Raw genomic sequence first — 230686 nt, forward strand, 5'->3', positions numbered from 1 at the left:
GCCACGCAGCAAGGCCATGCCTGCCTGCCGCTGGCGCCGGTTCAGGCGAGCAAACTGGGCGATAAAACGGATCCATTCGGCTGGCTGCATGATCGGCTCCCTGCATTGTGAATATGCAGAGTCGGACAGCACAGCCAACGGAAGATTCCGGCGTTTCCCCTACTTGCCGATGACAGAGACATTTATTTTGCGTCGCCACTGTCACTTTTGGCGCGCCGCGGCTCATACCTGGTGTAGCACCACTTTTCCTTCACCACCAAGATAGAGTCCCAGCATGCCACCATTGTTGATGCGCCAGATTCCCCTGGCTGTACTGTTACTTTCCTGCGCCGCGCCCGCCGTCCTGGCGCAGACGCCCTCCGTGCAAACCGCGCCTGCCACCATGCGCTACGACGTGCCTGTTCAGCCGTTGAACGCGAGCCTGATTGCGATTGCCAGCCGTGGCGGCGTACGCATTTCCATCGATGCGGAACTGGCGCGCGGCGTCAGCGCCGCCCCCGTGCAGGGCGATTTCACGGCGGAACAGGCGCTGCGCCGCGCCTTGCAGGGCACGCAGCTGGCCTTGCTGAAGACGGACAGCGGCGTCTATACCGTGCAACGCGCAGTGCAGGCGGCTGCCTCGCCCGAGGCCACCATGCCGGAAGTGCTGATCACCACCAATTACCTGGGCCAGGTGACGGAAGACACGGGGTCCTACACGACGGGCGCCGTCAGCACGGCCAACCGCCTGGTGCTGTCGCCGCGCGAAACGCCGCATGCGATCAGCGTCGTCACGCGCCAGCAGATGGACGATTTCGGCCTGGTGCAGCTGAGCGAAGTGCTGAACCATACGCCGGGCGTGTACGTGCAGCACATCGACAGCGAACGCACGATCTATTATGCGCGCGGCTTTTCGCTCGACAATTTCAGCTACGACGGCTTGCCGTGGACGCGCGACGCGTCCTTGAACCTGGGCGAATCGCTGGCCAATATGGACCTGTACGACCGGGTCGAAGTGTTGAAGGGCGCGAACGCGCTGATGAGCGGCGCCGGTACGCCGGGCGCCACCGTCAACCTGATCCGCAAGAAGCCCACGCGCGAACTGCGCGCGCTGGCCGACCTGTCGGCGGGATCGTGGAGCAACTACCGCGGCATGGTCGACGTGGGCGGCCCCTTGAACGACAGCGGCAGCGTGCGCGCGCGCGCCGTGGCCTCGTACCAGGACAAGCATTCGTTCGTCGACCGCTACCAGCGCCGCTCCGAACTCGCGTATGGCACCGTGGAAGCGGATCTGTCGCCGCGCACCTTGCTGACCGTGGGCGCCGACTATCAGCACACGGTGCCGCGCAACAGCGACTGGGGCGGCGCGCCCCTGTTCGACGCGGACGGCAAGCGTTTCACCATGCCCCGTTCGTTCAACGGCGCGCCCACCTGGAGCACGCAGCAGACGGAAGCCAAATCCGTCTTTGCCTCGCTCGAACACAGTTTCGACAACGGCTGGATGGCCAATCTGCGCCTGATCCACCAGGCCAATGCGCTGTACGCGCCCGTCGCCTACCTCGACAGCTTCCCGAAGGCGGACGGCAGCGGCACCGCCGTCACGGCGCGCCAGTACAACAGCGACGCGACCAGCAATGGCCTGGATGTGTATGCGAAAGGCCCGTTCACCTTGCTGGGCCGCACGCATGAACTGGTGGTGGGCGCGAACGCCTACCGCAAGCAGTCGGACGACGTCTTCAGCCTGTATTCCTTCATCAATGTCGACAATATCTATACCTACCGGGGCGAGGTGCCGGAGCCAACGTGGGTGCTGGACACGGCGCGCGAAGTCATCCGCCAGAAGGCCGTGTATGCGACGGGCCGCTTTTCGCTGCCGCAGGGCGTGCACGTGATCCTCGGCGGGCGTTTCTCCTCGTACGAAAACCCCACGGCCGACATCGACGAAGCGTCGATCTTCACGCCGTACGCGGGCCTGACCTGGGATTTCGCGCCCGACCTGACGGCGTTTGCCAGCTACAGCGATATCTTCAGCCCGCAAAACAGCCGCGACGTGAACAACCGGACGCTGGACCCCGTGCTGGGCAAGAATATCGAGGCGGGCGTGAAGGGCGTGTTCCTGAACGGCCGCCTGAATGCCAGCGCGGCTGCGTTCGAGGTGCGCCAGGATAACTACGCCGAATCGGTCGACGAGGTCAACAGGGTGACTGGCATGGATGCCTACCGCGCCATCGATGGCGTGCGCTCGCGCGGCGTGGAGCTGGAAGTGTCGGGCCAGCTGATGCCGGGCTGGCAGCTGCAGGCCGGCTACACGCACAAGGTGGCGCGCGACGCCGGCGGCAAGGTCAATACCCTGGCGCCGGAAGACCAGCTGAGCCTGTACAGCACCTGGCAGCCCATGCCGCGCCTGACGGTGGGCGGCGGCGCCCGCTGGCAATCGCGCACCTGGCAGCAAACCCGGGCCGTGCGCGGCGGCCTGACCACCGTGCACCAGGGTTCCTACGCCGTGTTCGACGCCATGGCGCGCTACCAGATTTCCGACCGCCTGGCCTTGTCCCTCAACTTCAACAACCTGACGGACCGCAGCTACTACGGCATCAGCACGGGCCGCCGCGTCAGCTACGGCGACCCGCGCAATGCGATGCTGAGTCTGAACTACCGTTACTGAGTGATCCTGATGTCGCGCAAACCGGGCGCTGGGCGCCCGGTTTGCATGGCCGTCAGAAGCGGTACGTCAAGGTCGCCCGCACGCTGCGCGGCACGCCGTACGTGCCTTGTGCGTAGGTATTGATGTTGATGTACTTCTTGTCCAGCGCGTTTTCCACGTTCAGCTGGGCCGTCAGCTGGCGCGACAACTGGTACGTGGCCATCAGGCTCACCGTGCTGTAGGCCTCCTGCGTCACTCTTTCCTTGCCGTTCGGCCCCTCGTCGTCAAAGTAGAACTTGCTTTGCCAGTTGACGCCGCCGCCCACGGTGAGGTCGGGGCGCACTTTCCAGGTGGTGAACAGGCGCGCCGTCGAGCGGGGCGACAGGGTGTTGATGTCCTGCTGCTCGCGGTCTTTGGCGCGGAAGTGGCTGGCGCTGGCCGTCACGTTCCAGCCCGGCGCCAGGCGGCCAGACAGTTCCCCCTCGATGCCGCGGCTGGTGGCGCCGCGCGCCGCATAGTACGCTTGCGTGGTGGTGCCGGGAATGTTGTGGGCGCCGTCCGGCTGGGCAAGCTTGTCCTGCCTGATCTCGAAGACGCCGACGGACGCGTTGGCCCGGCCCCCGGCCAATTCTCCCTTCAAGCCCACTTCCAGGCTTTGCCCCGTCAGCGGTTCCAGCCAGGCGCCCGTGCGGTCCTGGTTTTCCTGCGGGCGGAAGATGTCCGTGTAGCTGGCATACGCCGAATACGTGTCGTTCAGATCGACCACCACGCCCGCATACGGCACGAACTTGCTCTTGGCAAAGGCGAAGCGGGCGCTGCCGTCAAAGCCGATGCGGTCCTTGTCCCAGCGGCTCAGGCGCCCGCCGAGTATCAATTTGGTGTTGTCGGCAACGTTCAGGCGCGCCGCGCCGTAGGCGCCATATTGCTTGGTCGTGTATTGTTCCGACAGTACGGGCTCGCCCCAGGCGGGCTGCGGGTAGCTGCCATCCCAGGCCAGGAAGTTGCCGATCGGTTCAGGGTCGAGCGCTTCCTTGACCTTGAATTCGGCGTGCTGCACCGTGTAGTTGGCGCCCACGATGACTTCATGCTGGCGTCCGCCCAGGCTGAACGGCCCCGAGACTTTCACGTCCATGCTGCTCTGGTCGCGCGCGCCGATGTAGCGGTTCGGGTAGCCCAGCATGCCCAGGCCCGTGACCTTGTCCGGCCGTTCGGCCAGGAACACCAGCGGCGTGTCTTCCGTGTGCTTGCTGTACATGGCTTGCGCCTGCGCCTTCCAGCCCTGGCCCAGCGCGTGCTCGACGGTGGCGTGCACGTTCGTCTGCTGCGTGGCCCAGGCGGACCAGCGGGGCGCCGTGGTGACGGAACGGTCGAAATCGGTGCGCGTGCCGTCGCTGTACCACAGGGGGAAGCCGCCCCAGTTGCTGCCTTTCGGGTCGTTCTTCTGGTAGCTGGCGCCCAGCGTGGCCACGGTGCCGGGCGCCAGGTCCGCCTCGACGGTGGCGTAGACGAGCTGGCGCTGGTTCGAATAGCCATTGGTAAACGACTTGCGGTCTTGCCAGGCGCCCGCCACCCGGCCGCGCACGGAGCCGTCTTCGCTCAGCGGCGCGGCCAGGTCGGCCGTGCCCCGGTAGTCGCTCCACGATCCCGCCGCCAGCGACAGCTGCCCCTCGAATTGCCTGGCGCTGGCCCGCTTGCGCACCAGGTTGATCGACGCGGACGGGTAGCCGGCACCCGTCAGCAAGCCCGTGGCGCCCCGCGTCACCTCCACCCTGTCGTAGATCAGCGAATCCATTTCCGATTCGCCGCCCGAATACTGCACCTTGTACGTGGTGGGCACGCCGTCGTACTGGAAATTGTCGACGTCGAAGCCGCGCGCGGAAAACGTGCTGCGTTCCGTGTCGAACTGGTTGACGGCGATGCCGGGCGTGTTGCGCAGCACGTCGCGCACCGTCAGCAAGTCCTGGTCGTCCATGCGCTGGCGCGTGATGACGCTGACCGATTGGGGCGTCTCGCGCAGGGCCAGCACCAGGCCCGTGGCGCTGGCCGTGGCCGGCGTCGTGTAAGAATGCGTGCCTTCCGTGCTGGTGCTGCGCTCGGCCGTGGCGCGCACGGCGATGCCGGGCAGGGTGGCGGCGTCGGCGGCCGAGGGCTGCAGGCGCACGGCGTAGTTGCCGCCGCCCTGGTCGATGGCAATGAGGCCGCTGCCATCGAGCAGGCGGGCAAAGCCCTCGGCCACCTGGTAGTTGCCGTTCAAGCCGCGGCTGGTCAAGCCCGCGTACAGGCTGGCGGCGCCGGAAATGCTGACGCCCGCATCGGCTGCAAAGGCGGACAGGGCCGTGCCCAGGGGGCCGGGCGCCACCTGGTAATGGCGCGCGGGCGCTTCCTGGCGCTGCTGCGCGTGCGCGAGCGGCGCCAGGGCCAGGCTGCCCAGCAGGGCCAGGGTCATGCGGGTAGTGCGGTAATGCTTCATTGCTTGTTTCCCTTCGTTCATGTGTTGGTCCTGTGTGGATTGACGGGGCACATGCGCGAAAGGGACATTCTTTTTAGAAATTTTTATGCTGGCTCGACGGAAATCCAGAAACGGCTGTGGCGCCGCACGCGGATGGGCAGCGAAGCCTGCAGCAATGACAGCAATTGATCCGTGTCATGCAGCCGGTACACGCCCGACACGCGCAGCCGCGCCACGGCCGGATCGCAGCGCACCACGCCGTGGCGGTAGCGGGCCAGCTGCGCCAGCACCTGGGCCAGCGGCGTGTCATCCGCATACAGCAATCCTTTGGTCCAGGCGTCCGCATGGGGCGCCAGCGGCTGCGGCGCGCTGGCGGCCGTCCCGTCGAAGCTGGCTTGCCAGCCGGCCTGCAGAATGACGGGGCGCCCGCCGGCGGGCCGCACTTCGACGGCGCCCTGCGCCACGGCCACGTGGGTACGCGCGTTCAGCAGGCTGTCGTCCTGGCGCACCGTGAAGCGCGTGCCGAGGGCGCGGATGCTGCCATTGCTGGTGCGCACGATGAAGGGACGCTGGCGCGCATCGGCGCTGGTGGCCACGTGCAGTTCTCCGCCGCGCAGGTACAACAGGCGCAGCGCGTCGCCGTAGGCGATATCGGCGGCGCTGGCCGTGTTCAGGCTGAGTTCGCTTCCATCGGCCAAGGCGAGGTGGCGGATTTCGCCCGTGGCCGTGCGCACGTCGGCCGACCATTGCTGCCATGGCGCCACGCGCAGCATGGCCCAGCCGGCGGGGCCGGCAACGATCAGCACGGCCAGGGTTTTCAGGGCGGCGCGGCGCTGTGCGCCGGACGGGCGGTCCAGTACGGGCATGGACACGGTCGTGGCCAGCGGCGCGGGCAGCATGCCGAAGGTGCGGCACACTTGCTCGGCCCGTTGCCAGGCCGCTTCATTGCGCGGATGGCGGGCGCGCCAGCGGGCCAGGCCCTGTCGCGCCTCGTCGTCCAGTTCGCCGCCTTGCAGCCGCATCATCCAGTGCGCCGCTTCCTGCGCGGCGCGCGTATCGACCGTGGCGCTCATGCCAGCAGCAGGATGCATTGCGCCAGCGCCTGCACCATGTAGCGCTTGACGGTGCGCTCGCTTACCTTCAGGCGCGCGGCGATGTCCGCATACGCCATGCCTTCGAGCTGCGACAGCAAAAAGGCCGTGCGCACCTTCGCGCCCAGGCCGTCGAGCATGGCGTCGATGCGGTGCAGGGTTTCCAGGATCAGCAGGCGCTCTTCGGCCGACGGCGTGACGGGCGCGGGCAGCTGCGCCAGGGTGGCCAGCCAGGCCTGTTCCAGCGACTGGCGGCGGTAATGGTCGATCAGCAGGCGCCGCGCCACGGTGGTCAGGTAGGCGCGCGGCTCGCGCAGGGTGAACGCGCGCTCGCCGGGCGTGGCCAGCAGCTTGACGAAGGTATCCTGCGCCAGGTCGGCCGCGTGGTCCGTGCACGACAGCTTGCCGCGCAGCCAGCGCAGCAGCCACGGATGGTGCTGGCCATACAGCTGGCTCAATGATGGTGGGCCTTGGGACTCGGCGGCAGGGGATACGGCATACGTCACGGCACACTCCAGGTTGGGCGCGGAAGTCCCCGTGCCGCTGGCGCAGGCGCGTGCAGGCTCCTCTTAAATGCGAATGGTTCTCATTTTACATCGACGTGCCTGAATGTCAATGGAGCGTGCTAACTGGCCTGGCGCCGCTGGGCATAGCTGCGGCAATGTTCCAGGTAGCCCGTTTCGTGGCTGGCGATCAGCTGCAGCACGCTGTTCCACAGCCACGGGGGAATCGGATTGCCATCGTTGCGGTCCGTCTGCAATTGCTTGATCCAGTGCATGCCCGTGGACCAGTCCATCTGCCGCGCGTGCGCGCAGCCGACCACATACGCGAGGTAGCTGGCCGTGCTGGCCGCGTCTTCCACGCTCAGTTCGTCGATTTCCAGCTTCAGGTCTTGCGGCAGCAGTTCGCGCACGAAGATGCCGCGTCCCAGAAAGCGCTGCGGCATGGTGCGCTCGCCCAGCGCGGGCGACAGGTGGCGCGCGCCCGCCACCACGCGCTTGGCGTTGTCGCGCGGCATGCTGGCGTGCGCATAGCGCACGGAGGTCGCTTGCACGGCTTCCTTGATGTCGATCAGGCAGTATTCGCCGTCGCCCAGGCCCAGCAGCACGGCGTAGCGCAGCAGGCCCAGCGAACTGCAGCCCTTGACCCAGTAGGCCGCGTCGATGACTTCCAGCTTCACTTTCTTGCCCCGCGATTTCAGGCGCGTCACCAGCGCGCGCAGGTCCGACGACGCGCACAGGGCGGCGATGGCCTTTTTTTCTTCCCTGGAAATGGGCCAGAAGTTGCGTCCCATGGGGATGATGGGCCGGGTTTCCAGGAAGCGTTCCTCGGCCAGTTCCTTCCATGAGCGCTGCACGGCGCCGCGCAAGGCCGTGCGCACGACGGCGGGGCGTGGCAGGGCCAGCTGCAATTCGCCGGGCAGGAAGGCAAAGGCATAGCCGTCGAGCATGTGCTGCAGCATGCTGGCCGTGACCACGCCGGGCAGCGAAGAGCCGCGCGCGGCCGTCGCCAGCGACAGGGCCAGGCGCACCAGGTCGTGCGCGGGATTGCCGATCACGCTCTGGTCGAAGTCGCGGATCTGCATTTCCACGCTGCCGTCGGCACCGGCCAGCGGTCCCAGGTTGCCCAGGTGGCAGTCGCCGCAGATCCAGATGGGCGGTCCTTCCGGCAAGCTGTGGCCCGGCTGCGCCTGCAGCCATTCGTAATACTGCGCCGTATTGCCGCGCACATAGGCATGGGGCGAACGGGCCATTTTTTCATCGCGGCGGTCCAGCAGCAGCTGGCGGCGTTGGTCGGGGGAGGGCAATCTGGGCAAGGTGCGTTCCTTTTGGTAAGTTTCCTCCATACTATGCCTGCGCGCCTTGTTGCGTCGTGAAATGCTTAACAGAGCGACAACCATGTCTGCCTTAAGCTGCAACTAACTTTTATTTTTGGAAATGAACATGGATTTGAGCCAGCACGCCGCCGTCGTCAATTGCGAAGCCTATCGCGATGGCAGGAAGATCGCCCACTTCGATATCGACAAGGTGGGCGACTTCCTCGACGACCCCGCCTGTTTCGTGTGGATCGGCCTGGCCGGTCCCGATACGGCCGCCATGCAGGCGCTGCAAGCGGCCTTCGGCTTGCACGAGCTGGCCGTCGAGGATGCGGAAGGGGCGCACGAGCGGCCCAAGCTGGAAGAATATGGCGACACCCTGTTCATGGTGCTGCACACGGCCAGCCTCGATGGCGACGCCATCGTGTACGGCGAAACGCACGTCTTCCTGGGCTGCCGCTTCATCATTACCGTGCGGCATGGCCCCTCGGCCGGCTATGCGAAGTTGCGCGAGCGCAAAGAGAGCGTGCCGGAAAAACTGGCCAGCGGACCCGGTTACGTGCTGTATTCCATCATCGACTTCATCGTCGACCAGTACCAGCCCTGCATCGACCACTTGCAGGCGAAGTTCCAGCAATATGAAACCCAGCTGTTCAAGCCCAGTCTGAGCGAAGACAAGCTGCAGGACTTCTACCAGCTCAAGACGGAGCTGCTGAAGCTGGACGCGGCCGTCAACCCGCTGCATGAAATCTGTACCCAGCTGATCCGCTTCCATGGCGATATCGTGCCCAAGGAAAACCGCATCTATTACCGCGACATCCTCGATCACGTGAAACGGGTCACGCACACGGCGGGGCAGATGCGCGAAATGGTCAATTCGGCCATGCAGGTGGCGCTGGGGCAGATCTCGATCCGCCAGAACGAAGTCGTCAAGCGCCTGGCCGGCTGGGGCGCCATCCTGGCCGTGCCCACCATGGTGTTCAGCCTGTACGGCATGAACTTCGAATTCATGCCGGAGCTGAAATGGCGCGGCAGTTATCCAGCCGTCATCGTCGGCATCTTTGTCGGCTGCTATCTGCTGCACCGCCGCTTGAAAAAGGATGGCTGGCTGTAGCGGCAAAGGCCGCCACCGTGCAAATATTGGAGAGTTTTGCCGCGCAATTAGCTGCTACGATGAAGCTGTCCTGGCGAAGGTGGCACATGGTCATGACCTCCTTGGCGTGGACGCCGCGTCCGGCTGCTGCGACCACCCCAGCGCGTGCAGCCCGGGCCGCATGACGCGTCCGACGCCACAAGGCTCCTGTGACCCAGGAGCCTTCTTTTTGCCTATGCCCCGGCCACCGCGGCAGCCGCTTCCAGGATCAGCGCCGTCACTTCCACGGGGCGCGAAGCCAGCGAAGCGTGGCTGGCGTTGAGCGTGATGACTTTCCGCGCCTGCAGGCGCGCCGCCATGCGCTCCTGGTTGACGGGGGAAATCATGCGGTCGGCGCTGGAAATCTGGTACCAGCTGGGCTTGTGGCGCCAGGCCGGGTCGCTGACGGTGTCGCCGAACGTGCTGGCCAGCGGGGCTTTCTGCACCACGCCCAGCACGGCGCCTTCTTCCGCATCGAGGTCCTGGCAAAAGCTGTCGTGGTATTGCGCGGGCTTGACCCACAGATAGCCGTCGCTGTCGCCTTCCAGGCTGGCCGCGCCCAGGGGCGGGTGTTCCTGCGTGATGCTGCCTGCGCTTTCGCCCGCGTCGGGGGCGAAGGCGGCGATATACACGAGGCCCGCCACGTTCGGCGCATTGCCTGTCACGCTGATGACGGCGCCGCCGTAGGAGTGTCCTACCAGCAACACCGGGCCATCGACTTGCGCAACCATCTTGCGCGTGCGCTCGGCGTCGTCGGCCAGCGACGTCAGCGGCAGTTCGACGGCGCGGATGGCCGTGTGGCCCTGGCGCCGCAATTCGGCAATGACGCGGCTCCAGTGGGCGGCGCCGCCCCAGAAACCGTGGACGAGGACGATGGTGGCTTGCTGGCTCATGCGGATACTCCTTGTGGCGGTGGCGCTGATGGGAGATGGGCCGCGTGGCCTGTCAGCGGGCAGGCGCGCGGCGTGCACCCCAGCCATTGTAGGCCATTGCCTCAGCCATGGGAGCCATCCTAGAAGACATATTTGAGCGTGGCCAAAATGTTGCGCGGCGCGCCGAACGTGATGTTGTTGAAGACATCGAGCTGGTTGGCGTAGTAGCGCTTGTCGAACAGATTGTTGACGTTGACCTGCAGCGACAACTGGCGGCTGATGTCGTAACGGGCCAGCAGGCTGGCGACGGCGTAGGCGTTCTGGCCCACCTGGACGGGCATGCCCGTGGCGGGATTGCTCACGCTGGTGTAGCTGCGGCCTTCCCAGTTCACGCCGCCGCCGATGGCCAGCTGCTGCCAGGCGCCCGGCAGCCGGTATTTGGTGTAGAGCTTGAACAGCTTGCGCGGGTGGGCCGTGTTGATGGCCTTGCCGCTGGCGTCTTCGGTGGAAAACTGCGTCCAGCTGATGCTGGCGTTCCAGCCGGGCGCCAGGTCGCCGCTCGCTTCCATTTCATAGCCCCGGGTGGTGGCGCCATCGATGGTGATGTACGCCTGTTCGCGCGTATTCGGCACGAAGGTGGTGCCGTCGGCGATGGCGAAGTTGTCCTGCCTGGCGTGGAAGACGGCCAGCGCCGCATTGACCTTGCCGTCCAGCAGCTCGCCCTTGATGCCCGCTTCGCCGCTCTTGCCTTTCAGGGGCGCCAGGTAGCCACCGTGCCGGTCGCGGTAATCCTGCGGATCGAAGATGTCCGTGTAGCTGGCGTACAGCGAGGTTTGCGGCCCCAGGTCCCACACCAGGCCCGCATATGGCGTGACGACGCCGCGCTGGCGCTGGGTATAGGCGACCTCGGTCCACAGCGACGGCTTGCCGTCGCGCTGCCAGTTGGTGAGGCGCGCGCCGGCGATCAGCTTGAGCATGGGCGTCAGTTGCAGGCGCGTGACGCCGTAGGCGCTGGTCTGCGTGGTGCGCGTGTCGCTGCCCAGTTGCTGCGGCGCCCACGCCGGTTCGGGGTAGGCGCCCGTCCAGGCGCGGAAGTCGCCGATGGGCGGCGTGAAGCTGGCGTCGCTGGACAGCCAGCGCATCGTGTGCTCGCCGTGCAGCAGGCCCACGGCCAGTTCGTGCTGGCGGCCCAGCAGGGTGAAGGGGCCCACGGCCGTCAGGTTCACGTCCGTCTGGTGTTCGTCGACGCCGTAGCCGATCACCAGCGCTTCCAGGCCCAGTCCCGTATGGCGCTCCATGCTGCCGCTCATCCAGTTCAGGTACTGGTCGCCCGTGTTGCTGCGCCGCGTGGCCGAGGCTTGCCATTTCCAGCCGTTCGCCAGGCGCTGTTCCAGGGTGGCAAAGATGCTGCGCTGCTGCGTGTCCCAGCGGTTCCACTCGGCCGCCGTGGTGGCCGCGCGGTCCCAGTCGGGCTGCCCGCCGTCGGCGTAGAACAGGGGCAGGCCCGACCACTGGTTGCCGCGGTGGCGGTCGCGCTGCTCGCTGGCGCCCACGCTCAGGCGCATCGCCGCGCCCAGGTCCGCATCGACCACCGCGTAGACGAGCGCCTTGCCGGCGCGTTCCAGGCGGATGAAGCTGTCGCGCTCCTCGGCGCTGACCACCACGCGCCCGCGCACGGACGCCGCCTCGTTGAGCGGCGCGCTCAGGTCGATCACGCCGTCGCGGCGCTGCCAGGAACCGAGGCCAAGGCTGGCCGAGCCCGTGAATGTCCTGCTGTCCGCATGCTTGCGTATCAGGTTGATCGAGGCCGAGGGGCTGCCCGTGCCGTTCATCAGGCCCGTGGCGCCGCGCACGATTTCGACGCGGTCGTAGATGGCCGTGTCGGCCTTGGCTTCGCCCGCGTCGCTGCCGGCCATGGGGATGCCGTCGATCTGCAGCTTGTCGATCTTGAAGCCCCGCGACGAGAAATAGCTGCGCACGCTGTCGATTTCCTTGGCCGACACGCCGGGCGCGCTGTTGACTACATCGAACACGGAGCGCAGGGCCTGGTCGTCGAGGCGTTCGCGCGTGATCAGCGACACCGATTGCGGCGTGTCGCGCAGCGACAGGTTCAAGCCCGTGGCGGCCGTGCTGGCGCTGCTGGTGTACGAGCCGCTGCCTTCCGTGCCCGTCTGCGTGCCGGCCGTGACGACGATGGGCGCCAGCGTTTGCGTAGCGTTGGCGGAGGCTTCGGCGCCGGTCTGGCCGTGGGCGGCGCCCGCACCGAGCAGGCCGGCGGCCAGCGCCAGGTGAAGGGCCAGGACGCCGTGCCGTGGCGGGAAGGGTGGCATGTTGCGGTGCGGATCAGTCATGATGGTGTATGTGTGCGCGGGTGGAAGCGTGCACGGCTGGCACGCCATTTAAATGAGAATAGAAATCATTCTCAATAATATGGCGCGGGCAGCATTTACGCAACAGCTGATGCTTTTCGCCTTGACGACCTGTCTACTTTTCCCAACGCATGGCTTCGATGGCATCGACCACGGTGCGCTCATGCTCGATGAAGAAATCGCTGTGAAAGCCGTTGCGGATGAGCAGGCGGGTACAGCCGGGCAGGGCGGCGGCCAGGCTGTCGCCATCGGCCAGGCGCAGCGGGCGGAAAATGTCGAAAAACCCCATGCCCTCTGCCAGGACCGCCGGGTCGCTCTGCGGCGACAGCCATGGCAGCAGGTTGCGCAAGGTGCCGGGATCGACGGTGACGACCAGCGCCGGCGCGCGCACGCGGCGGTAGTCGGGTGAAAAATTGTGCGCGGCCATGTCCATGGCCCGGGCGATGGCGGGCGCCGTATTCGAGCGCACGGCGCCGCCGGGCAGCACTTCCAGGCTGTTGCGCCAGTTCGCCTCCAGTGCCGGCCACCATTGCTTGTTGACCCGCTTGGCATACGCGATCGAGGCGTCCATCGACGCCAGGTCGGCCGGGCCGGGCAGGGGCGCCTCGAAGGACAGGCGTTCCGGCTCTTCGCTGTAGCCGCCGCTGGCCAGGTAGTCGAAGGTCGTGTCTAGGTACACGAGCCCCCGCACGCGCTGCGGGTGGCTGCCGGCGAACAGGGTCAGCTCGTTGCCGGCGACGGAGTGGCCGCCCAGGATGATGCGCTGGACCTGCAGGGCGTCGAGCACGGCCAGCAGGTCGGCCACCAGGGTGGCGGGCGCGTAGCTGATATCGCCGGCAGCATCGGCAGGCAGCGGCTTGCTGGAAGAGCCGTAGCCGCGCCGCGTGATGGCCAGCACGCGGTGGCGGCGCGCCAGCGCGGGCGCCAGGCTGTCGAAGCCATAGGCGTTTCCGCCCAGGCCAGCCAGTAGCACAATCACGTCGGCGTCGCCGCCGCGGCCCTGCGCCGCGGGCCAGTCGCGCACGTGCAGGCTGACGCCGGGGGCGACGCCGACCTGGCGGTCCGTGACAGTGGCGCTGGCGTTGCGCGGCCCGCCGCTGCCGCCGCAGGCGGCGAGGGCGGCCATGGCGGCCGCGCCCAGGAGCAGGCGGCGGCGGGCATGGAAGGGGGAAATCATCGTGTGGTTCATGTCAGGCTCCGGCAAGGGGGATGGCGCCAGTATCGGCAGCGCGCATGAAGCGTGGCTGAGGCTGGCGTGAAGATCGCCTGAAGGAAAAGAATTTGACACTTTTTCCAGAATTGGATAATCTGTCTGCATGAAAACACACGACGCTCCTCCCGCTGCCGCGCGCAACGCCGAACAAGTCCTGCTGCTCGAGCAGCTCAAGCAGGTGGCCGATGGCCTGGCGCGCACCTTTGCGCCATTTTGCGAAGTGGTCGTGCACGACCTGCTGGCGCCCGAACACGCGGTGCTGGCCATCCACAACAACCTGTCGGGGCGCGCCGTGGGCCAGCCCGCGACGGAACTGGGACTGGCGCGCATCCTCGACCCCGGCTTTGCCCAGGTGGTGGCGAACTACCCGAACAAATTCACCGACGGGCGGCAAGCCAAGAGCACGTCGATCGGCATCAAGGATGGCGATGGCAAGTACATCGCGGCCCTGTGCCTGAACGTGGACCTGACCCTGTTCCAGGGATTCCAAACGGCCATGAACCAGTTCGTGGCCGTCGATGCGGGCGCCGCGCCGCAGGAGTCGCTGGACCCGGCCGGCGCCGACGCCATCCGCGCGCGCATCGACCAGTTTGCGGCGCGCCTGGCCGCCACGCCGCGCACCCTGAAAGCGCCGGCGCGGCGCGTCCTGCTGCAGGAGCTGCGCGGGGCTGGCCTGCTCGACATGCGGCGCGCCATGGAAATCATCGCGGAACACCTGGGCGTGTCGCGCGCCGCCGTCTACACCTACGCGCGGCAGGAAGGATGAACGCATGACGCCACCGACCACAATGGCCACCGGCGCGGCGCGCCTGCTGCTGCTCGACGCGGCCACCGTCGCCGCCCACCTGCAGGCGGACGAGGTGCTGGCCGCCGTGCACGAAGCGTTCGTGCTGCACAGCCGCCAGCAGGGCCGCGTGTTCCCCGTCATCCGTGAAGCGCTGGCGACAGGGGGCGTGTTCGGCATCAAGGCGGGCGACGTGCCGGCCGAGAACCTGCTGGGCTTCAAGGCGGCCGGCTTCTGGCCCGCCAACCGCGCCGCGGGCGGCGAGCCGCACCAGGCCACCATCATGCTGCTGGACCCGGCCACGGGGCGGCCCGTCTGCATCATCGACGGCAATGCCATCACCACGGCGCGCACGGGCGCGGCGGGCGCGCTGGGACTGCAGCTGCTGGCGCGGCCCGACAGCGCCCAATTGTGCGTGTTCGGCACGGGCGTGCAGGCCAGGGTGCAGACCGAGTATGCGCTGCGCGTGCTGCCGCGTTTGCGCCAGCTGCGCTATGTGAGCTCGACCGGCCAGGCGCATGCCGGCTTCGAGGCGGCTTTTGCGGACCGCATCGCCATCGCCCATGCGCCCGACGCCGATGCGGCCGTGGCGGGCAGCGACGTGGTGATCACGGCCACGCCGGGGCGCGGCCCCCTGTTCAGCGCCGCCGCCGTGCAGCCCGGCACGCACATCAACGCCATCGGCGCCGACACGCGCGGCAAGCGCGAGCTGCCGCCAGGCTTGCTGGCGCGCGCGCGCCTGGTGGTCGACGACGTGGCGCAGGCGAGAAGCATCGGCGAGGCGCAGTGGGCGCCCGACGTCCCGTGCCACAGCCTGGGCGACTTGCTGGACGCGCGCGCGGCGCTGGCCAGAAGCGCCGGCGATATCACGGTGCTGGACTTGACGGGCCTGGCCCTGCAAGACCTGACCGTGGCGCGCCTGGTGCACCGCCAGGCGGCAGCGGCCGGCAGCGGCATCGACATTTCCTGGCCCTGGTAGGCCATCCAACCCCGCACTGAAAGGCGACACAGCATGCAGAACCTGACACTACCCACCTACGCCGACGTGGTGGCGGCCGCAGGCCGCATCGCGGGCCATGCCCACCGGACGCCCGTCATCACCTCGCGCACCGTCGACGCGGAGTTTGGCGCCCAGGTCTTCTTCAAGTGCGAGAACCTGCAGCGCATGGGCGCCTTCAAGTTCCGCGGCGCCTACAATGCGCTGTCGCAGTTCGACGCGCAGCAGCGCCGCGCCGGCGTGGTGGCTTTCTCGTCGGGCAACCACGCGCAGGCGATCGCGCTGTCGGCTCAGCTGCTGGGCATACCCGCCACCATCATCATGCCGCACGATGCGCCGGCCGCGAAAATCGCCGCCACGCGCGGCTACGGCGGCAACGTGGTGCTGTACGACCGCTACACGCAGGACCGCGAGCAGATCGGCCGCGAACTGGCCGAGCAGCAGGGCATGACCCTGATTCCGCCGTACGACCATGCGCACGTGATCGCGGGCCAGGGCACGGCAGCCAAGGAACTCTTCGAGGAAGTCGGACAGCTGGATGCCTTCTTTGTGTGCCTGGGCGGCGGCGGCCTGCTGGCCGGTTCGGCCCTGGCCACGCGCGCGCTGTCGCCCGCCTGCAAGCTGTATGGGGTGGAGCCGGAAGCGGGCAACGACGGACAGCAATCGTTCCGTTCGGGGCAGATCGTGCACATCGACACGCCGAAGACGATCGCCGACGGCGCGCAGACGCAGCACCTGGGCAATCTGACTTTCCCCATCATCCGGCGCGACGTCGACGACGTGCTGACGGTCAGCGACGCGCAGCTGGTCGAGCGCATGGGCTTTGCCGCCTCGCGCCTGAAGCTGGTGATCGAGCCCACGGGCTGCCTGGGCTTTGCCGCCGCCCTGCAGATGAAGGAGCAGCTGCGCGGCAAGCGCGTGGGCATCTTGATCAGCGGCGGCAACGTGGACATGCCGCGTTTCTGCGAGCTGCTGGGCGGCCAGGCACACTAAGGCCAGCCCCATTCTGCCGCGCCGGGCCCGTTCAGCGGGCCTGGCCATACCCTCCCGATGCGCGTCTGGCGCTGCCTGCCCAGCCTGCCGGATAGTGTTCGCCCGAATACTATCCGGCCCCGCGATCTATTGCCCGCATAATCGCGTCAGATTATGTCAGGTTGCGCCGTTTACTTTACCTTACTGTTTACTCTTCAAAAACAAGAACAGAGATAAACGGAATGATAGATCTACTTTTGTTAGGGGCCGATACCGAACGCAGTCACGAACTGGCCAGGCTTTTTCAGAGCGCAGGTTATCAGGTCGTCGAAGTGCGGGATTTGGCATCCTATTTGAATCGGCCAATGGGCGAATTAATGCCGCCGCATGAATTTGTCTCAAGCAGCGGGGCGTTGAATCTCGCGGGTGGCGGCGAGTCGCGCGATATCCGCATATTCAACGCCAATGCGTCCGCCGAAAGCGGCGGCGCCATTCAATTGCGGCCGCGCCTGCTCACTTGCATCCTGAACCTGGCCCGCCAGCTCATGCCGGGATGGCGCCTCAGCATGGGAAACCGTTGCCTTGAAGCACCAAATCGCCGCATCGTGGAATTAACCAGCCTGGAATTCAAATTCATCAAGAACTTTGCATTGGTGGAAGTGAATGAGGCTGTTTCGCGCAAGCAGATAGTGCAGGCATTTGGCGAGGATTATCTGTCGTACGACCAGAACCGCATCGATACCATGTTAAGAAGGCTGCGCAAGAAAGTGGAATCGTGCGCCGGCGTTAAATTGCCGCTCAATACCGAGCGGGTACGCGGGTTTTCTTTTGGCGAGGTATTAATCATCGATCCGTGAGCCGGTAAAGCGATATGTCATAAAGTGTCATGCCGGCCGTGATGCCGCACCTTAAAATAAACGGGCAATTCCTGCGATTGAATATAACGTTTATTGAAAGGTGATTATGAAAATGAAATTGATGATGGCCGTTCCATGCGGCCTGTTACTGGCAGCAATCCCGCTGGCGGCGTCCGCCGCCGGGCCCGCATTGCCGGGCTACGGGGCAGACCTGAGCCAGACCACGGTGTCCGGCATTTCCTCGGGCGGCTTCATGGCAGCCCAGCTGGCAACGGCATATTCCTCGCTGGTCAAGGGCGTCGGCGTGATTGCCGCCGGACCCTACGATTGCGCCTCCACCTATCCCGGCCAGTCGCCGCTGCAGAACGCCGTAACGACGTGCATGTCGCCGTTCTCCGCCGCCGTCGGGCCGAGTGCGGCCGTCTCCTGGCGCAGCGCACAGCGCCGCGCGCAGGAAGGGACTATCGATCCGGTAGCCAATCTGGCGCGCCAGCGCGTCTACGTGTTCAGCGGCGCAAGCGACGCGACGGTCAGGACGATCGTCGTCGACCAGGTGGCAGAATACTACCGGCTTGCCGGTGTGCCGCAGGACGCCATCCTGTATCGCAGGAATGAAGCGGGCCATGCGATCATCACGGCGCGCGAGCAGGACGCGGCGTGCGCCGAAACGCGCGCGCCGTACATTAACAATTGCGGCTTTTCCCAGTCGGCCGAACTGCTGACGCATTTGTCCGGCACACGCAGCCGGCCTGCCGCCACCGGCCCGCTGACGGGGATCATCATCAAGTTCGATCAGCGCGAATTCATCAAGGGTAGCCGCTCCAGCATGGACGAGGCGGGGTATGCCTATGTGCCGCGCGAGTGCCAGGACAATGCCTGCGTCGTGCACGTGGCGTTCCACGGCTGCCAGCAGGGCGCCTCGCAGCTGGGCGAACGCTTCTACATGGGCACGGGCTACAACGAATATGCCGATGCGAACCGCATGATCGTGCTGTACCCGCAAGTGCGTCCGTCCGGAGGCATTCCACCCAATCCCAAGGGCTGCTGGGATTTCTGGGGCTATTCCGGCGAAGACCAGCACCGGCCCGATTTCCAGACGCGCAGCGCACCGCAGATGGCCGCCGTCGTCGCCATGCTGCAACGCCTTGGCCAGCCGCGCGCCGCCGCTGCCGCTGCCGCTCCTTAACCTTTCCTGAAATGGCAAACGATCATGGCATTTAATCCACTGACCCAATGGCTGTCCTTTGGCAAGTCATCGCTGGACGTGTACAAACAGTTCGCGTCCGCCGGCGATGCCAGCCTGCGCGAAGCCGGTGCGCAAGCCGGTCCCGCGCAGATGGCGCAGCTGCTCAAGGCGACCCTGGAAATGAGCAAGGAATGGAGCGAGGCGCAATCCGATGCCTATGCCGCGCTGTTCCGCACGCAGCTCGCTTCCTTCGATGCGCGCCTGACGTCCGATACCGTGCTCACCCTGATGGACCTGCATGCGCAGCTGTCCAATGACCTGTCGGCGCAAAGCAACGGCACCATCAAGGGTTTCGCGCAGCGCGCGCACGCCTGCGTGCAGGACCTGCAGGCGGCGCAGACGCGCGACGATGTCTCCATGGTGGTGGCGGGCTTCCTGACCGACGTGGGCGGCGTGCTGCGCACCGGCGCGGAAGAGACGGCGTCGCTGCTGAACGCGGCGCAAGCCGCTTCCGGCATCCTCACGCACAAGGCGCTCGATGACATGGCGCAAGGCAGGCAGGCGCCGGCCGACTGAATGGCCTGAGCGGCAAGAAAAAGGAGAGGCGTGCCTCTCCTTTTTTTCTGGCCTGCGCGCCCGCCGTCAGTCGGGCGCCTTGGCCGGGGAAGCCGCATCGAGGGGCATGTCCAGCATGTAGTCGGGCAGGGTGCGGGGGAAGATACGGCTGAACATCACGCCGGCCTGCGCTGCCGCCAGCTGGAAGCGGCGCCGCAGTTCCTCGCTCACGCGCATGTCCGTGCTGGCCTGGTAGCGCTGCTGCAGGTCGCGCATGCCCGTCAGCTGGTCTTCCAGGGGGCTCAGCTGGTCCGACGCCGCGTGCCCGCCCACGTAGGCGCCCTGGCTCATGCCCATCAGGGTCAGCAGGGTGGCCGAGATCTGGATATTGCCCAGGGCATCGGCGCCGCTGGCAATCACATAGGCCGCGATCACCACGGTAAACACCAGCATCTGGAATTTGTAGATGTCGAAACGCTTGTCCGTCTGCAGCAGTTCGGCGGCGCTGGCTTGCGCATGCGCGCCGGCCAGGGGCGCCGTGAACCAGCCCAGCTGCTGCGCATAGGCATACAGCTGCGGTTCCAGCTCCTTCTTGATCGAGGTGGTGATCTGGCTGCCCGCCGTGCCGGCCGTGGAAATGCCGATCAGGTACAGCAAGTCCGTCGACAGTTCCTGCAGCAGGCCCGTACGCAGCCACTGGTAGAACAGCAAGGTGGCGACGATCAGCGTAAACAGCAGCATCTGCATCTGCGACAGGCTGGCATGGCCGCCCGAACCGGTAATGTACCAGGGCAGCAAGTGGCGCCAGCGCTGGCGCCAGGGCAGGGGCGGCTGCGCGCCGTTGCCGCCCAGCGCAGGAATGGCCGCCGCGGCCAGCAGGTAGCAGGCCGCTGCGAACAGCATCGCCGCCACCATGCTGGCGGCCTTGCCCGAGATCGTCAGCTTCATTTCGCGGCCGAAGTGGACGTGGCCGCGCTGGCCATCCTCATAGTCGAACGCGGCGATCTTCAGGCGCAGCGGCTGGTGGCGGTTCCAGAAATTCCAGCTGCCTTTCAAGTCGTCGGCATTGCTGAATTCTTCGATCCTGGGCGTGCGGAAGTAGATGCGCGTGGTGCTGATGGAGCGCGCCGCATCGTGCGGATCGGGGCTGTCGACGACGGCGACATGGTCGACCAGCAAGGGCAGGGTGCTGTAGCTGTTGTTGCGCCACAGCTCGAAGTAGCCGATCACGCACACCTTGTCCGTCTGCTCGGCGAAGCTGGGCTTGATGCTCAGGTAGTTGATGTTGCCACTGGGCAGACTCGGCGACGGCAGCTCGATCCGCGCGTTGTCCAGCGTCTCGATGGCTTCCTGCACGGGCTGGCGCATCGCGTCCACCTGCTGCTGCGGCGTGCCGCGAAAGCGCGCCGAGCAGATGTCCTGGCCGGTCTCGCCGGCGGCGACCGCCGGCGCCGCTGCCAGCAGCAGCGCTGCAGGTATCAGTGTTCCACGTAGCAGGGTTTTTGTTACCGCGTTCATGTTCATGCCGTCCTCCGTTCTCCGCTCGTTGATGTAGCGCGCCGCCGGCCGTGGCCGCAGGCGCCCGACATTCCATGCTAGGGCGCGCGGGCAGGCGGGGACTGACCATCTCTGGCGCTGGCGGCGGGCGTCAGAATCGGTCAGGCATGGCGCCATGGCACGGGTCTATGCTCGCTGTGTCGCTACTTTTTTTAACTGTTACATCAACCAGATAGGGAGAAATCTATGGCTGTCCTGACGAGTCTTGAGGACATGGTGCGGGCAATTGCCGGCTCGGTGATGAATGCGCAGCACATGGTGGAAAAGGCGCAGTTGGCCAACATCGCGTCATTCTTCGACGACCGGCACCAGCCCACCGTGATCGACGTGGAACTGCCCGCGATACACAGCGGTGCGGCGCCGGAAGCGTTCTATCACTACCGCGTGCCGGTGATTTCGCTCGTGCCGCACAGTTCGCTGATCATCGGCGAGGCCGAGATCGAGCTGGACGTGGAACTGGGCGCGTTCGAAGACCATGAACGGGGCGGCGTGCACGAAGGCATCATGGACCAGCTGGGCCGCGCGGCCCCGGCCGACAAGAAGGCGGGACTGATGGTCAACGCCGGCAATGGCGGGCTGGCCAGCAAGAACGGCAATGCCGTGCACATCAAGCTCAAGCTGGTTGCCACGGAGAAGTCGGAAGGCCTGGCGCGGCTGGTCAACGACGTCGTCAAGGCGCAGGGCCCCGTCGCCATGGGGCGGGGCGGCGAAACGGCCTGACCTGGCCGCCATGCCTGCCTATTAATCCGCCTATTGCCTATTTTCAGGAGAATGCCTTGGCCACGAATAATTTTCATTTGACTAATATCCGCTTTATCAAGCGCATCGTTGTCGGCAACGATAATCCGCAAAGCATGAAAACAGAAACGGAAGTGCAGCAAGCCATGGATCTGGTGAATCTCTGCCTGGCATCGACGCCGCGCGGTTATGTGCTGAATGTGGAAAAGAGTTTCGGTTTATATAATATCGGCGAGCACCAGGTGGTGCTGCAATATGCCGTTTATAACATCGGTTTCGACCGCAAGCCGATGTTCCTGGACGAGCATGGCCAGGGCTGAGCGGCGCCCCGCACAGTGGCAGGCGCCAGCGCTGTGCGCGGCGGTCGCGCGCAGCCACGTGGCGGCGAATGCGGCGCTGCGCGTGGCCAGCCTGGACGGCACCCGCCTCGCGCCGGCCGCCGCGCCGTTCCATTACGTGCTGCCCGATGCGCCCGCCGGCGCGGGCGCCAGCAGCCACATTCCCGCCCGGCAGTTCGAGCGCCAGTACGCCTGGTGCCTGGAGTCGCTGGGCGTGACGGTGTACGGTTATTGCATCGAGCGCCAGTTCGGCTGGGAGCGCAAGACGGAGCCGGCCTTGCTGCTGCGCCGGCCATCGTGGTGGCGGCGCCTGCTGCGGCCGGCGCCGCTGCTGGCCCTGACGGTCGATGCGCACCAGGCGGGCGCCGCCATCAGCCTGGCCGCGGCGACGCGGCCCGGCTACCGGGGCGCGATCGATTGCATCGTGCGCCTGGAACCGGCATTGCAACAGCAATTGAAACAGCTGCACGATGCCCAGGTCACGGCCGTTTCCATTAAAAAGAAAATACGCCGTTATTTAATGTCCCTGCGTCGCTGAGTTATTAATGCGATGGTCAGAAACTGCCATTCAATCATTTATTTTCAAGCGTAATCTAATAATGTCGGCATCGCGGAAGTTAATAAAAGCGGTGTTTGATATTAATCCACGAAGTGGATTCCTGTTACCCGCAAGGGTTTAATCTTAAAGGAGTAGATAATGGCTGAAATTATTGACATGGCATCGCAATTCAAAGGCTTGCCGATGGGCGACCTGATCGGCGGCCCGCTGACCGCCGCATGCGACGCGCAAGTGAAACTGGCGCATGCGACCGCCGACTTCATCAAGTACATCGGCTTCATGCCGCCGTCCGACAACGACAAGGATGGCGTGGGCGCCACCCGCCTCGCGCACTTCGCCTTCACCCGTCCCGTGGCCGATCCGGCCGACCCCAGCAAGACGGTGGAGGAGTCCGTCTCGCTGGACGTGCCGCTGCTGGCGATCGTGAAGATCCCGAGCCTGTCGATCACCAAGGTCGACATCACCTTCGACATGGAAGTGAAATCGTCGTTCAGCTCGAAAGAGACGGAAGACAAGTCGGGCAAATTCTCGGCCGACATCAAGGCCGGCTGGGGCCCCGTCAGCGTCAAGGTGCATCTGGAAGGCTCGGTTGCCACGCACAAGGAAAACACGCGCAGCTCGGACAATTCGGCGAAGTACCACGTACAGGTGCTGGCCGAAGACGGCGGCATGCCCGAAGGCCTGGCACGCGTGCTGGACATCCTGCAAACGTCGATCCAGCCGCGCGTTGCCCCGCCAGCAGCAGTGGCGCATCAGCCGTAATGCCGCAGTGACGGCATAGCTCGCGCGCCGCATGGCCCGTCCATGGCGCCATGCGGCGTTGCAAGCCTGTGCCCGCCGCAGCCCATCAGAAGTCCATTACCGCAGCCCATTAAGCCATTCTCATGAGGGGGAGAAGTATGCATGAACTAAGCACAACCGAGCTGGCCGCGATGCTCACCACGTCCGATGCCGACACGCGCGCGCAGCTGTGGACGGAGCCGCTCAACAACGGCATGCGCGCCTGTGCCATCGACAGCGTCACGCGGCAGGCGGCGTTCCTGGCGCAAGTCCTGCTGGAGTCGTCGGAGCTGCGCCAGTTGCAGGAGTTTCTCAGCTATAGCCCGCAGCGCCTGCGCCAGGTGTGGCCGCAGCGCTTTCCTACGGACCAGATAGCAGAACAGTACGGGCACAACCCGCAAAAACTGGCGAACAAGGTGTATGCGCAGCGCATGGGCAATGGCGACGAGGCCAGCGGCGATGGCTGGGCCTACCGGGGCCGCGGCCTGATCCAGCTGACGGGGCGCGACAACTATGCGCATTTTTCGGCCGCCATGGGCTGCGATGCGCTCACGCATCCGGACCTGCTGCAGGAGCCGGCGGGTGCGGCGTTGTCGGCCGCCTGGTTCTGGCGCGCGCACGGCTTGAACGAGCTGGCCGACAGCACCGTGCAGGCGGGCGGCGACGCGCATTTCAGCGAAATCACGCGGCGCATCAACGGCGGCCTGAATGGCCTGGCGCAGCGCCGCGCGTACTGGGAGCGGGCCTGCAAGATCCTCGGCGTCGGCGCCGCCGCCTGAGTACCAGGGCCGGCGCCCGCGCGCCATGGCCCTCCTGTTTAACTTTTTTCTTGAAGAGGCAATCACATGAGCAATTACAGCAAAGTGCAATTCATTTCGTGGGAAGTCCATACGGGTCCGTTCGTCGTCACGCGCCCGCCGGTCAAGACGGGCCTGTACAGCGGCCTGCTCGATCCGACGCCCGATAACCGCACGGATGCGCTGGGGCAGTGCTGGGACATCGAGGCGCGCCTGGCATTCACGGCCGACGCCATCGCCAAGGCGGAACTGTCGAGCGACCGCAGCGCGGGCACGCTCAAGGTCTTCATGGCGCCCGAATTCCTGTACCGGGGCGCGGGCGGCGCCTATCTGCACGACCTGATCGACGGCTGGGACGGCCAGGCGCCGGCCGAGTTCAACCTGCCCGCGCCCTACAATGGCCGCTGGCGCGGCCTGTTCGGCGGCTTGCGGGCGCTGGTGGCGCAAGCGAAATACGAGGACTGGGTCTTCGTCTTCGGCACGGCCCTGAGCGCCTCGTTCCCGTCTGCCCGCCAGCGCGACGGCAAATTCGTCATCGACGTGCGCCAGCCCGGCGAAATCTATAATTGCGCGCTGATCCAGCGCGGCGGCGCCCTGCATGGCACGGACAACTACGTCTCGCGCAAGCACTACATTTCGCCCATCGATTTCCTGCAGTGGAATGGCGCCGTGGCGCAGCACACGCCCGGCACCGTGCTGCCGCTCGACGCCCGTGCCATCGTGCCTGCCGATGTCATGGGCGTCAACGAAGGCGGCGCCTTGTTCCGCATCCCCGGCATCAACGACAGCCTGGGCAAACCCATCGATTTCGGCATCGAAATCTGCCTCGACCATGCACGCAGCGGCAATTCGGCCAACCCTTATGGCCGCATCCGCACGGCGGGGCAGTCCGTCAAGATCCAGCTGGTGCCGTCGGGCGGCATGCGGCTGGTGTCCGATTCCATCCGCCTGCAGCCGGCCGGCGCGCCCACGCCCCGTTCGTATGCCTTCAATTGCGATGGACTGGGCAATCTGAACGGCAGCGCGGGCAGCCATACGCAGGTGTGGAACGGTCCCAACAGCGCGCCCGCACCTGCGGGCAATTGCCTGGTGGCGGCCAGCAGCGGCGCGGTCGTGGGCGGCACGGTGCTGACGGCCGTCGCCGCGCAAGTGCAGACCACGCTGGGCGTCGTGCAGGGCAGCTTGCTGTGGAATAATGGCGGGAACGTGCAGGGCGCGGGCCAGGTGCGCATCCTGGCCGTGCGCGACCTGTAAGTTCAGGCTGCGGCCGCGCCGCCTGCGCGCTAGTGCGACACGAGCACGGGTACAGTCATATCCTGCAGCACCGTGCGCGTGACGCCGCCCAGCAGCGCTTCGCGCAGGCGCATGTGGCCGTAGCAGCCCATCACGACGAGGTCGCAGCGCCGCTGCGCCGCCATCGCCAGCAGGGCCGTGCCCACGTCCTGGCCCGGCGGCGTGTCGTGCTGCAGCACCTCGACGTTGACGCCGTGGCGCGCCAGATACAGGGCCAGGTCGGCGCCCGGCTGCTCGCCATGCGCGGCCGGCTGGGCGTGCGAATTGACGACGGCCAGGGTCACCTGCTGCGCGCGCTGCAGCAGCGGCAGCGCATCGGTGATGGCGCGCAGCGCTTCGGCGCTGCCGTTCCAGGCCAGCAGCGGATGCCGGCCGACGGCCGCTGCTGCCGTCGATGGCGCCAGCGGCGCATGGGGCACCATCAGCACGGGCCGGCCGCAATGGAGCATCAGGTATTCGGGCGTGCCGGCGATGACGCGCGAGGGCGTATCCTGCGCGTCCGTCTGGCCCAGGATCAGCAAGTCGCAATAGCGCGCCTGCAGCAGCAGCGCGCCCTGCGCATCGTCGTCGACGAAGCGCGTTTCATAGGTGACCAGGCCTTCTTCGCGGGCGATGCGCTCGAAGTCGTGCAGCGCTACGCTGGCCTGGGTGCGCAGCGCCTGCATCTGCGCGGGCGCGAACTGCAGCGCATTGACGCCGCCGCCATACGCGTAGCGCGAGATGCCGCTCATGGCCGAGCCGATCAGGTGGGCGCCTTCGGCGATGGCCAGGCGCACGGCCAGGCGGATGCGCTGGGCGCAGTGGCGGGAATTGTCGACGTGGACGAGCAGGGTGGTGTAGGGCATGGCGTTTTCCTCGGTTGTCGGGTGTCGGTTGTCATGTCTGCAGCACGTAGCTGCCGGGCGCGTCGCCCAGGTCGGGGCCCATGGGCGGCGGCGCCGCCTGCGCACCGGGGCGCGCCGCCAGCCACGCTTGCCAGGCGGGCCACCACGAACCGTCGTGGCGCGGCACGTCGCGCTGCCAGCTGTCCGCGTCGATATACGGTTCGTCGTGGCGGTGCGTGGCCAGCTGGTAGCTGCGGCGCGGCTGGCCCGGCGGCGAGACCACGCCCGCATTGTGGCCGCCCGAGGTGAGCAGGAAGGTGACGTCCGTGTCGGTCAGCAGCTGCAGCTTGTAGACGGAGCGCCACGGCGCCACGTGGTCCGTCAGGGTGCCGACGGCGAAGATGGGCGCGCCGATGTCGGGCAGGGCGATATGCCGGCCCGCCGTGCGGTAGCGGCCTTCGGCCAGGTCGTTGTGCAGGAACAGGCGGCGCAGGTATTCCGAGTGCATGCGGCAGGGCATGCGCGTGGCGTCCGCATTCCAGGCCATCAGGTCGCTGTCCTGTTCATCCTCGCCCAGCAGGTAGTGGCGCAGGCGGCGCGACCAGACCAGGTCGTTCGAGCGCAGCAGCTGGAAGGCGCCCGCCATCTGCTTCGTATCGAGATAGCCCTGCTTCCACATGGCCGCTTCCAGGAAGCTGACCTGGCTGTCGTCGATGAACAGCGACAGTTCGCCCGGTTCCTTGAAATCCACCTGCGACGCCAGCATGGTGATGCTGGCCAGGCGCGCATCGCCATCGCGCGCCATGGTCGCGGCGGCGATCGCCAGCAGGGTGCCGCCCAGGCAGTAGCCGGCCGCGTGCACCTGCGGCGCGCCCGTGATGGCGCTCACCGCGCCGAGCGCGTCCATCACGCCCAGCTGGCGGTAGTCTTCCAGCGACAGCTCGCGGTCTTCTTCCGTGGGGTTTTTCCACGAAATCATGAATACCGTGTGGCCCTGTTCCACCAGGTAGCGCACCAGCGAATTGTGCGGCGACAGGTCGAGGATATAGAACTTCATGATCCAGGCGGGCACGAACAGCAGGGGCGTGGCATGCACGCGCGCTGTCGCGGGCGCGTACTGTATCAGTTCGATCAAGTCGTTGCGGTAGACGACCTTGCCCGGCGTGACGGCCACGTTGCCGCCTGCCGTGTAGCTGCGCTGGTCGGGCGCATGCTGGCCCATGGCGGCACGCTGCCAGTCGTCGGCCATGTGGGCCATGCCGCGCGCCAGGTTGGCGCCGCCGCTGGTCAAGGCGGCTTGCTGCACGACGGGATTGGTCAGCATGAAGTTCGATGGCGCCAGCATGTCGAGCCACTGGCGCACGGTGAACGTGACGACATCCTCGTGGTGCGGCGCGACGCCGCGCACGCCCGTCGTGGCGCGGTGCCACCACTGTTGCTGCAGTAGGAAGCCCTGGTAGACCAGGTTGTACGGCCAGCGCTGCCACGCGGGATCGTCGAAGCGCCGGTCCTGCGGCAGCGGGGCGATGCACGGTGGTGCCGCGCCGGCGCCGGGCAGTGCGGACTGTACGGCGTACTGCTGCCAGCGGGCGATCTTCTTCCACGCTTCCTGCAGCAGGGTTTGCTGCTTCGATGGCGCCAGCGCCAGGTGACTGAGCCAGTCCGCATACGCGTTGCCCAGCGCTGCCGGTGATATGCCGCCCGTGAACTTGCCCAGCCAGGCGTTCAGCAGCAAGTCCAGGGTGGCGCCTTCGGGCGCGCTTTCCGGGTAATCGGGCACGGGCACCCCTTGCCAGGCGCTGCCCTGGCGCTCATGTTCCCTTGTCTGCTCCGTATTCGCCTGCCGCGCTGTGCTCATCCAGGACTCCTGTCATTTTTTTACAGGATAGCAAGAGCTTGTTCAAAAAATTATGATCTACATCAAGTTTGGCTGGATGGGGCATCGGCCTGTGCCTCGTCGATGATCCACGCCATGAACGCCTGCACGGCGGGCCGCGCGGCCGCATCGGGCCGCGTCACCAGGTAATACGCGAAGCGCGCGGGCCACGGCAAGTCCAGCACCTGCACCAGGCGCCCGGCGGCGATTTCCGCGTGCGCATACAGCTGCGGCACCAGGGCCAGGCCCTGGCCCGCTTCGGCCGCGCGGATCAGCAGGAAGTCATCCTCGAAAGCGCTGCCCCGTGCGGCCCGGGCATCCCCGGGCGCGCCATGCGCGGCCAGCCACAATGGCCAGTCGGCGCGGTCCGTGTCGTGCAGCAGCGGGTAGCGCAGGCAATCGGCCGGCGTGGCGATGGGCGGCTGGCCCGCCACCAGGGCAGGGCTGGCGACGGGCACCAGCACGGGCGCCATCAGCCGCGTCGCCTGCAGGCCCGGATACTCGCCCAGGCCGTGGCGCAGCGCCACGTCGACCCTGTCGCGGCGCAGGTCGACCAGGGCCGATGTCGCTTCCACGCGCACCTCGATCTGCGGGTGGCGCCCGTTGAAGCGGCCCAGGCGCGGCACCAGCCAGGCGGCGGCGAAGGTGGCCACCGTGCTGACGGTCAGCGTCTGGCGCCCCGCGAGGTCTTCCAGCGCCTCGCTGGCGCTGGCGATCTGCGCGAACGCGGCCAGCAGGGTGGGGTGGACCCGGGCGCCCGCTTCCGTCAGGCGCAAGCCCTGGCGTTCGCGCGTAAACAGGGGCGTGCCGACCCGTTCTTCCAGCAGGCGGATTTGCTGGCTGACGGCGCCCGACGTCACGTGCAGCGCTTCGGCGGCAGCCTTGATGCTGCCGCGCTGGCCCACTTCGACAAAGGCGCGCAAGGCCTGGAGCGGCAGGGGATGTTTCATGGGTTTAGTTTTTCTATAGTCTGCAGCAAAAAATCATCGTTTCATTTTTCACGATGCAGCGGTGATTATAGCGGGGTTCGCCGCTGCCATTAACTTTAGAAATTCTAATGAAAGAAACCCCATGACTGCTTCCGCACCACAACCCGCCGCGCTCGCGCTGTACACGGACAGTTCGCCCAACGGCTTCAAGATCACCATCGCGCTGGCCGAACTGGGCTTGCCGTACCAGCTGCACCATGTGCGCATCGAGCACGCGGAACACCGGCTGCCCGCCTTCCTGGCGCTCAATCCGCACGGCCGCATACCCGTGCTGGTCGACCGCGACACGGGCGTCACCGTGTTCGAATCGGCCGCCATCCTGCTGTACCTGGCCGAGAAAACCGGACGCTTGCTGCCGGCGGACCCGCAGCAGCGCTGGGCCGCCGTCACCTGGCTGCTGTTTCACGCGGCCAGCATGGGGCCGCTGCTGGGCCAGCGCGTGCATTTCGAGATCGCCGAAGGGGGCGCGAATGGCGCCGCCGCGGCGCACTTCCGCCAGCTGAGCGACGCGGCGCTGGCCACCCTGGATGGCCGCCTGGCCCGCAGTCCGTACCTGGCGGGCGACGCGTATTCGGTGGCCGACATCGCCAGCTTCGGCTGGCTGCATATCGCCCGCATCGTCGGCTTCGACCTTGCCGCCTGGCCCCACGTGCAAGCCTGGCATGCGCGGGTGGCGGCGCGTCCCGCCGTCCGCCTGGGCGTCACCATTCCCGCGCCCGCCACGGGCGCCTGACCTGCCTCAAGGAAGACCATGACCATCGATACCAGCGGCGCGTCGTCGCACGCTTTCACGCACCACCGCGGCTACCGCCGCATGTTCGCGCCCGGCGCGCTCACCCTCGGCATCTATCTGCCGCTGCGTTTTTACCAGGGCGACATGCAGGCGCTGGCCGGGCAGGCCGAGCTGGTCGCCGCCATGGACCGGCAAGGCTTTGCCGCCGCCTGGGTGCGCGACATTCCCCTGTTCGATCCCCGTTTCGGCGATGCGGGCCAGCTGTTCGACCCGTGGACCTACCTGGCGTATCTGGCTGCCCGCACGGATTCGCTGGCCCTGGCCACGGGCAGCGCCATCTTCACCTTGCGCCATCCCGTCGACCTGGCCAAGGCGGCCGCCAGCATCGACCAGTTGTCGGGCGGACGCCTGGTGCTGGGCACGGCCTCGGGCGACCGCGCCGGCGAATTTCCCGCGTATGGCGTGCCGCACGCCACGCGCGGCGTACGCTATGCACAGGCCGTGCACATGTTCCGCCAGCTGCTGCAAGAGGGCGCCACCAGCATCAGCGGCCCGCTGGGCAGGCTCGAGGGACTCGAGCTGCTGCCCAAGCCCGTGGCGGGCGCCATTCCCCTGGTCGTCACCAGTTCCTCGGGCCAGCCGCTGGAGTGGATAGGGCGCCATGCCGATGGCTGGCTTACATATCCGGAAGCGACGGATACGCCGGCCGGGCCGCGCCGGCTGGCGGACAAGATCCGCGCCTGGCGCGCCTGCATCCCCGATGGCGGCTTTCGCCCCCACATGTGCAACGAGTGGCTGGACCTGGTGGACGACCCCGATTATCCGCGCACGCCCGTGCGCAGCGGCTACGTGCTGCGTACGGGGCGCAAGGGCTTGATCGACCTGCTGGGAGAGTGGCGCGAGGCGGGCGTCAACCATGCGGCGCTGGGCATCCAGCATGGCCAGCGCCCGGCCGCGGAGGTGCTGCAGGAGCTGGCGCAGGAAGTGCTGCCGCATTTTCCCTCGCATGCGGCGCCGGCCCGCGCCGTGCCGCGCTGGTGAGCATGGTTCAAAACGCCCGGCTGAGCGTATAAATCAGCAGGCCGGCCAGGCCGCCCACGATGGTGCCGTTGATGCGGATGAATTGCAGGTCGCGTCCGATGGCCAGTTCGATGCGCTCGCTCATCTCTTCCTTGCTCCACAGGTCCAGGCGGGCCGCGATGAAGGCGCCTACCTCGCCCCGGTAGCGGCGCACCAGCGCGCCGCTGCCGGCGACGACGGCAGCGTTCAGCCATGCCCGCGCAGCTTCGTCCGTGCCCAGCACCTGGCCCGTGTTGCGCGCCAGGCCGGCGATCGCTTGGGCCAGCACGGGCTGGTCCGCGTGCAGGTCGGCTTGCAGGCGCGTGCGGAGGTGGTTCCAGACGTCGCCCAGCATGGCTTGCACCGTGTCGCTGGCGACCAGCTGCAGCTGGTAGCGGCGTACCGTCTCCTGCCAGTGCGGGTCGGCCTTCAGGTGCAGCGCGCTGTCGGAGATCCAGCCGGCGATGCGCTGGCGCAGCGGGTGGGCGGGATCGACGCGCACGGCGACGGCAAACTTTTGCAGAGAGGCGATCATGCGCGGCTCGTATGCCTTCACGGCCTTTTTTACCAGCGCGTTTTCGATCTGGAAGGCGCCCAGCACGAAGTCGCCGATGGCGGCGTGGTGGCGCTCGTCGTCCAGGTAGGCGGCGCTGCGGTCGAGCATGAAGTCCAGCAGCAGCTGCGGCTTGCCGTCGGCGATCAGCGCATCGATGCAGTCGGCCGCCACGTCCGACACATTCAATTGGCCCAGGTAGCTGCTGGCCTGCTCGCGCAGCAGGCGTCCCAGCTGTTCATGGTCGGCCATCGCCAGCAATTGCCTGGCGACGCCGGCGCTGGCCATGCCCAGCTGCCGCGCGTGGGTCTCGTCGCCGAGCCAGGCGCCCAGCCGCGCGGCAGGATCGGCCTGCGCGATGCGTTCGGCGATGCCTTGTTCGGTAATGAAATGGTTTTCCACGAAGGCGCCCAGGCTGCGGCCGATGTCCGCCTTGCTGTTCGGGATGATGGCCGTATGCCACAGCGGGATGCCCAACGGGTGGCGGAACAGGGCGACGACGGCGAACCAGTCGGCGATCGCCCCCACCATAGCCGCCTCGGCAAATGCTTCCACATAGCCCCAGGCGGGATGGCCGCCCCGCTGCGAGCGGGCCACGGCAAAGACCAGCGCGGCCAGCAGTAGCAAGCCCGCGGCCAGCCACTGCATGCTGCGCAGGCGCGCGCGCTTGAGCTGGTCCGTGCTCTGGTCCAGTTGTGCGATGAGGTCGGGGGAACGTTGCATGGATGGCGGCCTGCAGGGTTGCGAGACCGCCATCTTACTGCGATGGCGCAGTGATGCGATTACTGTTGCGGATGCAGCAGCGAACGGCGGCGCGCGTAGCCGAAGTAGATGACCAGGCCGATCACGAGCCAGATGGTGAAGGCCACCCAGGTGACCCAGCTGAGAAAGCTCATCAGGCCCACGCACAGGATCACGGCCAGCGCCGGCACATACGGCACGCCGGGGCAGCGGAAGGCGCGCGGCAGGTCGGGACGGCGCTTGCGCAGCACCACCACGGCCACGGACACCATGGTGAAGGCGGCCAGGGTGCCGATGTTGATCAGTTCAGCCAGGATGTTGAGGGGGATCACGGCGGCGATCAGGCCGAACACGATGCCTACCAGCCAGGTGGCGAAGAACGGCGTGTGGAAGCGCGGGTGCACGGTGGACAGGCGCTTGGGCAGCAAGCCGTCGCGCGACATGGCGAAGATGATGCGCGTCTGGCCGAAAGCCATCACGAGGATCACGGTGGTCATGCCGAGGATGGCGCCCAGGTCGACGAAGCCGGCGATCCAGTTTTCGCCCGCATATTGCAGGGCCAGCGAGACGGGATGGTCGACGCCGAGGAATTTTTGGTAGGGCACGATGCCCGTCATGATGGCCGACACCACCACGTACAGCACGGCGCACACGGCCAGCGAGCCGATGATGCCGATCGGCAAGTCGCGCGACGGCTTCTTGACTTCCTCGGCGGCCGAGGTGACGGCGTCGAAGCCGATGAAGGCGAAGAACACGAGGGCGGCCGCGCTCAGCATGCCGTGATAGCCGAACGGCATGTAGGGCTGCCAGTTGGCCGGCTGCACATGGCGCGCGCCGAAGATGATGAACAGCAGCACCACGCCCACCTTGATGGCCACCATGACGTTGTTCAGGCGGGCCGATTCGCGCACGCCCCAGCCCAGCATGGCCGTCAGGGCCAACATGATGACGAGGGCGGGCAGGTTGATGAAGGTGGTCACGCCGGGCAGGGCGCCGGGCGCGGCGGTGAGCGCGACGGGCAGCACGATGCCAAAGCCCGACAGCAGCGACTGGAAGTAGCCGGACCAGCCGACGGAGACGGCGGCCGCGGCCAGGCCGTACTCGAGCAGCAGGTCCCAGCCTATCATCCAGGCGGCCAGCTCGCCCAGGGTGGCGTAGCTGTACGTGTAGATGGAGCCGGCCACGGGCACGGTGGAGGCAAATTCCGCATAGCACAGGGCGGCGAAGCAGCAGGCCACGGCCGCCACGACGAAGGACAGCGACAGGGCGGGACCGGCCGTCAGCGCACCCGTGCCGGTCAGCACGAAAATGCCGGTGCCGACGATGGCGCCTATGCCCATGAGCACCAGGTCAAACGGGCCCAGCACTTTCGCCAGTCCTCCCGGCTTCTTGCTGTGGGCGATCATATCATCCAAATTCTTGGTTCTAAATAAGCTCACTGTGTCTCCTGGTAATTTTTGTCATGGCGCCATTGCCGCCTCGTGAGTAGCACGACGCAGCCAGATTCTAGCCCAGGCGGCAGGCATTCTAGAAGGAAATATGTACTGTGCCGTGCGCGCCTGCCACGAGGGCCACGGCGGCAGGCCCAAAAAAAAGCCCCGGGATGATGGACCGGGGCTGTAAAGGAGACTGCTTTAATTGCGTAAATAGTTGCCTGTTTGGCTATTTCGAAAAATGGGCTTCGATTTCTTCCAGGGTCTTGCCCTTCGTCTCCGGCAATAAAAATGCTGCCGCCAGGAAATACAGCACGGTGCAGCCGGCGCCGAAGAAGAACAGGGTCGAATAGCCATGCAAGCCCACGGTGGGCAGGAAGATGGCGGCGATCACCGTCGAGACGAACTGGTTGACCAGCAGCGCGATGCTCATGCCGTTCGAGCGGATGCGCGTCGGCATCAGCTCGGACAGGGCCAGCCACACGCACACGCCCGGTCCCACGGCAAAGCTGGAAACGAACACGCAGATGGCGATCGCCACCAGCCAGCCGTGCGTGGGCGAGGGCACGGGGCCCAGGCTGGCCTTCTCGATGCGCAGCGGCGCGTCGCGCCCGGCGGCCGGGTCGGCGAACGGGTTCAGGTGCAGCTTGCGGAAGAACACACCGATCACGCTGTCGGCCTGCACGGCGTCTTCGCGGGCGATCGTCACCTGGCGCAGCACGGGGTCGTCGCTGCGCAGGCTTTTCACGTTGGTGAAGGGGCCGTAGGCGTAGGCGATGGTCAGCTGCTGCGGCGTGCCGTCGGCGGCCGCGCCCAGGGCCGTCAGGGTGGCCGCATCGAGGTGCACGGCCAGGCCGTCGCTCCGGACCTGGGCCGCGATGGCGGGGCGCACATCGGCCAGGTGCGCCTCGGCGCCGCGGAACAGCAGGCCGGCCGCCAGCAAGGAGACGACGATGCCGCCCGTGCCCAGCATCAGCAGGAATTTGCGGCCCTTGCGGTCCACCAGCAGCACGGCCACCACCGTCATCACGGCGTTCAGCACTTTCAGCAAGACGTCGGCCATGTTGGCCGAGGCGCCCGACAGGCCCGCCTGGTTGAGGATGTTGACGACATAGGCAAGGATGGAATTGATGCCCGTCGCTTGCGTGCAGGCCAGGATCAGGCAGGCGAGCAGGAAGGGCAGCACATAGCGGCGGCTCAGCAGCGGGTCCTTGACCTTGGCCGCGCCGCTCGTCCTGGCCGCATTTTCGGGGGTGTCGAGCATTTCGCGCAGTTCCAGGTCGGCGGCGGCGGGCAGGCGCGTGCGCAGCAGCGACTGGCGCGCCTGTTCGACACGGCCGCGGCGGGCCAGCCAGCGCGGCGACTCGGCCAGCAGCAGGGCGCCGATGGTAAACACCAGGCCCGGCGTCAGGCAGACCCAGAAGATGCTGCGCCAGGCGTGGTCCTTGGCGGCAAAAATGGCGGCGATGCGGCCCGCTTCCGGCAGCGCTTGCGCCGCCTGCGTGGCCGTTTCCACCGTCTGCGCCTGCAGCAGGCCGATCAGGGCGGCAGCCACCAGGCCGATGGTCAGCAGCAGCTGGAACAGGGCGGCGCCCCGTCCCCGCTGCTGCGCGGGCAGGCATTCGGCCAGGTACAGGGGCACGACGACGCCGATCAAGCCGCCGCTGATGCCTTGCAGCAGGCGGCCCAGCAGCAGCGGCATGTAGCCGTCGGCCAGCGCGATCAGGGGGATGCTGGCGCTGAACAGGGCGCCGGCCAGGAACATCACCCAGCGCCGGCCCAGGATATCGGCCAGGGCGCCGGCGAACAGCGACGACAACACCGAGCCCAGCAGCACGGCGGCGACGATAAAGCTCAGCTGCTGGGCCGTCAGTTTCCAGGCCACGGAGGCCGTCGATTCCAGGTACGGCAGGGCGCCGGCGATGATGCCGATGTCTATGCCGTACAGCAATCCCCCCATGCCGGCAATAAATAGCAGGTAGCGCATGGCCCACACGGGGGCCTTGTGTGACGTGTCGTGCATGAAAACTCCGGGACGGGGTTGAGGTGGGGTGAAGTGGTCTAGCGGGTGGAAAGATCGATGGCCGCGCCTTCGACGAAGACGGACACGGGCTGCAAGCTGGCATCGAGGACGACGATATCGGCCCAGGCGCCGGGCGCCAGGCGGCCCCGTTCGGATTCGCCCAGGTAGTCGGCCGGGTACAGCGACAAGCGGTTCGAGGCGTCGGCCAGGTCCAGGCCCAGATCGACGAAATTGCGCAGGGCCTGGTCCATGGTCAACACGCTGCCGGCCAGCGAGCCCGTGGCCAGGCGCACGCAGCCCAGGCATTTGTAGACGCGCTGCGTGCCCAGGCCGTATTCGCCGTCCGGCATGCCGGTGGCCGAGGTGGCGTCCGTCACGCCGTACAGGCGGGGGATGGCGCGCAGGGCCGCGCGCAGGGCGCCCTTGGCCACGTGCTGCAGGTCGGGGATGATTTCCGCGTATTCGGCATGCGCGAGCGCCGCGCCCACCATGCCCGGGTCGTAATGGGTCATGCCCGTCATGCCGTTGTACAGGTGCGTGAAGCCGGAGACGCCGGCGTTGAGCGCCGCCACGCCTTCGTCATACGTGCCGGCGCTGTGGCCGATCTGCACGCGGATGCCCATGGCCGCCAGTTGCGGGATCAGTTCCAGGTGGCCGGGGATTTCCGGCGCCATGGTCAATACCTTGATGGGCGCGATGGCGTGAAAGCTTTGCACGAGCGCCAGGCTGGCCTGCACCACGTCGGGCGGCTGCGCGCCCAGGCGGTGCAGATTCAGGAACGGTCCTTCCAGGTGCACGCCCAGCATGCGCGCGCCGTTCGCGGGGCGCTCGGCGATGACGCCGGCCAGGCCGTGCAGCGCGCGGCGGATCGACGGCTCCTTTGCCGTCAGGGTGGTGCCCAGCAGGGCCGTGGTGCCGTGGCGCGCATGCACCTGCGCCACGGTGGCGCCCGCGTTTGCGCCTTCCATGATGTCGACGCCGGCCGCGCCGTGCACGTGCAGGTCGATAAAGCCGGGCAAAATGGTCAGCGCGCTGTCGGCGGCAGGGTCTTCTTGTATCTGGACGATACGCTGGTCAAAGGTGATGGTGCCCGTGATCCAGCCAGATGGGGTAAGGATTCTGCCGCTCAGCATGTGTTATTCCGCTATAAAAAGTTCGATGCCCAGCTTTTGCAGCCCTTCGCGGTACTCCTGGCTGATGCTGGCATCGGTGATGACGGTATCGACGCGGTCCAGTTGCACGATGCGGTGCAGGCTGACGCGGCCGAACTTGGAGGCGTCCGTGAGGACGATGATTTTCTTCGCCCGTTCCACCATCTTGTGGTTCAGGCTCGCTTCCGCTTCGTGGTGGGTGGTGACGCCAAACTGCAGGTCGAAGCCATCCACGCCCAAAAACAGCTTGTCGAAGCTGTAGGCCTGCAAGCAGGTTTCCGCCTGGCTGCCCTGGATCGACAGCGACTGCTTGCGCAGCAGGCCGCCCGTGAGGATCAGGTCCACGCCCGGTGCGTCGGCCAGTTCCCACGCGATGTTCAGGCCATTCGTGGCCACCGTCACGCCGGTCGCATCGCGCAGATGGCGCGCCAGCGAGATGGTGGTGGTGCCCGAGTCGATGATGATGTTGTCGCCCGGTTCCACCAGCCGCGCGGCATAGGCGCCGATGCGCTCCTTCTGCTCGTGGTTGATGGCGTCCTTCTGGCGTATCGTGTGCTCGGGCGGCGGCGTGCGCGTCAGGGTCGCGCCGCCGTGGCTGCGCGTGGCCATGCCTTGCGCTTCCAGCGCATTGAGGTCGCTGCGGATGGTGACCGCGGACACGCCGAGCTTTTCCACCAAATCGGTCACTTGCACCGAGCCCTGCTGGGCAAGCATTTGGAGGATGGATTCACGGCGTTGGCTGGTATTTCGCATGGTGGCGGGCTCAGTAAAAAAATGAAAATACCGAGCTTAACAGATTGCCGCTTCGGCAATGGGGGGCAGGGCCGCATTGCGGTTGCAGGCGCGCGCATATTGCGCCAGCAAGCTGCCGATCTTGTGCTCGATCAAGGCCGGCGCCTGGGCTTGCAGGCTGCCCTGCACCACGGCCAGGTACTGCTCCGGCAAGTGCTGGCTCAGCAGCGGCAGCGGAATCGTCACGGCGTCCAGGTTGGCCAGCAGCTTGTCGACGGTGGCCGCCACTTCCGGCTCGCCCCAGTAATAGCGGCAGCGGTCGCTCAAGCCGTAGCGGCGCATCAGGCGCTGTTCCTCGGGCGTGCCCAGGTAATGCTTGATCCAGTTCTTCGGCTTGGCCACCATCACGTCGTCGAGCACCTGCATCAGCTGCGAGGTGGCGTGCGCCGGCAGCAGTTCCTGCTCGATCTGGCATAGCGCGTACAGCGCTTCGCGCAGGGCGAAGGTGGCGGCCGGACCCACTTTCAGGATGGCGAAATGGTCGCGTACCATGGCGTGCAGCGCCGATTCGCGCTGGTAATCGGTGGAATGGGCTTCGAACACGAGGCCGGGCTGCTCGGCCACGAAGGCCGACAGTTCGGCCGCCGCCGGTGCGTCGTAATGCTGGATGCTGCTCTGGTCGAAATCGACGCCCGGCTGCACCACCATGGCGATGACCCTGCGCCAGGCGCCATGCAGTTCATTGTCGAGGAAGGCGCGGCGGTGCACGTCCAGGGTGCGGCGCGCCGCCTGCGGGCTGGTGACGGCACCGGCCTGCGCCAGCGATGCCTCGCCGCCGGGAATCGGCACTTCCGTGCCGATCACGTAGACGGGCGGCGCAAAGCCGGCCGCGGCGGCCGCCGTTTCGGCGACGATGCACAGGCGCGCCGAACGGGCGGCCACGGTTTCATCGTCGAGCTGCAGCGGGTCATCAAGGCAGCGCATGCTGCAATCGAGGTGGATCTTGTGGAAACCGGCCGACGCATACGCGGCGATCAGGGTCTCGGCGTGGGCCATCGCGGTAGCCGCATCGAGATGCTGCCAGGCGTTCGGACCCAGATGGTCGCCGCCCAGCACCAGGCGCTCGGTGGGGAAACCCTGTTCGCGGGCCAGTGCCAGCATGGTGTCGCGGAAGACGGCCGGCGTCATGCCCGTGTAGCCGCCGAACTGGTCGACCTGGTTCGAGGTCGCTTCGACCAGCAGCACCGTGTCGTACTCGCTGGCCACGCGCATGGCGGCGCGCAGCACGCTCGGGTGGCTGCAGCAGACGGCGTACAGTCCCACGCGCTCGCCGCGGCGGTGCGCCTTGATCACCTGCTGGATGGGCGACAGGGTAAAAGTCGGGGTTTCCACTTGCTTCATCATGTTTACGCCTTCGTATGTTGTCGTATCAAAAGGGCCGCGCCGCGCGCGCCGCCGGCGTCGCCAAAGCGGGGCGGCAAGATGGGCGGCACGTGCACGCCGGGGAACAGATGGCGCTTGACGGCGGCCGGCAGCTTGTCGTACAGGTGGGGCAGTTTGGACAGGCCGCCGCCGAGCACGATGACGTGCGGGTCGTAGGCCAGTACCAGGCCAGCCAGCGCGTGGCCCAGCACATCGAGGTGCACGGCCACCGTGCGTTCGGCCACGGCGTCGCCCATGTTGGCGCGCGCCACGATGGCCAGCGGCTCGGCGCCGTCGCCGCCGAAGTGCGCGTGCAGCTTGCTCATGGCGGGACCGGAGACATAGCGTTCCAGGCAGCCCGTCTTGCCGCACGGGCAGGGGTATTCGGCCAGGCCGTGCTGCGTCTGCAGGGTGGCGGGCAGGGTCCAGTGGCCCCATTCGCCGGCCACGCCGTTAAAGCCGCGCAGCAGATGGCCGCCCACGCAATAGCCGCCGCCGGCGCCCGTGCCGAGGATGGCGCCGAACATGCTGGCGGCATTGTCGGCTGCGCCGCCTTGCGCTTCCGACAGGGCGAAGCACTGGCAGTCGTTGCCGATGGCGACAGGACGTTTCAAGGCCTGCTGCAGGGTCTGCGCCACCAGGCGGCCGTTCAGGGCGGGCACGTTGGAGCTCAGTTGCCGGCCGCTGGCGCTGTCGATCACGCCGGGCAAGCCGATGCCGACGGGCGCCGCCGTGCCCAGCGCGGCGTCGCCGCGCGCCACCAGGTCGACGATGGCTTGCACGAAGGCGGCAAAATCGTCGCCCGGCGTGGCCACCCGTTCGCGGAACACCTCGGCCAGCGCGCCGTCGCGGTCGGCAAAGGCGACCAGCTCCATCTTGCTGCCGCCGATGTCGATGCCGTGGTAGCCCAGGGGGCGATTAGAATTGGTCATGGCCATAGATGGTGACGCCCTGCACGACACGGTTGACGATGCCGCCGGCGAATGGATTGTCGGGGCGCAGTTGCAGCAGCGCGGACTGGTGCAGCGCATATTGCTGCGCCATCAGCAGCCACAATGGCGCCAGCCAGGCGTCGGGCCAGGCCGGCGCGTCGGCTGACAGGTCGCCGCCGATGCCCGCCGTCAGGCAGCGCTGCGCCACGCTGTCGCGCTGCAGTTCTTTCAGCAGGTCGTCTTCGTACTGGCGCGCCAGCGGCTTGCTGCTGCGCAGCAGGATCACCAGCGACTCCGTGGTGACGGCCGATTTCGGGCCGTGGCGGAAGCCCAGCGGCGTATTCGCCATCGCCATCACGCGGCCACCCGTCAATTCCAGGATTTTCAATGCCGCTTCCTTGGCCAGCGCTTCCAGCGGGCCGCTGCCCAGGTAGACCACGCGCTGCACGGCTTGCGAGCCCAGGTCCGCCACGGGGGCCGACCAGTCGCGCAAGGCCTGTTCGCCCAGGCCGGCCAGGGCCTCCAGGCGCTGCAAGTCCGTATCCTTGCCCAGCACGGACAGGGCCGCCAGCAGCATGCTGGTAAAGCTGCTGGTCATGGCGAAGCCGCGGTCGCAGCTGCCGGCCGGCATCAGCAGGTTATAGGTGTTGCTGTCGTTGGCGCCCTGGCGTGCCAGCTTGCCGTCCGCGTTGCAGGTGATGTTCAAGAAGCGCGCGCCGGGCACGACCTGGCGCAGCAGCTCCACGGCCGCCAAGCTTTCCGGGCTGTCGCCGCTGCGGGCAAACGAGACGAGCAGGGTGGGCGCATCCGCTTCCAGGTACAGCTCATGGTGCGTCAGCAGGGTGGTGGTGGCGATGGCGCGGATCTGCGCGGGCCAGGCCGCATTCAAGGTATCGACGACGATTTCGCCCACGTAGGCCGAGCTGCCGGCGCCCGTCAGGATGACGCGCTGCGCAGGGTTGGACAGCGCGTCGCCGAGAAAGGCCGCCAGGCTGGCTTGCTCGTCGCGCAAAATGGCGGCCAGCGCGCGCCAAATGGCCGGCTGGTGCGCGATTTCCTCGGCCGTGTGCAGGCCGCCGATGTCGCGCCAGGTTTGAATGTCACGCTGAAGAAGGGTAGTCATGGAGTGTCAGTAAAGTGTTTGTTGGAGAAAGCATAAATACTAAATTTCGAAAAGTCAAATACGAAAGTAAAACGAAAGTAAATTATTTCGCGGCTTGCGAAATAATGTCGTTTTATAGGGGCGGAGATGGCTCTCAAACGTGCTGCAGTGCCGCATGACAGCCCGTGCTGCTGCGGCTTGTCGCTGAAATGCCACGATAACGAAAGTTTGTTTTGTGCGATTTTGGTGATTCGTAAGATAAATGCGCCAATTTTGGGCATTTTATTAATAAATTGCTGCCAAAACTTTCTTTTGATTGACGATATTTATTTTTCTTCTTAAAGTATTTCCATCACTTCGATTTTCTGAAAGCCTACAGATGAAACCTCTCCCGCTTCCCCGCCGCGCCCTTGCCGCCTGTGTCCTCGCCGCCCTTGCCGCCCTTGCCACCCTGGCCGCGCCAGGCGTGCACGCCGCGCCCATCGGCAACCTGACCAGTCTGAGTGCCGTGCATGGAGCCGACGTGGCCAAGGGCGATGCACTGGGCTGGGATGTGCGCAGCGACACGGGCGTGCAGCTGCGTATCAGCCTGCCGCAGGTGGACGTGCTGCGCATCCAGGCGGGCGGCAAGGGAGGCTTGACGGGTCCCGGCGACAAGGCCGCGCCCATCGTCGTGGGCCAGCCCGCCGCGCAGGTGGCGTACCAGCTCAGCGAGCAGGCCGACCATATCCTGATCAGCACCGAGGCACTGAGCCTGCGCATCGACCGCAAACCGCTGCGCTTTACCCTGTTCCGCAAGGGCGACGCGACGCCGCTGTGGCGCGAGGTGCAGCCGCTGTCGCTCGACGACAAGCAGGGCGTGCAGGTGCTGTCCAGCTTGCCGGGCGAACGTTACTTTGGCGGCGGCCAGCAGAATGGCCGCTTCGAATTCAAGGGCAGGCAGGTGCCCGTGTCGTACTCGGGCGGATGGGAAGAGGGCGATCGCCCGAATCCCGCGCCATTCCTGATGAGTTCACGCGGGTGGGGCATGCTGCGCAATACCTGGTCCGACGGCAATTACGACTTGCGCGACACGCAGCAGATCTCGCTGCAGCACGCGGAAGGCCGCTATGACGCGTATTTCTTCGTCGGCAAGGACGTGCGCGACGTCGTGGCCCGCTACACAGACTTGACGGGCCGCGCCCGCATGCTGCCCCGCTGGGCGCTGGAATACGGCGACGCCGATTGCTACAACGATGGCGACAACGTGAAAAAGCCCGGTTCCGTGCCGAAGGGCTGGACCGATGGCCCCACGGGCAAGACGCCGGACGTGGTGGAAACGGTGGCGCGCCAATACCGCGAACACGATATGCCGGGCGGCTGGATTTTGCCCAACGACGGCTATGGCTGCGGCTACACGAACTTGCCGGAAACGGTGAAAGGCCTGGCCGGCTACGGCTTCCGCACGGGCCTGTGGACGGAAAACGGCGTCGACAAGATCGCCTGGGAAGTGGGCCAGGCGGGCAGCCGCGTGCAAAAGCTGGACGTGGCGTGGACGGGCAAGGGCTACCAGTTCGCCATGGATGCGAACAAGTCGGCCTACGACGGCATCCTGAACAACTCCGATAGCCGCCCATTTCTGTGGACGGTGATGGGCTGGGCCGGCATCCAGCGCTACGCCGTGGCGTGGACGGGCGACCAGAGCGCCAGCTGGGACTACATCCGCTGGCACATCCCGACCCTGATCGGCTCGGGCCTGTCCGGCCAGGCGTATGCGTCCGGCGACGTGGACGCCATCTTCGGCGGCAGCCCGGAAACCTATCTGCGCGACTTGCAGTGGAAAAGTTTTACGCCCGTGCTGATGGGCATGTCCGGCTGGGCCGCGGCCGAGCGCAAGCACCCGTGGTGGTTCGAGCAGCCGTACCGCGACATCAACCGCCGCTATCTGAAACTCAAGATGCGCCTCACGCCCTATATGTATACGCTGGTGCGCGAAGCGGAGCAATCGGGCGCGCCGCTGGTGCGGGGCCTGATGTGGGATTACCCGCAAGACCCGGCCGCCTACACGGAAGCGTACAAATACCAGTTCCTGCTGGGCCGCGACGTGCTGGTGGCGCCCGTCTACCGCAGCCAGGCCGTCAGCGGCGGCTGGCGCAAGGGCATCCACCTGCCGCAGGGCACGTGGTACGACTACTGGGATGGCCGTCAGGCCACGGCCGACGCCAAGGGACGCGACCTGGACCTGCAGGTCACGCTCGACAAGCTGCCCGTGTTTGTGCGGGCCGGCGCCATCCTGCCCATGTATCCGGAAATGCTGTATGACGGCCAGAAGCCGAAGGACCAGCTGACCCTCGATATCTACCCGCACGGCGACTCCGAATACACCTTGTATGAAGACGACGGCAACACGCGCCAGTACCAGGGCGGCGCCTACAGCCAGCAAGTGATCCGCATGCGCCAGACGGGCGGCGACGTGCGCGTGGAGATTGGCGCCGTCGGTGGCCAGTACCAGGGCCAGGAAGCGCGCCGCGGCTACGCGCTGCGCATGCTGGCGGGGCAGGCCCCGGCCGCCGTGCGGGCCGGCGAGCGCGTGATCGCGGCGTCCGGCGACCGCGCCGCCTACGACAAGGCGGCAGAGGGCTGGTTCTTCGATGGCGCCGACAGGCAGGGCACCCTGCACGTGAAGGTGGCGGCGCAGGATATCCGCCAGCCCTTGGCCTTGCAGGTCGCCGGCGCGCTGGCCGTGGCGCGGCTGGATTCGGACTTCCCGGCCGCGCCCGTGCCGGGCCGCGCCTTGCCGGCCGACGCCATGCAGGTGGTGGCGCGTCCGTTTGAAGAGAGCGGCTATCCGCTGGAAAACGCCTTCGACGGCAAGCCGGAGACGTGGTTCCGCACCGTGCGCAGCCCGTCCGTGAAGAGCGGGCCGCACGAATGGGTGATCGGCTTTACGGAGCGGCGCCTGGTGGACGGCATCGAACTGGCGCCGCGCAACGACCAGCACTGGAAGCATGGCCAGGTGCGCGACTATGAAATCTACATAGGCGACAACAACGGCGAATGGGGCGCACCGCTGCAGCGGGGCACCCTGAAACTGCAGGAAGGCACGCAGACCATCAACTTCCCCGCGACGGCCGGGCGCCTGCTGCGCTTCCGCGTGATGAGCACGCAAAATCCGGAAGGCGACGGCGCGGCGACCACCGACCCGATGGTCACGGCGGCGCAAGGCGCACCGGTGGCGCGCGCGTTCGACGCGGCGCTGGCCACCGACGTGGCGCCCGTGACCCTGTCCGAATTCCGCGTGCTCGAGCACCGCGTGGCCGAAGGGGCGGAAGTGCAGCGCTACCTGTCGGACCTGGCACTGCCGAAGCATATTGCGCGCGACCGGCCGGCCGGCAGGGCGGCCGAGATGCGCATGAACGGGCTGTGGTTCCGCAAGGGCCTCGGCGTGGGACCTGCCAGCCGCATCGACTTGCAGCTGGCGGGCAACTGGAATCTGCTGCGCGCCGACCTGGGCGTGGACGATAGCTGCCGCAGCGCGGGCGGCCTGCAATTCCAGGTCTGGAGCGGCGAGCGGCTGCTGTATGACAGCGGCCTGGTCACGGCTCCCGGGGTGGTCAAACCCGAAATCGACGTGCGCGGCCTGAGCCAGCTCAGTCTGCGCACCCTGGGTGCGCGCGGCGCCCAGCCGGCCCAGGTCTGCGGCAACTGGGCCAATGCCGTACTCACGGGCACGGAGGGCGCGACCGTCAAGCCGCGCTAAGCACCCTTCAATTATTTCACTAAGAACGAGCCCCTCTTCGGACCGGGGAGGGGCTCTTGCAGCCTGACGAAAACAAATCACTTATAAAAAGGGAGATGGGAATGCACTTGAAAAAACTGATGGCCGCCATGGTGGCGGTAGGATTGGCGTCAACGGCGCTGGCAGCGGAGGAAGAGAAGCTGGCGCGCGTGGAAGTGACGGGATCGAGCCTGAAGCGCATCAATGCGGAAACGGCGTCGCCCGTGCAGGTGATCAACGCCAAGCAGATCGAGAACATGGGCGCGCTCACCCTGCTGCAGGTGCTCGACAACCTGCCTGCCGCCCGTCCCGCGCAGCAGGATTTCCGCTCGATGTTTACGGGCTCCGATGGCGGCTCGCAGGCGAACCTGCGCGGCATGGGGGCGCAGGGCACCCTGGTGCTGCTCAATGGCCGCCGCCTGTCGTTCTATGGTGCGCCGGCCGGCTTCCAGACCATGTTCGTCAATATCGACGCCATTCCGGCCGCCGCCATCGAGCGCATGGAAATCCTCACGGACGGCGCGTCGGCCGTGTATGGCTCCGACGCCGTGGCCGGCGTCATCAACGTGATCACCAAGAAGTCGTATCAGGGCCTGGAAGCGCGCGCCAACGGCGAGTTTTCGCCCAGCGTGAAAGCCTACGGCGAGCGCCAGGCCAGCGTGCTGTATGGCGTGGGCGACCTGGCCAGCGACGGCTACAACGTCTACGGCTCCGTGAATGTCTACCAGCGCGACCGCATCGCGCTGGCCGATACCTGGCAGAAGCGCCCCTCGTATTTTTATGCGAACAATCCCAATTTCATTCCCAACATGCGTGTGGGCGTGGGCAGCGAGCCGGGCGTGATGAACCCGGGGACCTTCTTTGTCTTCGACAAGGCTAACAACAATGCGCGCACCCAGCGCGCCGCGCCCGGCTGCAACACCAGCATCACGGAGGCGTCGGGCACGCGCTGCGTGTGGAATGCGCTGCCCAACCAGCTCGACACGGGCCCCACGTCGGAGCGCGCCACGGCCTACCTGAGCGGCCGGCTGAAACTGGGCGGCGACCTGGAAGGGTTCGCGGAAGGGGCGTTCACGCACATCAAGATGCGCGGCGAGAACGGCCCGTCCAGCTTCAACAGCGGCAGCACGAACAACTGGTTCGCGCGCAATACGGGCAATACCCTGAACACCTTTGCCACGCCTTTCCTGAACCCCAACAACGTCTACCTGAAAGGCAAGCTCGATGCCGACATGGTGGCGAAGATGGGCGGCGCGGCCGGCCTGAACTATTTGCTGCAGGATGCGACGGGCCACTTCGGCCAGAAGAACGTCGATGAAAACTACCGCGCGCTGGTGGGCCTGCGCGGCAGCATCGGCGGCGGCTGGGATTTTGAAACGGCGCTCAGCGTGGCGGGCAGCCATTCCACCCTGTTCCAGACAGCGAACATCAACATCAAGGGCTTCGAACAGGCGTTCGGCCCGTTCACGAAGGACCCCGTCAGCGGCCGCACGTTCATTTCGGACAATCCTGCCTACAAGTTCGGCGAAATCAGCGAAGCCAATGCGGCGCTGCTGCGCGCCGCCTATCCCACCTTCGCCATCGAATCGTGGACCAAGCTGATGACCTGGGACGCGAAGCTGGAAGGCACCCTGTTCAAGCTGGGCGAGCGCGAAGTGCGCGCCGCCGTGGGCACCAGCATCATGCGCGAAAGCTTCCTCACGCCCGGCAATGCGGATGCGGCCAATGGCTTGATCACGCAGCAGGGCGGGTCGTGGTTCGATGGCCGCCGTACCATCGGCGCCGTGTTTGGCGAAGTGGTGGTGCCGCTTTCCGACACACTGGAAGTCAATGCGGCTGCGCGCCTGGACAAGTATCCGCATTTCGCCGCCAACCTGGCGCCCAAGCTGGGCGTGATCTGGCGCGCGCGGCCCGACCTGATGCTGCGCGGGACGTACTCCGAAGGCTTCCGCGCGCCCAACCTGGCCGAATCGGGCACGGGCGGTGTCTTTGCGCAGGTGGGCGGCATCCGCGACACGGTGCGCTGCGATGAAACGAATGCCATGGCGCGCGCCCTGATGAAGTCCAGGGTGGCGACGGATGCGGACCTGGGCAAGAGCCTGCTCAATTCGAACTGCTCGACGACGGTGGGCGGCCTGACGCCGCCGAACCAGAACCTGCGTCCGGAAAAGGCCAAGATTTCCACCGTGGGCCTGGTCCTGCAGCCGGCCAAGGACGTGAGCATCTCCGTCGATTATTGGTTCATCAACCGCCGCGACGAAATCGTGCGCCAGGACTTCAACGAACTGTTTACGGAACTGGTGGCTAAATACGGCCCGACCCTGGCCGGCACCGCCAGCGCCATCCGCAACGACCTGACGGACACGGACCGGGGCAATATGGCGGCGGTGGCGGCCATGTGCGCCAATCCGGCCAATGCGGGCGTGTGCGCGGGCGGCGTGCCCGGCTACTCGGTGGGCAACCTGGGCGGCTTGATCAACTCGTATTCGAACCGGGGCCGCACCCTGATGGACGGCGTGGACATCGACGCGCGCACGCGCTTTTCGCTGGGCGACTGGGGCAAGCTGAGCACCGGCATCGCGGCCACCATCCGCAAGCGCGACACCCATGACGGCGAAGACGGCAGCGACATCAAGGGCAATACCGTCGGCTACTACGATTCGCCGCGCTACCGCGCCACCGTCAATGCCGACTGGAGCTACCGCAACTTCGTCAGCAGCGTCTTCATCAACTACTCGGGCAAGACGCGCTGGGCGTATGGCCCCTGGGACAAGGACAACACGCCGGAAAACTGCACGGCCGCTTCCGTGTCCCTGCCTGCGGGGCAGTGCAAGGGAGCGCCGTCGTACACCACGGTCAACCTGGCCTTCAGCTGGAAGCCGATCAAGCACCTGGACGTGGGCCTGAACGTGAAGAACGCGTTCAACAAGCGGCCGTACTACGACCCGAATGGCTGGGAAGGCTACAACCATAGCCAGGACCTGTTCGGCCGCCAGTTTGCGCTCTCGGCCAGCTACAAGTTCTTCTAAGCCGCGACATGCCCCGTCCCGCCGGCGCGGCTTGCGCCGGGCGGGACGGCGTTGTGCCATGAAAAGAAAATGGCAACATTCCGAAATGTGCAATACGAAAGATAAACGTAAGCGAAAGATGGTGGACATGTCGTCTTTCGCGTTTTTTCTTGCCGGTCAGTGCCCGTATTGCGCGGTTCTCTCCGCCTGCTTGTCGTTATGTGTATCTGTTACACCACGATAACGAAAGTTATTCACCGCGCCATCCTGTAAATCGAAAGATAAATTCTGTTTATTGAATGAAATTCACGATAAATTTGCGTTATAACTTTCTTTTTGTTGACGATATTTATTTTTCTTTTTAAAGTAATCCCAAGAAAACGAAAATCAGCCGAGATGGACTGATTTCTCGCAAGGAGCGGCTGCCTGGCCGCGCCTTCCGGCGAACACCATAAAAATGGCGCCCCTTTCAGCTTCGCCCTGGAGCGGGAAGGGCGCTGATAACCCTCGAAATAGACGGAGAGACATCATGCATACCACCCGACTCAAATTGCGCGACATCAGCCGCGCCGCCGCGATCGTGATCGCACTGGCGGCCGGCGTGCCAGGCCAGGCCTGGGCGCAGTCGAACGCCACCAGCACCATTTTCGGCGAAGTGAGCGCACCTGCCGGCGCCACCGTGGTGCTGGAAAACCTGGCGACGGGCGTGCAGCGCAGCTTGACGCCGGATACCTCGGGCCGCTATGTGGCCAACTCCATGCCGCCCGGCCGCTATGCGGTGCGCGTGCTGCGCGCCGGTGCGGTCGAAGCGACGCAGGAAGTCGAGGCCCTGATCGGCGCGGGCGCCGAAGCCAACTTCGGCCCTGCCAGCGCGGCAGGGCCCGTGGGCCAGGAGCAGACCGTCGTGGTGAAAGCGTCGCGCAATCCGATCGACGTATCGAACACCAACAATGGCGTGATCTTCACGGCCAAGGAATTGAAGGCGCTGCCGGTCGGCAATGACGTCGCTTCCATCGTGCAGCTGACGCCGGGCGTCTCGCGCGGCACCAACAGCGTGTACGGCAATGCGCCATCGATCGGCGGCTCGGGCCAGTCGGAAAACGCGTTCTACGTCAACGGCTTCCCCATCACGAATATCCTGACCCAGGTGGGCGCGTCGGAGCTGCCGTTCGGCGCCATCTCGAACCTGCAGGTGCTGTCGGGCGGCTACGGTTCGGAATTCGGCCGTTCCACGGGCGGCGTGATCAACATCACCACCAAGAGCGGCGGCAACAAGGTCGAATTCGGCGGCAAGGTTTCCATCATTCCCCGTTCGCTCAAGGGCGAGCCGGAAAACACGTATTACCCGAACACGGGCGCCAATCCCAAGACGGACGGCAATCTGCTGTACTGGAACCGCGACAACGGCAGCACCAGCAAGGTGGTGGGCCTGTATGGCAGCGGTCCGCTGATCAAGAACAAGCTGTTCGCCTTCGTGGCGCTGGAGCAGACGCGCACGGACAGCCAGGCCGTTGCCGCCACCGCCGACTCGGGCACGGCCCTGGCGCGCGGCTGGAGCACCAGCCAGAGCAAGGTGGATCGCATGATGGCCAAGCTGGACTACAACCTGACGGACGACCACCACTTCGAATACACCAAGCTGTATGACCGCACCAAGACGGACAGCCAGGCGTATGGCTACAGCTATGCCACGCATGCGAGCAATGGCGTACAGGCGGGCAAGGGCGAGACGACGGTCAACTGCTGCGGTTCATCGGCCGCGCCAGGGGCGAACATCGACATCTTCAAGTACACGGGCTACCTGACGGACAACCTGACGGTGACGGCCATGATGGGCGAATCGCGCACGTCGCACACCCGCACGCCGAATGGCTACAATCCGCTGCTGGCGCAGACTTCGTCGAATACCTCGACCCAGGTGCCGGGCCTGAGCTATGCCAATCCGCAGACGGTGACGGGCACCCTGGTCGACCCGTCGTCGGAAGACCGCCAGAAGGCCAAGCGCCTGGACCTCGAATACAAGCTGGGCAAGCACTCGCTGCGCGGCGGCATCGACCGCATCGACGTGGAATCGAAGGTGGGCCTGAGCCTGGCGGGCGGCTACCGCTGGAGCTATCTGAAGGCGGACGATCCGAACCGGCCTATCAACGGCGCGTTTGAGACGCCGGCCCAGGGCGGCGGCTACGGCGCGCAGGGCTATTACGTCAGCAAGGACCTGAACGCCAACCTGGCCCGTCCTACCAGCGTGCAGTCGGCGCAGTACATCCAGGACCATTACCAGGTCACGGAACGGGTGCTGCTGGACCTGGGCCTGCGCCGCGAGCAGTTCACCAACTACAGCACCGACGGCGTGGCTTTCATTTCGCAGCGCAACATGATCGCCCCCCGCGTGGGCGCCACCTGGGATTACCTGGGCGACGGCACCCTGAAATTCTTCGCCAACGGCGGCCGCTACCACCTGCCGGTGCCGTCGAATTTGTCGAGCAACATGGCCAGTCCTTTCCTGGCCACCAGCGAAATGTACACCTACACGGGCGTCGATCCCGTCACGGGCGCGCCAACGGGCCTGCACGCCATCAGCAAGCCGTATTCGGCCAACAACGCGTATGGCCAGAGCCGCGATGCGCGCGAAGTGACGGCCATTGGCCTCAAGCCCTTGTCGCAGGATGAATTCTCGCTGGGCTTCGAACGTGCGCTGAGCAAGAAGCTGGTGGTGGGCGCCAGCGTCCTGTACCGCAAGCTGAACGACACCAACGACGATGTCTGCGACGCCCGTCCGCTGCAAGCCTGGGCCACGCGCAACAGCGTCGACACGAGCAACTGGGGCGGCTTCCAGTGCGCCATCATCAACCCGGGCCGCGACAACAGCCTGATGGTGGACTTCGACGACGGCAAGGGCTTGCGCCGCGTGGACATCTCGGCGGCCGAGTGGGGCAACCCGCTGCCATCGCGCACCTACCGCGCCTTGAACATGTTCGTCGAGCACCCGTACACGAACGGCTGGTACGGCAAGCTGACCTACACCCTGTCTGCGCTGAAGGGCAATATGGAAGGCCAGACGGACAGCATCGGCGGCGGCGACGTGGGCCTGACGGTCAGCGACGACCACAAGGAACTGATGTACAACGCGTATGGCTACCTGCCGGGCGACCACCGCCATGCCTTCAAGGCCTACGGTTTCATGCAGGTCATCCCGGACGTGATGGTGGGCGCCAACCTGTCGCTGACCTCGGGTGCGCCGCGCAACTGCATCGGCGCGCTGCCGGACAACCTGAAATTCGAGAACGATTACGGCGATTCCTATTTCTACTGCAATGGCAAGCCGGCGCCGCGCGGCAGCCAGGGCCGCCTGCCATGGCAAGCCCAGCTGGACATGAATGTGGCCTATACTCCCAGCGCCGTCAAAGGCCTGAGCCTGAAAGTGGACGTGTTCAACGTGTTCAACAGCCAGACGGTGACCCGCTATAACGAAACGCGCGAAGACCATGGCGCCATCGCCCGCAACTACCTGCAGGTGGCTGGCCGCACGGCACCGCGTTCCGTGCGCTTTACGGCGGAATACACCTATTAAACTGCAGCCGGCCTGTCGCATGGCGGGCCGGTGACGATGATTACCAATGGAGCGAGAAGAGACCAATGACGACACAATTCAATCGACGCAATTTCCTGTCCGCCAGCGCCGCGCTGGCCGGTGGCGCCATGGCCGGCAGCGCCTTGCTGCCTGGCGAAGCGAACGCCGCAACTGCCGGCGGGCGCGACAAGGTCCGCCTGGGCGTGATCGGCACGGGCATGCGCGGCCAGGTGCTGCTGGCTGAACTGGTGCGCCGCGACGACGTGGAAGTGGTGGCCCTGTGCGATATCGAGCCGATCATGCTGAAACACGCGCTGGGCCAGGTGGAAAAGGCGGGCAAGCCCCGTCCGCGCACGTATGGCGAAGACCGCGACCAGAAAGCCTACAAGCGCATGCTCGACGCGGGCGGCCTCGATGGCGTGATCATCGCCACGCCGTGGGAATTCCACGCGCCCATGGCGATTGCCGCCATGCAGGCGAAGATACCCGTCGGTTGCGAAGTGGTGGCCGGCATCACCCTGCAAGACCACTGGGACGTGCTCAATACCCAGCTGAAAACGGGCACGCCCTACATGTTGCTGGAAAACGTGTGCTACCGCCGCGACGTGATGGCGGCACTGCAGATGGTGCGCGCGGGCCTGTTCGGCGAACTGCTGCACCTGCAGGGCGGCTACCAGCACGATCTGCGCGCCGTGAAATTCAACAGCGGCAATCCGGCCAAGCCATATGGCGGCGGCGTGGAATTCGGCGAAAAAGGCTGGTCGGAAGCCCATTGGCGCACGCAGCACTCGGTCGAACGCAATGGCGAACTGTATCCCAGCCACGGCATCGGCCCATGCGCCATGTACACCAACATCAACCGCGGCAACCGTTTCACGCGCATCAACGCCTTCGCCACCAAGGCGCGCGGCTTGCACGACTACATCGTCAAGCAGCCGGGCGGCGCGCAGCATGCGAACGCCAAGGTGAAATTCAAGCTGGGCGACGTGGTCACCACCACCCTGGCGTGCGAAAACGGCGAAACCATCATCCTGCAGCACGACACGAGCCTGCCGCGCCCGTACTCGCTGGGCTTCCGCGTGCAAGGCACGGACGGCCTGTGGATGGACCTGAACAACTCGATCCATATCGAAGGCGTCAGCAAGCCGCACCAGTGGGACGACTTCAAGACCTACCAGGACAAGTATGACCATCCCGTGTGGCGCAAATATGCGGCCAAGGCCGAAGGCGCGGGCCACGGCGGCATGGACTTCTTCGTCATCCACGCCTTTGTCGAAGCGCTGAAAGCCAATGCGCCCATGCCGATCGATATCTACGATGCCGTGACGTGGAGCGCCATCACGCCTTTGTCCGAGCAGTCGATCGCCGCCAACTTCCAGACCCTGGACTTCCCGGACTTCACGGGCGGCCAGTGGAAATCGCGCAAGCCGATCTTCGCCCTCGACGGCAAGTACTAAGCCTTCGGAACCCGCTACCGCGCCTGCCGCCGTAGCGGGTTTTTTCTGTCCCTATCCGTTTTTCAACCGCGGCGCACGCCGCAGGACGCTTCGCGCCTGTTGCCTGCCGCAAGCTGTACCACCAGGAGACGTCGATGAAACACAGAAGTGCAGTACTCTACGCAGTCCTTTCCAGCGCACCGCTGCTGCTGGCCGCTTGCGGCAGCGGTGGCGGCAGCAGTGCCGGCGCCAGCGTGATCCAGGCCGAAACGGGCCTGGCGCCCGTGGCGGGTGCACCCACCACCGTGGCCCTGGCAGGCAATGCCTTCATCACCAGCGCCGACGCCAGCGCGCAGGAAGTCATCAATGACAATGGCCTGGCCAACTGGACCAGCCCGAACACGGTCACGAGCGCGTACTTCCGCGTCGGCGCAGCCGGTCCCGTGACGGTGGCGCTCGATGCCAGGCTGGCCGGCAGCACCAGCAGCGTGGTGCGCGTGACGGTCGACGGCCAGCCCTTCGACGTGGCGCTGGCGGGCACGGCCAGCAAGACGTATGCGGTGGGCACCGTCAACGTGGCCGCACCAGGCTATGTGAAGGTGGACTTGCGCGGCGTGAGCAAGGCGGGCGGCTATTTTGGCGACGTCTCGGCGCTGAAGGTGACGTCGAACGCCGCGCTCAGTTACGCCAGTGACCCGGCCAACTACTACTGGTCGCGGCGCGGGCCGTCCGTGCACATGGGCTACACGGTGCCGGCCAATACCGAGTATTTCTATAACGAGATGACGATCCCCGTGGGCCAGGACGCCATCGGTTCCTACTTCATGGCCAACGGTTTCGGCCAGGGCTACATGGGCATCCAGGTCAAGTCGCCGAGCGAGCGCTGGGTCCTGTTCTCCGTATGGGATGCCGACAATGGCGCCAAGACCACCCTGGTCAGCAAGGGCGCGGGCGTCGTCGACAATGCCTTCGGCGGCGAAGGCACGGGCGGCCAGACCTATCTGTCGTACAACTGGGCGGCCGGCACCACCTACCGCTTCATCACGCGCGCGCGGCCCGACGGCAACGGCGGCAGCGATTATTCCGCCTGGTTCTACGCGCCCGAGACGGGCAAGTGGCGCTACATCGCCACGTGGAAGCGCCCGGCGATTTCCACGTATCTGACGGGCGTGCATTCCTTCCTCGAGAACTTCATCGATACCCTGGGCTACACGGAACGCCGCGTCCAGTTCGGCAACCAGTGGGCGCGCAATGTCTCGGGCACGTGGTCGGAAGTGACGGCGGGCAGGTTCACGGGCGACGCCACGGCCACCAATGGGCAGCGCATGGATTACGCGGGCGGCCTGGAAAACGGCAAGTTCTACCTGCGTAACGGCGGCTTTTTTGCCGACTACGTGAAAACCAGCCAGAACTTCACGCGGCCCGCGACGGGGCAGGCGCCAGCCGTCGACGTGGCGGCCTTGCCGATGCAGTAAGCCGCTTGCGGCGCCGGAGCGCGCTTAAAAGTCCAGCCCCGCGCGCACGCCCCAGGTGCGGGGCTGGCTGGCCACGACGATGTTGTTGTCCAGCGCCCGCGTGTAGTACTGCGCGTCGCCCAGGTTCTTGCCATACAGGCCGAAGGTCCAGCGTTGCACGCGGTAGCTCAGGTGGGCGTTGACCAGGGTGTAGGCGGGGTTGACGGTGCTGCTGGCCGGGTACAGATTCGATGCGCCCTGGCGCGTGGCGTCCAGGCCCGCATCCCATTGCGGCGTGGGTTGCCAGCGCAAGCCCATGCCCACGCTGTGGCGCGGCGTATTGGCGAACTGCTTGCCGGCGAAATCGACGCCGCCCTTGACGTAGTCATCGTATTCGGCGTGCACGATGCCGGCGAACGCCGTCAGTTCCAGCGTGGGCAGGGGGCGCACGGTGCCCGTCAATTCCAGGCCCTGGCTGTGCGAGCGGCCGGCATTGTCGATGCGGCTCTGGCCATTCGTATCCGTCACCGTCACTTGCTGGTCGCGCAGCCGCGTGTAGAACACGGTGGCGGCCAGGTCCCAGGCCCGCTGCGCGCCGCGCAGGCGGTAGCCGATTTCGCCATGCGTGCCATATTCGGGACGGTACGCCGTGCTGGCAGCGTCGGGCGCCGTCGCATACAGGTTGAAGCCGGAAGCCTTGTAGCCGCGCGCCACGGTCAGCCAGCCGAATTGCGCTGCGTCGGGCCGGTATTCCACGGTCAGGCGCGGCAGGGCTACCGTGTCGCTGACCTTGTTGCCGTTGCGGACGGTGGTGGCGTCGAACGGCGCATCGGGCATGCCGTCGCCATTGCTGTCGAACAGGCCCGCCTGGCGGCTGCTCCAGTCCAGCTTGCGCATATCGTGTTCCAGGCGCAGCGCACCGGCGACGCGCCAGGCGGGCGCCACCCGCCAGCCCAGTTCGCCGAAGGCGGCCACGGTGCCGCCTTTCACGCCGGCCGTGGTGGCGCTCAAGTAATAGGGGCTGGAGTCGAACAGGTACGGCGAATCGCGCGTGATGTGCGAGCCATAGGCGCCTGCCAGCCAGTCGTATGTGCCAGCCGCGCCGGACAGGCGCGCTTCCAGGCTGACCTGTTCATTCTTCATGTCGTAGCCGCTGCGGGCCTGGAAGGTCGAGCGGGGCAGCCAGTAATTCCACTCGGTCCGGTTGGCGCCCATGGTCACGGCCAGCCGCGCGCCATGCGCCAGCGCGCGCTCGTATTCGCCCGACAGCAGGGTGTACTTGACGTTGTTCACGCCTGCATCGCTGGCCGTCGACCGGTGTTCGCGCGCCAGTGACGCGTCGGCGAAGTAGTCGTTGCCGCCGCGCAGATTGGCATGGTGCAGGCCGAATCGCCACGTGCCGCCCATGTCGTCGCGGTGCAGCAGCTTGATGCGGGCGAATGCGCTGTCCCAGCCGCCCGTATCGCTGCGCTGCAGGCGCGTATTGTCGATGAAACCGTCGGCCTTTTCGCCGCCGGCGACGATGCGCACGGCCGTTTTCTCGCCGAGGGGCACGTCCATGGCCAGGCTGGCGCGGCGGCGCTTGCCCGTGCCGTAGTCCACTTGCGCGCTACCGCCCAGCACCTGGCCCGGGTCGCGCGAGCGCAGCGCCACCACGCCGCCCATGCTGCTCTGGCCATACAGGGTGCTTTGCGGTCCGCGCAGCACTTCCAGCTGCTGCAGGTCGAACAGCTGGCCCAGTACCAGGCTGTACATGGGCACGCCGTCGAGCAGCACGCTGGTGCTGGTGCTGTCCGATTCATCGTCGGAAAAGCCCAGGCCGCGGATGGTCAGCGACGGCGTGCTGCGCGTGAAATTGGTCAGGTAGACGTTGGGCAGCTGCTGCGCCACATCGCCCAGGGTTTCCAGGTGCGCCTGTTCGATGGCGTCGCCCTTGATGACGCTGACGCTGGCGGGCGTTTCCATCACGGTGCGGCCCGCCTTGCTGGCGCTGACCAGCACGGACGGCAGGCCGGCATCGGCTGGCGCAGGGGAATCGGCCGTTTGCGCCACGGCGAAGGCGGGGAAGGACAGCAGCAGGCACAGGGTCAGTTTGCGGGGCAGGGTTGCGGACATGGCGGCTTTCTTGGCGTGTGTGGATGATGCAGCCATCGTAGCGAGGCGCCGGCGCGCGCGCCGCCCCGATCCGGTCCGCCACCATCCCAGGCGGGACTGTTTTGCTGGGCTGCATGATTCTTATTGTAAATAGGAATCATTATCATTAAAATGGGCTGATGCAAGATCGCATGGCTAGCCGACCGGGAGTGTGATGTACGAGCTGAAATCGTCCGAATTCTTTGATGCGCCGCCGGCCGGCGCCTTCACGCCGCCGGGCACCCTGGTGCGCACGGTCGACGTGCAGCCGGGACTGGCCGTCTCGCTCGTCTCGCTCCAGCCGCAGCAGGCGTTCCAGATGGCGGCGCTCAATGACAGCGACCACCTGCATTTCAGCTGCCAGCTGCGCGGCACGACGGAAGTGGTGCAGGGCGGTGGCGAGACGCGCAGCCTGCAGGCCAACAGCCTGGTCGCCAGCTGCGCGCCCGGCGAGCGCTTCCTGCTCAATTTCTACCCGGCCGGCTATGCCAACATCGAGCTGCGCATCCGTCCCCAGCTCCTGTGCGCGCTGGCGGGCGACGACTATGAACGCATCGTCCCGCGCCTGCAAAGCGCCTGCTTCCTGCATCAGCAGGCGGGCCATGCGCGCGCCCGCGATGCGGCCTTGCGGCTGGAGCAGTTGCTGACGTGCGAGCAGCCGCCAGGCCTGCTGGTGCACGCGGCCACCCTGGAATTCCTCGCGTGGCATTTGCAATCGCTGCAGGGGGAGGAAGACAGCGCGGGCCAGCCGCCGCGCCGCGAGCAAAAGCTGCTGCTGGCCGCGCACGAGCGCCTGCTGGCCGACCTGAGCGCGCCGCCCACCATCGAGCAGCTGTCGCGCGAAGTGGGCTTGAACCAGCTGAAACTGAAGCGCGGCTTCAAGGCCATGTTTGGCCTCAGTATCTACGCGCTGTTCCAGCGCGAACGCATGGGCCGCGCGAAGGCGCTGCTGGACCGGCACGGCGTCAGCGACACGGCCGTCATGCTCGGCTACAGCAACATGAGCCATTTCAGCGCCGCCTTCCGCAAGCAGCATGGCGTGCTGCCCAGCGAGGCGCGGCGCGCCAGGCTAGTCTAGGTCCTGCGCCCGCCACAGGGCGGCATACAGTCCCTGTTCTTCCAGCAGCGTGGCGTGCGTGCCGCGTTCCACGATGCGGCCGCCGTCGAGCACGAGGATCTGCTGCGCGTGCCGCACGGTGCGCAGGCGGTGGGCGATCATGATCACGGTGCGGCCTTGCGCCAGGCGGCCCAGCGCCCGTTCGATTTCACGTTGCGCCTGCGGGTCGACGCTGGCCGTCGCTTCGTCGAGCAGCAGCAGCGGGGCATCCTTCAGCAGGGCGCGCGCGATCGACAGGCGCTGGCGCTCGCCGCCGGACAGGCGCTGGCCGTTTTCGCCGATGCGGCTGGCGTAGCCGTGCGGCAGCTTGCGCACGAACGCGTCGCAGTAGGCTGCGCCGCAGGCGGCCATCACTTCCTCGTCGCTGGCGCCGGGGCGGCCGATGCGCACATTGTCCAGTACCGTGCCGTCGAACAGCTGCACCTCCTGGAAGACAAAGCTCAGCTGGGCGTACAGGCGCTCGCTGCCCAGCGCGCGCAAGTCCACGCCGCCCAGCAGGATGGCGCCGTGCTGCGGGTCGTCGAAGCGGGCCAGCAGATGCAGCAGGCTGCTCTTGCCGGCGCCCGATGGCCCGACGATGGCCGTGACGCTGCCCGGCGCCGCGTCGAAACTGATATTGCGCAGGGCCCAGGTCTCGCTGCCCGCATACTGCAAGCCCACCTGGTCGAAGCGCAGCGCATGGCCGTGCGGCTGCGCGGCGGCGTCGCCTTGCGGCAGTGCCGGTTCGGCCAGCATGGCTTCGATGCGCGCTTCGCTCAGGGCCATGAAACGCAGTTCCTGCAGGTGGGCGGCGATATCATGCAGCGGATCGAGCAGTTTATAGGCCACCAGCGCGAACAGCAGCCATGCCGGCCCGGCCAGCTCGCCGTGGCGCGCCAGCGCGCCCGCCAGCAGCAGGAGCAGCACCAGGCCCAGTTCCAGGACCAGGCGGTAGGCCTGGATGGGCCCCGCGCCCCAGGCTTCCACGCCGAAGCTGGCGCTGCGCAAGGCGGCAAAGCGGCGGTCGAGCTTTTCCACCCAGTGCGCCGCGCGGCCATACAGGCGCAGGGTGCGCAGGCCGGCCGCAAATTCCACCAGCATGCCGGCCGTTTCCTGCAGCAGTTCCTGCTTGTGGCGCCCGGCGGCGGCAAAGCGGCGCCGGCCCAGGCCGAGCAGCCACAGGGCCAGCGGCAAGGTGGATACCAGGATGCAGGCGAGGCGCCAGTCCACCGCCAGCAGGATGGCGAAATACAGCAGCGGCACGGCGCAGGCGGCCACCAGTTCCCCGCTCAGGTGCGTGAAAATATCTTCCACGCGCTTGACGTCGTCCGTCAGCAGCGACGCCAACTGGCCGCTGCGCTTGCCCTGCACTGCGCCCAGCGGCAAGCGTCCCAGGTGGGCAATCGCATGTTCGCGGTAGCCGCCCATCACCTCATAGCTGCCCAGGAAGCAGTACAGCTGGCCCAGCCAGGAAAACAGCATCTGCCCGGTCAGCAGGCAGGCCAGCAGCAGGCAAAGCAGGGGCAGCGAGCGCAATTGGCCTGTGCGCAGCAGGTCGTCCAGCCACCACCAGGCGAGGAAGAAGGGCGCGATCGCGCAGGCCCGTTCGGCCACGCGCAGGGCCAGGCCTGCCAGCATGCGTGCCGTCGCGCGGTGGCTGCGCCGCATCACGCGGCGCATCAGTTCAATGGTCTGCATGGGTTTTCTTTTCCGTGATATGCCACTGTTCGCTGTCGAACTGGCGTTGCCACAAGTCGTGGTACAGGGGGCAGCGCAGCAGCAGGTCGGCATGCGCGCCGTGCGCGACCAGGCGGCCCTGGTCCATGACGAGAATTTGCGCGGCGCCGGCGATGGAGCTCAGCCGATGTGCGATCACCAGCACCGTCTTGTGCGGATAGGCCGCGCGCAAGGCCTGGTAAAAGCGCCGTTCCGTGCGGCTGTCGGCAAAGGCCGTCGCTTCATCGAGCAGCAAAACGGGCGTGTCGGCCAGCAGGGCGCGCGCGATGGCGATGCGCTGGCGCTCGCCGCCGGACAGGCGTACGCCCCGTTCCTCGACGTGCGTGTGCCAGCCGGCCGGCAGGGCGTCGATGCAGCCGTCTGCCTGCGCCACGCGCAGCGCCTGGCGGACCTGCGCGTCGCTGGCACCGGGCCGGCCCAGGCGCAGGTTGTCGAGCAGGCTGCCGCGAAACAGGAAGGCATCCTGCGTGGCCAGGGCGATCAGCGCCGTGCGGGCGCCCTCGTCGAGCGCGTCCAGCGCCACGCCGCCAATGCGGATGCGGCCCGCATCGGCTTGCAGCAGGCCCGCCAGCAGGGCGGCCACGGTGCTCTTGCCGGCGCCCGATGGCCCCACCAGCGCCGTCAGGCTGCCGGCCGGCAGGTGCAGGCTCACGTCGTGCAGCACGGGCGCGTTGGCATACGCGAAGAAGACGTGCTCGAAGCGCACTTCGGGTAGGTCCGGCAGGTCCGGCAGGCTGGCTGGCGCCTGCTGCGCCGCGGGCGCCGGTGCCGGCAAGCTGGCCATGCGCTGCAGGCTGGCCTGCACCTCGCGAAGCTCCGTCGACAGCTTGATGACCTTGAACAGCGGTTTCAACATGCCGGAACCGAGCACGAGGGCCAGCACCAGTTGCGGCAGGGTGACATGCGCCGCCTGGTACAGCCACAGGCCCGCCGGCAGCAGGGTGGCGATGTTCGCGCTCAGCAGCACCATGAAGACGGACCACGCGGGCACCGTCTGGCGCGTGATGCGGCTCATCAGCGTTTGATAGGCGTGCAGGCTGTCGCGCATGCGCTGGAATGAGGTGGCGTCCTGGCGGTACGCTTTCATCACGGGCATGCTGCGCACATATTCGATGGTGGTGCCGTGCAGTTCGTCGAGGGCCGTCCCGTACTGCGCCATGTGTACGCCGAAACCGCGCATCATCATCGCTTGCAGCAGCAGCGCAAAGGGCACGGTGGCCAGCGCGGCCAGCGCCAGGCGCCAGTCGATGGCCAGCAGCAGGCCGGCCACCAGCACGGGACTGGCCAGGGCCGCCGCCAGTTCCACCGTGTGGTGGGCGATGAACTGCTCCAGCCGGTCCACGTCCTGCAGCACCAGCCGTTTCAGTTCGCCGCTGCCCGCCTGGTTCAGCCAGCGCAAGGGCGCGCCCGCCAGCTGGCGCACCAGCCCGCGCCGCGTATCGAGCAGCACCTGGAAGGCGCTGACGTGGCTGCAGTAATACGCGGCGCTGTACAGCAGATACTTGAACAGCAGGGCCAGTACCAGCCAGCCGGCCAGCCGGAACAGGTCGGCGCCGGCGGCGGGAGACGCGACAGCCACGCCCGCCGCCGTGCCCAGCAGCCAGTAGGGCCACAGTTCGGCGCTGGCTGCCGCCACGGCCAGGACGATGGCCAGCGCCAGTCTCCCGTACTGGCCGCGCAGCAGACGGCGCAGCAGCTGCGATGGCGATGCTTCAGTCATGTGCGTCGTCCAGGTGGGCCGCGCCGCGGCGTACCCACAGCAGCACGGCGATGGCCAGCAGCGCGCTGGCCACGCCCACCAGCATGCCGGCGCCATAGCCGGCGCGGGCGGCCAGCGCCGTGGCGGCGGACGCGATGACGATTTCGCCCAGCGTTTGCGTGCTCTGGAAAATGGAAAAATCGGTGGCCGCCTGCCGGCCCAGCTGCGCGTAGCGCATCAGCAGGGTGTACAGGCAGACGCTGGTCACGCCGATGCCCAGGCCGATCAGGATGGTGGCCAGCCACACGAGGGGCGTGCCCGCACCGGCGGGGGCGCTGCTGATGCGCAGCCACAGGACGCTGGCGCAGGCCAGGATGGCCAGGCCGCCCAGCAGCGCGTGCCAGCGCGTCATCCATTTGAGCAGCAGGGCGGCCAGCGCGCAGCCGGCCAGCACCATCACGGAATTGCCCGCGCCGGACAGGCCGGCCACGCTGGCGGCGCTCCAGCCGGCGTCGATCAGCACCAGCTTGGCCAGGCCGAACAGCACCGAGCCGGTCAGGGTGGCCAGCATGCTGGCCACCATCAGGCGCAGCGCCAGCGGCCGGCGGAAAAAGCCCCGCAAGCTGGCCCGCTGCCGGGTGACGGCCGCCGCCGCGCCTTCGCGCCAGCGCCACACGGGCATGCCGCACAGCACGACGATGGCAGCCAGGGCCAGCATGCTGGCCGTCTGTCCCAGCAGCTCGGCGCCCAGCAGCAAGGCCGGGCCGCCCACCAGCATGCCGAGCATGAAACCGCCCACCTGCAATACATTGATGTGCGCGATGCCGCTGCCATGCAGCACGTCGGCTGCCAGGCCATCGGTGGCGATGTCCTGCGTGGCACTGGCCAGCGAGGCGGCCGCGATCAGCCACAGCAAGGCCGGCGCATGCGCCGCATCGAAGCGCTGGAAGGCCATCGCCGCCAGGCACAGGGCCAGCAGCAGCTGCATGGGCACGATCCAGCTGCGGCGCCTGCCCATGGCCGCCGACCAGCGGTTTTCCACCAGCGGCGACCAAAAAAACTTGAAGGCCCAGGGCAGGCTGGCCAGCGGCACCAGCGCGATCAGCTCCAGCGGCGCGCCGCCCTGGCGCAGCAGCACGGGATAGGCCTGGAAGGCCAGGCCGATCGGTATGCCCTGCACCAGGTAGAGCAGGGCCGTCATCCACAGCAGGCTGGCGCGCGCGGCGACAGGCGTGGAAACGGGAGGGAAAGTGTGCGACTGCTGCGGCGCCATGGCGGCCTTCCTTGATTGTGCGGGAAGGCCAGCGTAGCGGCACCGGGCGGGCGCCGCTACCCGCTTCGGGATGGCGAATGCGGTTTACCGCCCGGATCGGGACTATCGGCTGGTGGCCGCGGTACGGGGCGGCTGCAGCACATGCGTGGCAAGAGCACCGTTGCTGCCTTGCCACGCCGAAGACGGCGGTTGCGCCGGACGTGCCCGGCCAGTTAGAATGCGAATCATTATTATTTGCGACCCAGGGAGCATGCGACGTGTCGGCAGCCCAACCCGGCGTTCACCAGGAGGTGGGCAGCCTGTATCACGATCATCACCGCTGGCTGCAAGGCTGGCTGCGGCACAAGCTGGGTAACGCGTTCGACGCGGCTGACGTGGCGCACGACACTTTCATGCGCCTGCTGAACCGCGACGAGGCCATCGCCGCGCGCGAGCCGCGCGCCTTCCTCACCACCGTGGCCAAGGGCGTGCTGGGCAATCTGTACCGCCGCCGCGACCTGGAAGCGGCCTACCTGGAAACCCTGGCCAGCCTGCCCGCGCAGTGCGCGCCCGATCCCGAGGCGCAGGCGATCCTGCTCGAAGCCCTGTTCGACATCGACCGCCGCCTCGACGGCCTGGCGCCGGCCGTGCGCCGCGCGTTCCTGCTGTCGCAGCTCGACGGCATGCCGCAGGCCGCCATCGCGCTGGAGCTGAACGTCTCGCTGGCCACCGTGCAGCGCTACCTGGTCAAGGCCATGCACCAGTGTTTCTTTTCCCATCCGAAGCCGTGACGGACGCCCTGACGCCGGAAGCGGCCAGCCTGCAGGCCGTGGAATGGCTGGTGCGCCTGCAGGCGGGCGATTGCGCGCCGGAAGTGGAGCAGGCCTGGCGCGCCTGGCGCGACAGCGACCCGGAAAACGAGCAGGCGTGGCTGCATGTGGAAGGCTGCATGGCGCGCATGCGTGCTCTGCCCGCGCCGCTGGCGCACGGCACGCTGGCGCGCAAACCCGTGCATGCGCAGGCCAGCGCCGCGCGGCGCCAGTCCCTCAAGCTCCTGGCGCTGCTGGCCGTGGGCGGCGGCGCCTGGCTGGCCGGCGGCGATGAACAGGCGCGCTTCTGGCTGGCCGATTACCGCACGGGCACCGGTGAGCTGCGCCATATTGAGCTGCAGGACGGCACGCGCATCGCCTTGAATACGGCCACCTCCATCGACGTGCGCTACACGGGGGACCAGCGCCTGGTGACCTTATTGAAAGGCGAGATCATGGTGGCCACGGCGCGCGATCCTGCCGGCCGGCCCTTCTTTGTACAGACGTCCCAGGGCCGTTTGCAACCGGTGGGCACGCGCTTTGCCGTGCGCGCCGGCAGCGAGGCCACGCGCCTGGGCGTGTTTGCGGGCGCTGTCGATATCGCGCCCCTCCGGCCGCAACAGCCAGCCGATGCGGCGCGCAGGCTGCAGGCCGGCCAGCAAGCGGCGTTCACGGCGGAGCGTATCGGCTCCACGGGGGCCTTGCCTGCCGGCGCGGATGCCTGGACGGCCGGCATGCTGGTGGCGCACGACATGCCGCTGGCCGACTTTATCGGCGAACTGGCCCGCTACCGCCATGGGCGCCTGGCCTGCGATCCGGCCATCGCGGACCTGCGCGTGTCCGGCATCTACCCGCTGGCCGATACCGCGCAAGTGCTCGACATGCTGGCGCGTACCTTGCCCATCGACGTGCGCCAGACCACGCGTTTCTGGGTGACCGTGGTGCCGCATCGGCAGTATCCATGAATATTTTCCGAAAAAGTGAGGGGTTTGCGATTTTCGCGTGACATAGCAAGTGAACCCTTCATTCACTTTCAGGAAAACAGTCCGCATGCCTAGTACAACACCCATTTACGCTTCTTCCGCTTCCACCGCATGCCGCCGCAGTATGGCGGCGCTGGCCGTCAGCCAGGCCCTGTGGCTGCTCGCCGCCGGCGGCGCCTCGGCTGCCGCCCCCGTTGCCCAGGCAGCCAGTGCGGCGCGCATCGAGCTGGCGATACCGGCCGGCACCCTGGAACTGGTGCTGGTGCGCTTCGGCCAGCAGACGGGCACCATGATTTCCTATCAGGCGGCCAGCGTGGCTGGCAAGCGCAGCGCCGGCCTGGCGGGCCGCTACAGCGTGCCCGAAGCGCTGGGCGCCATCGTCGCCGGCTCGGGCCTGCGCGCCGTGCCGCAGGCAAATGGCGGCTATGTGCTCGACGCGGCGCCGGCCGATGGCGGCCAGACCATGCCCGAGATGAAGGTCACCGCCAGCTTTGATGCGAACGGCGCGACGGAAGGCAGCGGCTCGTACACGACGCAGACCATGCGCTCGGCCACGCGCCTGGGCCTGTCCGTGCGCGAGACGCCGCAAGCCGTCAGCGTGGTCACGCGCCAGCAGATGGATGACCAGAACCTGCAGACGGTGGAAGAGGTGCTGCAAAACGCGGCCGGCATTGCCATCAACCGCTACGACAGCGATCGCACCTCGTTCTTCGCACGCGGTTTTTCCATCGCCAGCTACCAGTACGACGGCATACCCACCACGGTCGATAATGCCTACAACGTGGGCGACAGCACCCTGGACATGACGGCCTACGACAGGGTCGAAATCGTGCGCGGCGCCACGGGCTTGCTGACGGGCGCGGGCGAACCTTCGGCCACCATCAACCTGGTGCGCAAGCGCGCGTCGTCGAGGCAGCTGGCCGGCGCGGCGGCCCTGAGCCTGGGTTCCTGGAACAATGCGCGCGCCAGCGCGGACGTCTCCACGCCGCTCACCGCCGACGGCAAGGTGCGCGGGCGTGTCGTGGCCAGCTACCAGGACAGCGAATCGTATGTGCGCCTGTATCACGGCAAGAAGGCCATGGCCTACGCCACCGTGGAAGCGGACCTGGCGCCCGGCAGCGTGCTGATCGCCGGCTATGAATACCAGGACAACCGTCCGCGCGGCGGCATGTATGGCGGCTTGCCGCTGTGGTACGCGGATGGCGAACGGGCCACCTTGCCCCGTTCCGCCACCACGGCAACCACCTGGAGCCGCTGGTTCAGCACCAGCCAGACGGCCTTTGTGCGCCTGGAGCAGGACCTGGGCAAGGGCTGGAACCTGACGGCCATGCTGAATCACGGCTGGGGCAATTATTCGGCGGCCGAGCTTTTCGCCAATACCTGGCCGGACAAGGCCACGGGCCAGGGCGTGACGGGCTACACCGGGTTTTACTCGGGCACGCGGCGCCAGGACAGCGTGGACGCCTATGTGCAGGGTCCCGTGCAGCTGCTGGGCCGCACGCACGACCTGGCGTTTGGCGTCTCCGGCAGCAACCAGTTCGCCAGCAATCCGGGCATCTCGGGCGGCAGCGTCGACTATGGCAATTTCCATCAATGGCAGGGCGTGACGCCGGAGCCGGACTGGAACGACGCGAATTTCTCGCGCTGGCAGCTGCTCGACACGGTGCAGCAGCGCGGCATCTACGGCACGGCGCGCTTTTCGCTGGCCGACCCCTTGAAACTGATCGTCGGCGCGCGCTACAGCCGCTACAAGGCGGACCACGTCGACGACTGGGGCGGCAGCTATGCGTATGCCAAGCACGCCGTCACGCCGTACGCGGGCCTGGTGTGGGATATCGACGCGCAGCATGCGCTGTACACCAGCTACAGCAAGATCTTCAAGCCGCAGGGTAACCAGGACCGCTTCGGCCGCTACCTCGATCCCGTGCAGGGCAAGAACGTGGAAGCGGGCGTGAAGGGCGAGTATTTCGGCGGCAGGCTCAATGCGGCGCTGGCCGTGTTCCGCATCGCGCAAGACGGCCTGGCGCAGGAAGATACGGGCCATTTTGTCGGCAATTCACTGACGCAGGCGTATTACGCGGCGGCGGGCACCACCAGCAAGGGCGTGGAGCTCGATCTGTCGGGTGAACTGGCCAAGGGCTGGAATGTGTCGGCCAGCGTGTCGCATGCGGCGGCCGAAGACAAGCAGGGCGCGCGCCTGAACAGCTATGTGCCGCAAACCCTGGCGCGCGTGTTTTCCACGTACCAGCTGCCCGGCGACTGGCGCGCCTTGTCGGTGGGCGGCGGGGTGAACTGGCAAAGCGGTGCCTACCGCGACGCCACCGGGCCGAAGGGCACGGAGCGCGTGGCGCAGGGCGGCTACGCCGTGGCCAGCCTGATGGCCAGATATGCGCTGTCGCGCCAGCTGTCGCTGCAGGCAAACGTCAACAACCTGTTCGACAAGCGCTACTACAGCCAGGTCGGCATGTATAACCAGGCTTACTGGGGCGCGCCGCGCAATGCCAGCGTCACGCTGCGCTACGTCTTCTGATGCATCAGAGCGGCCAGGCCTGCTTGGTGACGGCCACGGCCACGATGTAGGCGAAGACCAGCACGGCCAGCGCGAACGCGGTGCCGCGCACGGCCGGCGTCTTGCCCCGTTTCAGGGCGATGGTGCCCAGCACGATGTAGGCCACGAGCGCGCCCAGCTTGGCGGCCAGCCATGGCTGGCTGCCCGGCGCCTGGCCGCTCCACACGGCCAGCGTGATGGCGCTGGCCAGCAAGGCCGTATCGACCAGGTGCGGCAGGATTTTTACCCAGCGCTGCTGCAATGCGGGCGAGGCGCGCAGCATCCAGGCGCCGCGCAACAGGAAAAGAAAGCCGCTGGCGGCGGCGCAACCCATGTGGAAATGCTTGAGGCTCAGATAATCCATGCGTGATGTCGTGGGCGTTGATTGACGGTGGCGCCAGCATAGCCGCCTTTGCCGCGCCGCGCCATACGTCGTCGGGATGAGGCGCGATCAATCAGCGGCACCATTTCACGTACACCAGCTCCGGATCGCCCTCATCGAGATGGTCGATCCGGCCGCTGCGCACGAAGCCCGCGCTGGCGAACAGCCGCTGCGCGGCCACGTTGGACTGGTTCGTCGAAGTGAACAGTTTCGCCGTCGGGCAGGCGTTTGCGGCAGCCGCCAGCAGGCGCATGCCCACGCCGCGCCGCTGCTGCGCGGGCGCCACCACCACCAGCGGGACAAAACCGTAGCCGAAGAAGTCGTCGTGCGTGAGGACATAGCCGGCGACCTGGCCGGCGTGCAGGGCGACCAGGCACTGCCTCTTGCCGACGGCGTCGCGCACGGCGTCGCCGCGGCTGGCGTGCGATTGCGCATAGGCGTCGCAGGCCAGCATGGCCGCCACGTCGCCTGGCCTGGCCACGCGGGTGATGATGTCGTCTGCTTCTGTTTCCTTGTCCATGCCGCTCCCTGTTGTGCCCGTGCCGAGTGTGCCAAAAATGCGTCCGTTTGTAAAACACCTGCCATCCAGGCTAGGTCCGGCCTGCGCCATCTAGTCACTTTTGCCGATGCGGCTATCCAGATTGCCTTCCCAAAATCACCCTGTGGCCGATAGTGCCTTTTGCGGCCGGCACGTAAGCTGGTCGGGACGGCTGGCCAGACGGCCAGTGCATTCATGGAGAAACATCGTGGCTACCCTAGATGGCACTAACAAGAACAGTAACAGCAGTAACACGCCGGTCGAACCGGGCAGGCGGCGCAAGCAGGCGTCCGTGCTGGTCAGCAGTACCTTCGCCTTCACGATCTGCTTCGCGGTATGGATGATGTTTGCCGTACTGGGCATCCCCATCAAGACCAGCCTGGGCTTGACTGAAACGCAATTCGGCCTGCTGGCCGCCATGCCCGTGCTGACGGGCTCCCTCGTGCGCGTGCCATTGGGCATCTGGACGGACAAATACGGCGGACGCCGCGTATTCTTCCTGCTGATGCTGGCCAGCGTGGTGCCGATCTACCTGATCGCCTACGCCACCGCCTACTGGCACTTCCTCTTGCTGGGCATGTTCGTAGGTCTGGCGGGCGGCTCGTTTTCCGTCGGCACGCCGTACGTGGCGCGCTGGTACGAGAAGGAGCGCCGCGGCCTGGCCATGGGCATCTTCGGTGCGGGGAATTCCGGTTCCGCGCTGACGAAGTTCGTCGCGCCCGGCATCGTCGCCGCCTTCGGCTGGCAGATGCTGCCCAAGGTGTATGCGGTGGCCATGCTGGCCACGGCCATCCTCTTCTGGCTGTTTTCGTACACGGACAAATCGCACCTGGCGCCATCGGGCGAAAGCTTTACCGAGCAGATGAAGGTGCTGAAGGACCCGCGCGTGTGGCGCTACTGCCAGTACTACTCGGTGGTGTTCGGCGGCTATGTGGCGCTGGCGCTGTGGATGACGAAGTACTACGTGGCCGAATACGGCTTCGACCTGAAACACGCGGCGCTGCTGGCCGCCTGCTTCTCGCTGCCGGGCGGCGTGCTGCGCGCCGTGGGCGGCTGGATCTCCGACAAGTACGGCGCCGCCAGGGTGACATGGGCCGTGATGTGGGTGTGCTGGGTGTGCTTCTTCCTGCTGTCGTATCCGCAGACGCAGATGGTGGTGGAAACCGTCACGGGACCGCTGGCCTTCCATATCGGCCTGTCGCCGCTGTGGTTCACCGTGCTGCTGTTCATCGTCGGCATCGCCATGGCCGTGGGCAAGGCGTCCGTCTTCAAGTTCATCGGCGATGATTTTTCGCACAACATCGGCGCCGTGTCGGGCGTGGTGGGCCTGGCCGGCGGCTTGGGCGGCTTCATCCTGCCCGTGATGTTCGGCGCCCTGGTGGACTTCACGGGCGTCCGCTCGAGCGCCTTCATGCTCTTGTACGGCACCGTCTGCGTTTCCCTCGTCTGGATGCATTTTTCGTTCAAGCCGCTGCGCGCGGCGCCCGCCAATCAACCTGCAGGAGCACAAGCATGAGCCGCTACATGATCAATACGTGGGAACCCGAGACTCCCAGTTTCTGGCAAACGACAGGCAAGGCCACGGCCGCGCGCAATCTGTGGATCTCGATCCCAGCGCTGCTGCTGGCGTTTGCCGTGTGGATGGTGTGGAGCGTGGTGGTGGTCAACCTGCCCAACATCGGTTTTACCTACAGTAACAACCAGCTGTTCTGGCTGACGGCCTTGCCGGGCCTGTCCGGCGCCACCCTGCGCATCTTTTATTCGTTCATGGTGCCGATCTTCGGCGGCCGGCGCTGGACGGCCATTTCCACGGGCTCGCTGCTGATTCCCGCCATCGGTATCGGCCTGGCCGTGCAGGATGTGAACACGGGCTATCCGACCATGCTGATCCTGGCCCTGCTGTGCGGCTTTGGCGGCGGCAATTTCGCCTCGTCGATGGCCAACATCAGCTTTTTCTACCCAAAGGCCAGCAAGGGCTTCGCGCTGGGCATGAACGCGGGCCTGGGCAACCTGGGCGTATCGGTGGTGCAGTTCGTCGTGCCGCTGGTGATCACTTTTGCCGTCTTCGGCGCCTGGGGTGGCGAGTCGCTCACCTGGGTCAAGAATGGCGTGAGCAAGGACATGTGGCTGCAGAACGCGGGTTTCATCTGGGTGCCGTTCATTGCGCTCTCCACCTTGCTGGCCTGGTTCGGCATGAATGACCTGGCGTCGGCCAAGGCCTCGTTTTCCGAACAGGCCGTGATCTTTAAGCGCAAGCACAATTGGCTCATGTGCTGGCTGTACACGGGCACCTTCGGCTCCTTCATCGGTTATTCGGCCGCATTCCCGCTGCTGATCAAGATCCAGTTCCCCGACGTCAATCCGCTCGACTACGCGTTTTTGGGACCCCTCGTCGGTGCCTTGGCGCGGGTGGCCGGCGGCGTGATCTCGGACAAGCTGGGTGGCGCCAGGGTTACCCTGTGGTCGTTCCTCTTGATGATAGGCGCCGTGCTGGGCGTGCTGTACTTCATGCCGCAAGGTGGTACCGGTGGCAATTTCAACGGCTTCTTCTGGATGTTCATGCTGCTGTTTGCGGGCACGGGCATCGGCAATGCGTCGACCTTCCGCATGATCCCCGTGATCTTCCTGACGGAGCACCAGCGCGCGGCGGCCGGCAAGGACAAGGCGGCGCAGGAGCAAGCCATCGTCGACGCCAACAAGGAAGGCGCGGCCGTGCTGGGCTTCACTTCGGCCGTGGCGGCGTACGGCGCCTTCTTCATCCCGAAAAGCTACGGCACCTCGATTGCGCTGACGGGCAGCCCCGACGCGGCCCTGTGGTGCTTCATCGGCTTCTATGTCAGCTGCATCGCCATCACGTGGTGGTGCTATGCCCGTAAAAACGCGCCCATGCCTTGCTGAAGCTGGAATGCCTGGCAAGCCATGCTTGCTGGGCGCTGTATGAGTACGAGAGGTAGAAATGGAAGAACTGGAAAAATTCGTCAACGGCTTCAGCCTGTTTCAGCAGCAGTACTTCAGCGAGCCGCAGACCTTGTACGACAGCCTGCGCGACGGCCAGCGGCCTTCGACCCTGCTGATTGGCTGCTGCGATTCGCGGGTCGATCCCATGCTGCTGACGGGCAGCGACCCGGGCGACATGTTCGTCGTGCGCAATATCGCCAACCTGGTGCCGCCGTGTACCCCCGACGCGCCGCCCGGCGTCAGTTCGGCCATCGAGTTCGCCGTCTGCAAGCTCGAAGTGGCCAGGGTCATCGTGCTCGGGCATGCGCGCTGCGGCGGCATCCGCGCGCTGCTGCAGCCGCAGCCGCGCGCGCAAGACCAGGAAACGGACTTCGTGGGACAGTGGATGCGCATCGCCGAACCGGTGGCGCAGCGCGTGCGGCGCGAGCTGGCGCACCGTTCATCGGAAGAGCAGCACCATGCGTGCGAACTGGCCAGCATATTGCAGTCGCTGGACAACCTGCTCACCTACCCCTGGCTCAAGCGCAGGGTGGAGCAGGGATTGTTGAAATTGCATGGATGGTATTTCGACATCGACAGCGGGGCGCTGATGGCGTATTCGGCGCGCCAGCAGCAGTTTTTGCCGCTGGTGTGTCCGATAGAGCGCGCGCGGCATTTGCACGAGCGCCCCTGGCCGGATTCAGCTAAAACGTAACAAATCCCCGCTGCGGTCAAACGCCAGCAGGCTGTCGATGCGGCCTTGTTCGATGGCCGTCACCATGGCGCGCAGGGGCGCCTCGCAATCGTGCGGCGCGGGCGGCTGGCCGTCCTGGCCCGCCAGTCCTGCCACGAAGACCACGTCCCAGTGCGTCTGCATCTGTCTCGACTCCTCTTTCAATGTCTCGAAGCTGCCCAGTTCATCGGGCAGCTTGTCGGCGCACATCACGGGCGTGAGGGACTTGCCCTGGCCGCCAGGCTGCGCCTGCGCCTGGGTAAAGGTGAACAGCAGGCGTTGCGGCTGTTCCTGGTTGCGGGCGCTGCGCAGCAGGCTGGCGTAATCGGTAATCGGCATGGTGCTCTTTCTCACAGTTGAACGATGGCGACAGGTATACCGCAGCGTGGCTGCGGCGCCCATAGGCAATAGTGACTATCCGGGTGACTACGCGCCTATGCATTCCTGGTGCCGGAAACCGACTTCTTGCCAATACCGCCGCGCGGGGCGCATCGCTAGACTGTTTGTATCGACGCTTGAGCCATCGTGCTTGCAGCGTTTTTTAAGACCTGGCGCCGCTGTCCGCGGCGCAATGTGGAGGTAGCATGAGTCACTTTCTGGACCGCCTGAAATTTTTTAGCAAGCCCGCCGAGCCGTTTTCCAACGGCCATGGCACCGTGGTCGATGAAGACCGTACCTGGGAAAACGCCTACCGCCAGCGCTGGCAGCACGACAAGATCGTCCGCTCCACGCATGGCGTGAACTGCACCGGCTCGTGCAGCTGGAAGGTGTATGTCAAGAATGGCCTGATCACCTGGGAAACCCAGCAAACCGATTACCCGCGCACGCGTCCCGACCTGCCCAACCACGAGCCGCGCGGCTGCCCCCGCGGCGCCAGCTACTCCTGGTACGTGTATTCGGCCCAGCGCGTGAAATACCCGATGGTGCGCGGCCGCCTGATGGAAATGTGGCGCGAAGCGCGCAAGACCATGGACCCCGTCACGGCCTGGGACTGGATCAGCCAGGACCCCGTGCGCTCGCAGCAGTACAAATCCATCCGTGGCCTGGGCGGCTTCGTGCGCGCCACGTGGGATGAATCGAACGAGATCATCGCCGCCGCGAATGCGCTGACGATCAAGAAATACGGCCCGGACCGCGTCGTCGGCTTTTCGCCGATTCCCGCCATGTCCATGGTCAGCTATGCTTCCGGCACGCGCTACCTGTCGCTGATCGGCGGCGTGGCCCTGAGCTTCTATGACTGGTACTGCGACTTGCCGCCGGCCAGTCCGCAAGTGTGGGGCGAGCAGACGGACGTGCCGGAATCGGCCGACTGGTACAACTCGACCTATCTGATGGTGTGGGGCTCGAACGTGCCGATGACGCGCACGCCGGACGCCCACTTCTACACGGAAGTGCGCTACAAGGGCACGAAAACCGTGGCCATCTCGCCCGACTACGGCGAAATGGTGAAGTTCGGCGACATCTGGCTGGCGCCGAAGCAGGGCACGGATGCCGCGCTGGCGCTGGCCATGGGCCATGTGATCCTCAAGGAATTCCATGCGGAAGGGCAGAGCGCCTACTTCCGCGACTATGCGCGCCAGTACACGGACTTCCCCATGCTGGTGCTGCTCAAGGAGCACAACGGCACCCTGGTGCCCGATTACTTCCTGCGCGCTTCGCACCTGGACAACAACCTCGACGAAACCAACAATCCGGAATGGAAAACCCTCGTCATCGACGAGAGCACGGGGGCGATCACGGCGCCGGCCGGCTCCATCGGCTTCCGCTGGGGCGAGTCGGGCAAGTGGAACCTGGAACAGAAGGCGGGCGGCAGTGGTGCGCCCATCGTGCCGATGCTCTCCATGATCAACGACAGCGACGCCGTCACGGAAGTGGGCTTCGCCTACTTCGGCGGCAAGGACGCGGCCGACATGTTGCTGCGCAAAGTACCCGTGAAAACCATCCGCCTGGCCGATGGCAGCACGGGCCTGGTGACCACCGTGTTCGACCTGACCCTGGCCAACTACGGCATCGACCGGGGCCTCGGTGGCGAAAACGTGGCGGAAAGCTATGACGACGACGTGCCGTACACGCCGGCATGGCAGGAAAAGCACACGGGCGTGAAACGCGCCGACGTCATCACGGTGGCGCGCCAGTTCGCGGAAAATGCGGACCAGACGCGCGGCAAGAGCATGGTCATCGTGGGCGCCGGCCTGAATCACTGGTACCACATGGACATGACGTATCGGGGCATCATCAACATGCTGATGATGTGCGGCTGTATCGGCCAGTCGGGCGGCGGCTGGGCCCATTACGTGGGCCAGGAAAAGCTGCGTCCGCAAACGGGCTGGACGCCGCTGGCCTTCGCCCAGGACTGGGTACGCCCGATGCGCCAGATGAACGGCACCTCGTTCTTCTATGCCCATACGAGCCAGTGGCGCCATGAAAAGCTGGAAACGGGCGACATCGCCTCGCCATCGGCCGCCGGCACCACGGGCGACCTGACCCTGCTCGACTACAACGCCAAGGCCGAGCGCATGGGCTGGCTGCCATCGGCGCCGCAGCTGCAAACCAATCCGCTGGAAGTGGCCAAGGCCGCCAAGGCGGCAGGGCAGGCGCCGGCCGCATATGCGCTCGACCAGATCAAGGCGGGCCAGCTGCAGTTCTCGTGCGACGACCCGGACAACCCGGCCAACTTCCCCCGCAATATGTTCGTCTGGCGCTCGAACATCCTGGGCAGCTCGGGCAAGGGCCACGAGTACTTCCTGAAATACCTGCTGGGCACGCAGAACGGCTTGCTCAGCGACGAGGACGACTGCCTCACGCCGAAGCAGGTGAAAGTGCGCCCGGCCGCCGAAGGCAAGCTCGATCTGCTGGTGGTGCTGGACTTCCGCATGTCGACCACGTGTCTGTACGGAGACGTGGTGTTGCCGACGGCCACCTGGTATGAAAAGGATGACTTGAACACCTCGGACATGCATCCGTTCATCCACCCGCTGTCGGAAGCCGTGCAGCCGCTGTGGCAATCGAAGTCGGACTGGGAAATCTACAAGGGCATCGCCGAGAAATTCTCGGAAATCGGCGGCGAGCTCCTGGGCACCCAGCAAGACATCATCCTGACCCCGCTGATGCACGACACGCCGGGCGAACTGGGCCAGCCTTTCGATCCCAAGGACTGGCGCGCCGGCGAATGCGAGGCCATTCCCGGCAAGACCATGCCGAACATGACGGTGGTCGAGCGCAATTACCGCGACGTCTACAAGAAGTTCACTTCGATCGGCCCGCTGCTGGAAACCATCGGCAACGGCGGCAAGGGTATTTCCTGGAAAACGGGCCATGAAGTGGACGTGCTGCGCGGCATCAATCGTACGGTGCTCGACGAGGGCGTGTCGCAGGGCCAGCCGCGCCTCGACACGGCCATCGATGCGGCCGAGATGATCCTGTCGCTGGCGCCGGAAACGAATGGCCACGTGGCCGTGAAAGCCTGGGCCGCGCTGTCAAGCATCACGGGCCGCGACCACACGCATCTGGCGCTGCCGCGCGAGCATGACAGCATCCGCTTCCGCGACGTGCAGGCGCAGCCGCGCAAGATCATTTCCTCGCCCACCTGGTCGGGCCTGGAAAGCGAGGAAGTGAGCTACACGGCCGGCTATACCAACGTGCATGAACTGATCCCGTGGCGCACCCTGACGGGCCGCCAGCAGTTCTACCAGGATCACCTGTGGATGCGCGACTTCGGCGAAGGGCTGTGCGTGTACAAGCCGGCCATCAACACGAAGACGACGGAAGCGCTGCTGGGCACCCGGCCGAACGGCAACAAGGAACTGGCGCTGAACTTTTTGACGCCGCACCAGAAGTGGGGCATCCACTCCACGTATTCGGACAACCTGCGCATGCTGACCCTGTCGCGCGGCGGTCCCCACGTGTGGCTGTCGGAAATCGACGCGCAGGCGGCCGGCATCGTCGACAACGACTGGATCGAAGTCTTCAACGTGAACGGCACCCTGACGGCGCGCGCCATCGTCAGCCAGCGCATCCCGGCCGGCATGACGATGATGTATCACGCGCAGGAAAAGATCATCAACGTGCCTGGCGCGGAGATGACGGGCAAGCGGGGCGGCATCCACAACTCCGTGACGCGCGCCGTGCCCAAGCCCACGCACATGATAGGCGGCTACGCCCAGCTGGCCTACGGCTTCAATTACTACGGCACGGTGGGCTCCAACCGCGATGAATTCGTATTGGTGCGCAAGATGAACAAGGTCGACTGGCTGGAAGGCCCGTTGCAGGAAGAAGGAGCATAGTATGAAAATCAGAGCGCAAATCGGCATGGTGCTGAACCTGGACAAGTGCATCGGCTGCCACACCTGTTCCGTCACGTGCAAGAACGTGTGGACGAGCCGCGACGGCGTCGAGTACGCCTGGTTCAACAACGTTGAAACCAAGCCGGGCATCGGCTATCCGAAACAGTGGGAAAACCAGGACAAGTGGAATGGCGGCTGGCGCCGCACGGATGCAGGCAAGATCGAGCCGCGCCAGGGCAGCCGTCTGAAGATCCTGGCGAACATCTTTGCCAACCCCAACCTGCCCGCCATCGACGAGTACTACGAGCCGTTCACCTACGACTACGAGCACCTGCAAAGCGCGCCGCTGTCGCAGACGCCGCCGACGGCCCGTCCCATCTCCGTGCTGACGGGGAAAAAGATGGAGAAGATCGAGTGGGGCCCGAACTGGGAAGATGACTTGGGAGGCGAATTCGCCCAGCGCAGCAAGGATAAACTGTTCGACAACATGCAGAAGGAGATGTACGGCACCTTCGAGAACACCTTCATGATGTATCTGCCGCGCCTGTGCGAGCATTGCCTGAACCCGACGTGCGTGGCGTCCTGCCCATCCGGCTCCGTGTACAAGCGCGAAGACGACGGCATCGTGCTGATCGACCAGGACAAGTGCCGCGGCTGGCGCATGTGCATCTCCGGTTGCCCGTACAAGAAGATTTACTACAATTGGTCGTCCGGCAAGGCGGAGAAGTGCACGTTCTGCTTCCCCCGCATCGAAGCGGGCCAGCCTACCGTGTGCTCGGAAACGTGCGTGGGCCGCATCCGCTACCTGGGCGTGCTGCTGTACGACGCCGACAAGATCGAGGCGGCTGCCTCCGTGCCGCAGGAGCAGGACCTGTACCAGGCGCAGCTCGGCCTGTTCCTCGATCCGCACGACCCGGCCATCATCGCCGAGGCGCGCCGCCAGGGCATTCCCGACCTGTGGCTCGATGCGGCCGTCAAGTCGCCCGTCTACAAGATGGCCGTCGAGTGGAAGGTGGCGTTCCCGCTGCACCCCGAATACCGCACCTTGCCGATGGTGTGGTACGTGCCGCCCCTGTCGCCGATCCAGGCGGCCGCCGAATCGGGCAAGCTGGGCGTGAACGGCATGCTGCCGGACACGCAAAGCCTGCGCATTCCCGTGCAGTACCTGGCCAATCTGCTGACGGCCGGCGACCAGCCGCCCATCGTCTCGGCGCTGGACCGCATGCTGGCCATGCGCGCCTACATGCGCAGCAAGACGGTCGAGAAGGTGGAAAACCTCACGGTCCTCAAGCAAGTGGGTCTCACCAAGGCGCAGGTGGAAGACATGTACCACATCATGGCCATCGCCAACTACGAAGACCGCTTCGTCATCCCCAGCAGCCACAAGGAAATGGCGGAGGACAGCTTCAACGAGAAGGGATCGTGCGGCTTCAGCTTCGGCAATGGCTGCTCGGACGGGGTGAGCGAGCCTACCTTGTTCGGCAAGAAAAAACACGGTTCGGCCATCTTCATGCAGATGCCGAAGTCGCGCAAAACGGCGCCAGGCGCTTAAGGAGCTCATATGGAACACGCTATGCATCACTACCAAGTCCTTTCTCGCCTGCTGCTGTATCCCGAGCCCGAGCTGATCGCCCACCTGCCGCAGCTGGACGCGGCGCTGGCGGCCGTGCCGGAACAGCACGCGCTGCTGCGGCCCTTGCTGGCGCACCTGGAAAGCAGCAGCCTGATCGACCTGCAGCAGCAGTACGTGGCCACCTTCGACCGTAATCCGTCGCACTCGCTGCATCTGTTCGAGCATATCCACGGCGAATCGCGCGATCGGGGCCAGGCCATGGTCGACCTGATGGAGGAATACAAGCGCCACGGCCTGCAGATGGTGGGCGACGACTTGCCCGACTTCGTGCCCCTGTTCCTGGAATTCCTGGCGCAGCTCGACGAGGCGGTTTCGGCGCCGCTGCTGGGCGACGCCGTCCACGTGCTGGCGCACATCGGCCGCAAGCTGGCGGCCAACGGCAGCCCGTACGCGCCTGTCTTCACCTTGCTCGAACGTCTGAGTCCCGTGGCGGCCGAAATGCTGGCCGAACCGCCGGTGCGCGACATGGATGAAGCGCTGGAAACCTTCGGTCCCGGCGCGGACGGCGTCGAGCCGCTGCTGCGCCAGGGCCCGGGCCAGGTCGCGGGCGGCGTCCATCCCGTGCATTTTCACCCGCAGCCGCGGCGCGCCGCCTGAGCGGCGCCCGGCATCCGCATGAAGAGGAGTACATCATGAGTCATTATCTGCATCAATTCGTCTACGGCATCTACCCGTACATCGCGCTGGCCATCTTTTTTCTCGGTAGCCTGATCCGCTTCGACCGCGAGCAATACACGTGGAAGTCTGATTCCAGCCAGCTGCTGCACCGTGGCAGCCTGCGCCTGGGCAATATTTTGTTCCACATCGGCATCATCGGCCTGCTGTTCGGCCATGCGGCCGGGCTGCTCACGCCCGTCTGGGTGTGGGATACCCTGGGCGTGTCGCATAGCCTGAAGCAGGGCGTGGCCATGGCGGCCGGCGGCGTGATGGGCAGCCTGTGCCTGGCCGGCATCCTGATCCTGCTCGTGCGCCGCTTTTCCAACGAGCGCCTGCGCGCCGTCACCACGGCCGGCGACAAGCTGGTGATGGTGTGGATCCTGCTGACCTTGCTGCTGGGACTGTCGTCGATCTTCGTGTCCGCCTCGCACATGGATGGCCACATGATGGTCTTGCTGATGCAATGGGCGCAGCACATCGTCACGTTCCGCGCCGATGCGGCCAGCTTCATCGTCGATGCGCCGCTGGTCTTCAAGCTGCATCTGTTCATGGGCATGTCGCTGTTCGTCATCTTCCCGTTCACCCGCCTGGTGCACGTGTGGAGCGGCTTTGGCGCCATCGGCTACCTGGGCCGCGCCTATCAACTGGTGCGCCGCCGTTAAAAAACGCCATGAAAAATCTGCTGCGCGCAGCGATTTGCGGCCTGCGATGCTCACTGTGCATGCGCACAGCTGCGCTTCTCAGCCGCAACTCATCTCCGCTCGCGACGATTTTTCAGGCTATTTATGGAAGGAAAGTAAGATGGGAATCTCCGTCAATGGCATCGATATCGACGATGCCGACATTGCCCGCGAACTGCCGCATCACGACGGTGCCGGCAATCCGCTGAAACAGGCCGTGCATGAACTGGTGCTGCGCCGGCTGCTGCTCGACGAGGCGCAGCGCCTGGGCGTGCAGGGCGGCAGCGATGACGACCGTATCGAGGCGCTGTTTGCGCAGGAAGTGCGCGTGCCGCCCGCCGACGATGCGGCCTGCCGCACCTTTTATGCGCAGCGCCCGCAGCTGTTCTGCAGCGGCGCGCTGGTCGAGGCGCGCCACATCCTGTTCCAGGTGACGCCGGAAGCGCCCCTGGAGCTGCTGCGGGCCACGGCGCAAGCCGTGCTCGATGCATTGAAGCTGGCGCCCGAGCGCTTCGGCGAACTGGCGGCGCAGTATTCGAACTGCCCGTCGGGCGCCTTGGGGGGCAATCTGGGCCAGCTGTCGCCGGGCCAGAGCGTGCCCGAGTTCGACGCGCTGCTGTTCCGCCTGGAAGCGGGCGCGCTGGCCGGCCATTTGCTGGAAACGCGCTTCGGCTACCACATCGTGCAAGTGCTGCGCCGGGTCGAAGGCCAGGCCATCGCCTACGAGGCGGTGCAGGCGCAGATCGCCGACCGCCTGTCGCGCGCCGCGTGGCAGCGGGCCGTGCATCAGTATCTGCATTTGCTGGTGGGCCGCGCCGAGATCGCCGGCATCGCGCTGGAAGGCACAGCCAGTCCTTTAGTGCAATAGACCGGAAGGCGTAGGCCGCTAGGCCTTCTGGGGCACAGCCAGATCGTGTCCCAGCCTTTACAATCAAGGAAGAAACAGGAGTAGCGTCATGGGTAGCGTCAAGTTGCAGGACCGTTTTGGCCGTGCTATCGATTATGTGCGGCTGTCCGTCACCGACCGCTGCGATTTGCGCTGCAGCTATTGCATGCCCAAGGGCTTTCGCGGCTTCGAAGAGCCGAAGGACTGGCTGACGTTCGACGAGATCGAGCGCCTGCTGGGTATTTTTGTCCGCCTGGGCACGCGCCGCGTGCGCCTGACGGGCGGCGAGCCCCTGTTGCGGCGAAAGCTGCCGGAGCTGGCGCAGCGGCTGTCCGCGCTGCCCGGCCTGCAGGACCTGTCGCTGTCGACCAATGCCACGCAGCTGGGCAAGCATGCCGCAGCCCTGCGCGCGGCGGGCGTGGACCGCATCAATGTCAGCCTGGATTCGCTGGACCGCGCCTGCATGCAGCAGATCACGGGACGCGACAGCCTGCAGCCCATCCTCGACGGCCTGATGGCGGGCAAGGCGGCCGGCTTCGATCCGATCAAGATCAATATGGTGGCCATGCGCGGCGTCAATGACGGCCAGATCGAGGCCATGGCCGCGTTCTGCATCGAGCAGCAATTCATCCTGCGCCTGATTGAAGCCATGCCCATGGGCAGCACGGGCCGCAATGCCTGCTACATGCCGCTGGGCCCCGTGCGCGAGCGTCTGGCGGCCCGCTTCGGCCTGGTGCCGCAGGCAACAGAACTGGGCGGCGGGCCGGCGCGCTACATGGCGACCCGGGATGGACGCGCGAGCATCGGTTTTATTACGCCCATGTCGCAGCATTTTTGCGCCACCTGCAACCGCGTGCGCCTGTCCGTCGATGGTACCCTGTATCTGTGCCTGGGCCAGGAAGAGAAATTCGCCTTCGGCCCCATGCTGCGCGGCGGGGCCACGGATGCGGAGATCGAGGCGGCGATCCGCGCCGCCATCGAACTCAAGCCGCAGCAGCACGATTTCAATACGCAGCCGGACAAGATCGTGCGGTTCATGGCGCAGACCGGTGGATGAATGGCGGTGTCAATGCCGGGGTCAGACCCGCCGGGTCTGACCCCGGATCTTGGCTTGTGGGTGGAACGATGTCGCTGACTTGACGGCATAGGAACCACAAACAGGCATTTATTAGGGGCGGTATGAAATTCAAGGCGATGTTTTCCTCCTGGCAGAAGCTGTCGACCAAGATCGTCGGCGCGCTGCTGCTCATGCTCGTGCTGGCCCTGAGCGCCATCGGCTGCACCCTGTTCCTGTCGTGGCAGCTCGAGGGCAGCTCGGCCGCCATCAACGAGACGGGCCGGCTGCGCATGCAGACCTACCGTTTGACCCTGCTGATCGCCAGCGACGCGCGCGAGCAGGCGCGCCAGCAGGCGCTGCTGATCGACGAAACCCTGGCCAAGATCGGCCACGGCGACCCGCAGCGCCCTTTGTTCCTGCCTCCCAGCACGGCCATCAAGTGGGAATTCGAACGCATCGGCGCCGCCTGGCGCGGCGCCTTGCGCCCGGCCGCGCTGGCCGCCGACAGCACGGCGCGCGCGCGCCAGTTCGAGCATGACGCCGACACCTTCGTCGGCCAGGTCGACCAGCTGGTGCGCCTGATCGAGCACGATAGCGAACAGCGCACCTTCTGGCTGCGCGCCTCGCAGCTGATCCTGGTGGGCATGGCCGTCATCGGCACCGTCAGCATGATTTACCTGATGTTCATGCTCATCATCGAGCCCGTGACGCGCCTGCGCCTGGGCATGCAGCGCATGAAGGAGCGCGATTTCAGCGTGCGCCTGGCCGTGGAAAGCAATGACGAATTCGGCCAGCTGGCCAGCGGCTTCAACCAGATGGCCGACCGCCTGCAGGCGCTGTACGGCAATCTGGAGGAGGGCGTGCGCAGCAAGACGGCCACCCTGGAGTACCGCAACCGCGAACTGGCGCTGCTGTACGAAAGCGCCGCCTTTTTGCAGCGCCCGCAGCCGCTGGAAGATATCTGCGGCGGTTTCATGCAGCGCATCGTCGATTATTTCGAGGCGGACGGCTCCACCGTGCGCGTGCTCGACGCGGAGCGGGGCAACCTGCACATGGTGGTGCACCACGGCCTGTCGGAGGAACTGGTGGCGTCCGAGCACTGCCTGAAGGTGGGCGACTGCCTGTGCGGCACGGCCGTCGAGATGAAGGTGGCGAAGGTGCACGACATGCGCCGCATCGACAAGGCGCACGAGCTGCGCTGCCACCGCGAGGGCTTTGCCACCGTCTCCGTGTTCCAGATTCACGCGCACGAACAGCACATGGGCTTTTTCAACCTGCATTTCCGCCTGGCCCGCGTGTTCTCGGCGCGCGAGCTGGCCTTGCTGGAAACCCTGGGCCAGCTGCTGGGCATTGCGCTGGAAAACCTGCGCCTGGCCGCGCGCGAACGCGAAATGGCCGTCTCCGAAGAGCGCAACCTGGTGGCGCAGGGCCTGCACGACAGCATTGCGCAAAGCCTCAATTTCCTCAACCTGCAGGTGCAGATGCTGGACGACTCCGTGCGCCATGCCCGTTTCGAGGAAGTGGCGGGCATCGTGCCGGCCCTGCACGCGGGCGTGAAGGAAAGCTATGAAGACGTGCGCGAGCTGCTGGCCAACTTCCGCAGCCGCCTGATGGAGGACGACCTGATCGGCTCCCTGCGCGCGGCGCTGGACAAGTTCCGCCGCCAGACGGGCATCGATGCGGAGCTGCTGGCCGACGTCGACGGCGCGCCGTTCCCCCGCGAGCAGCAATTGCAGCTATTATTCATCGTGCAGGAAGCGCTGTCGAACATCCGCAAGCACGCCCAGGCCAGCCATGTCGAGGTGCGCCTGGCCGACCACCAGGATTTCACCCTGACGATCAGCGACAATGGCGTGGGCTTCGACGCCGCAGCCGTGCTGGAAAAGGGCGACAGCCATGTCGGCATCCATATCATGCGCGAGCGCGCGCAGCGCATCGAGGCCACGTTCGACGTGCACGCCTGTCCCGGCGGCGGCACCACGGTCGAACTGCACCTGTCGCGCGAGCAGCGCCGCGCCGCCTAAGCAACTACCTGAAAGTATAAAAATGGAGACTCCCGTCAAACCGATCACCGTCATGCTGGTGGACGACCACGCGCTGTTCCGCAGCGGCATACGTTCGCTGCTGCAGCGGCATACCGATTTTTCCGTCGTGGGCGAGGCGGCCGACGGCGTGGAAGGCATCAAGCGCGCCATCCAGCTGCAGCCCGACGTGGTGCTGCTGGACCTGAACATGGCCGGCATGTCGGGCGTGGAAGCGCTGCAGCTGATGCAGCACGACTGTCCCGACACGGCCATCGTCATGCTGACCGTCTCGGAAGACGCGGAAGACCTGGCGACGGCCCTGCGCGCGGGCGCCTGCGGCTACCTGATCAAGAATATCGACGCCGACTACCTGGTGCGCGCCATCCGCCGCGCGGCCGCCGGCGAAGTGGTCATCGCCGAAGCGATGACGGGCAAGCTGGTGGCGCAGCTGCAGGCGGGCACGCGGCGCGAGGAACCCGTGTCGGAACTCGACAAGCTGACGCCGCGCGAAAAGGAAATCATCGACTGCCTGTCGCGCGGCGAAAGCAACAAGGGCATCGCGCGCACCCTCGACCTGGCCGAAAGCACGGTCAAGATCCACGTGCAGAACGTGCTGAAAAAACTCAACCTCACCAGCCGCGTGCAGGCGGCCGTGTACGCGGTCGAGCACCGCCAGGGCAAGTAGCCTTCCGGGGTCTGGCCGCCGGGCCAGGCCCTGCAGCTATCTCCATGTATTCTTCTAGTCCTTTTTGCCGATGGTGAGATCTGTACTTTTAAAGTAGTATATTGAATATATCTTTAAAGGCGAGTCCATCATGGCCATCAGTCCCATCAGCGAACCATCCACCCGGGCTGCGTCCTCCGGCGCCGCGCCCTGGCATGCCCGTCACGCCGTCTGGCAACTGGGCTTTCGCCCGTTCTACCTGCTGGCAGCCGTGTTTGCGGCCATCAGCGTTCCCCTGTGGCTGGCCAGCTATACGGGCATGCTGACGGGCGGCCTGCAGGTGGGGCTGGGCTGGCATATGCACGAGATGGTGTTCGGCTTTGCGCTGGCCGTCGTCGTGGGATTCCTATACACGGCGGGGCGCAACTGGACGGGTTTGCCCACGCCGCACGGCGTCCTGCTGATGGCGCTGGCGGGCCTGTGGCTGGCGGGGCGCGTCGCCATGCTGTGCGGGCCTGGCTTCGTGGCGGCGCTGGTCGAGTGGCTGTTCCTGCCGCTGGCCGCCTGGCCACTGTACAGTGTGCTGCGCCGCTCGGGCAACACGCGCAACCTGTTCCTCGTCGGCTTGCTGGCCTTGCTGGCGCTGGCCAACGGCCTGTTCCACGCTGCCGTGCTGGGCTGGCTGCCGCTGTCGCTGTTCGTGCCCGTGCAGGCGGCCATCTTCATCATCGTGCTGATCGAGTCGGTGATCGGCGCGCGCGTGATCCCCATGTTTACCCGCAATGGCGCGCCGGGCAGCACGCCCGTGGCCAGTCCGAAGCGGGCGCTGGCCGCCGTGGCCTGCATGGCGGCCGCCGCCATCGCGTGGCTGGCCGGCGCGCCGGCCTGGCTGACGGCACCGCTGGCCTTCTGCGCTGCCGGCGTGTCGCTGGCCAATCTGCTGGCCTGGCAGCCGCAGCGCACCGTGCGCGTGCCGTTGCTGTGGATCTTGCACCTGTCGTATGCGTGGATAGGCGTGGGCTTTGCGCTGCTGGCGCTGGCCAGCCTGGGTTTGCTGCCGGCCAGCGCCGCATTTCACGCGCTGACGGTGGGCTCGATGGCGGGCCTGATCATCGGCATGATGACGCGCACCACCCTGGGCCACACGGGCCGTCCGCTCAAGGCGGGCAGGGCGGAAGCGGCGATGTACTGGCTGATACAGCTGGGGGCGCTGGCGCGCCTGCTGGCGGCCATCGGTCCTGCCTCGCTGCTGCCGCCGTTCCTGCTGGCGGCAGGGCTGTGCTGGACCCTGGCCTTTATCCTGTATGCGGTCGTGTACGCGCCCTATCTGTGGCGCGCCAGGGTGGACGGGCGCGAAGGCTGACGCGTCTCAGGCGCGCCACCAGAGCAGCAGTTTTTTGAGGTCGGGTAGCCAGTAGGACAGCGATTCGCCGACGATAAAGATCAGCATGCCCAGCATGAGGGCTTTCAGCAGCAGATCACGGCACCAGATCATCTTGTCCCCCAAATTTGATTAGATGTAATTTTAACACTTGCTCACAGGAATTTGTTGTTCCTGTGGGACAGCCGCCGCATACTCGGCCATGCCACGCCGCACTTCCGCTTCCACCTGGGCCAGCAGGTGCATGGTGCCGTCGAGCCAGTCCGGCGCGGGCCGTTCCTGCTGGCGCGCCAGCTGTTCCAGCGCCGTCAGGCGCGCCACCAGTGCTGTGGCGCCCAGCAGCGCCACGCTGCCGCGCAAGTCATGGCTGCTGCGCAGGATGGCTTGCGGCGTGCCGCTGCGCACGGCTTGCGCCAGATGCGCGAGCATGGCGGGCGCCATATCGAGATACGTCTGGCACAGCGAGCGAAACAGCGGCAAGTCCTGGCAGGCGGCGCGCAGCAGCTGGGGCGGGTCGATGTGGCGGTAGGGCTGCATGGCCTCAGGCGGGCGCGCCGCGCCGCGCGTGGGTCGCGCAGCAGGCCCGCAGGTAGCCGCGCAGTTCGTCGTAGTTGACGGGCTTGGCAAAGAAGACCACGCCCTGCGGCACGCCGCCGCGCGCATCGAGTTCTTCCGGCGACAGGCTCGACAGCATGGCGATATGCATGTCGGCCAGCAGCGGGTCGTCCAGGATGGTGCGTATGACTTCGTAGCCGTCGATGCCTTCCATGATGATATCTGCCAGCAAGATGTCGGGTTGGTCGCGAGCAATTTCCATCAAGGCCTGGTAGCCATTTTCGCAAAAGCGCAGGCTCACCTGCAAGCCCCAGGACGTGATCTGTTTTTGATACAGCGCGCGTTCCATGGGATTATCCTCGATCACGAGGATGGAGGCGGGAAGCATGGCGCCCGACTGTCTGGCAGGGCGTGGCGCGCGTGCATCCTGGCTATGTTGTGCGTAGTTACTCTTGTAGGCATGCACCGCGGCAAGGGGAATGCGCCGGTGGCCGCCCTTGGTTTTCCACGCCTCGATCACGCCTGCCTCCACCAGCTGCTGCACGGAGGTGACGGAAATGCCGAGGATCTCGGCGGCTTTTTGCGTGGTACAGACGTCGGCTGCTTGCATGGGGGATCAAGGTCGCTGGGGATGAGGGCATCATACGCAGAGCCTGCCAGTAAATCAAATTAATCAAATCTGGCGAATCTGATTCAGGGCAGGCTTTCCGCGCCCCTGCGCCGCTCCGCGCGCCACTGCGGCTGCTGCAGCTGCGTGACGGCGCTCGACAGCACCTCCAGCGCCACCAGCAGGTCTGCATGCAGGGACCGCTGCGCCTCGATGTCATTGCTGAAGCTGGCATGGACGGCCGCGCCCGACAAGCGCCTGAGCGGCACCAGTCCCAAGGCCGTGCTGGCGTCGAATATCTCTTGCGCCAGCACGCGGGCCGGGGCAGTGCGGCCGCAGCGCAGCGCATGCGCGATGCCGGCCAGGCGGTCGCGCGTCTCGGCCACGAACAGGGCCAGGATTTCGCCCTGCACCACGCGGTCTTCGCCAAACAGGGCATCGAGACGCGCTTGCTCGAAGGGCGGCGTGCGCCGCTCGGGGGCGGCGGGCATGGGCGGCGCGGCGCGTTCGCCGCTGGCTGCCGGCGCCGCGGGGGCGGCACTGCGGGCCTGCAACAGCTCAAACAGGCCGGCAGCGGCCGCTTCGCCGCCGTTGCGCCGTTCCCGGCGCGGATGGCGCCACAGCAGGGCGGCCAGCAGCAACAGCAAGCCCGTCAAGGCCAGGCCCGGCCGCACGAGCGTCATGCCGTCGCTGCGGGCCAGCAGGTAGGTGTAGATGAAGGCGCTCATGATAGAGGCTGCCAATGGCGGATGCGGCGGAGGGGGGCGTGCGGCATGGTGGAACTCCTGTTCAATACGTCCGGCTGCGGTTTTCTTGCAGCTTGGGAAACGTTTTTAACAAAAATCACGATTGCTTCATTTTAGATCAATATTTATTTTATTTGGGAAATTTGTTTTTTCGGCCGGCGGGCGCGCCTGGCATGTGGCCCGAAAAGCAACACGGCAAGAAATATTGCGCTCTCGCGTGTGCCACGCCTTGCCAATTAGTGAAAAAATGCAATTTCCTTGATCGCCCTCAAATACGGTGCGCTGGCGCGTGCCGCCGACTGACTCTTGTAAAGGAGCATCATGACTGCCTCTGCCCGGCCTGGACCCTTGCTTACCATCACCGCGGTCATCTTCATCTTGCTGGGCCTGGCGCTTGCCGGCGGCGGCGCCTGGCTCATCAGCCTTGGCGGCTCCTGGTATTACGTCGTGGCGGGTATCGGCATGATAGTTGCCGGCGCGCTCGTGTGGAAAGGACGGCGCAGCGCCCAGCTGTTTCTTGCGCTGCTGTTGTTTGCCACCCTGATCTGGTCCGTCATCGAAGTGAAGTTCGACTGGTGGCAATTGCTGCCGCGCCTAGACATCTGGTTCGCCGCCGCCGTCTGGCTGCTGCTGCCGTTCATCGACCGCCGCCTCGATCCGCCCCTGGCCGCCGGGGCGAAACCGCGCGACGCGGGCAAGAGCGCCTTGCTTGCCGCCGTGGTGCTGACGGCCGCCGTGGGCGTGTTCTCGCTGTTCCAGGATTACTACACCTTGCACGGCGAAGTACCGGCGGAAAACATGGCTGCCGCGCCGCAAGGCGACTACGCACCGGGCGTGGCGCCCAACGACTGGGCCGCGTACGGGCGCTCCGGCTATGGCGACCGCTACGCGCCGGCCGCGCAGATCACGCCGGCCAACGCCTCGCAGCTGAAACAGGCGTGGGTATACAACACGGGCGACTTCAAGGGGCCGAGCGACCCGGGCGAGATCGCCAACGAAGTCACGCCGCTGAAGGTCAACGGCATGCTGTACCTGTGCACGCCCCATAACATCGTCATCGCGCTGGACCCGGACACGGGCAAGGAGCTCTGGCGCCACGATCCGAAGATCAACCGCGACGCCTCCAGCTACCAGCACATGATTTGCCGCGGCGTCGCCTACTGGGACGTGAACGCGGGCCGCGCCAAGGACAATCCGCTGCCGGAAGCGGCCAGCATGGAGTGTCCGCGCCGCATCTTCGCGCCCACCATGGATGCGACCCTGATCGCCGTCAATGCAGATACGGGCGAGGCGTGCAAAAGCTTTGGCGAAAACGGCGTGATCGGCCTGTACCACGGCATGGGCATGAAGAAGCGGGGCTTTTTGATGCCCACGTCGCCTCCGGCCGTGGCGCAGAACGTGGTGGTGATGGCTGCCAGCGTGACAGATAACTTTTCCACGGAAGAACCGTCGGGCGTGATCCGCGGCTACGATCCCGTCACCGGCAAGCTGATGTGGAACTGGGATGCGTCGAATCCGGACGACACGGCGCCTATCGCCGATGGCAAGACCTACACCAACAATTCGCCCAATTCCTGGGGCGTGTCCAGCGTGGATGAAAAGCTGGGCATGGTGTACATCCCGATGGGCAATGAAACCCCCGATACCTGGGGCGGCAACCGCAATCCCCATGGCGAGAAATACAATAGCGCCATCGTCGCGCTGGACTTGGCGACGGGCAAGGTGCGCTGGGTGTACCAGACCGTGCACCACGATATCTGGGACATGGATATCGGCGGCCAGCCCACCCTGGTCGATATCGACACGCCGAAAGGCAAGGTGCCCTCCGTGGTGGCCACCACCAAGCGGGGCGATATCTATGTGATCGACCGCCGCGATGGCAGCCTGGTGGTGCCGGCGCCGGAAAAACCCGTGCCGACGGCCAATGCCGCCCCAGGCGACACCCTGTCGCCCACGCAGCCATTCTCGGCCCTGACTTTCCTGCCCGAGAAAAACATCAGCGAAACGGATATGTGGGGCACGACGCCGTTCGACCAGCTGGCTTGCCGCATCATCTTCCGCCAGCACCGCTATGAAGGGCCGTTCACGCCGCAAACGGTGGCCGAAGGCAAGATCAAGGGCGCCATCATCTCGCCGGGCCCGCTGGGCATCTTTGAGTGGGGCGGGGCGGCCGTCGATCCGGGCCGGCAATTGCTGCTGGTGAACCCCGACTACATGGGCTTCCTGGAACGCCTGGTACCGCGCGCGCAAGCCAATGCGCCGGGCGGGACGGGCACGGAAATGGGCTTGCAGCCGCAGACGGGCGTGCCGTTTGCCGTGGAAATCAAGCCTTTCCTGTCGCCGCTGGGCTTCCCTTGCCAGGCGCCGCCGTGGGGCTATATCGCCGCCGTCGACTTGCGCACCATGAAAAAAGTGTGGATGCACAAGAACGGCACCACGCGCGACAGCGCACCCGTGCCCATCGCCTTGCCGCTGGGCGTGCCCAGCCTGGGCGGCATCAGCACCACGGGCGGCGGCGTGGCCTTCCTCAGCAGCACGCTCGACTACTACATCCGCGGCTACGACGTGCGCAATGGCAAGACCGTGTGGAAAGCCCGCTTGCCGGCCGGCGGCCAGGCTACGCCGATGAGCTATGTCTCCGACAAGACGGGCAAGCAATATGTGGTGGTGATGGCCGGCGGCCACGGTTCGCTGGGCACGAAGATGGGCGATAGCCTGGTGGCGTTTGCCTTGCCGGACGAAGCCGTGAAGGAAGCGGGGAAAGCGAAATAAGCGCTACGCATCCGCGGCATGGACTGGCCATGCCGCGGATGAACTGCCGTTGAGGCGCCCGACCTTACTGCAAGCGGCGATTCAAGACGATCAGTTCGGCATTGCCCGCGTTGTCGTCTGCCATCGGGTAGAGCACTACCGCATAAGCACGATCGCCCGTCTTGTTGATGCTGGAAATGATCAAGTTGTCACGGGGTATGGACAAAAGCTCGTTGGTCAGCAAGTTCCTGTAGCCTTGCTCACCTTTGCTATAGAAGATTTCCAATAACTGATCATTTTTCGTGGTCAGCCAGCCGTTTCCAAACTCGCTATTGAAACGGGTGATGAAAGTGTCGTCGCCGATGTTGACCGGCTGCCATGTATTGAACAATGGATCAGCAAAGTCCACCAATTCAATGACGGCACTGGCACCATTCCCATCTATTTTCTGGATAAGGAGCTTGTCTTTTTCCTGCGCCAGCAGATAAGAATCTCCGTCGAAGGAAGCGCTTAATATCTGCAAAACATAGAGGCCATCCGAGTCGATTTCGCGATGCCGGATCACATTGCCTTTTTCATCAAGCTCGCGGTGCAGGAGCAGGCTGTCTTCATTGGCCAGCAAATGAATCGCCTTGTTGGCAATGCTGATTCTGTTATTCGCGGGCAATGGGACCTTGATATTGTTTTTCTTTTTTAGTTTTCCATTGATAAATTCGATGGCCAGGATCTTGTCGGGTTTGCTGTCATAGAAATCCACGTCGTGGAATATCGAACAGGTTTCCGTTGTCCCGATGAAGTTTCCTGTAAATGGACGGCTACCCTTCGGTATTTCCACGTCTTCACGATCAAAGATGGGAATGCTGATTTCCAGTTCCTTGTCAGGATGATAGGGGATGACGGACACATAGTTTTCCTGATCCGGACTCAGGAACAATGTCGGCAAAATTCCGTCATCCTCGGCGTAGTTATCGATCGCGCCATCCACCTCAACAATCGTATAAATCAGCTTATACGTGCCATTTTTTCCGTATACATAGTTCGCCAGCAGCGTCTTTTCAGCAAATGCAATGCTGTCTTTTGCCGATACCTGTGTCTCAGCGACGAGCGTTGTCATGGTGCACAAGTCGCCCTGTGTAACAGACGATGCATAGGGCGTTACCTTGTCGAGGTTTTTCATGCGTCAGATTATCTCCGTGTCTTATTGCGTGGCCAGTCCCAGCTTCAATCCCACCAGCTTGCCCGGCGCGGCATCCGTTTTTTCCGGCGCGCCCGCGCTGACCCTGGCTGCCGGCGTGCCATCCTGCTGCAGGGCCGCCAGGATCGCCGCGCTGCGCTGGCTGCCCAGCTTGCTCAAGGCATCGGCAGGCAGGGGCTGCTTCGCTTCCAGCTGCTCGCGCAAGCCGTTATAGAACGCGCCCGTGTCGGCCACTTGCGGTTCGCCTTCGATCAGCTTGCCCAGGCGCTGCCAGACGGGAATCTTGGCTGCCGCCGCAGCGGAGGCGCTGGCCGACGAGGCTGCCGCGGCCGCAGGCGCTGCCGACTCCGCCGTCTTTTTCTGCTTGTCCAGCTCGGCTTTGCCGAAGCGTTCGCCATACAGGTCGCGCAGGGCGCCCCGTACCTTGCGTTCGCCCAGGTTCAACGGTCCCGGCTCTTCGCCCGCTTCCAGCTTGATGCCGGCCTTGGCAGCCACGGCGCGGCGCACGGCCTGGGCGCGCAGGGCGGCCGCATCCGTGTCGCTGTACTGGCCCGGCACGGCCAGCTTCAGCTGTTCGCGCTTGGCGAGGATTTGCGCCACCTGCTTGAGCTTTTCCCGTTCGGGCGGCAGCAGCACGGCGCTGCCTGCATCGAAGTCGATGGCTTCGAGCTTGTCGGCGCTGATGCCCAGCAGGTTGCCCAGCGCGCGGAACGGCGCCGTGACGATTTTCGTCAGCACATTGCCCACGGCTTTCCAGATCAGGGCGCCATAGCTGAATTGCGGGTCGTTCATGTCGCCCGACACGGGCAATCCCAGGTCGATGCGCCCGTCGCTATCCTTGAGGATGGCCAGCGCCAGTTCCAGCGGCAGCTTCAAGGCGTCGGGGCTGTCGATGCGTTCGCCCAGGGTCAGCTTGTCGAGCACGATCTGGTTGGTGCCGTCGAGCTGGCGGTTGCGCACCTTGTATTGCAAGTCCAGCGAAATCTTGCCTTCAGCCACTTTGTACCCGGCAAACTTCATCGTGTACGGCGAGGCGGACACCATGTCGACGTTCTTGAACACCACGTTCAAGTCCGTATTGTCCGTGGGCGCGAACGGATTCAGTTGTCCGCGCACGCGGGCCAGGCCGAACTCGTCGATGCGGCCGTCCAGTTCGATCTGGCTGCGCGCATCGCGTTTCGTCGACAGGCCCGTGACGACGCCGTTGAGTTCATAGATCTTGGCGGCGAACTGGGGCCGCAAGCTGAGGTCGGCAAAGTCCAGCTTGGCATTTTGCAGGCGCACGCGGCGCACGCGCACGGGGAAGGCCGCGTCGGCGGCCGGCGTGGCGGCGGCCGATGGCGCGGGCGCAGGGGCGGTGGCCGGCTCGGGCGCTTTCACCAGCAGGCGCTGCGCGTTCAGGCTGCGGTCGTTTTCGATGATCAGCTGGGCGTTCGGTTCCACCACGCGCAGTTCGGGGATGTCGACGAAGTCGGGCCCCACGCTGGCCGTCAGCTTGTCGGCGCGCACGCTTTTCCACGAGGCAAATCGCTTGCCATCCGTTTCATTGAGCACGAGGCCCGCGATGTCGATGCCGCCCACATAGCGCACTTTCGGCGCCTTCGGCGCGCCGCCGCCCGTCGTCAGGCGGCCGCTGCCGGAGAGCGCGCCGCCTGCCAGCTTCAGTTTCAGATGCTGCGCCAGCAAGGGCTGCACGGGCGCCAGGGTCAGCTGTTTCAAGTTCAATTGCGCATCGACGGCGCCCTTGCCTGGCACGAACTTGCCGTTGGCAGTGAGCAAGCCGCCTTCGCGCAAACCCACGCCCAGCTCGAACGGCAGCGCCTGCTGCATATCGTTGCTGACGTTCTGCAGGGACAGTCTAGCATCCTGCAGATTGCCCTTGATGCCGGTGCCCGCATCGTCGAAACGGGCGCCGAACTTGCTCAGTTCTACCTTGTCTACCTTGGTGGACCAGGGCGCGGATGGCGCATCCTTGGCAGGATCAGCCTTGCCGGAGGCAAACACGGGCAGCTTTTGCGCAATCGCAAAATCGCCCTGGCGGTTGCGCGCCAGGTCGATCTGCGCGCCGCTGGCCGTCACGGCGCCCAGGTGCACGCTGCGCGCCGCCAGGTCGATCTTGCCTTCCGTAAAGCCCAATTGGGCCAGTTTGAACGGCGTTTGCGCACCCCGCTGCATGGCGAGGTCGGCCAGGCTGAAGTTGGCGCCGTCGATCACGGTGGCCATGCCCGATGGCCCTTGCTGCAAGACCAGTTGCAAGTTCAGCTGCAGCTGCCGGGCGCTCAGTTGCAGCGCCGGCGAGACGGTTTCATCGATGGCGGACACGTCCACGTTGGCCAGGGCCAGCTGCTTCACGTCCACTTTCCACTTGCCCGGCGTTGCCGCTGCGGCAGGTGCGGCCGCTGGCGCTGTGGGATTGCCCGCCCGCATCAGGTTGGCCACGTCGATCTCGCCCTTGGCATCGCGGCGCACGGCCACCTTGCCGCCGTACAGATTGACTTTATCCACGGTGACGCTCTGGCGGGCCAGGTCGACGTTGACGCCGGCGATGCCCAGGGTGCTCAGCGCGGTAAACGGTGCACCCTTGCCATCCTGTACCAGCGCCAGGTCGCGCAAGGCCAGGCCCGCGCCCTTGACCGTGGCTTCCAGCTTGCCATCCGCATAGGAAAAGGCGTAGGGCAGGCGTGCCGACAGCTTGCCGCTGGTCACTTGCGCGCGCGTGTAGGCTTTCAGATAGGCGGCCAGGCCGGGCAGGGAAGCGTCGTTCAGTATCAGTTCACCTTCGCCCCGGATCGGACTGAGCGAGGCCGTGCCGCGCCAGTGCAGCTTGCCGCCACGCGCCGCATCGGCGCTGAGACTGTAGCTGCCGTTGGCGTCGGGCAGGGTCGAAATATTGTCGAGCGTAAAGTTGATCGGCGTGAAGTTGTCCGCATAGCCCGCCTTTTGGTCTTGCCAGTCCACTTTGCCTTGCTCCAGCGCAAAGTGGGCGATGATCAGGCGCGGCATGCCGCCGTCGCTTTTTTCCGGGTGATTGCGTTGCCAGGTGACCAGCACTTCGGCCAGGTTGAACTTGCCGTCCGGCGTAATGGTCAGCTGCGCCTGCGGTGCCGTGATGCGGATTTCCGCCAGGCTCCAGGCGCGGCGCACGATGGATTTCCATTCCAGCTGCACGGCCAGCGCGCCGATGGACAGCAGCGGCGCGCCGCCCTTGCCATCGGCGCTGGCCGCTTCCTTCAAGGCGATCTGGTCTGCTTCCAGGCGCAAGGTGAACGGGTTGAAGCGCACGTCCGCGATGCTGGCCTGGCGCGCGAGTTCTTTCTCGGCAAATTTGGGTAACTGGTTTTTGATGACGTAGGGCACCAGCCAGAAGCCGGCCGCACTGTAGGCGGCCAGCGCGCAGCCTGTGCCCAGGGCCCAGCGCTGCCAGCGTTTCCAGCGAAATGTTTTCGTCTGCACGCTTTTGTTGTCGATTGTGTTCACGAACTTACCTTTTGATCTTGTTGGGCGGCACATCTTGCACGCCGTGACTGTCAGTATGCCTCTTTGCGGCCTCGTCTGCAAAATCCAAACGTGTTCATGTGATAACAGGCCGCGCAGCAGACTATTTCTTTGGTGAAAACTTACATATTCTCACCAATTATCACTTATTCATTGCGAATGATTCTCGTTACGGATATCATGCCGCGTAACTTGGAGTTTCCTTTTATCACTATTTTTCTGTTGAAAGCCCGGTCTTTATGCGCGCAACTTTTCCTTCCTTGCAACTACTTCCAGTGGCAGCCGCCTTGTCGCTGGCCTTCGCTTCCCACGCGGCCAGCGCCGCCAACGGGGCCAACGGCCAGGATGACCTGACGGCTGGCGATGAGAAAGTCATGCAAGCCGTGCAGGTGACGGGCGCGCGCGCGCAAGGCCTGGTGCCCACCACGACGGAGGCGGGCAGTTTCCGTGGCTCTAACATCATGGACGTGCCATCGACCGTCAACGTGATCACGCGCGAATTGCTGGAACAGCAAGCCGTGTCCGGCCTGTACGATGCCGTGCGCAACACGGCCGGCGTGACGCGCCAGCAAAACGGCGGCGAAACCTGGGATCAATTGGTGATACGCGGCATCGCCGTGGAAAACCGCACGAATTACCGCCTGAACGGTTCCATGCCCATCATGAACTTCTCGCAAGTGCCCATGGAAAACAAGGAACGGGTGGAAGTGCTGAAGGGCGCCTCGGCCCTGTACTACGGTTTTACGTCGCCAGCCGGCGTGGTCAACTTCGTCACCAAGCGGGCAGGCAGCAAGCCCGTCACCAGCATGGGCTTGAGCCTCGATGACCGGGGCAGCGCCGTGGCAAATATCGACCTGGGCCGCCGCTTTGGCGCGGAACAGGAATTCGGCGTGCGCATCAACGCCGCTGGCGGCACCCTGGGTTCCTACCTGGATAACGTGGGCAACGGCAACCGCAGCTTCGTGTCCGCCGCGCTGGACTGGCGCGTGACGAACAAGCTGCTGTTGAAAGCGGACCTGGAATACGACCGCCGCCGGGTGACGGAGCAGGCGGGCGTGGCCTTGCCCACGGCCGTGAAGGGCGTGATCACCTTGCCGCGCGCCGTCGATCCCCGCAAGCTGATCGGCCCGGACTGGTCGAACTTCGAGGCGCAGACGAAAAACGCGCAATTGCGCGCAGACTACGCCATCACGGATGGCTGGGCCCTGACGGTCGAGGCTGGCCACTCGGAAACGGCGCGCGACCGCCGCCTGGCGATCTTCCGCCTGAACAATGCGGCCGCCGTGGAAACGGGCGCGGGCCGCATCACGGGCAATATGCAGCACCATGTGACGGCGTCGGACTTGCTGCGCGCGGAACTGGCGGGCAATTTCAACACGGGCTTCATCGCCCATGAACTGACCCTGGGCGCCTCGCGCACGGACAAGTCGCAAGATCCTATCTACCAGAGCAACTACACGATCGCCGCGCAAAACCTGTACAACCCCGTGCCCGTGACGAATGTCGTGTTCGGTCCCAAGCCCACCACGCCCACGACGGCGGCGCTCGATACGCGCGACACGGGCCTGTATGCGCTCGACCGCATGGTCTTCAGCCCGCAATGGCAAAGCGTCATCGGCGTGCGCCGCACCAGCTATCAAAGCGACCAGGGCGCCAGCCATTATGACGTCAGCAAGACGACGCCCATGGTGTCGCTGATCTACAAGCTGACGCCGGCCATCTCGTTCTACGCCTCGTCGGCACGGGGCCTGGAAGAGGGCGAAACGGGCCCGACGGGCACCGTCAACCAGAACGTCAAGATGGCGCCCGGCGTCAGTAAACAAAAGGAACTAGGCGCGCGCTGGCTGACGCCGGGCGGCACCCTGGTGTCGGCCGCGCTGTTCGACATCACGCGTCCCGGCTACTACACGAACAGCAGCAATGTGTTCACCTCGGATGGCGAGCAGCGCTACCGTGGCCTGGAACTGTCGACCCAGGGCAAGCTGACGCGCCAGCTGTCGTGGCAAACCTCGGCCCAGTTCCTCGACCCGAAATTCGAGCACATCAACGCCGACTACAACGGCAAGGCGCCGGAAAACGCTTCCAGGCGCACGGGCAGCGCCTTCCTCGCCTACGCGTTTGACGCCGTGCCGGGCCTGTCCGTCAATGGCGGCGCCTATTACTACAGCGCCCGTCCCGTCAACGACCTGAACCAGGCCTTCCTCGGTGGCGTGACCTTGTTCAGCGCCGGCGCCCGCTATGCGAGCACGGTGATGCAGAAATCCGTCGTCTGGCAGCTGAACGTGGAAAACGCGGCGGACAAGCGCTACTGGGCTGGCGCCGGCACGCGCCTGGCGTCCGGCGCGCCGCGCGCCATCAAGCTGAGCATGAAGGTGGACCTGTGATGCGCCTGGCCAAGACCGCGCTGGCGGCCGTCCTACTGGCGGGAACGATGCACGTGCAGGCGGCGGAGCCTGCCTCCGGCAAGCAAGTGCTGCTGGTGGTGCGCCTGGAAGGCAAGAGCCTGCCTTTCGACCAGAAAATCAAGGAACACCTGGAATCGCGCGGCTATGCCGTCACCATGCACAGTCAGTATGCGCCCGTGGCCGGCGCGCAGGGCAAGGACCTGGTGATCCTGTCGTCCACCATCCGCGGCCGCGACTTGCTGGGCGCCTACCGCAACGTCACGGTGCCCGTGCTGACGTGGGAAAACGATTTGTATGACGACATGTCGATGACGGGCAAGCGGGCCGGCGTGGACTATGGCACGGTGGAAAAGTCGCGCTATGTGTGGCTGGTCAATGCCCCCCATGCGCTGGCGGGGGGATTGCCGGCTGGCACGGTGGATATCTATCAGAAACAAGCCACCATGAGCTGGGGCAAGCCTGGCCTGGGCGCCACGACGATTGCCACCATCTATGGCGAACCGGAAAAGGCGGCGATCTTCGGCTATGAAAAGGGCGCCACCATGGATTACGAAAGCCTGGCGCCCGCGCGCCGGGTCAGCTTCTTCCTCGACAATGAAACGTTTACGAATCTGTCGCCGGCCGGCCTGCGCCTGTTTGACGCAGCCGTGGACTGGGCCAGCGATGGCAAGTAGCCCATCCTTGCCGCTGGCCGCGCTGATGCTGGCCATGTCGGCATCAACTGCGGCCGTGGCCGCAGCCACGCTCGATCCCGCCTTGCCCGCCTACGTGCCGCAGGCCGTCAAGGTGCCGGCCGCGGCTGGCTACCTGGACCGCAAGACGGGCGCGGCCATGATAGGCGGCGCCGAACACGTGGCTACCGTCGTCGGCCAATGGAATGCCTTGTTTGCGGCCAGCCATCCGGGCATCGTGCTCGGTTTCGAGGGCAAGGGCACGAGCAGCGCCGTGCCGCTATTGATGCACGACAAGGTGCTGTTCGGCGCCATGGGGCGCGCCATCAATGCCATTGAACTGGTGCCATACCGCAAGATCGTGGGGCGCGACGCGCTGGAAATCCTCATCGCGCACACGGCGTCCACGCCGGACGGCAACCTGGCCACGTCCCTGGCCGTGTACGTGAACCGGGCCAATCCCCTGACGCAGCTGACGGCGGCGCAAGTGTCGAAAATTCTATCTGTCGGTAATCCCGGTGGCGATGTCAGCCGCTGGGGACAGCTGGGCTTGAGCGGCGAATGGCGCGAGCGCGCGATCCACCCGTATGGCACAGCCGCCTGGATGGGCTTTGGCGACTACTTGCAGCGCGAACATTTCCAGGGCAGGGCGCTGGCACCCAATCACGAAGAGCTGGGCAACACGGCCGCCATCACGGGCCGCATCGCGCAAGACCCGGCCGGCGTCGGCGTGGCCGCGCTCGGCGTGCGGCACCCGCAGCTGCGCCAGCTGGCCATCGTGGGCGCGGATGGCCAGCCGGCGACGGGCACGGACGAGGAAGTGGTATCCGGCCGCTATCCGTACGGCCGCTACGTGTACCTGTATGTGCGCCGCCTGCCGGGCCAGGCCGTCGATCCGCTGGCAAAGGAATACCTGCGCCTGGTGTTGTCGCGCGAAGGACAGGCGATCATTGCCGCGCAGCCGGGCAGCTACCTGCCCCTGACGGCCGCGCAAGCCAGGGCCGAACTGGAGAAACTCGAATGACGCTGTTGAACAAGACCGCGCTGGCCGCTTGCTGCGTGCTGGCGGCCGCCGTGCAGGCCGCGCCCCTGGCCGTTGATCCGGCGCAAACCTATGTGAACCGTGACGGCACGGTGGCCATCGTCGGCAACGATGGTCTGGAAGAAGTGATTACGCAGTTGAACGCGCTGTTTACGCGCCAGCATCCGCAGGTGCGCTTCAGCTTGCGCATGGAAGGTTCGTCGGCCGGCATGCCCGCGCTGACGGCGGGCGCCACGGCATTCGCGCCGCTGACGCGCGACATGTGGCCGGGCGACCAGGCTGCCTTCCGGCAAGTCTTTGGCTACGACGCCACGCCCGTGCGCATCGGCTACAACGGCCACGGTCCCCGTGCGCCGGCCAAGACGCCGCCCGCCGTGTACGTGCACCGCGACAACCCCTTGGCGGGCTTGACGATGGAGCAGCTGGGGCAGGTATTCACGGCAGGCGCACCGAAAGGCGACGTCAACCTGTGGTCGCAGCTGGGCGCGACAGGCGACTGGGCGCCGCGCCGCATCCACGCCTACGGCTTGCGCGACGATGGCGGCTTCGCCACGGGCTTGCGCCATGCGCGTTTCGGCAAGCGTCCGTTTGCCGCCAGGTACGAGGCGCTGGCCTCGCGCGAAGCCGTGATCCGCGCCGTGGCCGCCGACCGCTACGGCATTGCCGTGCTGGGCTGGGTCAATGCGGCACCCATCTCGGACCAGGTGCGCGTGCTGCCGCTGGCGGCGGTCCAGGGCGCGCCATACTACGGCCCCGACAAGGCGACCGTGCGCGCCGGCAATTACCCGCTGACCATGCCCGTGCAGCTGTACGTGAACCGCGCCCCGGGCAAGGGGCTCGATCCGCTGGTGAAAGCGTACCTGCAGCTGGCCCTGTCGCCGCAGGGACAAGCGATCATTCTGGCCCAGCAGGATAGCGAAGAGGGCTATTTGCCGCTCAGCGAACAGGACTTGCAGGCCGAGCTCAAGAAACTGGACGCCTTGTAAAGTTTCTTTGACCACATGGCTGGCTGCAGGGCAGGGCGGCCGCTATAATGCCGCCATGTTTATTCGCCAAGGCCGCGCCGTCGTCGTCCTGTGGATCGCGTGTCTCGCCATCCTCATGGCTGCGCTCGCCCCCACCTTGTCGCGCGCGTTCACCGTCGCCAGCGGCCAGGCCGTGCCCAGCTTCGAGATCTGTTCCGTGGCGGGCGGCATGAACATGCTGCCCGTGAAATTGTCCACGGATGCGCCCGATCCCGCCAAGGGCGGCATGCGCATGGGCGATTGCCCGTGCTGCAGCATGCATGCGGCCACCCTCGATATTGCGCCCACGACCCTCGTGCTGGCTTCCGGCGAGCTGATCACGGGCTTGCTGCCCCTGCTGTTCTACCAGTCCGCCACGCCCCTGTTTGCCTGGACGCCCGTCCAGCCCCGCGGGCCGCCTGCCGCTTTCTGACCTGTCCATTCCCTGAACTGCCTTGCCTCGCACCCGTCGTGCGCTGGCGGCCGTTCGTCTTGCCCATACAGAATCTGAAAGCAGCACCATGAAACATATCTCCTTATTGATGTCCCTCGCCATCGCCATGCCCGCCGTGGCCCAAACGCGCAGCGAAGATGTCCTGCCCGAAATGAAAGTCATCGTCACCGCCATAGGCGACGGCTACCGTCCCGCCGCCGACACGGCGCTGATGCTGTCGAGCACGCCTGGCTACAGCGTGGCGGCCGGCGGCGGCGTGTCCGGTTTGCCAGTGGTCAATGGCTTTGCGGATGACCGCATCAAGATCCGCATCGATGGCATGGAACTGACGTCGGCCTGCGCCAATCACATGAATGCGCCGCTGTCGTACATCGATCCGCAACAGGTACAGCGCATCCGCCTGATCGCGGGCGTGACACCCGTCAGCGCGGGCGGCGACAGCATCGCCGGCACCATCGAGGTGCAATCCAATGCGCCCGTATTTGCCCAGCCCGGCGCGGGGCTGCTGACGCAAGGCAGCGTTGCCGTCTCGGGACGCAGCGTCAACAACAGCGTGGCGACCAGCGTGAACGCGTCGGCCGCCAGCGCCATGTTCAGCATCGGCTACAGCGGCGCCTACACGCGCGGCCACAGCTATGAAGATGGCCACGGCAACAAGGTGCTGGGCAGCATGTTTGAGAGCATCAACCAGGCCATCGTGCTGGCGGCCAAAGGCCAGGGCCAGCAGCTGACTTTGCGCGCTGGCGTGCAGCACATCCCGTACCAGGGCTTTCCCAACCAGTACATGGACATGACGGACAACCACGGCCAGTTCGCCAATCTCGCTTACCGGGGCGAATTCGGCTGGGGCGCGCTGGATGCGCGCGCCTACTGGCAGCAGACGGACCATGAAATGGGCTTTTTCAGCAGCGAGCGCACGGGCACGATGCCGATGCTCACGCACGGGCGCAATACGGGCTACGCGCTGATGGCCAGCCTGCCGATGGCTGCGGGCGAGTTGCGCCTGGGCCAGGAATGGCACGGCTTCCGCCTCGACGATTACTGGCCGGCCGTGCCCGGTTCCATGATGATGGGGCCGCGCACCTATCTGAACATCAATGACGGCAAGCGCGACCGTACCGTGCTGTTCGGCGAACTGGAAACGCGCCACGATGCGCGCTGGACCAGCGTGCTGGGCTTGCGCGGCGAATCCGTGCGCATGGACACGGGCGCCGTGCAATCGTACGGCACCAACATGATGAACATGGCCGATTCCATGGCCGCCGCCGCCTTCAATGCGCGCAGCCGCAGCCGGCGCGACACGAATATCGATGCCTCGGCGCAAGCCACTTTCACGCCGGACGCTGCCAGCAGCTATGAATTCGCACTGGCGCGCAAGGTGCGTTCGCCCAACCTGTACGAGCGCTACTCGTGGGGCCGCGGCTCGATGGCCATGACCATGACCAACTGGTTTGGCGACGGCAACGGCTACGTGGGCGATATCGACCTCAAGCCCGAGACGGCTTACACGGCGGCATTGACGGCCGACTGGCATGGCGGCGGCGAGGAGGGCTGGTTCCTGCGCGTCAACCCCTACTACAGCAAGGTCGACAATTACATCGATGCCGACGTGCTGGCGTCCTTCCATCCGTACATGAAGATGGGCGCCAACGGCAACTTGCTGCGTTTTGCCAACCACGACGCCAGACTGTACGGCGTGAACCTGGCGTGGCAGCTGCCGCTGGCGCGCAGCAGCCAGTGGGGCAGCTTGATTGCCAGCGGCAATGCGGCCTACACGCGGGGCAAACGCAGCGATGGCGGCGACCTGTACCGCATGATGCCGCTCAACGCCGTGCTGGCCGTCGAGCACAAGCTGGGCGCCTGGAGCAGCCGCATCGAAACGAAGATCGTTGCCCGCAAGGACAAGGTCGATGCGCGCCGTCTGGAACCGGAGACGGGCGGCTACGCGCTCGTCAACCTGCGCAGCAGCGTCGCGCTGGGCAAGATGGCCAGCCTGAGCGCCGGCGTCAGCAACCTGTTCAACCGCGCGTATGCGGACCCGCTGGGCGGCGTCTACCTGTCGGGCCTGAAGGCGAACGGCGGCGCGCTGCAAGCGTTGCCGGCCGAGGGCAGGTCGATTGATGTGGGGCTGCAGCTGAAGTTCTAGTATTGTGGGGGCAATGGCGCCTTCATCCTTGCGCAGGGACGAGGGCGCCTGCGATTTTTATGGTTTTTGGAGAAACTGAGACTTGCTGCCGGGATGTTTCTGGCACCAGACACATAACAGGATTGCAATGTCTGCTCCCACCCTATATCCATCCGGCGTCGCGATGGAACAAGCGATGCTGCGCGTGTTCGAAGGAATGCGGGCTGAAGAAGTACGTCTTGGGGATTTTCAGATTTTCACAGCAGAAAATTTATTTTGTGTTTGCGTCCTTTACAGGGAAGACGTGGACATCGAGCGGTATGCCCGAGATGGCACGACCGAAGAAGTGAAATGGCGGTTCCTGGACAGATTGCTGGCATCGAGGGAACAGTTTTCTTTTCTGGAGTTACCTGCCGTCGATTTTCGATTCGACTCCCAGGAAAACCTCGATAAAAATTACCATGGAAGCTATTATCTGTATCTGCGGTAAGGGGCGGTTTTTATCCGCTGTCGCGTAGCGTCAGTTCTTCATTGCTGACTTTTTCAGATGTGCTTCGGCCCTTTCCTGTGGATATGGAGCCGTCGATGAGCGACAGGAAGAGAGAAAAATGACCGTCTTGATACAGGACTATTTACCGTCTGACCGCGACAGCGTCAATCAGCTGGCCCTGGCCGCATTTGCCCAGTACGAACGGCACTACGACGACTGGGCGGCGTTTCAGGTGGGGGTGGCGCGCATGGCTGAGCTGGCGGACGAGGCCGACCTGATCGTCGCGAAACGCGATGGCGTGCTGCTGGGCGGAATCGGACACATCGGACCGGGCAAGCCCAGGGACGCCATTTTTCCCGGTGACTGGTCTGTCATCCGCATGCTCGTGGTCGATCCGGAGCAGCGGGGGCAGGGCGTAGGCAGGCTGCTGGTCGCCGCTTGCCTGCAGCGGGCGAGCAATGCGGGCGCAGCGGTCGTTGGCTTGCACACCAGTCCGATCATGGCAACGGCGCTGTCGCTGTACACGCGCATCGGTTTCGAGCGCGACTGCGACTTGCCACCTATCAATGGCGTGCCGTATGCGCGCTACGTCCTGCCCGGGACGGCGATCCCCGCTGCCATCCGTTTGCTGAACGGGAGATGAGGGCAGGCGGGGGCGCCAGCCGTCACACATGATGCCCCGTCACCCATAGCCTGACCAACCATCCTTTGCCAGCGGCGCCCGGATGCGGTCTAATCATGGTTTGTTCCTTCACGAGCTAGCCATGTTGCCCACTCCCGCCATCGCCGCCTTGCGCGAGCAATTTCCCCTGATTACAGAATTGATGGCCTTGCAGCCCTTGAGCTGGTTCAATCCCCGCATCGCGCCGGCCGCCGAAGGCTTGAACGATGTGGGCTTGACGGCCCACGATGTGGCGCAGGCCAGCGCGCGCCTGGCGCGTTTCGCGCCCTACCTGGCCAAGGCTTTTCCGCAAACGCAGGCCAGCGGCGGCATCATCGAGTCGCCCGTCGTGCCGCTGCCCGCCATGCAGGCGGCGCTGGGCATGCCGTCCGGGCAGCTGTGGCTCAAGCAGGATAGCCATTTGCCCATTTCCGGCTCGATCAAGGCGCGCGGCGGCATCTATGAGGTGCTGAAACATGCGGAAATGCTGGCGCTCGATGCGGGCCTGCTGAAGGAGGGCGACGATTACAGCGTGCTGGCCAGTGACGCGGTGCGGGCGTTCCTCGGCCAGTATGCGATTGCCGTCGGCTCCACGGGCAACCTGGGCCTGTCGATCGGCATCATGAGCGCGCGCCTGGGCTTTCGCGCCACCGTGCACATGTCGGCTGACGCGCGCCAGTGGAAGAAGGATAAATTGCGCAGTCATGGCGTCACGGTGGTGGAATATGCGACCGACTACAGCGTGGCCGTGGAAGCGGGGCGCAAGCAGGCGGAGGGCGACCCCGCCTGCCACTTCGTCGACGATGAAAACTCGCACGATCTGTTTCTCGGCTACGCGGTGGCGGGCCAGCGTCTGAAACAACAGTTCGAAGCGGCGGGCGTCGCCGTCGATGCGGATCACCCCCTGTTCGTGTACTTGCCTTGCGGCGTGGGAGGCGGCCCCGGCGGCGTGGCCTTCGGCCTGAAGCTGGCGTTTGGCGATTGCGTCCACTGCGTGTTCGTCGAACCGACCCATTCACCATGCATGCTGCTGGGCGTGCATACGGGTTTGCACGAGCAGATCAGCGTGCAGGAGATCGGCATCGACAATGTCACGGCCGCCGATGGCCTGGCCGTGGGACGCCCGTCCGGCTTCGTGGGGCGCGCCATGCAGCGGCTGATCGACGGCTACGCCACCGTGACGGATGAAGAACTGTACCGCTTGCTGGCGACGCTTGAGCAAACGCAAGGCCTGTGCCTGGAGCCGTCGGCCGTGGCCGGTTTCGCTGGCATTCCTCCCGTGCTGGCGGCCCCGCAATACCAGGCGAATCTGACGCGGGCCACGCACCTGGTGTGGGGCACGGGCGGCAGCATGGTGCCGCAAGAGGAAATGGCCGCCTACGTGGCGCGGGGCCGCGCCTTGCTGGCGGCCGGAGCCGCGTGATGCCATCCGGCGTGCCCATGGTGGCCAGGCTTACAGCCAGCCAGTTCGCCAACCTGCACACGTTTCTCGTGGCGGCGCGCCACGCCAGCTTCGCGCTGGCTGCGCAGGAACTGGCGCTCACGCCCAGCGCCGTCAGCCACCGCATCGCGCGCCTGGAAGACAGCCTGGGCATGCGGCTGTTCGAGCGCCTGACGCGGCAAGTCAGACTGACACCCGATGGCGAACGCATCTTCGCCGCCCTGCAAACGGGCTGGGACGGCTTGCACGCGGCCATCGCCGGCGGCGACGCGCTGGCGGGCAGCATCACCGTGCATGCGCGTCCATCCATCGCCCAGTGCTGGCTGGTGCCGCGCCTGGCCGGGTTGGCGGCGCAGTATCCGGACTTGTCGATTGACTTGCGTGTGGGCAATGACAGCGTGGACTTTCGCGCCGGCCAGGTGGACCTGGCGCTGCATTACGGCGACGGCAGCTTTCCCGGCCTGGCAGCGCGCAAGCTGATGGACGAATGGCTGGCGCCTGTCTGCAGTCCGGACTATGCGCGCGAACATGGCTTGCTGGATGCGCCGCACAATTTGTCAGGCGCGACGGTCCTGCACGACACCCTGGCCTGGCCCGCCTGCGCGCCCGACGCCGAGTGGCGGCTGTGGCTGGACGCGCAGGCGCCGGAGGTGAACCTGCCCGCGCGCAGCCTGCGTTTCGACCGCGCCGACCTGTGCGCGCAGGCGGCCATCCACCACGCGGGCGTGGCCATGGGCCGGCGCCGGCTGGTGCAGCCGTGGCTGGACAGCGGCCAGCTGGTCTTGCCGTTCGGCGGCTTCGACCTGGCCAGCCCGCAGGCGTATTACCTAGTGCACGGCGCGCGCGCCGCGCTGCCGGCCAGAGTGCAGGCGCTGCTGGACTGGCTGCTGGGGCAGGCAATTTGATACACTGCGCCCCTTGTTCAAGAACGCGCACGAAGGAAGCACCATGCACGCATCATCTCCACTGACTCCCGCCGCGCCGTCCGAGCTGCGCGCGTATGCGCTGGCCTGCCTGCTGGAACGGGACCCGGCCACCAAGGTGGCGATGGTGGCGGCCATGGCCGGCGCGCCGCTGGAGCTCGACGCGCGGGCGCCGCTGGCGCCGGCTTGCCCTGTGCCGGGCCGTCCCGAGCGTCCGGAACTGGTGCCGCCGCGCCTCGTGGGACGGCGCTCGATGATCACGCCGGAAGGGCGCGCCATGCTGGTGCACGCGCTCGCGCATATCGAATTCAACGCCATGAATCTGGCCCTCGACGCCCTGTGGCGCTTCCCGGACCTGCCCTTTGAATACTACACGGACTGGCTGCGCGTGGCGCAAGAGGAAGCCACGCACTTTGCCATGCTGCAGGCGCACCTGCAGGTGCTCGGCCACACGTATGGCGACTTTCCCGGCCACGACAGCCTGTGGGAAATGGTCGACAAGACGCGCGGCGACGTGCTGGCGCGCATGGCGCTGGTGCCGCGCACGCTGGAAGCGCGGGGACTCGATGCGATTCCCCCGCTGCGCGCCAAGCTGGCGCAGGCGGGCGACATGGCCGCCGCCGCCATCCTCGACATCATCCTGCGCGATGAAGTGGGGCACGTGGAAATCGGCAACCGCTGGTACGGCTACCTGTGCGATCAAAGGGGCCTGGAATTGCGCGCCACGTATGCGGAACTGGCGCTGCGCTACGAAGCGCCCACCCTGCGCGGCCCGTTCAACCTGGAAGCGCGGCGCCGGGCCGGGTTTTCGGAGCTGGAACTGTCCGACTTGCCGGCCTGACGCCATCGCGGCATCCCTTCACGGATGGGCCGTTAGGCTGATATGCCAGTGGCTCAGGTGTCCCTTCTCGATATGCACTTTCATCGGCTTGAGCCAGGCGCCCGCGCCAGGGATCTTGTCGGCGGCATTGGCGGAAAAACGCCCGTCGACGAGGGCCAGCTTGACGAAGCTGGGGCCGATGTAGACGACGCGCGTCCTGGCCGGCAACGCTTCCTGGGCCAGCATGGCCCGGTTGGCCGCGATCCATGCCACCAAGGCCGCCAGCTTCGGCTTTTGCGCCGGGTTGGCCACCACTTCCGCCTTCGCGTCGGCGATCAGCTTCTTGATGGCGGCGCCATTGCCCTGGCCGCCCAGCGCATCCGTGTAGCCGCCCGTGCCGTCCGCATAGCGCAAGTCGATCTGCTGGCCGTCGCTGTGGCCGCTGTGGCCGAGGATGGAGCGGCCCGCCGCCGTCTGCGTCACGTGCTGGCCGCTGATGTCGTCGAAGCGGTAGGCATTGCCCGCCAGCCAGGCGATGGCCAGGCGCGTGGCCCACGAATCGCCGCCCGCATCGCGCGTGCCGTAGCGCCGTGCCGCCAGCGCCGCTTCATTGTTGGCCAGGTACAGGGGAATGTAGGCCGTGTCGCCCTTCAATTCCACTTGCCCCCCTTCGGCCGGGTCGGAGCTGGCATCGGTATTGTCGATGCGGCCCTTCAGGCGCACCGTGATGACGGCCTTCTTGTCGAGCTTGTCGCCGGCGAAGACGGGCAGCACCAGGCCGGGAAATTTCACCTTGCCGGGACTCTTGGTATTGACCTGAGACAATAAATTCACCGTGCTGAAGGCGGGGTTGCCGCCGCCGGCCGAAATGCCGATGTTGACTTCCGTGATCGTCGCCGCCGTTGGCGTGTAGTGCAGTTCCAGCGGCAAGGTATGCGTGGCCGTGGTCGCGCCTTGCGACACGGAGACATACGGTCCCGGCAAATTGCCCGTCAGCTTGATGGGCTGCAGCACGGGGTGGCCGGCCTTGTTCGGCGAGAGGAATTTCGCCTGCGTCACCTTCAAACCCTTGCACACGAGGCTCAGTTCCACCGTCGTCACGGTGGGCAGGAAGCTGTCGCCGATATTCGTCGCGCTGACATTGCCGCCCAAGGTCAATGCCCCATCCTTTGTTTGCTTGCTGACGTCGACGCAATCCGTCTTGACGATCGTGCCCTGCGTGAAGTGGCTCTGGTTGACGGCGCCCGCGGCAGCCAGGTTGACCCCGGGCAAACCGGTGACGGAGTAGGACCAGGTATCGTTGTACTGGCTTTGCGCCGTCGTGTAGACGGGGTACTCGGCCGTCCTGACGGTGATTTTCACGCCCACATTTTTCGTGCCTTTCGGCACCGTGTAACTGACGGGTACGCTGACGGTCTGGTTTTGCGCGGCCGCCGTGGCCGTGAACTCCTTGCTGCCCTCGTCATCCTGCGGCGTCACGTCCGGCACGGCACGGGGCACGGCCGTTTCGGCGCGCGCGGGCGGACCGGCGCCATCCTGCGTGACCGTGGCGGCCACATAGCCTTGCGGCGCGGCGCGCTGGGCCAGGCCGGGGCCGTACGGGTAGACGATGGCCACGTTGATGGTGGTGCTGTTGTCGAAGACGGCGGCGCTGACGCTGACCACGCCCGGGTGGACGAGGTCATTCAAGGTCAGCTGGTAGGTATCGGGCAGCACGCCATCGAAATGGAAGGCGCCCGCAGCGTCGACCACGGCCACCTGGCGCTGGTGGCTGTTATAGCCGGTCAACAGCATTTTCTTGCCAGCCAGCCCCGTGGCGTTGCCGCCCGCCGGCGTGCGCAGCTGGCCTTGCACCACGGCACCGGACTTGATGGCGATCAAGGCATAGCTGGCCGTAAATTCGCCGTCCTGCGAAACGAAATTGAGGTTGACATCGTAGACGCCGTTGGGCAGGAGCACCAGCATCTGCTGCATGGCGGCAGCGCTGATGCGGAAACTGTTGCTGGCCGCATCGTAGACCCAAAACTGCTTGAGGCTGACGGAGGCGCCGCCCGGCATCGACAGCAGGCCGTCGCTGTCGTCCTGCAGGGTCGTGGGGGCGGCGCCCACCAGGCGAAATTCCAGGGCGGCCGGCTGCAGGCGGTTGTTCGGCCCCAGCCCCGTGATGGCCAGCACGGGCGCCGTGGCGGGCACGTTGCCGTCGTCGTCCGGCTCCACATAGGTTTCCACGGTCGTGGGCAGTTCCGTCTGGATCAGCAAGTTCAGGGTGGTGACGCTGTTGCCCTTGCTGAGCAAAAACTGCGCGTGCTGGTCCGCGCCCGTGTCGCCGGGCGTGGAAAAGCGCAGGCTGCCGTCCTGCAGCAGCACATCCGTGACGGCGCCGCTGGCCTTGACGCTGTCGGCGCCGTCCGTCAAACCCAGCTCGGCCAGCGACAGCACGACCACCTGCGCGGGCTGCACGGGATCGAGGTCGATGCTGCCGTTGGCGCTGAAGGTCCACGCCAGGGCACCGCTCTGGAAGGCTATGTCGCGTTCGATGCGCAAGGTGATGGTGTCGTCGGGCGTGACGGTGGCGCCCGCGTCGATGCTGCCGGCCAGCACGTCGCCATCGATGATGGTGCTGCCTTCGGGCGCGCTGGCCAGCACGGCCCGTACATTGCTGGCCGCCTCGCTGCTGTTGTTGCGGATGTGCACGCGGTAGCTGTAGTCCCAGGCCGTGCGACTGACGCGCTGTTCGGCCACTTTTTCCAGCAAGGTCACTTCGAAGTCCCCGGCCGCCTGGACGCGGCTGGCCGCGGCGGCCAGCATGACTTTGGGCGTGGGCGGCTGCGTGGGATCGTTGGGGCCGCCGCATGCGCACAGGCCCGGCGCCAGGGCCGCGGCCAGCGCTGCGGCGGCCAGCTGGCGTCGCCGCAGGCAGGCCAGGGCCAGCATGCCGGCCAGCAGCAGCCATGGCGTGGACGGCAGGGCGATGGCGGCCGGCTGCGTGAGGCCCGTCTCGAGCTCGATGAAGGAGACGGGGTCGACGATGGAAAACGGCTGGGCGCCGGGACTGCCCGCGCCCAGGTAATCGAAGGTGACGGAAAAGCCCGTGGCCGTGGCGCCGGGAATGATGCCGCCGGCCAGCGCCAGCGCGTCGAGGTAGCCGCTGGCGGGGATGGCGGGATCGGGCTGCACCAGCAGCACGTCCCAGCCGGGCGCCGTGGAAACGTTGTGCAGGTTGGCGTACTGGCCCACGCCGAAGAACAAGGTGAATTCCTCGATGGGAACGGTCAAGGTGGTATTGCTGACGGTATAGTCGTAGCGCCACTGCGTGCCGCCCAGCGCGGTTGCCGTGTAGCCGATGGTGGCGGCATGCGCGGCGGACATTGCGCACAGCAGCAGCGCCAGCAGCGTCTGTTTGATGAAGCCCATGATGGTTCCCCCCGTTGACTGGCGCCAAGCGTGCCCAGACAAGAGGTCAAGCAGGAAGCGTTCCTGAATAAATAATCTTTATAAAACAGGGGCTTGAATGCTGGCAGACGCGTACTGAACATAACCCTGTCAATTCTGCCGACACGTCATTCCGCGATTTTCGGCCGGGCAGGTGTGTCCGTTGTTAAAATGATGGAATTGAGAAAAATTTAACTTGTATATATATGAAAAAGTGTATTTTTTCCTGCTTCTTGTTGACCATCATCCTAGGCTGTTCCTCGGATGACATGCTGCATACCCGGCTCGAAGCCTATGGCAAGGATCTCAGTGTGTCGGATGCTTCCCGGGATGGCTTGGTGTATCGCGGCTTCAGCAAGGCGGTAAAGGCGCCCGTGCGGGCCTATGTCGTTGATTTCACTACTAAAAATCCTGACTTTCTTGAACTTCCAGATGAAATCAGGAATAAGGCCAGCTACAAGATAAATGCCGGGCGCAGGCAGCGCTGGGACGAAATGTTTTGCACACCCCGGTTGCAGCAGATTTTGGTGTGGGAAAACGTGGATGTGATAACAGGACGCACGGTTGATGACGCAGGGAAGATACACCTGACTGCCATGTGCACTGACCGCAGGAGGTGGAAGCGCTGAGGGGGGGCATCTCGGCAGCCACCGTGCTTCCCGCCATGGCTGAGTCTGTCAGCGCTGTCCTACCCATCTTGTCGAAACTGTCTGATTGTATGCCTTGCGGAAACACGCGATGATGATGTTCATGCTGCAACAGCCAACCAGTCCGACGGAGTATGCGATGCAAAAGCCAGACCAGTCCATTCACTTGAACAAGCCCTTCCTGCTGATCTGCCTGTTTACGCTCTCGACCCTGGCCGCCACCTTCGTCAATCTCGGCGACACGCAGACGGACGATGGTGCACCGGCGCCCGTGGCGCGCGATGCGGGCCATCAGAGCATGCCGCTGTGTAATAGCGATGCCTTCAAGCTGTCGGCCCGTTGCCAGCCCCAGCCGGGGCGCCAGGCTTGATGGGGGCGGCGCCTTGCAGGCGCTGCTGCAGCAAGGCCAGCACGGCCGCTTCCTCCGGCGCCAGCGCCGGCAAGTCTTCCTGCAACTGCTGCCGCGCCCGCGCGCGCATGCCTTCCAATAAACTGCCATCCAGATACGATTCCAGCACGGCCGGGTGCACATAGCATTTGCGGCAGATCGTCGGCGTGTTGCCCAGCTTTTTTGCCACCGACTCGATCGCCTGCACGATGTTCTTCTTCGCTTGCGCCTCGGAATCGACCTGCTCGAATGCCTGCAGGGCCAGCGCCGCCAGCAGGGTGCCGGACCAGGTGCGGAAATCCTTGGCCGTGTAGTCTTCGCCCGTCACGGCGCGCAGGTAATCGTTGACGTCGCCCGAATCGACGCCATGGCGTCCGCCATCTTCATCCACATATTGAAACAGTTCCTGCCCCGGCAGCTCGCGCATGCGCTGCAGCACCCTGGCCAGGCGCCGGTCGCTGAGGCGGATATCATGGCGCACGCCGCTCTTGCCCTTGAAGTGGAAGGCCACGGCGCTGCCATCGACCTGCACATGGCGCGTGCGCAAGGTGGTCAGGCCGAACGATTTATTGGTGCGCGCATATTCTTCGTTACCGATGCGCATCATCGTCAATTCCAGCAGGTGCACGATGGTAGCCAGTACTTTTTCACGGGGCAATCCGGGCAGCTGCATGCCGCGCGCGACGGCGGCGCGGATGGCGGGCAGGGCGTTGCCAAAGCTGAGCATGCGCTCGTACTTGACTTCGTCGCGCACCTGGCGCCAGCGCGCATGGTAGCGGTATTGCTTGCGGCCCCGCGCATCGCGCCCCGTCGCCTGCAGGTGGCCATTTGCGCGCGCGCAGATCCAGACGTCCGTCCAGGCAGGGGGAATGGCCAGCGCCTTGATGCGCGCCAGGGTGGCGTCATCGCGCAGGATCAGGCCGTCCCCGTCGCGGTAGCGGAACTTGCCGGGCTTGCCCAGGCGGGTGATGCCGTTCTGGTGGTCGCCCGTGTAGCGCAGGCCGGCGGCGCGGGCCGTGGTGGTGGCAGAAATTTCCATGACGATAGCTTACCTTGCCCGCCGCGCGCCCGGCGCGCCGTTATGCTAAGGTGCGCATTCGTAACGCCGTGCGCGGCAGACAGGAGCAGCAGATGTTTGGCAGAAAAAAGAATCTGGAAGAAGACCACGCCCCCCAGGCCGACAAGCAGTATGAAAAGAAATACACGGATGACAGTTTCTGGGACAAGGTCGTCAAGTTCGCGAGGACGGCGGGGCGCGAAGTCATCGAGAAAGCCCTGTGGCTGTACTACGCGGCGCAGCAGCCGAATACCCCGCTGTGGGCCAAGACGGCGATTTATGGCGCGCTCGGCTACTTCATTTCGCCCATCGATGCGATACCCGACATCACGCCCGTGGTCGGCTATGCGGACGACCTGGCCGTGCTGGCGGCGGCCGTCGCCACGGTCGCCACCTACATCACGGCCGACGTCAAGGAACGGGCCGCCGACAAGCTGCGCGGCTGGTTCGGCGCCTAGGCCTTCGCCTAGGCCTTTTTGGCAGCGGGCGCGCCGCTGCCGCCATGCGCGAGCAGGCGCTGCACGACTTCTTTCTGGAATGAACGAAACTCCTTGTCGGCGCTGACGTTGGCGAAGGCCAGCACGGCTGTCCTGCTGGCGCGGTCGACGCAGACGACGGAGGCGGCGCCCGGGTCGCCGCCGCTGTGCGTGGCCAGGGTCCTGCCGTCCACGTCGCGCAGCTGCCAGACCAGGGCCTGGCGCACGGACGAATCGGCAGGCACGACGGGGGCCGCTTGCGGGGCAAAAAATGATTGCAGGGTGGCATCTTGCAAATAGCGGTGGCCATCGACCCGGCCGCCATTGCTGAAGATGGCCAGGAAACGGGCAAAATCATGCGCCGAGCTGCGCAGCAGTCCCGCCGGCCAGTCCGGATAGCCGACGGGCGGCAGCACTTGCAGGCCCGGCTCCTTGTGCGCATACGGCTGGGCGACGACGGCGCGCCGCGGCAAGCCGGCCAGGTTCCAGGCCGTGCTGTCCATGCCCAGCGGCTCGAACAGGTGCTCGTGCGCAAAGGCGTCGAGGCCGTCGGGGTTCACGCGGCCCACCAGATAGCCGAGCAGGGCGATGCCGACATTGCTGTAGCGCCATTCCGTGCCGGGCCGGGCGGCAAACGACACATCCGCGTCATACCAGGCGCCGCCGCGCGACAGGTAGCCCTTGACGAAGTCGCGCAGGGGCAGGCGCGGGTCGCCCTGCACGGCAAACGCCGTCGTCTTTTCGTACACGGCATCGGAAATGCCCGAGGTGTGGTTGAGCAGGTGGCGAAAGGTGATGGGCACGTCGGGAAACTTCGGATGCATGAGCGGGAAGTCCAGATAGGCCGCCACCTTGTCGTCCAGCTGGAAGGCGCCCTGTTCCAGCAGCATCATGATGGCCGTGGCCGTGACGAGCTTGCTGACTGAGGCGATATGAAACACCGTGCCGGCGTCGGCCTTCTTGCCGGCCTGGATATCTGCCCAGCCATAGCCGCGCGCGAAAATGGTTTGCTCGCCGCGCACCACGGCCACGCCCATGCCCGGCGTTTCCGTGCGGGCCAGGCCATCGCGCATGAAGCCGTCAAATTCCGTTTCCCACGCCAGCTTGGCCGGATCGGTGGCGCAGCCCGTTTGCAGCAGGGCCAGTGAGACACCCAGTCCCAGCACGCTTCTTCGTTTCATTGATTCTCTCTTGGCTGTTTTTAATTATCTTAACAACATTTCTGCCCAGCATAGGGGCGATTGACAAAAGATTGCTGTGTAGCAATGACAAACGGGGCCGGCCCGTGCCTATTTGCGCCAGTAGCGTTCCAGCAGGGGCTTGACCGTCAAGCCATGCGCGACGATGGACAGGATGACGACGACCAGGGTGATGTCGGCCAGTTCGCGCGCCAGCCCGCGTGGCAATCCATGCGCGATGGCGTAGCTGAGGTAGTACAGCGAGCCGATGCCGCGCACGCCGAACCAGGCCGCCAGGCCCCGCAGGCGTACGCTGGTGCCCGAGGCCAGCAAGCCGAGCATCACGCTGGCCGGGCGCGCCACCAGCAGCAGGAACAGCGCCACGCTCCACGCCCGCCAGCTCCAGGCGGCAGCCGTGACGGCGCCGCCCAGCAGCAGCACCAGGGTCAGTTCGGACAGCCGTTCCAGATGTTCCTTGAAGACGAGCGACTCGCCGCTGACGGTCAGCGGCACCTCGCTATCGTGCGGCTGGGCGGCGGAGACAGCGTGGGTGCCTTGCGCCTGCAGCAAGCCTTGCCTGTCCTTGGGCGCGCCGGCCAGCCGCAGTTCCGTCTGGCGCAGGGCTACGCCCGCAAAGAACACGGCCAGGAAGCCCCAGGCGTGCAGCCATGTGGCCACGCCATACACGCAGGCGATCAGGCCCAGGGCCGCCAGGTCGTCCAGCATCGCGTGTTTCGGTTCCTTGGCCCGCACCTGCCAGCCCAGCCACGCCAGCAGCGCGCCGCCGGCCGCACCGAGGGCGATGGCGGCCCCGCTGGCCCAGAACAGATCGCGCCACAGCCAGGTGGTGCCGTGCGGCCCCAGCTCATGCAGGCCCAGCAGGCCCAGGCCCAGCATGACGAAAGGAAAGCCGCTGCCATCGTTCATGCCCGCTTCGCTGGTCAGCATGAAGCGCAATTGCTCGCTGTCGCCCGCATGGCGCAGCTGCACGTCCGTGGCCAGCACGGGGTCGGTGGGCGCGAGGATGGCGCCCAGCAGCACGCCCGCGCCCAGGGGCAGGCCCAGCACCAGGCAGGCAAAGGCGGCCACCAGGGCCACGGACAGGGCCATCGACAGCCACGCCAGACGCAGCGGCGGCAGCCAGCGCGCCAGGCTGAACGGCACGGGCATCTTGACGCCGGCGGAAAACAGGGAGATGAGGACGGCGATTTCCGTCAGGGTTTCCAGCAGGGGCGCCTGCTGCACCAGGTCGAACGCAAACAGGCCGAGAAACATGGGCCCCAGCAGCAGGCCCACGCCCAGATAAGCGATGGCCGACGTCAAGGGCAGGCGCGCAATGCCGTCGGCGCCCAGGCCGCGCGCCAGCATCAGGCAGCCGATCAGGATGAACCAGGCGGTGGTGCTCATGCGGCCCATTGTAGCGGCGCGCCGGCAAGGGCAGCGCGCCGCACGGTTTCTTTACGCCTTGTACAGCGACACGCTGTCGTTCTGCGCCTGCATGGCGTGCACCTCGATGGGGTCGTGCGTGGAGCGCAAACGGGGCAGGCCGTGCGGATAGCGGGCCGTGATAAAGGCCAGCATCTGTTCGCGCACGATGCAGCGCAGTTCGAAAGCCAGGCCCGAATCTGCCGCACTGACGAGGAAGCGCACGCGCACGGCCCGCTCGTTCGAATCCGTCGCCTGCACGGTGCAGACGCGGCCATCCCATTGCGCGGCCGATTCGCAGATGCGCGTGAGCTCTGCGCGCAGCGGGTCGAGCGGGATGCTGAAATCGAGCCACAGGAACACCGTGCCCAGCAGGGTGGACGAGCTGTGCGTCCAGTTCTCGAACGGATTTTCAATGAACCACTGCAGCGGCACGATCAGGCGGCGCTCGTCCCACACGCGCACGACGACATACGTGCCCTTGATTTCCTCGACCTTGCCCCATTCGCCATTGACGATCAGCACGTCGTCGATGCGGATGGGTTGCGAAAACGCAATTTGCAGCCCAGCAATGAAATTGCCCAGCACGGGGCGGGCGGCGATACCGGCTACCAGGCCCGCCACACCGGCCGAAGCGAGCAGGCTGGCGCCGATCTGGCGCGCGCCGGGCAGGGTCAGCAGCACGAAGGCCAGGCCCAGGATCACGACGATGGCGTGCGCGCTGCGCGTGAGCACGCGGGCCTGCGTGATCAGGCGGCGCGCGCGCAGGTTGTCGGCCACGTCGACGGGGTTGACTTCGGAAATCGTGATGGACAGGGCCTGGATGCATTGCATGGCCAGCCAGGTCAGCGCGATGATCAGCGCCACGCTGGTGACATGCGACATGGCAACGAGGCCCGGCGTATCGTCGGGCGCGCCGGCCAGCACCATGCGCAGACCGAAGACGATCACGCACAGCTGGCTGGCGCGGAAGGCCACGCGCGTGGCGTTGGTGGTGAACGGGCGGCCATTGGCCAGCCTCTTCAGCAAGCTGATGCCGGCCCGGTGCACGCCGATGGCGACCACGGTGACGAGCAGGGCGGAAACGAGCACGGTCAGCGCCGAGCGCAGCGGGCCTCCCATAAGCGAGTGGAACGTGCTGAGATCCATAGGCGAAAACTCCTTGTTTTTAAATGGAATGGATGTCGGAAGCGGCTATTTTACGGGCAGATGGCGTAACGGGGGCGTGCGTTGCCGTACGGATAAGACCTGCATCAAGGTGGATACTGGAAGAAATTGCTGCGCTGCGCCATGCCCCGTTGACGTTTCAATACGGAAAGCAAGCGGGCGTCGCCGCATTGGAAACATAGTCATACTTGCCATGCTTTTTGTTTTTGCAAAGGAAACCGATGATAGTACGATCACTGCGAATGTCCTTGCGCTTCATCCTGCCACTGGCCCTCGTGCTGGGATTGTTTGCCTATATTGTGGTACCCCTGCTCGATAACATTACCCTGCGCTGGTATGTGCGCGATCTCGACAGCCGGGCCGAATTGCTCGCTGGAACCCTCCGGCCCTCGCTCACCGAATACCTGCCCGCGCAAGACGCCACCCGCATCGCTGAACTGTTCCAGGGCGCCACGCGCGACGAACGCCTGATCGCCATCGGCTTTTGCGACAACGCGGGCCACTTGCTGTACCAGTCCGCGCAATACCCAAGCTCCATCGGCTGCTGGAGCACGCCTCCCACGGGCGGCCTGTACAAATCCCTCGCGCAATTGCCGCAAGGCCAAGTCCACCTCAGCGAAACGCCCGTCATGCAGGACGCTACCCAGCTGGGCCGCCTGGTGCTGGTGCAGGACATGAGTTTTGTCGAGCGCCGCAACACGGATACCAAGCGTTTCATCTTTGCCTTCCTGGCCGTGCTGGCCGTGCTGATTTCCCTGATGACCGTGTTTGTCGCCCACCTGAGCTGGCGCGGCTGGCTGTCGGCCGTGAAAGATATCTTGCGGGGCGAGTTGCTGCCCAAGAGCAATGGCGCCGTGGCCGCCGCCACGGCGCCCGCCGCCGCGCCCGCGCCGCCGCCGGAAATGCAGCCGCTGATCGGCGACTTGCGCGAATTGCTGCAGGAATACCACCTGGAACGCCAGGGCGACAACGGCTGGTCATCCGACTGGACGCCGGACAAGCTGCGCGCCCTGCTGGAAGCGGATTTGCAGGGCGACCAGGTGCTGGTCGTATCGAACCGCGAGCCGTACATCCACACAAAAACGGATGCCGGCATTGCCGTACAACGCCCCGCCAGCGGCCTGGTGACGGCCGTGGAAGCCGTGATGCGCGCCTGTTCCGGCACGTGGATCGCGCATGGCGCCGGTTCCGCCGACCGCGAGACGGTGGACAAGTTCGACCACGTGCCCGTGCCGCCCGACAATCCCAGCTACACCTTGCGCCGCGTGTGGCTGACGGAAGAAGAAGAGCAGGGCTACTATTATGGCTTCGCCAATGAAGGCATGTGGCCGCTGTGCCATATCGCCCACGTGCGCCCCGTGTTCCGCTCGTCCGACTGGGACCAGTATGTGAAGGTCAACCGCCGCTTTGCCGACGCCGTGATTGCCGAAGCGAAGACGGACAATCCCGTCGTGCTGGTGCAGGATTATCACTTTGCCTTGCTGCCCCGCATGGTGCGCGAAGCCTTGCCGAAAGCGACGATCATCACTTTCTGGCACATCCCGTGGCCAAACTCGGAATCGTTCGGCATTTGCCCATGGCGCGAGGAAATCCTCGACGGCTTGTTGGGCAGCACCATCCTGGGCTTCCACACGCCATTCCACCGCAAGAATTTCCTCGAAACGGTGGACCGCTACCTGGAAACGCGCATCGAGCCGGAAGCGTCCGTCATTTCCTACGGCGGCGAGATGACGCAGGTCGAGGATTACCCGATTTCCATCGCCTGGCCCGAGGACGACCCGGCGCAGCCCGACGTGGCCACGTGCCGCGCGCAGATCCGCAGCGAGCTGGGCGTGGCGCAAGACCACTTGCTGGGCATCGGCGTCGACCGCCTCGATTACACGAAAGGCATCGTCGAGCGCTTCCAGGCCGTCGAGCGCATGCTGGAGCAGCAGCCCGGCATGGTGGGCAATTTCACTTTCGTGCAGATCGCCGCCCCTAGCCGCGCTTCGCTCGATGAATATCAAAGTTTTGACGCCAGGGTGCGCAAGATGGTCGAACGCATCAACCGCCGTTTCGGCAGCGGCGACTATGTGCCCATCCTGCTGAAGGCGGAGCACCACGGACAGGACGACTTGCAGCGCTATTTCCGCGCGTCGGAAGTGTGCATGGTGACAAGCTTGCATGACGGCATGAACCTGGTGGCCAAGGAATTCATCGCCGCGCGCGACGACGAGATGGGCGTGCTGGTGCTGTCGCAATTCACGGGCGCGGCGCGCGAATTGCACGAAGCGCTGATCATCAACCCGTATCACATCGAGCAGGGCGCGGACGCCCTGTACCGCGCCCTCGTGATGCCGCCCGTGGAACAGCGCGAGCGCATGAAGAGCATGCGGGCTAGAGTCAAGCATTTCAATGTGTACCGCTGGGCCGGGCGCATGCTGCTGGACGCGGCCCGCCTGCGCCAGCGCGACAAGGTCATGACCAAGATCGACGCCCACAGCCGCATCAAGCGGCGCAAGGGGATGTGATGGAGGCTTTCATGGACGATGGCGCGGCGCTGTTGCAGCTGCTGAGTGCGCCCGGGACGGCCGTCTTCCTCGATTTCGACGGCACCCTGGTCGACCTGGCATCCACGCCCGACGGCGTGCGCCTGGAACCGGGCGTGGTGGAAGCGCTGGCGCTGCTGGCCGAGCGCCATGGCGGGGCGCTGGCCCTCATTTCCGGGCGTCCCGTGGCGCAGATCGACGCCATGCTGGCGCCCCTGGTCGTGCCGGTGGCGGGCGTGCATGGCGTGGAGCGGCGCGGCGCGGACGGCAGGTTCACCGTGGCGGCCACGCCCGACGTGTCGCCCGTGCTGGCGCGCGCCCAGGCGCTGGCCGCGCTTTACCCCGGCTTGCTGGTGGAGCAGAAGCGGGGCGCCGTGGCCCTGCATTACCGGCTGGCGCCGCAACTGGAACAATTGTGTTTGCAGGAAATGACGGCGGCCGTGCAAGCGTGCCCGGGGATTTTGCTATTGCATGGCAAAATGGTCCTCGAAGCCAAGCCGGCCGCCACCGACAAGGGCGGCGCCATCGCCGCCTTCATGCAGGAAACCCCGTTCGCCGGCCGCCGGCCCGTGTTCGCGGGCGACGACACCACCGATGAGGCAGGCTTTGCCTATGTCCAACAAGCAGGCGGGCAGGGCGTGAAAGTGGGCAGCGGCCCCAGCGCCGCCACCCTGCGCCTGGCCAGTCCCGGCGCCTTGCGCGCCGCGCTGCTGGCCGCCTCCGTATCCCCTGAAGGAGCAGATGATGACAACTGATGACACCCCCGGCGGCGCGCCCGCGCAAGCATCCCTCAACTGCGGCGTGGTGGGCAATTGCGCCTTCAGCGCCCTGATCGACCAGGCAGGGCAGGTGGTCTGGTCCTGCCTGCCCCGCTTCGATGGCGACCCCGTCTTCAACACCTTATTGGACGATACGCAGAACGGCAGCGTGTGGGCCATCGACATTGAAAACTTTGCCCGCAGCGAGCAAGTCTACGAGCCGAACACGGCCGTGCTGCGCACGCGGCTGTACGACACGCAGGGGCGCGGCGTGGAAATCACGGATTTCGCGCCCCGCTTCCTCAGCCGCGACCGCATGTTCCGCCCGCTGATGCTGATCCGCCGGGTCCGCCCGCTGGACCACGCCGTGCGCATCCGCGTGCGCCTGCGCCCCCGCTACGACTGGGGCAAGCTGGCGCCGCAGATCACGCAGGGCAGCCACCACATCCGCTATGTGGGGCCGGAACAGACCTTGCGCCTGAACACCGATGTATCGCTCAACTATGTGCTGAGCGAAACGTATTTCGTGCTGGGCGGAACGGCCAACTTCCTGCTGGGCCCCGATGAAACCCTGGCCGGCGGCATCGACGAGACGGCGCGCATCTTCGAGAAGGAAACCATCAACTACTGGCGCACCTACACGCGCCGACTGGCCGTGCCGCTGGAATGGCAGGACGTGGTCATCCGCGCGGCCATCACCCTGAAACTGTCTTTATATGAGGACACGGGCGCCATCATCGCCGCCATGACCACCAGCATTCCCGAAGCGCCCGGCAGCAGCCGCAACTGGGACTACCGCTATTGCTGGCTGCGCGACGCCTTCTTTGTCGTGCGCGCACTGAACAGCCTGTCGGAAGTGGGCACGATGGAGGAATACCTGCGCTGGCTGACGAATATCGTCGCCCGCTCGAAAGGCGGCCACATCCAGCCCCTGTACGGCATCGGCCTGGAAGAGCAGTTGCCCGAATCGATGCTCGACCACTTGCCCGGCTACCGGGGCAACGGTCCCGTGCGCGTAGGCAACCAGGCGCAGGAACACTTCCAGCACGATGTCTACGGCAATATTGTATTGGGCGCGGCGCAGGCCTTTCTCGATCACCGCCTGTTCCACCGGGCGGGAAAAGCGGAGTTTGCCGCGCTGGAAGCCGTGGGCGACCAGGCCTTCCGCCTGCATGCGGAGCCGGACGCGGGCATGTGGGAACTGCGCACGCGGGCCAGGGTCCACACTTCATCCATGCTGATGAGCTGGGCGGCCTGCGACCGCCTGGCCAAGGTCGCGCATAAACTGGGCCTGGACGACCGCGCCGACCACTGGAACAGCCGCGCCGTACTGATCCGCGAACGCCTGCTGCGCGAAGCGTGGAGCGAAGAGCGCCAGGCCTTCGCGGAAAGCCTGGGCGGACGCGACCTCGATGCCTCCGTCTTGCTGATGGCGGAAGTCAACTTCATCGACCCCATGGACCCCCGTTTCATCGCCACCGTCGACGCGCTGGAAGCGTCGCTGTGCGACGGCCCCTACATGCGCCGCTACGAAGCGCCCGACGATTTCGGCAAACCCGAGACCGCCTTCAACATCTGCACCTTCTGGCGCATCGACGCCCTGGCCCGCATCGGCAGGAAGGACGAAGCGCGCAAAATCTTCGAAACGATGCTAATGGCGCGCAACCACCTGGGCTTGCTGTCGGAAGATACGCACCCCGTGACGGGCGAGATGTGGGGCAATTTCCCGCAGACGTATTCGATGGTGGGCTTGATCAACTGCGCGGTGCGGTTGTCGGCGCCGTGGGATAGTGCGATTTAAGCTCCCCCCAAGGCAAGTGCCGGGGTCGGACCCTCAGGGTCCGACCCCAGCCTTTTCGATGTTCGGGGTAATCACGCGCCAGCAGGCTCGCGCCGCCCATACAACCTGCACTCCGCCGCCAGCGCCAGCAGATTCGGGTCGCGCTCGCGGCTGCTCAGCATCAGCAGGGTGATTTGCTGGTGCGAGCCGTAGCGGGTGTCCAGGGGGAGCAGTTCGATGCGCGAACTGAAGGCGCGCACTCTGCCGGGCAGCAGGCTGTAGCCGATGCCGCCGCTCACGAGGTTGATCAGCGAGAAGATATCGCCCACCCGCATGGCCGTGTCGGGTACGAAACCGGCCAGCTCGAATGCGTGGTTGAAGCTTTGCGAGGTGACGAAACCCTCGTTGAGCGTGACGAATTTGTCGTCGTGCAGCTGCTGCAAGTCCACCGAGGCGGCCCCCGCATAGGGCGAGGCCAGCGGCGCGGCCAGGAAGATGTCGTCCTGGAACAGGGGCACGGCCACCAGGCCCGCATGCTGCTCGTCTTCCTGCACGCCGACGATGATGGCGTCCAGCCTGCCATCGGCCAGGCTTTGCAGCAGGTCGCGGTTCGACCCCAGGGTCAGGTCGATGTCCAGGCCCGGCCGGCGCAGCTTAAGGGCGATCACCAGCTGCGGGATGCAGTGCAGGGTCAGGGAATACAGCGAACCGATCTTCAGGCGCACGGGGTTGATGCCCGACATTTCGCGCACCTTGCGCACGCCTTCCTCGCACTCGGCCAGCGCGCGCCGCGCCGATTCGGCAAAGGTGTAGGCCGCATGCAGGGGAATCAGGCTGCGCCCCTCGCGTTTGAACAGGGGGCAGCGCAAGCCGTCTTCGAGCGAATGCAGGGCGCGGTGCACGCTGACCGTGCTCTGGCCCAGCGCATCGGCCACCCGCGCCAGGTTGTTCAATTCCATAAAGCTGAGAAACACTTCCAGCTTTTTCAAGGTGATTTCTTCGTTGATGGCCATGGCTAGCCTCTTTTATGGCAGTTCATTAACTTCAGGGTAATGAACATGGTAGCAGGTTGATTGTCGCGGTGACGCTTTCGTTCTATCGTCAGGCTTCGATAGCTCATTCCGGAGGCATGATGTCAACCGCCACAGCAGCGCCAGCGCAGCGGCAAAAACAATGGGACACGCGGCGCACGGAGAAGCGCCGCCGCCTCGACGCCGTGCGCCAGTACGCGAGCGGCCCCGTGCTGCAACAGGGCGACATGGTCGCCGTGCTCGAAGCGCTGCTTGCGCCGGGCGACCGCGTCGTACTCGAAGGCAACAACCAGAAGCAGGCCGATTTCCTCGCCCGCATGTTGACCAAGGTCAATCCCGACAAGATCCACCATCTGCATCTGATCATGCCCAGCGTCAGCCTGCCCGAACATCTGGACCTGTTCGAACGGGGCATCGCCCGCAAGCTCGATTTTTCCTTTGCCGGCACGCAAAGCCTGCGCATCGCCCAGTTCCTGCAGGATGGTTTGCTGGAAGTAGGTGCCATCCACACGTATATCGAGCTGTATGCGCGGCTGTTCGTCGACCTCACGCCCAATGTCGTCATGGTGGCCGGCTACATGGCCGACCGCCAGGGCAATCTGTACACGGGCCCCAGCACGGAAGACACGCCCACCCTGGTGGAATCGGCCGCCTTCCGCGACGGCATCGTCATCGCCCAGGTCAATCAGATCGTCGACGACGTCAGCGACTTGCCGCGCGTCGACGTGCCCGGCTCGTGGATCGATTTCGTCGTGCAGTCCGACAAGCCGTTCTTCATCGAGCCCTTGTTCACCCGCGATCCGCGCGTCATCAAGCCCGTGCACGTGCTGATGGCCATGATGGCGATCCGCGGCGTGTATGAAAAACACCAGGTGCAGTCGCTGAACCACGGCATCGGCTTTAATACGGCCGCCATCGAGCTGATTTTGCCCACCTACGGCGAGCAGCTGGGCCTGAAGGGCAAGATTTGCCGCAACTGGGTGCTCAACCCCCATCCGACCCTGATCCCGGCCATCGAGACGGGCTGGGTCGAGAGCGTGCACTGCTTCGGCGCGGAGCTGGGCATGGAAGGCTATGCGGCCGCCCGGCCCGACGTGTTCTTTACGGGCCGCGACGGTTCCATGCGCTCGAACCGCGCCCTGTGCCAGCTGGCGGGCCAGTACGCGGTCGACCTGTTCATCGGCGCCACCCTGCAGATGGATGGCCTGGGCAACTCGTCGACCGTCACCAACGGCCGGCTGGCCGGTTTCGGCGGGGCGCCCAACATGGGCCACGATCCGCACGGCCGGCGCCACCCGACACCGGCCTGGCTGGACCTGATCGAGACGGACGACCCGCTCGCGCGCGGCAAGAAGCTGGTGGTGCAGATGGTCGAAACGTTCCAGGACGGCGGCCAGCCCACCATCGTCGAATCGCTCGACGCCGTGGCCGTGGGCCAGGCCAGCCGCATGCCGCTGGCGCCCGTGATGATCTATGGCGACGACGTCACGCACGTGCTGACGGAAGAGGGCATCGCCTACCTGTACAAGGCCCGTTCGCTCGACGAGCGCAAGGCCATGCTGGCGGCTGTCGCCGGCGTCACGCCGATCGGCCTGCGCCACGACCCGAAGACGACGGCGAAACTGCGCGCCGATGGCTTGATCGCGCTGCCCGAGGATATCGGCGTGCAGCGCGGCGCGGCGAACCGCTCGCTGCTGGCGGCGAAAAGCATCGCCGACCTGGTCGAATGGTCCGACGGCCTGTATCAACCCCCCGCCAAATTCAGGAGCTGGTAATGATGACCACAATGATGACGACAGTGCCGGTGCAGGTACGCCCTGCGGCGTTGGCGCGGCAGGTGCTGCAGGCGCTGCTCGATGAAGTGACCCTGACGCCGAAACCGGGCCTCGTCGATTTGCGCAGCCGGGGCGCCCACGCGGACTTGAACTGGGCCCTGATGTGCCACTCGGCTTGCGTGCTGCAGCCCGTGTTTGCCGCCATGGCGCAAGCGGGCTGGGACAGCGATGATGACGACGGCCTGCGCCAGCGCATCGGCGCCATCGGCCGCGAAGGCGAGGCGCTGATGCTGGCAGCCACGGACGGCGTGAACACGCACCGGGGCGCCATCTGGGCCCTGGGCCTGCTGGCGACGGCGGCGGCGCAGCAGGGCGCGCGCGGCGCGTCTCTGGCACCGCAAGCCGTGGCGGCGCGGGCCGGCGCGCTGGCCCGTCTGCATGACCGCGGCGCGCCTGGCGCCACGGGCAACAAGGGCGAGCTGGCGTGCCGCCAGTACCAGGTCGATGGCGCGCGGGGCCAGGCCCGCGCCGGTTTCCCCCTGGTGACGGGCGCGGGCCTGCCCGCTTTGCACGCCTCGCGGGCACGCGGCGACAGCGAGACGACGGCGCGCCTGAACGCCCTGCTGGCCATCATCAGCCAGCTGGACGACACCTGCGTGCTGTCGCGCGGCGGCGAGACGGCCTTGCTGGCGCTGCAGGCGGGCGCGGCGCGGGTGCTGGCTGCCGGCGGCGCGGCCACGGCTGCCGGCACGCAGGCGCTGCTGGCGCTGGAAGCGGCGGCGCTGGAGCGCGGCGTGTCGCCGGGCGGCGCGGCCGATCTGCTGGCGGCCACCCTGTTCCTCGATCGATTGACTGAAGGAGATGCGCATGGAAACGCGTGACTACACATTCGCGGCCGGGCCGGCGGCATCGGGGCGAGCGCTGGCCGGCGTCGTCGGTTCGGGCGACCTGGAAGTGCTGCTGCAGCCGGGCGACGATGGCGTGACCCGCATCGTCGTGAACACGTCCGTCGATGGCAAGGGCGCCGTGTGGGATGCGCTGCTGCTGCGCGTCTTCGGCGGCGAGCCGCTGCCGGCGGTGACCATCGTCATCAACGATTGCGGCGCCACGCCTGGCGTGGTGCGCATGCGCATCGAGCAGGCTTACGAAGAATTGCAAGCGGGGAGGGCGGCATGAGCACATTGACGCAATTACTGGAGCGCGACAGCTTCATTGAACGCAGCGCGCGCAGCCGGGCGCGGGCCTTGCTGGACGCGGGCAGCATGCGCGAGCTGCTCGATCCGTTCTGCGGCATCGCTTCGCCGTGGCTGCCGCGGCAGGGCGTCACGGCGCAGGCGGACGACGGCGTGGTGGTGGCCAAGGGCCTGTTCGACGGCCAGCCAGCCGTGGTGCTGGCCATCGAAGGCGCCTACCAGGGCGGCAGCATGGGCGAAGTGGGCGGCGCGAAGATCGCCGGCGCGCTGGAACTGGCGGCGCGTGACAACCGCAACGGCGTGCCGACGCGGGCCGTGATCCTGTTCGAGACGGGCGGCGTGCGTCTGCAGGAAGCCAACCTGGGCCTGGCGGCGATTGCCGACATCCACGCGGCCATCGTCGACCTGCGCCGCTACCAGCCCGTGATCGGCATCACGGCCGGCACCGTGGGCTGCTATGGCGGCATGTCGATCGCGGCGGGTCTGTGCAGCTATCTGGTCGTCACGCGCGAGGCGCGCCTGGGGCTCAACGGCCCGGCTGTGATCGAGCAGGAAGCGGGCGTGGACGAATTCGATTCGCGCAACAAGCCCTTCATCTGGAGCCTGACGGGCGGCGAGCAGCGCTTCCACAGCGGCCTGGCAGACGCCTACGTGGACGACGACACGGTACAGATGCGCGCTACCGTGGCCGATTTGTTTGCACGCGGCGTGCCGCGGCAGCACCGCAGCGGCCAGGCCGACGCCTTCCTGGCCCGTCTGGCGGACGTCGACGCGGGCGTGCAAGCCACGCCGGAAGCCGTGCGCGCCATCTACAGCAAAGGAGCAGCAGCATGAACGCCATTACCGAAACGAGCCGCGGCGCCACCTGGCTGGCGGCACTGACCGATGGCACGGCGCCGCTGGACGGTTATCCGCCCTCGGTGCGCGTGGTGGACGCGCCGCTGGCGGGCGAAGCGGCGCGCTATCTCGCGGTGCTGCCCGATCCGGACAACCGTTTTACGCGCGCCCGCACGGGAGAAGTCGGCCTGGTCGAGGCGTGGCAACTGGCGCGCGCCGTGCAGCAGGTGGTTGCCGAGGACCGCGACCTGGCCGTGAAACGCCCCATCGTGGCCGTCATCGACGTGGCCAGCCAGGCCTATGGGCGGCGCGAGGAAGCATATGGCATCCACCAGGCGCTGGCCGGCGCGGCGGGCGCGTATGCCGAAGCGCGCCTGGCGGGCCACCCCGTGATCGGCCTGATCGTCGGCAAGGCCATGTCGGGCGCTTTCCTGGCCCACGGCTACCAGGCCAACCGTCTGATCGCGCTCGACGATCCGCAGGTGATGGTGCATGCGATGGGCAAGGCGTCGGCCGCGCGCATCACCTTGCGCACGGTGGAGGCGCTCGAAGCGCTGGCCGAAACGATCGCGCCCATGGCCTACGACATCCGCAACTACGCCACCCTGGGACTGCTGTGGCAAACCTTGCAGGTGGCGCACCCCGATGCGCCGTCAGGCGAGGATGTGGGGCAGGTGCGCGCCAGCCTGCAGGCGGCGCTGGGCGATATCCGCGCCGATCCGGAGCGGGGACTGGCCAGCCGCCTGGGCGCGCCGCACCGCCAGGCGTCGGCAAAGGTAAGGGAGGTGCTGGGGCAGCAGTGGTAAGCGGATGGTGCATCAAAAGAGAAGACATCAAGTCATTCCTATTCCTATAACGGAGACAATCATGATCATTTACGGAACCGCATTGCTGGCCCTGTGCCATTTGCTCGGCATCTTCCTGGGCGACCTGCTCGGGCAGCTGATGGGCGTCAAGACGAACGTGGGCGGCGTGGGCATCGCCATGCTGCTGCTGATCTGCGCCCGGCTCTACATGCAGCGCCGCGCGTGGCTGCCGCAGATGACGGAGCGGGGCGTCGAATACTGGGGCGCCATGTATATTCCCGTGGTGGTGGCCATGGCGGCGCAGCAGGACGTGGTGGCGGCGCTGCGCGGCGGGCCCGTGGCCGTGCTGGCCGCCATCGGTTCCGTGCTCGTGTGCGGTGCCGTCATTTCGCTGATTAACCGGTCGGAAAGCCCAGCTGCCATCGCTGCCGCCGAAGCTGACCGCGCGCAAGCCGATTCCCTGCTGATGAAGGAGCACCGCCATGCTTGAAATCTTTGAAAAAGCCGCCATCCACAACGGCCTGGTGACGGCCTTCGCCTTTGTCGGCCTGATCATGCTGGTATCCGTGGCGCTGTCGAAGTATCTGACCCTGGGCCGCGTGCACGGTTCGGCCATCGCCATCGTGATCGGCCTGGGCCTCGCTTACTGGGGCGGCGTGCATAGCGGCGGCCACAAGGGCCTGGCTGACTTGTCGCTGTTCGGCGGCATCGGCCTGATGGGCGGCGCCATGCTGCGCGACTTCGCCATCGTCGCCACCGCCTTCGAAGTGCAGGCGACGGAGGCGCGCAAGGCTGGCTTGATCGGCGTCGTGGCGCTGATGCTGGGCGTGGTGCTGCCCTTCCTCGTCGGCGCCGCCGTCGCCTACGCGTTTGGCTATTCGGACGCCGTCAGCATGACCACCATCGGCGCCGGCGCCGTCACGTACATCGTCGGCCCCGTCACGGGCGCGGCCATCGGCGCCAGCTCGGACGTCATGGCGCTCAGCATCGCGGCAGGCCTCATCAAGGCCATCCTGGTGATGGTGGGCACGCCCGCCGCAGCGCGTTTCCTGCGCCTGAAGACGCCGCGTTCGGCGATGGTCTTCGGCGGCCTGGCCGGCACCGTCAGCGGCGTGTCGGCCGGCCTGGCCGCCACCGACCGCAAGCTGGTGCCGTATGGCGCGCTGGTGGCCACGTTTCATACGGGGCTGGGCTGTCTGCTGGGGCCATCGCTGCTGTTCTTTGCCGTCAAGGCGGTGGTGGCCTGATGGAAGCCTGGCGCGCGCATGACCTGCTGTGGGTGTCCGGCCTGCCGGAGGGCCAGTGCTTGCCCTCCTGGGTCGATGCGGCCTGGCTGCAGGCGGCGCCGCTGGTGGTGCGGCGCGCCGGCGCGGCGCCCGGTCGCATCGCCGTGGGCATGCGGGGCCGGCTGCGCAGCGAGCGGCACGCGTGCGAGGTGGACGCTGCCGCCGTGCTGCGCCGCGTGACGCCGGAGGAGCTGGCGCGGCTGGCGCACGCGCCGCAGCCTGGTTTTTCCTGCGCCGCGCTCGATGCGCTGCGGCAGGTCGCGCCCCTGCTCGACGCCACGGGCTGGGCCTGGGGGCCGACGGGCGGCGTGGGCTTCGCCCTGGCCAGCGGCTTGCCCGTGCTGCGCGCCGACAGCGACCTCGATCTCGTGCTGCGCATTGCCGCGCCGCCGGATGCGGCCCAGGCCCACGCCCTGCGCGCCATCGCGGCGAGTATCACGTCGAGTATCACGGCGTGCCGGCTCGATCTGCAGATCGACACGGGCCATGGCGGCTTTGCGTATGCGGAATGGGCGGCGGGGCGGGGCAGGGTTCTGCTGAAGACGGACCAGGGCCCCGTGCTGACGGCCACGCCATGGGAGCTGGCATGAGCGTGTTGTTTACCTTTCCCGGCCAGGGCGCCCAGTACCCGGGCATGCTGCATGCGCTGCCGGACGATGCGGCCGTGGCGGCAACCCTGGGCGAAGCGGGGGCCGTGCTGGGCCAAGATTCCCTGGCGCTGGACACGGCCGAAGCGCTGGCGTCGACGCGGGCCGTGCAACTGTGCTTGCTGATCGCGGGCGTGGCGATGGCGCGTTCCCTGGGGGCGCGCGGCGCGGCACCGGACATGGTGGCCGGCTTTTCCATCGGCGAGTATGCGGCGGCCGTGGTGGCCGGCGCGCTCGATTATGCGGATGCCCTGCGCCTGGTGGCGCGGCGCGGGCAGCTGATGCAGCAGGCCTATCCCGCCGGCTACGGCATGGCGGCCATCATCGGGCTGGATCTGGCGCAGCTGGAACCGCTGCTGGCCCAGGTGCATGGTGCCGCGAACCCCGTGTATATCGCCAACCTGAATGCGCCGCGCCAGATTGCCATTGCGGGCAGCGAATCCGCCTTGCAAGCCGTGATGGCGCTGGCCCTGGCGCAGGGCGCCAGCAAGGCGCAGCGCCTGGCCATCAGCGTGCCGTCGCACTGTCCGCTGCTGGAAGGCGCGGCGATCGACATGGCCGCCGCCTTCGACGGCGTGTTTGTCCGCCGCCCAGCGCTCGTCTACCTGAGCAGCAGCGCGGCGCGCGCGCTGTTCGACCCGGCCCGCATCCGCGACAGCCTGGCCGCCAACATGGCGCAGCGCGTGCAGTGGACCAGCACGGTGCGCCTGGCGTGGGAGCGGGGTGCCCGGCTGGCGCTGGAAATGCCGCCGGGCAGCGTGTTGACGCGGCTGACGGCGCCCGATTTCACGGATGGCGTGGCCGTCTGCTGCGACGGCAACCGGGGCGACAGCGTGCTGGCGCTGGTGAGCCGGGAGCGGGGCGGGGTTTGACGGCGCGGACCTTGAGCGCGGTGGCGCCTTACAGTCTGGCGCTCAAGCCCAGCTGGAAGCCACGGCCGGGCAGGGGCGCGATGTATTTCAGTGGGGAATTGTGCGGCCGGGCATCGTCATCGAGCAGGTTGGTGCCGCTGAAAAACACCTCGATGCCTGCAAACGGCGAATTGGGCACCTGCAGTGCGCGGCTCACCTGGAAGTTCACCATGGTGTAGCCGTCGAGCGGTACTTCTTCGCTGACACTCTTGCCCAGGTACTTCTGCTTGTCATAGCGGGTGCCGGACAGCCTGGCCTTCCAGCCCTTGTTTTCCCACGACACATTGGCGCCATAGCGGTTGGTGGGCATGTTGGGCAGGTACTCGCCGTCGTTGTGCGCGCGCAGCTTGTCCGGGTTGTCGGCCTTGTTCTTGACCAGGTCGGCGAATGCGGAGAGGTTCAGCTTGCCATAGCTGCCAAGCTGCAATACCTGGGAGGCGTCCACTTCGAATCCCTTGACCGTTGTATCCGTCTGCTTCCAGTATTTCAGGGGCAGGCGATTGGCCATCTGGGCGCCCGAGTGGCCAAGGTAGAGATAGTTGTCGTATTTCATGACGTAGCCGGTGGCCGACAGCTTGAATCCGCGATTGGCGAACAAGGCAGTGAGTTCCGTATTCTTCGCGCGTTCGGCCTGGAGGTTCTGGTTGCCTTCTTCCTGGGTCATGATCGAATAGTGCGCATTGCTCGCATACAACTCGTTGACATCGGGCGCCCTTTCCGACGACGAGTAGCGCAGCTTGACGCCGAACAGCTGGCCCAGTGGGGCCGAGGCGCCCAGGCTGTAGCTGTTCAGGCTGAAGTCCCTGTCCCCGAGTGTGGAGTTGCCCGCATTTCTCGACGTCTTGAAGCCGCTCTTGCGGATCTCGTGCGCCACTTTTTCATGGCGAAAGCCCGCGTCGAAGGTGGCCCAGTCGAGATCGAGGCTTTCCTTGAGGAACAGCGCGCGGCTGACCGTGCTTGCATCGGGAAGGTAGCGCTGCGGCCCGCTGCCGCTGATGTCCCTGGCTTTATGGCTCAGGCCAAGCAAGCCGCTCAAGGGCCCAGCGCGCCGGTGCGCCAGCAGGAGCTCGGCTTGATTCGTGTCGAACTGGTAGTCGTTCGCCTTGGCCGCGCCAAGGCGCTCCCCCGATGCATTGTTCAGGCGTGACATGCGCAATTGCACGCTTTCAAGGTAGGCAACGGGGCTGGACAGCTGGGCTTCCAGCGCATATTTATCCTGCTTGATCACGACGCCGACGGGCAGCCCCTCGTCATAGTTAGCCCCGAACGACTTGTTTTCCATGGAAAAACCCGGCACGCCATACTCGCTTTCCTTGGAATCGAGACTGACCGCCACGTAGCCCTGGTCGAAAAAGTAGGTCGTGCCGGCGGCGATGTGGGCGTTGCTGGCATAGCTGTTGCCCAAGGTGCCGTGGTAATCGGGCGTCACGTCCCGGTTGATCTTTTTCTGGGTCATGGCTGGCGTCCCCGGCACGTAGGCGGGGTTGGCGGGATTGACGTAGGTTTTGCGCTGCCAGACGGAGGTGGGGTTATTGGTATAGAAGGAAAAATCGCCGTCCGCCCAGTCCGGATTTTCCGTCATGAACTGGTCGATAAACGGCTGCGAAGCCTTGTTGTAGATTTGCTGGATGCGCGCTTCCTTCTGGCAACTGTCGGCCAGGAAGGTGTTGACTCCGCCGTTTGCAGGGAACAGCTGGCTGTTGCACACGCCGGCCTTGCTGTTGCCGGGAATATCGTAATGCCCGATCTTCTGGAAGGACAGTTGCAGATTGGTCGAGAAGTGCTTGCCATCGTTGAAGTTGACGCGCAAGCCTTGCGCGTCGGCATCGTTGAAGCCTTTGCGCAGCACCAGTTCCACGTCCTTCTGCTTGCCTTCCATCTTCCTGGAAATGAGGCCGGAATCGACGTCGACGCTGCCGCCGATGGCATTGCCGCCGAAACGCACGCTATCGGACGATTTGTTCACCGTCACGCTGCGCGCGAAGAGGGGATCGAAGGGAATGTTGATGTCGCCGCTGAGCGCATTCATGCCGAGGATGGACTGGCCGTCTTCGAGGATTTGCACGCGGCTGCCGCTCAGGCTGCGTATCACCGGCGCGCCGGCATTCGGGCCGAAGGCGCTGCTTTGCACGCCCGAGACATGCTCGAGCATGCCGCCCAGGGTCCGGTTCTGGGCCTGTTCATTTTCGACCACGACGACGCTGTCGATGGCCGATGGCCGGTCGGCTCGGACCTTGATGGTTTGCAGGGTAACGTCGTCTGCCGCGTAGGCGAGCGGGGCAGTGGACAGCATGGCAGCTGCGAATACGTGATGGCGCATAGGCCTCCTAAAAAGCGGCGCAATGCTGGGCATGCGCCAGGGTGTGGTTCGGTAAGATGGTCCGCCCTGCGTCTGGGAGGCGCGAGCAAGATACATATTTAAATGCAATTGAGTTGCAATAATAAGTGGCGCACATCTTTATTGCAAGTCAATTGCATTTGTGTGGGGGGGTGTCCGGGTATGCTTTTGGCCGGTAGTGTGGACGCAGGGTTCGGTGACATTGCTTGGGGTCGGACGCGCCAGCTCCAGCGGACGCGGAGGTGGCGAGGACCATGTCGGGCTGCCTTGCATAGGGACAAGGCGCTGAGCCGACAGCCGGCAGGGGCTAGACGCCCCCTCTTATTGCATGGATGTGTTTGCCGCTTGCATGTTGGGAATGGCTTGTTGGGTCAGCACATTCCATCAAGGCACGCAGAGAAAAGCAGGCATGCACTGACGTTTTGATAATAAAATTCAATCGATCAGCTGATTTTGCAAGTCGTTTCCCTGTGTCGATGGCATTGATACGGGGGAAAACACGCATGTTAAAATACTGGCAAGATGCCAATTTGCTTTTTACCTGGAAATATTCAGAATCAGAGCGGTACGCGTAGATGGAAGCAATACCCGTGTTAGCGAATGCTGAGGTGTGTCTTCAGTGATTGCGGTAGCCAGATAGGGTGAGATTTGAAGCATTGAGGAGGAAACTTGGAAATAAAGCCGGACAGACATACATTCAAGGATGTTATCTCAAAGACATCGGCTCAGCGCCTTGCGGAAGCGCCGCAGCGTGAGAAAGTCGCACATTACTTTTTTGTCGCGGTATGCGCCGCAGCAATCATTCTTAGTTTGATATTTTATTGATGGAAATTCCCATGGGGAAACTGTCAAACGTAAAACGACAGCCGCTTGCCTGATGCGATTCTGGTAGCCGCTTTCTTTTGACAGCATCGGCCCCTATGTCGACCTTGCTCTGGGTTTACGCGTCTGCAATCTGCGCGCCCGACGCTTCCTCTCCCAGATCACAATCCCCGTCACCGACAGCATGGCAACCATGATGCCCATGAAGGACATCAATATGCGCCCCGGCAAGCCGAGGATGCGGCCCGAGTGCAGGGGGAATTGCAGTTGCACGAAGACGTCGGCGGCCGTGCCTTCCCATGGCTTGTGCTGGCCGATGATGGTGCCGTCCATGCCGTCGACGTACAGATTCGACAGGCCCATGCCGGCCGCGCCGAATTCGTCGGCCGGGTCGAAGAACGAGACGTTATAGAACGAGTAATTACCGCCATAATAGATGCCGCCGATGGGCGCCGTGATGCCGCGCTGCAGGGCCTGCTTTTTGGCAATGTCCACCGCCTGCTCGAAGCCGATCGCGGGCGCGATGTAGGTACCGTAGGGCGCGGGCGTTTGCGTTTCGTACGGTCCCGGCGTGGTGGTCGAGACCAGCGACATGACGGGATAGAACACTTCTCGGTACAGGTTCAGCGAGAACGAGGTAAACGCCACGACGAGGATGATGGCCCACACCCACAGGCCGCCCGCGCGGTGCAAGTCGAAATTGAGCTTGTAGCCGCCGGCCGCCCAGCGCACCACCCACGACGGTTTCCAGCGCTGCCACCAGCCGTTGGCGCTGCGGTGGCGCGGCGCCTCGTCATTGGCGCGCGGGCGCAAGCGGCGCGGCGTGGTCAGATAGAACGCGACCATGCTGTCGAGCAGCCAGACCAGGGCCACCGTTCCCATCAGCCAGTAGCCCCAGCGGTCCGTGCCCCAGAAGGCGGGCACGTGCAGGCTGTAGTGCAGGTGGCGCAAAAATGGCATCAGGCTGCGGCGCGACAGGGAAATGGCCGTCGAATCGCGCGTGCCCGTGATCTGCGCCGTGACGGGGTCGATATACACGGTGTTGTAGTCGAGCACGTACGGTTTGTTCGTGGCAGGGTCCGTCAATGGGCGCACCATGAAGGCAGCCGCGTGGCCTTCTTCCAGGCCCAGGGTCATGTAATTGACTTCCGCGCGCGGGTCGGCGGCGGCGACTTTTTGCGCCAGCGCAAACGGCGCCTGCAGGGGGCCGCGGCCCGGCGTGTCCATGATGTCGGCGTTGAGCCACTCGTCCAGCTCGTGATCCCACGAGGTGACGGCGCCCGTGAGGCCGGCAACGATGAGGAAGAGGGCGATGGTGAGACCGGCCCAGCGGTGTATGACAGTCCAGAAAGCGCGCATGCGGTACAAACCTTCAAAATAAAACCGGCCTGTTGCCGCCAGCAGGCGCCACGGGGGCGCACAGGGAAAAGCCAGGCACACGCCTGCTATTTTGATAATGGGAATCGTTCTCATTATCCGCCGCGGCGTGGCATTTGTCCAGCGTCAATGGTGTTGCCCAGGGCCAAATCGCGCATGCTAAGATGCTAGCAAGAAGTTAATTTACATTCCATGTGGAAATATTCAGGGCGAAACAGGCATGCGCATAGAAGATCGGCACAATATCCGCATTAGCGAACGCAGCGGTGCACCGCAGGCGGGCGCGGCAGCCACCATGGTGTTCATGCATGGCTTTGGCTGCGATCAAACCATGTGGCGCTATCTGGAGCCCTTGTTTCGTCCGCATTACCGCACCGTGCTGTTCGACCTGGTGGGCAGCGGCGCTTCCGACCTCAGTGCCTATGATTTCGATAGCTACGCGCGGCTCGATGCGCATGGTGCCGATTTGCGCCGGGTTATCCATGCCGTCGGCGGCGGCCCCGTCATTTGCATCGGCCATTCCGTCAGCGCCATGAGCGCCTTGCTGGCCACCATCGCGGAACCGGACCTGTTTGCCGCGCAAGTCATGCTGGCGCCGTCGCCGTGCTATATCGATGATGCCGAGGCCGGCTACCGGGGCGGCTTCAGCCGTACCGATATCGACGACTTGCTCGACGCCATGGACCGTAATTACCTGGGCTGGTCCGCCAGCATGGCGCCGGCCATCATGGGCGCGTCCGGGCAGCCGGCGCTGGGCGCGGACCTGACGCACAGCTTTTGCCGCACGGATCCGGCCATTGCCCGCCATTTCGCGCAAACCACCTTCCTGTCCGATCACCGCGCCGTCTTGCCGCACAACAGCACGCCGGCCCTGATCGTGCAATGCAGCGACGACTTCATCGCGCCCCGTCCTGTGGGCGATTATCTGCGCGACAGCTTGCCGTGCAGCAGCCTGCACGTGGTCGAGAACACGGGCCATTGCCCGCACATGAGTGCGCCCGATGCCAGCTACCGCGCCATCCGCCACTTTCTCGACGGCCTGCACCTGTAATGCGCGATACGATGCCTTCCTTGCCTGACGCCGACACCTTATTCCAGCATGCGGCCTGCGGCTTGCTGCTGTGCACTGCCGATGGCACCATCGTGCAGGCGAACGCCACCTTTTGCGGCTGGCTTGGCTATGGCGCCGGGGAAATACTGGGGAAAAAGAAACTGCAGGACTTGCTGACCATCGGCGGGCGCGTGTTCCACCAGACGCACTGGCTGCCGCTGATGCAGGTGCAGGGCAGCGTGTCGGAAATCCTGCTCGACATGCGCCAGCGCCAGGGACAGGCCGTGCCCATGCTGCTCAACGCCGTGCGCCGCGTGCACGAGGGCGTACGTTATGACGAGGTCGCCGTCTTCATCGCCAGCGACCGCCGCAAGTACGAGCAGCAGCTGCAGCTGGCGCGCAAGGAAGCGGGCGTCCTCAACGAACAGCTGGCGGCCGCCGACCGGCGCAAGGACGAATTCCTGGCCACCCTGGCGCACGAGCTGCGCAACCCGCTGGCGCCCATGCGCAATGTGCTGGAAGTGCTGCGCCTGGCACAGCTGGACGATCCGCAGCTGTGCTGGGCGCGTGACGTGCTGGGCCGCCAGGTGGGCCACATGACGCACCTGGTCGACGACTTGACGGAAGTGTCGCGCATCACGCGGGGGCGCCTGGAATTGCGCCGCGCCAGCGTGGAACTGGCGCCCGTGGTGGAAGCGGCCCTGCACAGCGTGGCGGAGCTGGCTGCGCAGTCCGGCCACAGCGTGCACGTGGAGCAATGGCCGCAGCCAATCTGGCTCGACGCCGATGCCACGCGCCTGGCGCAGATGATCGCCAACCTGCTGACCAATGCCGTCAAGTACACGCCCGCCAACGGCGTCATCGGGCTGGAAGTGGCATGCGCGGCAGGGGAAGTGCTGATCAGCGTGCGCGATTCGGGCATCGGCATCGCGCCCGAGCACCTGGACAAGGTATTCGACCTGTTTTCGCAGCTGGAACCGGCCCTGTCGCGGGCCCAGGGCGGCCTGGGCATCGGCCTGTCACTGGTGCGCGGCCTGGCCGAATTGCATGGCGGCAGCATCAGCGCGCACAGCGACGGCGTGGGACAGGGCAGCACCTTCGAATTGCGCCTGCCGCTGCCGGCCGTGCCGCTGGAAGCGCCTGCGCCGCCCAACCGCCGCTTGCTGGCGGGCACGCGCGAAGGCACCGTGCTGGTGATCGACGACAGCGCCGACGCGGCCGAAAGCCTGGCCCTGGCGCTTGACATCCTCGGCTATGAAGTGCGCACGGCCTACGATGGCGCGGCGGGCATGGCGGCCGCGCAAACCTTCATGCCGCAAGTCATCCTGCTCGATATCGGCTTGCCGCACATGAATGGCTACGACGTGGCAAGACTGTTGCGCAGCGAGCCCTGCGGGCAAAACGCCATCCTCGTGGCCGTCACGGGCTGGGGCCAGGACAAGGACCGCAAGATGGCGTCTGACGCGGGATTTGATTTGCACCTGACCAAGCCCGTGGATTTTTACGAGCTCGATGCGGTGTTGCAGAAGATGCTGCAGGCGGGGTAAGCGATACATGCAGCATCAACAGAAATTGTTCCAGAGCACGCTTCAGGAAAAATGGGATCTGCCTGACTTGTCCGATGGCGCCCGCGCGCTACACGATGCCTTGCTCGATTATGAAGGCGATGGTGTGTATGCGGAGCTGCTCACTCCCTGGTATCCCGACTGGCTGGTCATGTTGAGCCGCAATTGCGAGTATGCGGCGGAAGTGGCCGATTTCGAGCAGCCGTTCGAGGATGAATTCCGCTACGTCGCCAGCCTCTGGGCGCAGGCGGACAGCCTGGCCGCGTTCGAGCGCGCATACAGCCGACAGACCTCCAATACCCATGATATCGAGTAGGTGCAGATGACTGACAATAATGTGCTGCGCGCTGGGACTCAGCGAAGCTTTGCTGGCTCATCTGGATGGTGATAGCGTTGCATCGCCATTGGATTACCGTTGCCAGGCGGCGCGTGCATGGCGTTCCTCGCCCATGGCAGGGAGCGGTATCGTGGCCTTGTGGGAATGCGGCATGGTGCTCGATTACTTCAATCCTGCCAATGGCTGTTTCGAGCGCTGCAGCTTGGAAAACATTGACGAGGTGTGGTGCAGCTATGCATCGCTGCAAGGCTTACTGGCAGAATTATTTCTTAATGCATACGAGGATGAAGTGGATGACGCCGCGCTGTGCGCCTGCGCCAGCCTGTTTGGCTTCCATGCGATACAGCGTTTGCTGGCGGAGGCCGCTAACGCGGGAACGGGCTACAGGCAATGGCGTACGGGCTTTGGCGCCAGTTGTACGGACCATTAAGTGGTCTGGCGCGCCATCGTTGACATGCTTCACTTCTGACAGTCCTGTCCGCTTGCATCGCTGCAGATAAATTGATATATCTCACCGTATAATTTGCACACTTCTTTTCACGAGGATAGACGTGCAAAACAAAACCATAGGATTGATCGGCGGCATCGGCTGGGCCTCGACCCTGGAATATTATCGGCTCCTCAATGAAATGCTGGTGGCGCGCATCGGGGCCGCGCATAGCGCCCGCATCATGCTCGTCAGCATCGACCAGGCCGATTTTGTCGCGCATGCGGCGCAGCCGGACTCGCGCGCCATCGAGCAATTCCTCGTTGCTGAAGGGCAGCGCCTGCAAGGCATGGGCGCGGATTTCTTCCTGCTGTGCGCGAATGGCGCGCACCGTTTCGCGCCCGCCGTCGTGCCGTGGGTCGGCTTGCCGTTCATCAGCATCGTCGAGGAAACGGCGAAAAAGGTGCAGCAAGCGGGCGTGCGCAAGGTAGGCTTGCTGGGTGTCAGGCAGACGATGGCGGGCCGCTTCTATCACGATGCGCTGGAGCAGCGCGGCATCGCCACGGTGACGCCCGATGCGGTCGACCAGGAGATCCTGCACGACCTGATCTATACGGAACTGGTGCAGAACATCTTTACGGAAGCCAGCCGGAAGATCTTCCTCGGCATCATCGAAAAACTGCGGCGGCAAGGCGTGCAGGGCGTGATATTGGGATGTACGGAGATACCGCTGCTGATCCGGCAGGGTGATGTGGACATGCCGCTCTTTAATACGACGGCCATTCATTGCGCGGCGGCAGTGGCGTTTGCCGTCGAAGATTAAGCGCGGCGCAGGAGCGGCCGCCTGAACAGGCAGCCGCTCGCCTGGAGCATCAGGCCGGCTGTGCGCCGCCCAGGTTGCGGCTGCGGTTTTCCACCAGCACGGAAATGCCCAGCACGACGATGCCGCCGCAGGCCAGCATGGCGCCCACCCAGCCCGTCGAGCGCAAGCCCATGCCCATGGCAATGGCGATGCCGCCGGCCCAGGCGCCCAGCGCGTTGGCGATGTTGAAGGCGGAATGGTTGAGGGCGGCGGCCACCGTTTGCGCGTCGCCGGCCACGTCCATCAGGCGCGTCTGCACGGCAGGGGCGACGGCGATGCCGGCGCCGATGGCGAACAGGTTGATCGCCGTCAGCCAGACATTGCTGCTGGTATAAGTAAAGGCGGCCAGCGCGGCCACGTTCCACAGCAGCACGCCAAAGATGGTCCACAGGCGCGAGCGGTCGGCCAGCCAGCCGCCGATCAAATTACCTACCGTCATGCCCACGCCGATGATGGCCAGCAGGATGGAGATGACCAGGGGCGACACTTTCGTAATTTCCAGCAAGGTTGGCGTGATAAACGTGTAGACGGCGAACATGCCGCCGAAGCCGATCGCCACCATCAGCAGGGTCAGCCACACTTGCAGGCGGCGGAACACGCCCAATTCGCGGCGCGGGCTGGAATCGCCGGCGGCAACCATGGGCACGAAGATGCGCACCATCAGCATGGTCAGCAAACCCAGCGCGGCGACCAGCAGGAAGGCCGAGCGCCAGCCCAGGGTCTGGCCGATGTAGGTTGCCAGCGGCACACCGAAGATATTTGCCACGGTCAATCCCATCAGGACGCGGGCCACGGCCTGGCCGCGCCGGTCCGGTTCGGCCAGGGCGGCCGCCACCAGTGCGGCCACGCCGAAGTAGGCGCCGTGCGGGATGCCGGCCACGAAGCGGGCCACCACCAGCAAGCCGTAGTTGGGGGCGATGGCGCTGAGTAAGTTGCCGCCGGCGAACATCAGCATCAGGCAGATCAGCATCAAGCGGCGCGGCATGCGGGCCAGGAAGATCGTGATCAGGGGCGCGCCGATGACCACGCCCAGCGCGTAGGCGCTGATCATGTGGCTCATCTGCGGCAAGGTCGTGCCCAGGTCGTCGGCCACCACGGGCAGGATGCTCATGGAGGCGAACTCGCCCGTGCCGATGGCGAGGCCGCCGATGGCCAGGGCGAGGTCGGCGTAACCGGCGCCAAAAGGCGCGGTGACGCGCGGAATCAGGGGATCTACGGATGCGTGCATGTTCTTATTAGTTGGGTAACGGTGGAACGGGGTGAAGTAGCGTGCTGTGGCTCAGCCGCAGGGATGGCAATGCGCCATCAAATGCGAAGTGAAGAAAGGCAAGGAGCAGGAAACCGCCCGGCATTTCGGGCTAGAAGAGCTGCCCACAGACAACATTGTAAAAGATTCGGGCAAGTTCTGCCGGCGGCCGGCCAAAATATGCTGCACTGCACACGCAATCGCTCGCTCTTGTTGTTAACGATAACACGGAAAGCGGAGGATTCCGCCACAGAGGCGATGAAGAAAATCTGTCTGTGGCGAAATTGCTGCTTCGTGATTGATGACGTACTTATTAATTACGTACTTATTACTTGCTTAAGGTTTGTTGCAGCGCTTCCAGGCCCGCCACATAAATGCCGTGGAACAGCTCTGTGACTTCCTGCTCGCTCACGCCCACGGGCGTGAAGCGCCCCGACCAGGTGACCCTTGCGCCATCGCTGCCGGCGAGTGCTTCCACTTGCAGGGTGGACAGGTAATCCGTGGCGGGAAACGGCGCCTGCAGGATGGAATAGCTGTAGCTGCGCGCCGTGTTGTCGTACGCTTCCAGCTGCTCGACGATGACTTCGCCGGCCGGGTTGGCCAGGTGGCGGATGCGGCCCCCTGCGCTCAAGGTGCTGCTGGGAATGTAGGGCAGCCAGTCGGGCAGGGAATTGAAGCCGCCGATCAGTTGCCACACTTGCGCCGGCGTGGCGGCGATGTCGATCGAGGTGGTGGTGTGTGCCATAGGTATTCCTTATCTATCAGTTCTATCAGTTGGCGCCGGTTGGCAGCGGGGCGAACGGCGACACCAGTTGCTCGGCGCGCATGTCTTGCCAGAACGCGACGGGGATGACGGCGTGTAATGCCTGCTGGTCTTCTGCCAGGCGTTCCGGACGGCTGGCGCCGGGGATCACGGCGGCGACGGCGGGATTGGCCAGCGAAAATTGCAGGGCGGCCGCTTTCACGCTGACGCCGTGGCGGGCGGCGATGGCCTTGATGCGTTCCACCTTGGCAATGATCTCGGGCGAGGCTTTCTGGTATTCGAAGTGCGCGCCGCCGGCCAGGATGCCCGAACTGTAAGGGCCGCCTACGACGATGTCGACGTTTTGGGCCGCTGCGGCCGGCATCAGCCGTTGCAGCGCACGCTCATGGTCGAGCAGGGTGTAGCGGCCGGCCAGCAGGAAAGCGTCGGGCTGGGCTTCGGCCAGGTCCAGGGTCAGTTCCAGCGGTTCCACCTTGTTCACGCCCACGCCCCATGCCTTGATCACGCCTTCTTCGCGCAAGCGGGTCAGCACGCGGAAGGCGCCCGTGCGGGCAATCTCGAATTGCGCCAGCCAGTTGTCGCCGTGGAAATCCTGGGCGATGTCGTGGACCCAGACGATGTCGAGGTGATCCGTGTCCAGGCGTTTCAGGCTGTCTTCGATCGAGCGCAGGGTGGCGTCCGCCGAGTAGTCATCGACGATCTTGTTCTTGCGGCCAAATTCGAACAAGCCCCCTTTTTCGCCCAGTTCGCGGGCAGCGGGGTCTTCCAGCTCGTCGAGGATCAGACGGCCTACCTTGGTGCTCAGCACGTATTCGTCGCGGCGGCGCTGTTTCAGGGCAGCGCCCAGGCGTAGCTCGGCCAGGCCGGCGCCGTAGAACGGGGCCGTATCGAAGTAGCGGATGCCCGATTCCCAGGCTGCGTCGACGGTGGCCAGCGCTTCGGCTTCCGGAATGTTGCGGAACATATTGCCCAGCGGCGCCGTGCCGAAACCCAGTTTGCCTGTCAGTAAGTGTTTGATCGTCATGGTGTTTTCCTTCAATGAGTGAGTCAGTGCAGACAGAATAGCTGGACAAGTTAAGCCTGTCCAAGACATAATTAGCGCAACTTGAGTCCTGAAAGGTCTGATATGTTGGACATGCGCCAATTGCAATACTTCATCGCCGTCGCCGAGGAAGAACACGTGGGACGGGCCGCGGAGCGCCTGCATATTTCCCAGTCGCCGCTGAGCCGCCAAATTGCCCAGCTTGAAGACAAGCTGGGCCTGACCTTGTTCGAGCGCAGCGCCCAGCGCATCCGCCTCACGCGCGACGGCCACACCTTCCTGGCCGAAGCGCGCGCCTTCATTACCCACGGCAACAGACTGGAAGCGCTGGCCAAGCGCCTGGGACGCGGCGATGAAGGGGGGCTGTGCATAGGCTACATCGAAAACGCCATGCATGCGGGCGTGCTGCCGGACGGCTTGCGCGCCTTGCGCGCCACGCGGCCGCAGGTGCACGTGGCCTTGTACAACCTGCATTCGGCCGAGCAGATCGAAGGCTTGCGCCAGCGCAGCCTCGACATCGCGCTGCTGTGCGAACCGCCGCTGCCGAACGACCCCGACCTCGATTGCGCGCAAGTGCTGAGCGACCCCATGCTGCTGGCCTTGCCGGAGACGCATCCGCTGGCGGCCAAGGCCCAGCTGACCCCGGCCGACCTGGCGGGCCAGGAGTGGATCGCCGTGCTGCACAAGGAAAGCGTGCTGAAACACGATAACTTCATCGCCGCCTGCGCGCGCGCCGGCTTTACGCCCGATATCCGCATGGAAGCCACGGAGCCGCTGACGGCGCTGGGCCTGGTGGCGGCCGGGCTGGGCATGGCCATGATCCAGCACAGCCTGCGCCAGCACGCGCCGGCCGGCGTGGTCGTGCGCGAATTGCCGTGGTTTAGCTACCGCACGCCCTTGTGGCTGGCCTGGCACAAGGTGAATTTGCGGCCGCTGGTGGGGATTTTCCGCGCAACCCTGCTGGAGCAGGCGGGCGTGGCCCCCTAAATCCGCTTGCCGTGTTTCAGGTACAGGGGCAGCCACCACCACATGCAGACGATGAGCGTGCCCATCAGCGCGCAGGCGACGATGCCGGCGACGTGGCCGAAGACTTCCGACATCACCAGATTGGTGCCCAGGATGAATGCCAGCGCCAGCGACAGGGCGCCCGCCATCATGATGCGGTCGGCCACGCGCTTGAAACGCTCGCGGTCTTGCAGGGGGCGCATCACGCGGTGCTGGATGGCAGGCGCGCTGAGCAGCACCAGGCTGGTCATGGACAGGAAAAACGTCAGCAGGAAGACGATTTTTTCCGCCTGCACGATCTTCGCAAAGCCGCCGTTGAAGGGCAGGATGATGAGGAAGGCCGTGAGCATCTGCGCGCCCGGCAGCAGGATGCGCAATTCGCTGAGCAGGTCGGACAAATCGCCTTCCTCGCCTGGCTGATTATTGTCGTCATGTGGCGGGGTGTGCGGCATGGCGCGATTCCTGTTGGTGGCGATGGCCCCAGTCTACGCACAAGGGGCAAGGCCGACTGTGGGTGGGCGCACCTTCAGAAGCATTGCGTGATGCGCTGTGGCAAGTCGCGCAAGCGCCACAGGGGCGTCGAGACGATGGCCGTGGGGCTGTGCGAGGCGTCATGGCCGCAATGGCCGCAGCTGTGGCGGCGGTGCGGCGCCAGCGCGAAGCTGCCCAGGTCCAGGTGCGGGTGGCCGCAGCGGGCGCAGTCGCTGCAGCCCAGCGGCGCGCCCGCCTGCAGCGCGACGGCGAAGGCCTGCGCGGCGGGCGGCGTGACGTTCAGCTGCACGACGTCGGGCGGGAACAGGCCGGGCAGGGCGCGGCAGTCGATGGCCAGGGCGGGCAGATCGCGGCTGAACAGGGCGCCGCCATCGTCGGCCCGGGCGCGCAGTTGCAGCAGGCCATCTGTGCCCAGGCGCAAGGTGGCGGCGTGGAATTGCATGGGGTCGAACAGTTCCGGATACAGCACGTAGCCCATGGGGCTGGCGTGCTGGCGGCAACGCATCGACTGTCCTGCCTGCTGGTCGGCCAGGTCGGCCTGCGTGCCCCAGTAGCACTGGTGCGTGCGGCACCAGTGGCGCGCCGCGCCATTGCGAAACTTTCCGGCTGGAAGCAGATCGCACAGCACGATGGCATCCACGCCCCTGCCGGCGCGAAAGTGGCCCGTGATGTGGGACGTGGTGACGGCAAGGTGGCCCGTGCTCGCGTGCAGGGGCCAGCAGATGCCGGGCAGGGTCAGCGGCGTGGCCAATGGCGCCTCCCCGTGACTAGCGGCTTGCCAGCCGCTAGCTGCCTGGAATGAAAAAACCCGCCGGCTGGGGCGGGCTGTGCTGGCGGGCTGGCCAGGGGCATGGCCCGGTCTATTCTTCCGTATCGGCCAGGGTGACGATGGCGCGCGCCCACTTCGAGTATTTCAGGTTCGCCAGGTCGCGCACGGTCTTGATATTGAATGCCTGCTTGAGCAGCTCCGCATCCTTCTCGCTCACGCCTTGCAGGGCGTCGACGGGCGCATCAGCGATTTCCTTGAACGTCTTTTTTTCGTAAGCCTTGTCTACCGCTTTATTGATGTTCATGTGTTGATACTCCTCAGTAAGTAGGAAAATTTATTCTACACGTTTTTGCGAACCGTCAATTTACGCTTGCATGTTGTGCTGAACTAAATATGATGGAGGTGGGCGGCTCTGCAGTGAGCCTGTCCGTGCGTTCGTCTCGAGATTGCAATTATGGCATTGTTATTATTCATAGTATAATGATTTCCGTGGCGGAGAACGGTCTGCGCCATGCCGGACGCCGCAGTCATGCGGCACTAATCGATAGCGTTCAGGAGAATACGATGAGTTTGCTAGATCAACTTGCAGGACAGGCGATGAGCGCTTTGGGCAACAAGGGCGCGGATGGGGAAGCGCCGTCGGGATTGATGGCCAGTGTGATGGAGCTGGTCAACCAGCATGGCGGCTTGCCTGGCCTCCTGCAGAAATTCCAGGAAAGCGGCCTGGGCGACCAGGTGGCCAGCTGGATCGGCACCGGCGCCAATGCGCCCGTCTCCGGCGAACAGATCAAGGATGCGCTGGGCGCCGACACGATCACCCAGATCGCGGAAAAAGCGGGCGTCGCGCCGGACGCGGCCTCGGGCGGCCTGGCAGCCTTGCTGCCCCAGCTGATCGACAAGCTGACGCCGAACGGTCAGGTACCAGAAGGCAATGACCTCGTCAGCCAGGGCTTGAATATGCTCAAGGGCAAAATCTTCGGTTGATACAGCCGATGCGGCAACAGAAAACCTCGCAGCGATGCGAGGTTTTTTTTGTTGCGCGGGATTTTTGTGTTTTGTATGAGAGGAAGGAACGCCTGAAAAATGCCCAGGGCCAGGCGCCGCCCCAAAGGCAGTACGCGAGTACGGCGAAGGACCAGCGTAACCCCGGCAACAACGCCGCAGGCGTTGTTCAGGCGGCAGCCATCATGCCGAAGTGGGGAGGTGCGCCGGTCAGCCGCGCCGTGCTGCCCTCCACCAGATACGAGCAATAGCGTCTGCGCTCGGCAATGCCGCCGCGCCGCTCCATCAGTTCGTCCAGCATGGCGACGGCGTCGGTGGCCATCTTTTGCACGGGCTGGCGCAGGGTGGTGATGTCATAGCTGAGCCAGCCGGACGCTTCCAGCGCATCGAAGCCGGCCACGGACATCTGCAGCGGCACCTGGATGCCCATCTGGTGGCGCGCCGTGTCCAGGCAGCCGATGGCCATGATGTCGTTGCCGCAAATGACGGCGTCCGGCACGCGGCCCAGGCGGTCGATGACCTTGCGCAAGCCCCGTCCGCCGCTGGCGTAATCGTAGTTGCCGCTGACAACGATGGGCGCAGGCAAGCCCAGGCTCAGCAAGCGGTCCAGCATGCCGGTCTTGCGCTCCTGCGCGACGGCCGAGTCGCCGGGCCCGTCGATGATGGCAAACTGGCGGTGGCCCGCTTCGGCCAGGCGCGACACGAGCAGGCGCGCCGCTTCGGCCTGGTCGCACAGCACGGCATGCACGGCGTGTTCGCGGGGACTGCGGTTGAACAGCACCAGCGGCACGTCGCGCCGGCCGAACTCGGCCATCTGCTCGTCCGACAGGCAGGCGGCCACGACGGCACCATCGACCTGGTATTGCCACACATCGCTCAAGACCTTGCCGATGTCCGCTTCGCGCTCCAGGGTAAACAGCAGCAGGCGCTTGCCCAGGCGGGCGATTTGCTGGCTCAGGTCGGACAGCACTTGCGGATAGTACAGATTGGCCAGGTTGGAAATGATGACGGCCACCAGGTTCGAGCGCCGCGTGATCAGGCTGCGCGCGGCCGCGTTGGGGATGTAGTCGAGGGTGATGGCCGCCTGCATGACCTTGGCATGGGTGGCGGGCGAGATGCTGGCGCCCGGCTTGAAGCAGCGCGATACGGCCGATTGCGACACGCCGGCCAGCAGGGCCACGTCATATGAGGTCACGCGCCGTCCGGCGCCGGGGATGGCGCGGGTGGCGGTGCTGGGTGTCCGGGCTACAGTATTCTTTTTTCGCATATTGGTCTGGCAAGCAACCTGTCTCAAAGTATTCCTGCAGGCCCGGCCGCTTGTGGCGGCCTGGGCGGGCAGAATGAGCATAGCGTAAAAGATTGCCGCATGGCAAGACTGCATGCTTATTCACGCTTATTGTTCATGTTGCAAAAAATATGACTGAATGGCAAGTGGTATGCTTGCTCCTCAATCGGCGCTGTCGCAGGGGCCGCTGCCATAGGGGCTGGTGCGTCCCGGCGGGGCCACGCGGCGCGCGCTGAAATCGCTGGCCAGCGCGGGCAAGGGCAGTTCCGCCGTGGCGCTCGCTTCCGTGCCGCTGACCGTGCCGCGGACAGTCAGGGCCACGTGTACCCAGGTCGCATGATTGCGGGGATAGCTGACGGTGACGGTGGCCATGCCCAGTGCGTCGCTCAGGCCGCTGGCGCTGACGGTCAGGGGGATGCCCGGGTCGAGCACGCCATTGCCGTTGCGGTCGTAGGCGGCGTCGTAGATGCCGTTGCGCAAGACGTCTTCGTTGGCGCAGCTGTAGTGGGGCAGGGCCAGGCGCCAGACGCCCGTGTCGGGGAACTCGGGCTTGTCCGCTTCCCACACGTAATATCCCTTGGCATAGCGGCTGGGCCAGGCGGCAGCCGTGACGGCGACGCCGGGCACGGCATTGCCGGCGCTGTCGGAAACGAACACGGCGAAGTCCTTCTGCAGCACGCTGGCCGAATACTCGCGCAACAGGCTGCCCGTGCCCAGCTTGATCGACAGCGCTTGCCGCGCCACCGTCAGGCGCACGAGCGACGTGGCCGCCGCTTGCGGGGCGCCATCGATGCGGGCCTGGATCAGCACGCCGTCGCGGCCGCTGTCGGCCGGGCCCGCCACATACGCGGTGCGCGCCAGACCGTCGCTGCCCGTCGCTACCCGGCCCGTTTCCCGGCCCGACTCCCGCAGGTAGCCGCCGCTGGGGTCGCTCAAGATGCTGAACAGCACGGGCGCGTTCTTGACCAGGTTGTTTGCGGGGCCATCGCGCACCACGGCGCTGATGATGCTGGCGTTCTCGGCCGATGCGCCCGTATTCGCGCGCAGCACGGCCGGTTCCGCTTGCACGGCCAGCTTGCTGGCGCTGCTCAGGGGCGCGACGAATTCCAGCCGCGTCTGCGCCGCGGGTCCGCCCGCCACGGCCGCCGTGATGGTGGCCACGCCCGCGTTGGCCGACTGCACATAGCTGCGCGGCAAGTTGCCATTGCTAAAAATCAAGCTGGAAGGCAAGGCCTGGCTGCAGGTACTGTCCGCAAACAGGCTGCCGCGCGAAGTGGACAGGCTGGCGCTGCCCGTCTGCGCCACGCCCGCCTTGTCGTAGCGCACATCGATGGCCTGGCAAGCCAGGGTGGCCACTTCCGGCAGCACGTCCGCGCCGCCGGCATCCTGGCCCACGGCCGGAGTCAGGCGCAGCTCGCTGCCGGCCACGGCATACGCCTGCGCGGCGGCGGCGCCCAGCGCGCTGACGGACACGGCGTCCTTGCCCAGGCTGCCGGCCGTCAGGCGCAGCACCAGCTGGCCTTGCGCATTGCTGAGCGCCGCGCCGCCATCCCTGACGCGTACGCCGTTGCCGGCGCCCGTGCTGTAGGCGATGGCGGCGCCGGCCACGGGCTTGCGCGCCGAGTCGCGCACGGTGACGGTGAGGTCGGCGCCCTGGCCCAGCATCAGCGCGGCCGGTCCCTGCAATTCCACCGTGCTGCCCGTGACGGCCACCGTGCCCTTGCCGCTGCGCGTGCCTACGCTGGCCGTGACGGTGATGCTGCGGTTGCCGTTGGCGCCGCCCGTGCCCAGCAGGGCGCGCGCCTGGCCGTTCTTGTCCGTCACGGCATCGACGCTGCCGAGGATGCCGGAATCGGCTGCAAAGGAAATCTTTGCGTTTGGCAAGGCCAGATTGGCGCCATCCTTGACGAGGGCCGTGACGGCCACTTCGCTGCCGGCCAGGCCCGCCGAAGCCAGTTCCGTGCTGGAAAAGACCAGGTTGACGGCGCTGGCCAGGCTGGCCGGTTCGGGCGGCGTGACAGGCGGCGTCACGGGAGGCGTCACGGGCGGGGTGACGGGCGGTTTCGCGGGCGGCACGACGGGTGGCGGCGGGCTGCCGCCGCAGCCTGTCGTGCCGTGCAGCGAGCAGCCGGCGCCTGCCTGGGTGTCGGCCGAACCCCCGCCGCAGCCGGCCAGGGAGGCGAGGAGGGCAGCCAGCAAGGCAGCCAGCAAGGCAGCCAGCAAGGCGGCGGGCAGGGGGCGCGGGCGGCGCAGGGGAGCGTGGGGCACGATGGTTCTCCGGGAGCTTGCCGAGGTACTCGGCGTTACTCCCAAGAGTAGCTTTTGCGCGCCAGCGGTACTTGATGCAAAGCAAGCTTGTGATGTTGACCGTAGCGAATGGTTTTTCTGGTGCAATGGCCTGCCTTCTGATAATATAACGCCCCTTTATTCAGGGAAGGGTCGACATGGCCAATGCTTGCGGCGTCGATTTCGGCACGTCAAATTCCACGGTAGGCTGGGCACGTCCCGGGCAGAGCACCATGCTCGGCCTGGAAGATGGCAAGACGACCTTACCGTCCGTCGTCTTCTTCAATGCGGAAGACGAGGAGGTCAGCTTTGGCCGCGCGGCGCTGGCCGGCTATCTGGCCGGCTACGAGGGGCGTTTGATGCGCTCGCTGAAAAGCTTGCTGGGCACCAGTCTCATCGATGGCCAGACGGAAGTGGGCGGCCGCGCGCTGCCGTTCCGCATGTTGCTTGCACAATTCATTGGCGAAGTGAAACGCCGCGCCGAGCAATCCGCAGGCCGCGAATTCTCGTCCGCCGTGTTTGGCCGTCCCGTCTTCTTTATCGATGACAATGCGCAAGCCGACCAGCTGGCGCAGGACACTCTGGCCGAAGTGGCCCGTTCCGTCGGCTTCAAGGACGTGGCCTTCCAGTTCGAACCGATCGCCGCCGCATTCGACTATGAGTCGCAGATCGACAGGGAAGAGCTGGTGCTGATCGCCGACATCGGCGGCGGCACGTCCGACTTTTCGCTGGTGCGCCTGTCGCCGGAACGGGCGAAAAAGACGGAGCGGCGCGACGATATCCTGGCCACCGGCGGCGTGCACATCGGCGGCACGGACTTCGATAAATACCTGAGCCTGTCGTCCGTCATGCCCTTGCTGGGCTACGGCAGCCGCCTGCATAACAATAGCGAAGTGCCGTCCAGCTATTATTTCAACCTGGCTACCTGGCACACGATCAACCTGGCGTACACGAAGAAGATCTGGGTGCAGCTGGCCGACGTGTGCCGCGATGCGCGCGAACAGGACAAGATGGGTCGCCTGCAAAAGCTGATCGACGAGCGCGCCGGCCACTGGCTGGCCATGAAAGTGGAAGAGGGCAAGATTGCCCTGTCCGACGCGGCCGAAGTGCAGCTGGAGCTGGACCGCTTGTCGCCCGCGCAAAGCCTGTTGCTCAAACGCACGCAGTTCGATGAAGCCATCGGCCACCTGTGCGGTTCCGTGGAAGAAACCGTGCTGCGCCTGCTGCGCGACGCGGGCGTGGCGCCGGAAGCCGTCGACACGGTGTTCTTCACGGGCGGTTCCAGTGGCGTGCGCTTGCTGCGCGAAAAGATCGCCGCGCTGGTGCCGGCCGCGCGCAAGGTCGAAGGCGATCTGTTCGGCAGTATCGGTGCGGGACTCGCGCTGGACGCCGTACGTAAATTTGGTTGATAATCATCACCCATTGCCGCACCCACGAAAGAACGCCCCATGCATGTGTTTGACAAACCGATCGTCATGATCGACTTCGAGACGACCGGTTTATCTCCCGACATGGGCGACCGCATCACGGAAGTGGCGGCGCTGCGCATCGAGGGCGGGCAGATCACGGACCGCTATGTGACCCTGATCAACTGCAATGCGCGCATCCCCTCGTTCATCACGGGCTTGACGGGCATCACGCAGGCCATGGTGGACAAGGCGCCGCCCGTGGCCGAGGTGGTGCCGCAGTTGCTGGACTTCATCGGCAGCGATGCCTTGTCGGCGCACAATGCCAGTTTCGACGAGAAATTCCTGCGTGCGGAAAGCGCCAGGCTGAACCTGACACCCGCGCACCAGTCGCTCGTGTGCTCCTTGAAACTGTCGCGCCGCGTGTTTCCCGGCATGGCCAGCTACAAGCTGGGCTTGCTGTCCAGCCAGCTGGGTATCGCCTTCAAGAGCGCTGCCCACAGGGCCGAGTCCGATGCGGAAGTGGCGGCGCAAGTGCTGATCCATATCGGCCGCCACCTGCGCAGCAGCTATGGCATCGCCGATGTCGACGCGGACCTGCTCGTGTCGCTGAACAAGCTGGCCGCCGCCAAGGTGCCGCAATTCCTGCAAAAACATCCGGCGCGCCGCTAGGCGCCCGCCATTTCTTGCCGCGCGTCCATGCCGGCGCGCCATGCTCCCCGCGCGTGGAAGCGGGCTCATCAAAACGATATAATTTTGTTATTTCATTTGAGCCTGCTCAAGTCCTTCCCCCGCATCGAATTTAAAATTTAAGCAACACACGATTTCGCCGCCCTGGGCCGCCGTTTTGCGCGTGCTGCCGGCAAGCGCAATGTGGATGGGGGCGCACATGGACAAGCACCATACTGCCAGAGATAGCCACCAGGCGTATATCTGGTTCCGCACGGCTGCCGAGCAGGGCAATGCCTATGCCCAGTTCAATCTGGGATTGATGTACAAGAAGGGCGAAGGCGTGGCGCAGGACGACGCGCGCGCCTTTGTCTGGCTACGCCTGGCTGCGCTGCAAGGGCTGGCGTTCGCGCAGAACCACCTGGGCGCGCTGTATTACCACGGCCGGGGCGTGGCGCAGAGCGACGAGGATGCCGTGTTGTGGTTCCGCCGCGCCGCTGCGCAGGGCGATGCCTCGGCCCAGCAAAACCTGGGGCAGATGTACCGCAAGGGGCGCGGTGTGCTGCAGAGCGATGAGCTGGCCCTGGCGTGGTTTTACCGCGCATCGGAACAGGGCGTGGCCAGCGCGCAATCCTTGCTGGGCGAAGCGTATGCCCAGGGGCTGGGTGCGAAAAAGAACGATGCGCTGGCCCTGGCCTGGTTCCGCAAGGCAGCCTTGCAGGGCGATGCGCAGGCGCAGCTGAACCTGGGGCTCGTCTACAAGCGGGGCCAGGGCGTGGTGCAGAGCGATGCACAGGCGCTGGCCTGGTTCCGCCAGGCTGCGGCCCAGGGCCTGGCCGTGGCGCAGCGGCAACTGGGTGTGGCCTATGCGGAAGGCCTGGGCGTGGCACCCGACCAGCTGCGCGCCTACGCCTGGCTGCAGCGGGCGGCCGAACAGGACGACGCCGACGCCCAGTTCAACCTGGGCCTGATGCTGGCGCGGGGCCAGGGCGTGGACAAGGACGAGGCGCGCGCCGTCGCCTGGTACCGGCGCGCCGCCCTGCAGGGCCATTGCATGGCGCAATACAATCTGGGCGGCATGTTCGCGGGCGGACGGGGCGTCGCCCGCGACTTGCGCCAGGCGCTGGACTGGTATGCCAGGGCGGCCGCCCAGGGCGCGTCGAATGCGCAGTTCAACCTGGGCGTGATGTATGCGAATGGCCATGGCGTGGAGCGCGACGAAGTGTGCGCCGTGCGCTGGTACCGCACGGCCGCCGAGCAGGGCGATGCCAGCGCGCAAAACAACCTGGGCGTCATGTACGCGAACGGCCATGGCGTGCCGCAGGACGACGGCCTGGCCGTGCAATGGTATGCGCGCGCGGCCGGCCAGGGCCATGCGCTGGCGCAGTACAACCTGGGCGGCATGTACAACAGCGGGCGCGGCGTGGAAAAGGATCCCGTCTGCGGCTATATGTGGCTGGCGCTGGCGGCCGAGGGCGGCGATAGCGGGGCGGCCAAGGCCAGGGAAGCGGCGGGCGCCCGGCTGGAGCCGGCACAGCTGGAGGAGGCGCAGCAGCGCATGCGGCAATGGCATCAGGTGCGTTCCCCGCCGCTGCCGCCGCGCGACTGAACCGGCGGCGCCGTGCGCGCATGGGCGGGCGCCGCATGCGATAATTGCCAGCAGGCATGTCGCGCCGCAACGAGGCCATGCGTGCACTACGCGTGCACAACGCGTGGTCCGCGCGTGTACAAGGCCTGCAGGCGGCGCGGGTTATTGGTAGAGTGAAAGGTGGAACATGGTAAGGCAGGCAGGTGAAGATGCATCCGAGCAAAAAGTCATCGACGACATCGCCACGCATGGCTGGCATGGCGTCCATATCAGCGCCGATGAAGAAGGTCCTGGCTATGCGTTCACGATAGGCGCTTGCCACAGTTTCGGCCAGCCTGAATTCCTCATCATGGGCTTGCCGCGCGCCATGGCGCACCAGATACTCGACGTGGCGCTCGATGCCGCGCGCAGTGGCGCCATCACGGATTTCACGGCCACCACGGACGTCTTGCTGCAGGGCCATCAGTGCGCCTTCGTACGCGTGCCCGTCGAGCAATACCGCAACTATGTCGGCTATGCGCGCTGGTATTACCAGGGCGATGATTTTACCGTGTACCAGATCGTCTGGCCGTCACGCGACGGCCACTTCCCGTGGCAGGCGCAAGCCAGTGCGCAGTATGTGGATAGCCAGCCCCTGCTGGGACCGGCGCCGCTGGCGGCATGACGAGAATCGTGACCGGCACGGCAACCCTGTGCGTGTTCGATCCTGCGCTGGTGCGCCACAAGCTGGAAGACGACTGCGACTGGTGGAGTATTCCCAGCGCGGAACTGACGGCCGTGAATGGCGGCCAGGTGGCGTTTTTCAACGTGGGCGGCGACGGCGCGTATGACTTGGTAGTGCACGATGAGCTTGCCGAACCGCATGTGAGCGTGCATCTGGCTATCGCCTCTGGCCGCGTCTTCATCGGCGCGGGCGAAGACGTCACGGGAGGGGGCCTGGAACCGGACACGGCATACGGCGGGATATTCGTCGACGTGCCAGTGGGCGGCTGCCGCGTGCAGGCGCACCGCGATGGCGCGCGCATCAGCCTGGCATTTGTGCCCGATGCGCGCAGCAGCAATACGTTTGGCGACCTCGTGCGTATTTGATCCAGCGTCGCCTGTCCCCGTCCGGCTTCCTGCTATCGACCCTGGCTAGGCATCCATGCGCGCCATGCCCGTGCCCTGGCGCCGGTCCAGGAACAGGCTGTTGCCGTGGATTTTCTTCGCCTGCTTCTTTGCTTCCGCCGCCTGCGTGGCAATCTGGTGGTGCGTGTAGTACTGGTGCGCTTCCACCTTGATCACGCCCAACGATAGGCTGATCAATGAATAAAACACTTTCTTTCCCTGCCGGTCTTCGCTGATGTAGCCGCCCCGTTCGCAGTCGCCCGTGCTGTAGTAGGCGAGGATGGCGGCTGCAAAGTCGTCGAGCATGGCCTGGCAGCGCGTTTCCCAGTCTTCGCTCTGGAACAGGATCATGAAATCGTCGCCGCCGATGTGGCCGATGAAGTCGCGGTTCGGGTCGCAATGGCCGCTGAGGATTTCTCCCGTCAGCTGGATCACGTCATCGCCCTTGCGGTAGCCGTACACATCGTTGAAGGGCTTGAAGTGGTCGAGGTCGCAATAGCAAACCCAGAAGCGGCTGCCGCTGTGCAGCAGGCGGTCGATATGCTCGTTGATGGGCACGTTGCCGGGCAGTTGCGTGAGCGGGTTGGCGTAGCGGGCCGCATTGATCTGCATCTGCGTGATTTCGCGCATCAGGTCGTGTCCCGTGCCCATGCCCAGGTAGCGGCCGTGTTCGGTAATGATGAAACCGTTGAACAGATGGTGGGCGCTCGATTGCACCATGGTGTAGCTGAGTTCCTGCAAGCTCGTCTCGTGGTCGGCGATCAGGGGCGTGGCATCCATGAACAGGCTGCATGATTTCTTGCCATACAGTTCGCGCTGATACGGGCGGGCGAAGTGGTCGATCATCTCGAAGCGGCTGATCAGGCCCAGCGGCACACCGTCGTCGACGACGGGGATGATCATCAGCTTCGGTTCCTTCAGGAAAATATCGTACACCTCGTTATTGTTGAGCTGCGGCGAAACGGCGGCCACGCGGTGCAGCAGCTTGCGGATGCTGGCGCCGTTCTTTTCCAGATTGCTGCGCTGCGGATACACGGCCACGCCGTTGCGCCCCAATGCCTGCACCACTTCGGCCGGCAAGGCGCGCGCCGGCACGGCATTGGGCCGGCCCAGGTGGTAGCCCTGGCCGAACGCCACGCCCAGGTCGCGCAAGACCAGCAGTTCCGTCTGCGCCTCGATGCCTTCGGCGATCACGAGGGTGCCCGATTTCTCCGCGATTTCCTGGATCGAGCGCACGAATTGCAGTTTCACGGGGTCATTATTGATGCCCTGGATGAAATGCATGTCGATTTTCACGTATTCGGGGCGCAGTTCCGACCACAGGCGCAGGCTGGAAAAGCCTTCGCCCAGGTCGTCGATGGCGATCTGGAAACCCATGTTACGGTAATGCAGCACCGCTTCGCGCATCAGCTCGTAATCGTAGGTGGGCTGGTTTTCCGTCAGTTCGATGATGACCCGGTCCGGATTGATGCCGATGTGTTCGATGTATTCCAGGGTTTCGCCATGGCGGGCATTGCGCAGTAATAAACATTCCGGGCTGACATTGAGGAACAGCTTGCCTGGCAGCTGCAGTTCGGCAAAGCGTTCGAGCACCACTTGCCGGCACAGGTGTTCCACTTCCAGGGTCAGGTCGTGCGCGCGCGCCACCTTGAACAGATTCATCGGCGCATGCAGGGGGCTGTCGGACGGGCCCCGTATCAAGCCTTCGTAGCCGATGATGTCGCCGCTGTGCATGTGGATAATGGGCTGGAACAGCGCACTGAGCTTGCGGCCCGCCAGGATCTCGTGCAAGGCATCCGTCCCTTCGATGGTCATGGTGGCCGATGGCGGCTTCAGGTAAGCCACATTCGATGGCGGCGCGCTGGCCGGCGCGGCAGTGGCGGAAGGGAGGGCGAGAGTGGGCATAGGCGGACGTGGCGGCACGGCCTCTGGACGGGCCATGAACATGTTGCCCATAGTAAGGAAGAATTATGACGGCTTGATGAAACGTATTTGATTTTGACAATGTTTCTTGCCTGTCCGCCAGTTTGCCGATTCTTGCCAAAAACGCGATTTATCACGGCGATTCCCATTAATTGCCCAAACAAAAGACGGCAAATCCCTCAGATAACTGTGCTTTAAAAGTGGCAATCCGCGCTATGATTTCTCTTGGCGAAAGTCAATATGGGCAGCCGCGGCATGTGTGCACGGCTTGCTTTCCTCGACATCCAACAATGAGACAAACAACCCATGCAATTACGTAGTGCAACCCTCATATTCAGCTTGCTGGCCGCTTTCGGTGGCAATGCCATGGCACAATCCTGCCCGGCCGGCGATGGCGCCGCCGTGACGTATCCGGTCAGCAAAAAAGTCGACCAGCAAGACAGCTATTTCGGCACCACCATCGCCGATCCGTACCGCTGGCTGGAAGACGCCAACAGCGCCGAGACAGGCGAGTGGGTCGCGGCGCAAAACAAGCTGACGCAATCGTACCTGGGCACCATCCCGGAGCGCGTCGCGATCAAGCAGCGCCTGACCAAGCTGTGGAATTATGAGCGTTTCACTACGCCAACGAAGCAGGGCGGCCGCTACTTCTACAGCCGCAACGACGGCTTGCAGAACCAGGCCGTGCTGTACACGGTGAAAAAACTGACGGACGAGCCGCGCCTGCTGCTGGACCCGAACACCCTGTCCACCGATGGCACGGTGGCGCTGGCCGGCACCTCGATCAGCCCGAACGGCAAGTACCTGGCGTATGCCACGTCCGCTTCCGGTTCCGACTGGAACGAATGGAAGGTGCGCGACATCGAGTCGGGCAAGGATTTGACGGACCACATCAAGTGGGCCAAGTTCTCGGGCGCCTCGTGGACCAAGGACAACACCGGTTTCTTCTACAGCCGCTATGACGCGCCGAACGAAGCAACCAAGCTGGCCGATATCAATTACTTCCAGAAATTGTACTTCCACAAGATCGGTACGCCGCAAAGCGACGACGTGCTCGTCTTCGACCGTCCCGACCAGAAAGAATGGGCGTTTGGCGGCAGCACCGTCAGCGACGACGGCAATTATCTGATCATCACGGCCACGCAAGGCACGGAACGCAAGAACCGCGTCTTCTACAAGGACTTGCGCCAGAAGAATGCCAAGGTCGTGGGCTTGCTGGAAGCGTTCGATGCGTCGTACTCGTTCATCGACAATGACGGCCCCGTGTTCTTCTTCAAGACGGACAACCAGGCGCCGAAATCGCGCGTGATCGCCATCGATACGCGCAAGCCGCTGCCCTCCGACTGGAAGGAAATCGTGCCGCAAGCGGCGGAAACCCTCGTTGCCGTCAACCTGATCAACAACCAGCTGGTGCTCGATTACTTGAAAGATGCGCAAACGCAAATCAAGATCGTCGGCCTGAACGGCAAACTGGTGCGTGAAGTGGCCTTGCCGGGCATCGGTTCGGCAGGCGGCTTTGCGGGCAAGCGCGGCGATACGGAAACGTTCTACTCGTTCACCAGCTTTACGACGCCAGCGACCATCTACCGCTACGACATGAAGTCGGGCAAGAGCAGCGTGTACCGCCAGCCGAAGGTCGATTTCGACCCGAACGCCTTTGAAACGCGCCAGCAATTCTTCACCAGCCGCGACGGCACCAAGGTGCCGATGTTCATCGTCTCGAAAAAAGGCATGAAGCTCGACGGTTCCAACCCGACCTATCTGTACGGCTATGGCGGCTTCAATATTTCGCTGACGCCTAGCTTCTCCGTGGCGAATCTTGCCTGGGTAGAAATGGGCGGCGTCTACGTGATGGCCAACCTGCGCGGCGGCGGGGAGTACGGCGAAGCCTGGCACCAGGCTGGTACCAAGCTGAACAAGCAAAACGTGTTCGACGACTTTATCGGCGCGGCGCAATGGCTGGTGGACAACAAGGTCACCTCGCCATCGAAGCTGGCGATCGGCGGCGGCAGCAATGGCGGCCTGCTGGTGGGCGCGGCCATGACGCAGCGTCCCGACCTGTTTGCTGCGGCCATCCCGCAAGTGGGCGTGCTCGATATGTTGCGCTTCCACAAGTTCACCGTGGGCTGGGGCTGGGTGCCTGACTACGGTTCGTCGGACGATGCCGAACAGTTCAAGGCGCTGGTGAAATACTCGCCGCTGCACAACCTGAAGGCGGGCGGCTGCTATCCGGCCACCATGATCACGACGGCCGACCATGACGACCGTGTCGTGCCTGCCCACAGCTTCAAGTTCGCCGCCGCCGCCCAGGCAGCGCAAGGCGGTGCCGCACCCGTGCTGATCCGCATCGACAGCAAGGCGGGCCATGGCGCCGGCAAGCCGACGACCAAGCAGATCGAAGAAGTGGCAGACCGCTGGGGCTTCCTCAGCCGTTCGTTGAAGATGACGCCGGTAGTGGCGGAGCCGGCCAAGGTGGCGGCGCAGTAAGCCGGTAGGCGGTAGGTCGGATTAGCGCGCAGCGCGTAATCCGACACCGCCAGCGCCAACAATGTGTCGGATTACGCGGCCTGCCGCCGCTAATCCGACCTACTCCGACTTACCTCCGTGATCCTCGCCAGTACCCCCTCCCCAAACACCGTCTGGAACGGCAAATCCTTGCGCTGCGCATAGCCGATGTAGCAATCGCACTTGAAGCGGGGGCAGGACTTTTCCTGCAGCATGTCCACCAGATCATCCACATACAGATTCCCCAGCCGCTCGGGCACGAAATGGCAGCGCGCCAGTTCGCCGTCGCCATCGACGGACAGCGATCCTTCGCCCGCCAGGCACGGTTTTCCGCGCGAGGGAGACGGGCGGCGGTTCTGCGCGAACCACGGGTCGACGGCGTCGAGCCAGGTCAGGTCTTCCGCTGCGTAGTAGCCGGGACCGCGCCGGTCGTAGGCGTTCAGCCACAGGTAGACGTGGGCGGGCAGGGCTGCGCGCAGGGCGCGGATGGCGTCCAGGTGTTCGTTCATCGCCACGACGCCGACGGAATAGCGCACGCCCATTGCGTCCAGGCGCGCGCAGCGTTCGACAAAGCGGGCCAGTGTCGTCTGGTCCGGATGGTAGGTGCACCACAGGCCGATCTTTTCCAGTCCATCCATGCCATCCAGCCAGCTCAATGGGCCGGACAGATTCGTCTGCAGCGCCACCTGGCGCACGTGCGGCAGTGCGGCCAGCGCCTGCATGGCCGCGCGGTAGTGGCGCCGCACCAGCGCCTCGCCCCAGGGCGTGAACAGCACGCCGATGTCCCGTTCCTGCGCCGCCACCCAGCCGGTAAAACGCGCCACTTCGCGCGCATCGCGGGCCAGCGCGGCGCGGCTGTCGCGCTTCTTGGCAAACGGGCAGTAGCCGCAGGCGTAGTTGCAGCTCGATAGCGTGCCCCGGTACAGCAGGGACAAGGTACCTGGCCGCGTTGTCAGCACGCCTGGCCCTCTTGCGCCATCAGCGCGCGCACCGTTTCGGAGGCCAGCCACGGGCCGATGGTGTCGGCGTAGCTGTAGCCCCGGTCGTTGAGGCGCAGCAGCGGACCATCCTGCTCCACCAGTTCCAGCGCGTGCAGTTCTGCCAGCTGCGGCAGGTCTGCTTCGCAGTGCGTGCCGAAACGGGCCGTGTAGGCGTCGCGGTCCAGGCCCGGTTCCGTCAGCAGCGACTGGATCACGTAGCGGCGGCGCTGTTCCATTTCGTCGAGCACATAGCCATGTTCGGCCTGCGCAAAGCGTTCTTCGTCCAGCGCCAGGTAGTTGTCGATGATGCCGATGGTCTCTGCCCGTGCCACCGCGTATTCGCTCGAGTAATGGAGAGTGGCCGTGTAGGAGCGGGCGCCCGCGCCCAGGCCCACCATGCCGTCGTTCTGGCAGCAGTACGACGGTCCGTTTTGTTCCGGCGCGTGCGGTGCGCGGAACATGCGCATCGACACCTGTTCATAGCCTTGCGCGCGCAAATGGTCGCGCGCGGCCGCGTACAGGGCCAGCCGGCTGTCGCCGTCCTGCGCCAGCATGATGGGATTGAGCGTATCGGCGCCCTGGCGGCGCGCGACCTTGCCGAGACCCGTCTGCTCGCGCACGTACAGCGGATACAGATAGATTTCCTCGGGGCGGAAGGCCAGCGCGCTGTCGATGGACGCCAGCAGGCTGGCCACCGTCTGGCCCGCGATGCCGTAGATCAGGTCCAGGTTCAAGGTGGGAAAACCGGCCGCGCGTATCAGGCCGATGGCGTGATGGACGGTGGCGTTTTGCTGGGGGCGGGCCAGCGCCCGCATTTCGCCGGCCGCAAAGCTCTGGATGCCCAGGCTGACGCGGTCGATGCCGTGCGCGCGGCAGACGGCCAGGCGCTCGGGCGTGATGGTTTCGGGCGACGCCTCGATGCCGGCCGGCGTGGTTTGCAGGTCGATGCCGAGGATGTCGCGCGCGCCGCACAGCAGTGTGTCGAGCTGCGCGGGCGACAGGTAGGTGGGCGTGCCGCCGCCGAGCGCGAAGCGGGCAAAGCGCCGCTCGCCCAGCGCGCCGGCCAGGGCGCGCATCTGCACCAGCACTTGCCGCACATAGCGCTCGACCATGTCGGCACCGGGGCGCGCCATGGCGAACAGGTTGCAAAAGCCGCAGCGCATCTCGCAAAACGGGATGTGGATGTACGCGAACAGGGCGGAGCGGTCCTGTTGCGCCCAGATGGGCGCCAGCGGCGTGGCCTGCCTCAGCGTACGGTAGGCGGCCTTGTGCGGATACGAGTAGGAATACGCCTGGTAGGGCGTGTGGCGCATGCGCTGCGCCAGGGTGCCCGGCTGTTCGGATGGATTCACGGTGCGGCTCCCTTGGAATGCTGGTGTGAAGATTCAATGAAAAAATGCGCGTAGGGCACGTTCCATACGCTGTCGTGCGCCACGCGGTGGCCCTGGTAGCCGTCTTCGCCATACGCGCTGCCGTGGTCCGAGCAGACGATGGCAAACGTGGGCGCGCGCTTGGCGCAGGCGGCAAACAGGGGCGCCAGCGCCCCGTCGACATAGCGCAGGGCCGCCGCATGGCTGTCCAGATTGTCGGCGCGGCAGCCGGGCAGGTAGGCGCGGTTCGGCGTATGCAGGGCGGCCACGTTGATGAACAAAAAAGTGCGCTGCCCGCCGTCCGCCAGGCGGGCTATGGCCAGCGCCACCTGCTTTTGCGTCGAGTGGCGGCTGGCCACGCCCATGCCCGCGCTCCAGTGGCTTTCCTGGAATAGCGACGGCAGCACGGAGCCCAGCGCGGTCTGCTTGTTGAAAAAGCCCACGCCGCCGATGCAGATGGTGCGGTAGCCGCGTGCGGCCAGCGCGGCGGGAAGGTCCGTTTCCTCGAACGCGAACGTGCTTGGCGACGTCGTTTCGCTGCCCGCGAAGGCGGAAGCGAACAGGCGCGGATGGCGGCCCGGCGCGGCCGGCGTGGGCAGGAATCCCGCAAAGAAGGCCTGGTGCGCCGCATAGGTAAACGTGGCGGGCGAGTGGCGCCGTTCCCAGCCGCCCGGTGGTAAAAAACGCCCCAGCACGGGCAGTTCGCCCGCGGCGTACAGCGCCTGCGCCACGTCGTAGCGCAAAGTGTCGAGCGTGATGAAGACGATGTCGTGGCTGCCCACGACGGCGTGCATATTGGGGTTTTTGGGGATTTCGTCAGGCATGTCGGGTGAAATGGGCCAGTTGCGCCGTATAGGTGTCGTTGCCCTGCCAGAGCAGGCCGGGCAGCAGGTCGCCGAAGGCGTTCGCTTCCAGTACGCGGGCCTGGCCGTGGCGCACCACGAGGTCGTAGCCCGTCACGTGGCTGGCGGGGAAGGCGTGCGCGGCCAGGGCGCTGGCCGCTTCCAGCGCCGCCACGTCGGCTTCGTTCAAGAGGCCGGCCGCGTCGCCGCGCCGGTTGTCGAGGTGCAGATTGGTCATCATCCGGTCGCCGATGCGCGCCACCCGGTGCGCTGGCTGGCCTGCCACGGTGATGACGCGCAGGTCGTAATGGCTGTCGCCGCAGCGCGGCTTGTTCAGCCACGCTTCCGCGTACAGCTGTTGCGCGGCCAGCGCATCGACGAGGGCCGCGATGTCGGCCGCTGCTTCGTAGCGGGCCATGCGCTTGACGTTGAACAACCGTGTCTGACCGTCCGTCCGCGTCATGGTGGCCGAGGTGGTGGCTTGCTGCCGTCCGGCCTTGTTCCTGCGGTAGGCGACGACGCCGGACGCGGACGAGCCATAGCGCGGTTTCAGATACACGCGGTCAAGATCATGCGCATGCAGCAGCGACTGCAGGTGGTCATGGCTCTCGACTGGCCCCAGCAGCGCTGGGATGGGTACGCCGTGCGCGGCCAGGTGGCGCTGGCACGCCAGCTTGTCCGTCATCAGGCTGATTTCGGCCGGTGCATTGACGATGCGCGCCTGCGGCAGGTCGGCCAGTTGCGCGGCCAGGGAGGCCATGGCGGACGCAAAACCGGCAAACCACGCATCCATGGCCAGCAGTTCGCCGTGTTCGGGCACACGCACGGGGGCGCGGCCCTGCAGGCGGCAGCCCGCATCCAGCAACAGCAGGTGGGCGGCGCGATCGTCGCCCGGTGGTTCGATCTTCAACAGGCCGGGCTGGCGCAATGCCTCGTCCAGCAGCGCCGGCTGCGCCAGCCAGTCGCGCCATTCCAGCACCTGCGCGGGCGGCAGGCGCAGGTGCGCGCGCGCCGCCTGCATCAGGCACACGCGCTTGCTGCCGGCGGTGGCCAGCAGGGTGAGGGATGTAGCCAAGGGAGCGACTCCGCTTATTCGCCCACCGCCACGTAGCGGTAGCTTTCGCCGTCGTCTTCGTCCTCTTCCTGCGGGTCGTCCAGCACCACCTCGAAAGGCAGCGCCTTCAGTTTTGCCTGGTTTGCCTCGGAAATGTAGTGGTGCGACAGGTCCAGGCGCTTCAGATTGCCCAGCTGCGTGTGATTGAGCACGGCCACGGCGCCCAGGTCGCCGATGGTGCCCAGCGACAGGTCCAGCGTGTCGAGCTGCGCCACCAGCGGTTCTTCCGCCAGCCACACGGCCAGGTCGTCGGCGATTTCCGCATCGCGCAAGCCCAGGTAGCGCAGGGTCGGCACGGTCAGCTGCGCCAGCACCTTGCGGTACAGGTCCACGTCGCCGGAAAAGCCATAGTCGTCCGTGCCCAGCCACAGTTCCAGGTGTTCCAGCTGCGGCATGCTCGATTGCGCCAGCGCTTCGGCGATCTTTTGATCGAGGCCGCCCGCTTCGATGGTGAAGCGGCGCAGGTGCTGGTGCGCGAAAGGCTCGATGACGAGTTCATTGCCGCCGCGGATGCGCAATTCCTCCAGCAGCGGGAAGGCGTCCAGCAGGGGCTTGTAGCTGCCTTGCACGATCCACGAGATTTCGCACTCCTCGTACGTCATGTCGCCGATGAACAGGGCGCGCAAGTTGGGCAGTTCGGCGGCATGGGCGATCAGCGCGGCCATCACTTCGTCGGCGCCCGATTCGTACGGGTCGCCCCACATGCCGATGATCAGCGCGGCCAGCGCGTTCTTGTCGGCCTTGCCGAGGAAGCTGGCGATCAGTTCGTCCATCTTGCGCGCGTCGTCATACTCGAGCGACAGGCGGTAGACGATGTCGGGTGACGCGTCGAACGGCAGGTCCGGGTCGTACTCGACGACCTTTTTATTGTGGAAGGTGGTGGTGCTGTCGGAAATGGTCATCGCGTGGGCTCCGTTAGAAAACAGTGGGGGCCTGGATGCCGCGCACGGGCGTAGCAAGGATGGGGCGAGCCGGGATGTGCTGCGGCGCTCTGCAAAGACATCCAGGCCTGGAAATCTTGTCTATTGCGAAATCTTAGCATGGGCAAAAGGACTTATTGCGCACGGCTGCACGGCAACGCAGCGACTGGGAATGCCTCACAGACAACAATGTTGTCAAATAAGTTTACATTTTTGATATTTAATTATATCGTGCATTTTTCTTGGAGGGAATAATGAAAATAATCCGGAGAATCGCGCTGTCCTTGTCTTGCGCTTGCGTCAGCACCTTGGCGCTGGCGCAGGGTACGCCGGCATCACGGCCCCAGTTTTCGGTCACAGTGTTCGAGAATGCAGCGCTGGCCAATCTGAGCGTGGGCAGCATCAGCGCCATGGGGCAGATTTACGGCGTGGGCCGGCTCGACGGCGTCGACATGGTGTATGCCACGGCGGGCAGTCAATTGACGGTGGCGCCGAAGGCCGCGGTGAGCAACCTGGTGTTTGCCAGCAATGCGGCCGGCGATAGCCTCGTGCGTTCTGCGGGCAGCAATGGCAATGCGCTGGTGCACATCCTGTCCGGCGGCGTGGCGACTTCGCTCAATATCGCCGGGCAAACGACGTGGTCCGGGAGTATGAATGCTGCAGGGCAAGTTGCCTTCAATGCAGGCTTCGGCAGCTATGCCACTTTCGACTACACGACGAAAGCCTATCTGTACGACCCGCAATTCGGTATCCGGGCCCTGGGCACCTTGGGCGGCAAGGATAGCTGGGTCACGGGCATCAACGATGCTGGCGTCGTCGTCGGCGGCTCCACCATGGCGCCAACCCCGGGCGGTTCGCAAGGCTTCACGTACAAGGATGGCGTGATGACCGACGTGACGGGGTGGGGCGGCTACCAGAGCACGATTTCGGGCATCAACAATGCGGGCCAGATGGTCGGCCACGTCACCCCCGACTGGAACCAGGACCGGACGCGCGGCTTTCTCAAGACGGGCGAGCGGACGGAATTCCTGAAATCGATATCGGAGCCTGTCGGCGTGGACGGCCAGGGGCAGGTGCTGAGCGCAAGTGGCATGTTCTACAGCAACGGGGTTTTCTACAGCCTGGAAAGCCTGGTGCCGGGCGAGACCGGCTGGAGCTACGTTGCCGCCGGCGGCATCAATGAAGCGGGACAGATTTCCGCGCGCCGCTGCAAATCGTTCCTGTGCGAGATCGTTCGGCTCGATCCGCTCAGCCCCGTGCCCGAGCCGCAAACCTATGCCATGCTGCTGGGAGGTCTGGCCCTGCTGGGCCTTGCCCGCTTGCGCCGGCGCCGGCGCCACGGCTGATGTTGCCAATGGCGGGCCGGCGCGCTAGCGGTGGATCACCACCAGCAGCGCCTTGCCCTCCGTCTTGCCCAGATTGCGTATCGTGTGCGGCAAGTCGGCCGGATAGCGCGCCGTGCCGCCATTCTTGACCTTTTTCTTTGCCGCGCCCACTTCCAGCTCCAGGTTGCCGTGGATCACCGTCAGATGTTCGGTGGTGCCCGGATCGTGCGGCTGCGACGCCAGTTCGCCGCCCGGCGCCAGGGTCACTTCATACCATTCGTATTTTCCCGCTAGTTCCATCGGCCCCAGGATGCGCAGCACGTAGCCCGCGTGGTCGCCGGGCAGGGTGGGGGTTTCGTGGGCGTCCGTGACGCGGATGGTTTCCACGGCTTTTTCCGCGCTCGACAGCAATTCGCCGATCTGCACGCCCAGGGCGTTGGCCAGGCGCCACGTGATGGCGATGGTGGGATTGGCTTTTTCGCGCTCGATCTGCGACAGCATGGACTTCGATACGCCCGCGATGCGCGACAAATCCTCGAGTGTCAGGCCGCGCGCCAGGCGCAGCCGTTGCAGGGTGGCACCCACTTCAGGGGGAGAATTGGTCGAAACGCTGGTTTTCATCGGCAGGTGGCTTGCAAAGTTCAATAGGCTTGGGTAATATCCACTATATTGAATTTCAGTTCGAAATAGTGGATTTTGAGGAAAAACACGGAAACGTGTAGACTTCAAACAGCGCTTCACGGTACAGCATTGTGCGCGCACCGGTCAAGCGGCGGCTTTTCCCCTATGGCGGCTGAGACCACACGGACACCACACGCATACATCAGGGACACAGGGAATATCATGAGCGAGCAAGCGAAGAACACCTTTTTCAGCGGTCTGCAACAGAATCTCGATCAACTGCGCGAACAGGGCTTGTACAAGCCCGAGCGCGTGATCGCCTCGCGCCAGGGCGCCGAAGTGGTGTGCGACGATGGACGTACTCTGATCAATATGTGTGCGAACAACTACCTGGGCCTGTCTGGCGACGTGCAGACGCAGGAAGCGTCCATTGCCGCCACGCAAAAATACGGCTACGGCCTGTCGTCCGTGCGCTTCATCTGCGGCACGCAAACCGTGCATAAAGAACTGGAACAGGCCATTTCCAGCTTCCTGGGCACGGAAGACACCATTCTGTACGCGGCCGCATTCGACGCCAACGGCGGCGTGTTCGAGCCCCTGTTCGATGAAAACGACGCCATCATCTCGGACGCGCTGAACCACGCTTCCATCATCGACGGCATCCGCCTGTGCAAGGCTGGCCGCTACCGCTATGCGCACAACGACATGGCCGACCTGGAAGTGCAGCTGCAGGCGGCCGTCGCCGCCGGCAAGCGCCATAAGGTCATCGTCACGGACGGCGTGTTCTCGATGGACGGCACGATTGCGCAACTGGACAAGATCTGCGACCTGGCCGACAAGTACGGCGCGCTGGTGATGATCGACGAATGCCACGCTTCCGGCTTCATGGGCGCGACGGGCCGCGGCACGCACGAACACCACAATGTGATGGGCCGCATCGACATCATCACGGGCACCCTGGGCAAGGCCCTGGGCGGCGCCATGGGCGGCTTTACCTCGGCGCGCAAGGAAGTCATCGACACCCTGCGCCAGAAATCGCGCCCCTACCTGTTCTCGAACACCCTGGCGCCATCGATTGCCGGCGCTTCGCTGTCGGTATTGGAACGCCTGGCCAAGTCGACGGAACTGCGCGACCGCCTGCATGACAACACGGCCTTCTTCCGCAGCGAGATCGAGCGCATCGGTTTTACCATCAAGCCGGGCACCCATCCCGTCGTTCCCGTGATGCTGTTCGACGCTCCCGTGGCGCAGAAATTCGCCGCCCGCCTGTATGAACTGGGCGTGCTGGTGACGGGTTTCTTCTACCCGGTCGTGCCGATGGGCCAGGCCCGTGTGCGCGTGCAGCTGTCGGCCGCGCATACCCGCGAACAGCTGGTCAAGGTGCTGGCCGCCTTCGAGCAGGCTGGCAAGGAACTCGGTTTGCTGACCACCGCTACCACCGCTACCACCACTAATTAACAAGAAATCAGGATACGAAGATGGAACGCATTTTAGTCATAGGCGCAAACGGCCAAATCGGTAGCGAGTTGGTGGGCGCACTGGCGCAGCAGCACGGCGCGGACAACGTCATCGCCAGCGATATCGGCACGAATAATCTGTACCAGGCCAAGCGCTATGCGCAATTGAACGTGCTGGACAAGGACGGCCTGGCGAAGATCATCGCCGACGAAGGCATCACCCAGGTGTACCAGCTGGCGGCCATGCTGTCGGCCACGGGCGAGGCGGCGCCCCTGAAGGCGTGGAGCCTGAACATGGATGGCTTGCTCAATATCCTGGAGCTGGCGCGCGAGCGGGGCGAGGCGGGCAAACCATTGCGCATCTTCTGGCCATCGTCGATTGCCGCCTTCGGCCCGAACACGCCACAAGTCAATACGCCGCAGATGACGGTGATGGACCCGACGTCGATGTACGGCATCAGCAAGCTGGCTGGCGAGCGCCTGTGCGAGTATTACTTCAACAAGTATGGCGTGGACGTGCGTAGCATCCGCTACCCGGGCATCATCAGCTACAAATCGCCTCCGGGCGGCGGCACCACCGATTACGCCATCGCCATCTTCCATGCGGCCTTGCGCGGCGAGCGCTATGACTGCTTCCTCGATGCGAACACCACCTTGCCGATGATTTACATGCCCGACGCGATCCGCGCCACCATCGAACTGATGGACGCGCCGGCGGCGTCGATCAAGATCCGCTCGTCCTACAACGTGGCCGGCGTGTCGTTCAATCCGGAGCAGCTGGCCAAAGCCATCGTGCACATGGTGCCGGACTTCAAGATCAGCTACAAGCCGGACAGCCGCCAGGCCATCGCCGACAGCTGGCCGCAAAGCCTGGACGACAGCAAGGCCAGTGCGGACTGGGGCTGGAAGGCGCAGATCGGCGTCGAGCAGATGGTCACGGACATGCTGGCCAACGTCGATGCGGGGCAGGCGGCCAAGGCGGCCTGAACGCGCATGGTCACCCTATAAGTAACTGAAACACAAATAACTAAAACACAAGCAAAGAGACACTACATGGACATGAGCGTATTTGACCTGTTTAAGATCGGCATCGGGCCGTCGAGTTCCCACACGGTGGGACCGATGGTGGCGGCGCGGCGTTTTCTGGTCGAATACGGTCCCCTGGACCAGGTGGTGGGCGTCGAGGCGGCCCTGTATGGGTCGCTGGCGCTGACGGGCGTGGGTCATGCCACGGACAAGGCCGTCATTCTGGGCTTGATGGGCGAAACGCCGCAGCATGTGGCGCCCGACGCCGTCGACTCCAAGCTGGCCGCCATCGAGGCGGCCGGCGAAATCGCGCTGCTGGGCACGCACGTGGTGCCGTTTACGGCCGCCACGGGCCTGGTCTGGCACAAGAGCGAATCCTTGCCCGAACATCCGAACGGCATGCGCTTTACGCTGAAACTGGCGGACGGCAGCCGCATCGACAAGGTGTATTACTCGATCGGCGGCGGTTTTATCCGCGAAGCGGGCGAGTCGGAAGCGCCCGTGGAATCGGCTGCTGCCGCGCGCGTCGTCTTCCCCTTCGATACGATGGAGCAGCTGCTGGCGCATGGCGTGGAAAGCGGTTTGTCGATCCCGGAAATGCTGCGCGCGAACGAATGCGTCAAGCGCAGCGATGCGGAGCTCAATGAAGGCCTGGACCGCATCTGGCACGTCATGCGCGACTGCATCGCGCACGGCCTGGAAACGACGGGCAACCTGCCGGGCGGCTTGAACGTGAAGCGCCGCGCCGCCAAGTTGTGGCGTCTGGCGCAGGAAGCCAAGGCGTCCGACAACCGCGCCAACGACTTGCCGCACGACGCCGTGCACCTGGTCAGCCTGTACGCGATGGCCGTCAACGAGGAAAACGCGGCCGGCGGGCGCGTGGTGACGGCGCCGACCAATGGCGCCGCCGGCATCATCCCGGCCGTGCTGCGCTACTACGCGCAGGATTGCCGTCCCAGCGACCCCGTGGGCGGCGTGCGCCGCTTCATGCTGACGGCTGCGGCCATCGGCATGCTGTGCAAGCGGAATGCCTCGATCTCGGGTGCGGAAGTGGGTTGCCAGGGCGAAGTGGGCGTGGCCTGCGCCATGGCCGCCGCCGGCCTGGTGGCGGCCCTGGGCGGCACCAATGAACAGATCGAGAATGCAGCCGAAATCGGCATCGAGCACCACCTGGGCATGACCTGCGACCCTATCGGCGGCCTGGTGCAGATCCCCTGCATCGAGCGCAATGGCATGGGCGCCGTGAAAGCCATTACGGCCGCCTCGCTGGCGCTGAAGGGCGACGGCACGCACTTCGTCAGCCTCGACGAAGTCATCGAAACCATGCGCCAGACGGGCGCGGACATGCAGGACAAGTACAAGGAAACGTCCTTGGGCGGCCTGGCCGTGCATGTCATCACCGTCAACCATGCAGCCTGCTAAGTGCCGGGGTCAGACCCGCCGGGACTCGGCGTCCCCGTCTGACCCCAGATTTCCGCTGCGTCTTATGGCAACCTCACTCCTCCTCAAGCAGACGTAGGTCGGCTTAGCCCGCAGGGCGTAAGCCGACATCACCACGGCAGCAAGCCATCACCCTCATTCCTCCTCAAACAGCTGCTCCAGCCTTCTCGGATAGTTATTCAGGAAATCGCGCGTCACGGCGTAGTGTTCCGTGTCTTCATACGCCACTTCGTGGATGCCGCCGCCCGTGAAACTGAGGATTTTCGCGTTCGGGTAGGCCAGCAGGATGGGCGAGTGGGTGGCGATGATCAGCTGCGAGTCGTCCTGCACCAGCTGGTGGATCACCGATAGCGCGGCCATCTGGCGGCTGGGCGACAGGGCCGCCTCGGGCTCGTCCAGCAGATACAGTCCCTTGCCCCGCAGCTTGTTGATCAGGGTCGCCATGAACGCTTCGCCGTGCGATTGCGCGTGCAGCGACTTGCCGCCGTAGCTGCCCAGGTACTCGGGCATGTCGTCCATGTAGGTGGCGACGTTGAAAAAGCTTTCTGCGCGCAGGAAATAGCTGTCGTCCGGTTTCTTGTAGCTCTTGCTCAGACGCAAGTGCGCGTGCAAGCCCGATTCCTCGTCCGATGGCAGGGCGATGCGCACACTGCGCGTGCCGCCATCCTTGCCGAAGCCCAGCGCCACGGCCAGTGCTTCGAGCATGGTCGACTTGCCGCTGCCGTTCTCGCCCACGAAAAACGTCACGTCGCGGTGGAAGTCGATGTGCACGAAGTCGCGGATGGCAGGGATGGTGAACGGATAGTGCTCCAGGTCGACGACGGCGTCCGGGCGCAGCGCGGCGCTTTGCAGGTACGGTTTTTTACTGATCGGCATGGCCGCTTCTCGACTCCATGTTTCGCTACTCCAGTGATGGCCCCGGTCGGGGCGACAGGGGCAGTGTGGCGCAAATCTGCGGCGCGCGCCAGCGTGCACGCCAGCCATGGCCATATGGCTTGATCTCAAGACATTATGGCCGCTTTGATAACAGCGCGGCTCTCCAATTGTCACATCTGAATTGTTGCATCCGGATACGGCGTGCGTCACGCGATTCGCCTTGGACGGCGGCTGGCACTATAATATCCGCTGCCATTCATGATCAACCGCTCTCAGCTCAACTGGACTCTTCAAATCTATGCATTACGTGTCTACCCGCGCTGATAAAGCGCCATTGCAGTCGCAACCGTCATCTTTGCAGCAATTTTCCGACATCCTCCTGGGCGGCCTGGCCCCCGATGGCGGACTGTATCTCCCAGAACACTACCCGCAAGTCACTGGTGCCGAGCTCAATGCCTGGCGCACATTGTCGTATGCCGACCTGGCCTACGAAATCCTGAAGAAGTTCGCCACCGATATCCCGGCCGCGGACCTGAAGGCGCTGACGGCGAAAACCTATACCAAGGCAGTCTACAAGAACGCCCGCGCCGGCGAAAACGCGGCCGACATCACGCCGCTGCGCGTGCTGGAAGAAAACGTCGTCAAGGGCGGATCGACCACCCTGATCCTGCAGGCGCTGTCGAACGGCCCGACCCTGGCCTTCAAGGACATGGCCATGCAGCTGCTGGGGAACCTGTTCGAATACACCCTGGCCAAGCACGACGCCGAACTCAATATCTTCGGCGCCACCTCGGGCGACACGGGCAGCGCGGCCGAATACGCGATGCGCGGCAAGAAGGGCATCCGCGTCTTCATGTTGTCGCCGCACAAGAAAATGAGCGCCTTCCAGACGGCGCAGATGTTCAGCCTGCAAGACCCGAACATCTGCAACATCGCCGTCGAAGGCGTGTTCGACGATTGCCAGGACATGGTGAAAGCCGTGTCGAACGACTTGCCGTTCAAGGCGCAGCAAAAGATCGGCACCGTCAACTCCATCAACTGGGCGCGCGTCGTGGCGCAGGTCGTGTACTACTTCCGCGGCTACCTGACAGCCACCACCAGCAACGAACAGAAAGTGTCGTTCACGGTGCCGTCGGGCAACTTCGGCAATATCTGCGCCGGCCATATCGCCCGCATGATGGGCTTGCCCATCTCGAAACTGGTGGCGGCGACGAATGAAAATGACGTACTCGACGAATTCTTCCGCACGGGCGTCTACCGCGTGCGCAAGTCCGCCGAGACGTACCACACGAGCAGCCCGTCGATGGATATCTCGAAAGCGTCGAACTTCGAGCGCTTCGTCTACGACCTGGTGGGCCGCGACAGCGAGCGCGTGCGCGCGCTGTTCACGAAAGTGGAAACGCACGGCGGCTTTGACCTGTCCGGCAAGCCGGGCAGCGATGGCGACGAGTTCAAGCTGGTGGCCAAGTACGGCTTCAAGTCGGGCAAGTCCACGCACCAGGACCGCCTCGACACCATCCGCGGCGTGGCCGACGACTACGGCATCACCATCGACACGCACACGGCCGACGGCATCAAGGTGGCGCGCGAGCACCTGGAGCCCAACGTGCCGATGATCGTGCTGGAAACGGCGCTGGCGGCCAAGTTCAACGAAACCATCCTCGAAGCGCTGGGCGTGGACGCGGAACGGCCAGCCGGCTTCGAGAACATCGAAGACTTGCCGCAGAAGTTTGTCGTGATGGGCACGGACGTGGAAAAAATGAAGGCGTACATCGCCGCCAATACGGGCTTGTGATGAGCGGGCCCGTGATGAACGATCCGGCTGCACAACGCAAGCCCATGCTGTCGGTGGCCGAAGCGCAAGCCTTCATGCTGGGCGCGGCGCGTCCGGTGGCCGAGGTGGAACTGGTCGACACCATGCGCGCCAACGGCCGCGTGCTGGCGGCCGGGCAGACGTCCACCCTGAACGTGCCCGAGCGCGACAACACGCAGATGGATGGCTACGCCGTGCGCGCGCAGGATTGCGCCAGCGGCGCGGCCAGCCTGCCCGTGTCGCAGCGCATCGCGGCCGGCCACGTGGGCCAGCCTTTGCAGCCGGGGACGGCGGCGCGCATCTTTACGGGCGCCCTGATCCCTGAGGGCGCCGATTGCGTCGTGATGCAGGAACAGTGCTCCGTGCTTGACGGCGTGGTGACGGTCAACCACGTGCCGCATGCGGGCGAATGGGTGCGCCGCCAGGGCGAGGATATCCGCGCCGGCGGCGAGATCCTGGGCGCGGGCAGGCGCTTGCGCAGCCAGGAAATGGGCCTGGCCGCCTCGGTGGGCCTGGCGCAAGTGCCCGTGCTGCGCAAGCTGCGCGTCGCCGTGTTTTTCACGGGCGATGAACTGGCCATGCCAGGTGAGCCTCTGGCGCCGGGCGCCGTCTACAACTCGAACCGCTTTACCTTGCGGGGCCTGCTGGAAAACCTCGGCTGCGACATCACGGACCTGGGCATCGTGCCCGACAGCCTGGACGCCACGCGCGCCGTGCTGCGCCAGGCGGCCCAGGGCAATGACCTGATCATCACCTCGGGCGGCGTGTCCGTGGGCGAGGAAGACCATATCAAGCCGGCCGTGGAAGCGGAAGGGCGGCTGAACATGTGGCAGATCGCTGTCAAGCCGGGCAAGCCGCTGGCGTTCGGCGAAGTGAACGACGCGTTCTTTGTCGGCCTGCCCGGCAATCCCGTGTCCAGCTTTGTCACCTTCTTGCTGTTCGTGCGCCCGTTCATCCTGCGCCTGCAGGGCGTGGCGGGGAATGTGGCGCCGCGCAGCTACAAGCTGCCGGCCGCTTTCGAGCGCCTGAAGGCGGACAAGCGCAACGAGTTTTTGCGCGCCAAGGTCAACGAGGACGGCGAACTGGAACTGTTCGCCAACCAGAGTTCGGGCGTGCTGACGTCCACCGTGTGGGGCGACGGCTTGATCGACTGTCCGCCGGGACTGTCGATTGCGCGCGGCGACATGCTGCGCTTTATCCCGTTTAACGAATTGCTGTACTAAGGAAGTCCTGATGAAGATCAATCTGCGTTTTTTTGCCAGCGTGCGCGAGCTGGTGGGCACGGGCCAGGAAGTGCTGGAAGTGGCCGAGCCGCGGCTGACGGTGGGCGAGGTGAGAGCGCTCCTGATCGCCCGCGGCGGCAACTGGGAATACGCGCTGGCGCAGGGGCGTGCGCTGCGCATGGCGCATAACCAGGTGATGTGCGATGCCGATACCGTGATAGGCGAAGGCGACGAAGTGGCGTTCTTCCCGCCCGTGACGGGCGGCTGAGAATGTCCACTGGAGAAAATGGCCGCGGAAGCGGCCATTTTTTATGACGATTTGGTTTTTGCTTTGTCCCCGCTGCACGTGGCGCAGGCGATGGCTTTCCGGTAGCGCCAGTATTTCGAGCCGATGAAGATGGCCGACGCCACCAGCGACCAGGCCAGGGCGCTGAGGATGTCAGCCTGGCTGGTGGTGCCCTTGCTGTATTCGACCACCGTCAGGATGATGAATAAAATCGAGCTGGCCAGCAAATAGCGGGAAATCCAGAATCCTGCACCCATGCGTTTCTCCTCTTGTCGTCGCGTTGTCTCGTGTAGTCAGGCTGCCGATCGCTGCAGCATCTGAGCGCAGTATGCCTCATTTTTTGGCGGCCGCGCCATCGGGCAGCCTTAAGCGCGCCAATCTCGACTAAAATGCCGGGGTTTTCACCGTCTTCCCAGCTTGCCATGACCCATACCACTTCCCCTCCGTTTCACATCGCCGTCATCGGCGGCGGCCCCGCCGGCCTGATGGCCGCCCAGGCAGCCACCGAACAGGGGGCGCAGGTGGAGCTGTTCGACGCCATGCCGTCCGTCGGCCGCAAATTCCTGCTGGCGGGGCGGGGCGGCATGAACATCACGCATGCGGAAGGCTACCAGGCCTTCGTTTCGCGCTATGGCAGGCAGGCCAATCGCTTGAAACTGGCGCTGGACCAGTTCGGCCCGCAAAAGGTGCGCGACTGGGTACATGGCCTGGGCATGGACACCTTTGTCGGCTCCTCGAACCGCGTCTTCCCCACCGATATGAAGGCCGCGCCCTTGCTGCGCGCCTGGCTGCACCGCCTGCGCGAAGCGGGCGTGCAATTTCACATGCGCCACCGCTGGACGGGCTGGCGCGACGGCCAGCTGGCCTTTGCCACGCCGGACGGCGAACGCCGCTTCACTTTTGATGCCGTGATCCTGGCGCTGGGCGGCGGCAGCTGGGCGCGCCTGGGTTCGGATGGCGCCTGGGTGCCGCTGTTGCAAGGGCAGGGCGTGGCCGTGCAAGCGCTGGCGCCCGCCAATTGCGGCTTCGACGTGGACTGGAGCGCGCATTTCAGCGGCCGCCATGCGGGCGAACCGCTGACCACCGTGGCCATCACGGCGCGCGACATCGATGGCTTGACGATCAAGCGCCAGGGCCAGTTCGTCATCACGGCGGGCGGCGTCGAGGGCAGCCTGATTTATGCGCTGTCGGCCGCCCTGCGCGAGCAGATCGCGGCCGAGGGCAGCACGACCATCTGGCTGGACCTGGCGCCCGACCACAGCCAGGAACGCGTGTTCGAGGAAGTGACGCGGCCCCGCGGCGCCCGTTCCATGTCCAGCCATTTGCAAAGCCGGCTGGGCCTCAAGGGCGTGAAATCGGGCTTGCTGCGCGAATGCCTGAACGCCGCCGACTTTGCCGATGAGGCAAAGCTGGCGCGCGCCATCAAGCTGCTGCCCGTCACGCTCACACGCCCGCGCCCCATCGATGAAGCCATCAGCAGCGCCGGCGGCGTGGCATTCGACGGCATCGACGGCTGCATGCTGCGCGCCATGCCGGGCGTGTTCGTGGCCGGTGAAATGCTGGATTGGGAAGCGCCGACGGGCGGCTACCTGCTGACGGCCTGCCTGGCGCAAGGCAAGGCGGCCGGCGAGCAGGCGGTCAGCTGGCTGGAAGAGCATTCTTGAAATTACATGATCGTCAGCGCCACGACGCCGTTCGCAATCGCGCCGCGCAGCAGATTGTGCGCGGCTGTCCTCGTCAATGCCAGATGATGTCGCCCGAGCCGCTTTTCTGCGCATCGCGCTGGCGCGGGTTGCCGTAGACGTGGATGTCGCCGCTGCCGCGCAGGGTCAGGTTGGTGGCGTCGCGCACGAAGACGGTGCTTTGTCCCGAGCCTTGCAGGCTGACGCTGCCCTTGTCGGCCGCCAGGTGCTCGGCATCGATATCGCCTGAGCCGCTCAGGTCGGCACGGAGGAATTTCGTGTTGCCGCTGGCGGCGATGCGTCCCGAGCCCACCATTTCCAGCACCACGCTGTCGCTGTTGCCGCCATTGATGTCGAGGTCGCCACTGCCGTTGACGGTGGCTTGCACCTGCTTGTAGCGGCCCGTGAAGCTGACGTTGCCGGAGCCCATCAGTTCCAGGATGAAACTGTCGCCGGAAAATCCCGTGATCTTGCTGTCGCCATTGCCGTGCACTTCCAGGCGCACGAGGGCGGGCAGCACCAGTTCCACCTGCAGCGGCTGGCGGTGGTGGAACAGCATGCCTTTCGGGCCGATATGCAGGGTTGTGCCATCCTGCGTGGTATCGACGTTCGACAGCAGGCGCTGCTCGCCGCTCACCTTCAGCGATGGCGTGGTGCCGCGGCGCAGCACCAGGTCGATGGGGCCGGCCAGGTCGATGCTGTTGATCGTGGGAGAAATCGGGCGCGTTTCGCTGCGCACGGCGCGGCCGGCAGCGCTGCTGGGATTGCTGATTCCCTTGGCGCGCAGTGCGGCGTAGGACATGGCGATCAGGACCAGTGCCAGCAGGAACATGGACAGGCCAACTTTAAGCAAGCGTTTCATGGCAGCCTTTCTAGTGACCTTTGAGCAGGGAAACATTCATGGCGATGTAGCGCTTGATACCGATCAAGGTATAGCGCGTTACCACCAGACTGAGCAGGAAGATGGCGATGCCGCCGAGCAGCATCCCCATGCCGAAGACGGTTTGCGTGGTGCGCGCATCGCGGTCCATGTCGGTGGAGATGCGGATGCCGCCGCCGGCCAGCGCTTCGGCCCGTTCCATCATGCGCGACGAGGCGCCCGGTGTCTCGGATTCGGCCCGTTCACGCTGTGCCGTGCCGGGCACGTGGTCCACTTCGATGCCCGTGTCGCCGATGGTGATGCGCGTCTCGCGCCGCTCGCCCCCTTCGCCGCCGTCATCGTCATGGATGAAGACGTGGCGCAGCGGGCCATCGAGCACCAGTTCGTTGGCGCCGGACAAGCCGCTGGCCGTGATGGCGATGCCGGCCAGGTAAAAGCTCAGGCCCACGGCATACAGGGTGGCCAGCAGGGCCGCATACACGGCGGCAGGCACGACCATGAACAGGTTGAAGATGGCCAGGCCCACGAGCGAGACGAGCAGGCGCAGCAGGTTGACGGGCGTTTTCTTCTGTTCGAAAGCCTGGCGGTGGGTGCTGCTGCGCAAGGTGAGGGCGATTTTCTTCGGGTCGCCCAGGTCGTCGGCGATCTCGTGCTCGCTGCGGCCGGCCGCAGCGCCTTCGATGAAGGTCTGTTCGTAATAGTCGAGGGTCTTGGCCACCAGGTCCGGCGGCAAGCCAGCCAGCGCGCGCCGCAGAGAGTCGAGATAATCTTGCTTGTTCATCATATTCTTCCTGTTCGTCCGCTGCGCCGTGTCAGCCCACTGCCGGCAGCAACATGCTTGCCTGGCTCAGCAGCAATGGCGCATGCTGCGCCGGCTGTGCGTGCATGATCATGGTGGCCAGTGCCACGCCTGCCAGCAGCGCCACGGTTTTCAAGCTGTTCTTCAAGTGCAAGGTGGTGTGCATGGTATTCCCCGTGGCATGGCCGTTGTCGATGATCGGACTGTACCGAAGCGCAGGCAGGCGCACCAGTGCGGTGCGACAGAATGCAATTTCGCGGGGGCGAGCGACGCCAGGGCAGGATGCACCGTCAAGTCTACTTTGGTCCCTTGCCCGTGGCGACGGCCCTGGCAGCCGCCACGCCGCTGCGCACGGCCGCCTCGATGGTGGCCGGATAGTCAAGCGTGCGGTCGTCATTGGCCGTGTAATCGCCGGCCAGCAGCAGGCCCGGCACGCCGCTGGCGTTGCCGGGGCGGGCCAGGTCCGGCGTGCAGGCAAAGGTGGCGCGCTTTTCCGTGATCAGCTGGGTCCAGACGGGTTGCGCCAGGTCCGCACGCTGCAGCACTTGCGCCAGCTGCGCCGCGATGGCTTGCGCCAGCGGCCCGTGGCCTTGCTCGGCGGCCGGGCCGGACGCGCTGATGACGACGGCCAGCAAGCCCGCCTGGCTGGCGTCGAGCTGGCCACGGTCAAAGACGAACTGGCCCCAGTGCTGGCGCGCGGGCGCGTCGACGAGGGCGTAGAACGGCAAGTCCAGGCGCACGGCGGCGTCGTACTGCAGGTAGCAGGTGCTGATGGCTTCCGGCGTGAATGCCTGCATGCGGTTCACCGCTTCGTCGAGGCGGGCGTCGTGCACGCCTTGCAGCAGGCTGGCCGCCTGCACGGACGAGGTGGCGACGATGACGCCGTCAAAGATATCGGCGTCGTCAAGCTGCCAGCGGCCGTCGGGCAGCGCCTGCAAGGCGGCGATTTTGGCGCCCGTGCGGACTGCGCCGCCATGCCCTTCCACATAGCGGGCGGCCGCGTCGGGCAACAGGCTGCTCAGGTCCGCCTTCGGGATCAGCATGTCCGAGGCGCGGCGGCGGCGCGCCCCAAGGCTGTCGCGCAGCACGTTGAGGAAGACGCGTGCCGACGCCCGCTCGGGCGGAGTATTCAGCGCAGCCAGGCACAGCGGATGCCACATCAGCCGGTTCAGACGGTCCGTCTGGTCGAAGCGCTGCAGCAGTTCGCTGACGGTGCAATCGTTGTACAGTTGCCAGCCCATCCATCGCATGGCCGTGGAAAAGCGCATCAGCGACAGCTTGTCGGCGCGCTGCAGCCCCTTGGCGCGCAGCAGGGCCCATGCCAGGTGCAGGGGCGCGGGCAGGCGGGGCGCGATGAAATCCATGCCATCGGGACCGGCCGGATAGCGCATCTGCAGGGGCAGCGTGAGGATCAGTTCGGCAGGGTCCTGTCCCGCCAGCTTGATCAGGCGCAAGGTTTCCGTGTACGCGCCCAGCAGGATGTGCTGGCCGTTGTCGAGCACGGTGTTTTCTCGCTCGACCCTGCGTGCGCGTCCGCCCAGAGTGCGCGCCGCCTCGAAGACGGTGACGGCATGGCCGGCGCGCGCCAGTTCCATGGCCGCCGCGCAGCCGGCCCAGCCGGCGCCGATGACGGCGTAGCGTTGCTTCACCTTACTCTCAGCCACGAACCCAGGTCTTCCAGGCCAGCCACAGTTTGCGGATCGGGGTGAGCGAGATGCGCTGTTTCAGCACGTGATAGCCGTCGCGCTCGACTTCATTGAGCAAGGTACGGTAGATGGCGGCCATGATCAGGCCCGGACGCTGGGCGCGGCGGTCTTCCTCCGGCAGCAGGGCGAACGCTTCGTCATATGCCTGCTGCGCGCGCGCCGCCTGGAAGCGCATGAGGTTTTCAAAGTTTTCGCTGTGGCGCGCGTTCAGCAGGTCGGCCGCCGTTACGTTGAATTGCTGCAATTCGCTGATGGGCAGGTAAATGCGCCCCTTGCGCGCATCTTCGCCCACGTCGCGGATGATGTTGGTCAGCTGGAAGGCATGGCCCAGCTTTTCCGCGTACAGCAGGGTTTCGGGGCGCGTCGCGCCGAAGATGCTGGCCGACAAGATGCCGACCACGCTGGCCACATGCCAGCAGTAGCGGCTCATGGCCTGGTAGTCGAGGTAGCGGGTCTGGTTCAAGTCCATTTCCATGCCGTCGATGATGGCCTGCAAATGCTTTTCTTCCAGTTTGTAGATGTCCAGGTGCGGCTGCAGCGCGCGCATCACGGGATGCGTGGGGTTGCCCTCGTACATGGCCTTGACTTCCTTGCGCCACCAGACCAGCTTGGTGCGTGCCACGGCTTCGTCCGTGCATTCGTCGACCGTGTCATCGACTTCGCGGCAAAACGCGTACAGGGCCGTGATGGCCTTGCGGCGCTCGGCCGGCAGGAACAGGAAGCTGTAGTAGAAGCTGGAGCCGCTCTGGGCGGCCTTTTGTTGGCAGTATTCGTCGGGAGACATAGTCAAAAGAGCAAGGGTTGCAGATCGAAGCCGCTATTCTATCGTCTTACAGAGTGGGCGACGGGGGAAAAGCCGTTTTTACTTGTGTCTCTTGATGCAGGCTTTTGCGCGACATGCGCAGGGCGCGCCAGAAAATGATCAGCCAGTCGCGTTTCTCCAGCTTGGGGCGGCGGCGGAACACGTCGTAATTGACGGCTTCGATGGCTTCCAGGATGCGCAAGCCCCCTTGCACCACGAGGCGCAGTTCCCAGCCGATGCGGCCCCGCAAGCGCAGGGCCAGCGGCGCGCCGGACAGCATCAGCGCGCGCGTGCGCGCCACTTCAAAGCGCATCAGGGCGCTCCACTTGCCGTGCGCCTCGGGCCGCTCGAAGGCGGCGGCGGAAACGGCAAAGCGGCTCAAGTCTTCCATCGGCAGGTAGATGCGCTCTTTTTGCTGGTCGATGGCGACGTCTTGCAGGAAATTAATTAGTTGTAAAGCTGAGCATATCGCATCGGAATCGCGTACATTCTGTTCATCGGCCGCACCGTACAGGTGCAGCATCAGCAGCCCCACGGGGTTGGCGGAACGGGCGCAGTAATCGAGCACGTCCTCGTAGCTGGCGTAGCGCGTCGTCTCCACATCCTGCTTGAAGGCGGACAGCAAATCGTGGAACGGTTTCAGCGGCAACTGGTGCTTGGCGATGACGGCGGCCAGGCGTTCGAACATGGCGGCGTGCTCGCCTTCATGGCCTTCGTGGCGGTCGATGCGGCCCAGCGCCTCTTCATAGGCGTGCAGGGCAGCCAGGCGTTGGGCCGGCGTGGCGTCGCCTTCGTCGGCCAGGTCGTCGGCGCTGCGGGCAAAGGCATAGATGGCTTCGACGGCGGGCACCAGGCGGCGCGGCAGTAAAAATGATGCAACAGGAAAATTTTCGTAATGGTCTACAGGCATGAACACACTTCTCTAGTCTTGCAGTTTTGTCCGGCACCCCGGAACGCGCGAGTATAGCTGGACGTTGTACGTCACAAGATTAATGACGCAAAAGTCACTAAAAACTTTTACGCACGATTATAATTAATAACCAGAAAGTCATTAGGCGGAATCGCTCCCCGCCATGACTGAGCTGATATTGTCACAAATTTAAGGATATCGCGTGCGAAAAAGTTTGGCTTGGCCCAAGGAACAAGCAAAATGTTTCTCCGCATAAAAATATTACAGCCCGCATAGTAAAGGAAAATACCTTGTTTGCCCTGAAAACCCTGCGCCGCGAGACCGGCGCACCCGCACTGCCTGCCCTGCGGCTGATTGCCGCCGCCGCCCTGGCGATGACCGTGGCCGCCTGTTCCAAGCCCGCCGTCAAGGTGGAAGACGTGCGCCCCGTGCGCGCGATTGTGTTGTCCAGTAGTAATGTCGACGTCAGTGCCGAGCTGGCGGGCGAGGTCGTGCCCCGCGTCGTGTCGCAGCTGGGTTTCCGCGTGGGCGGCAAGATCGTGGCACGCAAGGTCGATGTGGGCGCCAGCGTGAAGAAGGGGCAAGTGCTGATGCAGCTCGATCCTGCCGACCTGCAGCTGTCGCAGGCCCAGGCCAAGGCATCGCTGGTCAGCGCGGAAACGAGCCGCGACCTGGCGCGCGCCGAATTGAAGCGCTACCAGGATTTGCGCGAGAAAAATTTCGTCAGCCAGGCCGTGCTCGATGGCAAGGATGCCAGTTACAAGGCGGCGCAGGCAAACGTGGAAGCGGCCCAGGCCCTGCACCGGGGCCAGGCGAACCAGTCCGGCTATGCCAGCTTGCTGGCCGACGTCGATGGCGTCGTCACGCGCATCGAGGCGGAAGTGGGGCAGGTGGTGGCACCCGGCACGCCCGTGGTGCAAGTGGCCAGGAGCGGCGAAAAGGAAGTCGTGATCGGCATTCCCGAAGACAAGGTGGAAACCTTGCGCGGCGTCAAGGATGTGGTGGTGCGCCTGTGGGCCGACCCGAAACAGGCGCTGCCGGGCAAGATCCGTGAAGTGTCGCCCGTGGCCGATGCCGCCACGCGCACCTATCTGGCCAAGGTCAGCATCCCGGACGCGCCGCAAGCGCGCCTGGGCATGACTGCCGTGGTGCAGTTCGCCTCGCAGACGGCCACGCCGCAGATCAAGGTGCCGCTGACGGCCCTGTTCAACGAAAAATCGCAAAGTTCCGTGTGGGTGGTGGAGAACGGCGCCGTCAAGCTCGTCCCCGTGACGGTGGGCGGCGTGGCGGGCAATGAGTTGCTGCTGACCTCGGGCGTGAAGCCGGGACAGACGGTGGTCACGGCCGGCGTCAACCTGCTCAAGCCTGGCCAGAAAGTGACTATCCTCGGCGCCGAACTGGCCAGCAAGCCGGATGCCGCCGCTGCCGCCATCAGCGTGGGTGCGGCCAAATGAAGGGCGGCTTCAATCTGTCGCGCTGGGCCCTTGAACATATCCCGCTGACGCGCTACCTGATGGCCGTGCTGCTGATTGGCGGCATGCTCAGCTATGCGAGCCTGGGCCAGGATGAAGATCCTCCGTTTACCTTCCGCGCCATGGTCCTGCAGGCGTACTGGCCCGGCGCCACGGCCCTGCAGATGGCCGAGCAGGTGACGGACAAGCTGGAAAAGAAGCTGCAGGAAACGCCGTACATCAATGAAATCACCAGCTATTCGAAGCCGGGCGAAACATTGATTTTGCTGGAGCTGCGCGAATCGGCGCCGCCCAAGGAAACGGCCGCCGCCTGGTACCAGGTGCGCAAGAAGATCGGCGACATCAAGGGCACCTTGCCGGCCGGCGTGGTAGGGCCGTTCTTCAATGACGAGTTCGGCGACACCTATGGCTCCATCTTCGCCCTGTCCGGCGACGGTTTTACCTACGCGGAAATGAAGGATTACGCGGACAAGGTGCGCCAGGAGTTGCTGGCCGTGGGGCAGGTATCGAAGGTGGAACTGTTCGGCGTGCAAGATGAAAAGATCAATATTATCTTTTCTCACAAGAAATTCGCCCAGCTGGGCATTCCGTTCGACGCCATCGTGCAGCAATTGTCCGAGCAAAACAGCATCAACGCCACGGGCGTGCTGGTGACGCCGACGGACAACCTGCAAGTGCGCGTGACGGGCGCCATGGTTACCGTCAAGGACCTGGAAAACCTGGAGCTGCGCGCCAACGGCACCACGTTCCGCCTCGGCGACTTTGCCACCGTGAAACGCGAATTCGTCGATCCGCCCAAGGACAAGATGCGCTTCAACGGCAAGGAAGTGATCGGCCTGGGCGTGTCGATGGAAAAGGGCGGCAACATCATCGACATGGGCAAGGCCCTGCAAACGACGGTGACCCGCATGAAGAGCGAATTGCCGGTGGGCATAGAGCTGCAGCGCGTGTCGAACCAGCCGGAAGCCGTGTCCGCTTCCGTGGGCGAGTTCGTGCATACCCTGATCGAAGCGATCCTGATCGTGCTGGCCGTCAGCTTTGTCGCGCTGGGCTTGCACACGAAGCCGCTGCGCATCGACGTGCGGCCGGGCCTGGTGGTGGCGCTGACGATTCCTTTGGTGCTGGCCGTCACCTTCCTGTTCATGCGCCTGCTTGACATCGACTTGCACAAGATTTCGCTGGGCGCCCTGATCATCGCGCTGGGCTTGCTGGTCGATGACGCCATCATTGCCGTCGAGATGATGGTGCGCAAGATGGAAGAGGGCATGTCCCGCTTCGACGCGGCCACGTTCGCCTACACGTCGACGGCCATGCCCATGCTGACGGGTACTTTGATCACGGTGGCGGGCTTCTTGCCCATCGGCCTGGCCAAGTCGGCCGCCGGCGAATACACGTTCTCCTTGTTCTCCGTCAATGCGCTGGCCCTGATCATTTCCTGGGTGGTGGCCGTCGTCTTCACGCCGTATATCGGCTACGTCTTGCTGAAGGTCAAGCCGCACGCGCATAACGACCATGAATTGTTCGATACGCCGAACTTCCGCCGCTTCCGCCGTGCCGTCACCTGGTGCGTGGAATGGCGCAAGACGACGATCGCCGCCACCCTGGCCATCTTTGCGCTGGGCATCTATGGCTTTAACTTTATCGAAAAACAATTCTTCCCCGATTCCAGCCGTCCGGAACTGATGGTGGAACTGTGGTCGCCCGAAGGCACGACCTTTGCCGCGAATGAAAAGCAGGTCAAGAAATTCGAAGCCTTTGTCGGCAAGCTCGACGGCGTGGAAAGCATCACCAGCTACGTGGGCACGGGCAGCCCCCGTTTCTACCTGCCGCTGGACCAGATCTTCCCGCAGACCAACGTGTCGCAAGTGGTGGTGTTGCCGAAGAGCCTGGCCGACCGCGAACGCTTGCGCCAGCAAATCGTCGACGTCTTCAAGAAGGATTTCCCCGAAGTGCGGGGCCGCGTCAAGCTGTTGCCGAACGGACCGCCCGTGCCGTATCCCGTGCAATTCCGCGTCACGGGGCCGGAAGTGGCTGGCGTGCGGGCCATTGCCGACCAGGTCAAGGACATCATGCGCGCCAACCCGAACACCCTGGGCGTCAATGACAACTGGAATGAATCGGTGAAGGTGCTGCGCCTGGACCTGGACCAGGACAAGATGCGCGCGCTGGGCGTCACGTCGAAAACGGTGATGCAGGCGGCCAATACCATCCTCACGGGCACCGTCATCGGCCAGTTCCGCGAAGATAACAAGCTGATCGATATCCAGGTGCGCCAGCCGCTGGAGGAGCGGGCGACGATTTCCGTGCTCAATGACACGAATATTCCGACGGCGACGGGCAAGTCCGTGCCCATCTCGCAGCTGGCCCGCGTGCATTTCGTGTGGGAACCAGGCGTAGTCTGGCGCGACCGCCGCGAATGGGCCATTACCGTGCAGTCGGACGTGGTCGACGGCATCCAGGGCGCGACGGTGTCGACGCAGCTGGCGCCGCAGCTCGACGCTTTGCGGGCCAAGTTGCCGGACGGCTATCGCATCACCGTGAAAGGCGTGGCGGCCGACAGCGGCGAGGCAGAAGCGTCGATTGCGGCCAACTTGCCGCTGGCCATCTTCATCATCTTCACCCTGCTGATGCTGCAGTTGCACAGTTTCTCGCGTTCCCTGCTGGTGTTCCTGACGGGACCGCTGGGCGTGGCGGGCGCCGCGTTTGCCTTGCTGCTGCTGCACCGTCCGCTGGGCTTCGTGGCCAACCTGGGCGTCATCGCGCTGTTCGGCATGATCATCCGCAACTCGGTGATCCTCGTCGACCAGATCGAGCAAGACATCAAGGATGGTTCGGCCCCGTGGGACGCCATCATCGACTCGGCCGTGCGCCGCTGCCGGCCCATCGTGCTGACGGCCGCGGCTGCCGCGCTGGCCATGATTCCATTGTCGCGTTCCGTGTTCTGGGGGCCGATGGCCGTGGCCATCATGGGCGGCCTGATCCTGGCGACGGCCTTGACCCTGCTGTTCCTGCCGGCTCTGTATGCGGCGTGGTTCCGGGTCAAGAAGCCGGTGGAGGTTGCCAAGGGCGAAGCTTAAGTAATCGCTTCAGGCCACTGACATAAAAAAGGCGGCATTCCTCTGGGAAATCCAGTAGAATGCCGCCTTTGCTTTACTGCGGGGTTGCTCCGGGCTTGCTCAGTAAATCCACGGTAGCCAGATCGCTCCCGAGTTGTTAAAATCGGAAAAGTGCAGGCGAGAGCCTGAGGCAAATAGCACAAAGTAGTACAAGTATGCGGATGTGGTGGAATTGGTAGACACGCTGGTCTTAGAAGCCAGTGCTTCGGCTTGGGAGTTCGAGTCTCCCCATCCGCACCACTCCGGGTTGTTCCAGCCCGGAGGTGCAGCGCCATCAAGATCAAGATATATTCCAAGGTATTTATTCATCAAGCCAGCGCGCCGAGTGCGGCCAGTTGCCGGCTCGACTGTTGCACCATCTGCGCAATCAGCGCCTGTGCCTGCGGGTAAGCCGCTCTCTCCATCAGTGTTGCATCGTGCGTCAGCGGCCACAGTGCCTGCAGGATGCGTTGCCGCACCTGCGGCCAGTGTTGCTCCTGCGCCAGGCTCGCTGGCGGCAGTTCCCTGTCCAGCATGTGCAGCGCTTCCCGCGTCATCGCCAGCTCGTGTGCCGCCTGCCTTGCCAGTGCCTCGCCATCTGGCGGCGGCTGCCGCATGAGCAAAGCGGCGAGCTGGCGGCTCTGGCGCTGGTACAGGTCCAGCAGCAAATGAAGCGTGGCGCCGGCTGGCCGCCGTTGCGTATCGAGCACGTCGAGCGCGTCCAGCAGCCAGTGCGTCATGTGCCGCCCGGCTATTCCCAGTTCCGGCCAGAGCGTGGTGAGCAATTGTTCGCCCAGGTAGCGGGCGCGGTCGATGGCGCGGCGGCTGCCGCACATGTGCTGGCCGATGGGGCCGTATTGGGGCGAAAGTGGCGCTTCCTGCCGCTCGGCCTGCAGGCACAGCAAGGCCAGGTGGAGGTAGGCATGAAAGCCGGCCAGCACGCTGTGGGCATCCCAATCGTGGTTGCCGTCGTCATCGGGCGCATTCCACAGCGCACAGATCTTGATGCCATCGTCGCGCGCGTAATCAGGCGCCAGCAGGCTGTGGCCGTGGCGCAAGTCGTGCAGTTTCTGGTGCAGGGCCTCGTGCAGCAAGTGCTCGGCCAGCCACCAGGGATTGCCGATCAGTTCCTGGTTCAGGAAAACGCTGCCATGGACGCGCAATGGCGAGCTGGACGCTTTGCTCCGCCATGTGCCCAGCTCGGGAAGCAGGGCGACCAATTGCACGTGAGAAAGCGCGCTGGCCGTCAGACGGGGCAGCAGTGTTTCCAGCAGGCGCAATCCGCGGCGCAGCAGGGTCCGTTCATGGGGCGTGGGTGTGGCCAGCGGCGCGCCGTCGTTGTCGTGCATGACGGCAAGAAAGGCGCGTGCATATGGCGTGTCTTCTTGCCAGGCATGCCATATATATGTGTCTGCTCCCGTGTCTTCTTCGCCCATGGCGCGTGCGTCGTGCAGGCGCGCCATGGGCGGCAGGTGGGCCACCAGCGGTCCGCCGGGCAGGCCCGCGCGCAGGTGCTCGGCGGCGGCCTGGAACAGCGCCGCGCATTGCGGCAGAGGCAAACCGTACCCGTCAGGGAGCTGCAGCTGGCGTATGGCGTGCTGGACGGCGCAGCGCAGCACCGTGTCGCCCAACAGCTGGCGCTGGCGTGCGGGCGGCGCCCCATCGAGCAGCGTGGCCAGCCGTCCGGCTTCGGGCAGGGTGCTGCCCAGCGTGTGCAGGCGCCGCCGGCAGGCCACGGCCAGCTGGTCGCGGATGTGGTTGCTGTCGCCAAAGGTGGGGTGGCTGACCAGCGCCGTTTCCACGGCGCCCAGCACTGCCGCGTCCGGCGGCGGGGCGCAGTATGCCGGCATAGCTTGCGCGGCTTGCATAAGCTGCACTGCTTGCATGGGCGCTAGCCGGATCAGGCGGGGGCAGGGTGGCCGTCGCCCCTCATGCGCCACGCCATTTCACCGGCTTGCGTCCGGATTTTTTGCCGATCGCCATCGGTGGCGCCGTCGAGCAGGCGGCTGAGGGTCATTTTCAGCCTGGCTTTGGCGTTGCTGGAACTGCCGGGTGCGCTATCGCCCATGATGTTTTTTCCATTAAATGCAGTTGGAGGGCGAAGAAATGGCTTAGGTTTGCCTGAAAAATGGCCAAATTGAGATAAATCAAAGGTTTTTTGCCTGAAATCTTCGCTGAGAGCGCATTTCTTTGTTTCGGACGGGGCGCCAGTTCGCATATACTAATGAACGAAGCAGGCTGGAAAGCCTGTCTCTGGCGAAATAAAGAATGCCGGGGCAAGAGTAAAGACAGGGCCAACCAGGCTGTGGCGATTCATTCGCCGCCGCTGGCATCCTCTGTGGCCGGGCTGCAAAGCCAGCCACTTTCCCGAAGTCCTTTGTTATAATGCCACGCTTTACCGAATGATGGCCGGCCCTGCATTTACTTAGACGCATGGCTGGACGCTCGGAGCCCTGTCGCAGTACTGGAAGCGGCGGATTGTTTGGTGCCTGGTGCGGGTTTTTCCTCAGCCGGGTAGACCAGGTCCATCGTCCTGTTTTCCAGTACTTTTACAGATGAATATGCGAGCGAGTGAAGCTGGACCCATGTCTTGTCGCCAGTGATGGCGCAAGGGGTCGGGTCTTCTTTTCTCGCACCAACAGTGTTTATTTTTTGGACGATTTTTTACATGGCAACTGCAGTCGAAACCTTGGGCAAACTCGAACGTCGTATCACGATCTCCTTCCCGCTGACGGACGTCCGCACGGAAGTTGAGAAGCGCCTGAAAGTGCAAGCCCGTACGGCTAAGGCACCGGGCTTCCGTCCGGGCAAAGTGCCGTTGAAAATGGTCGCAGCACAATACGGCTACCAAATTGAATCGGAAGTGCTGAACGACAAAGTCGGCCGCGCTTTCAACGACGCCGCCAACGAAAACAACCTGCGCGTCGCCGGTTTCCCGAACATCGTGCCGAAAGAAGAAGCAGCCGAAGGCCAGCTGGCTTTCGACGCAACGTTCGAAGTGTATCCGGAAGTCGCCATCGGCGACCTGACGGCCGTTGAAATCGAAACCGTGCAAGCCGACGTGTCGGAAGCCGAAATCGACAAGACCATCGATATCCTGCGCAAGCAGCGCGTGCACTTCCACACCAAGGGCGAAGCTGGCGAACACGGCGACGGCGGTGAGCCGATCGCTGCCAACGGCGACCGCGTGACCGTCGACTTCGTCGGCTCGATCGACGGCGTTGAATTCCCAGGCGGCAAAGCTGAAGGCTACGCTTTCGTGCTGGGCGAAGGCCGCATGCTGCCAGAATTCGAAGCAGCGACCCTGGGCCTGAAAGTGGGCGAGTCGAAGACTTTCCCATTGTCGTTCCCTGAGGACTACCATGGCAAGGACGTGGCCGGCAAAACCGCTTCGTTCACCATCACCCTGCAAAAGCTGGAATGGGCGCACCTGCCGGAAGTCGATGCTGAATTCGCCAAGTCACTGGGCGTTGCCGATGGCGACCTGGCCAAAATGCGCGAAGACATCAAAGTCAACCTGCAACGCGAAGTCGCTGGCCGCGTAAAAGCACGCAACAAGGAAGCCGTCATGGACGCGCTGATCAAAGTTGCTGAGCTGGAAGTGCCAAAAACGTTGATCGCTCAGGATTCCGAGCGTCTGGCCGAAATGACCCGTCAGGACATGGCGCAGCGCGGCATGAACGTCAAGGACGTGCCTTTCCCAGCAGAACTGTTCGCGGAAAAAGCCGAGCGTCGCGTACGCCTGGGCCTGATCCTGTCGCAACTGGTCGGCGACAACAACCTGCAGGCTACGCCTGAGCAAGTCAAGGCGCAGATCGAAGATTTCGCCCAAAGCTACGAAGACCCACGCGAAGTGCTGAAGTACTACTACAGCGACCGTCGTCGTCTGGGTGAGATCGAAGCCCTTGTATTGGAAGAAAACGTCGTCACCTACGTGTTGGGCCTGTCGAAAGTTACGTCGAAAGCAGTTGCCTTCGACGAGTTGATGGGAAGCAACGCACAAGCGTAAACCAGTTGGTATTGGGATGCCGCCTCTTGCCGCAAGGTCGATGCGGTATCCCCTAACTGCTTCACAAGGAAATGAAATGACAGGTATGAACCGTAATCCAGCGCTGGACACAGAGATGCTCGGCCTGGTGCCGATGGTGGTGGAACAAAGCGGTCGCGGCGAGCGCTCGTATGATATTTACTCGCGCCTGCTGAAGGAACGCTTGATTTTCATGGTCGGCCCGGTCAATGACCAGATGGCCAACCTGGTTGTCGCCCAGCTGCTGTTCCTGGAAAGCGAAAATCCGGAAAAGGAAATCTCGCTCTACATCAACTCGCCAGGTGGTTCCGTCTCGGCCGGCATGGCCATCTACGACACCATGCAGTTCATCAAGCCGGACGTCTCGACCCTGTGCACGGGCATGGCTGCTTCGATGGGCGCTTTCCTGCTGGCCGCTGGCGCCAAGGGCAAGCGTTTCTCGCTGCCGAACTCGCGCATCATGATTCACCAGCCGTCCGGTGGTTCGCAAGGCATGGCGTCCGACATCGAGATCCAGGCGAAGGAAATCCTTTACCTGCGCACCCGCTTGAACGGCATCATGGCCGAGCGCACGGGCCAGTCGATCGAGCAGATCGCCAAGGACACCGACCGCGACCGTTTCATGTCCGCCGACGAGGCCGTTGAGTATGGTTTGATCGACAAAGTGTTGACCAGCCGCGCTTGATGAGCCCCTACCGGTATTGCAGGAGCCTATCTTGGTAGGGAGCGTCTGTAGCAGGTCGCTCCTCAGGAGTGCGGACAAGGCGCGAGGAGGACGCATGGTAATCCATGCTACGACGAGCAACGCCGTCCCCGCTTCTGAGGGGCTGCCTGATACTGATGTATTCATCTACCGGGATAGGCTCCACGTTCGTAAGTAAACGCCCGGGCGATCAAACGTTCGGGCGTTTCGCTTTTATTTCGGGTAGCATGGAGCTTGTGCACGTTGTTGACTTGCCCCATGGGTAGCTGCCTTTGCGGGCAACTTCCGCACTCCGGCTTGCGATTTTGCAATATTGTTAATGCAGTTCCAACCAAAATGCCTTATGTCAGACAAAAAATCCTCTAGCGGCGAAAAATTACTGTATTGCTCGTTCTGCGGCAAAAGCCAGCACGAGGTGAAGAAACTCATCGCCGGCCCGTCCGTGTTCATTTGCGACGAGTGCATCGACCTGTGCAACGACATCATCCGTGATGAAACGTCGAGCATCGAGACGGTGACCGGTACCAAATCCGACCTGCCGACGCCGCAAGAAATTGCCGCCTTGCTCGATCAGTACGTGATCGGCCAGCAGACTGCCAAGCGCATCCTGTCGGTGGCGGTGTACAACCATTACAAACGCCTCAAGCACCTGGGCAAGAAAGACGACATCGAACTGGCCAAGAGCAACATCTTGCTGGTCGGTCCTACCGGTTCGGGCAAGACCCTGCTGGCACAGACCCTGGCGCGCATGCTCAACGTGCCGTTCGTGATCGCCGACGCCACCACCCTGACCGAAGCCGGTTACGTGGGTGAAGACGTGGAAAACATCATCCAGAAGTTGCTGCAAAGCTGCAACTACGACGTCGAGAAAGCCCAGCGCGGCATCGTCTATATCGATGAAATCGACAAGATTTCGCGCAAGTCCGACAATCCGTCCATCACGCGCGACGTGTCGGGCGAGGGCGTGCAGCAAGCCTTGCTGAAACTCATCGAAGGCACGATGGCTTCCGTGCCGCCACAAGGCGGCCGCAAGCATCCTAACCAGGATTTCGTGCAGATCGACACGACCAACATCATGTTCATCTGCGGCGGCGCCTTTGACGGCCTGTCGAAAGTGATCGCCAACCGCTCCGAAAAGAGCGGCATCGGCTTCTCGGCCACGGTGCGCAGCAAGTCGCAAAGCTCGGCCAGCGAACTGATGCTGCAAGCGGAACCGGAAGACCTGGTCAAGTTCGGCCTGATTCCGGAACTGGTGGGCCGTCTGCCCGTCATCGCCACCCTGGCGGAATTGACGGAAGAGGCGCTGATCCAGATTCTCGTCGAGCCGAAGAATGCGCTGATCAAGCAGTATTCGAAGCTGCTCGAGATGGAAGGCGCGGAACTGGAGATTCGTCCGGCCGCCCTGCATGCGATCGCCCGCAAGGCGCTGGCGCGCAAGACCGGTGCCCGTGGCCTGCGTTCCATCCTGGAGCACGCTTTGCTGGACGTCATGTACGAACTGCCGAGCGAACAAAATGTGGTGAAAGTCGTCATCGACGAAAATACCATCACCAGTGGTGCCAAACCTTTGTTGATTTATCAAGAGACTGCCAAAGCCTCCGGAGAAAATTGAAAACTGCCGAGACAAATGCATAAAAAGGGTTTTGATTCCTTAAAGCATGGCAGTACAATTTAAATCAATGAGTGCAGGCTTCAATCGTAAAGCCACTCGCGGCGCTTAGCTGCGCGTGGCTTTTTTACTGTTAAAACTGCATTTGTTACAGTCATGCGGGTGTGTTTTGCGAAATAGACTTCATGTTTGTTTCACAGAATTATTTATTCTCGCCGGTCTTGTGTTTTGGCAGCGAGCGCCAACATCGTAAACACGCTTTCTATAAGGTACGCCATGACAACTTCCAAATTAACTGAGCAAACTCAACTGCCGTTATTGCCGTTGCGGGATGTCGTCGTTTTCCCGCATATGGTGATACCGCTGTTCGTTGGCCGTCCAAAGTCGATCAAGGCGCTGGAAGCTGCGATGGAGCAGGGCAAGAGCATCATGCTTGCCGCTCAAAAAGCAGCCGCGAAGGACGAACCATCGCCTTCGGATATCTATGAAATTGGCTGCGTCGCCAATATTCTGCAAATGCTGAAGTTGCCCGATGGCACCGTCAAGGTGCTGGTCGAAGGCGCGCAGCGTGCCCGCATCAACCACATCAGCGATGCGCCGACGCACTTCATCGCCGACCTGACGCCGCTCGAGTCCGAGCCGGGCGACGAGTCGGAAGTCGAAGCCATGCGCCGCGCGATCGTGCAGCAGTTCGACCAGTACGTCAAACTGAACAAAAAGATCCCACCGGAAATCCTGGCATCGTTGTCCGGCATCGACGATGCCGGCCGCCTGGCCGACACGGTGGCTGCACACCTGCCGCTCAAACTGGAGCAAAAGCAAGTCATTCTGGAAATTTTCAGCGTGGCCAAGCGCCTCGAGCACCTGCTGGGCCAGCTCGAAGGCGAGCTCGACATCCTGCAGGTGGAAAAGCGCATCCGCGGCCGCGTCAAGCGCCAGATGGAAAAATCGCAGCGCGAGTACTACCTGAACGAGCAGGTCAAGGCGATCCAGAAGGAACTGGGCGAGGGCGAAGATGGTGCCGACCTCGACGAGCTGGAGAAAAAAGTCGCTTCCGCCAAGATGCCGAAGGAAGCGCTCGACAAGGCTACCAACGAGCTGAAGAAACTCAAGCTGATGTCGCCGATGTCGGCCGAGGCCACCGTCGTGCGCAACTACATCGACACTCTCGTCAACTTGCCTTGGAAAAAGAAATCCAAGGTCAATAACGACCTGTCGAATGCGGAAAAAGTGCTCGAGGGCGACCACTACGGCCTCGACAAGGTCAAGGAACGCATCCTGGAGTACCTCGCGGTGCAACAGCGCGTCGACAAGCTGAAAGCGCCTATCCTGTGCTTCGTCGGTCCTCCGGGCGTGGGCAAGACCTCGCTGGGCCAGTCCATCGCCCGCGCGACGAACCGCAAGTTCGTGCGCATGGCCCTGGGCGGCGTGCGCGACGAAGCCGAGATCCGCGGCCATCGCCGTACCTACATCGGCTCGATGCCGGGCAAGATCCTGCAATCGCTGTCGAAAGTCGGCGTGCGCAATCCCTTGTTCCTGCTCGACGAAGTCGACAAGATGGGTGCCGATTTCCGTGGCGATCCGTCGTCGGCCCTGCTGGAAGTGCTCGATCCGGAGCAGAACCACACGTTCTCCGACCATTACATCGAAGTCGATTTCGACTTGTCCGACGTGATGTTCGTGGCCACGTCGAACTCGTACAACATTCCGCCAGCCTTGCTTGACCGGATGGAAGTGATCCGCCTGTCCGGTTACACGGAAGACGAAAAGACCAGCATCGCGCAGCGCTACCTGCTGCCGAAGCAGATCAAGAACAATGGCTTGAAGGAAGAGGAAATCTCCGTGGCCGAGTCGGCCCTGCGCGACATCATCCGCTATTACACGCGGGAAGCCGGCGTGCGCTCGCTCGAGCGTGAAGTGTCGAAGATCTGCCGCAAGGTGGTCAAGATGCTGCTGCTGAAGAAATCCGACAAGAAAGTCATCGTCAATTCGAAGAACCTGGACAAATTCCTTGGCGTGCGCCGCTACGATTTCGGTGTCGCAGAGAAAGAAAACCAGGTGGGCCAGGTGGTCGGTCTGGCATGGACGGAAGTGGGCGGCGATCTGCTGACCATCGAAGCCGTGTCGATGCCGGGCAAGGGCGGCGTCATCCGCACGGGTACCCTGGGCGACGTCATGAAAGAGTCGATCGAGGCCGCCCGCACGGTGGTGCGCAGCCGGGCACAGCGCCTGGGCATCAAGGCGGACGTGTTCGAGAAGAGCGACATCCACATCCACGTGCCGGAAGGCGCGACACCGAAGGACGGTCCTTCGGCTGGCGCAGCCATGACGGTGGCCATGGTCTCGGTCTTCACGGGCATCCCCGTGCGCGCCGACGTGGCGATGACGGGCGAGATCACCTTGCGCGGCGAAGTGTTGCCGATTGGCGGCCTGAAAGAAAAGCTGCTGGCGGCCCATCGCGGCGGCATCAAGACGGTCTTGATTCCAGAGCAAAATGTGAAGGACCTGGCCGAAATTCCGGACAACGTCAAGAACAAACTGGAGATCGTGCCCGTGCGCTGGATCGACAAAGTGCTGGAAATCGCCCTCGAGCGCATGCCTGAACCGTTGGCGGAAGTCGCTGCAGTGGAGGCTGTCACGGCCGCCGCAGCGAAGCCCGACGCGGCTGGCGAGGTAGTAAAACACTAACGTTTTACCCCTGTTTTCCCCAAACAAGCGCTTTTAGAGCGCTTGTTTTATATTGAAACGTGAATTGCGCCCCCAAAGCGCTTGACACATATACAGTGTGGCTTGTTTAATACGCCTGCACATTTTTTTCGCCGGACAGCTGTGGTGCCAAAAGTGCCGCAACGATACGGTAAACGTTTTATACCTTTGTAATTGGGGATGCTAGTGAACAAGACTGAATTGATCGACCACATTGCTGAAAAAGCTGACATTTCCAAAGCCGCCGCTGCGCGCGCACTCGACGCTGTTATCGGCGGCGTGACGGAAACTTTGAAAAACAACGACAGCGTGACGCTGGTTGGTTTTGGCACTTTCTCGGTCAGCGAACGTGCTGAGCGTACCGGCCGCAATCCGCGTACCAAAGAAGCGATCACGATCGAAGCTGCAAAAGTTCCAAAATTTAAAGCTGGTAAAGCTTTGAAGGATGCTGTAAACTAACGGACTTCGGTGAGGTGACAATCACCGGAAACATTTGGCGGCGCCTCCGGGTGCCGCGATTTCAGGATCGAAGTTCCTCGAATGACGATCCTGGATACAAATGCAAGTAGTACTGTGTATTTTTCGGAGTGGTAGTTCAGTTGGTTAGAATGCCGGCCTGTCACGTCGGAGGTCGCGGGTTCGAGTCCCGTCCGCTCCGCCAAAAAAATACGCTCTCAAGGAGTGGTAGTTCAGTTGGTTAGAATACCGGCCTGTCACGTCGGGGGTCGCGGGTTCGAGTCCCGTCCGCTCCGCCAGAATATGAAACCCGCGCTGCTGAATAAGTAGCGCGGGTTTTTCTTTTATGCGCCCGATTATCTTTGCGCCCCTTCATTTGCAAATTCCCGCCTGCCGTTTTTAAATGAGCGGCGCCGGTATTTAAATCCCCTTTAAGCTTTGCCGTGTTTAATGCCCAGGCTGGCGCCTGGTCCGCGAAGCACCGCGCCAGCCGTTTTGCGGCGCAGCATGCGGTGCCGGGGCAGGGCGCGCGCCCTGATTTACTCTTGCTATAGCGCTATGGGCATTGTAGAATCAGGAGATAATGGCTTGGGCGTCAGAATCCTGCTTTAGTTCCAGCGCCAAGTTGTTGAATCTAAAGGGGAAGTGGACATCTGTCCCGTCCATTCCGCCGAAGAAATCAAGGCGAACGCATGTTCGCCTTTTTTTATAGTGATCCACTCATCCCGAATTGGCTGACCATGTTTGAATTTATTCGTACCCATCGACGCTTGATGCAGTTTCTCTTGATGCTGGTCATCGTCCCGTCTTTTGCACTGGTCGGTATCAGCGGCTACCAAAGCTTCGGCGACGGCGCGAACACCATCGCCAAGGTCGGCGACCAGGTGGTCACGCAGCAGCAATATGAAGAAGCGCAACGCCAGCAGATCGACCGCTACCGCCAGATGATGGGCGAGCAGTTCGACCAGAAAATGTTCGACACGCCGGAAGCGCGCCAGAGCATCCTCGACAACCTGATCGCCGAGCGCGCCGTGTCCGCCGAAGTGGGCCGTAGCCACCTGGTCATCAGCGATGCCGTGCTGCAAAAGGAAGTGCTGGAGATTCCCGGCTTGACCTTGCCGGACGGTAAATTCGACCTGGAACGCTACAAGGCCATGCTGGCAGCCCAGGGCATGACGCCGCAGATGTACGATGCGCGCCGTCGCAGCGACCTGGCCCTGCAGCAACTGGCTGGCGCCGTACAAGGCACCGCGTTCGCGCCGAACACCGTATCGAAGCGTCTGTCCGACATCACCTCGGAAGAGCGTGAAGTGCAGGAACTGCTGTTGCCGATCGCCCAGTACGTGCCGGAAGTCAAAGTGACGGACGCCATGATCAAGGCTTTCTATGACAAGAACAGCAAGTTCTTTGAAATCCCGGAACAAGCGAAGATCGAATACGTCGTGCTCGACGACAGCGCTGCCGGCGAGCAAGTCGACGTCACCGACGCCGACGTGACCGGCTACTACGCGAAGAACCAGAAAGCCTACACGACGGAAGAAGCACGCCAGGCCAGCCACATCCTGGTCGCCGTCAAGAAAGACGCATCGGCCGCCGACAAGGCAGCTGCCAAGGCCAAGGCCGAAGCCATCCTGGCTGACGTACGCAAGGCGCCTGCCAGCTTTGCCGCCGTGGCCAAGGCCAAGTCGGAAGACCCGGCGTCCGCCGAACAGGGCGGCGACCTGGGCGTGATCGGCAAGGATGGTTTGCCAGCACCGCTGCTGAGCGCTGTAAGCAAGCTCAAGCAAGGCGAAATCAGCGATGTCGTCGCTTCCGATTTCGGCTACCACATCCTGACCGTCACCTCGCTCAAGCCACAGCACGTGCGTGCGCTGGACGAAGTCCGCGGCGAAATCACGGCCGACCTGCGCAAGCAATTTGCTGCCAAGAAATACTCGGAAATGGCCACGGCCTTTACCGAGACCGTCTATGATCAGTCCGATAGCCTGAAGCCGGTGGCCGACAAGCTGAAACTGAAAGTGGAAACCGTCGCCAACCTGTCGCGCACGCCGTCGCCAGCACTGGGCAAGGCACCGTTCAACAATGCCAAGTTCCTCAGCGCCATCTTCTCGAACGACTCGCTGAAAGACAAGCGCAACACGGAAGCCGTGACCGTCGCACCGAACGTGCTGATCGCTGGCCGCGTGGTGGAATTCAAGCCTGCCTCGAAGCGTCCGCTGGCCGAAGTCGAAGCGATGATCCGTCAGCGCGTGACCCTGGAAGAAGCGGAAAAGCTGGCCAAGAAAGCGGGCGAGACCAAGCTGGCAGCGTTGAAGGCCTCGGGCGATGCCACCGGTTTCGGTGCAGCGCAATGGGTGTCGCGCAGCAAGCTGGACGGTATCAACCGCGCCGCCATCGCGCAAGTCATGAAAGCGGACACGAGCAAGCTGCCAGCCTATGTGGGCGTGGACTTGCCAGCCCTGGGCTATGGCATCTACCGCATCGGCAAGGTGCAGCAGCCGGAGCAAGTCGATGCGGCGCGCCGCCAGCAAGAGAAAGACCAGATCGGCGGCATCCTGGCACAACAGGAAATGTTCGATTACGTCGAGTACCTGAAAGCCAAGGCCAAGGTGAAGATCGTTAAACCGGTCACCGCCCCAGCCGCCGCAGCGCCGGAAGCGCCGTAAGATGTAGTTTTCACGCATAAAAATAGCCGCTCTCGAGCGGCTATTTTTTTGTCTGCAGAATGCGTGGACTACTTGGCTTTCAGCAATGGCGCCAGTTGCGGCCAGATGTTTTTCAGGATGGTGGGATGCGCCTGCGCATTCGGGTGCATGCGGTCGGCCTGGAACAGCTGCGGCTGGTCGGCGATGCCTTCGAACATGAAGGGCACGAGCGGGGCCTTCCATTCCTTGGCCAGCTTGCCGTACACGCCATAAAACTGCTCGCCGTAGGCGCGGCCATAGTTGGGCGGCATGCGCATGCCCACCAGCACTACCTGTGCGCCCGTCTTTTTCACGGCGTCGCCCATGGCGCGCAGGTTCGCTTCGGCCGCCGCCACGGGCAAGCCGCGCAAGCCGTCGTTGGCGCCCAGTTCGATCAGCACGACATCGGGCTGGTGCTTGGCCAGCAGCGCGGGCAGGCGCGCGCGGCCGCCGCTGGTGGTCTCGCCGCTGATGCTGGCGTTGACGATGCGCGTATCGTTCTTCTGCGCCTGTAGCCGCTGTTCCAGCAGCGCCACCCAGCCCGTGCCCCGTGCCAGCCCATACTCGGCCGACAGGCTATCGCCGAGCACCAGCAGCGTTTTTGGTGCAGAATAGGCGGTCGTCATGCCTGACACCAGGAGCAGGGCTGCCGCAGGAAGCAAGGACAGGGTGCGCCGCCGCATGCGGCTGCTGCCTTTGACACTTATTTGTTCACGAAATTTTCTAAGATAGATCAGCATGCCCGAATTCCCTAAAGCGACTTCCACCAGTTTTCTCCCGTCCGAAGCAGCGGCCCAGCGGCCCGCCGCACCGAACAGCCAAAATGCCCAGCCGGCCATCGAAGTGGTCCAGCTGGCCAAGCGCGTACCCGATGCCGATGGTGAGCTGACCATCCTGCATCAAGTCGATTTTACCGTGCAAACGGCCGAGACGCTGGCCATCGTCGGCGCTTCCGGTTCCGGCAAGTCCACTTTGCTGGGATTGCTGGCGGGACTGGATACGCCCAGCGGGGGCAAGGTCATCCTCGACGGCACCGATATCTTCGCCCTCGATGAAGATGGCCGCGCCGGTTTTCGCAAGGAAAAGCTCGGTTTCGTGTTCCAGTCCTTCCAGCTGCTGGCCCATTTGACGGCGCTGGAAAACGTCATGCTGCCGCTGGAATTGCGCGGCGACCCGGATGCGAAAGAAAAGGCACAAGCCATGCTGGGCAGGGTCAACCTGGGCAGCCGTCTGAAACACTATCCGAAATACCTGTCCGGCGGCGAGCAGCAGCGCGTGGCCCTGGCGCGCGCCTTCGTCACGGAACCGCCCTTGCTGTTCGCCGACGAACCGACGGGCAGCCTGGACGCGGCCACGGGCGAAGCCGTGATCCAGCTGATGTTCGAGCTGAACCGCGAACGGGGGTCGACCCTGGTGCTCGTCACGCATGACAGTTCGATCGCGGCCCGCTGCGGGCGCACGATTACGATTGCGGCGGGCAGGCTGGTGTGATTGCTGCTGGCGATTGTCGGATGACGCGCTGACGCGCTCATCCGACCTAATTGCCTGCCATCATCGCAGCCCTAGCCTGGATTCGCGCAGCGTAATCCCACACCCCCACGCCATACGCTTATGCCGACAAGGCATTTATCAACTTGCGTATGGCCGGGATCAGTTCCCCGGCCGTCAGCCCGATGGGGCCGCTGCCTGCGGCCACCAGCGCGTCGGCCGCCGCGCCGTGCAGCCACACGGCGCCAAGCGCCGCTTCCCATTCGGGCCAGCCTTGCGCCAGCAGGCTGCCGCACAGGCCCGCCAGGACGTCGCCCGTGCCGGCCGTGGCCAGCGAGGGGCCGCCCGTGTTGTTGATGACGACTTGGCCATCGGGCGCGGCAATCACCGTGCCCGAACCTTTTAATACCACGATGACGCCCAGCTGCGTGGCCAGCTGGCGCGCCGCGCCCAGGCGGTCGGCTTGCACCTCGGCCACCGTCATGTCGAGCAGGCGCGCCGCTTCCAGCGGATGCGGGGTCAAGATCGTCGCGCCCGCGCCCGTGCGCACGGCCAGCGCCGATTGCAGTTCCGGTTCGGCCGCCATCAGGTTCAGCGCATCGGCATCGAGTAGCAGGGGGCTGTCGCTCTCGAACGCCCGCAGCAGCAGTTCCACCGTATCGGCCTTGTCGCCCAGGCCAGGGCCCGCCACCAGCGCGGCAAAGTGCAGGCCCGAGAAATCCACGTCCCGGGCGTGCCGGCACATCAGTTCCGGCTGGCCGCTGTCGAAGGCGGGCGGTGCGTCGGGAAACGCGATATACACTCGTCCCGCGCCCGCATGCAGGGCCGTGCGGGCCGCCAGGATGGGCGCGCCCGCCATGCCTTGCGCGCCGCCGATGATGGCCACGCTGCCGTAGCTGCCCTTGTGCGTGTTTTGCCGGCGCGGCTGCAACTGGCGGGCAAACAGGTGCAGGCCGCCCAGCTGGGCCCTGGCCGGCGGCAGCAGGGCGGGATCGATGGCCAGGCTTGCTACTTCCACCTCGCCCGCATAATCGCGTCCGTTTGCCGTGTGCAGGCCAGGCTTGTCGCCGATGAAGGTGAGCGTATGCGTGGCGCGGATGGCGACGCCGTCGATGGCGCCCGTGTCCGCGTGCAGGCCGCTGGGCACGTCGAGCGCCAGCACGGGGCAATCGAGATTGTTGACCAGCTGCGCCATGTCGCGGCATTCGCCGTCCAGAGGACGCGACGCGCCAATGCCGAACAGGCCATCGATGACGAGGTGCCACTGCGCCGCGCCCACTGCCGCCGACGCCATGGACGTTGCCGCTTCCATGCAGCGCGCGGCGCTGTTGCGGACGCGGCTCAAGGCCTGTTCGCGTTCGGGCGACGTGGCTTGCGCCTCGGGCGCCAGCCATACCAGCACCTCGGTGCCGCTGCCGGCCAGGTGCGCTGCCGCTTCCAGCGCGTCGCCACCATTGTCGCCGGGGCCGGCCAGCACCAGCACGCGCCGGTGGCCCGGCTCGCCGGCGCCTTCTCCGGCGTGCAGCAGCTTCAGGGCGGCACTGGCGGCGGCCTGGCCCGCGCGCTGCATCAGCAGTCCTTGCGGCAGGCCGCGCATGGCCGCCTGTTCGATGGCGCGCAGTTCGGCGATGGAATATAACGGTGTTGCAGAGTCGATCAGGGTCATGGAGCGTGTTCCGTTAGTCAGCATGCCTTCAACATAAGGCCGAAGCGGGCGAAAGGCAAGGCACGCACGCCTGAAACGCGCCCCTGTTTGGCGGCTACAATAGCCATCTCACTTAAGACTGGGGGCAAGGCGATGGACTGGCAATTCTGGATCGACCGGGGCGGCACCTTTACGGACATCGTGGCGCGCCGTCCCGACGGCAGCCTGGCCACCTGCAAGCTGCTGTCGGAAAACCCGGGCCAGTACCGCGATGCGGCGCTGGCCGGCATGCGCCGCCTGATGGGTCTTGCGCCCGGCGCACCCCTGCCCGTGGAGCAGGTGGGCGCCATCAAGATGGGCACGACGGTGGCGACCAATGCGCTGCTCGAACGCAAGGGCGAACCCACCGTGCTGGCCATCACGCGCGGTTTCCGCGACGCCTTGCGCATCGCCTACCAGAACCGCCCGCAGCTGTTTGCGCGCCAGATCGTCTTGCCGGAGCTGCTGTATGGAGACGTGATCGAGATCGATGAGCGAGTGGGCGCCCGCGGCGAGGTCGTGACGCCGCTCGACGAGGCTGGCGCGCGCGCCGCGCTGGCACGCGCCCATGCACGGGGCGCGCGCGCCATCGCCATCGTGCTGATGCACGGCTACCGCCACCACGCGCACGAGGCCCGGGTGGCGCAGCTGGCGCGCGAAGCCGGCTTTGCGCAGGTGTCCGTGTCGCACGAGGTCAGCCCCATGATGAAGCTGGTGGCGCGCGGCGACACCACGGTGGTCGACGCCTACCTGTCGCCCATCCTGCGCCGCTATGTCGACCAGCTGGCGATGGAGCTGCCCGGCGTGCACCTGCAGTTCATGCAGTCGAACGGCGGCTTGACGGATGCGCGCGCCTTCCAGGGCAAGGACAGCATCCTGTCGGGTCCCGCCGGCGGCATCGTCGGCATGGTGCGCGCCAGCGCGCTGGCCGGTTTCGACAAGGTCATCGGCTTCGACATGGGCGGCACCTCGACGGACGTGTCGCATTATGCGGGCGAGTTCGAGCGCGTGTTCGAGACGCAGATCGCCGGCGTGCGCATGCGCGCGCCCATGATGAGCATCCACACGGTGGCCGCCGGCGGCGGCTCCATCCTGCATTTCGACGGCGCCCGCTACAAGGTGGGGCCGGACAGCGCGGGCGCCAATCCCGGCCCCGCCAGCTACCGGCGCGGCGGCCCGCTGGCCGTCACCGACTGCAACGTCATGCTGGGCAAGCTGCAGCCCGCGTTCTTCCCCCGCGTCTTCGGCCCCGACGCCGATGAAGCGCTCGATGCGGCCACGGTACGCGCCCAGTTCGAGGCGCTGGCGCGCACGGTCAATTCCACGCCGGAGCAGGTGGCCGAAGGCTATGTGGCCATCGCCGTGGGTAACATGGCCAACGCCATCAAGCAGATTTCCGTGCAGCGGGGCCACGATGTCACCGCGTACACCCTGACCAGCTTTGGCGGCGCGGGGGGCCAGCACGCCTGCCTGGTGGCCGATGCGCTGGGCATGCGCACGGTGTTCATCCACGGCCTGGCGGGCGTGATGTCGGCCTACGGCATGGGCCTGGCCGACCAGAGCGCCATGCGCGAACAGGCCATCGAGGCGGCAATGGGCGTGGACCTGGCGGACGATTTTGCGGCGCTGGGCGCCCTGGCGCACGGCGATTTGCTGCGCCAGGGCGTGGCAGGCGAGCGCATCGCGCTCGTGCGGAGGGTGCACCTGCGCTACGAAGGCACGGATTCGGCCCTCGTCGTGCTGTTCGATACGGCAAGCAGCATGCAGGCGCAGTTCGAAGCGGCGTATAAAAAACGCTTTTCCTTTTTGATGCCGGCGCGCGCGCTGGTCGTCGAAGCCATTTCCGTGGAAGCCATCGGCGCCTCGAACGCGCCGCAGCCGGCAGCGCCCGCGTACGCGGCCCGCGCCGGCGCGCTGGCGCCTTTGGCTACGGTGGCCATGTACTGCGCCGGCGCGTGGCGCGACAGCGGCCTGTATGGCGCGGACAGCCTGCGTCCCGGCGATACGGTCGCCGGCCCGGCCATCGTCAGCGACGCCAACGCCACCACCGTCATCGAACCGGGCTGGCGCGCCGACGTCACGGCGCACGGCCATTTGATCCTGCGCAGGATCGTCGCCTTGCCCGGGCGTGTCGCGATCGGAACGCAGGCCGACCCCGTGATGCTGGAAATCTTCAACAACCTGTTCATGTCGATTGCCGAGCAGATGGGCTTGCGCCTGCAAAATACGGCCCATTCCGTCAACATCAAGGAGCGGCTCGACTTCAGCTGCGCCATCTTCGACGCCGCCGGCCAGCTGATCGCCAATGCGCCCCACATGCCCGTGCACCTGGGGTCCATGGGCGAGAGCATCCGCACCGTCATGACGCGCAATGCGGGCACCATGCGGCCGGGCGACGTGTACATGCTGAACGACCCGTATCACGGCGGCACGCATCTGCCCGACGTGACGGTGATCTCGCCCGTGTTCGATGCAGAGGGCAAGTCCATCCTGTTCTACGTGGGCTCGCGCGGCCACCATGCCGATATCGGCGGCACGACGCCTGGCTCCATGCCGCCCGATTCCACGCGCATCGAACAGGAGGGCGTGTTGATCGACAATTTCAAGCTGGTCGACGGCGCCACGGGGCTGATGCGCGAAGATGAGACCCTGGCCCTGCTGGCGGGCGCCAGCTGGCCGGCCCGCAATCCCCGGCAAAACCTGGCTGACCTGCGCGCCCAGGTGGCGGCCAACCAGAAGGGGGCCGAGGAACTGCATAACATGGTCGCGCATTTCGGTTTGCCTGTCGTGCAAGCCTACATGGGCCACGTGCAGGACAATGCCGAGGAAGCCGTGCGCAGGGTCATCACCACCCTGAAGGACGGCAGTTACGCGCTGGAGCTGGACAACGGCGCGCAGATCAAGGTGGCGATCAAGGTCGATGTGGCGCGGCGCAGCGCCACCATCGACTTCACGGGCACGTCCGCCCAGCTGCCGAACAACTTCAATGCGCCGTCCGCCGTCTGCATGGCGGCCGTGCTGTATGTGTTCCGCACCCTCGTCGACGACGAGATTCCCCTCAATGCGGGCTGCCTGAAGCCGCTCACGGTCATCATTCCGTCCGGTTCCATGCTCAACCCGCAGTACCCGGCATCCGTCGTCTCGGGCAATGTGGAAACCTCGACCTGCATCACGAATGCCCTGTATGGCGCGCTGGGGGCCATGGCCGCTTCGCAGGGGACGATGAACAACTTCACGTTCGGCAGCGCCAGGTACCAGTACTACGAGACGATATCGGGCGGCTCGGGCGCCGGTCCCGGCTTCGACGGCACGGACGTGGTGCAGACGAACATGACCAATTCGCGCCTGACGGACCCGGAAATCCTCGAGTGGCGCTTCCCCGTGCGCCTGGACAGCTACAGCATCCGCGCCGGATCGGGCGGGGCGGGGCGCTGGCGCGGCGGCAATGGCGGCGTGCGCAAGGTGCGCTTCCTGGAAGCGATGACGGCGGCGATCCTGTCGAACAACCGGATTATTCCGCCGTTCGGCATGGCGGGCGGCGCGCCGGGCGCGCTGGGGCGCAACTACGTGGAGCGGGCTGACGGCAGCATCGAACACCTGGCGCATATCGGCAAGACCGACATGCTCGCTGGCGACGTGTTCGTCATCGAGACGCCGGGCGGCGGCGGTTACGGCAAGACGGAATAGGCCGTGCCGGCACTGGCGCCGCTGAGCTGCGCGCGCACCTGGCCCACGTCGCGCATGGGCGCGCGGCCGAACTGGCGGCTGTATTCGCGGCTGAACTGCGATTCGCTGGCATAGCCGACCCGGTAGCCGGCCGTGCCTGCGTCGATTCGCTCGACCAGCATCAATCGCCGCGCCTCCTGCAGGCGCAGCAGCTTCTGGTACTGCATCGGCGTCATGGCGGTAATCGCCTTGAAGTGATGGTGCAGCGAGGACATGCTCATGTTCGCCATGCCGGCCAGGTGCTCGATGCGCAGCGGCTGCGCGTAATGGTGCTTGATCCAGTCGATGGCCTGGCCCACCTGGTGCGACTGGCTGCTGGCCAGCGCCATGTGGCGCAGGCGCGCGCCGACGGGGCCGTTCAGCAGCCGGTAGGTCAGCTCGCGGCGGATCAAGGGCGCCAGCGCGGCGATTTCTTCCGGCTTGTCGAGCAGGCGCACGAGGCGCAGCATGGCGTCGAGCAGCTCGGGCGAGACGTCGCTGACGGATATGCCGCGCGTGGCGGGCAGGATTTTCTGCTGCGCCGCGCCAGCTGCGCCGCCGGCGCTTTCGCTGTCCAGCAGGGCCGCCACGTCGGCGATGTCGATGCCCAGCACCACGCACAGATGCGGCGCCGCCTCGCTGGCCTCCACCACGCGCACCTGCACCGGCAGGTCGACGGACGTCAGCAGATACTGCATGCGGCTGTAATGGAAGGTTTCCGTGCCCAGGGTGACCTGCTTGCCCCCTTGCGCGATCAGCGCCACGCTGGGCCTGGCCGCATGGAACAGCGATTCCGTGGTCGAGGACTGGCGGTGAAACGTGAGATTGCCGATGGCCGTCGCGTAGTCGCCATTGCGCGGCGCATGGCGGCTGATCAGGGCGGCGATTTCATCTTGAGGGAGGATCTGTGTGGACATGGGGCGAGTATGCATCAGGCGAGGACGGGCAGGGGACGATCTTACGCAGATTTGGAGGATCGTGCAAAGGTCTTGCAGGATCGCAGTAACGCGCGCGGCGCATTTGCCCCACACTGGCTCCATCGCATGCACGGCACGCGTCCCCCTCGTTACAACCATATAGATACAGGAGTTTTCATGACCACCATCGCCAAAGGCTACGCCGCTCTGGGCCCGACCTCCGCACTGCAACCGTTCACGTTCGAGCGCCGCGCCCCGCGCGAGGACGACGTGGCCATCTCGATCAAATACTGCGGCGTGTGCCATTCCGACATCCACCAGGCGCGCGACGAATGGGGCGGCGCTGCCTTCCCGATGGTGCCCGGCCATGAAATCGCCGGCGTCGTCACGGCCGTCGGCGCCAATGTCAGCAAGTTCAAGGTGGGCGACCACGTGGGCGTGGGCTGCTTCGTCGACTCGTGCACCACCTGCAACACGCGCAACGTGGACCTGGAACAGTACATGCCAGGCCTGATCCAGACCTACAACGGTCTGGAAGCGGATGGCAAGACGGCCACGCAGGGCGGCTACTCGGACAGCATCGTCGTCAAGGAAGGCTATGTGCTGTCGATTCCCGACAACCTGCCGCTGGACGCCGCCGCGCCGCTGCTGTGCGCCGGCATCACCCTGTACTCGCCGCTGAACCACTGGAAGGCCGGTCCAGGCAAGCAGGTCGCCATTCTGGGCATGGGTGGCCTGGGCCACATGGGCGTCAAGATCGCCCACGCCATGGGCGCCGAAGTGACGGTGCTGAGCCAGACCCTGTCGAAACGCGAAGACGGCCTGCGCCTGGGCGCCGACCATTACTACGCCACCAACGACGCGGAAACGTTCAGCAAACTGGCCGGCACCTTCGACCTGATCATCTGCACCGTGGGCGCGTCCATCGACTGGAATCAGTACATCAACCTGCTGAAAGTCGATGGCAGCATGGTCATCGTCGGCATTCCCGACGGCGCCGTGCCGCCGATCAGCGCCTTCGGCCTGGTGGGCGCGCGCCGCAGCCTGTCCGGTTCCATGATCGGCTCGATCAAGGAAACCCAGGAAATGCTGGACTTCTGCGGCAAGCACAATATCGTGTCGGACATCGAGATCATCCGCATCCAGGACATCAATGAGGCGTTCGAGCGCGTGGTGAAAAGCGATGTCAGATATCGTTTTGTGATTGACATGGCGTCGCTGGCTGAGTAATTTGACAAGGGGTCGGACCCGTCGGGTCCGACCCCAGCTTTTCCGGTGCCGAGCCCTGAGCATCATTGGATACTCCGAGCGACGCACAAGGCTGGGGTCAGACCCATCGGGTCTGAGCCCTTAATCCGACAGCCCCACCAAATCATCCCATCCCGCCAAAAATCAAGCTCCGACATCAATTTTTCTTTCCTTGCGTCAAAAATCGGCATAAAATGAAACCGTACAGTACAGTTTCACTACGTAGATTTAAAAAATCAGCCATCCCCGCGTGTTTGCCTGGGCAGGGGAGGCGTCATGGATAAAAAATGGACACTTCAACAAAGAATGGAGCGGCGGCGATCCCGCCGGTCTCCAGGGGCAAGCGCATTGCCCTGGCGGTTTTCGGCATTTTCCTCGGACTTTCCGGCCTGGCCCTGGCGGCGGGCGGCATCGAACTGATTACCCTCGGCGGTTCCTGCTACTACCTGCTGGCCGGTCTCGGCCTGCTCCTGGCCGGCGTGCTGTATCTGCGCCGCAAGCGGCTGGCCAGCGCCATCGTCGGCGCCTTGCTCATCGCGACCCTGGCCTGGGCCGTATGGGAAATCGGCTTTGCCTTCTGGCCCATGGTGCCGCGCCTGGCGCCTTTCCTCGTCATCGGCTTCGCCGCGGCCCTCGTGCATCCATGGCTGGCAGGCCGTGGCCACAGCGGCCAGTCGCGCGGTTTCGCCGCCCTGTTTGCCGTCGTGCTGGCAGCCGGCTTTGCCTCCATGTTCCAGCCGCACGGCGTGCTGGAGGCCACGGCGCAGCCGCAACAGGATGGCGTGACGGCCGTCAATGACGGCAGCGCCAACTGGGCACATTATGCAAACGGGCCGAAGGGCACGCGCTTCGCGCCCTACACGCAGATCGACAAGGACAACGTCGGCCAGCTGCAGGTGGCATGGCGCTACCGCACGGGCGAACTGGCCGAGGGCGCGTCCGAGTCGCAGAACACGCCGCTGCAGATCGGCGACACCATCTACACGTGCACGCCGACGAGCAAGGTGATCGCGCTCGACGCGGACACGGGCAAGGAGCGCTGGACCTTCGATCCCAAGCCCGCCAACACGAAGACGTGGAACCGCTGCCGCGGCGTGGGCTACTACGAGCCGGCCACGGTGACAAAACCGTTCCAGTTTGAGGGCATGCAGGCAGCCAGCGCGCCGCAGGCGGGCGTGTGCGCCAGGCGCATCGTGCAGGTGACCATGGATGCGCGCCTGATCGAGATCGACGCGCAGACGGGCAAGCAGTGCGAGGGTTTCGGCGACAAGGGTTCCGTCGACCTCACCGTCGGCCTGGGCAAGGTGAAGATGAACGTGCCGTACTACGCCTACACGTCCGCGCCCACGGTGGCGCGCAACCTGATCATCCTCGGCGGCTGGGTCTTCGACGGCCGCTCCACCGATGAACCGTCGGGCGTCGTGCGCGCCTACAGCGCCGACACGGGGGAACTGGTGTGGGCCTGGGACCTGGGCAATCCAGCCATCACCAAGCTGCCGCCGGAAGGGCAGACCTACACGCGCAGCACGCCGAACATGTGGTCCACGCCTGCGTTCGACGATGCGCTGGGCCTCGTCTATCTGCCGACGGGTAATGAGCAGCCCGATTTCTGGGGCGGCAAGCGCCCGCCGCTGACGGAAAAATATGCGTCGGCCATCGTCGCCCTCGACATGGCGACGGGCCGCGAGCGCTGGACATATCAAACCGTCCACCACGACATCTGGGATTACGACGTGGCCGCGCAGCCGGCCCTGTACGACGTCCCGGACGGCAAGGGCGGCAAGATTCCTGCGCTGGTGCAGCTGACGAAGCGTGGCCAGATCTTCATGCTGGACCGCCGCACGGGCAAGCCGATTGCGGACGTGGTGGAAAAGCCCGTGCCGCAGGAACACGCGGCCGGCGACTGGGTGTCGAAAACGCAGCCATATTCCACCGGCATGCCGGCCCTGGGGGCGGAGACCCTGACGGAACGCGACATGTGGGGCGCCACCTTCTTCGACCAGCTGGCGTGCCGCATCAGCTTCCGCAAGCTCAATTACCAAGGCGAGTTCACGGCGCCGGGCACGCAGGAGACCCTGATCTATCCGGGCTACTACGGCGGCTTCAACTGGGGCGGCGCGGCCGTCGATGAAAGCAATGGCTATATGTTCGTCAACGATATCCGCATGCCGCAAGTGGTCAGGCTGGTGCCGCGCGAGACGGTGGACGTGGCCAGGCTGACGTCGGGCCACGGCGTGGGCAGCACCTATCCCATGGATGGCACGCCGTTCGTCATCGACCACAAGGCCTTCAATTCGCCGCTGGGCATTCCCTGCCAAAGCCCGCCCTGGGGCGTGTTTGCCGCCATCGACCTCAAGACCCGCGCGAAAGTGTGGGAGCGTCCGGCCGGCACGGTGCGCGATGCCGTCATCCATGGCGTGCGCGCGAGTCTGCCGATCCCGCTGGGTATGCCCACCCTGGGCGGCGGCGTCAGCACGGCGTCTGGCCTCGTGTTTTATGCGGGCACGCAGGATTACTATTTGCGCGCCATGGATATCGCCACGGGACGCGAAGTGTGGAAGGCGCGCATGCCCGTCGGCTCGCAAGGCACGCCGATGACGTATGTGTCGCCCAAGTCGGGCCGCCAGTATGTCGTGGTGGTGGCGGGCGGCGCCCGCCAGAGCCCGGACCGGGGAGATTACGTGATAGCATACGCGCTTCCCAAGACACCGTAAGAGTTTGCTTCATGCCCCAGTTGCGCACCGTTCCAGCTTCCCCCAGCAATCGAAGCGAGGAGCGGCGGCGCAAGCTGCTGGTGGCGGCATCAGACCTGTTCCTGCAATCGGGCTACGACGGCGTCAGCATGGACGCCATCGTGGCCGAGGCGGGCGGTTCGAAAGCCACGGCCTACCGCTATTTCGGCAGCAAGCAAGAGTTGCTGGTGGCCGTGGTCGAATACCTGTGCGCCGATTTCATCATCGACCTGCGCCGGCTCGATACCTCGCAAGCGGGCCTGGAACAGGGCTTGCAATTGATCCTCGATGAACTGGTGGCCGTCGTCACCAGCCCCCGCCACGTGGATTTCTACCGCCTCGTCGTCACGGGCGCGGCCGCCGTGCCCGCCGTGGGTCTGACCTGGTACGAACACGGTCCGCAAGTGTGGCATGCGCTGATCTTGCGCTTGCTGGAGCAGCAGCGCGCTCAGGGCCGCATCGCGCCCGACGCCTCGTTTTCCAACCTGCCGCAGATCCTGTTTGACGCCGTGTTCTCGCACCTGACCACGCGCACCGTCATGCTGGGGCAGGGCGGCAACGCAGCCACCTTCCGTCCCCTGATTGCGGAATTGATCGAACTGGTGGTGGCGCGGGTGGCGCGGAAATAAAGACTGCGGCTCGCCCATGACAATTGGCCTGCGGCGGGCACAGTATGTGGTCAGCGTCAGGCCTCTGGCGCCGTCCAGACCAGGTTCCACAGGTGGCCATCGATATCTTCGAAGCCCTGGTCGTACATGAAGCCATGGTCTTCTGGCGGATGCGGCGTGCGGCCGCCGGCAGCGACGGCCTTGGCGATCAGGTTGTCCACTTCTTCCCGGCTGTCGCAACTGAGGCAAATGACGAGCTCATTGGCTTCCCTGGCATTCGCGACCGGCTTGTCGATCAGGGACTGGAAGAACGGTTCGGCCGTCAGCATGGCCTGGATGGTGTCGCCGGCGATATTCATGAATGCCGCATTCTCGCCGCTGAAGCGGGGATCGAAGGTAAAGCCGAGCGCGGAAAAGAAGGCCCTGGATTTGTCCAGGTCCTTCACGGGCAGGTTGAGGATGATCTGTTTTTTCATGGCGCTTCCCTGGTCAAGGTGGAATGGGCAACCGGTGCTGCATCCCTGGGGCGTTAATTGCACACAAATCGATACGCTTGCAAAAAATAGTGTGCTCCAGATTTGCGATAAATGAAAGCGCAAAAGTGACGGGCAAGCGGCGCAATCGGTGGCATGCGCGCAAGCCCGATATGTTGTCCTTGCCGTGCGCCTGGGCAGGCAAGGGCGATTCACCGGTACAATCACAGCATGGGGACTTGATGAAGGGCGTAGAAAAATGGCGACTGAAGTGAGTATCGAGCATGGCGCGATAACAGCGGCAAGTGAGATTTTATCCAGAATCAACGGCGATATCCTGCTTGAGCGTATTTTCAGGAAAAACACCGACTGGGATGCAAAATTAGACGCGCGAGATTCTTTTGAATTTGATCATGCATGGAGTATGAGCCATAAAAAAGTAACATCGTCTTGCCCGCCTGAAGATGGTCCGGTCAGGGAGGTAAGAGAAGCGGCGTACAAGAAGGTTTATCAAATCACTAAAAACGCTGATCTTGCTGCATACGTATCGGACGATATGGGCCTGATCGTACTGGCATGCAAGAACAAGCTGGATGTTGAATTTATTGACAACCTTTGGAAAAGCTACACGCAAGGGGAATTTCCAGCTTAACTCCACGGGGGTATGGCGCCATCGTGGCCGGGGCGGGCGGTTCGAAAGCCACGGTCTGCCAGCGCCGCCGTCAAGCTGGGGAATTGATGCGCTTGTCCAGAGGCTTCTCGTTGAGCGCATCGGTGGCCCGGTCCACGAATTGCCTGACGTCCCCCACCTCGGCAAACAAGCCGGCATAGGCCTCCCGTATCAGCACCGTGCATTGCTCGAATTTCGCAAGCTGCGACAAGCCTTCCTCCGTGGGCATGAATATCCGCCGCCGCGCATCATGGTCATCGTTCCGGTACTGTATGAGGCCCAGGCGCAGCAGCTTGGGGATTTTTTGCATAACCAGCTGGTGCGAATGTCCGAGTTCGCGCGCCAGATCCGACGCTGAGGCTGCGCCCAGCGTTGCAAGAACAGTCATCAGCGAACACGAACGAACGGGGATGACGATCCCCATCGTATCGAAGACTATCCTGGATTGTTCGGCGATCAGGATGCTCAGCCGTTCGACAGCGCGGCCGAGAAACACGGCGTCATCGATCGCGGCCGGGGAATGCGTTTTCTTAGTCAAGGCGCTGGTACCTCTGGATGCTGCCGTCCTTGTTCACGCGTTCCAGCGCCGTCACTTTTCCATCCAGGGTATTGAGGCGGTATCGAAAATCCGACACGCCTTCCACCGCGAGCAGGTTGGGGCCTATCGGCTCAAGCGCGACCCGGAAGCGGTCGCGCCAGAGATAGTAAAGAACGCCATTGTCCAGGATGAGCTGGCGGCCCTCATATTTTCCGGCGGCGTTCGTCAACATCGCGGCATCGATGTGCGGGCGCTCGATAGCGGCCGTCAAGCCGGGGAGCATCCAGGCCAATTCCGTGCGCCTGGCCTCATCGGTCTTCGCCAGATTTTCAAGCGCCAGCTTGTGCGCCACAGGCAGCGCGCGAATGGAGGGGCTGGCGATATCGGGTTGCACGCCGACGCCTTCGAAGTCGCCATGGTCAACGGGGTCCTGGATCTGGCCGATCGGCACTTGCACGAAAAAATCATCGTTGAGCGGCTTGCGCGCCACCGGATGCGCGCCGCCGGCCGTCCGCTCCCCGATCAGGGTGGCTCGCCCGAGCTTTTTCATCGCATAGGAAAACCATTCTGCGGAGGAAAACGACGTGGAGCCGGTGAGGATGTAAACGGGCTTGTCCACCATGCGCTTGCCCGGCAAGCCCGGCAGCACCCATTGCCCGCGCTGGATGCGCTTGCCATCCTCGTTGTAATAGTAGTCGAAGAGCAGCTGGTCTTTCTCGCTGGAGAAGAAATAGCTCGCTAGAAATTGCGCCATTTCCAGGTGTCCGCCATTGTTGTAGCGCAAATCGATGATGACGGCATCCGTATTGCCCACGAAGCGCATGACGGATGCCGCCGTATCATGGGCAAATTCCGGATCGGCAAAATAGCTGAAGCGTATATAGCCGATATTTCCCGTCAGGCGAGCGACCTCGTCGAAACCGAAATTGGTTTCTTCCAGCCGGCTCGCTTCTTCTCGTCGTATCCCGGCCTTGAGCGCCGGGTTCGCCTTCGCCTTGAATTCCGCGATCCATTCCGGGTCGGTGGCCACCAGGAAATGCAGGTCGCCGCTGACCTTGATGAGATCGTCGGTCAGCTTGCTCGCAAACGCTGCCTTCGTGGCCGCCGAGTCATACGCTCCCTTTTTCAGATGTTCCTGAAGCACGGGCCTGATTTTTCGTGCGATGTCCGGAAATGGGTAGTTTGCATTCAAGGTGCTGTCGAGGGAGGCGATGATCGCGCCTTTTTCGTCTCGCGAGATGCCAGTCGCCTCGGCAAAAGCGTTCGGTGCGCACATGATGGACAGTGCCGACAGCGTATGAAGCAGAAACAGGTGATGGCGCATTCTGATATTCCCTCCCTCGGTGAAATACGAGCATACAATATATTGTGCAATATGTTGTAGAAAAATTCGCCGGCATCAATTTTGAGAACAAGTCTCTTCCGTTTACATCGCATCCCCCCCGGCAGTCACGGGGGGCGGCAGTGTCAGGTGGCAATACCGTATTTGTGCTGCGTGGCCGCATACTGCTGCTTCAGCGATTCCAGCTTCGGATGCTTGGGGTCGATCTTGCGGATCACCTGCATCTGGTGCTGCGCCTGTTCGGCCAGCGGTGCTTCCCAGCCCAGCATATTGAGCTGGCGCAGGATGGCGTCGACGGAGGCGAACAGCACGGGCAGATTGCCCGGCGTCTTGCGCAGGGCCTGGCGCAGCACGAAGACGGCGCCCTTGAGCTCTCCGCTTTCCGACTTGCTGGCCGCATCCTGCATCAGTTCCTGCACCTGATTCGTGATCTGCTGGCCCATGCCTTGCGCCAGGTCGTGGCGGCCCGCCTTTTCAAACACGTCGACGGCCGCTTCCATCGTCACTTCACTGTCGGCCTCGTTGACGAGCTTCATCATGACGTCGGAGGCGGCCTGCTCCAGATTGTTTTTCAGGCAGCTTTGCACGAGGCCCACCTTCAGCTGCGTGGACAGGCCCCGCGCCGTGTCCAGGGCGGCGGCGGCCAGCTGCAGTTCGCTGGCGGCGGCAACGTCGTTGCCCGACAATTCATGCAGCATGGCGGCCGAGATGGCGCGGCACGCTTCCACGTTGGCGCCGCCCCGCAAGGAGCGCTCCATGTCGCGCAGCACGCCGCTGGCCTGCGGCGCGTCGCCTTTCTTGACCAGCGTTTTTACGAGGTTGACGTGGTCTTCCGGGTCGCGGAATTCCGAGTATTTGGCTTTGGTTACGACCTGCTTGTAGGCCCGTTCGGCCGCGCCGATATCGCCCGTGTCGAACGCGATGCCGCCCAGGTGGCGCAAGCGGCGCACCATGTGCGGCGAAATGGCCACCGCGTCTTCGAGAATCTTCTTGGCCTGCAGCTGCTGGCCCATGGCTTCGTGGTTTTGCGCCAGCAGGTCGTAGGCGGCCATGAAGCGCGGATAGGCTTCCACCAGTTCCAGCAGCGTATCCTGCGCCTCTTCGTGGCGCTGCTGCTCGAACAGGGTGCGCGCCAGTCCCAGGTGGGCCCAGGCCATGGGCCGCGTGGCCAGCATGTCGGCGTACAGCTGTTCCGCTTCCTTCCATTCGCCCAGGGTGAGGTGCAGTTCAGCGCGCAGGCGCGTGAAATCGGCCGCCAGGCGCGGATGCTGCAGTTCGGCCGCGCGGCAGCTTTTCACGGCTTCGCGCAGGTCGCCCTTGTCGATCAACTGATAGGTGGGCAGGAAAACGGCGCGCCGTTCGATGGCGCGGGCGATGCGGCCGCTCAGCACATCGACGGTGAACGGTTTTAATATGTAGTCGGACGGGGTCAATTCGGCGGCGCTGATCACCTTGCTGTGGATGGCTTCCGAGGTCAGCATGATGAAGATCGTCCACAGGCCGATCAGCTTGTGGTGGCGCAGGTCTTCCAGCAATTGCTGGCCGTCCTGGCCGTCCATGCCACTACCAAGATCGTATTCGCACAGGATGATATCGAACGGTTTCTTCGTCAGCAGGCGGATGGCCGTGCCGGAATTGACGGCATATTCCACCTTGGTGATGGCCGCCTGGTTCAGCATATTGTGCAGATTGCCCCGCATGCTGGGGTTCGGGTCGACGATCAGGACAGATAAGTCGCTAGTTTCTGGCATTGTTCAGCTCTCGTTCATCTGTGTAGGGCTCTGCGGCTCGATGGGGCGACGACGTTGCCTAATAATATTATTAATTGCCAGCATACTGCAAAGCCAGTGCAAATCGCTAACAAAATGCAGGCGCGTGCGCGCGGCGCGACACGGCAGCCGCGTGCGCTTGCGGGCGGGGCAGGGGCGGGGTATCCTAAAAGCAACCTTTTGCGTTCGCTCATGCCTGACACTAGGAAAGCCGCCATGTACTTGAACGAGACCCGCAGGCAGACCCTGCACCATCTGCTGTTTGGCGGAGGGCGGGCGCATGCCGAAAAGTATTTTCCCGAATTGCGCCGCATGGCCGTCGTCAGCGAGTCCTTTGGCCTGGCCAGTATCTTGCTCGTGTGGGCTTTTATTCCGCCTGTAAATATGCTCGACAGGGGAGCGCTGCTGTCTGCGCTGGCCGGCATCGTGCTGGCCATCGGCATCAATGTGGCCGCGCGCGCCATCTGGGTGCTGAAACTGGGCGGCGCCGTGGGCATGTGCGCCATTGCCTTTTGCTTCCGCCTGCTGGCGGAAGCGGCGGGCCAGGCGGAATTCTGGATGCAGCCCGTGGGCGTGTTCATGGTGCTGCTGGCGGCGCCCATCTTCAATGGCTGCGTCGTGTATCTCATCGTTGCCGCGGCAGTCTGGCTGATACTGGGCTACGGCCATTTCCCGCTCGACCCGGCCATGGCGCACGCGGCCTGGGCGAACTTGCTGATTGCCTACAGCATGCTGTTTGGCCTCGTGCTGAGCATCAGTTTCAATCTGTTGCGCCTGCGCGACTTCCGCGCCAGGGAAGCGCTGACCCGGCTGGCCTACCAGGATGGCTTGACGGGCTTGAACAACCGCCGCCGGTTTACGGAACTGACGCAGCAAATGCAGCTGCAGCGGCAAGCGATGTATTTCCTGATGATCGACATCGACAATTTCAAGAAGATCAACGACACCCTGGGCCACGATGCGGGCGACGTGGTGCTGGTCAAGACGGCGCGCATCATCGCCGACGCCTGCGGCGGCCACCTGTGCGGGCGCCTGGGCGGCGAGGAGTTCGGCATCGTCTACCTGGGCGACCGCCGCGCCGTCTGCCAGTTCGCCGCCGGCCTGGTCGATGCCGTCTACCTGGCTTTCAATCCGGGACAGGCCGTGTCGATCAGCGTGGGCATTGCCGAGCTGGCCTGCGACACGGACCTGGCGCACAGCTACCGGCAGGCAGACGCCTCGCTGTACCAGGCCAAGCACCAGGGCAAGGACCGCTATGTCATCGCCTGAGGGCACGCACATCCGTCTTGCGAAGGCGGCAGGGAGCAGGTATTCTATTTGTATTAACATATCGGCCGGAAACGGGCCAGATGTGGCGCAGACGCAGAGTTTCACCGTGACGTGACCGCTGGCGTTTCACCCTTACCAGAGAAAATCCAGCCTTCGTGATGCGCCTTCCTTCCATCAATACCCTGCGGCGCGTCGCCGTCCCCCTCGCGTTCGGCGGAAACAGCGAACAGCAGCACACGTATTTTGCGGAATTGCACCGGGTCGGCATGGTCACGCAGCTGCTGGGCATCATCGCCTACAGCCTGACGTGGCTGATGATGCCGGAACCCTATCATCCGAACCAGACGCATGCCGTGCTGGCGCTGCTGGGCATGCTGACGAGCCTGATCGTGCGCTCCCGCTGCACCACCTTGCCCGTGCTGACGATTACGGGCGCCTGCGCCGTGCTGACCCTGACCTTCGGCCTGCGCACCATGGCCGACGCCGTCCACCACGCCAGTTTCTGGGTCTTGCCCGTGGGCGTCTTCATGACCCTGGCCATCGCTTCCATCTTCAATGGCGGCCTCAGCTACCTGGCCGTGGTGGCCGGCGTGTGGTGGAACGTGGGCCACGGCCTGTATCCCGTCAACGCGGGCTTGCCCGACGAATCGTGGGCGCCTTTGATGATCGCCGTCAGCGTGCTGTTCGGGCTGGCGCTGAATGTCAGCTTCAGCTTATTGCGTTTGCGCAACTATCACTCCAAGGTGGAATTGACGCGGCTGGCCTTCCAGGACGGCCTGACGGGATTGAACAACCGCCGCATGTTCACGCAGCGGGCCCAGCAGATGCATGGTGCGCCCCACGGCGGCATGCTGTATTTCCTGATGATCGATATCGACGATTTCAAGGTCATCAACGACCAGCAGGGGCACGATGCGGGCGACGAGGTGCTGGTGCGCACGGCCGCCATCATCGCGGACAAGGCGCAAGGCCATCTGTGCGGGCGCCTGGGCGGCGAGGAATTCGGCGTCGTCTACGCGGGCGACCGCGAGGCCGTGCGCGCGTTTGCCGGCACCCTGGTCGAGGCCGTCAGCCAGGGCTTCCTGGCCGCGCAGTTCGTATCGATCAGCGTGGGCGTGGCCGAGCTGGACCGGGGCAAGGACCTGGGCCACAGCTACCGGCTGGCCGACGAAGCGCTGTACCTGGCCAAGCGGCAGGGCAAGAACCGCTATGTGATCGCCTGAGGCGCCTGAGGCGCGCCCGCGGTGTTGTTGCCGCGTCAAAAATGGCCGCTTTGCGGGGCAAAAGGGGAGCAAAGCCCCAAGTTCCGGTCATAAGGCAGGGGTAAAACGGGTATAATGCGCGCAAAGGAAATTTGCCGTACGAAAGATATTGTCATACCTACCTTTAACCCGCAGCCACGCTGCATCAACCACCTTCCAATCATGTTGATACTGCCGGGTTCCAATGCCCTGTCCCATTTCCGTAGCCACCGTCTGTTAAGCCAACTGCAAGCCGTTTCGCCTGCGATTGTTGCCGTGCAAGCACGCTATGTCCATTTCATCGATGCCAGCGCGCCGCTCACCAACGACGACAGCACGCGCCTGGGCGCCTTGCTGACGTACGGCGAACCGGCCCACGCTGACAATACGGAAGGCGCTGCCGAAGAATTCTTCGTCATTCCCCGTTTCGGCACGATCTCGCCGTGGGCCTCGAAAGCCACCGACATCGCGCACAACTGCGGCATGGCGCACATCAAGCGCGTCGAACGCGGCATCGCTTTCCGCATCAACCTGAAATCGGGCATCCTGGGCAGCGCCATCGGCGCCGGCAAATTGACGGACGAGCAGGTGCAGGCCGTGGCCGACCTGCTGCACGACCGCATGACGGAATCCGTGCTGCGCAGCGCGGACGACGCCAAGGACCTGTTCCGCACACTGGAAGCGCGTCCGCTGGAATCGATCGACTTGCTGGGGCAGGGCAAGCGTGCTTTGGAAACGGCAAACGTCGAGCTGGGCCTGGCGATGTCGGAAGACGAGATCGACTACCTGGACGCCGCCTTCACCAAGGCCGGCCGCAATCCGACGGACGTGGAACTGATGATGTTCGCGCAGGCGAACAGCGAGCATTGCCGCCACAAGATCTTCAACGCCGACTGGACCATCGACGGCGTGGCGCAGACCAAGTCCCTGTTCGGCATGATCAAGAACACGCACGAACTGCAGCCGAAGGGCACCGTCGTCGCCTACAGCGACAATTCCTCGATCATGGAAGGCGCGACGGTCTCGCGCTTCTACCCGCGCGGCGACAAGCACGAATACGCGGCGTCAAACGAACTGACGCACACCCTGATGAAGGTGGAAACGCATAACCACCCGACGGCCATTTCTCCATTCCCCGGCGCCTCCACGGGTGCGGGCGGCGAGATCCGCGACGAAGGAGCGACGGGCCGCGGCGCCAAGCCGAAGGCCGGTTTGACGGGTTTCACCGTATCGAACCTGTCCCTGCCGGACGCCGTGCGCAGCTGGGAAACGGCCGCTTCCGTGACGGCGCCATTGGCTTCCCGCACGGATGCGGAGCAGTACGGCAAACCGGAACGCATCGCTTCGCCCCTGCAAATCATGATCGAAGGTCCGCTGGGCGGCGCCGCGTTCTCGAACGAATTCGGCCGTCCGGTCCTGGGCGGCTACTTCCGCACGTATGAACAGAACGTCGGCGCGAAGGAAGCGGGTACTGCGGACGCCGTGTTCGGCTACCACAAGCCCATCATGATCGCCGGCGGCATCGGCAATATCTCGGCGCAGCACACGCACAAGAACGACATCCCCGTCGGCAGCCTGCTGGTGCAGCTGGGTGGCCCGGGCATGCGCATCGGCATGGGCGGCAGCGCCGCCTCGTCGATGACGACGGGCAGCAACACGGCCGACCTGGACTTCGATTCCGTCCAGCGCGGTAATCCGGAAATGGAACGCCGTGCCCAGGAAGTCATCAACGCCTGCTGGCAAATGGGCGCGGACAATCCGATCATCTCCATCCACGACGTGGGTGCGGGCGGCTTGTCGAACGCGTTCCCGGAAATCACTAACGACGCCAAGCGCGGCGCGATTTTCGACCTGCGCAAGATCCCGCTGGAAGAATCGGGCATGGCGCCGAAGGAAATCTGGAGCAATGAGTCGCAGGAACGCTACGTCCTGGCCATCGCGCCGGAAAGCCTGCCCCTGTTCAAAGCCATGTGCGAACGCGAACGCTGTTTGTTTGCCGCCGTGGGCGTGGCCACCGAAGAGCGTCAATTGAAGCTGATCGACCCGGAACTGGGCAACGAACCGGTCGACATGCCGATGGACGTCTTGCTGGGCAAGCCGCCGAAGATGCAGCGCGACGTGGTCCACGTGGCCAACGATTTCCCTGCCATCGACCTGACGGGCATGGACTTGACGGATGTGGCGCAAAAAGTGCTGCTGCTGCCTACCGTGGCCGACAAATCCTTCCTGATCACCATCGGCGACCGCAGCGTGGGCGGCATGACCGTGCGCGACCAGATGGTGGGACCATGGCAAGTGCCGGTGGCCGATTGCGCCGTCACCACCATGAGCTTTGAGGGCTATCTGGGCGAAGCGATGGCAATGGGCGAACGCACGCCGCTGGCCGTCATCGACGCCGCCGCCTCGGGCCGCATGGCCGTGGGCGAAGCCGTCACCAACATCGCCGCCGCAGCGATTGCCGACATCTCCGACATCAAATTGTCCGCCAACTGGATGGCCGCCTGCGGCCAGCCTGGCCAGGACGCCGCCCTGTACGACACGGTCAAAGCCGTCGGCATGGACTTGTGTCCTGCGCTGGGCATCAGCATCCCCGTCGGCAAGGATTCGCTGTCGATGCGTACGACGTGGAAAGACGAGAGCACGGGCGCGGCGAAATCCGTCACGTCGCCCGTGTCGCTGATCGTCTCCTCGTTCGCGCCAGTGACGGATGTGCGCAAGTCGCTCACGCCGCAGCTGAAAACGGACCAGGGCGACACCTCCTTGATCTTGATCGACCTGGGCCGCGGCAAGAACCGCCTGGGCGCCTCGGCGCTGGCGCAAGTGATGGGACAGCTGGGCAACGCCACGCCGGACGTGGACAGCGCGGAAGACTTGAAAGGCTTCTTCGCCGCCATCCAAAAGCTGAACAGCGACGACAAGCTGCTGGCCTACCATGACCGTTCTGACGGCGGCCTGTACGCCACCCTGACGGAAATGGCCTTCGCCGGCCACACGGGCATGTCCGTCAACCTCGACATGCTGACCATGGAAGGCGAGCACTCGAGCGACTGGGGCGACGCCAAGAACTGGGCCGGCCAGGTAGCGGAACGCCGCAACGAACTGACCCTGCGCGCGCTGTTCAGCGAAGAGCTGGGCGCCGTCATCCAGGTGCGCGCGGAAGAAAAGTCGCTCGTCATGGACGTGCTGCGCACGTTTAACCTGGGCGCCTGCAGCCATATCATCGGCAAATTGAACGACCGCGACGTGATCGAATTCACGCGCGACGCCAAGCTGATCTACACCCAGCCGCGCGCGGACCTGCACCGCCTGTGGAGCGAAACGAGCTGGCGCATCGCCCGCCTGCGCGACAATCCTGCCTGCGCGGACGCCGAATACGACCGCCTGCTGGACGTGCAAGACCCGGGCATGTCGCCTATCGTCACGTTTGACCAGAACGAGAACATCGCTGCGCCATTCATCGCCACGGGCGTGCGTCCCCGTGTCGCCATCCTGCGCGAGCAGGGCGTCAACTCGCACATCGAGACGGCCTACGTCATGCACCAGGCAGGCTTCACGGCCGTCGACGTGCACATGAGCGACCTGATCGCGGGCCGCGTGAAGCTGGACGACTTCCAGGGCGTCATCGCCGTGGGCGGCTTCTCGTACGGCGACGTGCTGGGCGCGGGCGAAGGCTGGGCGAAAACGATCCTGTTCAACGCCAGCCTGGCGGAACAGTTCGCGCGCTTCTTCAACCGCACGGACAGCTTCGGTTTGGGTATCTGCAACGGCTGCCAGATGATGAGCAATCTGAAATCCATCATCCCCGGCGCCCACGCCTGGCCTAAATTCACGCGCAACAAGTCGGAGAAATTCGAAGGCCGCTTTGCCATGGTCGAAGTGATGGATTCCCCATCGATCTTCTTCAACGGCATGGCCGGCACCCAGGCCGGCATCGCCATCGCCCACGGCGAAGGCTACGCCGACTTCTCGCAAACGGGCGACATCACCCAGGTCACCAAAGCCATGCGCTTCGTCGACAACAAGGGCGCCGCCACCGAAGCGTATCCGTACAACCCGAACGGCTCGCCGGAAGGCATCACCTCCGTCACCACGCCAGACGGCCGCTTCACCGTGCTGATGCCGCACGCTGAACGCGTGTTCCGCAGCGTGCAACAGTCCTACCACCCTGAAGCATGGGGCGAGGATTCGCCGTGGATGCGCATGTTCAGGAATGCGCGGAAGTTTGTGGGGTAATTAGTTCGCTTGCAGGGCAGCGCTGGAGTTCAAGGCGCTGCTGCAGGGGTGGGAGTGAGAAAGCCGCTGTCGGGAGACAGCGGCTTTTTTTACGTCAACAATCAGAATTCACTTGCATTCCTTGTAAGTATTATTTTCTTATTTTCAATCGCAGCTTCTAATACCATTGATGGACCTCGAATCTCTTCCCCAATAATCCAAACATGTTGCCGCGCTCTGGTAACGGCAACATAAAGTCGATTATGTGCGATGTAGTTTTGGAAAACTCTGCTAGCATTTGAGGTAATACTTGCTGAGCTCGGAACTCTACCATCATCAACACCAACCAATACAACTGCCTCGAATTCAAGACCGCCGACATAGTCTGCATGGCCCACAATGAAACATCCACTTTTCTCGGCAGATTTAATTGCTTCGATATCGCCACGTTCTATCAATACTGACGCCAATTTATTGTTCTCGCTTACGTAGCGTGCTGCATCATCGAAGAGTCCTCGATCGAAGAATATAAGTGCTATCTGATGTCTTTTAAGGTTTTTCGTGCTTTTTATTTTCTCAGCTGCCTTAAAAGAATAATCTAAAATTGCATCATTATTATTTAAAAGGTAATATTGCGGTATGGATTCTTCAGTATTTGAATCAAATACATATGATGCCTCTGAAATCGGATTGTCAAAATTCGTGAAAAGGTTTGCGCCGTGAGATGTAATCGAAAATGCCAAATCGGTTATTGAAGGGGTGCACCGAAAAACAGCCCGTAGTGTTGTACGTCGTTCAGTATTTTCGATTCCCATGGAGTCGTGAAATTCCATATCATTCCATGCAATATCGCCCAAGGCTTGCGACAAATCTATGGCATAAGAAATCGGAGTTTGTGTAGTGTCTTTTGTTAGGTAGTGAACCAAAGAAAGTTCATTCATATTAAAAAGATGGACTTCATCAATGAATATTGCATCATAGCCTTCACGGGCTCTGCGTCTCCTCCATATCGGTGAGTCAAGTTTAGACAAGGCAGATATGGCTATGTCGTCTGTGTCGAATTGTGAGAGAGTATCTAGTATGGCACTATATTTTTTAAAAATATTAAAAATAAATCGCCTATCGTGTTCTGAACTAATCGGTAGGCCATATACGGGTCGTTTTATCGATTTATATTTTTCAAATACCTCATCGCATCTACCTTTTATTACTACGCTAATTTCATGGCGAACTAGTTCTGCAATATGAAAAGGTTCATCTTTGTTAAATAGATCATATAGTGGTTCATTTATGAAATCACGATGCCCGGACAATCCATTTTTTACTTCATCAATCAATGTTACCAGATGAAGAAGTTGGAGATTTTTTGCTTCTGAAGAATCTATATCTAATAGTTCAGATTCATGTATATCATCCTTCAAGAAATCTCGGCATACATCTTGTAATGTCTTTATTTCTATTGATGGGTGTTGGTTATCTGCACTTATTTCATTTAGTCCTGATAAGATACTAACAAAATAACTTACATTCTTTACCATTGCCTGACTTGGGCATATAAATAAAAACCGACTTGATTTTCCATTTTTTCTTGCTATTTTTATCCCTTGTAGGCACTTTAAAACCATACAAATTGTTTTTCCAGAGCCTGCGGGGCCCTCTATTCGAGCTGGTTCGGAATAGTCGCGTTGAACAAATTCAAGTTGACGAGGCGATAATTTTGATAAGGGATCTGCTTGTCCAAGTACACTGGATGAGGAAAGAGAGTTTTCGACTAGAGTTGTCTGAAAAAATGATACTTTTGATGAGTCAGTTGGATTTGTATCTGTAGAAGTGTAGGTCTCTCGCTCAAAAATTTGATCAATTGATTTATTGAAATTTGTTTCAGAACAATTCTCATGTAATCCATTACCTTCGCTTGTGCCAAATTTGTAAACAAGCAGGTGTTTTCCGGCAAATCTTCTTGCCATTCGTCGTGCACTAGGTTCACGATCAATAGTTATTCTATATGAGCCTCCGCTAGTTATTGGGAATGGGAAAATTATTGCTTTTGGTGATCCTACCGGAAGGTATTCATTGTTATTTAAGCTTAAGTTCCCCCAATATTTTATTGCAAATCTCAAAAGCTTTTGAACTGCAGTTAATACCATACTCTCTGATACTTTTTCAATTTTGAAAGTTTCGAAGTCGACGGTTAAAGTATTTTTTTCTATAGAGTACTTCTCTCCTTTTGCCGTTAATATACATCCATTCTTTATGAACTTGTAATTCAATCCTGATATGGCTGAATTTTCTTCTGGTTGTAGGGCAAGGAATAGATTAATTAAAATGTTTGATTGTTCGAAGTCTGAACTTTGAAGTTCTCTGTTTGTTATTATGATTTTCGCTGCCTCCTCAGTAATTCCGATATATTCAAGCGATTTCATATTTTCCTTTTAGATTTTGAAAGTCAATTTTAGAAATATCTGATGTCCCAATTCTTGAGTAATAGCTTGTAAATCTTTGCAATATATGTTCTATATATGGTGATTGTAATGTTGAAAATATCTCGCCTTCATTTAAGTTGTCAAGATTTATATTTGAATATTTTCCGGATTTATCTCTATCATATTTTAATTTGTCTAGTCCAAGAGAAAGTTCATCTAGAATTGTTCTATTTAGCGTTATAGGTTGGGTGAAATCTATAATATACCCAACACAGTCTTCATCGGTCTTTATTCGTTCAATAAAGTGAGAGTCTAAACGAGAATTTCTCCAAAGTGAATCTAGTATTCTATTATGAACTTCTTTCATTTGTTTGTTGCTTTTAATTATATCTTTTTCTTCAATGTATGGTTTTAAAGATTCGAGGCAATCAAGATCATTTTTCTTTATATTTTTATTTTTCAAAATTTCTATTGTTGAATAGTAGCCATATATTTGAAAGGATTCCTTTGCAATTGTGTACTTTTCCAAAATGTCTGCTGCCATTTTTTCTACGGATTTCCCAGCTTGTACTATGACTTCTTGCTTTCCAACGGTAGACATCCAGTCTTTTAAAGGTAGGATAGGAAGGCATAAGACCGTTTTTGACTTCCTGTGTGCAATGTCACACCTTGCGGACACCACAACTCCATATGATCTTCCTGCATCAGGAGTTCTTAGACAGTTGAAAATGGCCCCTTGTGTAAGTTCGCCAAATTTAGCTTTTGTCACTAGCGCTCTCATTTTTTCCTTTATATATTTTAAATTCGCTTGATATTTTTAATACTTGCGAATCTTGTCTAATGGGTAGAGGTTTTATCTATAGCCCCTTCGCCCCCCCACAATCACCACCGCCGACGGCACCAATAAAAACTGCGCAATCAGCGTCCCCGCCAGCCGGCTTCCCACCAGCCACACCACCGCCCGCCGGAACTGCGATTCTTCGATCTTGCCTTCGATGACGTCGTCCGTCATGCCCGACATGTGCGGGTCGATGAAGACGGCCATCATGATGGTGGCGCCACCGTTGATGATCGAGGAGAGCGTGCTCGAGGTGACGCGCACGCTGGGGTCCAGCACGCCTGCGTACAGGGCGGCGAAGACGCCTACCGTCCACAGGGCCGTGGCGATGACGTTCATGGCTGTCATGGATACGGAGACGCCCGATTTCTGGCGCAGGTCCGTGACGTTGGCGGGCTTGGGCAGGCTGGCGGAAGTCCTGAGGTAGGACAGGCCGCCCTTGAAGACGGCGTGCAGCAGCAGTTTCGGTACGGACCTGTGCATCTGGAAGTGCTCGACGGCGCGGCAGAAGGCGCGCTGGAAGGTGGGGATCAGGATCGCGCCCAGTATCGTTGCCAGACTGGCGGAGAACAGCAGCCAGCGGAAGTCCAGCAGCAGGGCGCTGGCGGCGATATGCTGGTCGATTCCTGTTTCCACGCGCTTGGCGAGAAATGGTCCTAAAAACGAATTCGAGGTGCGCGACAGCAGCATGAGAATGCTGAACAGGGCCAGGGACACGGCGATGCGCCGCGTGCGGATGCCGGCGATGCGCACGGAATAGGCGAGGGTGCCGATGATGTGGATGATGAACGTCAGTGCGCAAATCAGCAGCAATTGCTTGTCCATCACAACCTTGCAGTAATGAAAATATAATTCCATGCTGCCATGGGATTACTTATTTTTCAACTGCAAATAAGTTAATTTTCCTGTGGTGGGGGATTTGTGGTGTTTTGGCTGGCGCGCATTGTATGGCCAGCGCGGCACAGAAACCGGGATCGCACGCTGTGGGGCCGGTGACGGCGGCACCGCAATTGCGCAGCATGCGTCGTCTTATTCAAGACGCAATTGCAAAAAATGCAAAAACTTATTAAAATGAAATTCTACTTTGATAAGGAATGCCATGCGCCAGCTCGCTTTTAGCCGTATCGCCGTACTCATGGGCACTTGCCTGACTGGGCTGGCCATCGCGGCACCCACTGTGCACCTGTCCGCCAGCCCGGAGGTGGTGGCCAAGGGAACGAGCACCTCGATTGCCTGGGATGCCTTGGGTGCCGAATCGTGCGCTTCGTCGTGGGCGCCGTCGCTGCCCCTGACGGGCTCGTACACGCCGCCGGCGCTGCAGGCGGCCACCAGCTATACGGTGACGTGCCAGGGTGGCGGGGCCAGCGTGTCGCAGCAAGTGACGGTGCAGCTGGCGCCCGCCTGCGTGACGAATTGCTTTACCAAACGCTGGATCTATTTTTATGGCGGCATTGCCTGGGGTAAAAAAACCGCGAACGCGGACTTCAACAAGCTGTCGGCGCTGATCGTCAACGCGGCAGCGCTGGGCTATAACGGCATCGTCGTCAATATCGGCGGCGAAGACTCATATATTTCCGACTCGCGCGATTCGCCCGATTTTGCAGGCAACCTGGCGGCCATCAAGCAATTGGCGCTGGATAAAGGCATCGAACTGATACCGATGGGCGGCCATCCGCAGATACCGGCACAGCTGCAACCGGAACTTGCCGAAGCGGTTCCCGTGGTGGACACGCCGTTTGTCGTTGCCAATGGCGTGGCCAGGGTCGCCACCCATTGGCTGGCAAATGATAATTTTGCCGCGGGAAAAAGCGATTGGGACCTGTGGGACCTGAATATCCAGCATGATCCGACGGAAGGACACAACGGGCCTGGATCGCTCAAGCTGGTGCAACCCAACGGCTTTGACCCGGTCCCCAAAGGCGCCCAGCCAAAGCGGCACGAGCAAACGCGCCTGCACCGCCGCTTTGTCAATTTGCAGCCATTTACATCCTACCGCGCCTCGTTCTGGATCATGGTTAAAAATTACAAGGCGCCATTAAAGGTCCAGGTGCTGGCCGATACAACCACCATTCCCCTGTATGACAGCCTGTATCCGCTGGGATGGGGAAGCAGCAATGGCGCGTGGAACGCCAAGCCGAATGCACTGGGGGAGTATGGCGAGTGGAAAAATATCACCATCGATTTCAATACCCGGGAGTTTGGCAACATTAATTTCTATGTGGGCGCGTGGAGCAACGCCAAGAATGACGAGCCGGGGGAAGCGTGGATAGACGATATGCAGATCCGGGAAACAGGTTTGGCCCATCCCGTCGTGCGCAATCACCTGGAAGTGAGCGTGCGGTCGAAAACCACGGGCACCGTGTACAAGGAGGGGCTCGATTTTACCGTTGCCAACGAGTCGCTGAACATACTCAACGGGCGCATTCCCGATGGAAGCCAGCTGCTGGTATCGTGGTATCAGCAAGCGAAGAACATGATGCCCGTCTGGACGGCGCCGGCCAGCGCTTGTCCGCCCGAGTACATGGCCTGGCAAAGGACGGGCTATGAAAAAATCAAGGCGCTGTATCCCACCAGCCAGAAATTCTTCATTAATTATGACGAGTGGCGCATCATGAACTGGGACCCGAGCTGCCAGTACGCGAGCGCGGGCGCCTACCTGGCCGGCACGATGACGGCCATGCAGGCGATGCTCAAGCAGGTCAATCCGGGTGTGGAACTGTACGTGTGGAACGATATGTTCGATCCCAACATGAATGCCATCGACAAGTATTTCATGGTCAATGGCAGCCTGCTGGGGGCTGCCGATGGCATCCACCCGAATACCGTCATCGTCAACTGGACGCAGAGAAATGTGTACGTCGACCCGCCGCCGATCCCGCTGCAGCAGTCTTCGTTGAAATTTTTCCACGACCGCAACCTCAAGCAGGTGATCGCCCTGTATTACGACGACTTGCCGCTGACGGACGAATGGCTCGACAACCTGGATGCGGCCGAAGCGGATGGCGTGACGGGCGTCGATGGCTTCATGTACACCACCTGGGTCGACAATGGCAAGTATGAGGACCTGGCGGCAGTCGCCAGCAAGATCAAGGCGCGCGCCAAGGCCCGCTGGCCGCAGTGACGGGAAATGGTGCGCTGGCGTGCCTTGGCCGCTTGTATTCCGGGCAAGCGGCCTCAACCGAAGTCACGGCGCGGCTAGCTCCTGTCCCACCAGGGCGGCGTGCTTGACGACCAGGGGCACGCCATGTCCACTTCGCTGATCCTGTAGCGGATCTCGATCACCTGGCCGGGGCTGAAGGGACCGCGTTTCCAGTCGCCGGAATCAAAGACGTAGCCTTTGCCCTTGATGCAAAGACTGGTCGGATTGCTGCCGATGGGGCCGGTCGAGTGCAGGGTGACGCGCACTTCGCCGTTGGCGTCCAGCGGGGCGTCGCCACCCATGAAGAGTAGATCCGAGCCGACATCGCAGACACTGGTGCTGCCCACTTTGCTGCAGTGCTTGATATACGTTTCCTGGCGCGCCTGGGCCAGGTAATCGTCATGCCGCATCGGCTTGCCGTCGTCATAGGTAAAGCGCAGGACGACTGGCGTAGGCTCGCTGGCAGGATGGCGCGTGGTGCTGGTGCAGGCGGCGCTGACCAGGGCCAGCAAGGGCCAGGCCAGCAGGCGCAGGCCGCGGCGCAGCATGGATGGGGATTTGCCGCCGGATGGATGCTGCATGTGGCGTTGCCATTTGTCTCATGATCGGGGCGCCGATCATAGCATGCGCGGACGGCGGTTCCGCTAGCATGCTCCGCGATTCAATTCCTGCAGCACTTTTTGGCACAGCACCCCGTAGCCCACGCCCGTGCCCCGCTTGTGGGTGGCCAGGTCGTAGCGGGCGCTGATGTCGTCCCACGCCACGCTGCCGGGCAAGGGGTGCAGGGCCTCGTCGAGGTCCATCTCGAAGTGGATGAAATGGCCATCGGCGCTCAGCAGCTTGCCGGACACGGCGGGCATGCCGGGGAAGGCCAGCTGCAGGTCGAGCATGATGGCCGCGTCGAGCGCCACGCCGTGGCTGGCCGCGCACTGGCGCAAGGCCTCGGGCACGGGGCGCGCGCGCCACCAGGCCGCCGTCTGCTTGATGGCGGCCAGGGCCAGCGCGTTTTGCTGTTGGACAGAATACTGTTTGCTCATGGCTGCCACCCATGGGAACGGGGCTTGCCGCATCAACGCGATGCCAGGCTCAGGCTTTGCACGTGGGCGGGCACGATATCGCCGCTGGCCAGTTTTTCGGCCGGCACCAGCATCTGCACTTCGCCGCCCACGCTGCCGTTGTCGCGCAGGTCGATGCGCATGGCCAATTGCCGGTCGAGCGCCACGAAACGGTTGCTGTCGGAGGCGATGATGCGGTGTTCTTCCTGGTCGTCGATGCGCGCATACATCATGGCGCCGAGGCTGCCCGCGTTGCGCAGGTAGAGCACCTGGCCGTTCGAGAGCTCATAGGCGCCGCGGAACTGGCCAAACGTTTCGGCACTCATGAAGTATCGGTGTGCCGGCAGTTCGATCGTCTGCAGGCGCCCGCCTGGAATGACGACGGTCTGGCTGTCGGGGAGCGATTGCGCATTGGCCAGCAGGGCGCAGATGCCCAGGGTGCCGGCGAGTATCCATGTTTTCATTTTCCAGCCCATCCTTGAATTGTGGTGCCGTCCGCTGCCGGTGCGGCGATGTTGATGTGGGTGCCAGGCAAATCGAACCGGCTGGTCCGCGTGCGGTGCTGGTACATGGGCAAGGCGCGGGCTGCCGGTCTTGCCAGTGTAGGCAGGCGAGTTGCCGTGCGCATCATCCGATCGGATGACACGGCCTCAGGCGTCGAGCACGGCCAGGTGCGCCGTGGCGCCGTGGATCAGGGCGATCAGCTCGCCCTGGTGCCGCGTATCCGTCTTCAAATACGTGTGGTGCAGATGGGTCTTGACGGTATTGACGCTGATGCCGCCGCGCGCGGCGATCTCCTCGATGGTGGCGCCCTGCGCCAGGGCCTTGCCCACTTGTGCTTCGGCTTGCGTCAAGTCAAACAGCTGGCGCAAGGCAGGAATGGACGTGCTCGTTTGCGTAGGGTCGCGGGCGATCAGCAGCGCGCATGGAGGCTGGCAAGCGGCAAGCGGGGTGACAGTGAGCGCCAGCGGCGCCTGCTGCGTGCGCGTCAGGCGCAGCGACTGGCATTGCGCTGCGCCGCCAGCGCTGCCGATCACCAGGCGCACGGCGCGCACGAGGGCGGGCGGGGCGGCATACGCCAGGTGCGCTGCATGCAAGGCGTGGCCGGCGGGGGTGGCGAAGCGCAGTCCGAGGCCGGCGTCGAGTACCAGCACGGCGGCGCCCATGGCGTCGAGCGCCGCCAGCGCGCAGTGGCTGGCCAGTTGCGCCTCGCGCAGGCGCTGCTGCAAGCATCGCGCGCGTTGCAGATGCGGCAAGAGTTCCTGCCATTGCGAACCGTTCAAGCCTGCGCTGTCGAGCTGCGGCCAGTCGTTTTCGCCGCAGGCTGCGCCGTACAGGGCGACTATCAGTTTGCCCACGTCCGCCGTTGCTGCCACTGTCCCCATGCTTGCCCCCATTGCCTGATTACATCAGTGTGCCGCAGGCGTGCAGGTGCGGAACTGGGTAAGGGCGGTGTGGCGCAGCGATCCACACTACCTTTGTGAGGAAGGGCTAGTCGCTGCCATCTGGCCTGGGCATCTTTCAAGATAGTACATAGACATCGTTGCTGCAATGGTCCGTGGAAATATGCGTGGATAGTGTTCTGTAGGAAACTTGCGCAGGTAAAACACGTCCATGATGTAAGATTCGCACTATGTCCGATTTTACATTTACCGATTGCCCATGAGTTCAATAATGATCCCCGACGTCGCCCTGGTCGACAATACCGAACAACGCACGCCGCTGGTGCTCGTGCTGGACTGCTCCGGCAGCATGGATGGCGAACCCGTGTCGCTTCTCAACGATGGCCTGGCCTTGCTGGAACAGGAATTGAAATCCGACGTGATCGCCGCCAAGCGCGTGCGCATCCTTGTGATCCAATACGGCGCGCACGATGAAGCAGTCGTCGCCAGCAACTGGTGCGACGCCATGGATTTCACGGCGCCCCGGTTGGAAGCGAACGGCACCACGCCGACGGGCGCGGCCGTGGAACTGGCGCTGGCGGAAGTCGAGCAGGAAAAGCAGCGTTTCCGCCAGGCGGGCGTCGCATACACGCGGCCGTGGCTGTTCCTGATGTCGGACGGCGAGCCGACGGACCGCTGGCAGCACGGCGCCGAGCAGGCGCGCGCAGCGGAACAGTCGAACAAGGTGGCGATCTTCCCCATCGCCGTGGGCGACAACGCGAATATCGATTCCTTGGGGCAGTTTTCGAGCCGGGGCGAGCGGGGCGTGAAGCAGCTGAAAGGCTTGCAGTTCCGCGAGCTGTTCCTGTGGCTCAGTGCCAGCATGCAAGTGGTGTCGCAATCGCGTCCCGGCGCGCAGGCGCAACTGGCGTCGACGGACGGCTGGTCGGTCGTGAATACGTGAAAGCCCGTTGATCCATGACTGCAGTACAGAATATGTGGCGCGTGTTCGGCGCCTCCGTCACGGGCAAGGCGCACCTGGATAAAGACATCGCTTGCCAGGATGCGCACGCGCACGCCGTCGTGGGCGGCGTCTTGCTGGCCATCGTCTGCGATGGTGCCGGTTCCGCCAGGCTCAGCGAGCAGGGCGCGGAGTTTGTCGCAACACAAACCGTGCAGGCGCTGGCCGGCCGGCTGGAGCAGGGCGCCACCGTGCAGGATTTACAGGACGGCGCGCTGGCGGCCACCCTGGCGCAGATCCGCGCCGCGCTGGACGACATCGCCCGCGCGGCCGACGCCACCGTCGACGACTACGCTGCCACGGTCGTCGGCGTGGTGATGGGCGCCGACACCGGTTTCTTTTTCCACCTGGGCGATGGCCTGGGCGTGGCGCAGCTGGGCGATGGCGGCGAATTGATCTCGCTGCCCGCCAACGGCGAATACGCCAATGAAACCTATTTTCTCAGCGGCGAACGCTGGCGCGAACAGCTGCGCCTGCTTGCGATTCCGCAAGCAGCAAGCGGCGTCGTGCTGATGTCGGACGGCTGCATGCCCTTTGCCATGAGCAAGAACAATGGGGGCCTGTACGCGCCGTTCATGGATGCCGTGCAAGGCTATCTGCGCACGGTCGACAGCGTCGGGCTGGGCAATGCTGCGCTGGCGTCCACCCTGGCCGACCCGCGCACGCACCAGATCACGGGCGATGACAAGACCCTGCTGTTGGCCTTGCGCGCATGAGCCAGAAGCAGGGTGTGACACCGGGCCTGAGTCCCGGTGGAAAAATTTGGCTGGATAAAGTCCGCAGTCTGATCCTGGGCAAACTGATTAAAAGCGGCGGTGCTGGCAGCGTGTATCTGTTGCCTGGCGCGCCTGCGCAGGTGGCCAAGCTGTACCACCCGCACCTGGACCGGGCCGCCAACCGGCGCAAGCTCGAAGCGATGCTGGAACTGTCGCCCGAATTGCCCGATCAAATGGAAAACGGCAAGCGCTACGTGCAGATCGCCTGGCCGCAAGCGGCCGTGTTCGACGGCCAGGGCGGCTTCGCGGGCTTCGTCATGCCCCTGCTGGACATGGCGCAAACGGCCGAGCTGGAACACATCATGCAGGAGCGGCAGGCGCGCGCGGCCGGCTTGCCCACGGGGCTCGGTCCCAAGCTGACCCTGGCCGCCAACCTGGCCGCCGTCATCGATGCGCTGCACCAGCAGCAGCATTACGTGGTCGATCTGAAACCCGTGAACCTGCGCTTTTACCGCGACTCGCTGTACATCGCCATGCTCGACTGCGATGGCTTCAGCATCCAGGGCCATGCGGAGCGTTTTCCTGCCGAACAATTCACGGCTGACTACCTGGCGCCGGAATTCCAGCGCAAGGGCATGCCGGCGGGCACGGAAATGGCGCAAGACCGCTTTGCCCTGGCCGTCGTCATCTTCCAGTTGCTCAACTTCGGCATCCACCCGTACAGCGGGCGGCCCGGCAATGCGCAAGTGGCAAGCGACATACCCGGGCGCATCCGCGACGGCTGCTATGCGTACGGCATAAAACGCCACAAGCAGCTGGCGCCGAACGCCACCAGCGGCCATGCGCTGATGCCGCCCGAGCTGCGCGCCATGTTCGACCGCGCGTTTTCCCCGTCGCCGAAACCCCAGCGGCCGTCGGCGTCCGACTGGGCG

At 64.3% G+C, this 230686-nt stretch carries 185 protein-coding genes and 3 tRNA genes (1 of these 188 cut by a window edge); 109 read left to right on the plus strand and 79 right to left on the minus strand.

Translation table 11 applies throughout. The features are described 5' to 3' along the window. Positions 1–274 precede the first annotated feature (274 nt). Positions 275–2644: a TonB-dependent siderophore receptor gene (locus VPH41_RS08520; RefSeq protein WP_328569635.1), complete on the plus strand. Its 2370-nt coding sequence runs from the start codon at positions 275–277 to the stop codon at positions 2642–2644. A 52-nt stretch (positions 2645–2696) separates the two neighbouring features. Here the strand turns inward: VPH41_RS08520 and VPH41_RS08525 are convergent, their stop codons facing one another. The 4 genes from VPH41_RS08525 to VPH41_RS08540 all read right to left on the minus strand — a co-directional run bounded on the left by VPH41_RS08525 (position 2697) and on the right by VPH41_RS08540 (position 7979). After that, positions 2697–5114 (minus strand): TonB-dependent siderophore receptor, encoded by a 2418-nt coding sequence (locus VPH41_RS08525; RefSeq protein WP_328569636.1) that lies wholly within the window; start codon positions 5112–5114, stop codon positions 2697–2699. A gap of 62 nt (positions 5115–5176) precedes the next feature. Next, complete coding sequence (locus VPH41_RS08530; RefSeq protein WP_328569637.1) at positions 5177–6163, minus strand: FecR family protein; 987 nt, start codon at positions 6161–6163, stop codon at positions 5177–5179. Beyond that, positions 6142–6669 carry a sigma-70 family RNA polymerase sigma factor gene (locus tag VPH41_RS08535; RefSeq protein ID WP_152284962.1) on the minus strand — a complete coding sequence of 176 codons (528 nt, stop codon included), beginning with the start codon at positions 6667–6669 and terminating at the stop codon, positions 6142–6144. Before VPH41_RS08535 ends, VPH41_RS08530 begins: the two co-directional genes overlap by 22 nt. 119 nt (positions 6670–6788) lie before the next feature. Then, positions 6789–7979, minus strand: coding sequence for a DUF2252 family protein (locus VPH41_RS08540; protein ID WP_328569638.1), 1191 nt, complete (start codon positions 7977–7979; stop codon positions 6789–6791). 127 nt (positions 7980–8106) lie between these two features. Between VPH41_RS08540 and VPH41_RS08545 the strand changes: the two genes are divergently transcribed. After that, positions 8107–9093, plus strand: a complete 987-nt coding sequence (locus VPH41_RS08545; protein ID WP_193317664.1) for a magnesium and cobalt transport protein CorA — start codon at positions 8107–8109, stop codon at positions 9091–9093. A gap of 212 nt (positions 9094–9305) precedes the next feature. On the opposite strand, the gene VPH41_RS08550 is transcribed toward VPH41_RS08545, so the two are convergent. The 3 genes from VPH41_RS08550 to VPH41_RS08560 form a co-directional block, all read right to left on the minus strand. Next, entirely contained in the window at positions 9306–10004 is a 699-nt protein-coding gene (locus VPH41_RS08550) for an alpha/beta hydrolase (protein WP_328569639.1), read from the minus strand. Positions 10005–10123: 119 nt separating this feature from the next. After that, positions 10124–12334, minus strand: a complete 2211-nt coding sequence (locus VPH41_RS08555) for a TonB-dependent siderophore receptor (protein ID WP_328569640.1) — start codon at positions 12332–12334, stop codon at positions 10124–10126. 133 nt (positions 12335–12467) lie between these two features. Continuing rightward, a complete protein-coding gene (locus VPH41_RS08560) occupies positions 12468–13541 on the minus strand; it encodes an alpha/beta hydrolase (protein ID WP_328569641.1) in 1074 nt (357 codons plus the stop codon). Between the two features lie 127 nt (positions 13542–13668). Between VPH41_RS08560 and VPH41_RS08565 the strand changes: the two genes are divergently transcribed. The 6 genes from VPH41_RS08565 (at position 13669) to VPH41_RS08590 (ending at position 18937) form a co-directional block, all read left to right on the plus strand. After that, positions 13669–14331, plus strand: coding sequence for a helix-turn-helix transcriptional regulator (locus VPH41_RS08565; RefSeq protein ID WP_328569642.1), 663 nt, complete (start codon positions 13669–13671; stop codon positions 14329–14331). Between the two features lie 4 nt (positions 14332–14335). Further along, on the plus strand, positions 14336–15328 hold the full coding sequence (locus VPH41_RS08570) for an ornithine cyclodeaminase family protein (protein WP_328569643.1): 993 nt from the start codon (positions 14336–14338) through the stop codon (positions 15326–15328). A gap of 33 nt (positions 15329–15361) precedes the next feature. Further along, on the plus strand, positions 15362–16339 hold the full coding sequence (locus tag VPH41_RS08575) for a threo-3-hydroxy-L-aspartate ammonia-lyase (RefSeq protein ID WP_328569644.1): 978 nt from the start codon (positions 15362–15364) through the stop codon (positions 16337–16339). Positions 16340–16560: 221 nt separating this feature from the next. Continuing rightward, positions 16561–17175 (plus strand): helix-turn-helix domain-containing protein, encoded by a 615-nt coding sequence (locus VPH41_RS08580; protein ID WP_152285158.1) that lies wholly within the window; start codon positions 16561–16563, stop codon positions 17173–17175. Between the two features lie 106 nt (positions 17176–17281). Next, positions 17282–18361 carry an extracellular catalytic domain type 2 short-chain-length polyhydroxyalkanoate depolymerase gene (locus VPH41_RS08585; protein WP_328569645.1) on the plus strand — a complete coding sequence of 360 codons (1080 nt, stop codon included), beginning with the start codon at positions 17282–17284 and terminating at the stop codon, positions 18359–18361. A gap of 24 nt (positions 18362–18385) precedes the next feature. Then, positions 18386–18937, plus strand: a complete 552-nt coding sequence (locus VPH41_RS08590; RefSeq protein WP_328569646.1) for a hypothetical protein — start codon at positions 18386–18388, stop codon at positions 18935–18937. Between the two features lie 66 nt (positions 18938–19003). Here VPH41_RS08590 and VPH41_RS08595 read toward each other — a convergent pair whose 3' ends face one another. Continuing rightward, positions 19004–20440, minus strand: a complete 1437-nt coding sequence (locus VPH41_RS08595; RefSeq protein WP_328569647.1) for a hypothetical protein — start codon at positions 20438–20440, stop codon at positions 19004–19006. Between the two features lie 219 nt (positions 20441–20659). On the opposite strand from VPH41_RS08595, the gene VPH41_RS08600 reads away from it, so the two are divergent. The 6 genes from VPH41_RS08600 (at position 20660) to VPH41_RS08625 (ending at position 24939) form a co-directional block, all read left to right on the plus strand. Further along, positions 20660–21193, plus strand: a complete 534-nt coding sequence (locus VPH41_RS08600) for a DUF2589 domain-containing protein (RefSeq protein WP_287771893.1) — start codon at positions 20660–20662, stop codon at positions 21191–21193. 56 nt (positions 21194–21249) lie between these two features. Beyond that, entirely contained in the window at positions 21250–21531 is a 282-nt protein-coding gene (locus tag VPH41_RS08605) for a hypothetical protein (RefSeq protein ID WP_152285163.1), read from the plus strand. Beyond that, on the plus strand, positions 21518–22087 hold the full coding sequence (locus VPH41_RS08610) for a hypothetical protein (RefSeq protein ID WP_328569648.1): 570 nt from the start codon (positions 21518–21520) through the stop codon (positions 22085–22087). The genes VPH41_RS08605 and VPH41_RS08610 overlap by 14 nt, the downstream gene beginning before the upstream one ends. A gap of 159 nt (positions 22088–22246) precedes the next feature. Then, complete coding sequence (locus tag VPH41_RS08615; protein ID WP_152285165.1) at positions 22247–22870, plus strand: DUF2589 domain-containing protein; 624 nt, start codon at positions 22247–22249, stop codon at positions 22868–22870. 137 nt (positions 22871–23007) lie between these two features. Then, entirely contained in the window at positions 23008–23667 is a 660-nt protein-coding gene (locus tag VPH41_RS08620; protein WP_287771886.1) for a glycoside hydrolase family 19 protein, read from the plus strand. Between the two features lie 66 nt (positions 23668–23733). Next, the gene (locus VPH41_RS08625; RefSeq protein ID WP_328569649.1) at positions 23734–24939 is read left to right on the plus strand and encodes a hypothetical protein; all 1206 of its coding nucleotides are present in this window, start codon (positions 23734–23736) and stop codon (positions 24937–24939) included. A 29-nt stretch (positions 24940–24968) separates the two neighbouring features. Here the strand turns inward: VPH41_RS08625 and VPH41_RS08630 are convergent, their stop codons facing one another. The 3 genes from VPH41_RS08630 to gcvA form a co-directional block, all read right to left on the minus strand. After that, the gene (locus tag VPH41_RS08630; RefSeq protein ID WP_328569650.1) at positions 24969–25823 is read right to left on the minus strand and encodes a universal stress protein; all 855 of its coding nucleotides are present in this window, start codon (positions 25821–25823) and stop codon (positions 24969–24971) included. 31 nt (positions 25824–25854) lie between these two features. Then, a complete protein-coding gene (locus tag VPH41_RS08635) occupies positions 25855–27660 on the minus strand; it encodes a PHA/PHB synthase family protein (RefSeq protein ID WP_328569651.1) in 1806 nt (601 codons plus the stop codon). Positions 27661–27722: 62 nt separating this feature from the next. Continuing rightward, positions 27723–28628: a transcriptional regulator GcvA gene (gcvA, locus tag VPH41_RS08640; RefSeq protein WP_328569652.1), complete on the minus strand. Its 906-nt coding sequence runs from the start codon at positions 28626–28628 to the stop codon at positions 27723–27725. A 121-nt stretch (positions 28629–28749) separates the two neighbouring features. Here gcvA and VPH41_RS08645 point away from each other — a divergent pair, with 121 nt between their 5' ends. Both VPH41_RS08645 and VPH41_RS08650 read left to right on the plus strand, forming a co-directional pair. Continuing rightward, positions 28750–29400, plus strand: a complete 651-nt coding sequence (locus VPH41_RS08645) for a glutathione S-transferase family protein (protein WP_152285171.1) — start codon at positions 28750–28752, stop codon at positions 29398–29400. Between the two features lie 18 nt (positions 29401–29418). Further along, a complete protein-coding gene (locus VPH41_RS08650) occupies positions 29419–30441 on the plus strand; it encodes an LLM class oxidoreductase (protein WP_287771096.1) in 1023 nt (340 codons plus the stop codon). 7 nt (positions 30442–30448) lie between these two features. Here the strand turns inward: VPH41_RS08650 and VPH41_RS08655 are convergent, their stop codons facing one another. The 8 genes from VPH41_RS08655 to VPH41_RS08690 form a co-directional block, all read right to left on the minus strand. Then, positions 30449–31735 carry a DUF445 domain-containing protein gene (locus tag VPH41_RS08655; protein ID WP_328569653.1) on the minus strand — a complete coding sequence of 429 codons (1287 nt, stop codon included), beginning with the start codon at positions 31733–31735 and terminating at the stop codon, positions 30449–30451. Positions 31736–31794: 59 nt separating this feature from the next. Beyond that, entirely contained in the window at positions 31795–33192 is a 1398-nt protein-coding gene (locus tag VPH41_RS08660) for an amino acid permease (RefSeq protein ID WP_152285174.1), read from the minus strand. A 223-nt stretch (positions 33193–33415) separates the two neighbouring features. Beyond that, entirely contained in the window at positions 33416–35209 is a 1794-nt protein-coding gene (locus tag VPH41_RS08665; RefSeq protein ID WP_328569654.1) for an MFS transporter, read from the minus strand. A 38-nt stretch (positions 35210–35247) separates the two neighbouring features. After that, on the minus strand, positions 35248–36342 hold the full coding sequence (locus VPH41_RS08670; protein ID WP_328569655.1) for an N-acetylglucosamine-6-phosphate deacetylase: 1095 nt from the start codon (positions 36340–36342) through the stop codon (positions 35248–35250). A 3-nt stretch (positions 36343–36345) separates the two neighbouring features. Further along, entirely contained in the window at positions 36346–37113 is a 768-nt protein-coding gene (locus VPH41_RS08675) for a DeoR family transcriptional regulator (protein WP_034781637.1), read from the minus strand. A gap of 36 nt (positions 37114–37149) precedes the next feature. After that, entirely contained in the window at positions 37150–38493 is a 1344-nt protein-coding gene (locus tag VPH41_RS08680) for a D-tagatose-bisphosphate aldolase, class II, non-catalytic subunit (protein ID WP_328570501.1), read from the minus strand. Positions 38494–38498: 5 nt separating this feature from the next. After that, entirely contained in the window at positions 38499–39446 is a 948-nt protein-coding gene (locus VPH41_RS08685) for an ROK family protein (RefSeq protein WP_328569656.1), read from the minus strand. Then, a complete protein-coding gene (locus VPH41_RS08690; RefSeq protein ID WP_328569657.1) occupies positions 39433–40569 on the minus strand; it encodes an SIS domain-containing protein in 1137 nt (378 codons plus the stop codon). The genes VPH41_RS08685 and VPH41_RS08690 overlap by 14 nt, the downstream gene beginning before the upstream one ends. A 358-nt stretch (positions 40570–40927) precedes the next feature. Between VPH41_RS08690 and VPH41_RS08695 the strand changes: the two genes are divergently transcribed. The 5 genes from VPH41_RS08695 (at position 40928) to VPH41_RS08715 (ending at position 53795) form a co-directional block, all read left to right on the plus strand. After that, entirely contained in the window at positions 40928–44287 is a 3360-nt protein-coding gene (locus VPH41_RS08695) for a TIM-barrel domain-containing protein (RefSeq protein WP_328569658.1), read from the plus strand. Positions 44288–44388: 101 nt separating this feature from the next. Then, a complete protein-coding gene (locus VPH41_RS08700; RefSeq protein ID WP_328569659.1) occupies positions 44389–47334 on the plus strand; it encodes a TonB-dependent receptor plug domain-containing protein in 2946 nt (981 codons plus the stop codon). 508 nt (positions 47335–47842) lie between these two features. Next, positions 47843–50884 carry a TonB-dependent receptor gene (locus tag VPH41_RS08705; protein WP_152284080.1) on the plus strand — a complete coding sequence of 1014 codons (3042 nt, stop codon included), beginning with the start codon at positions 47843–47845 and terminating at the stop codon, positions 50882–50884. A gap of 65 nt (positions 50885–50949) precedes the next feature. Further along, positions 50950–52341, plus strand: a complete 1392-nt coding sequence (locus VPH41_RS08710) for a Gfo/Idh/MocA family protein (protein WP_328569660.1) — start codon at positions 50950–50952, stop codon at positions 52339–52341. A 134-nt stretch (positions 52342–52475) separates the two neighbouring features. Next, positions 52476–53795 (plus strand): DUF3472 domain-containing protein, encoded by a 1320-nt coding sequence (locus tag VPH41_RS08715; protein ID WP_328569661.1) that lies wholly within the window; start codon positions 52476–52478, stop codon positions 53793–53795. A gap of 24 nt (positions 53796–53819) precedes the next feature. On the opposite strand, the gene VPH41_RS08720 is transcribed toward VPH41_RS08715, so the two are convergent. Continuing rightward, the gene (locus VPH41_RS08720) at positions 53820–55889 is read right to left on the minus strand and encodes a TonB-dependent receptor (RefSeq protein ID WP_328569662.1); all 2070 of its coding nucleotides are present in this window, start codon (positions 55887–55889) and stop codon (positions 53820–53822) included. 193 nt (positions 55890–56082) lie between these two features. Here VPH41_RS08720 and VPH41_RS08725 point away from each other — a divergent pair, with 193 nt between their 5' ends. Further along, a complete protein-coding gene (locus tag VPH41_RS08725; RefSeq protein ID WP_328569663.1) occupies positions 56083–56985 on the plus strand; it encodes a helix-turn-helix transcriptional regulator in 903 nt (300 codons plus the stop codon). Here VPH41_RS08725 and VPH41_RS08730 read toward each other — a convergent pair. Genes VPH41_RS08730 through VPH41_RS08740 form a run of 3 tightly spaced genes read right to left on the minus strand, consistent with a single transcriptional unit; the run spans position 56977 to position 61712 of the window. Then, positions 56977–58701 (minus strand): ABC transporter ATP-binding protein, encoded by a 1725-nt coding sequence (locus VPH41_RS08730; RefSeq protein ID WP_328569664.1) that lies wholly within the window; start codon positions 58699–58701, stop codon positions 56977–56979. The two genes, VPH41_RS08725 and VPH41_RS08730, sit on opposite strands and share 9 nt — an antisense overlap. Further along, on the minus strand, positions 58688–60460 hold the full coding sequence (locus tag VPH41_RS08735; protein ID WP_328569665.1) for an ABC transporter ATP-binding protein: 1773 nt from the start codon (positions 60458–60460) through the stop codon (positions 58688–58690). The genes VPH41_RS08730 and VPH41_RS08735 overlap by 14 nt, the downstream gene beginning before the upstream one ends. After that, positions 60453–61712, minus strand: coding sequence for an MFS transporter (locus VPH41_RS08740; protein ID WP_328569666.1), 1260 nt, complete (start codon positions 61710–61712; stop codon positions 60453–60455). The genes VPH41_RS08735 and VPH41_RS08740 overlap by 8 nt, the downstream gene beginning before the upstream one ends. Before the next feature lie 257 nt (positions 61713–61969). Between VPH41_RS08740 and VPH41_RS08745 the strand changes: the two genes are divergently transcribed. The 3 genes from VPH41_RS08745 to VPH41_RS08755 all read left to right on the plus strand — a co-directional run bounded on the left by VPH41_RS08745 (position 61970) and on the right by VPH41_RS08755 (position 66013). Next, positions 61970–62482, plus strand: a complete 513-nt coding sequence (locus tag VPH41_RS08745) for a sigma-70 family RNA polymerase sigma factor (protein ID WP_328569667.1) — start codon at positions 61970–61972, stop codon at positions 62480–62482. Further along, entirely contained in the window at positions 62455–63465 is a 1011-nt protein-coding gene (locus tag VPH41_RS08750) for a FecR domain-containing protein (protein WP_328569668.1), read from the plus strand. Before VPH41_RS08745 ends, VPH41_RS08750 begins: the two co-directional genes overlap by 28 nt. An 85-nt stretch (positions 63466–63550) precedes the next feature. Further along, a complete protein-coding gene (locus VPH41_RS08755; protein WP_328569669.1) occupies positions 63551–66013 on the plus strand; it encodes a TonB-dependent siderophore receptor in 2463 nt (820 codons plus the stop codon). 4 nt (positions 66014–66017) lie between these two features. Here the strand turns inward: VPH41_RS08755 and VPH41_RS08760 are convergent, their stop codons facing one another. Further along, positions 66018–66395: a SirB2 family protein gene (locus VPH41_RS08760; protein WP_328569670.1), complete on the minus strand. Its 378-nt coding sequence runs from the start codon at positions 66393–66395 to the stop codon at positions 66018–66020. Positions 66396–66486: 91 nt separating this feature from the next. Beyond that, complete coding sequence (locus tag VPH41_RS08765; RefSeq protein ID WP_328569671.1) at positions 66487–66933, minus strand: GNAT family N-acetyltransferase; 447 nt, start codon at positions 66931–66933, stop codon at positions 66487–66489. 310 nt (positions 66934–67243) lie between these two features. On the opposite strand from VPH41_RS08765, the gene VPH41_RS08770 reads away from it, so the two are divergent. The 3 genes from VPH41_RS08770 to VPH41_RS08780 are packed head-to-tail and all read left to right on the plus strand — an operon-like array spanning position 67244 to position 70603. After that, entirely contained in the window at positions 67244–68467 is a 1224-nt protein-coding gene (locus VPH41_RS08770; protein ID WP_328570502.1) for an MFS transporter, read from the plus strand. Then, positions 68464–69849 carry a NarK family nitrate/nitrite MFS transporter gene (locus VPH41_RS08775; protein WP_328569672.1) on the plus strand — a complete coding sequence of 462 codons (1386 nt, stop codon included), beginning with the start codon at positions 68464–68466 and terminating at the stop codon, positions 69847–69849. The genes VPH41_RS08770 and VPH41_RS08775 overlap by 4 nt, the downstream gene beginning before the upstream one ends. A 58-nt stretch (positions 69850–69907) precedes the next feature. After that, positions 69908–70603, plus strand: a complete 696-nt coding sequence (locus VPH41_RS08780) for a carbonic anhydrase (protein WP_328569673.1) — start codon at positions 69908–69910, stop codon at positions 70601–70603. Here the strand turns inward: VPH41_RS08780 and VPH41_RS08785 are convergent. Then, complete coding sequence (locus VPH41_RS08785) at positions 70589–70960, minus strand: ribonucleotide reductase subunit alpha (protein WP_328569674.1); 372 nt, start codon at positions 70958–70960, stop codon at positions 70589–70591. The genes VPH41_RS08780 and VPH41_RS08785 overlap by 15 nt on opposite strands. A gap of 245 nt (positions 70961–71205) precedes the next feature. Between VPH41_RS08785 and VPH41_RS08790 the strand changes: the two genes are divergently transcribed. The 9 genes from VPH41_RS08790 (at position 71206) to VPH41_RS08830 (ending at position 83868) form a co-directional block, all read left to right on the plus strand. Next, positions 71206–74904, plus strand: coding sequence for a nitrate reductase subunit alpha (locus VPH41_RS08790; RefSeq protein ID WP_328569675.1), 3699 nt, complete (start codon positions 71206–71208; stop codon positions 74902–74904). A 1-nt stretch (position 74905) separates the two neighbouring features. After that, entirely contained in the window at positions 74906–76456 is a 1551-nt protein-coding gene (gene narH / locus VPH41_RS08795) for a nitrate reductase subunit beta (protein WP_328569676.1), read from the plus strand. A 9-nt stretch (positions 76457–76465) separates the two neighbouring features. Beyond that, a complete protein-coding gene (narJ, locus tag VPH41_RS08800; RefSeq protein WP_328569677.1) occupies positions 76466–77134 on the plus strand; it encodes a nitrate reductase molybdenum cofactor assembly chaperone in 669 nt (222 codons plus the stop codon). Positions 77135–77169: 35 nt separating this feature from the next. Then, positions 77170–77856: a respiratory nitrate reductase subunit gamma gene (gene narI, locus VPH41_RS08805; RefSeq protein WP_328569678.1), complete on the plus strand. Its 687-nt coding sequence runs from the start codon at positions 77170–77172 to the stop codon at positions 77854–77856. A gap of 139 nt (positions 77857–77995) precedes the next feature. Beyond that, positions 77996–78742: a peptidylprolyl isomerase gene (locus tag VPH41_RS08810; RefSeq protein WP_328569679.1), complete on the plus strand. Its 747-nt coding sequence runs from the start codon at positions 77996–77998 to the stop codon at positions 78740–78742. Between the two features lie 88 nt (positions 78743–78830). Beyond that, positions 78831–79817 (plus strand): GTP 3',8-cyclase MoaA, encoded by a 987-nt coding sequence (gene moaA, locus VPH41_RS08815; RefSeq protein WP_152284097.1) that lies wholly within the window; start codon positions 78831–78833, stop codon positions 79815–79817. 122 nt (positions 79818–79939) lie between these two features. Next, positions 79940–81841, plus strand: coding sequence for a type IV pili methyl-accepting chemotaxis transducer N-terminal domain-containing protein (locus tag VPH41_RS08820; protein ID WP_328569680.1), 1902 nt, complete (start codon positions 79940–79942; stop codon positions 81839–81841). A gap of 22 nt (positions 81842–81863) precedes the next feature. Beyond that, positions 81864–82526, plus strand: coding sequence for a response regulator (locus tag VPH41_RS08825; RefSeq protein ID WP_071323820.1), 663 nt, complete (start codon positions 81864–81866; stop codon positions 82524–82526). Positions 82527–82656: 130 nt separating this feature from the next. Beyond that, positions 82657–83868 (plus strand): NnrS family protein, encoded by a 1212-nt coding sequence (locus VPH41_RS08830; protein WP_328569681.1) that lies wholly within the window; start codon positions 82657–82659, stop codon positions 83866–83868. 6 nt (positions 83869–83874) lie between these two features. Here VPH41_RS08830 and VPH41_RS08835 read toward each other — a convergent pair whose 3' ends face one another. The 4 genes from VPH41_RS08835 to VPH41_RS08850 form a co-directional block, all read right to left on the minus strand. Continuing rightward, the gene (locus VPH41_RS08835) at positions 83875–84000 is read right to left on the minus strand and encodes a hypothetical protein (protein ID WP_264372554.1); all 126 of its coding nucleotides are present in this window, start codon (positions 83998–84000) and stop codon (positions 83875–83877) included. Between the two features lie 30 nt (positions 84001–84030). Further along, positions 84031–84423: an Hpt domain-containing protein gene (locus tag VPH41_RS08840; RefSeq protein WP_328569682.1), complete on the minus strand. Its 393-nt coding sequence runs from the start codon at positions 84421–84423 to the stop codon at positions 84031–84033. A 4-nt stretch (positions 84424–84427) separates the two neighbouring features. Next, complete coding sequence (locus VPH41_RS08845) at positions 84428–85051, minus strand: response regulator (RefSeq protein ID WP_152284101.1); 624 nt, start codon at positions 85049–85051, stop codon at positions 84428–84430. Positions 85052–85134: 83 nt separating this feature from the next. Next, positions 85135–85776 (minus strand): hypothetical protein, encoded by a 642-nt coding sequence (locus tag VPH41_RS08850; protein WP_328569683.1) that lies wholly within the window; start codon positions 85774–85776, stop codon positions 85135–85137. A 366-nt stretch (positions 85777–86142) separates the two neighbouring features. On the opposite strand from VPH41_RS08850, the gene VPH41_RS08855 reads away from it, so the two are divergent. Further along, entirely contained in the window at positions 86143–88566 is a 2424-nt protein-coding gene (locus tag VPH41_RS08855) for a membrane-bound PQQ-dependent dehydrogenase, glucose/quinate/shikimate family (protein ID WP_328569684.1), read from the plus strand. 64 nt (positions 88567–88630) lie between these two features. Here the strand turns inward: VPH41_RS08855 and VPH41_RS08860 are convergent, their stop codons facing one another. Continuing rightward, the gene (locus VPH41_RS08860; protein ID WP_328569685.1) at positions 88631–89722 is read right to left on the minus strand and encodes a hypothetical protein; all 1092 of its coding nucleotides are present in this window, start codon (positions 89720–89722) and stop codon (positions 88631–88633) included. 21 nt (positions 89723–89743) lie between these two features. Continuing rightward, a complete protein-coding gene (locus VPH41_RS08865) occupies positions 89744–93217 on the minus strand; it encodes a DUF748 domain-containing protein (RefSeq protein ID WP_328569686.1) in 3474 nt (1157 codons plus the stop codon). A gap of 257 nt (positions 93218–93474) precedes the next feature. Here VPH41_RS08865 and VPH41_RS08870 point away from each other — a divergent pair, with 257 nt between their 5' ends. From VPH41_RS08870 to VPH41_RS08920, 11 genes are all read left to right on the plus strand, one after another. Then, positions 93475–95619 (plus strand): TonB-dependent siderophore receptor, encoded by a 2145-nt coding sequence (locus VPH41_RS08870; protein WP_442906243.1) that lies wholly within the window; start codon positions 93475–93477, stop codon positions 95617–95619. Beyond that, positions 95619–96314, plus strand: coding sequence for a hypothetical protein (locus VPH41_RS08875; protein ID WP_442906264.1), 696 nt, complete (start codon positions 95619–95621; stop codon positions 96312–96314). The genes VPH41_RS08870 and VPH41_RS08875 overlap by 1 nt, the downstream gene beginning before the upstream one ends. Beyond that, entirely contained in the window at positions 96304–97335 is a 1032-nt protein-coding gene (locus VPH41_RS08880; protein WP_328569688.1) for a PstS family phosphate ABC transporter substrate-binding protein, read from the plus strand. The genes VPH41_RS08875 and VPH41_RS08880 overlap by 11 nt, the downstream gene beginning before the upstream one ends. Further along, complete coding sequence (locus VPH41_RS08885; RefSeq protein ID WP_328569689.1) at positions 97332–98339, plus strand: PstS family phosphate ABC transporter substrate-binding protein; 1008 nt, start codon at positions 97332–97334, stop codon at positions 98337–98339. The genes VPH41_RS08880 and VPH41_RS08885 overlap by 4 nt, the downstream gene beginning before the upstream one ends. 55 nt (positions 98340–98394) lie before the next feature. Beyond that, positions 98395–98790 carry a DUF2946 domain-containing protein gene (locus tag VPH41_RS08890; protein WP_328569690.1) on the plus strand — a complete coding sequence of 132 codons (396 nt, stop codon included), beginning with the start codon at positions 98395–98397 and terminating at the stop codon, positions 98788–98790. 88 nt (positions 98791–98878) lie between these two features. Beyond that, positions 98879–100957, plus strand: coding sequence for a TonB-dependent receptor (locus VPH41_RS08895; RefSeq protein ID WP_328569691.1), 2079 nt, complete (start codon positions 98879–98881; stop codon positions 100955–100957). A 127-nt stretch (positions 100958–101084) separates the two neighbouring features. Beyond that, positions 101085–101426 carry a hypothetical protein gene (locus VPH41_RS08900; RefSeq protein ID WP_287771676.1) on the plus strand — a complete coding sequence of 114 codons (342 nt, stop codon included), beginning with the start codon at positions 101085–101087 and terminating at the stop codon, positions 101424–101426. 118 nt (positions 101427–101544) lie between these two features. Then, positions 101545–102069, plus strand: a complete 525-nt coding sequence (locus VPH41_RS08905; protein WP_328569692.1) for a GNAT family N-acetyltransferase — start codon at positions 101545–101547, stop codon at positions 102067–102069. Positions 102070–102190: 121 nt separating this feature from the next. Further along, complete coding sequence (locus VPH41_RS08910; RefSeq protein ID WP_328569693.1) at positions 102191–103510, plus strand: D-serine ammonia-lyase; 1320 nt, start codon at positions 102191–102193, stop codon at positions 103508–103510. Beyond that, positions 103510–104433: a DNA-binding transcriptional regulator DsdC gene (dsdC, locus tag VPH41_RS08915; protein ID WP_328570503.1), complete on the plus strand. Its 924-nt coding sequence runs from the start codon at positions 103510–103512 to the stop codon at positions 104431–104433. The genes VPH41_RS08910 and dsdC overlap by 1 nt, the downstream gene beginning before the upstream one ends. Positions 104434–104476: 43 nt before the next feature. Then, on the plus strand, positions 104477–105292 hold the full coding sequence (locus VPH41_RS08920; RefSeq protein WP_328569694.1) for a ferritin-like domain-containing protein: 816 nt from the start codon (positions 104477–104479) through the stop codon (positions 105290–105292). An 18-nt stretch (positions 105293–105310) separates the two neighbouring features. Here the strand turns inward: VPH41_RS08920 and VPH41_RS08925 are convergent, their stop codons facing one another. Continuing rightward, positions 105311–108685, minus strand: coding sequence for a hypothetical protein (locus VPH41_RS08925; protein ID WP_328569695.1), 3375 nt, complete (start codon positions 108683–108685; stop codon positions 105311–105313). Positions 108686–108972: 287 nt separating this feature from the next. Here VPH41_RS08925 and VPH41_RS08930 point away from each other — a divergent pair, with 287 nt between their 5' ends. Together VPH41_RS08930 and VPH41_RS08935 are read left to right on the plus strand one after the other, a co-directional pair. Next, positions 108973–109332 (plus strand): hypothetical protein, encoded by a 360-nt coding sequence (locus tag VPH41_RS08930; RefSeq protein WP_328569696.1) that lies wholly within the window; start codon positions 108973–108975, stop codon positions 109330–109332. 157 nt (positions 109333–109489) lie between these two features. After that, complete coding sequence (locus VPH41_RS08935) at positions 109490–109720, plus strand: hypothetical protein (RefSeq protein WP_328569697.1); 231 nt, start codon at positions 109490–109492, stop codon at positions 109718–109720. On the opposite strand, the gene VPH41_RS08940 is transcribed toward VPH41_RS08935, so the two are convergent. After that, positions 109674–110777, minus strand: a complete 1104-nt coding sequence (locus VPH41_RS08940) for a DNA topoisomerase IB (protein ID WP_328569698.1) — start codon at positions 110775–110777, stop codon at positions 109674–109676. The genes VPH41_RS08935 and VPH41_RS08940 overlap by 47 nt on opposite strands. A gap of 92 nt (positions 110778–110869) precedes the next feature. Between VPH41_RS08940 and VPH41_RS08945 the strand changes: the two genes are divergently transcribed. Continuing rightward, positions 110870–111253: a YkvA family protein gene (locus VPH41_RS08945; RefSeq protein ID WP_230538205.1), complete on the plus strand. Its 384-nt coding sequence runs from the start codon at positions 110870–110872 to the stop codon at positions 111251–111253. 8 nt (positions 111254–111261) lie between these two features. Here VPH41_RS08945 and VPH41_RS08950 read toward each other — a convergent pair whose 3' ends face one another. From VPH41_RS08950 to VPH41_RS08960, 3 genes are all read right to left on the minus strand, one after another. After that, entirely contained in the window at positions 111262–112452 is a 1191-nt protein-coding gene (locus VPH41_RS08950) for a serine hydrolase domain-containing protein (RefSeq protein WP_328569699.1), read from the minus strand. Positions 112453–112560: 108 nt separating this feature from the next. Beyond that, positions 112561–113856 (minus strand): cation:proton antiporter, encoded by a 1296-nt coding sequence (locus tag VPH41_RS08955; RefSeq protein WP_328569700.1) that lies wholly within the window; start codon positions 113854–113856, stop codon positions 112561–112563. 51 nt (positions 113857–113907) lie between these two features. Further along, positions 113908–115023, minus strand: coding sequence for a mechanosensitive ion channel family protein (locus VPH41_RS08960; protein WP_328569701.1), 1116 nt, complete (start codon positions 115021–115023; stop codon positions 113908–113910). A gap of 239 nt (positions 115024–115262) precedes the next feature. Between VPH41_RS08960 and VPH41_RS08965 the strand changes: the two genes are divergently transcribed. From VPH41_RS08965 to VPH41_RS08975, 3 genes are read left to right on the plus strand one after another with little or no spacing between them, the layout of a single operon-like run. Next, complete coding sequence (locus VPH41_RS08965) at positions 115263–117551, plus strand: alpha,alpha-trehalose-phosphate synthase (UDP-forming) (protein WP_328569702.1); 2289 nt, start codon at positions 115263–115265, stop codon at positions 117549–117551. An 11-nt stretch (positions 117552–117562) separates the two neighbouring features. Beyond that, the gene (gene otsB / locus VPH41_RS08970) at positions 117563–118324 is read left to right on the plus strand and encodes a trehalose-phosphatase (protein ID WP_193317588.1); all 762 of its coding nucleotides are present in this window, start codon (positions 117563–117565) and stop codon (positions 118322–118324) included. Next, positions 118311–120128, plus strand: coding sequence for a glycoside hydrolase family 15 protein (locus tag VPH41_RS08975; RefSeq protein ID WP_328569703.1), 1818 nt, complete (start codon positions 118311–118313; stop codon positions 120126–120128). The genes otsB and VPH41_RS08975 overlap by 14 nt, the downstream gene beginning before the upstream one ends. A gap of 71 nt (positions 120129–120199) precedes the next feature. Here VPH41_RS08975 and VPH41_RS08980 read toward each other — a convergent pair whose 3' ends face one another. Next, positions 120200–121120, minus strand: a complete 921-nt coding sequence (locus tag VPH41_RS08980; RefSeq protein WP_328569704.1) for a LysR family transcriptional regulator — start codon at positions 121118–121120, stop codon at positions 120200–120202. A gap of 119 nt (positions 121121–121239) precedes the next feature. Here VPH41_RS08980 and mdcA point away from each other — a divergent pair, with 119 nt between their 5' ends. The 9 genes from mdcA (at position 121240) to mdcH (ending at position 128554) form a co-directional block, all read left to right on the plus strand. Then, positions 121240–122913 carry a malonate decarboxylase subunit alpha gene (gene mdcA / locus VPH41_RS08985; RefSeq protein ID WP_328569705.1) on the plus strand — a complete coding sequence of 558 codons (1674 nt, stop codon included), beginning with the start codon at positions 121240–121242 and terminating at the stop codon, positions 122911–122913. Next, a complete protein-coding gene (locus VPH41_RS08990) occupies positions 122913–123794 on the plus strand; it encodes a triphosphoribosyl-dephospho-CoA synthase (protein WP_328569706.1) in 882 nt (293 codons plus the stop codon). Before mdcA ends, VPH41_RS08990 begins: the two co-directional genes overlap by 1 nt. Continuing rightward, positions 123781–124089: a malonate decarboxylase subunit delta gene (locus tag VPH41_RS08995; RefSeq protein WP_328569707.1), complete on the plus strand. Its 309-nt coding sequence runs from the start codon at positions 123781–123783 to the stop codon at positions 124087–124089. The genes VPH41_RS08990 and VPH41_RS08995 overlap by 14 nt, the downstream gene beginning before the upstream one ends. Further along, positions 124086–124940, plus strand: a complete 855-nt coding sequence (locus tag VPH41_RS09000; protein ID WP_328569708.1) for a biotin-independent malonate decarboxylase subunit beta — start codon at positions 124086–124088, stop codon at positions 124938–124940. Before VPH41_RS08995 ends, VPH41_RS09000 begins: the two co-directional genes overlap by 4 nt. After that, entirely contained in the window at positions 124937–125749 is an 813-nt protein-coding gene (mdcE, locus tag VPH41_RS09005; protein WP_328569709.1) for a biotin-independent malonate decarboxylase subunit gamma, read from the plus strand. The genes VPH41_RS09000 and mdcE overlap by 4 nt, the downstream gene beginning before the upstream one ends. A gap of 61 nt (positions 125750–125810) precedes the next feature. After that, the gene (madL, locus tag VPH41_RS09010) at positions 125811–126239 is read left to right on the plus strand and encodes a malonate transporter subunit MadL (RefSeq protein WP_152259697.1); all 429 of its coding nucleotides are present in this window, start codon (positions 125811–125813) and stop codon (positions 126237–126239) included. After that, on the plus strand, positions 126232–126996 hold the full coding sequence (gene madM, locus VPH41_RS09015) for a malonate transporter subunit MadM (RefSeq protein WP_152259698.1): 765 nt from the start codon (positions 126232–126234) through the stop codon (positions 126994–126996). The genes madL and madM overlap by 8 nt, the downstream gene beginning before the upstream one ends. Continuing rightward, positions 126996–127625 (plus strand): malonate decarboxylase holo-ACP synthase, encoded by a 630-nt coding sequence (locus VPH41_RS09020; RefSeq protein WP_328569710.1) that lies wholly within the window; start codon positions 126996–126998, stop codon positions 127623–127625. The genes madM and VPH41_RS09020 overlap by 1 nt, the downstream gene beginning before the upstream one ends. Then, positions 127622–128554: a malonate decarboxylase subunit epsilon gene (gene mdcH, locus VPH41_RS09025; RefSeq protein WP_328569711.1), complete on the plus strand. Its 933-nt coding sequence runs from the start codon at positions 127622–127624 to the stop codon at positions 128552–128554. Before VPH41_RS09020 ends, mdcH begins: the two co-directional genes overlap by 4 nt. Positions 128555–128582: 28 nt before the next feature. Here mdcH and VPH41_RS09030 read toward each other — a convergent pair whose 3' ends face one another. Then, positions 128583–130886 carry a TonB-dependent receptor gene (locus VPH41_RS09030; protein ID WP_328569712.1) on the minus strand — a complete coding sequence of 768 codons (2304 nt, stop codon included), beginning with the start codon at positions 130884–130886 and terminating at the stop codon, positions 128583–128585. A 963-nt stretch (positions 130887–131849) separates the two neighbouring features. Then, positions 131850–133112, minus strand: a complete 1263-nt coding sequence (locus VPH41_RS09035; RefSeq protein WP_328569713.1) for a PepSY-associated TM helix domain-containing protein — start codon at positions 133110–133112, stop codon at positions 131850–131852. Positions 133113–133350: 238 nt separating this feature from the next. Here VPH41_RS09035 and VPH41_RS09040 point away from each other — a divergent pair, with 238 nt between their 5' ends. The 5 genes from VPH41_RS09040 (at position 133351) to VPH41_RS09060 (ending at position 137333) form a co-directional block, all read left to right on the plus strand. Further along, entirely contained in the window at positions 133351–134181 is an 831-nt protein-coding gene (locus VPH41_RS09040; RefSeq protein WP_328569714.1) for an alpha/beta fold hydrolase, read from the plus strand. A gap of 11 nt (positions 134182–134192) precedes the next feature. Further along, positions 134193–135728 carry a hybrid sensor histidine kinase/response regulator gene (locus VPH41_RS09045; RefSeq protein ID WP_328569715.1) on the plus strand — a complete coding sequence of 512 codons (1536 nt, stop codon included), beginning with the start codon at positions 134193–134195 and terminating at the stop codon, positions 135726–135728. A 7-nt stretch (positions 135729–135735) separates the two neighbouring features. Further along, positions 135736–136062, plus strand: coding sequence for a hypothetical protein (locus VPH41_RS09050; RefSeq protein ID WP_328569716.1), 327 nt, complete (start codon positions 135736–135738; stop codon positions 136060–136062). Between the two features lie 151 nt (positions 136063–136213). Beyond that, complete coding sequence (locus VPH41_RS09055; protein WP_328569717.1) at positions 136214–136513, plus strand: hypothetical protein; 300 nt, start codon at positions 136214–136216, stop codon at positions 136511–136513. A gap of 121 nt (positions 136514–136634) precedes the next feature. After that, positions 136635–137333 (plus strand): aspartate/glutamate racemase family protein, encoded by a 699-nt coding sequence (locus VPH41_RS09060; protein ID WP_328569718.1) that lies wholly within the window; start codon positions 136635–136637, stop codon positions 137331–137333. A gap of 49 nt (positions 137334–137382) precedes the next feature. On the opposite strand, the gene VPH41_RS09065 is transcribed toward VPH41_RS09060, so the two are convergent. From VPH41_RS09065 to VPH41_RS09075, 3 genes are all read right to left on the minus strand, one after another. Further along, positions 137383–138600 (minus strand): MFS transporter, encoded by a 1218-nt coding sequence (locus VPH41_RS09065; protein WP_086138079.1) that lies wholly within the window; start codon positions 138598–138600, stop codon positions 137383–137385. A 346-nt stretch (positions 138601–138946) separates the two neighbouring features. Further along, a complete protein-coding gene (locus VPH41_RS09070; RefSeq protein ID WP_328569719.1) occupies positions 138947–139363 on the minus strand; it encodes an SRPBCC family protein in 417 nt (138 codons plus the stop codon). A gap of 25 nt (positions 139364–139388) precedes the next feature. Next, entirely contained in the window at positions 139389–140405 is a 1017-nt protein-coding gene (locus VPH41_RS09075) for an aldo/keto reductase (RefSeq protein ID WP_328569720.1), read from the minus strand. Positions 140406–140507: 102 nt separating this feature from the next. Between VPH41_RS09075 and VPH41_RS09080 the strand changes: the two genes are divergently transcribed. Then, the gene (locus VPH41_RS09080) at positions 140508–141410 is read left to right on the plus strand and encodes a LysR family transcriptional regulator (RefSeq protein ID WP_328569721.1); all 903 of its coding nucleotides are present in this window, start codon (positions 140508–140510) and stop codon (positions 141408–141410) included. On the opposite strand, the gene VPH41_RS09085 is transcribed toward VPH41_RS09080, so the two are convergent. From VPH41_RS09085 to VPH41_RS09095, 3 genes are all read right to left on the minus strand, one after another. Next, a complete protein-coding gene (locus tag VPH41_RS09085) occupies positions 141407–141880 on the minus strand; it encodes a DUF6328 family protein (protein ID WP_287771766.1) in 474 nt (157 codons plus the stop codon). The genes VPH41_RS09080 and VPH41_RS09085 overlap by 4 nt on opposite strands. 74 nt (positions 141881–141954) lie before the next feature. Beyond that, on the minus strand, positions 141955–142671 hold the full coding sequence (locus VPH41_RS09090) for a hypothetical protein (RefSeq protein WP_328569722.1): 717 nt from the start codon (positions 142669–142671) through the stop codon (positions 141955–141957). Positions 142672–142780: 109 nt separating this feature from the next. Next, positions 142781–142993: a hypothetical protein gene (locus tag VPH41_RS09095; protein ID WP_034751103.1), complete on the minus strand. Its 213-nt coding sequence runs from the start codon at positions 142991–142993 to the stop codon at positions 142781–142783. A 293-nt stretch (positions 142994–143286) separates the two neighbouring features. On the opposite strand from VPH41_RS09095, the gene VPH41_RS09100 reads away from it, so the two are divergent. Next, positions 143287–143673, plus strand: coding sequence for a YidB family protein (locus VPH41_RS09100; RefSeq protein WP_442906244.1), 387 nt, complete (start codon positions 143287–143289; stop codon positions 143671–143673). A gap of 187 nt (positions 143674–143860) precedes the next feature. On the opposite strand, the gene VPH41_RS09105 is transcribed toward VPH41_RS09100, so the two are convergent. Both VPH41_RS09105 and VPH41_RS09110 read right to left on the minus strand, forming a co-directional pair. Next, complete coding sequence (locus VPH41_RS09105; RefSeq protein ID WP_226941375.1) at positions 143861–144886, minus strand: LacI family DNA-binding transcriptional regulator; 1026 nt, start codon at positions 144884–144886, stop codon at positions 143861–143863. Between the two features lie 252 nt (positions 144887–145138). Continuing rightward, positions 145139–147244 (minus strand): Ig-like domain-containing protein, encoded by a 2106-nt coding sequence (locus VPH41_RS09110; RefSeq protein WP_328569724.1) that lies wholly within the window; start codon positions 147242–147244, stop codon positions 145139–145141. 176 nt (positions 147245–147420) lie between these two features. On the opposite strand from VPH41_RS09110, the gene VPH41_RS09115 reads away from it, so the two are divergent. From VPH41_RS09115 to VPH41_RS09135, 5 genes are all read left to right on the plus strand, one after another. Next, the gene (locus tag VPH41_RS09115; RefSeq protein WP_328569725.1) at positions 147421–148671 is read left to right on the plus strand and encodes an Hsp70 family protein; all 1251 of its coding nucleotides are present in this window, start codon (positions 147421–147423) and stop codon (positions 148669–148671) included. A gap of 39 nt (positions 148672–148710) precedes the next feature. Further along, complete coding sequence (locus tag VPH41_RS09120; RefSeq protein WP_193317503.1) at positions 148711–149340, plus strand: 3'-5' exonuclease; 630 nt, start codon at positions 148711–148713, stop codon at positions 149338–149340. 217 nt (positions 149341–149557) lie between these two features. Further along, positions 149558–150946 carry a tetratricopeptide repeat protein gene (locus tag VPH41_RS09125; RefSeq protein ID WP_328569726.1) on the plus strand — a complete coding sequence of 463 codons (1389 nt, stop codon included), beginning with the start codon at positions 149558–149560 and terminating at the stop codon, positions 150944–150946. Positions 150947–151112: 166 nt separating this feature from the next. Continuing rightward, on the plus strand, positions 151113–151589 hold the full coding sequence (locus VPH41_RS09130; RefSeq protein ID WP_328569727.1) for a DUF4262 domain-containing protein: 477 nt from the start codon (positions 151113–151115) through the stop codon (positions 151587–151589). Next, positions 151586–152014 (plus strand): DUF6386 family protein, encoded by a 429-nt coding sequence (locus VPH41_RS09135; RefSeq protein WP_328569728.1) that lies wholly within the window; start codon positions 151586–151588, stop codon positions 152012–152014. Before VPH41_RS09130 ends, VPH41_RS09135 begins: the two co-directional genes overlap by 4 nt. A gap of 45 nt (positions 152015–152059) precedes the next feature. On the opposite strand, the gene VPH41_RS09140 is transcribed toward VPH41_RS09135, so the two are convergent. Continuing rightward, positions 152060–153847 (minus strand): GGDEF domain-containing protein, encoded by a 1788-nt coding sequence (locus tag VPH41_RS09140; protein ID WP_152283007.1) that lies wholly within the window; start codon positions 153845–153847, stop codon positions 152060–152062. Between the two features lie 474 nt (positions 153848–154321). On the opposite strand from VPH41_RS09140, the gene VPH41_RS09145 reads away from it, so the two are divergent. Further along, positions 154322–156442 (plus strand): prolyl oligopeptidase family serine peptidase, encoded by a 2121-nt coding sequence (locus VPH41_RS09145; protein WP_442906245.1) that lies wholly within the window; start codon positions 154322–154324, stop codon positions 156440–156442. 89 nt (positions 156443–156531) lie between these two features. On the opposite strand, the gene VPH41_RS09150 is transcribed toward VPH41_RS09145, so the two are convergent. The 5 genes from VPH41_RS09150 to VPH41_RS09170 are packed head-to-tail and all read right to left on the minus strand — an operon-like array spanning position 156532 to position 161668. Continuing rightward, positions 156532–157419: an STM4011 family radical SAM protein gene (locus VPH41_RS09150; RefSeq protein WP_328569730.1), complete on the minus strand. Its 888-nt coding sequence runs from the start codon at positions 157417–157419 to the stop codon at positions 156532–156534. Further along, positions 157413–158792 carry an STM4012 family radical SAM protein gene (locus VPH41_RS09155; protein WP_328569731.1) on the minus strand — a complete coding sequence of 460 codons (1380 nt, stop codon included), beginning with the start codon at positions 158790–158792 and terminating at the stop codon, positions 157413–157415. Before VPH41_RS09155 ends, VPH41_RS09150 begins: the two co-directional genes overlap by 7 nt. After that, positions 158789–159604 (minus strand): STM4013/SEN3800 family hydrolase, encoded by an 816-nt coding sequence (locus VPH41_RS09160; RefSeq protein WP_328569732.1) that lies wholly within the window; start codon positions 159602–159604, stop codon positions 158789–158791. Before VPH41_RS09160 ends, VPH41_RS09155 begins: the two co-directional genes overlap by 4 nt. 22 nt (positions 159605–159626) lie before the next feature. Continuing rightward, positions 159627–160727: an STM4014 family protein gene (locus tag VPH41_RS09165; RefSeq protein ID WP_328569733.1), complete on the minus strand. Its 1101-nt coding sequence runs from the start codon at positions 160725–160727 to the stop codon at positions 159627–159629. Between the two features lie 14 nt (positions 160728–160741). Further along, positions 160742–161668: an STM4015 family protein gene (locus VPH41_RS09170; RefSeq protein WP_328569734.1), complete on the minus strand. Its 927-nt coding sequence runs from the start codon at positions 161666–161668 to the stop codon at positions 160742–160744. Between the two features lie 272 nt (positions 161669–161940). Between VPH41_RS09170 and VPH41_RS09175 the strand changes: the two genes are divergently transcribed. After that, positions 161941–163032, plus strand: a complete 1092-nt coding sequence (locus VPH41_RS09175) for a PEP-CTERM sorting domain-containing protein (protein WP_328569735.1) — start codon at positions 161941–161943, stop codon at positions 163030–163032. 24 nt (positions 163033–163056) lie between these two features. On the opposite strand, the gene VPH41_RS09180 is transcribed toward VPH41_RS09175, so the two are convergent. After that, positions 163057–163632 carry a helix-turn-helix domain-containing protein gene (locus tag VPH41_RS09180; protein WP_152282974.1) on the minus strand — a complete coding sequence of 192 codons (576 nt, stop codon included), beginning with the start codon at positions 163630–163632 and terminating at the stop codon, positions 163057–163059. Between the two features lie 222 nt (positions 163633–163854). On the opposite strand from VPH41_RS09180, the gene kbl reads away from it, so the two are divergent. The 3 genes from kbl (at position 163855) to VPH41_RS09195 (ending at position 167537) form a co-directional block, all read left to right on the plus strand. Continuing rightward, a complete protein-coding gene (gene kbl, locus VPH41_RS09185) occupies positions 163855–165090 on the plus strand; it encodes a glycine C-acetyltransferase (RefSeq protein ID WP_328569736.1) in 1236 nt (411 codons plus the stop codon). A gap of 20 nt (positions 165091–165110) precedes the next feature. After that, the gene (locus VPH41_RS09190) at positions 165111–166076 is read left to right on the plus strand and encodes an NAD-dependent epimerase/dehydratase family protein (RefSeq protein ID WP_152257758.1); all 966 of its coding nucleotides are present in this window, start codon (positions 165111–165113) and stop codon (positions 166074–166076) included. Between the two features lie 66 nt (positions 166077–166142). Next, complete coding sequence (locus tag VPH41_RS09195; protein WP_328569737.1) at positions 166143–167537, plus strand: L-serine ammonia-lyase; 1395 nt, start codon at positions 166143–166145, stop codon at positions 167535–167537. Between the two features lie 153 nt (positions 167538–167690). On the opposite strand, the gene VPH41_RS09200 is transcribed toward VPH41_RS09195, so the two are convergent. Then, on the minus strand, positions 167691–168431 hold the full coding sequence (locus VPH41_RS09200; RefSeq protein WP_328569738.1) for an AAA family ATPase: 741 nt from the start codon (positions 168429–168431) through the stop codon (positions 167691–167693). A gap of 298 nt (positions 168432–168729) precedes the next feature. Between VPH41_RS09200 and thrC the strand changes: the two genes are divergently transcribed. From thrC to moaD, 3 genes are read left to right on the plus strand one after another with little or no spacing between them, the layout of a single operon-like run. Continuing rightward, entirely contained in the window at positions 168730–170226 is a 1497-nt protein-coding gene (gene thrC, locus VPH41_RS09205; protein WP_328569739.1) for a threonine synthase, read from the plus strand. A 14-nt stretch (positions 170227–170240) separates the two neighbouring features. After that, entirely contained in the window at positions 170241–171467 is a 1227-nt protein-coding gene (locus VPH41_RS09210) for a molybdopterin molybdotransferase MoeA (RefSeq protein WP_328570504.1), read from the plus strand. A 10-nt stretch (positions 171468–171477) separates the two neighbouring features. Further along, positions 171478–171735: a molybdopterin converting factor subunit 1 gene (gene moaD / locus VPH41_RS09215; protein ID WP_287773393.1), complete on the plus strand. Its 258-nt coding sequence runs from the start codon at positions 171478–171480 to the stop codon at positions 171733–171735. 41 nt (positions 171736–171776) lie between these two features. Here the strand turns inward: moaD and VPH41_RS09220 are convergent, their stop codons facing one another. After that, a complete protein-coding gene (locus tag VPH41_RS09220; RefSeq protein WP_287773395.1) occupies positions 171777–172010 on the minus strand; it encodes a hypothetical protein in 234 nt (77 codons plus the stop codon). 165 nt (positions 172011–172175) lie between these two features. On the opposite strand from VPH41_RS09220, the gene VPH41_RS09225 reads away from it, so the two are divergent. Then, positions 172176–173417 (plus strand): TIGR03862 family flavoprotein, encoded by a 1242-nt coding sequence (locus VPH41_RS09225; RefSeq protein WP_328569740.1) that lies wholly within the window; start codon positions 172176–172178, stop codon positions 173415–173417. Positions 173418–173490: 73 nt separating this feature from the next. Here VPH41_RS09225 and VPH41_RS09230 read toward each other — a convergent pair whose 3' ends face one another. The 6 genes from VPH41_RS09230 to hpnC all read right to left on the minus strand — a co-directional run bounded on the left by VPH41_RS09230 (position 173491) and on the right by hpnC (position 178532). Then, positions 173491–174297 carry a GIN domain-containing protein gene (locus VPH41_RS09230; protein ID WP_152282965.1) on the minus strand — a complete coding sequence of 269 codons (807 nt, stop codon included), beginning with the start codon at positions 174295–174297 and terminating at the stop codon, positions 173491–173493. A 10-nt stretch (positions 174298–174307) separates the two neighbouring features. After that, a complete protein-coding gene (locus VPH41_RS09235; protein WP_328569741.1) occupies positions 174308–175099 on the minus strand; it encodes a DUF1700 domain-containing protein in 792 nt (263 codons plus the stop codon). Positions 175100–175127: 28 nt separating this feature from the next. Beyond that, the gene (locus tag VPH41_RS09240; protein ID WP_328569742.1) at positions 175128–175280 is read right to left on the minus strand and encodes a hypothetical protein; all 153 of its coding nucleotides are present in this window, start codon (positions 175278–175280) and stop codon (positions 175128–175130) included. A gap of 130 nt (positions 175281–175410) precedes the next feature. Further along, on the minus strand, positions 175411–176778 hold the full coding sequence (gene hpnE / locus VPH41_RS09245; protein WP_328569743.1) for a hydroxysqualene dehydroxylase HpnE: 1368 nt from the start codon (positions 176776–176778) through the stop codon (positions 175411–175413). Continuing rightward, positions 176771–177604, minus strand: a complete 834-nt coding sequence (hpnD, locus tag VPH41_RS09250; protein ID WP_328569744.1) for a presqualene diphosphate synthase HpnD — start codon at positions 177602–177604, stop codon at positions 176771–176773. Before hpnD ends, hpnE begins: the two co-directional genes overlap by 8 nt. Before the next feature lie 46 nt (positions 177605–177650). Next, positions 177651–178532: a squalene synthase HpnC gene (gene hpnC / locus VPH41_RS09255; protein WP_152282962.1), complete on the minus strand. Its 882-nt coding sequence runs from the start codon at positions 178530–178532 to the stop codon at positions 177651–177653. Between the two features lie 290 nt (positions 178533–178822). Here hpnC and VPH41_RS09260 point away from each other — a divergent pair, with 290 nt between their 5' ends. The 3 genes from VPH41_RS09260 (at position 178823) to VPH41_RS09270 (ending at position 183360) form a co-directional block, all read left to right on the plus strand. Continuing rightward, entirely contained in the window at positions 178823–179986 is a 1164-nt protein-coding gene (locus VPH41_RS09260) for an efflux RND transporter periplasmic adaptor subunit (RefSeq protein WP_328569745.1), read from the plus strand. Beyond that, complete coding sequence (locus VPH41_RS09265; protein WP_328569746.1) at positions 179983–183081, plus strand: efflux RND transporter permease subunit; 3099 nt, start codon at positions 179983–179985, stop codon at positions 183079–183081. Before VPH41_RS09260 ends, VPH41_RS09265 begins: the two co-directional genes overlap by 4 nt. 196 nt (positions 183082–183277) lie before the next feature. Further along, positions 183278–183360: transfer RNA gene (locus tag VPH41_RS09270), tRNA-Leu, on the plus strand. Positions 183361–183428: 68 nt separating this feature from the next. On the opposite strand, the gene VPH41_RS09275 is transcribed toward VPH41_RS09270, so the two are convergent. Beyond that, the gene (locus tag VPH41_RS09275) at positions 183429–184949 is read right to left on the minus strand and encodes a hypothetical protein (RefSeq protein ID WP_328569747.1); all 1521 of its coding nucleotides are present in this window, start codon (positions 184947–184949) and stop codon (positions 183429–183431) included. A 50-nt stretch (positions 184950–184999) separates the two neighbouring features. Then, positions 185000–185167: a hypothetical protein gene (locus VPH41_RS09280; protein WP_328569748.1), complete on the minus strand. Its 168-nt coding sequence runs from the start codon at positions 185165–185167 to the stop codon at positions 185000–185002. 600 nt (positions 185168–185767) lie between these two features. On the opposite strand from VPH41_RS09280, the gene tig reads away from it, so the two are divergent. The 8 genes from tig to VPH41_RS09320 all read left to right on the plus strand — a co-directional run bounded on the left by tig (position 185768) and on the right by VPH41_RS09320 (position 195266). Then, entirely contained in the window at positions 185768–187108 is a 1341-nt protein-coding gene (gene tig / locus VPH41_RS09285) for a trigger factor (RefSeq protein ID WP_152283003.1), read from the plus strand. 85 nt (positions 187109–187193) lie between these two features. Then, positions 187194–187811 carry an ATP-dependent Clp endopeptidase proteolytic subunit ClpP gene (gene clpP, locus VPH41_RS09290; protein ID WP_374106865.1) on the plus strand — a complete coding sequence of 206 codons (618 nt, stop codon included), beginning with the start codon at positions 187194–187196 and terminating at the stop codon, positions 187809–187811. A gap of 361 nt (positions 187812–188172) precedes the next feature. Then, a complete protein-coding gene (gene clpX / locus VPH41_RS09295; RefSeq protein WP_076568804.1) occupies positions 188173–189441 on the plus strand; it encodes an ATP-dependent Clp protease ATP-binding subunit ClpX in 1269 nt (422 codons plus the stop codon). Between the two features lie 273 nt (positions 189442–189714). Beyond that, positions 189715–192126 carry an endopeptidase La gene (lon, locus tag VPH41_RS09300; protein WP_152257742.1) on the plus strand — a complete coding sequence of 804 codons (2412 nt, stop codon included), beginning with the start codon at positions 189715–189717 and terminating at the stop codon, positions 192124–192126. A gap of 204 nt (positions 192127–192330) precedes the next feature. Then, positions 192331–192603, plus strand: a complete 273-nt coding sequence (locus VPH41_RS09305; RefSeq protein ID WP_010398442.1) for an HU family DNA-binding protein — start codon at positions 192331–192333, stop codon at positions 192601–192603. Positions 192604–192728: 125 nt separating this feature from the next. Further along, a tRNA-Asp gene (locus VPH41_RS09310) sits at positions 192729–192805 on the plus strand. Positions 192806–192822: 17 nt separating this feature from the next. After that, positions 192823–192899 (plus strand) — tRNA-Asp (locus VPH41_RS09315). Positions 192900–193340: 441 nt separating this feature from the next. Next, positions 193341–195266 (plus strand): SurA N-terminal domain-containing protein, encoded by a 1926-nt coding sequence (locus VPH41_RS09320; protein WP_328569749.1) that lies wholly within the window; start codon positions 193341–193343, stop codon positions 195264–195266. A 68-nt stretch (positions 195267–195334) separates the two neighbouring features. On the opposite strand, the gene VPH41_RS09325 is transcribed toward VPH41_RS09320, so the two are convergent. After that, positions 195335–195910: an arylesterase gene (locus VPH41_RS09325; protein WP_328569750.1), complete on the minus strand. Its 576-nt coding sequence runs from the start codon at positions 195908–195910 to the stop codon at positions 195335–195337. Positions 195911–196022: 112 nt separating this feature from the next. Between VPH41_RS09325 and VPH41_RS09330 the strand changes: the two genes are divergently transcribed. Continuing rightward, positions 196023–196775 carry an ABC transporter ATP-binding protein gene (locus VPH41_RS09330; RefSeq protein WP_405002809.1) on the plus strand — a complete coding sequence of 251 codons (753 nt, stop codon included), beginning with the start codon at positions 196023–196025 and terminating at the stop codon, positions 196773–196775. 118 nt (positions 196776–196893) lie between these two features. On the opposite strand, the gene VPH41_RS09335 is transcribed toward VPH41_RS09330, so the two are convergent. Further along, positions 196894–198438: an NAD(P)H-hydrate dehydratase gene (locus tag VPH41_RS09335; RefSeq protein ID WP_328569751.1), complete on the minus strand. Its 1545-nt coding sequence runs from the start codon at positions 198436–198438 to the stop codon at positions 196894–196896. 132 nt (positions 198439–198570) lie between these two features. Here VPH41_RS09335 and VPH41_RS09340 point away from each other — a divergent pair, with 132 nt between their 5' ends. After that, complete coding sequence (locus VPH41_RS09340) at positions 198571–202143, plus strand: hydantoinase B/oxoprolinase family protein (RefSeq protein WP_328569752.1); 3573 nt, start codon at positions 198571–198573, stop codon at positions 202141–202143. Here the strand turns inward: VPH41_RS09340 and VPH41_RS09345 are convergent. Then, on the minus strand, positions 202125–203078 hold the full coding sequence (locus tag VPH41_RS09345) for an AraC family transcriptional regulator (protein ID WP_328569753.1): 954 nt from the start codon (positions 203076–203078) through the stop codon (positions 202125–202127). The genes VPH41_RS09340 and VPH41_RS09345 overlap by 19 nt on opposite strands. A 177-nt stretch (positions 203079–203255) precedes the next feature. Between VPH41_RS09345 and VPH41_RS09350 the strand changes: the two genes are divergently transcribed. From VPH41_RS09350 to VPH41_RS09360, 3 genes are all read left to right on the plus strand, one after another. Next, positions 203256–204308 carry an NAD(P)-dependent alcohol dehydrogenase gene (locus VPH41_RS09350; protein WP_328569754.1) on the plus strand — a complete coding sequence of 351 codons (1053 nt, stop codon included), beginning with the start codon at positions 203256–203258 and terminating at the stop codon, positions 204306–204308. A 305-nt stretch (positions 204309–204613) separates the two neighbouring features. After that, entirely contained in the window at positions 204614–207040 is a 2427-nt protein-coding gene (locus VPH41_RS09355) for a membrane-bound PQQ-dependent dehydrogenase, glucose/quinate/shikimate family (protein WP_328569755.1), read from the plus strand. Positions 207041–207051: 11 nt separating this feature from the next. Further along, positions 207052–207687 (plus strand): TetR/AcrR family transcriptional regulator, encoded by a 636-nt coding sequence (locus VPH41_RS09360; RefSeq protein WP_328569756.1) that lies wholly within the window; start codon positions 207052–207054, stop codon positions 207685–207687. A gap of 56 nt (positions 207688–207743) precedes the next feature. On the opposite strand, the gene VPH41_RS09365 is transcribed toward VPH41_RS09360, so the two are convergent. After that, a complete protein-coding gene (locus tag VPH41_RS09365) occupies positions 207744–208142 on the minus strand; it encodes a VOC family protein (RefSeq protein WP_328569757.1) in 399 nt (132 codons plus the stop codon). A gap of 256 nt (positions 208143–208398) precedes the next feature. On the opposite strand from VPH41_RS09365, the gene VPH41_RS09370 reads away from it, so the two are divergent. Continuing rightward, positions 208399–208791, plus strand: a complete 393-nt coding sequence (locus VPH41_RS09370; RefSeq protein WP_328569758.1) for a hypothetical protein — start codon at positions 208399–208401, stop codon at positions 208789–208791. 70 nt (positions 208792–208861) lie between these two features. On the opposite strand, the gene VPH41_RS09375 is transcribed toward VPH41_RS09370, so the two are convergent. The 3 genes from VPH41_RS09375 to VPH41_RS09385 all read right to left on the minus strand — a co-directional run bounded on the left by VPH41_RS09375 (position 208862) and on the right by VPH41_RS09385 (position 212440). Further along, positions 208862–209347, minus strand: a complete 486-nt coding sequence (locus VPH41_RS09375; RefSeq protein ID WP_328569759.1) for a MarR family winged helix-turn-helix transcriptional regulator — start codon at positions 209345–209347, stop codon at positions 208862–208864. Then, positions 209340–210671, minus strand: coding sequence for a S41 family peptidase (locus tag VPH41_RS09380; RefSeq protein ID WP_328569760.1), 1332 nt, complete (start codon positions 210669–210671; stop codon positions 209340–209342). The genes VPH41_RS09375 and VPH41_RS09380 overlap by 8 nt, the downstream gene beginning before the upstream one ends. Before the next feature lie 143 nt (positions 210672–210814). Then, entirely contained in the window at positions 210815–212440 is a 1626-nt protein-coding gene (locus tag VPH41_RS09385; protein WP_328569761.1) for a tetratricopeptide repeat protein, read from the minus strand. A 234-nt stretch (positions 212441–212674) separates the two neighbouring features. Between VPH41_RS09385 and VPH41_RS09390 the strand changes: the two genes are divergently transcribed. The 3 genes from VPH41_RS09390 to purL all read left to right on the plus strand — a co-directional run bounded on the left by VPH41_RS09390 (position 212675) and on the right by purL (position 219201). Then, a complete protein-coding gene (locus tag VPH41_RS09390; RefSeq protein WP_328569762.1) occupies positions 212675–213727 on the plus strand; it encodes a GGDEF domain-containing protein in 1053 nt (350 codons plus the stop codon). Positions 213728–213885: 158 nt separating this feature from the next. After that, positions 213886–214950, plus strand: a complete 1065-nt coding sequence (locus VPH41_RS09395) for a GGDEF domain-containing protein (RefSeq protein ID WP_328569763.1) — start codon at positions 213886–213888, stop codon at positions 214948–214950. Positions 214951–215151: 201 nt separating this feature from the next. Beyond that, the gene (purL, locus tag VPH41_RS09400) at positions 215152–219201 is read left to right on the plus strand and encodes a phosphoribosylformylglycinamidine synthase (protein WP_328569764.1); all 4050 of its coding nucleotides are present in this window, start codon (positions 215152–215154) and stop codon (positions 219199–219201) included. A 101-nt stretch (positions 219202–219302) separates the two neighbouring features. Here purL and VPH41_RS09405 read toward each other — a convergent pair whose 3' ends face one another. From VPH41_RS09405 to VPH41_RS09415, 3 genes are all read right to left on the minus strand, one after another. Next, positions 219303–221603, minus strand: a complete 2301-nt coding sequence (locus tag VPH41_RS09405) for a UvrD-helicase domain-containing protein (RefSeq protein ID WP_328569765.1) — start codon at positions 221601–221603, stop codon at positions 219303–219305. Further along, complete coding sequence (locus tag VPH41_RS09410) at positions 221590–222372, minus strand: hypothetical protein (RefSeq protein WP_328569766.1); 783 nt, start codon at positions 222370–222372, stop codon at positions 221590–221592. The genes VPH41_RS09405 and VPH41_RS09410 overlap by 14 nt, the downstream gene beginning before the upstream one ends. Before the next feature lie 84 nt (positions 222373–222456). Then, positions 222457–223266 (minus strand): lipid II flippase Amj family protein, encoded by an 810-nt coding sequence (locus VPH41_RS09415; RefSeq protein WP_328569767.1) that lies wholly within the window; start codon positions 223264–223266, stop codon positions 222457–222459. 274 nt (positions 223267–223540) lie between these two features. Between VPH41_RS09415 and VPH41_RS09420 the strand changes: the two genes are divergently transcribed. Next, positions 223541–225562, plus strand: a complete 2022-nt coding sequence (locus VPH41_RS09420) for a hypothetical protein (protein WP_328569768.1) — start codon at positions 223541–223543, stop codon at positions 225560–225562. Positions 225563–225636: 74 nt separating this feature from the next. On the opposite strand, the gene VPH41_RS09425 is transcribed toward VPH41_RS09420, so the two are convergent. The 4 genes from VPH41_RS09425 to VPH41_RS09440 all read right to left on the minus strand — a co-directional run bounded on the left by VPH41_RS09425 (position 225637) and on the right by VPH41_RS09440 (position 228020). Beyond that, positions 225637–226161 carry a hypothetical protein gene (locus VPH41_RS09425; protein WP_152257725.1) on the minus strand — a complete coding sequence of 175 codons (525 nt, stop codon included), beginning with the start codon at positions 226159–226161 and terminating at the stop codon, positions 225637–225639. Between the two features lie 63 nt (positions 226162–226224). Then, positions 226225–226617, minus strand: coding sequence for a hypothetical protein (locus VPH41_RS09430; RefSeq protein ID WP_328569769.1), 393 nt, complete (start codon positions 226615–226617; stop codon positions 226225–226227). Between the two features lie 32 nt (positions 226618–226649). After that, positions 226650–227099, minus strand: coding sequence for a hypothetical protein (locus tag VPH41_RS09435; protein WP_328569770.1), 450 nt, complete (start codon positions 227097–227099; stop codon positions 226650–226652). Between the two features lie 186 nt (positions 227100–227285). Continuing rightward, positions 227286–228020, minus strand: a complete 735-nt coding sequence (locus tag VPH41_RS09440; RefSeq protein ID WP_328569771.1) for a helix-turn-helix transcriptional regulator — start codon at positions 228018–228020, stop codon at positions 227286–227288. Between the two features lie 277 nt (positions 228021–228297). On the opposite strand from VPH41_RS09440, the gene VPH41_RS09445 reads away from it, so the two are divergent. The 3 genes in view from VPH41_RS09445 to VPH41_RS09455 are tightly spaced (at most 14 nt apart) and all read left to right on the plus strand, a layout consistent with a single transcriptional unit that may run on beyond the window. Beyond that, positions 228298–228981, plus strand: coding sequence for a vWA domain-containing protein (locus VPH41_RS09445; protein ID WP_328569772.1), 684 nt, complete (start codon positions 228298–228300; stop codon positions 228979–228981). A 14-nt stretch (positions 228982–228995) separates the two neighbouring features. After that, positions 228996–229754, plus strand: coding sequence for a PP2C family serine/threonine-protein phosphatase (locus VPH41_RS09450; RefSeq protein ID WP_328569773.1), 759 nt, complete (start codon positions 228996–228998; stop codon positions 229752–229754). Beyond that, positions 229751–230686, plus strand: partial view of a hypothetical protein gene (locus VPH41_RS09455; RefSeq protein ID WP_328569774.1) — the beginning only. 1404 nt of this gene lie beyond the right edge of the window; the window shows 936 of its 2340 coding nt (coding positions 1–936); the start codon lies at positions 229751–229753; the stop codon falls past the right edge of the window. The genes VPH41_RS09450 and VPH41_RS09455 overlap by 4 nt, the downstream gene beginning before the upstream one ends.

This window comes from Janthinobacterium sp. P210006, from assembly GCF_036231885.1.
GTDB lineage: Bacteria > Pseudomonadota > Gammaproteobacteria > Burkholderiales > Burkholderiaceae_D > Janthinobacterium > Janthinobacterium violaceinigrum.

Coding starts and splice junctions, on each gene's coding strand:
- VPH41_RS08960 (WP_328569701.1), bottom strand. CDS start 115,023: ATGGATCTCAGCACGTTCCACTCGCTTATGGGAGGCCCGCTGCGCTCG.
- mdcA (WP_328569705.1), top strand. CDS start 121,240: ATGTCAACCGCCACAGCAGCGCCAGCGCAGCGGCAAAAACAATGGGAC.
- VPH41_RS09450 (WP_328569773.1), top strand. CDS start 228,996: ATGACTGCAGTACAGAATATGTGGCGCGTGTTCGGCGCCTCCGTCACG.
- clpX (WP_076568804.1), top strand. CDS start 188,173: ATGTCAGACAAAAAATCCTCTAGCGGCGAAAAATTACTGTATTGCTCG.
- narH (WP_328569676.1), top strand. CDS start 74,906: ATGAAAATCAGAGCGCAAATCGGCATGGTGCTGAACCTGGACAAGTGC.
- VPH41_RS08765 (WP_328569671.1), bottom strand. CDS start 66,933: ATGGACAAGGAAACAGAAGCAGACGACATCATCACCCGCGTGGCCAGG.
- VPH41_RS08820 (WP_328569680.1), top strand. CDS start 79,940: ATGAAATTCAAGGCGATGTTTTCCTCCTGGCAGAAGCTGTCGACCAAG.
- VPH41_RS08995 (WP_328569707.1), top strand. CDS start 123,781: ATGGAAACGCGTGACTACACATTCGCGGCCGGGCCGGCGGCATCGGGG.
- VPH41_RS08550 (WP_328569639.1), bottom strand. CDS start 10,004: ATGAGCCAGCAAGCCACCATCGTCCTCGTCCACGGTTTCTGGGGCGGC.
- VPH41_RS08905 (WP_328569692.1), top strand. CDS start 101,545: ATGACCGTCTTGATACAGGACTATTTACCGTCTGACCGCGACAGCGTC.
- VPH41_RS09000 (WP_328569708.1), top strand. CDS start 124,086: ATGAGCACATTGACGCAATTACTGGAGCGCGACAGCTTCATTGAACGC.
- VPH41_RS09195 (WP_328569737.1), top strand. CDS start 166,143: ATGGACATGAGCGTATTTGACCTGTTTAAGATCGGCATCGGGCCGTCG.
- VPH41_RS09120 (WP_193317503.1), top strand. CDS start 148,711: ATGCATGTGTTTGACAAACCGATCGTCATGATCGACTTCGAGACGACC.
- VPH41_RS09380 (WP_328569760.1), bottom strand. CDS start 210,671: ATGCGCCATCACCTGTTTCTGCTTCATACGCTGTCGGCACTGTCCATC.
- VPH41_RS08965 (WP_328569702.1), top strand. CDS start 115,263: ATGATAGTACGATCACTGCGAATGTCCTTGCGCTTCATCCTGCCACTG.
- VPH41_RS09325 (WP_328569750.1), bottom strand. CDS start 195,910: ATGACGACCGCCTATTCTGCACCAAAAACGCTGCTGGTGCTCGGCGAT.
- VPH41_RS09370 (WP_328569758.1), top strand. CDS start 208,399: ATGGCGACTGAAGTGAGTATCGAGCATGGCGCGATAACAGCGGCAAGT.
- VPH41_RS08715 (WP_328569661.1), top strand. CDS start 52,476: ATGAAACACAGAAGTGCAGTACTCTACGCAGTCCTTTCCAGCGCACCG.
- VPH41_RS09430 (WP_328569769.1), bottom strand. CDS start 226,617: ATGAGCAAACAGTATTCTGTCCAACAGCAAAACGCGCTGGCCCTGGCC.
- VPH41_RS08840 (WP_328569682.1), bottom strand. CDS start 84,423: ATGCAGCCCTACCGCCACATCGACCCGCCCCAGCTGCTGCGCGCCGCC.
- VPH41_RS08740 (WP_328569666.1), bottom strand. CDS start 61,712: ATGGCGCCGCAGCAGTCGCACACTTTCCCTCCCGTTTCCACGCCTGTC.
- otsB (WP_193317588.1), top strand. CDS start 117,563: ATGGACGATGGCGCGGCGCTGTTGCAGCTGCTGAGTGCGCCCGGGACG.
- VPH41_RS09210 (WP_328570504.1), top strand. CDS start 170,241: ATGAACGATCCGGCTGCACAACGCAAGCCCATGCTGTCGGTGGCCGAA.
- VPH41_RS09415 (WP_328569767.1), bottom strand. CDS start 223,266: ATGGACAAGCAATTGCTGCTGATTTGCGCACTGACGTTCATCATCCAC.
- VPH41_RS08525 (WP_328569636.1), bottom strand. CDS start 5,114: ATGAACGAAGGGAAACAAGCAATGAAGCATTACCGCACTACCCGCATG.
- VPH41_RS09175 (WP_328569735.1), top strand. CDS start 161,941: ATGAAAATAATCCGGAGAATCGCGCTGTCCTTGTCTTGCGCTTGCGTC.
- VPH41_RS08630 (WP_328569650.1), bottom strand. CDS start 25,823: ATGCCCTACACCACCCTGCTCGTCCACGTCGACAATTCCCGCCACTGC.
- VPH41_RS09345 (WP_328569753.1), bottom strand. CDS start 203,078: ATGTCCACACAGATCCTCCCTCAAGATGAAATCGCCGCCCTGATCAGC.
- VPH41_RS09160 (WP_328569732.1), bottom strand. CDS start 159,604: ATGCACGCCGTCGTGGGCAGCCACGACATCGTCTTCATCACGCTCGAC.
- VPH41_RS09280 (WP_328569748.1), bottom strand. CDS start 185,167: ATGGGCGATAGCGCACCCGGCAGTTCCAGCAACGCCAAAGCCAGGCTG.
- VPH41_RS08730 (WP_328569664.1), bottom strand. CDS start 58,701: ATGCAGACCATTGAACTGATGCGCCGCGTGATGCGGCGCAGCCACCGC.
- VPH41_RS08940 (WP_328569698.1), bottom strand. CDS start 110,777: ATGGAAATTTCTGCCACCACCACGGCCCGCGCCGCCGGCCTGCGCTAC.
- madL (WP_152259697.1), top strand. CDS start 125,811: ATGATCATTTACGGAACCGCATTGCTGGCCCTGTGCCATTTGCTCGGC.
- VPH41_RS09125 (WP_328569726.1), top strand. CDS start 149,558: ATGGACAAGCACCATACTGCCAGAGATAGCCACCAGGCGTATATCTGG.
- gcvA (WP_328569652.1), bottom strand. CDS start 28,628: ATGAAACATCCCCTGCCGCTCCAGGCCTTGCGCGCCTTTGTCGAAGTG.
- VPH41_RS09440 (WP_328569771.1), bottom strand. CDS start 228,020: ATGGGGACAGTGGCAGCAACGGCGGACGTGGGCAAACTGATAGTCGCC.
- VPH41_RS09395 (WP_328569763.1), top strand. CDS start 213,886: ATGCGCCTTCCTTCCATCAATACCCTGCGGCGCGTCGCCGTCCCCCTC.
- tig (WP_152283003.1), top strand. CDS start 185,768: ATGGCAACTGCAGTCGAAACCTTGGGCAAACTCGAACGTCGTATCACG.
- VPH41_RS09265 (WP_328569746.1), top strand. CDS start 179,983: ATGAAGGGCGGCTTCAATCTGTCGCGCTGGGCCCTTGAACATATCCCG.
- VPH41_RS08685 (WP_328569656.1), bottom strand. CDS start 39,446: ATGACCAATTCTAATCGCCCCCTGGGCTACCACGGCATCGACATCGGC.
- VPH41_RS08620 (WP_287771886.1), top strand. CDS start 23,008: ATGCATGAACTAAGCACAACCGAGCTGGCCGCGATGCTCACCACGTCC.
- VPH41_RS08785 (WP_328569674.1), bottom strand. CDS start 70,960: ATGCCGATTACCGATTACGCCAGCCTGCTGCGCAGCGCCCGCAACCAG.
- VPH41_RS08725 (WP_328569663.1), top strand. CDS start 56,083: ATGTACGAGCTGAAATCGTCCGAATTCTTTGATGCGCCGCCGGCCGGC.
- VPH41_RS09070 (WP_328569719.1), bottom strand. CDS start 139,363: ATGGCACACACCACCACCTCGATCGACATCGCCGCCACGCCGGCGCAA.
- VPH41_RS09350 (WP_328569754.1), top strand. CDS start 203,256: ATGACCACCATCGCCAAAGGCTACGCCGCTCTGGGCCCGACCTCCGCA.
- VPH41_RS08875 (WP_442906264.1), top strand. CDS start 95,619: ATGCGCCTGGCCAAGACCGCGCTGGCGGCCGTCCTACTGGCGGGAACG.
- VPH41_RS08990 (WP_328569706.1), top strand. CDS start 122,913: ATGATGACCACAATGATGACGACAGTGCCGGTGCAGGTACGCCCTGCG.
- VPH41_RS08935 (WP_328569697.1), top strand. CDS start 109,490: ATGCAAAAGCCAGACCAGTCCATTCACTTGAACAAGCCCTTCCTGCTG.
- madM (WP_152259698.1), top strand. CDS start 126,232: ATGCTTGAAATCTTTGAAAAAGCCGCCATCCACAACGGCCTGGTGACG.
- VPH41_RS09190 (WP_152257758.1), top strand. CDS start 165,111: ATGGAACGCATTTTAGTCATAGGCGCAAACGGCCAAATCGGTAGCGAG.
- VPH41_RS08520 (WP_328569635.1), top strand. CDS start 275: ATGCCACCATTGTTGATGCGCCAGATTCCCCTGGCTGTACTGTTACTT.
- VPH41_RS08595 (WP_328569647.1), bottom strand. CDS start 20,440: ATGAACATGAACGCGGTAACAAAAACCCTGCTACGTGGAACACTGATA.
- VPH41_RS08655 (WP_328569653.1), bottom strand. CDS start 31,735: ATGCAACGTTCCCCCGACCTCATCGCACAACTGGACCAGAGCACGGAC.
- VPH41_RS09235 (WP_328569741.1), bottom strand. CDS start 175,099: ATGATGAACAAGCAAGATTATCTCGACTCTCTGCGGCGCGCGCTGGCT.
- VPH41_RS08895 (WP_328569691.1), top strand. CDS start 98,879: ATGAAACATATCTCCTTATTGATGTCCCTCGCCATCGCCATGCCCGCC.
- VPH41_RS08570 (WP_328569643.1), top strand. CDS start 14,336: ATGACGCCACCGACCACAATGGCCACCGGCGCGGCGCGCCTGCTGCTG.
- mdcE (WP_328569709.1), top strand. CDS start 124,937: ATGAACGCCATTACCGAAACGAGCCGCGGCGCCACCTGGCTGGCGGCA.
- clpP (WP_374106865.1), top strand. CDS start 187,194: ATGAACCGTAATCCAGCGCTGGACACAGAGATGCTCGGCCTGGTGCCG.
- VPH41_RS08825 (WP_071323820.1), top strand. CDS start 81,864: ATGGAGACTCCCGTCAAACCGATCACCGTCATGCTGGTGGACGACCAC.
- VPH41_RS09085 (WP_287771766.1), bottom strand. CDS start 141,880: ATGCCGCACACCCCGCCACATGACGACAATAATCAGCCAGGCGAGGAA.
- VPH41_RS08780 (WP_328569673.1), top strand. CDS start 69,908: ATGGAAGAACTGGAAAAATTCGTCAACGGCTTCAGCCTGTTTCAGCAG.
- VPH41_RS09275 (WP_328569747.1), bottom strand. CDS start 184,949: ATGCCGGCATACTGCGCCCCGCCGCCGGACGCGGCAGTGCTGGGCGCC.
- VPH41_RS08870 (WP_442906243.1), top strand. CDS start 93,475: ATGCGCGCAACTTTTCCTTCCTTGCAACTACTTCCAGTGGCAGCCGCC.
- VPH41_RS08755 (WP_328569669.1), top strand. CDS start 63,551: ATGCCTAGTACAACACCCATTTACGCTTCTTCCGCTTCCACCGCATGC.
- narJ (WP_328569677.1), top strand. CDS start 76,466: ATGGAACACGCTATGCATCACTACCAAGTCCTTTCTCGCCTGCTGCTG.
- VPH41_RS09330 (WP_405002809.1), top strand. CDS start 196,023: ATGCCCGAATTCCCTAAAGCGACTTCCACCAGTTTTCTCCCGTCCGAA.
- VPH41_RS08555 (WP_328569640.1), bottom strand. CDS start 12,334: ATGACTGATCCGCACCGCAACATGCCACCCTTCCCGCCACGGCACGGC.
- VPH41_RS09225 (WP_328569740.1), top strand. CDS start 172,176: ATGACCCATACCACTTCCCCTCCGTTTCACATCGCCGTCATCGGCGGC.
- VPH41_RS08975 (WP_328569703.1), top strand. CDS start 118,311: ATGATGACAACTGATGACACCCCCGGCGGCGCGCCCGCGCAAGCATCC.
- VPH41_RS08810 (WP_328569679.1), top strand. CDS start 77,996: ATGGGAATCTCCGTCAATGGCATCGATATCGACGATGCCGACATTGCC.
- VPH41_RS09035 (WP_328569713.1), bottom strand. CDS start 133,112: ATGCGCGCTTTCTGGACTGTCATACACCGCTGGGCCGGTCTCACCATC.
- dsdC (WP_328570503.1), top strand. CDS start 103,510: ATGCCATCCGGCGTGCCCATGGTGGCCAGGCTTACAGCCAGCCAGTTC.
- VPH41_RS09435 (WP_328569770.1), bottom strand. CDS start 227,099: ATGAAAACATGGATACTCGCCGGCACCCTGGGCATCTGCGCCCTGCTG.
- VPH41_RS09335 (WP_328569751.1), bottom strand. CDS start 198,438: ATGACCCTGATCGACTCTGCAACACCGTTATATTCCATCGCCGAACTG.
- VPH41_RS08910 (WP_328569693.1), top strand. CDS start 102,191: ATGTTGCCCACTCCCGCCATCGCCGCCTTGCGCGAGCAATTTCCCCTG.
- VPH41_RS08950 (WP_328569699.1), bottom strand. CDS start 112,452: ATGAAACGAAGAAGCGTGCTGGGACTGGGTGTCTCACTGGCCCTGCTG.
- VPH41_RS09390 (WP_328569762.1), top strand. CDS start 212,675: ATGTACTTGAACGAGACCCGCAGGCAGACCCTGCACCATCTGCTGTTT.
- VPH41_RS09355 (WP_328569755.1), top strand. CDS start 204,614: ATGGACACTTCAACAAAGAATGGAGCGGCGGCGATCCCGCCGGTCTCC.
- VPH41_RS09020 (WP_328569710.1), top strand. CDS start 126,996: ATGGAAGCCTGGCGCGCGCATGACCTGCTGTGGGTGTCCGGCCTGCCG.
- VPH41_RS08600 (WP_287771893.1), top strand. CDS start 20,660: ATGGCTGTCCTGACGAGTCTTGAGGACATGGTGCGGGCAATTGCCGGC.
- VPH41_RS09130 (WP_328569727.1), top strand. CDS start 151,113: ATGGTAAGGCAGGCAGGTGAAGATGCATCCGAGCAAAAAGTCATCGAC.
- VPH41_RS09425 (WP_152257725.1), bottom strand. CDS start 226,161: ATGCAGCATCCATCCGGCGGCAAATCCCCATCCATGCTGCGCCGCGGC.
- VPH41_RS09445 (WP_328569772.1), top strand. CDS start 228,298: ATGAGTTCAATAATGATCCCCGACGTCGCCCTGGTCGACAATACCGAA.
- moaA (WP_152284097.1), top strand. CDS start 78,831: ATGGGTAGCGTCAAGTTGCAGGACCGTTTTGGCCGTGCTATCGATTAT.
- hpnD (WP_328569744.1), bottom strand. CDS start 177,604: ATGTCTCCCGACGAATACTGCCAACAAAAGGCCGCCCAGAGCGGCTCC.
- VPH41_RS08890 (WP_328569690.1), top strand. CDS start 98,395: ATGTTTATTCGCCAAGGCCGCGCCGTCGTCGTCCTGTGGATCGCGTGT.
- VPH41_RS09385 (WP_328569761.1), bottom strand. CDS start 212,440: ATGCCAGAAACTAGCGACTTATCTGTCCTGATCGTCGACCCGAACCCC.
- VPH41_RS08585 (WP_328569645.1), top strand. CDS start 17,282: ATGAAAATGAAATTGATGATGGCCGTTCCATGCGGCCTGTTACTGGCA.
- VPH41_RS09080 (WP_328569721.1), top strand. CDS start 140,508: ATGTTGGACATGCGCCAATTGCAATACTTCATCGCCGTCGCCGAGGAA.
- VPH41_RS08860 (WP_328569685.1), bottom strand. CDS start 89,722: ATGAAAAACCTCGACAAGGTAACGCCCTATGCATCGTCTGTTACACAG.
- VPH41_RS08675 (WP_034781637.1), bottom strand. CDS start 37,113: ATGCGAAATACCAGCCAACGCCGTGAATCCATCCTCCAAATGCTTGCC.
- VPH41_RS08625 (WP_328569649.1), top strand. CDS start 23,734: ATGAGCAATTACAGCAAAGTGCAATTCATTTCGTGGGAAGTCCATACG.
- VPH41_RS09420 (WP_328569768.1), top strand. CDS start 223,541: ATGCGCCAGCTCGCTTTTAGCCGTATCGCCGTACTCATGGGCACTTGC.
- VPH41_RS08530 (WP_328569637.1), bottom strand. CDS start 6,163: ATGCATCCTGCTGCTGGCATGAGCGCCACGGTCGATACGCGCGCCGCG.
- VPH41_RS08695 (WP_328569658.1), top strand. CDS start 40,928: ATGAAACCTCTCCCGCTTCCCCGCCGCGCCCTTGCCGCCTGTGTCCTC.
- VPH41_RS08700 (WP_328569659.1), top strand. CDS start 44,389: ATGCACTTGAAAAAACTGATGGCCGCCATGGTGGCGGTAGGATTGGCG.
- VPH41_RS08835 (WP_264372554.1), bottom strand. CDS start 84,000: ATGATCTGGTGCCGTGATCTGCTGCTGAAAGCCCTCATGCTGGGCATG.
- VPH41_RS08980 (WP_328569704.1), bottom strand. CDS start 121,120: ATGGCCATCAACGAAGAAATCACCTTGAAAAAGCTGGAAGTGTTTCTC.
- VPH41_RS08560 (WP_328569641.1), bottom strand. CDS start 13,541: ATGAACCACACGATGATTTCCCCCTTCCATGCCCGCCGCCGCCTGCTC.
- VPH41_RS09180 (WP_152282974.1), bottom strand. CDS start 163,632: ATGAAAACCAGCGTTTCGACCAATTCTCCCCCTGAAGTGGGTGCCACC.
- VPH41_RS09030 (WP_328569712.1), bottom strand. CDS start 130,886: ATGCTGTCCACTGCCCCGCTCGCCTACGCGGCAGACGACGTTACCCTG.
- VPH41_RS09240 (WP_328569742.1), bottom strand. CDS start 175,280: ATGCACACCACCTTGCACTTGAAGAACAGCTTGAAAACCGTGGCGCTG.
- VPH41_RS08575 (WP_328569644.1), top strand. CDS start 15,362: ATGCAGAACCTGACACTACCCACCTACGCCGACGTGGTGGCGGCCGCA.
- VPH41_RS09040 (WP_328569714.1), top strand. CDS start 133,351: ATGCGCATAGAAGATCGGCACAATATCCGCATTAGCGAACGCAGCGGT.
- purL (WP_328569764.1), top strand. CDS start 215,152: ATGTTGATACTGCCGGGTTCCAATGCCCTGTCCCATTTCCGTAGCCAC.
- VPH41_RS08930 (WP_328569696.1), top strand. CDS start 108,973: ATGCTGCATACCCGGCTCGAAGCCTATGGCAAGGATCTCAGTGTGTCG.
- kbl (WP_328569736.1), top strand. CDS start 163,855: ATGAGCGAGCAAGCGAAGAACACCTTTTTCAGCGGTCTGCAACAGAAT.
- VPH41_RS09230 (WP_152282965.1), bottom strand. CDS start 174,297: ATGAAACGCTTGCTTAAAGTTGGCCTGTCCATGTTCCTGCTGGCACTG.
- VPH41_RS08665 (WP_328569654.1), bottom strand. CDS start 35,209: ATGCACGACACGTCACACAAGGCCCCCGTGTGGGCCATGCGCTACCTG.
- VPH41_RS08885 (WP_328569689.1), top strand. CDS start 97,332: ATGACGCTGTTGAACAAGACCGCGCTGGCCGCTTGCTGCGTGCTGGCG.
- VPH41_RS08880 (WP_328569688.1), top strand. CDS start 96,304: ATGGCAAGTAGCCCATCCTTGCCGCTGGCCGCGCTGATGCTGGCCATG.
- VPH41_RS09405 (WP_328569765.1), bottom strand. CDS start 221,603: ATGAAATCGCTTGAATATATCGGAATTACTGAGGAGGCAGCGAAAATC.
- VPH41_RS08925 (WP_328569695.1), bottom strand. CDS start 108,685: ATGGGCTTCATCAAACAGACGCTGCTGGCGCTGCTGCTGTGCGCAATG.
- VPH41_RS08955 (WP_328569700.1), bottom strand. CDS start 113,856: ATGAGCACCACCGCCTGGTTCATCCTGATCGGCTGCCTGATGCTGGCG.
- VPH41_RS08545 (WP_193317664.1), top strand. CDS start 8,107: ATGGATTTGAGCCAGCACGCCGCCGTCGTCAATTGCGAAGCCTATCGC.
- VPH41_RS09095 (WP_034751103.1), bottom strand. CDS start 142,993: ATGAACATCAATAAAGCGGTAGACAAGGCTTACGAAAAAAAGACGTTC.
- VPH41_RS09145 (WP_442906245.1), top strand. CDS start 154,322: ATGGCACAATCCTGCCCGGCCGGCGATGGCGCCGCCGTGACGTATCCG.
- VPH41_RS08565 (WP_328569642.1), top strand. CDS start 13,669: ATGAAAACACACGACGCTCCTCCCGCTGCCGCGCGCAACGCCGAACAA.
- VPH41_RS09045 (WP_328569715.1), top strand. CDS start 134,193: ATGCCTTCCTTGCCTGACGCCGACACCTTATTCCAGCATGCGGCCTGC.
- VPH41_RS09050 (WP_328569716.1), top strand. CDS start 135,736: ATGCAGCATCAACAGAAATTGTTCCAGAGCACGCTTCAGGAAAAATGG.
- VPH41_RS08920 (WP_328569694.1), top strand. CDS start 104,477: ATGCACGCATCATCTCCACTGACTCCCGCCGCGCCGTCCGAGCTGCGC.
- VPH41_RS09100 (WP_442906244.1), top strand. CDS start 143,287: ATGAGCGCTTTGGGCAACAAGGGCGCGGATGGGGAAGCGCCGTCGGGA.
- VPH41_RS09135 (WP_328569728.1), top strand. CDS start 151,586: ATGACGAGAATCGTGACCGGCACGGCAACCCTGTGCGTGTTCGATCCT.
- VPH41_RS08760 (WP_328569670.1), bottom strand. CDS start 66,395: ATGGATTATCTGAGCCTCAAGCATTTCCACATGGGTTGCGCCGCCGCC.
- VPH41_RS08830 (WP_328569681.1), top strand. CDS start 82,657: ATGGCCATCAGTCCCATCAGCGAACCATCCACCCGGGCTGCGTCCTCC.
- VPH41_RS08670 (WP_328569655.1), bottom strand. CDS start 36,342: ATGCTGAGCGGCAGAATCCTTACCCCATCTGGCTGGATCACGGGCACC.
- VPH41_RS08690 (WP_328569657.1), bottom strand. CDS start 40,569: ATGACTACCCTTCTTCAGCGTGACATTCAAACCTGGCGCGACATCGGC.
- VPH41_RS08615 (WP_152285165.1), top strand. CDS start 22,247: ATGGCTGAAATTATTGACATGGCATCGCAATTCAAAGGCTTGCCGATG.
- VPH41_RS09140 (WP_152283007.1), bottom strand. CDS start 153,847: ATGACCATCGAAGGGACGGATGCCTTGCACGAGATCCTGGCGGGCCGC.
- VPH41_RS08735 (WP_328569665.1), bottom strand. CDS start 60,460: ATGACTGAAGCATCGCCATCGCAGCTGCTGCGCCGTCTGCTGCGCGGC.
- VPH41_RS08650 (WP_287771096.1), top strand. CDS start 29,419: ATGACCATCGATACCAGCGGCGCGTCGTCGCACGCTTTCACGCACCAC.
- lon (WP_152257742.1), top strand. CDS start 189,715: ATGACAACTTCCAAATTAACTGAGCAAACTCAACTGCCGTTATTGCCG.
- VPH41_RS08845 (WP_152284101.1), bottom strand. CDS start 85,051: ATGCAAGCAGCCGACGTCTGTACCACGCAAAAAGCCGCCGAGATCCTC.
- VPH41_RS08680 (WP_328570501.1), bottom strand. CDS start 38,493: ATGAAGCAAGTGGAAACCCCGACTTTTACCCTGTCGCCCATCCAGCAG.
- mdcH (WP_328569711.1), top strand. CDS start 127,622: ATGAGCGTGTTGTTTACCTTTCCCGGCCAGGGCGCCCAGTACCCGGGC.
- VPH41_RS09170 (WP_328569734.1), bottom strand. CDS start 161,668: ATGACCATTTCCGACAGCACCACCACCTTCCACAATAAAAAGGTCGTC.
- VPH41_RS09200 (WP_328569738.1), bottom strand. CDS start 168,431: ATGCCGATCAGTAAAAAACCGTACCTGCAAAGCGCCGCGCTGCGCCCG.
- VPH41_RS08610 (WP_328569648.1), top strand. CDS start 21,518: ATGGCCAGGGCTGAGCGGCGCCCCGCACAGTGGCAGGCGCCAGCGCTG.
- VPH41_RS09360 (WP_328569756.1), top strand. CDS start 207,052: ATGCCCCAGTTGCGCACCGTTCCAGCTTCCCCCAGCAATCGAAGCGAG.
- VPH41_RS08705 (WP_152284080.1), top strand. CDS start 47,843: ATGCATACCACCCGACTCAAATTGCGCGACATCAGCCGCGCCGCCGCG.
- VPH41_RS08790 (WP_328569675.1), top strand. CDS start 71,206: ATGAGTCACTTTCTGGACCGCCTGAAATTTTTTAGCAAGCCCGCCGAG.
- VPH41_RS08720 (WP_328569662.1), bottom strand. CDS start 55,889: ATGTCCGCAACCCTGCCCCGCAAACTGACCCTGTGCCTGCTGCTGTCC.
- VPH41_RS08900 (WP_287771676.1), top strand. CDS start 101,085: ATGTCTGCTCCCACCCTATATCCATCCGGCGTCGCGATGGAACAAGCG.
- hpnC (WP_152282962.1), bottom strand. CDS start 178,532: ATGCCTGTAGACCATTACGAAAATTTTCCTGTTGCATCATTTTTACTG.
- VPH41_RS08645 (WP_152285171.1), top strand. CDS start 28,750: ATGACTGCTTCCGCACCACAACCCGCCGCGCTCGCGCTGTACACGGAC.
- VPH41_RS09115 (WP_328569725.1), top strand. CDS start 147,421: ATGGCCAATGCTTGCGGCGTCGATTTCGGCACGTCAAATTCCACGGTA.
- VPH41_RS08945 (WP_230538205.1), top strand. CDS start 110,870: ATGTTTGGCAGAAAAAAGAATCTGGAAGAAGACCACGCCCCCCAGGCC.
- VPH41_RS09075 (WP_328569720.1), bottom strand. CDS start 140,405: ATGACGATCAAACACTTACTGACAGGCAAACTGGGTTTCGGCACGGCG.
- thrC (WP_328569739.1), top strand. CDS start 168,730: ATGCATTACGTGTCTACCCGCGCTGATAAAGCGCCATTGCAGTCGCAA.
- VPH41_RS09065 (WP_086138079.1), bottom strand. CDS start 138,600: ATGCACGCATCCGTAGATCCCCTGATTCCGCGCGTCACCGCGCCTTTT.
- VPH41_RS08850 (WP_328569683.1), bottom strand. CDS start 85,776: ATGAGCGCCTTCATCTACACCTACCTGCTGGCCCGCAGCGACGGCATG.
- narI (WP_328569678.1), top strand. CDS start 77,170: ATGAGTCATTATCTGCATCAATTCGTCTACGGCATCTACCCGTACATC.
- VPH41_RS08710 (WP_328569660.1), top strand. CDS start 50,950: ATGACGACACAATTCAATCGACGCAATTTCCTGTCCGCCAGCGCCGCG.
- VPH41_RS08775 (WP_328569672.1), top strand. CDS start 68,464: ATGAGCCGCTACATGATCAATACGTGGGAACCCGAGACTCCCAGTTTC.
- VPH41_RS09340 (WP_328569752.1), top strand. CDS start 198,571: ATGGACTGGCAATTCTGGATCGACCGGGGCGGCACCTTTACGGACATC.
- VPH41_RS08580 (WP_152285158.1), top strand. CDS start 16,561: ATGATAGATCTACTTTTGTTAGGGGCCGATACCGAACGCAGTCACGAA.
- VPH41_RS08590 (WP_328569646.1), top strand. CDS start 18,386: ATGGCATTTAATCCACTGACCCAATGGCTGTCCTTTGGCAAGTCATCG.
- moaD (WP_287773393.1), top strand. CDS start 171,478: ATGAAGATCAATCTGCGTTTTTTTGCCAGCGTGCGCGAGCTGGTGGGC.
- VPH41_RS09220 (WP_287773395.1), bottom strand. CDS start 172,010: ATGGGTGCAGGATTCTGGATTTCCCGCTATTTGCTGGCCAGCTCGATT.
- VPH41_RS09365 (WP_328569757.1), bottom strand. CDS start 208,142: ATGAAAAAACAGATCATCCTCAACCTGCCCGTGAAGGACCTGGACAAA.
- VPH41_RS08635 (WP_328569651.1), bottom strand. CDS start 27,660: ATGAGCACAGCGCGGCAGGCGAATACGGAGCAGACAAGGGAACATGAG.
- VPH41_RS09320 (WP_328569749.1), top strand. CDS start 193,341: ATGTTTGAATTTATTCGTACCCATCGACGCTTGATGCAGTTTCTCTTG.